This window comes from Georgenia wutianyii (assembly GCF_006349365.1).
Taxonomy (GTDB): Bacteria; Actinomycetota; Actinomycetes; order Actinomycetales; family Actinomycetaceae; genus Oceanitalea; species Oceanitalea wutianyii.
In genome coordinates this window covers 1,827,820-2,058,505 of sequence record NZ_CP040899.1, presented here as the reverse complement: position 1 = coordinate 2,058,505, position 230,686 = coordinate 1,827,820, and the positions used below count along the sequence as shown (strand labels likewise).

Sequence of the window (230,686 nt, the reverse complement as noted above, 5' to 3'; positions counted from 1 at the left end):
CGGCAAGGATCCGGCGGCGCCCGAGAACCCCGCGGTTCGCGCGGTCGGTGGTTGGGGAGGCAGACAGGAGCGCCTGCGTGTAGGGGTGGGCCGGCGCCCGGTAGACGTCCTCGACGGTCCCCGTCTCGACGACCCGCCCGAGGTACATGACCGCGACCCGATCGGCGATGTGGTGGACGACGGCGAGGTCGTGTGCGATGAAGACGAGGGCGACCCCGAGGCGCGACTGGAGGTTGCGCAGCAGGTTGACGACCTGCGCCTGCACCGAGACGTCCAGTGCCGAGACCGGCTCGTCGCAGACGAGGACGTCGGGGTCGAGCGCGAGCGCCCGCGCGATCCCGAGCCGCTGCCGCTGGCCACCGGAGAACTGTGGGGGTACCTGTCGAGCATCTCCGCCGACAGGCCCACCATCTCCAGGAGTTCGACGACGCGCTCGCGCCGCGCGGTGAAGGTGCCGGTGCGCGTGGCGGCGAGCGGCTCGGCGACGATCTCGAGAACGGTCATGCGCGGGTCGAGGGAGGTGTACGGGTCTTGGAAGATCATCTGGACGCCCTTGCGCAGCGCCCGACGGTCCGCGGCCCGGCCACGCGTGACGTCCCGCCCGTGGTAGCTCAGCCGTCCCCCGGTGGGGCGTTCGAGGCCGACGAGCATGCGGGCGAGGGTGGACTTGCCGCACCCGGACTCCCCGACGATGCCGAGGACCTCCCCGGTCCGCAGCTCGAGGTCCACCCCGGCCACGGCGTGGACCCTGCGTGCGGAGGCACGCGAGCCGGCCCGGAACTCCTTGACGAGGTGCTCCGCGCGCAGCACGGTCGCGGTCTCAGGCGACGCGGTCATGGAGGATCTCCTCACTGCGGTGGCACGCGGCCAGCACTCCGGGGGCGGTCGTCCGCAGTAGCGGGCGCTCGGTGCGGCACAGGTCGACCGCGTAGGGACAGCGGGGGTTGAACGAGCAGCCCGGCGGCGTCTGGGCCGGGCTCGGTGGGGAGCCCGGGATTGCCGGCAGCCGGCCGCCGCGCAGGGACGCCTGGGGAACGGACTCGAGCAGGGCCATCGTGTAGGGGTGCGTCGGCCGTGAGAAGACGTCGTCGGCCGGGGCGTTCTCCACGACCCGCCCGGCGTACATGACGACGACGTGGTCCGCGACCTCCGCCACCACGCCGAGGTCGTGGGTGATGAGCAGGACGGCCATGCCGAGCTCACGCCGGAGCCGGTCGAGGAGCTCGAGGATCTGGGCCTGGACAGTGACGTCGAGCGCGGTGGTGGGTTCGTCGGCGATGAGCAGCTCGGGGTCCATGGCGATCCCCATGGCGATGAGGATGCGCTGGCGCATGCCGCCGGAGAACTGGTGGGGGTAGTCCTTGAGGCGGCGAATCGGGTCCGGGATGCCGACGAGCCGCAGGAGCTCCTCGGCGCGAGCGGCCGCCTGCCGGCGCGAGCAGCGGGTGTGGACCCGGAGCACCTCCCCGATCTGGTCCCCGATCGTGAGGACCGGGTTCAGTGAGGACAGGGCGTCCTGGAGGATGAGGCTCATCCGAGCGCCGCGGAGCCGGCGCAGCTCCTCGGGGCGTGCTGCGAGCAGGTCGGTGTCCCCGAGGGTGAGGCGGTCGGCGGTGATCGTCGCGAGGCCCTCGTCCAGGCCCATGAGAGCGCGGGCCGTCGCCGACTTGCCGGAGCCCGACTCGCCGAGCAGCGCGACGAACTCGCCCCGCCGGACGTCGAGGTCGATCTCACGGACGGCGTGCACGGCCCTGGAACCCGATCCGAACGTCACCGACAGGCGGCGGGCGGTGAGAACGGGCGGCTGGAGGGCGGGGGATCTGTCCACGAGACGGAGCCTGCCACAGAACGGCGCCGAAATGAAGACTCCGTGCAGCGATACATGCCGGAAACAAAACTGATGGTTGACTTCGGTGCCGGATTAGAAGAGAGTCTGGCTCACCGCGCCGAGGATGTGCGGTCATGACGTCGAGAGGAAGCGCCACCCGTGCTTGAGAAGCCCGCCGGCCGCTACACCGGCTACACCGCCTACGACTACCTGGAGCCCGGGGTCGACTACCGGCAGTTCCGCTACGCGAAGCAGCTGGGCCGCGTCGCCCCCTACGCGGGTCTGGAGCTCAGCGACGCCGAGAAGGAGCGCACGACCCGCCTTCTCAGCGACGAGACCGTGATCTCCCTGCACGAGCACGTGCAGGTCTTCCCCGAGGACATGGGCGAGCTGCGCGAGCACATCCGGCAGGGCCGCGAACCCACCGGTTACCTCGGTCTGGCCCACTCCGGTATGACCGCCGTGTTCGACAACGGGATGGACGGCACGTGCTGCATCAGCTCCGACGCGGGCTGGAAGTACCAGGACGTCATCCACGACCTCGGCGTGCGTATGGCGGACATCGCTCACCAGGACTTCGTCATCAAGGGCGAGACCCTGGCGGACATCGAGTACGCCCGCGAGACGGGGCGGATCGCGCACATCTTCGCTCTCGAGGCGTCGACGATGATCGAGAACGAGGTTGACCGGCTCGACGTCCTGTACGGCATCGGCGTGCGCCAGATGGGCATCGCCTACTCCGAGGCGAACACCCTGGGCAGCGGCCTGAAGGAGCGGGGTGACGGCGGGCTGACCTACTTCGGCGAGCGAGCCGTCGAGCGCATGAACAAGCTCGGCATCGCCATCGACGTCTCGCACAGCGGCGACCGTACCTCGCTCGACGTCATCAAGCACTCCCGGCTGCCCGTCTTCATCACTCACGCCGGCGCCCGTGCCGTCTGGCCCACCAACCGCATGAAGCCCGACGACGTCATCAAGGCGTGCGCCGAGCGCGGAGGGGTCATCGGCATCGAGGCGGCGCCCCACACCACGCTCTCCCCGGACCACCCCCACCACAGTCTCGAGTCCGTCATGGACCACTTCGAGTACTGCGTGGACCTCGTGGGGATCGAGCACGTGAGCTTCGGCCCCGACACCCTCTTCGGTGACCACGTCGGCCTGCACGACGCGTTCGCGGCGAACCTGTCGATCGCTCAGGCCCACAGCCACATCGACCACCCGCGGGTGGAGTACGTCGACGGCGTGGAGAACCCCGCCGAGGCCTTCTTCAACATCATCGGGTGGCTCGTCAAGCACGGCTACTCCGACGACGAGATCCGCCTCGTCGTCGGCCAGAACACCCTCCGCGTCCTGAAAGAGGTCTGGGTCTCATGAGACGTTCCACCTTCGCCGTCGCCGCCGTCGCGGCGGCCCTCGTCCTCGGCGCCTGCGCGCCGCCCGCCCCAGAGGACGAGGGCGACGGGTCCGCCACCGACGGCGCGACCACCACCGACTCCGGGGGCACACTGACAATCGCCACGACCACCGACGTCGTGAACTTCAACCCGCTCATCGGCAACTCACGCACCGACTCGTGGGTCACCTCGCTCATGTACCCCCGAATGCTCCACATCAACGAGCAGGGCACGAAGGAGCCGGCCCTCGCCGTCGACTGGGGCTGGGTGGACGAGACGACCGGCTACTGGGAGCTGCGCGACGACGTCACGTGGAGCGACGGCGAGCCGGTGACGGCCGAGGACGTCGCCTTCACGCTCAACGCGACGAAGGAGGACCAGCCCTCGGGAACGCTCGTCGGCCAGCTCGGGTACTTCGACCACGCCGAGGCGGTCTCCGACACCCGGGTCGAGGTCCACCTCACCGAGCCCGACTCCTCGTTCGTCGAGGGCGTGGGCTTCTGGGCCACCATCGTCCCCGAGCACGTCTTCGGCGAGGCGCCCTCCGTCGCGGAGTTCGCCAACGACTCCGACTGGGTGAGTGCCGGCCCCTACGTGCTCACCGAGGTCCAGCGCGGCCAGGACTACGTCCTGCAGGCGGTGGAGGACTATCCGCTCACCGAGTCGGGCACCCCCGGACCCGACGAGATCGTCTTCCGCGTCTACCCGGACGTCAACACCGAGATCCTCGCGCTGCAGAACGGGGACGTCGACCTCATCGCCAACGCCCTTCCGCCGGCGCAGGTGGCTCAGCTGCAGTCCACCGAGGGCGTCACGGTGCAGGAGGTGCCCGGACTCGGGTACGCCCACATGGTCTACAACATGGACCGCACGCCGCTCGACGACGTCCGGGTCCGCCAGGCGCTCGCGCACGCAGTCGACTACGAGGCCATCCGTGAGGTGGTCCTGCACGGCCAGGCCGTGTCGACCGGCTCCAGCCCGATCATGCCCGTGCTGTCCGACTGGTACGTGGAGCTCGAGGAGTACGAGTACGACCCGGCCCTCTCCCGCCAGCTCCTGGAGGAGGCGGGCCAGCCGACAGACGGCAGTCTCACCCTCGAGCTGCTCTACTCCTTGCAGGACCCGATCGTCTCCCAGTGGGCCAACCTCGTCCGCGACGGCGCTGCGGAGGCCGGGATCACCATCGAGCTCACCGGGCTGGAGCGCAACACCTACCTCGCGCGGACCCAGGACGACGACTACGACATCTACGCGGGCAGCTTCGCCATCATGGAGGACCCCCGGGTGAACATGTCGCTCACCTACATGCCCGACGGGTTCATCAACTACGCCCACGTGGACGACCCGGCGCTCAACGAGCTCATCTCCCAGGCTCGGGTGCTGCCCGACTTCGAGGACCAGCTGCCGCTGGTCCAGGAGGCCGCCCGGATGGTGCACGAGCAGGTGTACGACAACATCATGTACACCCAGAACCTCTACTTCGCGCACAGCGACGAGTGGACCGGCTTCGTGCCGCAGCCGAGCGAGCTGCTCTCGATCGTCAACCCCGTGTCGCTCGCCAGCGCCACCCGCGCCGGCTGAGCCGAGGAGGGCTGCCCGACATGACCATGGGAACGTTCGCGCTACGGCGCGTGGGACGAGGGCTGCTGACCGTGTGGTTCGCGGTCACCGTCACCTTCCTTCTCCTGCGCCTGCTCCCCGGTGACCCCACGCTGGCGATCCAGAGCCCGAACATGACCGCGGACCAGCGGGCGGCCCTCCTCGAGCAGTACGGCCTCGACCAGCCGCTGGCGGTGCAGTACCTCGCCTACCTCGGCCAGCTCGCTCAGGGCAACCTCGGAATCTCCTTCACCCAGTCCGTCCCGGTGACCGAGGTGCTCATGGAGCGACTGCCGTGGACGCTCCTGCTCGCCTCCGGGGCCCTGGTGCTCACGGTGCTGCTCGGCATCCCGCTCGGGGTTCTCGCCGCCTCCCGTGCCGGGGGCGCCTTCGACCGTCTCGTGCAGATGGTCGGGGTCACCGCGCAGTCGCTCTTCGTCCCGAGCGTCGGGGTCTTCCTCCTCTACACGCTCGGGCTGCAGCTCGGCTGGTTCCCGATCGGCGGCGCCTACGACCGCGGCGTCTACGGGATGGCGTGGTACGGCAACGTGCTGCACCACGCCGTCCTGCCGATTCTCTCGCTCATGCTCATCCAGCTCGGCGCGTACGTGCTGACGATGCGCTCCACGCTCATCGACGCGCTCGGTGAGGACTACTGCACGCTGGCACGGGCGAACGGGCTGCCCTACCGCCGGGTGCTGTGGAAGCACGCGCTGCGCAACGCGCTGCTCCCGGCGACGACGCTCATCGGCCTCCAGCTCGGGACGCTCGTCGGTGGGGCGGTGCTCACCGAGACCGTCTTCGCCTACCCCGGCATCGGCCGGGGGATCTACGAGGCGGTGACCCAGCTGGACTTCCCGGTCCTCCAGGGGTCCTTTCTCCTCCTCGCGGTGACCGTCGTCGTCGCGAACATGCTCACCGACCTCGTCTACGGAGTCCTCGACCCAAGGGTGAAGACCGCATGACCGCCACGACCGACCCGACGCCGGCGCAGCCGGCCGGCGCGCTCGGCGCCGTCGGAGCACTGACCGAGCCGGTGGCCCTGGAGCGCCCCACCGCCGCCCGCGCTACCTGGCGCGCCTTCCGGCGTCAGCCGCTAGGCATGCTCGCGCTCGGTGTCATGGCGGTCCTCGTGGCTGTCGCCCTCGCCGCGCCTCTCCTCGCGGCCTACCCCTCCGGGTACGGCAGCGACCTGCTCGCCCCGCCCTCCCTCACCCACCCGTTCGGCACCGACGCCCTCGGCCGTGACGTGCTCGCGGAGGTCATCTGGGGAACACGCCAGAGCCTGGCCGTCGCAGCAGCGGCGTCGTTCCTCGCCATCGTCGTCGGCACCGTGCTCGCCGTCGTCGGCGCCTACTTCCGCCGGCTGGACGCGCTGCTCAGCACGCTCGTCGACCTCATGCTCTCGCTGCCCGTTCTCCCGCTCATGATCCTCATCGCCGCGCTCGTCGGACCGAGCACACTGACGATCATCGTCGTCATCGCCGCCTTCTCCTGGCCCGAGGTCACCCGGGTGGTCCGGTCGCAGGCACTCACCGTGGTCCAGCTTCCCTACGTCGACGCGGCCCGCCTCATGACGACCTCGCCGTGGTGGATCATCACCCGCCACGTCCTGCCGGCCGTCACCCCCGTCATCGCGGTCTCAGTCGTCCTCACCGCATCGCGGGCCGTGCTCTCGGCCGCGGGGCTCGCCTTCCTCGGCCTCGGTGACCCGAACACGTGGTCGTGGGGCCGGATCCTCTACGAGGCGCAACAGTCCGGTGCCATGTCCAGCGCCTGGTGGCTCACCATGTTTCCCTCCCTCGCCATCCTCGCGCTCGTCCTGTCCGCGACGCTCCTGTCCACCGCCTACAACGACGCCCGCAACCCCCGCCGAGGAGGCACCTCCCGATGACTGCCCAGACGACGGCGTTCTCCCAGCGCCTCACGGCCGAGACGATCGAGGTGCTGCAGGACGCCGTCCGCGCCGCCGCCACAGCGGAAGGGCTGGACGCCGTCCTCACCGATGACCCCGACGACGTCGCCTACCTCACCGGCTTCTTCCACCACCCCACCGAACGCCCCGTGGCCGTCTGGCTGCCGGTCGACGGCCCCGCAGTTCTCCTGGTCCCCCGGCTCGAGGCCGGCTACGCGCGGGCACAGGGCGCGGTCGCGCAGGTCGTGGAGTACGCCGAGTACCCCGGTGTGACGAACCCGTTCGCCCCGCTCGCCGCGCTCGCCGCCGGACGGCGGGTGGGGCACCCGCTCACCTCCTCGTTCCTGCGGCTGCGGATGATGCGGGAGGGGATGGACGTGGCGCCGGTCCCCACCGACGTCGTCATGGCGTGCAGGTACGTCAAGCGACCCGCGGAGATCGCCCTGCACCGGGAAGCGGCGCGGATCAGCGACCTCATGGTCGAGGCCGGGGTAGCAGCCGTGCGCGACGCCCTACGCGCGGACGACCCGCTGCCCACCGAGGCCGAGCTCGCGGCCCTTGTCGGCAGGGTCGGCACCGGTGTCATGTACGAGGAGCACCGCGACGTCGTCGTCGTCGGGTTCATGGCCGGAGGACTGGTCTACGGCGGGGCGAACTCCTCCTACCCGCACGGACTGCCGTCGGGCTACCGGCTGCAGGAGGGGGACACGTTCATGCTCTCCCTCGGCTGCGCCGTCGGTGGCAGGTTCGTCGAGTGCGAGCGCACGTTCGTCATCGGGCAGCCCACCGAGGAGCAGGCCCGCTACCACGAGGCCGTGCGGCGGGCGCAGGAGGTCGGCGCCTCCGCCATCGCGCCCGGGGTGCCCTGTCGCGACGCCAACACTGCCTGCCTCGCAGAGCTCATGGACGCAGGGCTGGGGGAGTACGTGCTGCACAGGCAGGGCCACGGCATCGGCCTGGGCATGCACGAGCCGCCGTGGCTCGAGGACGGAGACCCGACCCCGCTCGCCGAGGGGATGGTCGTGTCCAACGAGCCCGGGATCTACGTGCCCGGGCACGCCGGCTACCGCATCTCCGACTCGATGCTCGTCACTGAGACGGGTGCCGAGGCCCTCACGTCCTACCCGCGGTCGCTGGCCGACTGCACGATCACCGCCTGACCACCACCGACAGGAGACCCACGTGTTCGTCGAGATCAACGGCAACAAGCTCGCCCTGGAAGTCCTCGGCCCCGAGGACGCCCCGGTGCTCATCGCGCTCCACGGGGCGCCCGGCCTCGGGTCGCGCGCCGAGCCACGGACGAGCTTCGGGCGCCTGGCCGACAGCTACCGCGTCGTCGTGTACGACGCCCGCGGCTCGGGGGAGTCGGAGGGCAACGGTCCGTTCACCCACGAGCAGTGGGCGGCCGACGTCGAGGGGGTCCGGGAGTGGATCGGAGCCGAGCAGGTCATCGTCGCGGGTGGCTCCTACGGCGGGTTCATCGCCATGGAGTACGCCACCCGCTACCCCGACCGGGTGCGCGCCATGGTCCTGCGGGACACCTCGCCGGACGGCCAGAACGAGAAGCTCTCCCGGGAGAATGCCCTGGCCTCGGACCGCGTGAAGGTCGACGTCGAGAAGCTCGACCGCATCGACGAGGGCCGGGTGCGCGACAACGACGACCTGCGGGACTGCTGGCGCGAGATCCTCCCGCTCTACGACTACGAGTACAACCCGCAGAAGGTCGAGCGGATCGTCGCGACCACTCCCTACCGGTACGAGACGCACAACTACGCCTTCGCCCACAACATCCCGAACTACGACATCAAGGACAGACTGCCCGGCGTCACCTGTCCCACGCTCGTCACCGTGGGTCGCACCGACTGGATCACGCCGGTGTCGTGCAGCGAGACCATCGCCTCCCTCATCCCCGACGCACGCCTTGTAGTGTTCGAGAAGTCCGGACACTCCCCCCAGATCGAGGAAGCTGAGCTGTGGACCCAGACCGTGCGGGAGTTCCTCTCCGAGGTCGAGGCGAAGCAGGCGACGTGAGCAACGGCGCGCCCGCCGGCCGGAGCCTCGATGACCTCGACCGGCGGATCGTCGCCGCGCTGCAGCTCGACGGACGGGCGAGCTGGTCGGCGATCGCCGACCTCTGCGGCACGACCGGGCCGACCGTGGCACGGCGCGTCCAGCAGCTCACCGACGAGGGGGCGCTGAAGATCGCCGTCATGCGCGGCGCGGGTGGCAGCGAGTCGCACCAGTTCTTCTTCCTGCGCCTCAAGTGCGGGCCGACGATGGCGCTCCCGGTCGCGAGCCGGATCGCCGAGCGCCCCGACGTCCGCTTCGTCACGCTGCTCACCGGCCCTCACGACATCATCGCCGAGGTGCAGGTCCCCAGGGAGGCCGGCGCCTACCACACGGTCGTGCGCGAGGTGCAGACGATCCCCGGCGTCGAGGCCGTCATCGGTGAGCTCACCCTCCACGTGTACAAGGTGAGCCACGACTGGGCACGCGAGCTCCTCGGGCTCCAGCCCGACGACCCGGTGGACACGGGGGAGTTCGAGGAGTTCGCCTTCGACGCCGTCGACGAGGCCATCCTCGACCGGCTCAAGCTCGACGGCCGGGCGAGCTTCGCGGAGGTGGCCGAGGAGGTCGGCCTCAACGAGAGCACCGTGCGGCGCCGCTTCGAGCGCCTTCGCTCCCGCCGGTGGGCCCACGTCGTCACCCTCGTCCAGGCCGCCGCTCTCGGATTCGAGTCCGAGATCCAGCTCCGGGTCGACGTCGAGCCGGCCCGGCTCACCGAGGTCGCCCAGGTGCTCGCGCGGCGCCCAGAGGTGCGGTACCTCGCGCTGCCGCTCGGGGGCAACTGCCTCGTCGCGGAGGTCATCGCCCGGCGAACCGAGGACCTCTATGCGTTCACCACCGAGTCCCTGGCTGCTTTGCCCGGAGTGACCGGATGGTCGGCCTCCCTCGAGCTGCTCACCATCAAGCGCGGGTTCGTCGAGACCCCATGGTGGCGCTCCGAGGTCGCGGACGTCGCAGCGGGCCTGGAGGTCGGCGAGCTCACCGGCTGAGGCCGACAGCCAGGTCGTTCGTCGGGCACGCGAAGTCGGACAGGGGCGCGGCGAGCAAGGCGTCCCCTTCTGACCGCCGCAGCGCCGCGCTACGGCACGATGCTGGGTTCGGGGACCGCGGAGGTGAGCGCCGCCAGCGCGGCGCGCCGCGCCTCCTGCTCCACCGGGTCCGGCACCGGGACCGAGGCGAGCAGCCGCCGCGTGTAGGGGTGCTGCGGGTCGCCGAGCACCTGCGTGCCGGTGCCCAGCTCGACCAGCTCGCCGCGGTAGAGCACGGCTATCCGGTCGGCGAGCATCCCGACGACGGCGAGGTCGTGGCTGATGAACAGGGTCGCGAAGCCGAGCCGCTGCTGGAGCTCACCGAACACCTCGAGGACCTTGTCCTGCACCGAGACGTCCAGCGCCGACGTCGGCTCGTCGGCGACGAGGAGCTCCGGGTCCAGGGCGAGCGCACGGGCCAGGCTCGCGCGCTGGCGCTGACCGCCCGACAGCTCGTGCGGGTACCGGGCGGCGTAGGCGATGGGCAGGTGGACCGCGTCGAGCAGCTCGTGGACCCTGGGCCGGGCCGCGGCAACGTCTCGCGCGCGGCCGTGGATGAGCAGCGGCTCGGCGATCGCCTCACCGACCGTGAGGAGCGGGTTGAAGCTCGTCGCCGGGTCCTGGAAGACGAACCCGAGCCGGGCGCGGTGCGGCCGGAAGGTGCGCTCCCGGAAGCCGACCATCTCCTGACCGAGCACCTCCAGCGACCCGCCGGTCGCGCGGGTGAGCCCGGCGATGGCCCGCCCGATCGTCGTCTTGCCGGACCCGGACTCACCGACCAGGCCGAGCACCTCGCCCGGCGCGATCGTGAGGTCCACCCCGGACACCGCGCGGAACCCGGGCTGGCGCAGCCGCCCCGGGTACACGACCTCCAGGCCTCGGGCGCGCACGAGAGGCTCACCGGCCTCCGCGGCCGGCGACCGGCCGGGCGCCCGGTCGGTGGTGTGCGCGCCGAGCCGCGGCACGGCGGCGAGCAGCCGGCGGGTGTACTCGTGCTGCGGAGCGGCGAACAGCTCGCGCGCGGGCGCCTGCTCGACCACCTCGCCCCGGTACATGACCGCGACCCGGTCGGCGAGGTCGGCGACGACTCCCATGTTGTGGGTGATGAGGATGATCGCCCGGCCGAACTCGTCGCGCACCGCGCGCAGCAGGTCGAGGATCTCGGCCTGCACGGTGACGTCCAGCGCCGTCGTCGGCTCGTCGGCGACGATGACGCTCGGCTCCAGCGCCATCGCCATGGCGATGACGATCCGCTGCTTCTGGCCGCCGGAGAACTGGTGGGGGTAGTGGTCCACCCGCGTCTGCGGGTCGGGGATCCCCACCCGGCCGAGCACCTCCACGGCGCGGGCGCGGGCCTCGGCGCGCGAGTAGGTCCCGTGCGCGCGCAGCCCCTCGGCGATCTGCCACCCGACGGTGAACACCGGGTTGAGGGCCGTCGAGGGCTCCTGGAAGACCATCGCCACGTCCCGCCCCCGGGCGCGGCGCAGCTCGGCCGGCCGCAGGCGCAGGACGTCCTGCCCGGCGAGGACCACCGCGCCGTCGACCCGGGCGTTGTCGGGGAGCAGCCCGAGCACGCTCTTGGCGGTGACGGTCTTGCCCGACCCGGACTCCCCGACGACGGCGAGGATCTCGCCCGGGTCGACGTGCAGGGAGACGCCGTCGACGGCGTGCACCGGCGCGCCGTCGGTCGCGAACGTCACGTGGAGGTCGCGGATCTCGACGACGGGGGAGCCGTCGTGGTCGCTGGGGCTCATGCGTCGGCTCCCGTCGTCGCGGCGCGCCGGGGCGGGCGCCGCCGGCTGCGCAGCCTCGGGTCGGACAGGTCGTTGAGGCTCTCCCCGACGAGGGTGATGCCCAGGACGAGCAGGACGATGGCGGCGCCGGGGAAGACGCCCGTCCACCAGATGCCGCTCGCGACGTCGGAGATGGCCCTGTTGAGGTCGTAGCCCCACTCGGCGGCCGCGGTGGGGTTGATGCCGAAGCCGAGGAAGCCGAGGCCGGCGAGGGTGAGGATCGCCTCGGAGGCGTTGAGCGTGACGATGAGCGGCAGCGAGCGGGTCGCGTTGCGCAGCACGTGGCGCGAGAGGACACGCGGCGTCGAGGCGCCGAGCACGCGCGCCGACTCGACGAACGGCTCGGCCTTGAGGCGCACCGTCTCGGCCCGTACGACGCGGAAGTACTGCGGCACGAAGACGACGGTGATGGAGATGGCGGCGGCCGCGATCCCGCCGAGGAAGCTCGACTGACCGCCGGAGATGATGATCGACACGACGATGGCGAGGAGCAGGGAGGGGAAGGCGTAGATCGCGTCGGCGACGGTGACGAGGACGCGGTCGAGCCATCCGCCGAGGTACCCGGAGACGAGGCCGAGTGCCACCCCGAGGAAGAGCGAGGCGACGACGGCGAGGACCACCGTGAGGAGCGCCGTCTGCGCCCCCCACACGACCCGGGAGAAGACGTCGTAGCCGCCCACCGTCGTGCCCCACCAGAACTGTGCCGACGGTGGCGCCTGACGCGGGAAGCTGCCGTCCGGGCCGCTGAGCTGGTTGAAGGAGTACGGCGCGATGACGGGCGCGAGGACGGCGGTGAGGACGAAGACGGCGCAGAGCACGAGGCCCGCGACGAGCATCCCTCGCTGGAGCCCCACGCTGCGGCGCAGCTGCCACACGAGCGGCAGCCGCTTCCAGCGGGGCTCGTGGGCGGCGGCGCCGGGGGCGACGGTCGACTCGCTCATCGTCAGTACCTCACTCTCGGGTCGATGAGGGCGGCGACGACGTCGACGACGAAGTTGGTCACGGCGACGATGACGGCGAGGAGCGCGACGATCCCCTGGACCGCGACGAAGTCCCGCGCGCCGAGGTACTGGGCGAGCTGGAAGCCCAGCCCGCGCCACTCGAACGTCGTCTCGGTGAGGATCGCGCCGCCGAGCATCATGGCGATCTGCATGCCCATGACGGTGATGATCGGGATGAGCGCCGGCTTGTAGGCGTGCTTGCGCAGCAGCCTGGACTCGGTGACGCCGCGGGAGCGGGCCGCGGTCACGTAGTCCATCCCGAGCGTGCCGATGAGGTTGGTGCGCACGAGGCGCAGGAACACCCCGGCGGTGAGCAGGCCCAGGGCGAGGGCCGGCAGGACGGCGTGGGACAGGACGTCGGAGATGAGGTCCCACCGGCCGGTGCGCAGCGCGTCGAGGATGTTGATGCCGCTCGAGCCGGTGATGCGGTCGAGGATGAGCTGGGTGTCCGGCCGCGCCCGCCCGCCGAGCGGGAACCAGCCGAGCCACACCGAGAAGACGAGCTTGAGCAGCAGGCCCGCGAAGAACACCGGGGTGGCGTAGCAGAGGATGGCGAGCACCCGCAGCACCGCGTCGGGCACCTGGTCGCGCCGGTAGGCGGCGATCCGGCCGAGCGGGATGCCGACGAGCAGGGCGACGAGGAGTGCGAAGAGGACGAGCTCGAAGGTCGCCGTGCCGTAGGTGAGCAGCACCTCGCTGATCGCGCGGTTGTCGGTGAGCGTCCGGCCGAAGTCACCGGTGAACACCTGCCCGAGGTACTCGACGTACTGGACGAGCACGGGGCGGTCGTAGCCGGCGTCCGCCAGGCGCTGGGCGAGCTGGTCGGGCGTGAGGCGCCCGCCCACCGACGCCGAGATCGGGTCACCGACCACCCGCATGAGGAAGAACACGAGGGTGACCAGGATGAACACCGTGGGGATGATGAGCAGGAACCGCACGAGCACGTAGCGGCCCAGCCCCGAGCCGCCCGACCGCGTCGCCGCGGTGGGGCTCACCGTCCGTTCGTCAGCGATCGTCACGCTGCTTCTCCTCTCCCGGGCGGGGACGGGGCGCCGCGCACGGCGGCACCCCGTCCCCCGGACGGTCGGTCAGCGTGACAGCGGCGCGTAGCGGAACTTGAAGGACGCGTCGAGCGTGACGCCGGTGACGTCGTTCTGGGCGACGGCCACCTGGGCGCCCTGCAGGTAGGGCAGGGTCGACAGGTCCTCGGCGACGAGGCGCTGGACCTCGGCGATCTTCGCCTCGCGCGCGGCCGGGTCTGGCTCGGTGGCCTGGTCGAGGATGAGGTCGTTGACGGCCTGGTCGGAGTAGTCGTTGACGAGGAAGTTCTCCGTGAGGAAGAACGGGGAGAGGTAGTTGTCCGCGTCGGAGTAGTCCGGGAACCAGCCGAGCTGGTAGGCGGGGTAGGCGTGCTCGACCCGCTCGCCGTTGTAGGTGTCCCACAGCGTGGACTGCAGGGTGATGTCGAACAGCCCGTCTGCCTCGAGCTGCTGCTCGATGAGGGCGTACTCCTCGTCGGAGGAGTTGCCGTAGTGGTCGGGGCTGTACTGGAGGTTGAGCGCGACCGGCGTCGGGATGCCGGCCTCCTCGAGCACGGCCGCCGCGGCGGCGGCGTCGGGCCCGCCCTCACCATCGCCGTACATCTCCAGCAGCGGCTCGGCGGCGCCGCTCAGGCCCTCGGGCACGTAGGAGTACAGCGGGGTGTAGGTGCCCTGGTAGATCTCCTGGCTCAGCGCCTCGCGGTCGATGAGGTGGGCGGCCGCCTGGCGCACGGCCAGCGCCTTGGCCTCGTCCGCCTCGGGGGTCTGCGTCCCGAACGGCTGGGTGGTGAAGTCGAAGACGATGTAGCGGATCTCCCCACCGGGGCCGTCGTGGACGGTGACGTTCTCGTCGTCGGCGAGGTCGGCCAGGTCGGTGGGGGACAGGTTGCGGAAGGCGACGTCGACGTCGCCCTGCTGGACCGCGAGCTTGAGGGAGGTCTCCTCGGTGAAGTACTGCGCGGTGACGGTCGGGGTCTGCGCCGGCTCGAGCATGCCGCCGTAGTCGGCGAAGGCCTCGTAGCGGACGAGCTCGTTCTCGGCGTAGTCGGTGATCGCGTACTGGCCGGCGAAGGCCTGGCCCTCGACGATGTCGTCCGCCGGGGTGAGCTCGGTGGCGGAGAAGACCTCCTCGTCGACGATCGGCCCGACCGGGGAGGAGAGCACCTGCGGGAAGGTCTGGTCGTTCTCGCCCTTGAGCGTGAAGACGACGGTGAGCTCGTCCGGCGTCTCGACGCTCTGGAGGTTGTAGAGCAGCGAGGACGGCCCGTTCGGGTCGGCGATCGCGAGCTGCCGGTCGAAGCTGAACTTCACGTCCGAGGAGGTGAGCTCGTTTCCGTTCGCGAAGGTCAGGCCCTCCTTGAGGGTGACCGTGTACTCGCTGGGCCCGGTGAACTCGGCGGACTCGGCGATGTCCGGCTCGACGTCGGGGCTGCCGTAGGGGGTGTTGAGCAGGAACGGGAAGACCTGGTTCTGGACCAGGAAGGAGCCGTTGTCGTAGGAGCCGGCCGGGTCGAGGGAGAAGATCACGTCGGTCGTGCCGACCGTGATGCTCCCGCCACCGGTGCCGTCGTCCGTGCCGGTGTCGCTGCCGCCGGTGTCGCTCGTGTCGGCGCAGCCGGCGAGGGTCAGCGCGAGGACGGCGGGCGCGGCGAGGAGCGCGCGGCGCCGAGGGTGGGCAAGGGTCATGGTTCACATCCTTAGGAACGGGACCCGGCCGGCGGGAACCGGTCGGCATGCCACGCGCACTGCTGGCGACAGCACGCAAGGCTGGAAAATAACACACGGCGTCTCAGCCGATGAGAACTTCGTGCCGGACCGTGGGCACTCTCCAAGCGGGCCTACGGCAGGCGCAGCCCGCCGGGGTGGTGGACGTGGAACCAGCGGTAGCCGTACCCGTCGAGGACCAGCTCGACCGCTCCGCCGTCGCCGACCTCGACGTTCTCCCGCCCGAGGAGGCACTCGAGCACCGAGCCGGCCGGCGCGTCCACGGTGAGCGGGACGGTGCGGGCCTCGCCGCCGAGGTTGTGCACGGCGACGACGGCGCGCCCCTCCCAGGTGACCTGGTGGGCGAGCACCTCGGGGTTGGGCTGGTCGAGGAGGCTGAACGTCCCGCGGCCGAGCTCGGGGTGGGAGCGGTAGATCTGGATGAGGTGGCGGATGAAGCTCCACAACGAGTCCGGGTCGCGCATCTGCTCCCACGCGTTGACGAACTGCGGGCCGTAGCCGTCGGGCACGGGCCGGGCGACCAGCCGGGAGGGACGCGCGGTGGAGAACCCGCCGTTCCTCTCCGGTGACCACTGCATCGGGGTGCGCACCGCCATGCGTCCCTCGGCGTCGAGGTCCTCACCCATCCCGATCTCCTCGCCGTAGAACAGCGACGGCGTGCCGGGCAGCGAGAAGAGCAGGGAGTACACGAGTCGCACCCGGCGCGGGTCGCCGTCGACCATCGGTGGCACCCGGCGCTTGAGGCCGCGGCCGAAGAGCTGCATGCGCTCCTCCGGGCCGAACGCGGCGAAGACCTCCTGGCGCTCCTCCTCGGTGAGCTTGTCGAGGGTGAGCTCGTCGTGGTTGCGCACGAACGTCGCCCACTGGCAGTCCTCGGGGATCTCCGGGCGACTGCGTAGCGCCTCGGCCAGCGGCCCGGCGTCCCTGCGAGCGAGGGACAGGTACATCTGCTGCATCGTGACGAAGTCGAACATCATGTGGAGCTGGTGGCCCTCGCCGAAGTACGTCACCTGCTCCTCGCGGGGCACGTTGACCTCGCCGAGCATGATCGCGTCCCCGCGCCGCCGGGAGAGGAAGGCGCGGATGTTCTTCAGGTGGTCGTGCGGCTGGGCCATCGCGTCGGCGTCGGCGCCGGTCATCCCGACGTCCTCGAGGAAGAAGGGCACGGCATCCACCCGGAAGCCGTCGAGCCCCAGCTCGAGCCAGAAGCCGATGACCTTCATGATCTCGTCGCGCACCTTGGGGTTGGCGACGTTGAGGTCGGGCTGGTGGGAGTAGAAGTGGTGGAGGTACCACTCCTCGGTGCGCTCGTCGAACGTCCAGATCCCGTCCTCCTTGTCGGGGAAGACGGTCTGGTCCGAGGTGTCCGGCGGGGTGTCCGCGCGCCAGACGTAGTAGTCCCGGAACGGGTTGTCCTTCGAGCGGCGCGAGGCCTTGAACCAGGGGTGCTGGTCGGAGGTGTGGTTGATGAGCAGGTCGGCGATGACCCGCATGCCGCGGTCCTTGGCGGTGCGGATCAGCTCGACGACGTCGCCGTGGCTGCCCAGGCGCGGGTCGACCCCGTAGAAGTCGGTGACGTCGTACCCGTCGTCGAGGTTGGGCGTCGGGTAGAAGGGCATGAGCCACAGGCACGTGACGCCGAGCCGGGCGAGGTAGTCGATCCGCTCGTTGACGCCCGCGACGTCACCGATGCCGTCGCCGTCGGAGTCGAAGAAGGTCTCGATGTCGAGGCAGTAGATCACTGCCGTCTTCCACCACTGGTCGGAGGTCTCGGTGATGCGGCTCATCGGTTGTCGTCCCCTGGAGGGTGGGCGGCAAGGTCGCGCCATGTCTACCGGGAGCCAGGCCTCGCGGCATCCGGTGGTGCGGGGCACGATGATCGGGGCGCCGGGTGAGGAGGGGACGTGGAGGACCGTCACGAGTTGGCCGTGGGTCTCGTCGCGGCCCGCGAGCCGGCGGCGGTGCTCGAGGTCGGCTGCGGGCCAGGCGCGACGATGGCGCGGCTCGCCGGCCGCCTGCCCCGCGCGCGCTTCGTGGGGATCGACCGGTCCGCGACGGCGATCGCGCGCGCGACGGCGCGCCTCGGGGAGGTCGTCGGCTCCGGACGGGTGGAGCTGCGGCAGTGCGCGCTCGCCGACCTCGACGTGCCCGACGCGAGCGTGGACGCGGCGCTCGCGGTGGACGTCAACCTCTTCTGGACCTCGGCCGCGGTCAGCGAGCTCGCGGCACTGCGCCGGGTGCTGCGGCCCGGGGGAGTGCTCCATCTCGTCTTCCACACCCCCGCGCCGGGACCGAGGGTCCTGCCGCGCGCCGGGCGCACGCTGGAGCGGGGCGGCTGGCGGGTCACCGGTGTGGCCGGTCATGGCGCGCTCGCCGCGCTCACTGCCGCACCGCCCGCCTGACGCCCGGGTACGCCCGCCTGTACGCTCGTGCAACCGTGCGCCTCCTCCGCTCACCGTGCGCCCCTGCTTGCCGCCGTGCGCCCGGTGGAGCGGCACGGTGGCTGCGCGGGGCGCACAGTGGCGGGGGCGGTGCGCACAGTGGCGGGCGCTGCCAGAGGCGCTCAGTCGTCCATCGGGCTCCCGGTCTCGACGAGGGTCTTGAGGCCGGAGAGCGACCACGGCCAGCCGCCGCCACCGCCCTGCGGGTCCCCACCGCCGTCGACCTCCTCGAAGAGCTCGGGCGCTGCGCTGACGTCGTGGGTGAGCGTGACCTTGGTCTGGCCGCCGGGGAACTCGGTGAGCTCCCAGGTGAGGGTCGTGCTCGGCATCTCCGGGTGCCACGTCGGGCGCCAGGCGAGGACGAGGCGGCGCGGCGGGTCGATCTCGAGCACCTCGCCCTCGATCGCGGTGTCGCCCATGCCCATCTCGCGCATCTCGGGGGTCGTGAGGTTGCGGTAGGCGCCGCCGGGTCGCTGGTCGATCTCGACCGCCCCGCCGTAGCCCCACCGCTTCGTGTCCTCCGAGGTGGTGATGGCGTCCCAGATCCGCTGGGCCGGTGCCTTGATGTAGATGCTGTGGATGACGCTGGTGGCCATGTCGCTCACTCCTGGTCCGGGGTCGTGTCCTCGAGTCGTTCCTTGAGCTCGATCAGGGCGTCCGCGGTGCGCGCCCTGTCGGTGTACTTGCCGATCCACCGGCGGTGGATCTGCTGGATCGGGACAGGGTTGAGGTAGTGCTCCTTGACCCGGCCGACCTTGCGGGTGCTCACCAGCCCGGCAGCCTCGAGGAGGCGCAGGTGCTTGGACACCCCGAACCGCGTCATCTCGACGTGGCCGGCGACGACGTCCTCGAGCTCGCCGAGCGATCGCCCGTCCCGCTCGAACAACGCGTCCATGAGCAGGCGGCGGACCGGGTCCGCCAGCGCCCTGAACACGAGGTCGTCGTCCACACCGACGACAATAGGTGACCGATAGGTCACCTATCAAGGGGTCGAGGCCGCCCGTGGCGCCTCGTGGGCGTACCGGTCGAGCAGTGCGGCCAGCTCGGCGGGCCGGCTGAGCGCCACCGCGTGCCCGCCCTCGACGTCGTCGGGCACGACGCCGAGGCGCTCGCGGGCGAGGCGGTGCTGGAAGTCTCGCGGGAAGAGGCGGTCACGGCTGCCGGTGACGACCCGGGTGAGGACGTCGGGCCACGCCGCGAGGGGCCACGGGTCGGCGAAGGGGCGCCCGGACTGGTCGCGCGTCCGCCGTCCGGACTCGGCGAAAAGGTCCGGGGGCACGTCGTGGCCGTAGAGCACCACCGGGTCGGAGAGGTCCTCGGGGGTGAGGCCGAGGCTGTGCGCGTACGCCTCCATCGCCTCTCCCTGGCCGCTCACCTCCCACCACTCACCGCCGGTCTCGCCGGGCCGCGGGATCATCGCGTTGACGAGGACCACGAGCCGCACCGCCAGCCGGTCGGCCACGAGCGGGGCGGTCAGCCCTCCCATCGACTGGGCGACGACGACGAGGTCCTCGCTGCCGTCCGGCACCGCGGCGACGACGGCCGCCGCGTAGGCGTCCAGCCCGGCGGTGTCGTCGTCGGCGGGAAGGTCGACGGCGACGGTCGTGTGGCCACGGGCGCGCAGCTCGCGCTCGACGAGGTGCCAGTACCAGGCGGACCCGCCGGCACCGGGGACGAGGACGAAGGTTGCCATGCCCTACCGACCTGACGCGGGACCGGAACTCGTCGGGGCCTTCCCGCGCGCACGGCCTCGGGCGTTCCTACACTCGGCGGATGTCGACACTGCGCACCGCCGCCCGCCTGGCCCTCGGACTCGCCATGGTCGGCGCGGGGGTGGGCCACCTCACGAGCCAGCGCGAGGAGTTCCAGGCCCAGGTGCCCGACTGGTTCCCGGTGGACGCGGACCTCACCGTGGTCGTCTCCGGGGTCGCCGAGATCGCCCTCGGCGCCTCGTTCCTCGCCCTGCCGCGCCACAAGCGCGTCATCGGCGCCCTGCTGGCGGTGTTCTACGTCGTCATCTTCCCGGGCAATGTCGCGCAGTGGCTCGAGGGGACCGACGCCTTCGGCCTCGACACCGACCGCAAGCGCTTGGTCCGGCTGTTCTTCCAGCCGCTCCTGGTCCTGTGGGCGCTGTACGGCGGTGGCTGGCTCGCCCGGCGCCGGGAGCCGGACCCCGGGAAGGAGGACGGCGCGCGGTCCTGACCCGCGGCAGGGACCGGTCAGGAGCGGAGCGCCGGGAGCAGCTCGTGCTCGGCGAGCGCGAGGAACGGGGCCTGGTCCTGTGAGACGTGGTGGAGGTAGACCTCGTCGAAGCCGAGCTCCTCGTACTCGCGCAGCTGCTCCACGAGGTCGGCGACGGAGTCGGTGACGACGACCGAGCGGGCGACCTCCTCGTCGGGCACGAACTGCCCGATGGCGTCGAAGTCCTCGGGGGTGGCGGTGTCGTGACCGATCGGCTCGGGGAACGGGTGGTTGCGCCACTGGTCGCGGGCGATGTCCCGGGCCTCGGCGAGCGTCGGGGCGATCGACACGTGGACCTGGAGCGCCAGCGTGCCCGTCCCGCCGTTGTCGCGGTAGGCGGCGACGATCTCGCGCACCGACTCGACGTCGCTGTTGATCGTCACGAGGCCGTCGGCCCACGTCGCCGCGCGCGCCGCGGTGGCGGGGGAGAGGGCGGGGCCGATGAGCGGGGGCGGGGTCTGGGGCAGGGAGTAGATCCGGGCGCGCTCGGTGGTCACGTGCGCGCCGCGGTAGGTGAGGTCCTCCCCGGCGTGGAGGCGGCGGATGACCTCCACGCACTCCTCGAGGCGCTCCTGGCGCAGGTCCTTGCCGATCCACTTGTCCCCGGTGATGTGCTCGTTCATGTTCTGCCCGGTCCCCAGCGCCACCCAGAAGCGGCCGGGGAACATCTCGGCGAGCGTCGCGGACGCCTGGGCGATGATCGCGGGGTGGTAGCGCTGGCCGGGGGCGTTGACCGTGCCGAGCCGCAGGTTCGTCGTGGCGAGCGCCGCACCGAGCCACGACCACGCGAAGCCGGAGTGTCCCTGGCGCGTCGACCACGGGGCGAAGTGGTCGGAGCACATGGCCATGTCGAAGCCGGCACGCTCGGCCTGCTGCACGTCGCGCAGGAGCCGGGAGGGAGCGATCTGCTCGTGGGAGGCATGGAATCCGTAGAGGGGCATGGGCCCTTGTGTATCGCGGGGCACTGTGACGGGCACGTCGAGGGCCGTGTGCGGGCGGGGGTCGGCGACGGTGGGATGCTTGGCGCATGGAGCAGCCGACCCTCGCCGTCGCGGCCATGGGCGGGACCATCGGGATGGTCGCACCCACGCCCGGTGCCGCCGCCGAGCCCCGCCTCGACGCCGACGCGCTCGTCCGCGTCGTCCCCCACCTCGGCGAGCTCGCCACCCTGCGCACGACGACGGTGACGACCAAGCCCTCGGCGTCCGTCGACGTCGACGACGTCCTCACCACCCTGGAGTGGGCGCGCGCCCAGGTCGACGACGGCGCGGCCGGCGTGCTCGTCACCCACGGCACCGACACGCTCGAGGAGACCGCCTACCTGCTCGACGTGCTGTGGGACCGTCCAGCGCCGCTCGTCGTCACCGGCGCGATGCGCTCGACGGACGTCCCGGGCACCGACGCGCCGTCCAACCTCCTCGCCGCCGCCCGGTGCGCGCTCGCCCCGCAGGCGCGCGAGCGCGGGGTGCTCGTCGTGCTCAGCGACGAGGTGCACCTCGCCGCCCGGGTGACCAAGGAGGCCTCGACCGGCCCGCGCGCCTTCGCCTCGCCGGGCCACGGCCCGGCCGGGCGGCTGCACGAGGGCGAGGTCCGCTTCTTCTCCGCTCCGCCCGCCCGGCCCGCACCCCTGCCGGCGCCCGGTCCGGGGCCGGTGGACGTCGCGCTCGTCGAGGCGACGCTCGCCGACGACGGGCGGGTCGTGCGGGCCGTGCTCGACGCCGGGTTCGGGGCCGTGGTCGTCGACGGGGGAGGGCTGGGGCACGTCTCGGCCGCCACCTCCCGCGAGCTCCTGGCGGCGGTCAGGCGCGGCGTCGTCGCGGTCGTCTCCTCCCGGACCGTCCGTGGTGGCACCGGCAGGGCGACCTACGGATACGAGGGCTCGGAGACCCGGCTCCTCGCGGGCGGGGTGCTCATGGCCGGTGAGCTGTCCGGTCGCAAGGCCCGCCTCCTCCTCCACGTGCTCGTCCGCGCCGGGCTGCGCGGGGAGGCGCTCGCGGCGGCGCTCGAGGAGCACTCCCGGGTGTGAGCCAGGTCGCTCACCGCAGGACCTAGGACCCGTGACGGGAGCGGCGCGCGTCGGGCAGGGTGGACATATGCCTCGAATCCGGCCCACGGCAGCAGCCGCCGCCCTCCTGCTCCTGCTCGCCGCCTGCTCCCCGGCGGACGACGCGTCCCCCGAGGATGCGCCCGCGACCGCGACGGCGCCGCTCCTCAGCGAGCACGGCCTCGACGGCATGAGCGGCAAGGAGATGGTCGACCACCTCGACCGCCTCGGCGGTGCCGACCGGCCGGCCGACCTCATGGCCTCGGTCCGCGCCGAGGAGCTCGTCCTCGGCGACGGCACCGACGAGATCACCGTCGAGCTGCCCGCCGAGGAGTTCTACGTGTCGTTCGCCCCCTACGTCGAGGCGACCCACGAGTGCTACTTCCACTCGCTCACCAGTTGTCAGGGCGAGCTGGTCGAGGAGGACATCGAGGTCACCCTGACGTCGAGCGACGGTGAGGTCCTCGTCGAGGAGACGGTGACGACGTTCGCCAACGGGTTCGCCGGCTACTGGCTGCCCCGTGGCTTCGAGGGGACCCTCGAGGTGAGCCACGACGGCCTCACCGGCCAGGTCCCGATCGGCACCGGCGCCGAGGACCCGACCTGCATCACGACGCTGCAGCTGACCTGACGCCGCCCGCCGGGCGGGTCAGTGGGGTGAGTCGGGAGTGGGGGTGTCCACCGGGTCGATCCCGCCGAGCGCCCAGCGCAGGCTCCGCGTCGCGACGTGCCCGGCGAGGCGTCCCCCGGTGACGCTTCGCCTGCCGTCCAGTCGCAGCGGCTCACGCGCCCAGGGTGGCAGGGTGGCGACGGCCGCCCGCCCGATGAGGGCGTAGCCGAACCGGGCGGCGCCGGTGATCGGCGGGCGGTGGAGGAGGAACTCGGCCGCCTCCAGCGCCTCGGGGGTCTGCTCGAGCTCGGGGCGGTAGCGCTCGAGCGTCTCCCGGAGCTCGGCGTGCGTCGTCGGGACGCGCTCCCCGCCCAGTCGGCGCGCCACCCCGGCGGTCTGGGCCACGTAGGCGTCGATGTCCGCCTCGTCGAGCGGGCGGCGTCCGAAGATCTGGTGCGCGGTGAGGAAGCTGTCGATCTCGGCGACGTGCACCCAGGTGAGGAGGTGGGGGTCGTCGGCGCGGTAGGGGCGGCCGTCGGTCGTCGTGCCGCTCACGTACCGGTGCACCGCGCGGACGACGGCGATCGCCCGCTCCGCGTCCTCGGTGCGTGCGTAGGTGGTCTCGGCGATGAACGTGCTCGTGCGGGCGAGGCGGCCCCACGGGTCGGACCGGTAGTCCGAGTGCTGGGCCACCGCCGCCATCGCGAGCGGGTGGAGGGACTGCAGCAGCAGTGCGCGCAGCCCGCCGACGTACATCGAGGCGTCCCCGTGCACCCGCTGGATCGGGTCCTCGGGCCCGAACCAGCGCGGGCCGGGCTCCCCGTGGATGCGGCGACGGGCGGTGTGCGCCTCCGGGCCGGCCACCCGGGAGAGCAGGACGTCGCCCAGTCGCCGACGGGCCTCTGCGACAGCACTCATGGCGCCAGTGTGCGGCCGCAGCCCCACCCGTCGCACACCGGACGGAGGAAATGGCGCGATGCTGACGCGGTTGTGCACAACCAGTGGACAAGCCTGTGGACGCAGCGCCCCGGCCGCGCGGACGGGCGGCACCGCGCCTACGGTGTGACCCACGAACCCCGGGAGGACCCATGGCAGCACCCAGCACCCGCCCCTTCGCCGTCGTCACCGGCGCCTCCAGCGGCATCGGCCGCGAGATCGCCCACGTCCTGGCCCAGGAGGGCTACGACCTCCTCCTGTGCGCGGAGGACCCGGCGGTGCAGGAGGCGCAGTTCGACGTCCCCAGCCTCACCGTCGAGGCGCTCCAGGCGGACCTCGCCACCTACGACGGCGTCGAGGACCTCGTCGCCGCGGTGGGGGACCGCGACGTCGACGCCCTCGTCCTCAACGCGGGCGTGGCCGTGGGCGGTCCCTTCGTCGAGACGGACCTCGACGCCGACCTCGACCTCATCGCCCTCAACGTCACCTCCGTCGTCCACCTCGCCAAGCGGCTGCTGCCGCGCATGGTCGCCGCCGGGCGCGGACGGCTCCTGGTCACCGGCTCGGTGACGAGCATGATGCCCGGCCCGTACTACGCGACCTACAGCGCCTCGAAGGCCTTCGCGCTCAACTTCGCGCAGTCCGTCCGCTACGAGCTCAAGGACACCGGGGTCACCGTGACGACGATGATGCCCGGGCCCACCGACACCGAGTTCTTCGAGCGCGCCGGCATGGAGGACACCCGCGTCGGGCGCAGCGAGAACAAGGACGACCCGGCCGAGGTCGCCCGCGACGGCGTCGCCGCGATGCTCGCCGGCAAGGACGACGCCGTCGTCGGCTCGACGGTGCGCAACACCCTGATGTCACGCGCGTCCAAGGCACTGCCCGAGCGGGTCAAGGCGGCCACCCAGGCCCGGCTCACCGAGCCCCAGGACGACGACGAGGGGTGAGCCGGCGCCGTCGCTGTCACCTGCGCACCGAGAACGGCTGCTGCACGATAGGGGCATGACCCGACCCGTACGCATCGCCGTCCAGCTCCAGCCCCAGCACGCCGACTACGCCCAGCTCCGCGACGCCGTCCTGCGCGCCGAGGACGCCGGGGCCGACGTCGTCTTCAACTGGGACCACTTCTTCCCGCTGAGCGGTGACCCGGACGGAAAGCACTTCGAGTGCTGGACGATGCTCGGGGCGTGGGCCGAGCAGACGAGCCGCGTGGAGATCGGCGCCCTCGTCACGTGCAACAGCTACCGCAACCCCGACCTGCTGGCCGACATGGCCCGCACGGTCGACCACATCAGCGGCGGGCGGCTCATCCTCGGGATCGGGGCGGGCTGGTTCGAGCGGGACTACACCGAGTACGGCTACGAGTTCGGCACCGCCGGCTCACGGCTCGCCGACCTCTCCCACGCACTGCCCCGGATCAAGGAGCGCTGGGCACGGCTCAACCCCGCGCCCACCCGCGACATCCCGGTGCTCATCGGCGGCGGCGGGGAGCGCAAGACGCTGCGGTACACCGCCGAGCACGCCGCCATCTGGCACGGCTTCGCCGACCTCGAGACCCTGCGGCACAAGAGCGCGGTCCTCGACGCGCACTGCGCCGACGTCGGGCGCGACCCGGGCGAGATCGAGCGGTCGGTGGCGGTGCGCGGCAACCCGGGCGAGATCGGCGAGGGGCTCGTCGCGGCGGGTGCGACCCTCTTCACCGTCTCGGCCAGCGGCCCCGACTACGACCTCTCGACCCTCCACGAGTGGATCGCGTGGCGCGATGCCCGCTGACCCGCCCCGCGGCGAGGCCCGCGACCCCACCGGCCCGGCCCAGCCGGTGCTCCAGGTGGTCCGCGGGTTCCTCATGGGCTCGGCCGACATCGTGCCGGGCGTCTCCGGTGGCACGGTCGCCCTCGTCCTCGGCATCTACGAGCGGCTCGTCCACGCCATCGCCACCGCGGCCTCGTCGGTCGCCGCGCTCGCGCGGGGCGACCTGCGTGAGACCGGCCGGCGGCTGGCCGCGGTGCCCTGGGTGTGGGTGCTCAGCCTGCTCGTCGGCATCGGCGCGGCCGTCCTGCTCCTGTCCGGCCCGCTGGAGCGGCTGCTCGCCGAGGAGCCGCAGGCGATGGCCGGGCTCTTCTTCGGGCTCATCGCCGGCGCCGTGCTCGTCTCGTGGAAGCTCGTGCGCCGGCCCAGCGGGCGGCTCGTCGTCGTCGCGCTCGTCGCCGGCCTGCTGTTCTTCCTCTTCCTCGGCCTGCAGGACACCACCCACGCCTCGGGCGCCGAGGTGGCCACCCGGCCCTGGTGGGTGTTCTTCCTCGCCGGCGCCGTCGCGATCTGCGCGATGATCCTCCCCGGGATCAGCGGCTCGTTCATCCTCGTGCTCCTCGGGATGTACACCCAGGTCCTCGGGGCGGTCAACGAGCGCGAGATCGGGCTGCTGCTCGCCTTCCTCCTGGGCTGCGCGGTCGGTCTCGCGGCGTTCTCCTCCCTCCTCACCTGGCTCCTCGACCACCACCACGACGTCGTCCTCGCGGGCCTCATCGGGCTCATGCTCGGGTCCCTGCGGATCCTGTGGCCGTGGCCGAGCGGGCTGGACAGCACGGACCTCGCGGCGCCCTCCGGCCCGGTCCTCGTGCCGGTGCTGCTCGCCGTCGCCGGCCTGGCGCTCGTCCTCGGGATCGACGCGCTCGGCCGGGCTGCCGAACGCCGCCAGGCCCGGTAGCCCAGCGCACCGCCCCCGACCGACACCGGGCGCGGCCGGCCGCGTCGTCGTAGCCTTCCGCGGATGGACCCCGTCGCGGCACTCGAACGCGTGGCCTACCTCCTCGAGCGGGAGCGGGCCGAGGCCCGCCGTGCCACGGCCTTCCGCAGGGCCGCGGCCCGCCTCGCAGGGCTGGACGCGGGTGAGCTCGAGCGGCGCCTCGCGGCCGGCACGCTCAGCGAGCTGCGCGACGTCGGCCCCAAGACGGCGGCGGTCGCCCAGGAGGCGGCGCGCGGCGCCGTCCCCGCCTACCTCGCCGAGCTCGAGTCACGCGCGGGCACGCCGCTCGCCGAGGGCGGGCAGGAGGTGCGCGGCTGGCTGCGCGGGGACCTCCACGCCCACTCCGACTGGTCCGACGGCGGCACCCCGATCCTCGCCATGGTCCGCGCCGCGATCGACCTGGGCCACGAGTACCTCGCGCTCACCGACCACTCACCGCGCCTCACCGTCGCCCGCGGGCTGTCACCCGAGCGGCTGCGGGAGCAGCTCGACGTCGTCGCCCGGCTCAACGAGGAGCTCGCCCCCTTCCGTCTGCTCACCGGGATCGAGGTCGACATCCTCGAGGACGGCGGGCTGGACCAGGAGCCGGAGCTGCTCGCCCGGCTCGACGTCGTCGTCGCCAGCGTCCACTCCAAGCTGCGGATGGACAGGGCGGCGATGACGCGCCGGATGGTCACCGCCGTCGAGCACCCGCTCGTCGACGTCCTCGGGCACTGCACCGGACGGCTGGTCACCGGGGGCCGGGGCACCCGGCCGGAGTCGGACTTCGACGCCGACACCGTCTTCGGCGCGTGCCTGGACAACGACGTCGCCGTCGAGCTCAACTCCCGCCCGGAACGGCTCGACCCGCCCACCCGGCTGCTCGACCGCGTCGTCGAGCTCGGCTGCCGGGTCGCGATCGACACCGACGCGCACGCGCCGGGCCAGCTCGAGTTCCTCGACCACGGCTGCGCCCGGGCGGCGCAGGCGGGCGTGGCGCGCGACCGGGTGGTCAACGCACTTCCGCTCGCCGACCTGCTCGCCTGGACGAGCCGCTGACTCAGCGCGGGCGCGGTTCGTGGAGCGCGGGGCGCAGCCGCTCGGGGATGCGGTCGCGGTCGAAGGTGATCCCCGTGCGCCCGTGCGGCGCGGGGCGCCACTCCTCGTCGAGGTTGACGAAGACGATCGACTCGATGGTGAGGATGCTGTGGCGGGTGAAGAGGTTGCGCACCTCGGCGCGCATCGTCAGGGAGGTGGTCCCGAAGCGCACCGCGCGCAGGCCCATCTCGACGATGTCGCCCTGCGTCGCCGAGCTGAGGAAGTTGATCTCCGACATGTACTTGGTGACGACCCGCTCGTTGCCGAGCTGGATCATCGCGTAGATGGCCGCCTCCTCGTCGATCCACCGCAGGAGGCTGCCGCCGAAGAGGGTGCCGTTGGCGTTGAGGTCCTCGGGGCGGATCCACTTGCGCGTGTGGAAGTTGATGATGTCGTCGGAGTGCATGACAGCCAGCATATGACCGCAAACCGGGCCAACCGGGCCGCTGGGGACGTGCGACCCGCCACGTTGTGCAGCACCTGTCTGGGAGGATCGCCCCATGAGTGACCAGCCGGGACCGCTGCTTCTGCTCGACTCCGCCTCGATGTACTTCCGGGCGTTCTTCGCCCTGCCGGACACGATGACCGCTCCGGACGGCACGCCCGTCAACGCCGTGCGCGGCTTCCTCGACGCGATCGCGCGGCTCGTCACCACGCACCGGCCCGCGCGCGTCGTCGCCTGCTGGGACGACGACTGGCGCCCGGCCTTCCGCGTGGAGGCCATCCCCTCCTACAAGGAGCACCGGCTCGCCGACGACGGCGGCGAGGAGGTCCCCGCCGCGCTCACCGCCCAGGTGCCGGTCATCGTCGACGTCCTCGCCGCCCTCGGCATCCCGCGCCTCGGCTCGCCCGGCTACGAGGCCGACGACGTCATCGGCACCCTCGTGGCCCGCGAGGTCGCCGCGGTCGAGCGCGCCCCCGAGGTCCTCGTCATGACGGGGGACCGCGACCTCTTCCAGCTCGTGGACGACGCCGCGGGGGTGGCCGTCCTCTACCCGGTCCGCGGGTCGAAGGAGCCGGTCCGCATCGACGAGGCGTGGCTGGCCGAGAAGTACGGCGTGAGCGGCGGGCAGGCGTACGCCGACATGGCCACCCTGCGCGGGGACCCCAGCGACGGGCTGCCCGGCGTGGCCGGCATCGGGGAGAAGACCGCCGCGAGCCTGCTGCGCCAGTTCGGCACGCTCGAGGGCATCGTCGCGGCGGCGCAGGACCGCGGGTCGGCGATGTCCGCGACGCAGCGCCGGCGCATCCTCGACGCGGCCGGCTACCTCGCGGTCGCGCCCACCGTCGTCCAGGTCGCGCGCGACGCGCCGGTGGCGCAGGACCGCGGGGACCTCACCGAGGTCCCCGCGGACGGCGAGGCGCTGCTCGTGCTCGCCGAGCGGTGGGGCCTGGAGTCCTCGCTGCGGCGACTGGTCGACGCCTGCTCCGGCGCCACCGGCTGAGGCGCGGCCGGGGGAGCCCCGGCCGCGCCCCGTGCGTCAGCCCGTACGGACGCTGACGTCACCGACGGAGGTGAGGAGCTCGAGGCGGTGCGGGGAACCGTCGTCCACCGGCACCTGGGTCCGCACGCTGCCCACCGAGGTCGAGGAGCGGACCTGGTAGGCCGTGCTCCCCGCGGGAAGGGTCACCTCGACGTCACCGGTCGACGTCCTGGCCGTGAGGAGCTCCGGGGCGACGTCGACGTCGACGACGACGTCACCCACCGAGCTCTGCACGTCCAGGGTCTGGGCGCGGACGCCGGCGACGGTCACCGAGCCCACCTCCGAGACGGCCCGGACCGTACGACCCGCACCGGTGACGACGACGTCACCCACCGCCGTCCGGACCGCGACGTCGATGTCGGCGGGGACGAAGATCTCCCAGTCGACGTCGCACGGCCCGAACCACTGGTCCGTCGGGCAGCGCCCGTCGAGCGACACGGCACCACCGGACTCGCTGACCTCGAACGTCGGGTCGGAGAACCCGCCGGTGGCGGTGAGGACGACGCGCGGCTCCTCCGTGGCGTCGACGGCCGTGACGAGCACCCGTCCGATCTCGTTGACGAGCTCGACGGAGGTGAGGTTCGCGGGCAGTGCGTGCGTCGACGTCGTCGAGGTGCGTGCGGCCTGGGCCGCCGCGGACAGTGCCGCGCTGAGCACGATGAGCAGGGCGAGCACCGAGCCGGCGACGCGGACCGTGCTCCTGGTCGAGGGGGTCATCGCTGGCCTTTCGTCGTGTCCCGCTCGATCCAGCGGAGCACCGCGAGCACGCGGCGGTGGTCCTGCTCGGCGGGCGGGAGGTCGAGCTTGCTGAAGATGGAGGAGACGTTCTTCTCGACCGCGCCCTCGCCGATGAACAGGCGTTCGGCGATCGCGGCGTTCGTGCGTCCCTCGGCCATGAGGCCGAGCACCTCCCGCTCGCGCGGCGTGAGCCGGGACAGCGGGTCGACGTTGCGGGCGCGGGTGAGGAGCTGGGAGACGACCTCGGGGTCCAGGACGGTGCCGCCGTCGGCGACCTCCCGCAGCGAGGCGAGGAAGTCGCGGGTGTCGGCCACCCGGTCCTTGAGGAGGTAGCCGACCCCGGTGGTGCGGGCGGCGAGCAGCTCGGTCGCGTAGTCCTCCTCGACGTACTGGCTGAGGACCATGACCGCGGTGCGCGGGTGGCGGGCACGCACGTCCAGCGCCGCGCGGATGCCCTCGGAGGTGAACGTCGGGGGCATGCGGACGTCGACGACGACGAGCTCGGGCAGGTGCTCCTCGACGGCGGCGAGGAACGTCTCGGCGTCGGGGCAGGCGGCGACGACGGTGAACCCGCCCTCGCCGATGAGGCGGACGAGCCCGTCCCGCAGGAGGACGGAGTCCTCGGCGAGCACGACGCGGGTGGTCATCACTGGTCTCCTCGGCGGACGGTGGCGGGCAGCGGCAGGGTGACGACGGCGCTGGTGGGGCCGCCGGCGGGGGAGGTGACCTCGAGGCGGCCGTCGACGGCCTGGACCCGCTGGCGCAGCCCGGCCAGGCCGGTGCCGCGTGCCGGGTCGGCGCCGCCCACGCCGTCGTCCTCGACGAGGAGGACGAGCCGCGCGTCGGGCGTCCGGCTGATCCGCACGGTGGCGTGGCCGGCCCGGGCGTGCTTGGCGACGTTGGTGAGCAGCTCCGAGACGCAGAAGTAGGCGATGGCCTCACGGCTGGGCTCCACCCGGCCGACGTCCGCGCCGACCTCGACGGTCACCGGCACGGGGGAGCGCGCGGCGAGCGCCGAGACCGCGGCGTCCAGGCCGCGGTCGGCGAGGATCGGCGGGACGATGCCGCGGGCCACCTGACGCATCTCGACGATCGCGTCCTTGGAGGCGGCGTGCGCCTTGTCGAGCAACTCCTGGGCCGCGCCGGGGTCGGAGGCGAAGCGGTCGCGGGCCATGCCGAGGTCCATGGCGATCGCGACGAGCCGCTGCTGCGGGCCGTCGTGCAGGTCGCGCTCGATGCGCCGGCGCTCGGCCTCGACCGAGTCGACCGTCGCGACGCGCGACTCGGTGAGGGAGTCGACACGCTCGGCGAGGTGGGCGATCTCCTCCTCCGGGTCGGAACCGAGCAGCGTCCGGGCCAGACCGCTGTCCACGGCCGTCACGCCGCGGGCGAGCACCGGGGCCAGCGCGAGGAGGGCGAGGGAGACCAGCCACACGAGGCCGGCCGTCGCCCACGTGCCGAGGGGCAGCAACCCGAGGACGAGGGAGTCCTCGTCGAGCAGCCCGGAGTACAGGGGGAGCGTGGCCCCGGCGACGAGCGTGCCGAGCACCGCGACCGCGAGCGCGCCGGTCAGCAGGCCCCACAGCACGTGGACCCCCGCGTACCCGGCGGCGCGCCGGTAGGGACGGGTGAGCAGGAGGCTGTGGCGCCAGGCCGGCTCGCTGGGGGCGGACGGCGGCACGATCCGCTGCCCGAGGAAGGCCTCGACACGGGCCCGCTCGGCCCGGGCGAGGAGACCGGCGAGCGCCATGCCCGGGACGAGCACGAGGATCCCCGTGCCGAACGCGGGCAGGGTGAGTACGCCGGTGAGGACGAGGATGGCGGCGACGAGCGCGGCGAGGGCGGTGAGCAGGTTGAGCACCAGGAAGACGACGTGGTGCCACCCGTCACGCCAGCGGCGCCACGCGGTGGGCAGTTGGGCAGGAGCTGTGGTCACGGGCTCAACACTAGGGACGGGGCCGGGGCGCGTTGAGCCCGCTGCCCCCCGAGCCGGACGGGGGGTAGCCCCCCGGTCGACGTGTATCGGCGCCGGTGAGCGGGGCCGGCGGCGCGGCCGTATACCGCCGAGGCGTGCCGCGCAGGCCCGGGGCTTCTCGGCGCCCGGGCTGGGCGCACGGGCGAGGGCCGGGGAACTGTACTCTCGGCCCGAGAGAGTGTGAGGCGCCGACGCGGGCTGTGGTCGCGCGGGGCAGCGAGCGGGCAGCGAGAGAGGAGCCGGGATGGACAGGCAGCAGGAGTACGTGCTCCGGGCGATCGAGGAGCGGGACATCCGCTTCATCCGGCTGTGGTTCACCGACGTCCTCGGTGTGCTCAAGTCCGTGGCCATCGCGCCGGCCGAGATCGAGGCCGCCTTCTCCGAGGGCATCGGCTTCGACGGCAGCTCCATCGAGGGCCTCACCCGCGTCTACGAGGCCGACATGCTGGCCAAGCCGGACCCGGCGACCTTCCAGCTCCTGCCGTGGAGAGGTGAGGAGAACGGCGTCGCCCGCATGTTCTGCGACATCCTCACCCCGGACGGCGAGCCCGCCCGCTCCGACCCCCGCAACGTCCTCAAGCGCACCCTCGAGCGGGCCAAGGACGCCGGCTTCACCTGCTACACCCACCCCGAGATCGAGTTCTACCTCTTCGAGCAGCAGCGCAACCCCGACGACCCGCTGGTGCCGATCGACACCGCCGGGTACTTCGACCACGTGGCGCGCGGTACCGCGCACGACTTCCGCCGCGACACGATCACGCTGCTCGAGTCCATGGGCATCTCGGTGGAGTACTCCCACCACGAGGCCGGCCCGGGGCAGAACGAGATCGACCTGCGCTACGCCGACGCGCTGTCCACCGCGGACAACGTCATGACCTTCCGCACCGTGGTCAAGGAGGTCGCACTCCAGCAGGGCATCATGGCCACCTTCATGCCCAAGCCGCTCATCGAGGCGCCCGGCTCGGGCATGCACACCCACTTCTCCCTCTTCGAGGGCGACCACAACGCCTTCTACGACCCCGCCGGGCAGTACCAGCTGTCGAGCACCGGGCGGTCCTTCATCGCCGGCCTGCTCCACCACGCCGCGGAGATCACGGCCGTCACCAACCAGTACGTCAACTCCTACAAGCGGCTGTGGGGCGGGGGAGAGGCGCCGAGCTACGTGTGCTGGGGCCACAACAACCGCTCCGCGCTCGTCCGCGTCCCGCGCCACAAGCCGGACAAGGGTCCCTCGACCCGCGCCGAGTACCGCGCGCTCGACTCCGCGGCCAACCCCTACCTCGCCTTCGCCGTCCTCATCTCGGCCGGCCTCAAGGGCATCGAGGAGGGCTACGACCTGCCCGACGGCGCCGAGGACAACGTGTGGGCCCTGTCGGACTCCGAGCGCAAGGCGATGGGCATCAAGCCGCTGCCCGGCAGCCTCGAGCAGGCCGTCGAGGTCATGGAGTCCTCCGAGCTCGTCGCCGAGACCCTCGGCGAGGACGTCTTCGAGTTCTTCGTGCGCAACAAGATCCAGGAGTGGACGGCGTACCGCTCCCAGGTGACCCCCTTCGAGCTGCGTAGCCTGCTACCCGGCATCTGAGGCGTCCGTGCGCGCGACCCCCACGCAGGAGCTCATCCGCCTCGGGTTCACCGACGCCCGGCGCGCGGAGCGGCTGCTCACCGACCCGGTGCTGGCCGAGGTCGTCGCGCGCGCCGAGGGGGCGGGCGCGCCGTTGCCCGCCGCGCTCGGCGAGGTCGCCGACCCGGACCTCGCCCTTCTCACGCTCCTGCGCCTCGTCGAGGCCGCCGGCCCTCCTTCCGGCTCCCAGCCGCCCTCCCCGGCCGCCGGAACCCCACCCCCCGGCACCGCGCCCCCCTCCCGCCGAGAGCCGGATCCTGCACAGCCCGGGTCCGCCCTCGTCGACCTCCTCGCCGGTGACACCGCCCACCGCCGCCGCCTGCTCGCCGTGCTCGGCGCCTCGAGCGCGCTCGGCGACATGCTCGTCGCCCGGCCGCAGGACGTCGCGCTGCTCGTGGACGAGAACGTCGAGGGCATCCTCGACCTCACCCCCGAGGACGAGCGCGAGCGGGCGCTGACGGCGGTCGGCGCCGACCCCGCCGACCCGATGCCGGTCGCCACGCTGAGCGGCGTCGAGGGCGTCGAGGCCCTGCGCCGCTGCTACCGCCGTCGGCTGCTCGCGGTGGCCGCCGCGGACCTCACCAGCGCCGACGCCTACGAGGCCTTCCCGCTCGTGGCCGCCGCGCTCTCCGACCTCGCCGCCGGTGCGCTCGACGCCGCCCTCGCCGTCGCCCGCGCCGACCTGCCCGACCACGGCCGCGGCGCCCGCCTCGCCGTCATCGGCATGGGCAAGACCGGCGGCCGGGAGCTCAACTACATCTCCGACGTCGACGTCATCCACGTCGGCGCGCCCGCCGAGGGGGTGGCGGAGGAGGAGGCGATCGAGGTCGCCACCCGCCTCGCCGCCGCCGTCGCGCGCAACGTGTGCGGCGCCGTCGGCACCGAGCCGCCGCTGTGGCCGCTGGACGCGAACCTGCGCCCGGAGGGCAAGGACGGCCCGCTCGTGCGCACCGTCGCCTCCCACGTCGCGTACTACGAGCGGTGGGCCAAGACGTGGGAGTTCCAGGCGTTGCTCAAGGCGCGGCCCGTCGCCGGGGACGCCGCGCTGGGCGCGGAGTACGTCGCGGCCGTCTCACCCTTCGTGTGGTCCGCCGTCGAGCGGGAGAACTTCGTCGAGGACTCCCAGGCGATGCGCCGGCGGGTCGAGGACGCGATCCCGCCCGCCGAGTCCGAGCGCCAGCTCAAGCTCGGTCGTGGGGGCCTGCGCGACGTGGAGTTCACCGTCCAGCTCCTCCAGCTGGTCCACGGCCGTACCGAGGAGTCGATCCGGGTGGCCGGCACGCTCGAGGCCATCGACCGGCTCGCCGCCACCGGCTACATCGGCCGCGACCCGGCCGAGCGCCTCGACGAGTGCTACCGGTTCCTGCGGGTCCTCGAGCACCGCATGCAGCTCCACCGGCTGCGCCGCACCCACGTCATCCCCAGCGGCGAGGCGGACCTGCGGCGGCTCGCCCGCGCGCTGCCCGAGCGCGGTCTGCGCAGCGCGGAGACCCTCGAGCAGCGGGTGCGGGCCGTGCGACGGGAGGTGCGCGCCCTCCACGAGGACATCTTCTACCGGCCGATGCTGCCGCTCATCGCCCGGCTCAGCGACGAGGACGCCCGGCTGCGGCCCGAAGCCGTGCGCGAGCGGCTCGCCGCGATCGGCTACCGCGACCCGGCCGGCGCCGTGCGCCACCTCGACGCGCTCACCGCCGGCGTCTCGCGGACGGCGGCGATCCAGCGCCAGATCCTGCCCGCGATGCTCGGCCTGTTCGCCCGTGGCGCCGACCCCGACGCCGGCCTGCTCGCCTTCCGCAAGGTCTCCGAACGGCTCGGCTCCACCCACTGGTACCTGCAGATGCTGCGCGACTCCGGGGTCGCCGCGCCGCGGCTGAGCTACCTGCTCGCGACGAGCCGGTACGTCGCCGAGGGGCTCGAGGCGCTGCCCGAGGCGGCGGCGTGGCTGGGGGAGGACGAGGCGCTCACCCCGCTCGCCCCGGAGCAGCTCGCCCGGGAGGCCCGCGCCCTCGTCGCACGACGCCGCGACCCCGCCGAGGCGGTGCGCGCCGTGCGCTACCTGCGCCGCCGCGAGCTGCTGCGCGCGGGCATCGGTGATGTCCTCGACGCCGTCATCGGGGACCGGGACCACACGATCCTCACCGTCGCCGCCGACCAGGCGCTGACGACGGCGCTGGACGTCGCGCTGCGTCACACGTGCGCCGAGCGCTCGCTCGACGAGCCCCTGGTGCGGTTCGCGATCCTCGCCATGGGCCGCCTCGGCGGCCGCGAGATGGGGTACGGCTCGGACGCCGACGTCCTGTTCGTCCACGAGCCGCTCGACGGCGTCGGGGACGGTGACGCGCAGGCCTTCGCCGTGGCCGTCGCGGGGCACGTGCGCGCACTCCTCGGCGACCCCGGTCCCGAGCCCGCGCTGCCGGTGGACTCCGCCCTGCGCCCCGAGGGGCGCAACGGGCCGATCGTGCGGTCGATCGCCTCCTACGCCCAGTACTACGAGCGGTGGGCCGAGCCGTGGGAGCGCCAGGCGCTGCTGCGTGCCCGCCCGGCGGCCGGTGACGACGGCCTGCTCGCCCGCTTCACCGACCTCGTCGACCCGCTGCGCTACCCGGCTGACGGGCTGGGCGATGCCGAGCTGCGCGAGCTGCGCCGGGTCAAGGCGCGCGTGGAGTCCGAGCGGATGCCGCGCGGCGTGCCGGTGAACCGGCAGCTCAAGCTCGGCCGCGGGGGACTGTCCGACGTCGAGTGGACCGCCCAGCTCCTCCAGCTCCAGCACGCCGGGCGGGTGCCCGAGCTGCGGGTGACCGGGACGCTCGAGGCGCTGCGTGCCGCCCGGGACGCCGACCTGCTCTCCGGGCGCGACGCCCAGCAGCTCGGGGCGGCATGGACGCTGGCGAGCCGGGTGCGGGCCGCGATCGCGCTCGTCACCGGGCGGGTGACCGGCGCCAAGGTCGACGTCCTGCCGCACGACCCCACCCAGCTCTCCGCCGTCGCCCGGCTGCTCGGTTATCGCCCGGGCGCCGGCGCCGATCTCGAGGAGGACTACCTCCGCACCACCCGCCGCGCCCGCGCCGTCGTCGAGCACGTCTTCTTCGAGTAGCCATCCCCCCGCAAGCCCCCCGCGAGAGCCGACTTCCGCCCGACAGCCGACTTCCGCGCGAGAGCCGACTTCCGCGCGAGAGCCGACTTGCGCGCGAGAGCCGACTTGCGCGCGAGAGCCGACTTGCGCGCGAGAGCCGACTTGCGCGCGAGAGCCGACTTCCGCACGGAGCCGCGCTGGGCCGCGAGAGCACGGCGTCACACCCGTGGGCGATGATGGACCGATGCGACTCATCCTCATCCGTCACGGACAGACCAGCTCGAACGTCGGGGGCCTGCTCGACACGGGCGAGCCCGGCGCGCACCTCACCGAGCTCGGACGCGAGCAGGCCGCGGCCGTCGCGCGCACCCTGGCCGACGAGCGCATCGATGCCGTCTACGCCTCGACGCTCGTGCGCACCCAGCAGACGGCCGAGCCGCTGCTCGCCGAGCGTGGTCTGGAGCTGCGGGTGCGCGACGGGATCCGCGAGATCAGCGCGGGTGACCTGGAGATGCGCGGGGACGATGAGGCGGTCCGTGCCTACGTCGGCACGATCTTCGGCTGGGCGCAGGACCCCGACCGGCGCCTGCCGGGTGGCGAGAGCGGCCACGAGGTGTGGCAGCGCTACGACGACGTCGTCGCCGAGGCCCACGCCGAGGGTGTCGGCACGGTGGTGATGTTCAGCCACGGGGCGGTCATCCGGTCCTGGACGGCGGTGCGCGCGGAGAATGTCACCGCGGAGCACGCGGCGTACAACCCGCTGAGCAACACCGGCGTCGTCGTCCTCGAGGGGAGTCCGCGCGAGGGCTGGTGGGCCCACCTGTGGGAGGGCGAGCCGCTCGGCGGTGAGCGGGTCGAGGACACGGCGCACGACGGACCGGCCGCCGAGCCGGCGCCGCACGCGGTCGGGCGGTGAGGCCCGTCCCCGTCGCCTGCCGTGACACGGGCCAGATCGCGTGCGCGGCCCGGGAAATAGGGGAGCGCCGGCCGCCACGCGCCAGCAGGATGGTGGCATGAACGTCGAGACCGCCCCGGCGCTGCTGCGCCCGGTGCGCACCGAGCGGCTCACCCTGCGCCCTGCGACCCCCGAGGACGCCGACGCGGTCTGGGCCTACCGCCGGCTCGACGAGGTCAACGAGTGGATCACCAGCCGCCCCGGGCCCCTCGAGGAGTACCGCGCGCACTTCGGCGACCCGGCACGGGTGGCGTTCACCGCGGTCATCCAGCTCGGCCACGGTCCCCAGGCGCCGGTCATCGGGGACCTCATGCTCCGCCGTGAGGACGGCTGGGGGCAGACGGAGGTCGAGGACCGGGCGGTCGGGACGCAGGGAGAGGTCGGCTGGGCGCTCGACCCCGCCCACACCGGGCGGGGCTACGCCACGGAGGCCGTCCGCGAGCTGCTGCGCGTGGCCTTCGAGGACCACGGGTTGCGCCGGGTGGTGGCGAACTGCTTCGCGGACAACGAGTCGTCCTGGCGCCTCATGGAGCGCCTCGGCATGCGCCGCGAGACGCACGCCGTCCGCGACTCCCTCCACCGTGACGGTCGCTGGCTCGACTCCTTCGTCTACGCGCTCCTCGCCGAGGAGTGGCGCGCCGGGGCGACGCAGGCGTAGCCGCGAATGATGCGCGTCCTCCTCCTCGCTGACACCCACGTCCCGAAACGGGCCCGTGAGCTGCCAACGCAGGTGTGGCAGGAGGTCGACGCCGCGGACCTCGTCGTCCACGCCGGGGACTGGGTGGTCCCCGAGCTGCTCGACGAGCTCGAGGAGCGCGCCGCCGCCGTGCTGGCCTGCTGGGGCAACAACGACGGAGCCGAGCTGCGCCGTCGTCTCCCCGAGGTGGCACGGGCCGAGCTCGCGGGCGTACGCATCGCCGTCGTCCACGAGACCGGCCAGGCCCGCGGCCGCGAGGAGCGGATGCGCGCCGCCTTCCCGGACACCGACCTGCTCGTCTTCGGGCACAGCCACATCCCGTGGGACACGACGGCCGGCGGCCTGCGCCTGCTCAACCCCGGCTCCCCGACCGACCGGCGCCGCCAGCCGTTCTGCACCTGCATGACGCTCACGCTGGACGGCGGTGAGGTCCGCGACGTCGTCCTCCACCACCTGCCCCCACGGGTGAGCACCGCCCGGGCATGACACAGCCCCCGGCGCGACGGACGCGCCGGGGGCTGTAAGGCCCGATCAGATGTCGAAGTAGAGCTCGAACTCGTGCGGGTGGGGACGCAGGCGCAGCGGGTCGATCTCCTGGCTGCGCTTGTACTCGATCCACGTCGAGATGAGGTCCGGGGTGAACACGTCGCCCTCGGTGAGGAAGTCGTGGTCGGCCTCGAGGGCGAGGAGCGCACCCTGGAGGGAGTCCGGCACCTGCTCGATCTGGGCGTGCTCCTCCGGCGGCAGCTCGTAGAGGTCCTTGTCGATCGGCTCCGGCGGCTCGATGCGGTTGCGGATGCCGTCGATGCCGGCCATGAGCATCGCGGAGAACGCGAGGTAGGGGTTCGCGGACGGGTCCGGCACGCGGAACTCGATGCGCTTGGCCTTGGGCGAGGTGCCCGTCACGGGGATGCGGATGCACGCGGAGCGGTTGCGCGCCGAGTACACGAGGTTGACCGGCGCCTCGAAGCCCGGCACGAGGCGGTGGAAGGAGTTGACCGACGGGTTGGTGAACGCGAGCAGCGCCGGCGCGTGCTTGAGCAGACCGCCGATGTACCAGCGGGCCAGGTCCGACAGCCCGCCGTAGCCGCGCTCGTCGAAGAACAGCGGCTTGCCGTCCTTCCACAGGCTCTGGTGGGAGTGCATGCCCGAGCCGTTGTCACCGAAGATCGGCTTGGGCATGAAGGTCGCCGTCTTGCCGGCCTCCCACGCCGCGTTCTTGATGACGTACTTGAACTTCATGACGTCGTCCGCGGCGGCGCGCAGCGTGTCGAAGCGGTAGTTGATCTCCTGCTGACCCGCGGTGCCGACCTCGTGGTGGGCGCGCTCGACCTCGAGGCCCACCTGCTGCAGCAGGGTGACCATGGAGTCGCGCAGGTCGGCCATCTGGTCGTTGGGGGAGACGGGGAAGTAACCGCCCTTGTAGCGGGTCTTGTACCCGAGGTTCCCGCCCTCCTCCTCGCGGCCGGTGTTCCACGCGGCCTCGTTGGAGTTGATGTGGTAGAAGCTCGAGTGCTGGTTCGTCGCGAAGCGGACGTCGTCGAAGATGTAGAACTCGGCCTCGGCGCCGAAGTACACCGTGTCGGCGATGCCGGTGCTGCGCAGGTACGCCTCCGCCTTGGCGGCGATGTTGCGCGGGTCGCGGGAGTAGGCCTCGTCGGTGAAGGGGTCGACGATGGAGAAGTTGACGACGAGCGTCTTCTCCTTGCGGAACGGGTCGACGAACGCGCTCGTGACGTCCGGGATCAGCTTCATGTCCGACTCGTGGATGGCCTGGAAGCCTCGGATGGAGGATCCGTCGAACATCAGGCCGTCGGTGAAGGCGTCCTCGGTGAAGGCCGCGACCGGGATGTTGAAGTGCTGCATGACACCCGGCAGGTCGCAGAAGCGGACGTCGACGAACTTGACGTCCTCCTCGCGAGTGAAGGCGATGGCCTCCTCGGCGTTCTTGAACATCGACCGCTCCTCTTGCGTGGGGGATTGTTGCTGGACCTCGGCGGTCCCGACGTCCAGGACGCTAACGGTGCCGCGTTTCGCCGGGGTCACCCGAATGTGTCCGGCATGTTACGCAGATGTCGACGACGGTGTGCGGAGGGCCCAGCGTCGGACGATCGTCGTCCCGGCCCAGACCTCGTGCAGACCTCGCCCGTCCAGACCCCACACGACGGCGGGGACGACGACGCACAGGCTCACGGTCCGGATGAGCGCCTGCAGCGGGCTCACCGGCCCGCCGTCGACCGTGCAGACCTGCAGGCCGAGGAGGGTGTGACCGATGGTCGCGCCCCGGGTGGCGAGCAGCAGCCAGGTCATGACCGCGAACACGCCGAGGGTCGCCAGGGGGTCGTTGTCGAGGAAGCCGGCGGAGATCGCGTTCGCGATGGCCCAGTCGACGGCGAGGGCGACGACGCGGCGGCCGAGCCCGGCGCGGGTCATGGTCACGCTCAGCGTCCGCGCATGCCCTTGCGGTCGGGGCGCGCCCGCATCGGGTCCACGCCCTTGGGGATCGGGGGGCGGGAGGACTGCAGGGCGCGCAGACGCTTGGCGACGGCGGCCACCTCGGCCTTGGTCAGGGTCGGCTTGAGGCGCTGGATCTTCTTCGTGAGCTTGGGGAGCGGGACCTGGCCCTCCTCCCGGCCGACCTGGATGAGGTGCACGGTGACGTTCGGCGCGACGCGCGCGACCTTGCGCTTCTCACTCTCCAGGAGCCGCTGCACGCGGTGGCTCGGGCCCTCGCCGATGAGCACGACGCCCGGGCGCCCGACGGCGCGGAAGACGACGTCCTGGGTGCGCGGGTCGACCGCGACCGGCTGCTCCTCGATGTTCCAGCCGCGCCGGATGGTCCCGAGCGCCGAGCCGGCGGCGCCGGGGGTGCCCTCGATGCGCGAGTAGGCGGCACGCTCGGCGCGGCGCGACAGCAGCATCATGACGACGATGAGCGCGACCGGGAGGCTGAGCAGCGTGACGTAGACGGGGTGGCCGACGGCGAAGCCGATCGCCACGCCCAGCGCGAGGATCCCGAAGAACGAACCGAGGAGCCACCAGGTGATCGAGGGCTGCGCCTCGCGGGTCATCTGGAAGACTTCCCACAGCTGGTGGTACCAGCGCTTCTTCTTCGGCTTCGGCGCGACGCCCTCGGCGGCGTCCTTCTTCTGTCGTCTCAGGGCCATGATCGTCAATCCTACCGGCCCCCGAGGGGTCCTCAGTGGCGTCCCGCGTCGTCTGCGTCACGGGACCTGTGGATGAGCGCAGCGGGCCGCCGCCCGATGCGCTTGGGTGTGCCCATGGCACGACGACGGCCGGTCCCGGCCACTGCCGCGGCGGGGACCGTGCGTGCCCCCGAGGTGGCCGGGCTCGCGCTGCACGGGCCGGTCGGGCACGGCGCCGGCGGGGCGGTGTGGGCGGCGCGCGACGGCGGCGGGCGTGACGTCGTCGTCAGCGTGCTGTCGTTGCCCGAGGGCGCGGCGGGCACCGCGCAGCTGCGGCGGCTCGCGGCCCTGCGGCACGGGACCCATCCGCACCTCGCGCGGGTCCGCCAGGTCCTCCCGCTGGACGGCGGGCGGTGCGCGGTGGTGAGCGACCGCGTGCCCGGGCCCACGCTCGCGACCGTCCTCGCCGCCCGCGGCTCGCTGGACCCGCCCGAGCTCGCGGCCCTGCTCGCCGCGGTGGGCAGCGGGCTCGGGCACCTGCACGAGCGTGGTGTCGTCCACGGCGACGTGTCGCCCGCGAACGTCGTCGTCAGCGGCGACGGCGTCCCGGTGCTGGTGGACCTCGCGGGCCGCGCCGCTCCGGAGCTCGGGACGCCCGGGTTCGTCCCACCCGAGCGGGACCGGCGCGGCGCGGCCGGGGCACCTGGGGACGTGTGGGCCCTCGCGCGGCTCGTGCTCGCGGCCGCCGGCGGGTCCGCGGGCCCTCGGCTGCCGGTGCTCCTCGCCGGCGCGCTGGACGCCGATCCCTCCCGCCGTCCCGCTGCCCGCGACCTCGCCAGCCGCGCGCCCGAGATCGCCGCTGCCGAGCCGGTCCGCCTCCCGCCTGCCGCCGTCCTCGCCCAGGCGCGGATGCGTGACGACGCCGCGCCCACCCGGCGGCGCCCGGACACCCGCCGTCGCGCCCGCGCCGCAGCCCGGACGATGCCTGCGGGAGCCGGTCGGGCAGTCCCCGCCCGCCGCGGCCGGACGGGAGGGCAGCAGGTGACCGACGGACGGGAGGCCCGGCGGACGCCGCAGGCACGGCACGCAGGCCGCCGCAGCCACATCTCGCCCTGGCCGCGTGCGGGGGCCGTGCTCGGGGCGCTCGGCCTGCTCATCGGCGTCGTCGTCTGGTCCGCGCCGGGGGAGAGAGGCGGCGGTTACGGGCACCGCCCCTCCGCGCCGCCCGCCACGGCACCGGTCACCGACGCCCTCGCCGACCTGGTCGCCCGCCGGGACCGTGCCCTCGTCCAGGGCGACACCGCGGCCCTGGCGGCCACCACCGTGCCGGGCGGTCCCGCAGCCCAGGAGGACGAGGCGCTCCTCGACCTGCTCGAGGGCAGCGCGACCACCCTGGAGGACCTGCGCACCGAGGTCGTCGCCGTCGAGCACGTGACCCCGGCGCCCGGGGGCACGGCCCTGGACGCCGTCCTCGTCCAGCACCCCCACGAGCGACGGGTCGGCGGGGCGACGGTCGACGTCGCGGCGCAGGAGCCCCGCTGCACCAGGCTCGTCCTCACCGCCGACTCCGGGCAGTGGCGCATCCTGCGCACCGAGCCGTGCCCGTGAACGGCGACGGGGCCCGCACCAGTGGTGCGGGCCCCGTCGGGGAAGGGGGACTCAGAGACCGAGCTCGGCCTCGAAGGCGCCCTCCTCCAGACGCTTCTTGATCGTCTGCATGAAGCGGCCCGCGTCCGCACCGTCGACCAGGCGGTGGTCGTAGGTAAGGGGCAGGTAGACCATGGAGCGGATGCCGATCGTCTCGTTGCCGTCGGTGTCGGTGACGACGACGGGACGCTTGACGATCGCGCCCACGCCGAGGATCGCGACCTCGGGCTGGTTGATGATCGGGGTGTCGAACAGGGCGCCGTTGGAGCCGAGGTTCGTGATGGTGAACGTCGAGCCACCGAGCTCGTCCGGCTTGACCTTGTTGTCCCGCGTGCGGGCGGCGAGGTCGGCGACCCGCTTGGAGATGCCCGCGATCGTGAGGTCGCCGGCCTCCTTGATCACCGGGACGAGCAGGCCGCGCGGGGTGTCGACCGCGATGCCGATGTTCTCCTCGCCGTGGTAGACGACCTGGTCGCCGTCGATCGAGGCGTTGAGGGCCGGGTGGGCCTTGAGCGCCTCGGTGGCGGCCTTGATGAAGAACGGCAGGTAGGTGAGCTTGACGCCCTCCCGCTCCTGGAAGCTGTTCTTCGCCCGGGCGCGGAGCTTGGCGATCCGCGTGACGTCCACCTCGATGACCGTGGTGAGCTGGGCGGAGGTGTCGAGGGACTCGACCATGCGCTTGGCGATGACCTTGCGCAGGCGCGACATCTTCTCGGTGGTGCCGCGCAGCGGGGAGACCTCCGGGACGGTCGTCGGCGCCTTGGGGGCGGACGACGGCGCGGCAGCGGCGGCGGGGGCGGCGGCCTGGGCAGCCTTCTCCGCGGCGGCGAGGACGTCCTCCTTGCGGACCCGCCCGCCGACGCCGGTGCCCTGGAGGGAGTCGAGGTCGACCCCCTTCTCCTTGGCGAGCTTGCGGACGATCGGCGTCACGTAGGACGCCTTCGCCGTCTCGGCAGCGCTCGGGCGCGAGGGCGCCGGGGTGGTGGACGCCTCCTGCGCCGGGGCCTTCGGCTGCTCGGGCTCGGCCTGCGGAGCGGCCTCCTCGGCGGGAGCCGTCGAGGTCGCCGCGTCCTGGTGCTGCTCGGCGCGCTCCTCGGACGGTTCCTCGGTCTGCTGCTGCTCGGCCTGCGGGGTCTCCTCCACGGCCGGAGCCGACTCACCGGAGTCCGAGCCGCCGGACTCTCCGCCGATGATGGCGAGGTCGGTGCCGACGTCGACGGTCTCGTCCTCCTGGACGAGGATCTTGCTCAGCACGCCGGCGTAGGGCGAGGGCACCTCGGTGTCGACCTTGTCGGTCGAGACCTCGAGCAGCGGCTCGTCCACCTCGACCTGCTCACCCTCGCTCTTGAGCCAGCGGGTGACGGTGCCCTCGGTGACGGACTCGCCGAGGGCGGGCATCTGCACGGCCTGGCCCTCACCGGAGCCGGAGGAGCCGGAGGACGCCTGCGACTTGGCCTCCTGGGCGACCTCCTGCTCGGAGGGCTGCTCGTCCTGCGCGGGCTGCTCCTGCTGCTCGGGCTCGGCGGGCTGCTCCTCCTGCGCGGCGGGCTGCTCGGCCTCGGCCGGGGCGGCGTCGCCGCCACCCTCACCGGAGCCGATGACGGCGAGCTCGGTGCCGACGTCGACCGTCTCGTCCTCCTGGACGAGGATCTTCTCCAGCACGCCGGCGAACGGCGAGGGCACCTCGGTGTCGACCTTGTCGGTCGACACCTCGAGCAGGGGCTCGTCGACCTCGACGCGGTCCCCCTCGTTCTTCAGCCAGCGGGTGACGGTTCCCTCGGTGACGGACTCGCCCAGGGCGGGCATCTGCACGGAGTCGGACATGACCTGGTGTCTCCTTGGATCGAGGGATCAGTTGTGGGAGTGCAGCGGCTTGCCGGCGAGCGCGAGCGCCGCCTCGCCGATGGCCTCGTTCTGCGTCGGGTGGGCGTGGACGAGGGAGGCGACGTCCTCAGGGTAGGCCTCCCAGTTGACCATGAGCTGGCCCTCGCCGATGAGCTCACCGACGCGGGCGCCGATCATGTGCACCCCGACGATGGGGCCGTCCTTCTGCCGGACGAGCTTGACGAAGCCGGTGGTCTTGAGGATCTGGCTCTTGCCGTTGCCGGCCAGGTTGAACTCGACGGTCTCGACCTCGCCGTGCTGCTCCTTGGCCTGCGCCTCGGTGAGGCCGACGGAGGCGACCTCGGGCTCGCAGTAGGTCACGCGCGGGATGCCGGACTCGACGATCGCCGGCGGGTTGAGGCCGGCGATCTCCTCGGCGACGAAGATGCCCTGCTGGAAGCCGCGGTGGGCGAGCTGCAGGCCGGGGACGATGTCGCCGACGGCGTAGATGTTGGCGACGCCGGTGTGGAGGCGCTCGTTGGTGAGGACGAAGCCGCGCTCCATGGGCACGCCCTGCTCCTCGTAGCCGAGGTTGGCGGTCGCCGGGCCGCGGCCGACGGCGACGAGCAGGAGGTCGGCCTCGAGGGTCTTGCCGTCCTCGGTGGAGACGACGACGCCGGAGTCGGTCTGCTTGACGCCGGAGAAGCGGGTGCCGGTGTGGAAGGCGATCTTCCGCTTGCGGAAGGCGCGCTCGAGGGCCTTGGACAGCGCGACGTCCTCGTTCGGCACGAGGTTGGGCAGCGCCTCGATGATCGTCACGTCGGCCCCGAAGGACTTCCACACGGAGGCGAACTCGACGCCGATGACGCCGCCGCCGAGGACGATGACGCTCTTCGGGACGGACTCGAGCTGGAGGGCCTGCTCGCTCGTGATGACGCGGCCGCCGATCTCCAGGCCGGGCAGCGAGCGGGCGTAGGAGCCGGAGGCGAGCAGCACGTTGCGCCCGCGGTAGGGGGTGCCGTCGACCTCGACGGTGTCCTTCGCGGTGAGGCGGCCCCAGCCGGTGATGTAGTCGATCTTGCCGGCCTTCACCAGGCCCTGGAGGCCCTTGTACAGGCGCCCGACGACGGCGTCCTTGTAGCTGTTGACCGTGGCCATGTCGATGCCCTGGAAGGAGCTGTTGACGCCGACCGCGGCGCTCTCGTGGATCGTGTCGGCGACCTCGGCGCTGTGGAGCAGGGCCTTGGTGGGGATGCAGCCGCGGTGCAGGCAGGTGCCACCGAGCTTGTCGGCCTCGATGAGGGCGATGGACAGGCCGAGCTGGGCGCCGCGCAGCGCAGCCGCGTAGCCTCCGCTTCCAGCTCCCAGGATGACCAGGTCGTAGACGTTGTCTTCAGGGCTGGCGGTCACAAACTTCTCCTCGAGCGGGGAACGGGAGCCCGGGCACGACACCCAGGCCTTGAGTCCCATCTTGTCATCGCCGGAGGTGTCGGGACCACCGGACACGGTGTCCGTCGGGTCACAGCGGAGAGCCGTACGCTGGGCCCATGCGGTTGTTCCCACGACGACGGACGACGGGCTCGTCCGTGCCCGACGTCTCGCCCGCGCAGCGCCGCGCGGAGGTCACGGCGCACTTCCGTGACTTCGTCGCCACGCGCGCCGGCGTCGAGGCCTACATCGAGCCCCCGACGGCGAACGACCCGACGACGATGGTCCTCGTCGCCCGTACGGGGGAGTGGACGCGCCGGCGCATCCCGGACCAGAAGGCCGCCTGGGCGCTGGCCCGCGAGCTGGAGATCCCGGTCTACGACGTCAACCTCACCGGCTACCCGTCGAGCATGCGGCGCTGGAGCGCCGCCCAGCGCCGCAAGTAGCACGCGAGCCCGCCCCCGCGACGGCCCCGAGGGGCGTGGTCGGCGGGGACGGGCTCGGCCGTGCGTGGTCGCGTCAGCGGGTGGCGGCGCGCTCGAGGAAGGTGAGCAGGGTGCGCAGCCCGGTGCCCGTGCCGCCCTCGGGGGTGTAGCCCCGCGGCTTGCCCTCGTTGAACGCCGGCCCGGCGATGTCGAGGTGCGCCCACGGCGTCGCGCCGACGAACTCCTTGAGGAACAGGCCCGCGACGAGCATGCCGCCGAACCGGTCGCCCATGTTGGCGATGTCGGCGACCTGCGACTTCATGGACTCGGCGAGCTCGGCGGGCAGCGGCATCGGCCAGAAGTCCTCCCCGGCGGCACCGGCTGCGGCGATGACCTCCTCACGCACGTCCTCGGTGCCCATGACGGCGCCGACCTGCGAGCCGAGCGCGACCATCTGGGCGCCGGTGAGCGTGGCGATGTCGACGATGACGTCCGGGTTCTCCTCGCCGGCGGCGACGAGGGCGTCGGCCATGACGAGGCGGCCCTCGGCGTCGGTGTTGAGCACCTCGACCGTCTTCCCGCCGCGGATCGTGATGACGTCCGAGGGGCGCTGGGCGCTGCCGGAGGGCATGTTCTCGGCGAGCGCGAGCCAGCCGGTCACCTTGACGGGCAGGTCGAGCGCGGCGGCGGCCATGACGGCGTGGAGCACGGTGGCGGCGCCGGCCATGTCCATCTTCATCGTCTCCATGCCCTTGGCGGGCTTGATGGACAGGCCGCCGGAGTCGAACGTGATGCCCTTGCCGACGAGGCCGACGTGGGCCTTCGCGCGGACGGGGGAGTAGCTGACCCTGACGAGCCGCGGCGGGCGCTGGGAGCCCTGACCGACGCCGATCAGGCCGCCGTAGCCGCCGGCGAGGAGCGCCTTCTCGTCGAGCACCTTGACCTTGACCTTGGTGCCCTTCGCGGCGGCGGCCGCCTCCTCGGCGAAGGACTCGGGGTACAGGTCGGCGGGGGAGGCGTTGACGAGGTCGCGGACCCCGGCGACGGCCTCCGCCACGACGACGGCGCGGGCGTGGGCGGCCTTGGCCTCCTTGGAGCGGGCGAGGTCGGTGACGAGCTCGAGGCGGGCCACCGGCGCGCGGTGCTCGGTGCGGTAGCGGTCGTAGCTGTAGGTGCCGAGCAGGGCGCCCTCGGCGACGGCGCCGACCCGCTCGGCGGTGTCGGCGGGCAGGGCGAGGGCGACGTCGGCGGTGCCCGCGAGGCTGCGGGTCGCGGCGCCGGCGGCACGGCGCAGGGTCTCCAGGGTCGGGCCGTCCTCGCCGACCTCACCGACGCCGGTGAGCACGACGACGGTGGCTGCGAGCTCCTTGCCGACGGCGACGCGGACGACCTCGTCGGCCTTGCCGCTCACGCCGAGCGCGGGCAGGAGCGTCGTCAGCGTGGAGGTCACCGCCGACGGCAGCGCCGCTCCGGGCACGAGCAGGGGCTGTCCGTCCCGTCGGCCGACGGCGACGACGACGGCGTCGGCCGGGATGCGTGCAACGTTCTTCGTGGTCAGCGTCAGTTCAGTCACGCTCCCGATGGTATCCGTCACGGAACGGGTGGGGGTGGCGCCCGGGGGGACCAGGGTCCTGCTCGCCCGCGGCTACGATGTCGCGGTGCTTCCCGTCGTCCTCATCGTCTCGGTGCTCGCCGCCGTGCTCGGCCTGTGGGCCCTGGGCTTCACGATCGCGAACCGTCCCGTCGTCCTCCGTCAGCTCATCGCCGGCGGGGTCGTCGAGGTGGCGCTGATCGTCCAGGGCTTCGTCCTGGCGGCCCACCAGCTCGGGGGCACGGAGCTCACCGACCCGGTGACGCTCTGGGGCTACCTCCTCGTCGCCCTTCTCATCCTTCCCGGGGCCGCCGTCGTCGCTTTCGTCGAGCGCACGCGGTGGAGCTCGGTCGTCCTGACGGTCGCGGCCGTCACCGTCATCATCATGGAGCTGCGGATGTGGCAGTTGTGGCAGGCATGAGCCAGGAACCGTTGCGCACGGCCCCGGCGACCGACGACCGCCCCCCGGCGCGCGGGGCGGGCCTGCTCGTCGTCGCCGTCTACGTGATCTTCGCGCTGGCCGCGACGGCGCGGGCGAGCGTCCAGCTCGTCCGGGACGCCGCCGAGGCACCCCTGGCCTACGGGCTGTCGGGGTTCGCGGCGGTCGTCTACGTCGTCGCCGCCGTCGCCCTGGCGCACAACGGCCGGCGGATGCGACGCATGGCGTGGGTGGCGGTGAGCATCGAGATGCTCGGCGTCCTCGTCGTCGGGACGCTGAGCTTCCTCACCCCCGAGCTCTTCCCGCGCGACACCGTCTGGTCCCACTTCGGCAGCGGGTACGGCTTCGTCCCGCTCGTGCTCCCGGCGCTCGGCCTGTTCTGGCTGTGGCGCTCCAGCCCCGGGCGGGTCGCCCGGGCCAGCGAGAGCCACTGACTCAGCGCGCGAGCTCGCGGTTGAGGGCTCCGGGCCACGCGGGCCCGTTGTAGACGAACGCCGTGTAGGCCTGGAGGAGGTCGGCCCCCGCCGCGAGCATGCGGCGGGCGCCCGCGGCATCCTCGATGCCCCCGACGCCGATGACGACGGCGTCGGGACCCAGCCGCTCGCGCAGCAGCCGCACGACCTGGACCGCGCGGGTGTGCAACGGGCGCCCGGACAGGCCGCCCGGGCCGTGCTCGTGGGCGATCGTCGTGTTCGTCGCGACGACGCCGGCCAGGCCGGTGGCGTTGACGAGGTCGGCCACCGCGGCGACGTCGTCGTCGCTGAGGTCGGGGGCGACCTTGACGAGGACGGGCACGCCGCGGTCCGCGGCGGCGTCGGCCTCGCGCTGGACGGCCTCGAGGATGGGCCGCAGCGCGTCGACGGCCTGCAGGTCACGCAGCCCGGGGGTGTTGGGGGAGGAGACGTTGACCGTGAGGTAGTCGGCCCAGCGGGCGAGCAGGCGCGCGCTCGTCGCGTAGTCCTCGACGGCGTCCTCGACCGGGGTGACCCGCGACTTGCCGATGTTCACGCCGACGACGACGCCCCGGCCGCGGCGCGTGGAGCGCAGCCGGCGCAGCCGCTCGGCGGCGGCGTGGGCGCCCTCGTTGTTGAAGCCCATCCGGTTGACGAGCGCGTGCTCCTGCGGGTGGCGCCAGAGCCGCGGGCGGTCGTTGCCCGGCTGCGGGTGGGCCGTCACCGTGCCGACCTCGACGTGCCCGAAGCCGAGCATGTCCATCCCGAGGACGGTCGCGGCGTTCTTGTCCATGCCGGCCGCCAGGCCGAGGACGCCGGGCACCGGCCGGCCGAGCGGGGTGTGCACGCGCCGGCGGGGGCGCCGGCCGAGCGTGGCGCGGACGGCGTGCGACAGGCCCGGCGTGGCGGCGACACCACGGATGAGCCCGAGCGCGAGCTCGTGGGCCCGCTCCGGATCGGTACGGACGAGGACGGTGCGGAAGAGCAGGCCGTAGAGCACCGTCAGGCGATCTTCTCGCCGCGCCGCACCTGGGGCTTGGGCGCGCGCAGGAAACGCGGCTGGAAGAGCCGGGAGAAGGCGTAGATGCCGGTGAACCGCGGGATCTGGTCCTCGCCGAAACGGGCCTTGAGCTTGCGCTTGATGATGACCGAGTAGCCGATGGCGAACGCGAGGGCGATGCCGAAGGCGATGTACATCACGGCCATGCCGATGATCGCGACGTCGGGGAACCGGGTGGCGAAGAACAGCAGGACGATCGAGGCCATCGCGAGCGGCAGGAAGTACTCGCTCGGGCTGAAGTGCGCGTCGACGTAGTCGCGCACCCAGCGGCGCACCGGGCCCTTGTCCCGCGCGGGGAGGTAGCGCTCGTCGCCCGTGCGCATCGCCTCCTGCTGCTTGGCGTACAGCTCGTTGCGGCGCCGACGCGCCTCCTGCTTGGCGAGCTTGCGGTCCGTGGGGACGAGCGGACGCTGGTTGCGGGCCTGCGCCTCCTTGCGCTTGGGCGTGGGGCGTCCCTTGCCCACCGCGGGCTGCTCCTCGGGCGCGGGGGCCGGCGGCGGGGTCTGCTTCTTGCTGCGTCCGATCACGCACTAGAGGGTAGTCGACGCCCATGCCCCGAGGGTGCGGCCTTCCGGCCCGCGTGCGCGCCGTCACGCCCCGCGTGAGGATGTGAGACCGACCACCCTGGAAAGGCTCCGGCATGAGCGCCACCGTCCGCGAGGTCGCGCCCGGCGTGCACCTCGTCTCCCACTCCTACGTCAACTGCTACCTCGTCGAGGACGACGACGGCGTCACGCTCGTCGACGCCGGCCTGCCCCGGGTCTGGTACCCGCTCGGGTACGCGCTGCGCCTCCTCGGGCACCGCCCGAGCGACCTGCGCGCCCTCGTCCTCACCCACGCGCACTTCGACCACGTCGGGGTGGCCCGCCGGCTGCAGGACCGGTTCGGGGTGCCGGTGTGGGCGACTGCGGAGGAGCACGAGCTCGCCACCCACCCCTACCGCTACGCCCACGAGAACCCGCGGGCGACCTACCCGCTCGCCCACCCGGCCGCCGTGCCGATCCTCCTGCGGATGGCCCTGTCCGGGGCGCTGCGGGTGAGGGGCACCCGGGCGGCGCGGGTGCTGGAGACCGGCAAGGTCCTCGACGTGCCCGGCCGACCGTACGTCCTACCCACCCCCGGGCACACGTGGGGGCACGTGGCGCTGCACCTGCCCGACCGCGACGTCGTCCTCACCGGCGACGCGCTCGTCACGCTCGACCCGTACACCGGGGCGACCGGTCCGCGGATCGTCGCGGGCGCGGCGACGGCCGACTCGGCCCTCAACCTCGCCACCCTGGACGCGGTCGCCGCCACCGGCGCACGCACCGTGCTCCCCGGTCACGGCGAGCCGTGGACGCAGGGCGCGCGGCTCGCCGTCGAGCTCGCCCGGGCCGCGGGACCCGCCTGACCGGCGGCCGCAGGGGGTACGCGGTTAGGCTCTCCCTGTGACCATCGAGGACCTCACCGCCCGTACCGCCGCCGAGTTCCCCCGGATCCGCAGCGACCTCGAGTCGCTCGTGCGCATCCCCAGCATCTCGGCGCCCGCCTTCGACCCCCAGCACCTGGAGGACAGCGCCGCCGCCGTGGCCGCGCTCTTCCGCGGCGCGGGGATGCCCGAGGTGGAGGTCGTCCGCGTCACCGGCCCCGACGGGCGCGCCGGCGCGCCCGCGGTCCTCGCGCACAAGCCCGGCCCGCCCGGGGCCCCGACCGTGCTGCTCTACGCCCACCACGACGTCCAGCCCCCGGGTGAGGCCGCCGGCTGGTCCTCCCCGCCCTTCGAGCCCACCCAGCGGGGGGAGCGGCTCTACGGCCGCGGCGCCGCCGACGACAAGGCCGGGATCATGGCCCACGTCGGTGCGCTGCGCGTCCTCGGGGACGAGCTCGGCGTCGGCGTCACCGTCTTCAGCGAGGGGGAGGAGGAGGTCGGCTCCCCGACCTTCCGCACCTTCCTCGAGACCTACCGCGACCGACTCGCGGCCGACGTCATCGTCGTCGCGGACTCCACGAACTGGAAGGTCGGTGTCCCCGGCCTCACGACCTCCCTGCGCGGCCTCGTCGACTGCACGGTCGAGCTGTCCGTCCTCGACCACGCCGTGCACTCCGGCATGTTCGGCGGGCCGGTCCTCGACGCGCTCACGCTCATGTCCCGGCTCATCGCCACCCTCCACGACGAGGACGGGAACGTCGCCGTGGCCGGGCTCGTCGCCAGCGACCACGCCGACGTCGACTACCCCGAGGAGGACGTGCGCGCCGACGCCGGCGTGCTCGACGGCGTCCGCCTCGCCGGCACCGGCCCGCTCGCCGCGCGGCTGTGGACCAAGCCGGCACTGTCGGTGATCGGGCTCGACGCGACGAGCGTCGACCACGCCTCCAACACGATCATCCCCTCGGCCCGCGCCAAGCTCTCCATGCGCATCGCACCGGGACAGGACCCGGCCGCCGCCGAGCGCGCCCTGCACGACCACCTCGTGGCGAACGCGCCCTTCGGCGCCCGGGTCGAGGTCCTGCCGGGGGAGACCGGCCAGGCCTTCCAGGCGCCGGAGGACTCCCCGGTCATGCAGGCGGCCCGGTGGGCGTTCGCGACGGCGTGGGGCACCGACCCGGTCGACCTCGGCGTCGGCGGGTCGATCCCGTTCATCGCCGACCTCGCCGAGGTCTACCCCGACGCGGCGATCCTCGTCACCGGCGTGGAGGACCCGGACTCCCGCGCCCACTCCGAGGACGAGTCGGTCCACCTCGGGGAGCTGGAGAAGGTCGTCCTCGCCGAGGCACTCCTCCTCGCCCGCCTGGCCGACACGCTGTGACCCACCCCGCCACCCGTCGGCACCGCCGGCGGGGCGCTGCGGCACGCCCGAGCAGGGAGGGACGCGCGTGCGCCTCCTCGTGAGCCCGGACCGCTTCACCGGCGCCCTCAGCGCCCTGCACGTGGCCGGCGCGCTCGAACGCGGCTGGCTGCGCACCTCGCCGGACGACACCGTGCGGCTCGTGCCGATGTCCGACGGCACCGCGGGCCTGCTCGAGGCCGTCCACGCCGCGCGCGGCGGGCGGCTCGTCTCCGTCACGGTCCGCGGCCCGCTCGGGGAACCGGTGCCCGCGAGCCTCCTCCACGTGTCCGGCGACGCCGGGGGGACCGTCTACGTCGAGGGCTCCCAGGTGCTGGGGCGCCAGCTCACTCCCCCCGGGCAGGAGCTGCGTCACGCCGAGAGCGGCAGCAGCGCCGGCCTCGGTGAGCTGCTGCTCACCGCCCGTGAACTCGGCGCCGGTCGCGTCGTCGTCGGCCTGGGGGAGGCCGCCACCCACGACGGCGGTGCGGGCCTGGTCCGCGCCCTCGCCGGCGTGCCGGAGGACGCCGACCTCGACGAGCCCGTCGTCGCCGCCGCGCACGCCGCGCTCGACGGCGCGGACGTCGTCGTCGCCGCAGCCTCCCAGGTGCCGCTGCTCGGGCTGCACGGCGCCGGCGCACTGCTCGGCGAGCGGATCGGTCCCGAGCACGCCCAGCGGCTGGACACCGCCCTCGGCGAGCTCGTCGCACGCCTCGACCGCAGCGCCCGGGCGCTGCCCAGGCGCACCTCGCTGCTGCCGGCTCCCGCGGTCGCCCACGGGCACGCCCACGCCGGCGACTCCCACGCCGGGCACTCCCACGGGGGCGGGGGCGCCGCCCGCCCCGGGCGCGCCGACGGGACCGGCACCGGGGGAGGGGCGGCCTACGCCCTCTCCGTCCTCGGCGCGCGGCTGCTGCCCGGACCGGACGTCGTCGCCTCCGCCGTGGGGCTGGCCGAGGAGGTCGCCGACGCCGACCTCGTGCTCACCGGGGCGCCCGTCCTGGACGCCCGCGCGCTCGACTTCTCCGTCGTCGCGACCGTCGGGCGGACCGCGATGGAGCTCGGGCTGCCCGTCGTCGTCCTCGCCGAGGAGGTCCACACCTCCCGGCGGGAGGTTGCCCGGGCCGGTGTCAGCGGGACGTACGAGACCGGTCCGGCCGACCTCGACACGCTGGCGGAATGGGCCTTTCGTCTGGCTCGCACCTGGGCGCGCGGAGCGTAGTGTTGACTGGGAACAACCGCGGATCCCTCGTGGTTGAACCAGTTGTACCTGACACCCACCTGCGGAGATCAAGCACATGAGCGAGACGGCCACCACGTCCACCGACGCCGCGACCCACGAGGTCGAACTCACGGACGTCGCAGCGCAGAAGGTCAAGACGCTCCTCGCCCAGGAGGGACGTGACGACCTGCGGCTGCGCATCGCCGTGCAGCCCGGCGGCTGCTCCGGCCTCATCTACCAGCTGTACTTCGACGAGCGGGTCCTCGACGGCGACGCCGTCCGCGACTTCGGTGGCGTCGAGGTCATCGTGGACAAGATGAGCGTCCCGTACCTGTCCGGCGCGACGATCGACTTCGCCGACACGATCGAGAAGCAGGGCTTCACGATCGACAACCCGAACGCCGTCGGCTCCTGCGCCTGCGGCGACTCCTTCCACTGACAGACCGCGCCGGTCCACCGGCGCCCGAGACGGCCCGACCGGGGTGTGCGCGCCACGCGCCCGGCGGGCCGTTTGGCGTCCAAGGGCGGCGTTCGCGGTAGGGTGGCGGTCGGGACGTTGGTCCTGTCTGAAATGCCCTAAAACGCGTCATGTCGGAAGGTTTTCACGTGCGATCACCGTCCACCGGTAACCGCTCGCCCCGCGGTTGGCGACTGGTAGCCCTGGGTCTTGTGGCGGCCCTCACCCTCGCTGGTTGTGCCGAGCTCGGAGCTCCGGAGAACGGGTTCCTCCCGTCCCGGCCCGGGCTGACCGACAAGACCGAGTCGATGATCAACCACTGGAACGGCGCGTGGGTGGCTGCCCTCGCCGTCGCCGTCCTCGTGTGGGGCCTGCTCATCTGGTGCGTCATCGCCTACCGGAAGCGCAAGAACGACAACGCGCTGCCCGTCCAGCTGCGGTACCACATCCCGCTCGAGCTCATGTACACCGTCGTGCCGATCCTCATGATCGGGGTGCTGTACTTCTACACGGTGCAGGTCACCGAGGACTTCACCGAGACCTCCGCCGAGCCGGACCTGCAGATCCAGGCCTACGGCAAGCAGTGGAGCTGGGACTTCAACTACCTCACCGACGGCGTGTACTACGAGGGCGGCCGCGTCCAGCTCACCGGTGAGGAGGGCGTGGAGGAGACCCTGCCGACGCTCTACCTGCCGGTCGGGGAGACCGTGGAGTTCATCGTCGACTCCCGGGACGTCATCCACTCCTTCTGGATCCCCGCCTTCCTCTTCAAGATCGACATGATCCCCGGGAACACGAACGTCTTCCAGGTGACGCCGCAGGAGATCGGCAGCTACCAGGGCAAGTGCGCCGAGCTGTGCGGTGAGTTCCACTCCGAGATGCTCTTCAACGTCGAGGTCGTCGACCGCGAGACCTACGACGCCGAGATGGACGCCCTGCGCGAGGCCGGCTTCGTCGGTGAGCGCGGCGCGGAGTACAACCGCGTGTACGACCAGCGCGGATACCTGCAGGACGGGACGGGAAACAACTGATGGCGACGACCACGAACGAGGCACAGCCGAAGCTCGTCCCCGGCCTGCGGCCCGACCGTCAGAGCCTGGGCCGCACGGTGGTCAGCTGGGTGACCTCCACCGACCACAAGGTCATCGGGTACCTCTACCTCATCACCGCCTTCGTCTTCTTCATCATCGGCGGTCTGCTCGCGCTGGCGATGCGACTGGAGCTCTTCGAGCCCGGCATGGCACTGTTCCAGTCCAAGGAGCAGTACAACCAGTTCTTCACCATGCACGGCACGATCATGCTGTTCCTCTTCGCGACGCCGCTGTTCACCGGTTTCGGCAACGTGTTCGTGCCCCTGCAGATCGGTGCGCCGGACGTCGCCTTCCCGCGCCTCAACATGTTCAGCTACTGGCTGTTCACCTTCGGTGGGCTCATCGCCGTCGCCGGCTTCCTCACCCCGAAGGGTGCCGCGAGCTTCGGCTGGACCGCCTACACGCCGCTGTCGCTCGAGCCGTTCAGCCCCGGACTCGGTGGCGACCTGTGGGTCGTGGGTATCGCGCTCACCGGTTTCGGCACGATCTTCGGCGCGGTGAACTTCATCGCCACGATCATCACCATGCGCATGCCCGGCATGACGATGTTCCGGATGCCGGTGTTCACCTGGAACATCCTCATCACCTCGCTGCTCGTGCTCATGGCCTTCCCGGTGCTCGCCGCGGCCCTCTTCGGCCTGGCCTACGACCGGATCCTCGGCGGCCAGATCTTCAACCCGGAGAGCGGCGGCGCGCTGCTGTGGCAGCACCTGTTCTGGTTCTTCGGGCACCCCGAGGTCTACGTCATCGCGCTGCCGTTCTTCGGCATCGTCAGCGAGGTCCTGCCGGTCTTCTCCCGCAAGCCGCTCTTCGGCTACAAGGGCCTGGTCTTCGCGACCATCGCCATCGCCGCCCTGTCGATGACCGTGTGGGCCCACCACATGTACACGACCGGTGGCGTGGCGCTGAACTTCTTCGCCCTCATGACCATGCTCATCGCGGTGCCGACCGGCGTGAAGTTCTTCAACTGGATCGGCACGATGTGGCGCGGCAAGCTCACGTTCCAGACGCCGATGCTCTGGGCGATCGGCTTCATGGCGACGTTCCTCTTCGGTGGCGTCACCGGCGTCATCCTCGCCAGCCCGGCGCTGGACTTCCAGGTCCACGACTCCTACTTCGTCGTCGCGCACTTCCACTACACCGTCTTCGGGACCGTGGTGTTCGCGATGTTCGCAGGCTTCTACTTCTGGTGGCCCAAGATGACCGGCCGGATGCTCAACGAGCGTCTCGGCAAGGTCCACTTCTGGATGCTCTTCTTCGGGTTCCACGGCACGTTCCTCATCCAGCACTGGCTGGGCGCCCAGGGCATGCCGCGTCGCTACGCCGACTACATGGTCGAGGACGGCCTCACCACGATGAACCAGGTGTCGACCATCGGCGCCGTGCTGCTCACGCTGTCCACGCTGCCCTTCCTGTGGAACGTCTACGTGACCTCGCGCGGGCCGCGCACGGTCTTCGTCGACGACCCGTGGGGCTTCGGGAACTCCCTGGAGTGGGCGACGAGCTGCCCGCCCCCGCGGCACAACTTCACCTCCCTGCCCCGGATCCGGTCCGAGCGTCCCGCGTTCGACCTGCACCACCCGGAGGTCGCCGCGATGGACCAGGCCGCCGTTCCCGACCAGGGCATCCTCGAGCAGGTGCTGGGCGACGCCCAGCGCACCGGCGGCCCGGACCCGCAGGCAGCACAGTCCGAGCGCGCGGGGAGCACCACCGCCACGCTCGAGCGTGAGGACGACGACGAGAAGGGCAAGGCCTGATGGCACACGACGAGCACGACCGCGCGCCGGGGGAGCCCTCGGCCGCCGACCCCAAGCCGCTGACCGTCGAGAAGTGGACCTTCTCCGCCGGGATGATCTTCTTCCTCCCGATGGCGCTGATCTACGGGTTCTGGAGCGGCTGGGAGCCCGTCGGCACGGTCGCCCTGTTCCTCCTCGTGGGTCTGTACGGCCTCTCCGGCCTCTACCTGTTCCTCCTCGCCAGCCGGGTCGACCCGCGGCCGGAGGACGACCCGACCAGCGATGTCGCCGACCACGCCGGTGAGATGGGCGTCTTCTCCCCGCACTCGTGGTGGCCGCTCGTCCTCGGCTTCGCCGCGGCGGTGTGCTTCGCCAGCCTCGCGATCGGCTGGTGGCTGCTGTTCATCGGCGTCCTGATCGGCGCCGTCGGCCTCGTCGGACACACCTACGAGTTCTCCCGCGGCCAGCACGCCCACTGACGCAGCTCCTCCAGCACGACCCGGATCCCGTCCCCCGCACCCGCGGAGGGCGGGATCGGTCGTTCCACCCCCACCCGCCTCACTCACGCCGAGCGCCGGATCCCGCACATCTCGTCGTTGACGTGTGTGCTCATCAGCGTCCGTACGGCGACGTCTGCTGCTAATTTGTAGCGGTCCCCGACGGAAAGGCTGCACGACCGATGCGATGGAGACTCCCGGTGAGCGCCGCTGTGCTCGCCCTTGCGCTGGCCGGCTGCGGCGCGGACGACGTCCCCGAGGACGCTCCCGCGACGGAGCAGGCGACCCCGGAGGAGAAGACGACCGAGTCCGCGACGGAGACCCCCAAGCCGACGGACACCGGCGAGGAGGGGGCAGCGACGGACGAGGTCCTCGACGAGGTCACCTACACCCTGCCCGGTACCGAGGACGAGGTGACCGTCGGTGTCCTGCCCCTCGAGGTCGAGGGAGACGTCATGACCCTTCGCCTCGTCTTCACGCCGGACTTCGCCTCCGTCAGCGACGACGAACCCGTCAGTGTGTGGGACATGTACCCGGACAACCTCTACAAGTTCCGTCCGGTGCTCGTCGACCGGGAGAACCTCAAGGAGTACTCGCCGATCAGCGACACGGGGATCGACTGGACGGCGGACGCCGGCCAGCTCAGGGCCGTCAACGGCGAGTCCGTCGTGTGGTGGGGCGTGTACGCCGCCCCCGAGGACGACATCGACACCTTCGACCTACGGCTTCGCGACTCCCTGCCCGAGTACACGGGCATCCCGGTCCCGTGAGCGTCCCCAGCCACCGGGCCGGCCGCAGCGCCGCCTGTGCCCTCGCCGCCGTCGCCCTCGCGCTCACCGTCGCCGTCCCGGCGGCCGCCGTGGATGCCCCCGAGGACCTGCCGGCACCCACCCGGCAGCAGCTCGCCGCGTCGGTCCGGGTCTGGTCCGTGGAGGGCAGCGTGAGGACCCTGGAGGCCGTGGCGACGGAGGGCGACCAGACCACGATCTCGCTCGCCAGCGACATCCTCTTCGCCTCGCAGAGCTTCGAGCTGCCGCCCGCTGCCGCCCCGCGCATCGGCGAGCTCCTGGCCGACGTCCCCGAGGGCGCGGCCGTCCAGGTGCACGGGCACACCGACTCCCTCGTCGGCCCGATCCCCAACGACGAGCTCTCCCGCAACCGCGCCCAGGCGGTCGCGGACGTCATCGCCGCCGAGCGGCCCGACCTCGTCCTCGAGGTGGCGGGCTTCGCGGACACCGAGCCCGTCGAGCGGGAGAACCCGGACGACCCGGCCACGTACGCCGCCAACCGGCGCGTGGAGATCGTCTACAGCGGCTGATCCCTGCCTCGGCGCTGTCCCCCGGCACTGTGCCCCACGGCCCGCAGCCCGCACCGGCTGCGCAGGATCCAGCACTCGGCGAGATGGGGTGCGGGCGCATGGCGGTGCGGGGGGCCTAGGACGCACGGACGCGGGGGAGACCGCGTCCGGGATGTACGACGAAGGGCCCGGCACCATCGGTGCCGGGCCCTTCGTCGTGCGTCTCAGACGGCGGGGACGATGAGACCCGAGGTCTGCGTGCGGGCGCGCTCGAGGCGAGCCGCGACGTCCTGCCAGTTGACGATGTTCCAGAACGCCTTGACGTAGTCCGCCTTGACGTTGAGGTAGTCGAGGTAGAAGGCGTGCTCCCACATGTCGAGCATGAGCACGGGGGTCAGACCGAGCGGCACGTTGCCCTGCTGGTCGAACAGCTGGAAGATCGAGAGCTTCTGGCCGATGCTGTCCCACGCGAGGACGGACCAGCCGGAGCCCTGGATGCTCGTGGCGTTGGCGGCGAACTGCGCCTTGAAGCCCTCGAAGGAGCCGAGCTGGTCCTTGATGGCCTCGGCGAGCTCACCCTCGGGCTCACCGCCGCCCTCGGGGAGAGGTTGTTCCAGAAGACGGTGTGGTTGACGTGGCCGCCGAGGTTGAACGCGAGGTTCTTCTCGTAGAGGTTGATCGCGGCGTTGTCCCCGGACTCGCGGGCCTCGGCGAGCTTGTCCAGCGCGGTGTTCGCACCGTCGACGTACGTCTTGTGGTGACGGTCGTGGTGCAGCTCCATGATCTTGCCGCTGATGTGCGGCTCGAGGGCGCTGTAGTCGTACGGGAGATCCGGCAGGGTGTACACGGGCATAGATCCTCCTCATCTGGTCCCGGTGCGGGATGCACCGGGATGACACACGACATGTGCCCGGCGCGGGCGCCGGGCACATGTCGAGCTCATATCAGTCCAACCTACGACGACGCCGGGGTGTTCCGCTCGTCACGGCCGCTCGTGATCGCAGCGGGCTCGTCCTGCTCCGGACGGTCGAACGCCGCGCGCAGACCGCCCTCCTCCTCGATCGCCGTCTCCTCGCCGTCGTGACCGCCGTGGGCGGCCATCTCCTCGGCGAGCTCGACCGGGGTGACCGGCTCGATGCGGTCCTCGTAGAAGAAGCGGGACAGGCGCTGACGCTGCTTGTCCTTCTCGTACCCGGGGCGGCGGACACCGTTCTCGTCCTCCGCCGGGTCGATCTCGACCATGCGGTCCGCGTCGTAGGAGACGAGCACCCAGCGCTCGTCGTCGTCCAGCGGCTGGTGCACCTCGAGGTACTGACCCGAGGGCATCCGCACGATGCGGCCGGTCTCGTGGCCGTGCAGCGCGAGCTCGCGGTCACGGCGCTGGAGCGACAGGCAGATCCGCTTGGTGATCCAGAACGCGAACACCGGGGCGACGAAGAACATGATCCGCAGGAACCACGTGATCCCGTTGAGCGACAGCTCGAAGTGCGTGGCGAGGATGTCGTTCGCGCCGGCGACGTTGAGCACCATGAAGGCGGTGATGACGGCGACGCCGGTGGCGGTCCGGACCGGGGCGTTGCGGGGACGGTCCAGGACGTGGTGCTCGCCGCGGTCCTTGGTCACGGCCGCCTCGACGAAGGGCCAGACGGCGAGGAGCGTGAAGAGGACGCCGGGGATGACCACACCGGGGATGAGGATGTTCAGCGACAGCGTGTAGCCGCCGATGACGAACTCCGGCCAACCCGGCATGAGCCGCAGGCCACCCTCGAGGAAGAGCATGTACCAGTCGGGCTGGGCACCGGCACCCACCGGGCTCGGGTCGTACGGGCCGTGGATCCACACCGGGTTGATCGACACGAGGGCGCCGAGCAGGGCGATGAAGCCGAAGACGACGAAGAAGAACCCGCCGGCCTTGGCGGCGTAGACCGGGAGAACCGGGTAGCCGACGACGTTCTTCTCGGTGCGGCCCGGTCCGGGGTACTGGGTGTGCTTGTGGACCACCACGAGGACGAGGTGGATCGTCACCAGGGCGACGATGAGCGCCGGCACGAGCAGGATGTGCACGGTGAAGAGCCGCGGGATGATGTCGACGCCCGGGAACTCCCCGCCGAAGAGGGCGAGGGAGACGTAGGAGCCGATGATCGGGATCGAGCGGGCGACGCCGTCGGCGATGCGCAGTCCGTTGCCGGACAGGACGTCGTCGGGCAGGGAGTAGCCGGAGAAGCCGGCGAGCAGCGCGAGGATGAGCAGCGTGAAGCCGATGACCCAGTTGAGCTCGCGAGGCTTGCGGAAGGCGCCGGTGAAGAAGACGCGGAGCATGTGCGCCACGATCGCCGCGACGAACAGCAGTGCGGCCCAGTGGTGGATCTGGCGCATGAGGAGGCCGCCGCGGACCTCGAAGGACAGGCGCAGCGTCGAGGCGAACGCCTCGGACATGCCCACGCCCTGCATGGTGACGGGCAGCTGGTCCTCGGGGTAGGTGACGTGCCCCATGCTCGGCACGAAGTACATCGTGAGGAAGAACCCGCTGAGGACGAGCACGATGAAGCTGTAGAGCGCGATCTCCCCGAGCATGAAGCTCCAGTGGTCCGGGAAGACCTTGCGGGCGAACTCACGCACCACCTTGCCGACGCCGGTGCGGCGGTCGAGGTAGTCGGCGACCGGGGCCGCCTTGTTCAGTGCCTTGCGGGTGTCGGAATGCGTCGGCGTCGCGGTGCTCATCGGTCACGCTCCCAGAAGCTCGGGCCCACCGGTTCGTGGAAGTCGGAGCGGGCGACGAGGTAGCCATCGGTGTCGACGGTGATCGGCAGCTGCGGCAGAGCGCGCTTGGCCGGACCGAAGACGACCTTCGCCTCGTCGGCGAGGTCGAACGTCGACTGGTGGCAGGGGCACAGCAGGTGGTGCGTCTGCTGCTCGTAGAGCGCGACCGGGCACCCGACGTGGGTGCAGACCTTGGAGTACGCGACGATCCCGTCGTAGCTCCAGTCACGCCGCTCGGGGGAGACGGCGAGCTCGTTGGGGTCGATGCGCGTCATGAAGACGACGGCCTTGGCCTTCTCCTCGAGGTAGTGCTCCTCGTCGGGCAGGCCGTGGGGGATGACCGCGAAGGCGGAGCCGATCGTCACGTCGGCAGCCCGGATGGGGCGGTCGTCGGGGTCGGTGGCCAGGCGGCGACCGACGGAACCGTCGGGCAGGAGCCCGCCGGTGCCCTCGGGCACGTCGCCCCAGGCGGTGTGCCGGAAGCGGTTGACGTCCCAGGTGTTCGACAGGCCGCCGACGAGCGGCACGACGAAGGGCAGCGGAGCGAGAGCGGCGGCACCGACGAGGGCGCCCTTGAGCACCGGACGGCGCCCGATGCGGGACTCCTCGATGCCGGTGGCGATCTGCTCGACGGCCTCCTCGCGGACCTCGGGGGAGGACGGGATGGGCTTGCGCTTCTCGACGCGCTCGGTGTTGTCCATGAGGGCCTTGGCCCAGTGCGCTGCGGCGATACCGATGCCGAGCATCCCCAGGCCCAGGCCCAGGCCGATCACCAGCGTCGAGAGGCGCACGTCCATGAGGGTCGTGCCGACGGGGATCGCGAAGTAGCCGACGACGCCCACGACGGACGCGAGGATCGAGACGAGGAGGATGGCGACGACCTGGCGCTCGACGCGCTTGGCGTTCTTCTCACTGCGGTCGGCGAGCCGGATCTGGTGCGGCTCGAGGCCGGGGTCCTGGAACTGCTCGGGCACGTCGGACGCGTGTGCGCCGCCAGTGGTCAGCTCCCCCGGGGGACGGTTCGTGCTCACGAGGACCTTGCTCCAATCCAGACGGCGAGACCGATGAGGCCGCCGATTCCGACGATCCACACCCAGAAGCCCTCGGAGACGGGGCCGAGGTTGCCCAGGCTGATGCCGCCCGGGTCGACCTCACGCTGCTCCATCACGTAGGCGATGACGTCACGCGCGCCCTGGTCGGTGATGGCCGCCTCGTTGAAGACCGGCATCGACTGCGGGCCCGTGCGCAGGGCCTCCCAGATCTGGGTGGGGGTGGCCTCGTCGAGGGGCGGGGCCACCTTGCCCTCGGTCAGCGCGCCGCCGGCGCCGACGGCGTTGTGGCACATCGAGCAGTTGGCACGGAAGAGCTCCATGCCGGAGGCGGCGTTGCCCTCCTCGGGGTTCACCTGCTGCGCGGAGGGGATGGCCGGACCGGGGCCGAGGGCGGCGACGTACGCGGCGAGCGCGTAGGTCTGCTCCTCGTTCATCATCGGGTCCTTGCGCTCCGCCTGCGGGGAGTTGTTCGCCATGGGCATGCGCCCCGTCGAGACCTGGAAGTGGACCGAGGCGGCGCCCACGCCGACCAGTGACGGCGCGAGGTCGGTCCCCTGGGCGTTGAGTCCGTGGCAGGTCGAGCAGTTCGACCGGAACAGCGCCTCGCCCTCCTCGATGTCCTCCTGGCTGGCCGTCTGCGCTGTGGCCGGCTCGGAGGTGACGGCTGAGTACGCCACCCCCGTCAGGATCAGGGCCAGGAGCAGGAGGATGACCGGCGCGAGCCGGTGCCTCCTGCTGGCGGCGAGTGCCTTCACGGTGTTGTGTCCTTGTCTGACTTCGTGGATGGACGGGGCAGGATCGCGCACGACCTCAGTTGAAGAGCTCGAGGAAGTAGATGATGAAGAACATCGCGACCCAGACGACGTCGACGAAGTGCCAGTAGTACGACACGACGACGGCGCCGGTGGCCTCGAGGTGGCCGAAGCGGTTGGCGGCGAAGGACCGCCCGAGGATGAGGAGGAAGGCGACGAGGCCGCCGATGACGTGCAGGGCGTGGAAGCCGGTCATGATGTAGAAGACCGAGCCGTACGGGCTGGAGGACACGGTGAGGCCGTGGGAGACGAGCTCGGCGTACTCGAACATCTGGCCGGCGACGAAGAAGGCGCCCATGATGAAGGTGAGGATGAACCACTCCTCCATGCCCCACTTGCGCACGTCGAGCAGGGAGCCGGTGCGGCGCGGCTGGAAGCGCTCGGCGGCGAAGACACCCATCTGCGCCGTCACGGAGCTCGCGACGAGGACCGCGGTGATCGTCAGCGCCCACGGGATGTTCAGCAGGACGTAGTTCTCCTGCCAGATGTCCCCAGACACCGACCGGTGCGTGAAGTACATGGCGAAGAGCCCGGCGAAGAACATGAGCTCGCTGGACAGCCAGACGATGGTCCCGACCGACACGGCGTTGGGTCGGTTGACGTTCACGTGGGGGGCGCTCGGAGCAGCCGTAGTAGACGACACAGTCGCCATTATGGCCTGAAACTGGGGACGTTTGACCATTCCGCCACGCTGCGGTTCGCCTCGTCGCCCACCATGAGGCTAGGTCTTCCGCGGCATGCCGCGCCTGAGCCTTTGGTCCCAGGTCCCGCGGGTAGCGACACGCCGGGAACGGGTGTGTCCTATTCGTCCTGATCCTCCCTGGCGCCCCGCCCGGTGGGGCTGTCCGCGTCCGGCGCCCCGCGCGACTACGATGCGGGGAGGCCACCGTGTCCGTCGGTGTGCCCGAAACGATCTTGGAGGACCGACGATGACGCCCGCGCAGCCCGACGCAGCCGCGACCACCGCCACCGACGTCGTGGACGTGCTGCTCTACAGCGACGACGTCACCACGCGTGAGCAGGTGCGCCGGGCCGTCGGGCGCCGGGCGGCGGCGGACCTGCCGCTCATCCGCTGGACCGAGGTGGCCACGCACGAGGCTGCCGTCGCCCAGGCGATGGACGGGGGCTTCGCGCTCCTCGTGCTCGACGGCGAGGCTGCCAAGGCCGGCGGCGTCGCCGTGAGCCGCCAGCTGAAGAACGAGATGTACGAGTGCCCGCCGGTCCTCGTGCTCACCGCGCGCCCGCAGGACGCGTGGCTCGCCACCTGGGCGCAGGCGGACGCCGTCGTCCAGGCGCCCATCGACCCGTTCAAGATCCAGGAGGCTGTCGCCGGGCTGCTGCGCGCTGGCGGCCGGCGGTGACGCCCGAGGGCGGCGAGCCGGCCGGCCTCACCTGGGCCGACCTCATCACCTCCCTCGTCGGGGGCGAGCACCTCACCGCGGAGCAGACCGGCTGGGCGATGGACCAGGTGATGTCCGGGCTCGCCAGCCCGGTCCAGCTCGCCGGGTTCCTCGTGGCGCTGCGCGCGAAGGGGGAGACGGTCGCCGAGCTCACCGGCCTCGCCGACGTCATGCTCGCCCACTCGGTCCCGGTCGACCTGCCCGACGACGTCGTCGACATCGTCGGCACCGGCGGTGACCGCGCCCGCACGGTGAACATCTCGACGATGTCGTCCCTCGTCGTCGCCGGCACCGGGGTGCCTGTGGTCAAGCACGGGAACCGCGCGTCGAGCTCGGCGAGCGGCTCGGCCGACGTCCTCGAGCAGCTCGGGGTGCGCCTGGACATGACCGTGCCCCAGGTGGAGGCGACGTTCCGTGAGGTGGGCATCACCTTCTGCTTCGCCACCGCCTTCCACCCCTCGATGCGCCACGCCGCGATCGCGCGCCGGGAGCTCGCGGTGAGCACGGCCTTCAACGTCCTCGGGCCGCTGACCAACCCCGCGCGGCCACGGGCGGCCGCGATCGGGGTGGCCGACCGGCGCATCGCCCCGCTCGTCGCGGGCGTGCTCGCCGGCCGCGGGGTGCGGGCGCTCGTGTTCCGTGGCGAGGACGGTCTCGACGAGCTGACGACGACGGCGCCCAGCCGGATCTGGGAGGTCGCCGACGGCGAGGTCACCGAGCACCTCCTCGACACCCGAGAGGTCTTCGGGCTGGCGCCCGCGACCATCGAGGACCTGCGCGGCGCGGACGCCACCTTCAACGCCGGCGTCGCGCGCGACCTGCTCGACGGCGCGACCGGCCCCGTGCGTGACGCCGTCGTGCTCAACTCGGCGGCGGCGCTGGTCGCCTACGGCACCCTGCCGGGCACCGGCCCGGAGTCCGGCGACCTGGTCGACCGGCTGCGCGCCGGCATGGTCCTCGCGGAGGCGGCGATCGACGACGGCCGCGCCCGCGCCGCCCTCGACCGGTGGGTGGCGGCCGGCGCTCGGCGCTGAGCTGACCACCACGCCATGATTGAGCCGGCGGGACCCCGCCGGCACAGCGACGAAGGAGACCCCGATGCTCACCGCCATCGTCCTCATCGACACCGACGCGGACCGCGTTCCCGAGGTCGCCCAGGAGGTGGCCGAGCTCGACGGGATCAGTGAGGTCTACTCGGTGACCGGCGACGTCGACCTCATCGCGATCGCCCGGGTGGCGCGCCACGAGGACCTCGCCGACGTCGTCGCCGACCAGGTGGGCAAGGTGCGCGGCGTCAACAACACCCGGACCTACATCGCCTTCCAGTCCTACTCCCGCCACGACCTGGAAGCCGCCTTCTCCATCGGCCTCGGCGACTGACCCACGGCCCCACCCACCCCCCTCGCGACAGCCGACTTGTTCGCGACAGCGGAGTTCCGCGCGACAGCCGACTTCTGCACGAGAGCGGAGTTCCGCGCGAGAGCCGACTTGTTCGCGACAGCCGACTTCTGCGCGACAGCCGACTTGTTCGCGACAGCCGACTTCCGCGCGAGACCCGAGCGGTCGCGTGGGCGCCGCCACGCGGAGCAGCGCTCGGCGTGAGTCCTCACGCGGCGGGCCAGCCCTGGGTCCCCGCCGGTACGCCGTGACCTCGTCGGGTCAGGACGTCGGCGGGACCGGGTACTTCGCCGCGCCGTCGACGGGGTAGGCGAGCGGCTCGGCGGACTCGGCGAGCCGCACGAGACGCGTGTCCGGGTGGTCGATCCAGTCGGCGACGAGCTCGGTCTCCTCCGAGCTCGCGGCCCCCATCGCGGACGTGGGCGGGGGGACGTCCTCACCCGTGGCGACGAGCGCCTCGATGGCCGGCATGGGGTTGACCCCGCGGGGCACGGTCGAGGTTCCCGCGAGGCGTCCGTACCGGACGAGGACGATCTCCCACCCGCCGCTCGGTGCGCGCCGGGCTGCGACGAGCTCGGGGCAGCGCCACAGCGGGCGCAGCCGCTGGGCACGCCGGGCGGCTACGAGGAACGCCCGCAGCCGGTCGCGCTCGGCGGCGGCCTCCTCGTAGCGCTGCTGGGCGGCGAGGGTACCGATGCGGGAGCGCAGTGCCGTGACGACCGGCCCGGCGGCGGTGGTGAGCCCGCTGCGCACGTCGCCGACGATCCCGGCGTACGCCTCGACGCTCTGCCCGCCGGTGCACGGCGCGCCGCAGCGCCCCATCTCGGCGAGGGCGCAGGCGCGCGCGTCCACCCGGGCGAGGGCGGGGAGCCGTTGGGTGCACCGCCGCAGCGCGAAGGCCTCCTGCAGCGCCTCGAGGGCGGACTGCGCGGCGGCGCGCGAGTGGAACGGGCCCAGGGCGTCGCTGGTGCCCGCCGGCACCGAGCGGACGATGGACAGCCGGGGGAAGGGCTCGTCGGTGAGCCGGATCCAGGGGCGTCGGTCCGGGCGACGCGACCGGCGGTTGTACGGGGGGTCGAGCTCGGCGATGAGACGGAGCTCGCGCACGGAGGCCTCGAGGTCGGTGGCGCACGGGATCGTGCGCACCTCCTGGGTGAGGTCGAGCATCTCCCCGATGCGCTTGCGCTTCTCCGCAGCCGTGAAGTACGACCGCACCCGGCGGCGCAGGTTGACCGCCTTGCCGACGTACAGCACCTCCTTGCCCGGGCCGATGAACTGGTAGACGCCGGGGCTGCTGGGAAGGCCGTCGGCGAGCGTGGACTTGCGCCGCCGCCGGTGGGGGACGGGGTCCGCGATGGTCGCGAGGTCCTCGAGGTGGGTGGCGCCGAGCGGCGCGAGGCGCCCGAGCAGGCCGTGGAGGACGTCGACGGTGGCGCGCGCGTCGTGGAGCGCGCGGTGGTCGGGGCTGGTGGTCGCTCCGAAGAGCGCGGCGAGGGTGCCGAGCTTGTGGTTGGGTGCCTCGTCCTTCGTGACGACGGTCCGGGCGAGGGCGACCGTGTCGACGATCGTGGGGGAGGGCCAGGTGAGGTCGAGCCGGTTCGCCGCCGCCCGCAGGAACCCGACGTCGAACCGTGCGTTGTGGGCGACGAGCACGGTCGTGGGACCGAAGCCGGCGAACTCGAGGAACGAGGGCAGGACCTCCCCGATGCGCGGGGCGCCGACGAGCATCGCGTCGGTGATGCCGGTGAGCACGGTGATCATCGGGGGGACGGGGGACCCTGGGTCGACGAGGGTCTGGAACTCCCCGAGCACCTCGCCCCCGCGCACCTTGACTGCGCCGACCTCGGTGATCTCGCACTGGGTGGGCGACCCGCCGGTGGTCTCGAGGTCGACGACGACGAAGGTCACCTCGGACAGCGGGACGCCGAGCTCGTCGAAGCCGATCTGGAGCGGCGCGCCGGTTCCCGCGCGGGCGGGTCCGTCGAGCTCGAGGCGGCCGCCGGGGGCGGGAGCGAGGAGGTTCGCGGTCACGACGACGACGCTACGTCGGGCCACCGACATCGCTCCGGCGACGCACCGCCCGGCCGGCGATGTCGGTGGTCGGTCCTACCGTCTGGCCATGATCATCGACTGTGGCACCTGCACGATGAGGAACATCGCCTGCGACGACTGCGTGGTCTCCTTCCTCACCGACCCGGCCCGCGGGCCCCTCCCGGCCCCGCGAGACATCGGGGAGGAGGAACGCACCGCCCTCGCCGTCCTGGCCGACGGCGGCCTCGTGCCGCCGCTGCGCCTACGCCGGACCGGCGCGGGCTGAGCAGCCCGCGCCGGTCCGGCGTCCACGTCCCGAGCGGCGGCTAGGAGGCCGGCGTCTTCGCGGGAGCGGACTGCGCGTAGATCTCGTCGATGAGGTCGGCGTAGTCGTTCATGACCGCGTTGCGGCGGACCTTCATCGACGGGGTGAGGTAGCCGTTCTCGATCGTGAAGTCCTGGTCGAGGACGACGAACTTGCGGATGGACTCGGCGCGGGAGACCTTCTTGTTCGTCCGGTCGATCGCCATCTGGATGTGCTCGAGGACCATCGGGTCCTCCTTGGCCTCTGCCACCGTCATCGGCTCGCGGCCGTGCGTCTGCAGCCAGCTCGGCAGCATCTCGACGTCGAGGGTGACGAGCATGCTGACGAAGTGGCGACGGTCCCCGATGGCGAGGCACTGGGAGATGAGCGGGTGCGCTCGGGTGGGGTCCTCGAGCTGGCTCGGCGCGACGTTCTTGCCGGCCGCCGTCACGATGATCTCCTTCTTGCGCCCGGTGATCGTGAGGTAGCCGTCCTCGTCGAGGCTGCCGACGTCGCCGGTGTGGAACCAGCCGTCGGTGAAGGCCTCGGCCGTCGCCTCGGGGTTGTTGTGGTAGCCGCGGAAGACGGGGATGCCCTTGGCGAGGATCTCGCCGTCCTCGGCGATCTTGATCGCGGTGCCCGGCAGCGGCGGGCCGACCGTACCGATCTTCACCTTCGCGGGACGGTTGACGGCCACCGGGGCGGTCGTCTCGGTGAGGCCGTAGCCCTCGAGGACGACGAGGCCGAGACCGCGGTAGAAGTGCCCGAGCCGCTCACCGAGCGGCGCGCCGCCGGAGATCGCGTAGACGACCCGCCCGCCCATGACGGCGCGGATCTTCTTGAGCACGAGCGCGTCGGCGACCTTGTGCAGCGCCTTGAGCCGCAGGCCCGGGCCGCCCGGCTCGTCCAGCGCGCGGGAGTAGGCGATGTTCACCTTCGTCGCCCAGTGGAAGATCTTCACCTTGCCGCCGGCCGCGGCCTTCTGCTCCGCGGAGTTGTAGACCTTCTCGAACACGCGCGGCACCGAGAGGATGAACGTCGGGGTGAAGGTCCCCATGTCGGCGACGAGGTCCTTGGTGTCCGGCGTGTGGCCGAGGGTGACGCCGCCGGCGATGACGAGCACCTCGACGAAGCGTGCGAAGACGTGCGCGAGCGGCATGAACAGCAGGGTCCGCGCGTCGGGGTAGCTGAGGACCTCGCTGAGGTCCTCGATGGCGTTGCTGCACAGCTCGACGAAGTTCCCGTGGGTGAGCTCGGCGCCCTTGGGCCGCCCGGTCGTGCCCGAGGTGTAGATGAGGGTCGCGGTGTCCTCGAGGCCGACGGCGGCGTGGCGGGCGGCGAGGTCGGCGTCACTGACGCCGCGGCCGCGCTCCACCATCGCCTCGAGTGCGCCCTCCTCGATCGTCCACACGTCGCCCAGCTTCGGCAGGCCGCCGTTCTCCGCGCGGGCCTCGGCGACGATCGCGGCGTGCGCGGGCGTCTCGACGAAGGCGGCGACACAGCCGGAGTCCCCGAGGATCCAGGCGCTCTGGTCGGCGGAGGAGGTCTCGTACACGGGCACCGGAACCGCGCCGGCGTGCCAGATCGCGAAGTCGAGGATCGTCCACTCGAAGCGCGTGCGCGACATGATCGCGACACGGTCACCCTGTTCCACGCCCGCGGCCATGAGGCCCTTGGCGACGCTCTCGACGAGCGCGAGCACCTGGGTCGTGGTGTAGGGGCGCCAGGAGCCGTGCTCCTGCTTCTCGATCAGCACCTTGGACGGGGAGGACGTCACCTGGGCGATGAGGAGGTCGGAGATGCTCGTCGAAGGGGCGGAGGTCACGGCTAGGGGGACATGGAACTCGTCCATACTGACTCCAGTGGCAGCGGTCGGAGGGATGACTACCGGCCACACGATATGGCAGATTCGCACGGTTCGGAGTTCCTCCACACGGGGAGTCGTGCTCCGGGCCCGACCACGTAGGGGATGGATCGATGACCACGATCGGGATCGACATCGGCGGGACGAAGATCGCCGCGGGTGTCGTCGACGAGCACGGGCAGGTGCTCCAGAAGACGCGCAGGGCGACCGACGCCCTGGACCCTGAGGCGATCGAGAGCGCCGTCATCGCCGCGGTGGCCGAGCTGCGGGTGGACCACGACGTCACGGGCGTGGGCGTGGCGGCCGCCGGCTTCGTCAGCCCCAACCGCGACGGGATGGTCTTCGCGCCGAACATCGCGTGGCGTGACTACCCGCTGCGTGAGCGCCTGGCCCGGGGGATCGACGTCCCGATCGTCATCGAGAACGACGCCAACGCCGCCGGCTGGGCCGAGTTCCGCTTCGGCGCGGGCCGCTCGGCACGCTCCATGGTCATGCTCACCCTGGGAACCGGTCTGGGCGGGGCGATCATCATGGACAACCAGCTCGTGCGCGGGGCGTACGGCGCCGCGGCCGAGCTCGGCCACATGCGGGTCGTGCCGCACGGCCACTACTGCGGCTGCGGCCACGAGGGCTGCTGGGAGATGTACGCCTCCGGACGGGCGCTCACCCGCGCGGCCCGGATGGCGCTGGTCACCGACGAGGACCGCGCCGGGCGGCTGCGCGAGCTCGCCGCCGCGGACGGGACCCGCGTCAAGGGTCAGCACGTCACCCAGGCGGCGGCGGAGGGTGACCCGCTCTCGCGCGAGCTCGTCACCCAGCTCGGCCACTGGGTCGGTGCCGGCGCCGCGAACCTCGCGGCCGTCCTCGACCCCGAGCTCTTCGTCATCGGTGGGGGCGTCGCCGACACCGGCGACCTCGTCCTCGAGGCCGCCCGGGCCGCCTTCCGCGCCGAGCTGTCGGCGCGCGGCTACCGCCCCGAGGCGACGATCCTCCTCGCCGAGATGGGCGGCGACGCCGGCATCGTCGGCGCCGCGGACCTCGTCCGGTACTGACGCCCTCGCGGGCCGGGCGCCGACGTGCGCCCGGTCCGCGCCGGATGCCTCAGCCGTGCCCGCGAGACGGAGCGGTTCGGCTCAGACGACCGCGCCGTCGTCGTAGTCGTCGGCGTCCCGACGCGCGGGCATCCGCCACAGGAGCAGGCCGATGCCGGTCGCGAGCGCGCCCACGGCCACCAGCCAGACCATGCCCGGGGCGCCGCGCCAGGCGAGCACGCACACGACCATGAGCGCGAGCCCGCCGAGGAGGGCGACCCACCCGACGACGACGACCGGCTCGGCCCGGGAGAACGGGTCCGGGTCGGGCTGGACGAAACCGTCGACGACGTCACGCTCCGGGTCGTCGTCCTCCGTCTCGGGCTCCGTGCTGTAGTCACGCGGCCCCACGACGGGAGGTGCCGCCCGGGGAGCGGCCTCCGGCGCCGGTTCGGGGTCGTCCTCGGCAGGGGGCAGACGCAGCTCCCCGAGCCGCGAGGTGAGCTCGGCCCACCGTGCCTCGAAGTCGTCGGGAACGTCGCCTCCGGGCTCCCGGGTAGGACCAGCCATGAGGAGCACTCTAGAGTGCAAAGGAGCGCACGGCCGTCCCGATGCCGGCGCGAGAAGGAAAGGGGACCTCGTGTTCTACGGCCTCGTGAAGGCGACGCTCGGCACCACGCTGCGGGTCTTCTACCAGCCGTGGATCAGAGGCGCCGAGCACGTGCCCGACCATGGCGCCGCGATCCTCGCGAGCAATCACCTCGCCGTCATCGACTCCTTCTTCCTGCCGCTCATGCTGCGCAGGTCGGTCGTCTTCCTCGGCAAGCAGGACTACTTCACCGGCAGCGGCGTCAAGGGCAAGCTCGTCGCCGGGTTCATGCGCGGGGTCGGCACCATCCCGGTGGACCGCAGCGGCGGCAAGGCGAGCGAGGCGGCGCTCAACACCGGCCTGCGCAGGCTGCAGGAAGGGGAGCTGTTCGGCATCTACCCCGAGGGCACCCGCAGCCCCGACGGGCGGCTCTACCGCGGCAAGACCGGTGTGGCACGTCTCGCACTGCAGTCCGGGGCGCCGGTGATCCCGGTGGCGATGATCGGCACGAACATCGCCCAGCCCATCGGCACCCGCATCCCGCGACTGCGCCCGATCGGCGTCGTCATCGGTGAGCCGCTCGACTTCAGCCGCTACGCAGGGCTCGAGGACGACCGGTTCGTCCTGCGCTCGGTGACCGACGAGATCATGTACGAGATCATGCGGCTCTCCGGCCAGGAGTACGTCGACCAGTACGCGGCGACGGTCAAGGCCAAGGCCAAGGCTGCGGCCGGGCGGCCGAGCGGCGGCCCGGCGGCACCGGGCGGGCGGCGGGTCCCCGCGACCGGGGTCCCCGAGCCCACCGAGCAGGAGCTCGTGCACGGCAAGGAGCTGCTCGAGGCCGCGGCGCAGGAGGCGGACGAGGGCGAGGACCACGGCCCCATCGGCGACCAGCCGCCGTCGTCCGCCGGGTAGACGGTCCGCCGGGTAGACGGTCCCGGCCGCCTCGCCCCCACGCAACTACACTGGACGGAGCGCGCGAGCACCCGCTCGCCGGCCGCCCGAGCGGCCGCCCTCGACCCGAAAGGTTCCGCGATGTCCGTTCGCCGTGTCGCCCTGCTCACCGCGGGAGGCTTCGCCCCCTGCCTGTCCTCCGCCGTCGGAGGCCTGATCGAGCGCTACACCGAGGTGGCGCCGGACGTGGAGATCATCGCCTACGAGTACGGCTACCACGGCCTGCTCACCGGCACGAAGATCGTCATCGACGAGGAGGCGCGCGCCCACGCGCACGTCCTGCACAAGTTCGGTGGCAGCCCCATCGGCAACAGCCGCGTCAAGCTCACCAACGTGAAGAACCTCGTCGACCGCGGGCTCGTCAAGGAGGGTGACGACCCGCTCAAGGTCGCCGCCGAGCAGCTGCGCGCCGACGGCGTCGACGTCCTGCACACCATCGGTGGCGACGACACCAACACCACCGCCGCGGACCTCGCCGCCTACCTCGAGGACAACGGCTACCACATGGCGGTGGTCGGCCTGCCGAAGACGATCGACAACGACATCATCCCGATCCGCCAGTCCCTCGGCGCCTACACCGCCGCCGAGCAGGCCAGCCGCTTCGCGCAGAACATCATCGGCGAGCACCGCTCCAACCCGCGCATGCTCATCGTCCACGAGGTCATGGGCCGCCACTGCGGCTGGCTCACCGCCGCCGCGGCGCGTGAGTACCACCAGTGGGTCGCCGAGCAGCCCGAGTGGAACCCGACCGCCGGCCTGGTCAAGGAGCGGTGGGACGTCCACGCCGTCTTCGTGCCCGAGATGAAGCTCGACCTCGAGGGTGAGGCCGCCCGCCTGCGCGGCGTCATGGACGAGCTCGGCAACGTCAACATCTTCCTGTCCGAGGGTGCGGGCGTGCCCGAGATCGTCGCCGAGCTCGAGGCGAAGGGCGAGGAGGTCCAGCGCGACCCGTTCGGCCACGTCAAGCTCGACACCATCAACCCCGGCCAGTGGTTCGCCAAGCAGTTCGCCGAGCTCATCGGCGCCGAGAAGGTCATGGTCCAGAAGTCCGGCTACTTCTCCCGCTCGGCCCCGGCCAACGAGCGCGACCTCGAGCTCATCCGCACGATGGTGCACAAGGCCGTCGACAGCGCCCTCGCGGACGTCTCCGGCGTCATCGGCCACGACGAGGAGAACAACGACGAGCTGACGACGATCCCGTTCCCGCGGATCGCCGGCGGCAAGGCGTTCGACATCACCCAGCCGTGGTTCACCGAGCTCATGGGCAGCATCGGGCAGTCGGTCGAGGCCGCTCCCGCCGCCGAGCACTGAGCCGCTCGACCCCGGCTGTCCACGCCGCCGGTCCCACCGTTCCCACGGTGCGGACCGGCGGCGTTCCACTTTCCGGACCTCACGTATCCTTGCCCGCGTGACTATCGAGGCTGATCCCGCGGTCCTTCGTGGGTTGGACAACTGGCGCGACCTTCCGGCTTCCCAGCAGCCGGAGTGGCGCAGCGCCGAGGAGCTGCGCGCGGTCACCGAGGAGCTGGCGACCTATCCGCCGCTCGTCTTCGCCGGCGAGGCGGACAAGCTCCGCGAGGAGCTGGCCAAGGCCTCGCGCGGTGAGGCGTTCCTCCTCCAGGGTGGCGACTGCGCCGAGACCTTCGCGGAGTCGACGGCGGACAACATCCGCAACAAGATCCGCACCATCCTGCAGATGGCGGTCGTCCTCACCTACGGCGCCAGCCTCCCGATCATCAAGATGGGCCGCATGGCCGGGCAGTACGCCAAGCCGCGCAGCAACACGATGGAGGAGCGCGACGGCGTCGAGCTGCCCGCCTACCGGGGCGACGCCGTCAACGGCCACGCCTTCACGCCGGAGTCGCGGGTGCCCGACCCCAACCGGCTGCTCAGCTCCTACCACCGCTCGGCGACGACGCTCAACCTCATCCGGGCGTTCACCTGGGGTGGCTTCGCCGACCTGCGCCGCGTCCACGAGTGGAACCGCGGCTTCACCTCCAACCCGGCCTACAAGCGCTACGAGGCGCTGGCCGCCGAGATCGACCGGGCGGTGCGCTTCATGGCGGCTGCCGGCGCCGACTTCGACGCGCTGAAGACCGTCGACTTCTACTCCAGCCACGAGGCGCTGCTGCTCGACTACGAGCGGGCGATGACGCGCATCGACTCGCGCACCGGCCTGCCGTACAACACCTCGGCGCACTTCCTGTGGATCGGGGAGCGCACGCGCGAGATCGACGGCGCGCACGTGGACCTCCTCTCCCGGGTGCGCAACCCGATCGGCGTCAAGCTCGGCCCGACGACGACGCCGGAGACCGCCCTCGCGCTGCAGGAGCGGCTCAACCCCGACGGCGAGCCCGGCCGGCTCACGTTCATCACCCGCATGGGCGCCGGTCGCATCCGCGAGGTGCTGCCGGACCTGCTGTCCGCCGTCGCCCGCGAGGGCAGCCCGGTGACGTGGGTGTGCGACCCGATGCACGGCAACACCTTCGCCTCGCCGAGCGGGTACAAGACCCGCCGCTTCGACGTCGTCCTGGACGAGGTCCGCGGCTTCTTCGAGTCCCACGAGCAGGCCGGCACCGTGCCCGGCGGGCTCCACGTCGAGCTCACCGGTGACGACGTCACCGAGATTCTCGGCGGTGGCGAGGACATCGACGAGGGCGCGCTCAGCCGTCGTTACGAGACGCTCGTCGACCCTCGGCTCAACCACCAGCAGTCGCTCGAGATGGCGTTCGCCGTCGCGGAGATGCTGCGGGGCTCCTGAGGGACACCGGACGGGGGGGGGGGCATGATGAGCACCGCAGGGGCGATCGACGTGCCGCCGGAGCGCAGCCTGCCTCCGGGGCAGCACCTCCTGGCGCAGGCGCCGGTCATGCACTACGGGCCGGTGCCCCGTCCGCGGCCCGACCGGTGGGACCTCACGGTCGGGGGGATGACCCGCGAGAACCGCGAGCACCGCTTCTCGCTCGAGGAGGTGCTCGGGCTCCCGCAGCTCGAGGTCGTCGCCGACCTCCACTGCTCCTCGCGGTGGAGCACGCTCGACGAGAGCTGGTCGGGTGTCTCGGCCCGTGCCCTCGTCGAGGCCGCGCCGCCCGCCGACGGCGTGGACGAGGTCCTCGTCTTCGCGGAGTTCGGCTACAGCGCGAGCATCCGGCTCGAGGACCTCATGTCGGCGCGGGCCGTGCTCGCCACCCACCACGCCGGCGAGCCGCTGACCCAGGAGCGCGGTGCGCCGCTGCGGCTGATCCTGCCCCACCTGTACTCGTGGAAGGGCCCGAAGTGGGTCCGCGGGTGGAACTACACCCTCGAGCCCGAGCGCGGCTTCTGGGAGTCGCGCGGCTACCACCTGCGCGGTGACGCCTGGCGCGAGGAGCGCTACGGCTACCAGGAGTAGCCCGCGCACGCAGCGGCGTCCCGCGTGCGACCCACCCCTTCCGCCGAGCGCTGGATCGTGCACGTCGCGTGCAGGATCCAGCGCTCGGGGATGAAGGGGTGGGTCGGGGGCTAGCTCACCACTCGCGGTGGGCGGGCAGGATCGTGCCGGGGTTGAGGTTGCGGCCCGGGTCGGTGCCCTGGAAGAGCGCGACCTGGAGGTCGACGCCCGCGGGGGAGATGTCCTCCTCCAGCCAGTGCGCGTGGTCGGTGCCCACCCCGTGGTGGTGGGAGATCGTCCCGCCGTGGTCGACGAACGACTGCTGGATCGCCTTCTTCACCGTCCAGTACTGGCGCAGCTGCTCGTCCATGTCAGAGCTGCTCGCGACGAGGGCGAACGTGAAGTACAGGCACGCACCCGCGTGGTAGCTGTGCGACAGGTGGCACATGATGTACCCGCGGACGCCGAGGGAGTCGAACGCGTCCCGGGCGGCGCGGGTCGTGTGGTGGTAGACCTCCATGATCCGCGACCACGGCATGGCGGTCTCGGAGACGTCGGCGAGGGCGCCGATGTCGAGCAGGAAGTCACGGATGTAGGGCGTGTCGAACTTCTTCTGGTCGTACAGCGCGCCGGGGCCCTTGCCGAGCTTGATCCCACCGTGCTCGCGCACGATCCTGCCGACGACGGCCTTGTCCGCCTTCACCCGGGCAGCGCCGCCCTCGTAGCCGACGTAGCTGAGGCAGACCTTGTCCATGTCCCAGCCGCGCTTCTCGAGGAAGCCGAACAGCCCGTCCTGGACGATCTTCTTGGTGCCGGTCGAGGCCTTCTGGGTGGAGAAGGAGAAGGCGGTCTCGTTGCCGTCGGAGACGCGGGTGACCGAGGGCTGGGCGTCGGACACGGAGATCGCGTGCATCGCCTGGATGGCACTGCCCCAGTTCGGGAAGAGGTAGGCGATGATCTCGCGGTTCTCCGGCAGACGGTGGACCTGGACCCACGCCTCGGTGATGACCCCGAGACGACCCTCGGAGCCGATGATCATCTCGCGCACGCTCGGCCCGGAGGAGGTGCTGGGCAGCGGACGCAGGACCACGACCTTGCCGGGCAGGACCACGCGCAGGCCGCGCGTGATGTCGGCGATGTCCCCGTACTTGTCGGACTGCATGCCCGAGGAGCGAGTGGCGATCCAGCCGCCGAGCGTCGAGTGCTTGAAGGAGTCGGGCTGGTGGCCCATCGTCCAGCCGCGCGCGTTGAGCTGCTCCTCGAGGTCCGGTCCGAGGCCGCCGGCCTCGATCCGGGCCAGGCCGGCGTCCTCGTCGACCTCGAGCACGCGGTTGAGGCGGCCGAGGTCGAGGGAGACGATCGGCCGGGTCTCGTCCGCTGACGGGGTGAGCGAGCCGGTGATGTTCGACCCGCCGCCGAAGGGGATGAGCACGGCGTCCGCGGCGACGACGGCGTCGACGACGGCGCGCACCTCGTCCTCGCTGCCCGGGTAGACGACGACGTCGGGCACGCGCGGGAGGTGGCCCGCGCGGATCTTCACGAGGTCGACCAGGCCCTTGCCGTACGTGTGGACGACGCGGTCGAAGTCCTCGGTGACGACGTGGTCCTCGCCGAGCGCACCGCGCAGCTCACCGGCGAGCTCCTCGGGCAGCCGCGGCGCGGGGACGGTGAGGTCCTCGAAGCTCGGGGGCGGGGTGCCGGGCGCGGACAGGTCGATGCCGATCCTGTCGAGGACGAAGGGCGCCATCTTCGGCTTGTTGCTGTGGTCGAACGCGACTCCCTCGACTCCCCAGCCCCACCACTTCTGGTGCGTCACACCCGTCACGAAGCCTCCTCCTGGGACCGGCGACCGTGGCCGTCCCGTCTCGCATCGCCGACGACGTACGGCGTCTGCATGGTCTGCATGGTGCTGATCCGCTGGGCGAGCCGGTCGCTGAACTCGCGCACCGACTCCCCGGCCTGCGGGCGCATCGGGCGCCCGACGAGGATGCGCACGCGCGGGCGGCCCGGCACCGGCCAGAAACGGCCGACGGGCATCGCCTCGTGCGTGCCGATGAGCGCGACCGGCAGGCACGGGACCCCGGTGCTCGTGCTCAGGGCAGCCGCGCCCGGCTTGAACCGGCGCATGACGCCGTCGCGGGAGCGGGTGCCCTCGGGGAACAGGAGGATCGGCAGGCCGCTCTTGAGCAGCCGCTGGGACATGCCCTTCGCCTTGCCGGTGCCCCCGGTGCGTTCGATCGGGTAGGTGTTGAAGAAGAGCGAGGTCATCGCCTTGACCCACCAGCGCGCGTAGAAGTAGTCCGCCGCCGCGCCCACGGTGAGGCGCTTGGTCAGTCGGTAGGGCAGCTGGGAGATGAGGACGCCGGTGTCCAGGTGGCTGCAGTGGTTGGCGACGAGGATGAACGGACCCTTGAGGCCGTCGACGTTGTCGGTGCCCTCGACGGTCGTCGTCGTCACCGCCGAGACGACGGGGCGCAGGAGCATGCGCTGCGCGACGAACCGCAGGCCGCGGTGCCAGCGGGCGTGGTAGCGGCGCAGGCGCGGGGGGTGTTCGGCTGTGGCGTCCTCGCTCACGAGCGTCCTCCTCTGATCACTGCGGTGGCCCGCCGGATGAGCGGGCGCGGGGCGTGGCGCGCGAGGAAGGCGATCGCGCGGAAGCGTCGGGAGGGGATGGTCTTGACCTTGCCGCGCTCGACGTCGGCGAGGGCGTCGGCGACGACCCGGTCGGCCTCGAGCCACAGGGCGTCGGGGATGGCACTCGTGCGGATCCGGGCCCGCTCATGGAACTCGGTGCGCACCCAGCCCGGCAGGAGCGCCGTCGCCTGGACGCCGGTCCCGGCGAGCTCGAGCGACAGGGACTCCGAGTAGGTCTCCACCCACGACTTGATCGCCGAGTAGGCCCCCATGGGGACGAGCCCGGCGACCGAGGCGACGTTGATGATGGCGCCGTGCCCGCGGGCGACCATCGCCCGCCCGGCCGCGCCGCCGAGGACCATGACCGAGCGGACCATGACCTCCAGGGAGCGGTCGAGCTCGGTGAGGTCGGCGGAGAGCAACGGGGTGTGGACGCCGTGGCCGGCGTTGTTGACGAGGACGTCGACGGGGGAGTCGGCGTCCTCGAGCCGCGCGGCGACGGCGTCGACGTCGTCGCGCGCGGAGAGGTCGGCCGCCAGCGTCTCCACCTCGACACCGTAGCGCCAGCGCAGCTGCTCGGCCGTCTTCTCGAGCCGCTGCTCGTCACGTGCGACGAGGACGACCGCGAGGCCGCGAGCGGCCAGCGCCCGGGCGAACTCGAGCCCGAGGCCGGAGGTGCCCCCGGTGACGAGCGCGCGGCCGCGCAGGACCGAGGGCTCGGGAGCTGACAGGGACCGGCGGGTGGTGCTCATCGGCGCACCGCCTCCTTCAGACTACGCAGGACGGGTGTCACCCGGCCCTCGACGGTCGTCGTCCACGAGTGCACGGGCCAGCGCTGAGCGCGAGCGTACCGGTAGAGCTGCGCGTCGGGGTTGACGACGCTCGGGTTGCCGACGACCTCGAGCCACGGCCGGTCGGCGTAGCTGTCGCCGTAGGCGTAGGACCCGGTGAGGTCGATGCCCTCGTCGCGCGCGTAGCGGGTCAGCCAGGTCGCGCGCGACTCCCCGACGAGCGGGGAGGTGGCGAGGTGGCCGGTCCAGCGGCCGTCGTCGTCCTTCTCCATCTTCCCGGCGACGACGACGTCGAAGAGCGAGGCGAGCGGCTCGACGAAGACGTCGATCTCGCCGGTGACGAGGACCGTGCGGTGCCCGGCGGCGCGGTGGCGTCGGATCTGGGCGACGGCCTCGTGCAGGACGTCCCGGCGCAGCGACTCCTGGACGCGGTCGGCGATCGCCGCGCGCAGCTCCGCCTCGTGCGTGCCGGCGTAGCGACGCATGAACGTGCGGATGAAGTCGCCGCGGTCGCGCTGCTCGGCCTGGAGGTAGCGCGGCCCGAGGGCCACGAGGTTGCCCAGCGCCCGCGGCCAGCGCGAGGGCGGGCGGGTGGCGAGCTCGACCCACAGGTACTGCTCGACGAGCGTCGCGGCGATGACCGTGCGCTGCAGGTCGAAGACGGCGACGACGTCGCTGCGCTGGGGCAGCTCGGCGTCCGTGGGGGCCTTCTCCTTGGGGCGGTCCCCGCGGGTGAGCCCGGGCACGCCGGGGATGTGGATCTCCTGGAGGTAGGTCTTCCAGTCGATCTCGGTGGTGTCGAAGCCGTGCTCCAGGCGCCGCTCGGCGGGCAGGGAGTCGTGCAGCGCGCGGGTACGCGCGTCGTCGAAGATGACCTCGATCTCGGTGTACGGCTGGTAGAGCGAGGTGAACTTGCGCAGCGTCGTGAGGTCGCGACGCGCCTTGTAGAGCGTGGACATCCACTTGCGGGTGGCCGGCCGGGCGGGCATCTGCGCGAGCGCGCGGTCGGCGACGTCGACGACGCGCTCCCGGCGGCGCAGCGCGCGCTCGACCGCGCCGCGGTGGGGGAAGGACCACGCGGGCACGGACACGTGCGAGCCGCTGGAGTCGCGCATCGGGTTGGCGGAGAAGTACTCGCGCACGTACTCGTAGAGCTTGCCGAAGCGCAGCGGGTTCGTGATGCCCGAGGAGACCTGGTAGTAGGCGGCCTCGCCGGCTGCGGGCGGGACGGCGGCGGCCGCGAGGATCGCGTTGACGACGAAGTCGACGGGGATGACGTCGAGCACGGTGTCGGCCAGCGCCGGGAACTCCGGCAGCAGGCCGCGCCCGTAGGCGGCGATGAGCGGGTCGGCGACCTTGAAGCCGTCGATCCAGCCGGGGAAGGGGTGGCGCAGCGAGGACTCGATGATCGTCGGGCGGACGACCGAGAGGCGGTGGCCGTTGCTCTGCCACAGCTCCTCGGCGACGCGCTCGCCCATGGCCTTGGTGAAGGTGTAGACGTCGGGCCAGCCGAGGGACAGTGCCCGGGTGCGGGCGTGGGAGACGAGCTCGTCGCGCACCCACGCCTCGCGGGCTGCCTCGGCGGCGGCTGCCACGGCGCGCGGACCGGCGCGGCGGTGGTCGACCTCCGCCTGGCGGAGCAGCTCCTGGAGCACCTCGGGGCGGCGTGAGGCGCGCTCGGCCTCCTCCCGCGCGGCGAGCGCGGACCGCAGCTCGGCGCGGTGGTCGACGTCGTGACCGAGGCTGCGCTCCTCGGCCACGCCCTTGCGCAGCCCGGCGACGTAGCTCGTCGAGACGTGGACGACGTGCGGGTCGGTCCCGGTGGCGAGCAGTCGCTCGTAGAGGTTGACCGGGCCGGCGACGTTCGCGGTGAAGGCCTCGTCGATCGGCAGGTCGAAGGAGACGCTCGAGGCCGAGTGGACGACGACGTCGAGGTCCGTGGGCAGCTCGGGGACGTCCTCGAGGTCGCCGGGGATGACGGTGACCCGCTCGGTGAACGCGGCGAGGGCGTTCTCCTCGCCGACCGACTCGCGCCAGCCACGGAAGACGGGCTTGCGCAGCAGCTTCTCCGCCCTGCGCTGGGCGGTGAGGTCCCCGCGGGGTCGGACGAGGATGCTGATCCGCGTCGTGGGGTAGGCGGACAGGAGCTTCTCGACGACGGCCTGTCCGACGAAGCCGGTGGCGCCCGTGACGAGGACGTGCGCGTGCTCCAACGGTGAGTGCATTTGCCGAACTCTAGCGGCCGGCCGCCCTCGACCAGAACATCCCGCGCCGTGCTCAGGCCTCCCGCAGGGTGTAGTCGGGCAGGCCGAGCGCGCGGATCTGCGCGTCGAGCCGGGCGACCTCCTCGCGCCAGGCGGCGCGGTCGGCGGCGTCGTGGGAGGCGGTGAACTCCGCGCGGGTCCCCGTGGTGCGGGCGACCTGGAGGGCGAAGGACTGCGCCCCCGCGTCGCGCACCCGCCGGGCGATCTCGACGGCGTGGCGCGCCGCGGGGGAGCCGGGGGCGATCGTCGTTCGCACCTCGTGGGCGACGCCCGAGGCGACGAGGACGTCGAGGCAGTCCCAGGCGAGGTGGGAGGCGCCGGGCCGGCCCACGACGTCGTCGTAGTCCTCGGGCAGCGCCTTGACGTCCAGGCCGACCCAGTCGACGTCCTCGAGCACGGCCGCGAGCCGGCGGGGGTAGGGGCCGGCCGTGTGGAGCCCGACGGCGAAGCCGAGCTCGCGCACGGCGCGCACGGCGGGCAGGAGCGCGGCCTGCCGCGTCGCCTCACCGCCGGAGAAGACGACGCCGTCGAGCAGGCGCCGACGCCGGTGGAGGAAGGCGAGGACGTCGTCCCACGCGAGCTGCCCGGGGGTACGTGGCGGGATGAGGCCCGGGTTGTGGCAGTAGGAGCAGTCCCAGGGACAGCCCTGGCAGAACACCGTCGCGACGAGCCGCCCTGGCCAGTCGACCGTGGACAGCGGGGTCATCCCCGCCACCTGGAGGTCGGTGGCCGAGACGGTGGCCCTGGCCGGGGCGGCCGCCGCGACGGACGTCATGCCGGCTGCCCGGCGAGGCGCTCGGCGGTGGGGGAGGACGCGGCGGCGCTCTCGGTGAACATCTCCCGCTCGGCGTACTCGCCCTTCTTGCCGATGTTGAACGAGCTCACCGGCCGGAAGTAGCCCATGACCCGGGTCCACACCTCGCACGCGACCTCCTCGGAGCGCTCCTCGGCGCACTGCGGGCAGGTGAAGTGCTCACCGGAGAGGTAGCCGTGGTTCGGGCAGATGGAGAAGGTCGGGGTGATCGTCACGTAGGGCAGGCGGAAGTTCTCCAGCGCGCGCCGCACGAGCTGCTTGCACGCCTCGGGGGAGGAGACTCGCTCGTTCATGTACAGGTGGAGCACCGTGCCGCCGGTGTACTTCGACTGCAGCTCCTCCTGGCGCTCCAGGGCCTCGAACGGGTCGTCGGTGAAGCCGACGGGGAGCTGGGAGGAGTTCGTGTAGTACGGGTTGGTGTCGGTGCCCGCCTGGATGATGCCGGGGAACCGCTTGCGGTCCTCCTTGGCGAAGCGGTACGTCGTGCCCTCGGCGGGGGTGGCCTCGAGGTTGTACAGGTGGCCGGTGGCCTCCTGGTACTCCACCATCCGGTCGCGGACGTGGTCGAGGATGCGGGCGCACAGGGCGTGGCCGCGGGGGTCGGTGATGTCGTACTCCCCGAGGCTGAAGTTGCGCACCATCTCGTTCATCCCGTTGACGCCGATGGTCGAGAAGTGGTTGTCCAGGGTGCCGAGGTAGCGCTTGGTGAAGGGGAACAGGCCGCCGTCGATGTGCTCCTGGATGACGACCCGCTTGAGCTCCAGGGTGTCCCGGGCGATGTCCATGAGCTCGTCCAGCCGGCGCACGAGGCCGTCCTCGTCGAGCGCGTGGAGGTAGCCGAGGCGGGCCATGTTGACCGTGACGACGCCCAGGGAGCCGGTCTGCTCCGCGGAGCCGAACAGGCCGTTGCCGCGCTTGAGGAGCTCGCGCAGGTCGAGCTGCAGGCGGCAGCACATCGAGCGGATCATGCCCGGGTCGAGGTCGGAGTTGACGAAGTTCTGGAAGTAGGGGAGCCCGTACTTCGCCGTCATCGCGAAGAGGCGCTCGGTGTTCTCCGCCTCCCAGTCGAAGTCCTTGGTGATGTTGTACGTGGGGATGGGGAAGGTGAAGACGCGTCCGTTGGCGTCGCCCTCCGTCATCACCTCCATGTACGCGCGGTTGACCATGTCCATCTCCGCCTGGAGGTCCCCGTAGGCGAAGTCGCACGGCTCGCCGCCGATGAGCGGCACCTGCTCGCGCAGGTCCTCCGGGCAGGTCCAGTCGAAGGTGAGGTTGGTGAACGGGGTCTGCGTACCCCAGCGGGAGGGGACGTTGAGGTTGTAGATGAGCTCCTGCATGCACTGCTTGACCTCGCGGTAGGACATCTCGTCCAGGCGCACGAAGGGGGCCATGTAGGTGTCGAAGGAGCTGAACGCCTGGGCGCCGGCCCACTCGTTCTGCAGGGTGCCGAGGAAGTTGACGATCTGCCCGACGGCGGAGGAGAAGTGCTTGGCGGGGCCGGCGCTGATCGCCCCGGGCACCCCGTTGAAGCCCTCCTCGAGCAGCCGGCGCAGCGACCAGCCGGCGCAGTAGCCGGCGAACATGTCGAGGTCGTGGATGTGGATGTCGCCCTCGCGGTGGGCGGTGCCCGCCTCCGGTGCGTACACGGTGCTCAGCCAGTAGTTGGCCACGACCTTGCCGGTCGTGTTGAGCATCATGCCGCCCAGCGAGTAGCCCTGGTTCGCGTTGGCGTTGACCCGCCAGTCGCTTCGGTCGAGGTACTCCTCGATGGTGGTGACGGGGTCGACGGAAACTCGCGGTGTGCGGGCCTCTGACATGGGTCCTCCCTGGTCCGGTAAGTGGTGCGCACCGACGACGCTAGGGCTGGCAGAGACCTCGAAACACAATCAGTAGGGGCGTGTCGCGGCTCCGACCACAACATGTAGTGGTCAAATGGGACGGGCCGGGACCAACGTCCCGGTCCGCGACAGGGGTCAGACGACGGTGAGGGTGACGGTCGACCCGGGCACGGCCAGCTCGCCGGCGGCGGGGGACATGCTGCGGACCGTGCCGAAGATGCCGCCGAGCACCCGCTCCACCTCGACGACGAAACCGGCCCGCTCGAGCTCCGCGGTGGCCGCGCCGAGCTGGCGCCCCACGAGGTCGGGCAGCGCGACCGGCTGCGGACCGAGGGACACGGTGATGGTGACGTCGTCGCCGCGGTAGAGCTGGACGCCGTCGCCCGGGGACGGGGTCTGGGAGATGACGCGGCCCGCGGGGACGCTCGCGTCGTAGGCCTCCTCGACGACGGCACCGAGGCCGGCGTTGTCGAGGTCGGCGACCGCGGTGTCGGAGTCGGCGCCGACGACGGAGACGAGCTCGACGGGCTCCCGCCCGGCCGACACGACGAGGTCGACCGGCTGGTTGTACGGGATGACCTCCTCGGGCGCCGGGTTCGCGGCCATCACCTGCCCGGCCGGCACCTCGTCGTTCCACGGCGTCTCGACCTGGCCGAGGGTGAGCTGCGCGTCGGCGAGCGCCTGCTCGGCCTGTGCCTGCTCCAGTCCGACGACGGCCGGCACGGGGACCATGAGGATGCCCTCCGAGACCCGCAGGAGGACGGTGCCGTCCTTGTGGACCTGGTCCCCGGGAGCGGGTTCGGCCGCGAACACCTCGCTCTGCGGGGCCGTGTCGTGGTTCTCGCGCTCGACCTCCAGGGCGATGCCCGCCTCGGTGAGCACGCCGACCGCCTCGTCCTCACTGAGGCCGACGACCTCGGGCACGGTGACGTAGGCGCCCGGGCCCGCGGTGAACCACCACCACGACCCGCCGCCGGCGACGCCGAGGACGAGCAGGAGCATGAGGAAGGCGAAGCCGCGACGCCGGCGCCGTCTGCGGGCCGGACCACCCGGGTGCGCCTCGGGCTCGGCGACCTCCGGGGGGATCGCGCCGATGGGGAGGGCGACGGTGCCCGCGGCGAGCGCGGTGACGTCGGTGGAGGAGGAGTCGGCGGGCTCGCCGTCCTCCTCCGTGGCCGGGGGGACGTCGGCGCGGCGGGCGAGGGTGGCCTCGTCGAGCACGTCGCGGGTGCGGCGCAGGAGGGTGAGGGCGGCGTCGGCGTCGGCCGGGCGGTCGGCGGCGTCGCGGGCGGTGAGCGCGGCGACGAGCTCGTCGACCTCGGCGGGCAGCCACGGCACCCGGGTCGAGGGCAGCGGGACGCCGTCGTTGACGTGCTGGAACGCGACGCGGATGGGCTGGTCGGCGACGAACGGCTGGGAGCCGGTGACGAGCTCGAACAGGACGACGCCGAGGGCGTAGACGTCGGCCCGCGCGTCGGCGGTGCCGGACGTGACGATCTCCGGGGCGAGGTAGGCGACCGTCCCGAGGACGGTGCCCGTCGAGGCGGCCGTCACCTCGGTGACGGCGCGGGCGAGGCCGAAGTCGGTGACCTTGGTGCGCCCGTCGGCCTCGAGGAGGATGTTCTCGGGCTTGACGTCGCGGTGGACGACCCCGGCGCGGTGCGCGCAGGCGAGGGCGTCGAGGACACCGTCGGCGACCTCGAGGGCGCGCCCGAGCGGCAGGGCGCCGTGGCGGCGGAGCTCGGCGCGCAGGTTGTGCCCCTCGACGAGCTCCATCGCGAGGTAGGTCGCGTCGTCGGCGTGGCCCTGGTCGTAGATCGCGACGATGCCCGGGTGGTTGAGCCGGGCGGCGGAACGTGCCTCGCGGCGGAAGCGCGCGACGAAGTCGGCGCTGTCCGCGAGGTGCGGGTGCATGACCTTGAGCGCGACGGTCCGGTCCAGACGCCGGTCCAGCGCCCGGTAGACGGTGGCCATGCCGCCGCGCGCGACGCGCGCGTGCACCTCGTAGCGGCCGTCGACGAGACGGCCGATCAGGGGGTCGCTCACGGTGCCTTGCACGGACGTGAGTCTATGGTCGCGCGGCGGCCGAGCCGCACAGGTCCGCCGGTGCGCCGCCTGCGAGGCCCCTCACTGCTCACGCGAGACCCCTCTGGACGGGAGCCGCTGTGCCGACACGCAACCCCGCTCTCGCGACCAGGTCCGCCGACGCGCAGAACCCCGCTGTCACGCAGAACTCCGCTGTCACGCAGAACTCCGCTGTCACGCAGAACTCCGCTGTCACGCAGAACTCCGCTGTCACGCAGAACTCCGCCGTCACGCAGAACTCCGCTGTCGGCGTGAAGGGGACGGGCACCTCACGCCGAGAGCCGACTTTTGCGCGAGAGCCGACTTTTGCGCGAGAGCCGACTTCTGCGCGAGAGCCGACTTCTGCGCGAGAGCGGAGTTCTGGCTGACAGCCGGGTGGGCTCAGAACTGGCGCATGAGGGTGCGGATGCCGGCGACGTAGTTCCGGGTGTCCGGGTACATGCCGTTGCGCTTCACCCCGGCGAGGCCCTGGTAGTAGCCCGCGACCGCCTGGTCGAGGTTGTCGGCCGCCCGCACGAGCTGGCGCAGGATCGCGACGCCCGCGGTGACGTTGTCCTGCGGGTCGAGGAGGTTGAGGCGGCGGCCCACGAGGGTCGAGGCCCACTCGCCCGAGCTCGGGATGACCTGCATGACGCCGACGGCGTTGGCGGGGGAGACCGCACGGGCGTCGAAGCCGGACTCCTGCTGGGCGATGGCGAGGGCGAGGGCGGGGTCGACGCCCATGCGCACGGCCGTCTCACGCACCATGGCGCGCATCTGGTCCCGGGAGGGGACCGACATCGACAGGAGCGTCGCCTTGTTCGTGTTCGCGGCGGAGACGACGTTGCTCGCGTAGGTGCGTCCGAGGAAGGTGTCCCCGACGAGCTGCTGGCTCGATCCGCCACCGGAGGCGGAGGCGCCCGGGATGGTGAGCCGCTGGCCGATCTGGATGAGGCCGGCGTTGCCGAGCCGGTTGGCCGAGATGATCGCCGCGACGGTGGTGCCGTAGCGCTGGGCGATGCCCGAGACGGTCTCCCCGGAGCGCACGACGTGGGTGCCCGCCGCGCTGCTCGCCGGCGTGCTGCTCACCGGGTTGCTCACCTGGGTGGTGGTCGGGGCGGGAGCCGCGGGCGCCGCCCCGCTGCCCGAGACCGTGAGCCGCTGGCCGACGTAGATGAGTCCGGCGTTGCTCAGGCCGTTGGCCGAGACGATGCGGGACACGGTGGTGCCGTAGCGCTTGGCCAGGCCCGAGACGGTGTCGCCCGCCTGGACGACGTGCGTGTGAGCCGTCGTCGTGCTCGCGGGGGCCGCGGGGGCCGGGGTCGCGGGCACGACGGCGGCGCCCGGGACCGTGAGCCGCTGGCCGATGATGATGAGGGCCCGGTGGTCCAGACGGTTCGCCGAGACGATCGCCTCGACGGTCGTGCCGTAGCGCTTGGCGAGGCCGGAGACGGTGTCGCCCGCCGCGACGGTGTGCGTCGTTGCTGCAGAGGCGGGGGTGCGCGTCGGGGCCGCGGCCTGGGCGCCGGAGGGCAGTCGCAGGATCTGGCCGATCTTGATGAGGGCGTCGGAGCGCAGGTTGTTCGCCGCGACGATCGCCGAGACGGTCGTGCCGGTCCGCAGCGCGATGGCGCCCACGGTGTCACCCGGCCGCACCTGGTAGGTGGCGGCGACGCGCTGGGGTGCCGTCGGGACCGTGGCGAGGGCCGTGGCCCCGACGGTCTGGGTCGGGTGCGAGAGCCCTGCGGCCCCCGCCGGGACCGTCATCGCCGCGATCGTGGTCGCCGCGAGCGCGAGGCTGACGCCGGTGCGACCGACGGAGCGGGGCGCTCGGGTGCGGGTGTGAGCCTTCATCGATGTCCTCCGCGCACGGCCCGGCGGCGTGTCGCCCCCGGAAACCATAGTGACTGGTGTTAATGCTGTGACTGGTGTGACACTAGCGCTCATTCGTCGCATGCGTAAAGTGCGGGGTTCGTGGGCACCCAGGAGGGGTCAGTAGGCTGCCGGGATGACGATCGACGACTCCACAGGCATGCGTTGGTACTCCCTGCCCGAGGTGGCTGAGCTCCTCGACGTCCGGCTGCGCGACGTCAGGTCGCTGCTTCGCGACCACACCCTCGCGGGATCCCGGCGTGGGCGGGAGGACGGTCCGTTCCTCGTCCCGGCCGCCTTCATCCTCACCGCGGACGACGGCGCGGCCCAGCCCGGTCCGGTGCCGTCCCTGCGCGGCACGCTCATGCAGCTGCTGGACACCGGGTTCGGTCCCGAGGAGGCGGTCGACTGGCTGCTCACCGAGCAGCCCGAGCTCGGCACGACGCCGATCGAGGCGCTGCGGAGCAAGCGGATCCACGAGGTCCGGCGCGTCGCCCAGACCCGCGCGGTCTAGCGGCGCCCGGCCCCGCCGGGGACCGCCGGGTCAGGCGGACCGGGCGGTGAGCGAGTGGGCCAGCCCGGTGAGGAGCTCCTCGGTGGCGGTCGGCAGCCTGAGGTCCGCGAGGGCCGACAGGCCCTTCTCGAGGTGCTCGTCGATGAGCTCCTGGTGCTCCTCGACGGCCCCGGTGCGCTCGAGGATGTCGCGCAGGTCGGCGACGTCCGCGGTGGTCAGGTCCGCGCGGCCCACGTCGGCCTGGAGGCGGGCGCGCTGCGCGGCGTCGGCGTTGCGCAGGGCGAGGGCGAGGAGCACGGTGCGCTTGCCCTCGCGCAGGTCGTCACCGGCCGGCTTGCCCGTGACCTCGGGCTCCCCGAAGACGCCCAGGACGTCGTCGCGCAGCTGGAAGGCGATCCCGAGCGGCAGGCCGGCGCGGCGCAGCCGCTCGACGTCGTCGTCGTCCGCCCCGGCGAGCGCGGCCCCCAGCGTGAGCGGGTGCTCGACGCTGTAGCGGGCCGACTTGTGCTTGACGACGGTGAGGGCGCGCTCGACGTCGCTCGTCTCGCTCCAGGGCAGCACCTGGGAGCGGACGTCGAGGTACTGCCCGACGGCGACCTCGGTGGTCATGAGGTCCCAGATGGCCCGGGCCCGATCGGTGGCCGGGGCCACGACGTCGCGACGCGCGTGGTCCATCTCGACCGAGGAGACGGAGAGCAGGAGGTCCCCGAGGAGGATCGCGCCCGCCGCGCCGTGCCGTTCCGGGTCGCCCAGCCAGCCCTGGTCGGCGTGCTCGGCGGCCATGCGGCGGTGCACGGCGGGGAGCCCGCGGCGTGTGTGCGAGCCGTCCATGAGGTCGTCATGGGCCAGGGCGGCGCCCTGGAAGAGCTCGAGTGCGCTCCCGGCGAGCACCGGGGCCGAGCCCGCCTCGACCGGGGCGGGGGAGTAGGCGCCCCATCCGGCGGCGCAGAACGCCGCCCGCAGCCGCTTGCCGCCACCGAGCAGCGCCTCGGCGGCCGAGAGGAGCTCCTCGATGCCCTCCAGGCCGTGGAAGGGGACCGTGTGCTCGCGCAGGGCGGTCCGGACCCGGTCGGTGACGAGAGCGGCGAGGCCGGAGGTAGGTGCTGCTGCCATGACGGTCACCCTACGACGAGGCTGCTCCCCAGGAGCGACCCGGCCCGCGCCCGTCCACGGACGTACGGGAGGGCGCCGCGGGCGACCCGGTCGCGGGTGTGCCATGTCCGCATGGACACGCCCCTGCGGATCAGGATCAGCCGGCCCGAGGACCTCCTCGCCCACCTGCCCTACCGACTGGGCTTCCGGCCACGTGACTCCGTCGTCCTGCTCGGGCTGCGCGGGCGCGGGATGCCCGTCGGCCTCGTCTCGCGCGTCGACCTCCCCGACGTCGCCCACCCCGTGGTCGGCCCGCGCCTCCTGCGCGACATCGACGAGCTCATGGCGGCCGACGGCTCGAGCGACGTCCTCGTCGTCCTCTACAGCGACCTGCCCCGTTCCCGTCTCGCGGCCGACCCCGTCGTGCGCGGGGCGCTCGACCACCTGCGGGCGCTGACCGACTGGGCCGACCCGCCCGGGCCGTGGGTGGTCGGGGCCCGCACCTACGGCTGCTGGGGCGAGCGGGAGGAGTGCGAACCGTCCGAGCGGGACGTCGCCGAGCTGGAGCACAGCCCGGTGGCCGCCACGATGGTCCTCCACGGCGCCACGGTCGCGGCGGACCGGGCCATGCTCGCGGTCCCCCGGGGCACGGACTCGACACGGCGCCGCGCGGCGGGCCGGGCGGCGCGCGAGGCCCGGCGCACCCTGGCCGCGGTGCGCGCTCGCAGCGGCGGGGGAGCCGCGGACCCCGGGGCCGCCTTCGGCCGCCCCGGCGCGGTGCCGGCGGCCGGGCAGGAGGAGATGGTCGCGTGGCGCACCGGCGAGTGGAGGCGGTGGCACCGGCTGCTCGTGCTCGCGCGGCAGGAGGCACAGCTGCCCGCGCCGGAGCTCGGGCGGCTCGCCGTCGGCCTCGAGGACCATGCCGTGCGCGACGGTGTGCTGTGCTCGGTGATCCGGCCCGCACCGCCCGAGGTCCCGGGCCCAGGGCTCGTGGCACGCACCCTCGACCTCGCCATGCTCCCCGGTGGGCCACCGCCCGAGCCCGCCCGGCTGGAGGCGGCCGGAACCGTGCTGCGGGCGGTCGTCTCGTGCGTGCCGAGCTCGTCCGCGGCCCTCGCCCTCGGCCTGCTCGCATGGATGGCGTGGTGGTCGGCCGACGGTGCCCGCGCCGACGTCCTGGCCCAGCAGGCACTGCGCGCTCGGCCGGGCACCCGGCTCGCCGAGCTCGTCGTCGACGCGCTCGACGCGCGCCTGGCGCCGGGATGGGTGCACTCGAGCGTCGGCGGCGGTACGGCCGCGGAGGCGCCGATCCGGTAGCGTCCTGTCCGAACCGGGTGGTCGGGTGCCGACCGGAGGATGGAGTGCTTGATGACGATCGTCGTGGGCTACCTCGCCACCCCCGAGGGGGAGGCGGCACTCGCTGCCGGCGTCGCCGAGGCTCGGCTGCGGGACGCGCGTGTCGTCGTCGTCAGGTCGCGGCGTGCGAGGCAGGAGGAGCATGCCGACATCGACGTCGAGCTGGACGGCCTGCGCGACAGGCTCGACGAGGCGGACGTCGCCTACGAGGTCCGGCAGCCCGGGCGCGGTAAGGACGTCGCCGCCGACCTCGTCGACACGGCGGTCGAGACCGTCGCCGACCTCATCGTCATCGGACTTCGGCGTCGGTCCCCGGTGGGCAAGCTCATCCTCGGCTCGAACGCCCAGCGCATCCTCCTCGACGCACCGTGCCCGGTGCTCGCGGTGAAGTCCCCGGCCGCGGGGGACGACGCGCCGTTCTGACCAGGGGAATGACCGGCGCGCCCGCGCCGTTGAGATCGGTGTCAGGTCGCTGAAGGGCGCGCGCGAACGCGAGACCTCCCGAAACGGGCCTTCCGCGTTATAATTGTAAGCACGCGCCGGCCAGGAGCCGGACATCACAATCCCCTCCGAAAGGCCTTCTGTGTCGTCGCATGCCCACAGCACTCCCCGCCGGACGCACGCCGCAGACGCCACGACGGGTCCGCGCAGCACGGCGTCGCTCGAGGACAAGACGAGCACCCGGCCCGCGCGGTCGACCGCCGCGAAGCCGAAGGCCGAGCCCGCCGCGAAGAGGACGGCGCCCGCGAAGGGCGCGGCGGCGAAGACCGTGAAGGAGACCACCACGAGCACCGCGACCAAGCGCACCCCTGCGAAGAAGGCTGCCGCCAGCAAGACCGCCGCGAGCAAGACCGCCGCGAGCAAGACCGCCGCCAAGAAGACCGAGCTCAAGGCCGTCCCGGACGTCGAGTCCGAGGAGGTCATCGAGGTCGAGGGCGTCGAGGTCGAGACCGAGGCCGCGGCGACCACCACGGGTCCCAAGGAGACCGGCTTCGTCGTGTCGGACGCCGACGACGACGACGCCCCGGTCCAGCAGGTCGTCACCGCCGGCGCGACCGCCGACCCGGTCAAGGACTACCTCAAGCAGATCGGCAAGGTCGCCCTCCTCAACGCCGAGCAGGAGGTCGAGCTCGCCAAGCGGATCGAGGCCGGCCTGTTCGCCGAGGAGAAGCTCGCGAACGAGGGCGACAAGCTCGAGTCCAAGCTCAAGCGCGAGCTGCAGTGGATCGCCAACGACGGCAAGGCGGCCAAGAACCACCTGCTCGAGGCCAACCTGCGCCTCGTCGTCTCGCTGGCCAAGCGCTACACCGGCCGCGGCATGCTGTTCCTCGACCTCATCCAGGAGGGCAACCTCGGGCTCATCCGTGCGGTCGAGAAGTTCGACTACACCAAGGGCTACAAGTTCTCCACGTACGCCACGTGGTGGATCCGCCAGGCCATCACCCGCGCCATGGCCGACCAGGCCCGCACCATCCGCATCCCGGTGCACATGGTCGAGGTCATCAACAAGCTGGCCCGCGTCCAGCGCCAGATGCTCCAGGACCTGGGCCGCGAGCCCACCCCGGAGGAGCTGGCCAAGGAGCTGGACATGACGCCCGAGAAGGTCGTCGAGGTCCAGAAGTACGGCCGCGAGCCCATCTCGCTGCACACCCCGCTCGGCGAGGACGGCGACAGCGAGTTCGGTGACCTCATCGAGGACTCCGAGGCGGTCGTCCCCGCGGACGCGGTGAGCTTCACCCTTCTCCAGGAGCAGCTCCACCAGGTGCTCGACACGCTCTCCGAGCGCGAGGCCGGCGTCGTGTCCATGCGCTTCGGCCTCACCGACGGCCAGCCGAAGACCCTCGACGAGATCGGCAAGGTCTACGGCGTGACCCGCGAGCGGATCCGCCAGATCGAGAGCAAGACGATGTCCAAGCTGCGCCACCCGAGCCGCTCGCAGGTGCTGCGCGACTACCTGGACTGATCGGTCCCACGACGCAGAGAGCGGAGCCGCCCGGCCGGGCGGCTCCGCTCTCTGCGTTCTACGGGGCCGTCAGGCGCGGTCGGCCTGGCGGTCGGCGTTGGCGTGGATCGCGTCGCGCACGTACTGGGCCAGGCCCGGCGCGACGTCCTCGTAGGTCTTGGTGAAGCGCGGGTCGGCGACGTACATGTCCGCCAGGCAGCGGTGGAACTCGGGCGTGAGGTCGTAGAACCGCTCGTGGATCTGCAGCCGGGCGTGCTCGGCGGCGTCCATCGCCTCGGTGCTCGTCGGCGGCAGTCCCGCCTGCATCGCCGCCACGAACTCGGCGTTGACCGCGTCGGTCTCCTCCTTGATCCGCGCCCAGTCCTCCTTGGTGTAGCGCGCGGACCGCTCGCGGGACTGACGCCACGCGTCGGTGTCCCCCCAGCGCTCCTGCGCCTCGGCGGCGTACTCGTCGCCGAACCCGTCACCGAACAGCTCGCGCTGCTCCTCCCTCGTGAGGTCCACTCCGCTCATCTCCTTCTCCAGTGCTCGGTCGATGGCCGTGACGAGATCGTTCATCTCCTCCAGCCGGGACATGACCGCGGCACGCTGGCGCCGCAGGTGCTCCGCGAGGGAGCCGCCCGTGGCGTCGTCGAGCAGGGCGGTGATCTCCTCCAGCGAGAAGCCCAGCCGCCGGTAGACGACGACGTTCTGCAGCCGCACGATGTCCGCCTCGGTGTAGAGGCGGTAGCCCGCGCCGCTGCGCTCGCTCGGGGACAGCAGGCCGATCTCGTCGTAGTGGTGCAGCGTCCGCACCGTCACGCCGAACTGCTCGGCCACCTGGCCCACCGTGAGCACCGTGAGAACCCCTGTCGTGTCGGTCATGGGTCAACCGTGCGCCCTCACGTCGCGTGAGGGTCAAGCCCGATCCTCTCCCGCCACCGGGGCAGGTGCACGGCGCCGGGACACGCGTACCCCGGCCGGGGTCCGAGGACCACCGGCCGGGGTGCGCGCGCATCCGGCTGGTCGCTAGGCGGAGGTCCCGTCGCCGCCGACGCCGTTGGTCCCGGGCGTCGTGCGCGCCGGCACCGTGGCGGTCTCGGCGGGCACCCGGCCGCGGACGAGCTCGAGCAGGTCGATGCCGGTCTGCGCCTTGAGGAGCGTCCCGAGCTCCTGCACGCCCGCCGCCACCTGGTCGGGGAGGCGCGAGGCACCGTCCTTGTCGATGACGGTGATGTCGTCGATGCTGGCGAGCGCGTCGGCGTACGGCTGGGCCATGCGCGGCAGGGCCTCGAGCACCATCTGCAGCCGCGCGGACTCGGGGAACGCCTGGTAGGCGTCCGACTCGGCCTTGATCGCCGCACCGCGCGCCTCACCACGGGCGCGCTCGGCGTCCGCCTCGGCCTCACCGCGGGCGCGCACGCCGTCGGCCTCGGCGCGGGCGAGGGCCAGGGCGCCCTCGGCGCGGCGCTGCTGCTCGACGAGCGCGGCATCGGCCCGGGCCCTCAGGGCCGACGCCTCGGCCTCTGCCTGCGCCGTCGTGCGATGTGCCTCCGCCTCGGCCTTGCGGATCGCGGTGGTCTTGGCGGCCTCGGCCTCCTGCTCGGAGGCGTACTTGCGGGCGTCGGCCTCCTGCGAGGCCTCGTACTTCTTCGCCTCGGCGGGCTTGCGGACCTCGGTCTGCAGCTCCTGCTCGCGCAGCGCCGCCCGGCGCAGGGCCACCTGCTCCTGCTGGATGAGGACGGACTGCTGGGCCTCCGCCTCGGCCCGCTCCTTGGCGGCTTCGGCCTCGGCCTGTGCCGTTGCCGTCTGCTCGGCGATATGGGCGTTGCGCAGCGCGAGCGCCTTGTTCGACTCGGCGATCTGGACCGCGGCCTCGTTCGAGCGCTCCGTGCTCTCCTGCCGGGCCTGCGCCTCCGCGATCTCCGCGTCGCGCGCGACGGCCGCAGCGCGGGGACGGCCGAGGTTGCGGATGTAGTCCCCGGAGTCCTCCACCGTCTGGATCTCGAAGTTCTCGAGCACGAGGCCGCGCTCGGCGAGCATCGGCACGGCGATGTCCTTGACCTCCTTGGAGAAGTCCTGGCGCTCGTAGAGGATCGACTCGACGGTGAGCGTGCCGGCGATCGTGCGCAGGACACCGACGAGCACCTCGCTCGTCTGCTGCTCGATGACCTGCTCCTGGCTGCGGCCGGCGAAGCGCTGGGCGGCGGCGCGCACCATCCGCTCGGTGCCGCCCACCTTGACGACGGCGATGCTGCGCAGCGTCACGCCGATGCCGCTCTTCGTCGTCGCGTCCTCGGCGGTGACCGGGAAGCTCTGGGAGGCGAGGGACAGCCGCGCGACCTGCTCGAAGACGGGCTTGACGAGCGTGCCGCCGCCGATGACGACCCGCTGCCCCGACAGGTCGGTGGTCTCCTGGCCGGTCTCCGGGTTGATCACCGGCACGCCGCTCTTGCGCCCGGTGATGATGAGGGCCTCGTCGGGCGAGGCGATCTTGAAGCGGACCTTGGCGTAGATGAACCCGATGAGGGTGAGGACCAGGAGCGCCGCGACGACGACGACGGCGATGAGGACGGATCCGGCGAGTTCCATGGGGTCTCCTCGGAGGGCGGGTGACTGGGGTCGTGTCGAGGCCCACGAGGACCTGCCGCGGTACGCCCGGTGTGGGGGTGGGGTAGGGGGCGGCACGGCCACCCTAGCCACGCGTCCCGGTCGTCGGCGCCGTTTCGGGCGTCAGGTGTCGGGGAGTTTCGTTACGATCGCCGGATGACCTCTCAGCTTCCTCTCGGCCTGCGGACGGCGGACGTCGTCGGCGCCGCGGTGACCGGCCTGCTCACCCTCCCTGACCCCGCCCGCCGCAGTCCCGTCGGGCGCTTCGCCCTGCGCACCACGGTCGCCGGGTTCACCGGCGCGACGGTGTGGGTCGGCCTGGGGGAGGACCCCGAGCTCCGTACCGACCTCGCCCGCCGTGCGGGCTTCACCGCGGGGGTGGTCGGCCTCGCCTACGGCGCCGCCGAGCTCGGTGAGCGCCTCGACGCCCTCACCCAGCGCACCCTCGTGCGCTGGGGCGTGCGCCGCCCGCGCGCCGTCATGGCGGTCGCGGGGGCCGGGCTCGCCCTCGTCATGGCCGTGGTCGACCGGCGTGCCGAGAACGCCGCCGCAGCTTCGGGAACCGCCGGGGCCGCGACCGGCGAGGCGCCCGACGCAGCCCCGCCGACCCACTAGCCGCTCGCGCGGCGGGTCTCAGCCCGCCGCGCCCGGCACGTCCTTGCCGTAGGCCAGGCCGCGGCGCGTCTCGCTGTACCCCAGAGAGGTGTACAGGTCGACGGCCCGGCTCTCGTTCTCCATGTCCACCCCGAGGTCGGCGCGCTCGATCCCGTCGGCCCGCAGGGCCTGCATGGTCGCCGCGAGCAGGGCGGAGGCCAGCCCGCGCCGCCGCCACGCGGGCCGCACCCCGAGCAGGTCGGTCCAGCCGGCACTGTAGCCCTGCGGCTCCCAGTCCTGCGTGTAGGCCGAGGTGAGGGAGTAGGCGGCCACCTCCTCGCCGTCGAGCACGACGAAGCTCCAGCCCGGTCGGAAGAACCGGCCGCCGACGCTGTGCCGCTCCCAGTTCTCCTGGGACCGAGGCTCGCTGCCCCAGTGGTGGGCGAACGCCTCGTTGTGGGCCACCCGCAGCCGCTCGCTCAGGCTCGGGTCGAAGGGCACGAGGCGCAGGCCCTCGGGCACCTCGACCGGGGGAAGGTCACCCTCCAGCGGGCGGGTCAGCTCGAGGAAGACGCGCAGCGGGGTGAAACCGCCCCGGTCGAGCAGGCGCATCGTCGCGGTGGCGTCGTCGTCGGTGTGGACGAGCACGCGGCCCGGGGCCCCGCGCCCCGCGGCGGCGATCTTCGTCCGGGCCAGGCGCTCCTGCCAGGCGAGGAGCTCGGCACCGATCCCGCGGCCGCGCCACTGCGGGTCCACCCCGCCCCAGCAGAAGGCCCGCACGGTGCGCACGTCGCCCGGGTTGACCTCGACGTGCCCGAAGGCGCGGGCCACGCCGTCGCCGTCCAGGCCGAGGATGCTGTCGCGGGCCGGGTCCTTCCACGAACCGCCGGTGAGCTCCTCGGCCAGGTCCTCGGGGGTGTGCCGCTCGCTCGGCTCGTCCGCGTCCTCGATCGCCCGCACGAGGCGGTGCCACACGGCGACGTCCCCGAGGGCGATCGGACGCCAGGCGAGTCCGGCGACAGGTGCAGGGAAAGTCGTCATGCTCCCGACCCTACGGCCGGCGGCCCTCGGCGGGCACGGGAAAAAACGACGGCGCCGTCCCACAGGGACGGCGCCGGACGAGTCGGGAGTGGCGGCTCAGCGTGCGGGGCCGTCCTCGGTGAGGCGGTGCGTCTCGTCCTGGATGGCGGTGGCGACACCCTCGAGGGCCTCGGCGTGCTTGCGCGCGTGGTGCGCGCAGAACAGCAGCTCACCCACGGGGAGCTCCACACGCACGTACGCCTGGGCGCCGCAACGGTCGCAGCGGTCCTGGGCGGTCATGGGGGCGGTCATAGTCGCGTTCACGTCTGCATACAACCACGAACGCCCCGAGATCTTCCCCGGACGGGGGCCTCGTTCGCTCGCAGCGGACCTAGGTCCCTCGCAGAGTGCTCCACATCACGTTATTCGGCGTGGGATCGGCCACCCGCCGGTGCCGCCTGCCCGGTTCGGCACCTCGGCCTTCGTATGATCGCCGGGTGCCCCCCAAGTCGACCGCGTCTCCCGCCCAGTACACCGCTCGACACCTCTCCGTGCTCGAGGGTCTCGAGGCGGTGCGCAAGCGTCCGGGCATGTACATCGGGTCGACCGACTCGCGCGGGCTCATGCACTGCCTCTGGGAGATCATCGACAACGCCGTCGACGAGGCGCTCGAGGGCCACGGTGACGCGATCGACGTCGTCCTCCACCCGGACGGCTCGGTCGAGGTGCGTGACAACGGCCGCGGCATCCCCGTCGACACCGTCGACTCCGTCGGGCTCAGCGGCGTCGAGGTCGTCTTCACCAAGCTCCACGCCGGCGGCAAGTTCGGCAACGGCTCCTACGCCGCCTCCGGTGGTCTGCACGGCGTGGGTGCCTCCGTCGTCAACGCGCTGTCCGCCCGCCTCGACGTCGAGGTCGACCGAGGCGGCAAGACCTACCGGATGACCTTCCACCGGGGTGAGCCCGGCACCTACGACGACCGCGCCGGCGCCGGCCCGGACGCGCCGTTCGCCCCGTTCGTCGAGTCGAGCGAGCTCGCCGTCGTCGGCAAGGTGGCGCGCGGGCGCACCGGCACCCGGGTCCGCTACTGGGCCGACCCGCAGATCTTCCCCTCGACCTCCCAGTTCGGGTACGACGAGCTCGTCACCCGCGCCCGCCAGACGACCTTCCTCGTCCCCGGCCTCACCATCACCGTGCGCGACGAGCGGCGCCTGCCCGGCACCCCCGGCGAGGACGGCCCGGTCGAGGAGGTGTTCCGCCACGACGGCGGTGTCGTCGACTTCGCCGACTTCCTCGCCACCGACCCGCCCGTCTCCGACGTCCTGCACCTCACCGGGTCGGGCACGTTCATGGAGACCGTCCAGCAGCTCGACTCCTCGGGGCACCTGCGCCCCAAGGAGGTCGAGCGCACGTGCGAGGTCGACATCGCGCTGCGCTGGGGCCAGGGCTACGAGACCGACGTGCGCTCCTTCGTCAACATCATCGCCACCCCCAAGGGCGGCAGCCACCTCACCGGCTTCGAGCAGGGGCTCGTCAAGACGGTGCGCAAGCAGATCGACGCCAACGCCCGGCGCCTCAAGGTCACCGCCAAGGACCCGAAGATCGATAAGGACGACGTCCTCGCCGGCCTCACCGCCGTCGTCACCGTCCGCCTGCCCGAGCCGCAGTTCGAGGGCCAGACCAAGGAGATCCTCGGGACCGCGCCGGTGCGCGGGATCGTGTCCTCCGTCGTGGACAAGCAGCTCACCGAGATCCTCACCTCGCCCAAGCGGCAGGACAAGGTGCAGGCGACCGCCGTCCTGGAGAAGGTCGTCGGAGAGATGCGCGCCCGCGTCCAGGCGCGGCTCACCAAGGAGATCTCCCGCCGGAAGAACGCGTTGGAGAGCTCGCGACTGCCCGCCAAGCTCGCCGACTGCCGCACCGACGACATCGAGCGCTCCGAGCTGTTCATCGTCGAGGGGGACAGCGCGCTCGGCACTGCCAAGCTTGCCCGCTCGAGCGACTTCCAGGCGTTGCTGCCGATCCGCGGGAAGATCCTCAACGTCCAGAAGGCGTCCCCGGCCGACATCCTGCGCAACGCCGAGGTCGCCTCGATCATCCAGGTCATCGGCGCCGGCTCCGGCCGCACCTTCGACCTCGACGCCGCGCGCTACGGCAAGGTCATCCTCATGACCGACGCCGACGTCGACGGCGCCCACATCCGTACCCTCCTGCTCACCCTGTTCTTCCGCTACATGCGCCCCCTCGTCGAGGCCGGCCGCGTGTTCGCCGCCGTCCCGCCGCTGCACCGCGTCGAGATCGCCGGCTCGGGCGGCAAGAAGGGGGAGAAGATCTACACCTACTCCGAGGCCGAGCTCCACCAGCTGCTGCGCAAGCTCGAGCGCCAGGGCAAGCGCTACAAGGAGCCCATCCAGCGGTACAAGGGTCTGGGGGAGATGGACGCCGACCAGCTCGCCGAGACGACGATGGACCCCGCCCACCGCACCCTGCGGCGGGTGAGCATGGCCGACGCCGATGCGCTGGCCGAGGCCGAGCGCGTCTTCGAGCTGCTCATGGGCAACGACGTCGCGCCGCGCAAGGACTTCATCGTCGCCGGCGCGGCCCAGATCGACCGCGAGCGCATCGACGCCTGACCTGAGCGGCCGCCGACCACACCATAGGATCGTGGACATGCCCGAACTGCTCCCCGACCGCGCCGCGCCTCCGGCCGAGGCGACCGTTCCCGGCGACCACCTCGGACTCGTGTGGCGTGCTCTCACCCCCGACGACGCCGACCAGGTCTACGCGCTCGTCGAGCGTTGCGAGGACGTCGACCAGCCCACGATGCGCACCGGCCGGTCGCGCGTCGTCGAGATCCTCGCCCGGCCCTCCACCGGGATGAAGGCCGACAGCCTCGGAGGCTTCGACACCACCGGCGAGCTGCGCGCCGCCGCGTTCGTCCACTCCCCGCTCGGCGACGAGACCCACGCCCGCGTCTTCATCGCCGCCTCGGTGGATCCCTCGTGGCGCGGCCGCGGGATCGGCCGCGCGCTCCTCACCTGGCAGGACGACCGCGCCCGGCAGATCCTCGCCACCCTCGACCCCTCGCTCCCGGGCCGCATCGCGGCCTACGTCGACGAGCGGCTCGAGGACAGGCGCCGGCTCTACGCCGCAGCCGGCTTCAGCCCCAAGCGCACCTTCCGCGAGATGCGACGCCCGCTGACCGAGGAGCCCGAGGCCACGAAGGTCCCCGAGGGCTACGAGATCCGCCAGTGGACCCCGGAGCTCGACGAGGCCGTGCGCCTCGCGCACAACGAGGCGTTCCGTGACCACTGGGGCTCCCAGCCCGTGGACGAGGACACGTGGGCCGCGCGGGAGCACGAGCTCGAGCCGGCGTGGAGCGTCGTCGCCGTCCACGTCGAGTCGGGGACGATCGCCGGCTACGCGCTCACCGCCCGTCACGAGCACCAGTGGGAGGCGCTGGGGCACAGCGAGGGTTACACCGAGCTGCTCGGCGTCCTGCGCGAGCACCGCGGCACCGGGGTAGCGCGCGCGCTGCTCAGCTCGGTCCTCGGCGCGCTCTACCGCGACGGGATCGAGGTGGCCGCCCTCGACGTCGACATGGAGAACCCCTCGGGCGCGCACCACTTCTACGAGCGGATGGGCTACCGTCCGGGCGCCGCCCGGATCCTCTACACGATCGAGGTGTGAGGTTTCCCCTACCGGCCACCGTCGGTAGGCCGAAGCCCGGTGACAACGTATCGTCGGACCATGCTCGAGCACTTCGGCGACGCCCCGCGCACCCCGGCGGAGGGCGTCGGGGACGCCGGTGCCCCTTGGCCCCACCCCGAGCTGCCGCACGGCCACGACCTGCGCTGGCGTGAGCTGACGCTCGCCGACAACGATGCTCTCGTCGCCCTCCTGGGCCGCATCGAGGAGCACGACAACCCGCCGTACCGCACCACCGCCGAGGAGTCGGCGGAGACGTTCGTCCAGGTGGGCGCCGACGTCGGGACGGCGCGGACCATCGCCGTCGACGCCGACGGCGTGCCGCGCGCCTACGCCATCGTCCGCGTCCGCCCGACCGCGGGCACCTGCCGGGCGCTGTGCGACGGAGGCGTGGACCCGCAGTGGCGCCGGCGGGGAATCGGCACGACGCTCCTGCAGTGGCAGCTCGCTGCGGCCCGCTCGATCCTCGACGACGCCGGGTACGCGAGCGCACTCGCCGTCGTCCACGTCGAGGACGACATGACCGACTTCCAGGACATGCTGCGGCTCGCCGGCTTCGTGCCCACCCGCTTCTACACCGAGATGCGGCGCGACCTGTCGCTGCCGCTGCCCGAGGTGGAGGCGAAGGGCAAGATCAGCGTGGAGCCGTGGGACGCCGCCCTCGAGGACGCCGTGCGCCGCGCGCACAACGACGCGTTCGCCGGGCAGTGGGGCGCCGAGCTCCACACGCCCGAGACGTGGATGCAGGGCCGGACGTACTTCGCGCCGTCGTGGAGCTTCGTCGCCCTCGACCGGACGAGCGACCGCGCCCGCGTGGCCGGGTACCTCATCTCGGGGCGTTACGAGGGGGACTGGGCCGCCCAGGGGTGGACCGAGGGCTACACCGAGCTGCTCGGCGTCCGCGAGGAGTGGCGCGGGATGCGGGTGGCGACGGCGCTGCTGGTGACCGCGATGCGCGCCTATGCCGCCGACGGCATGCAGTACGCGGGCCTGGGGGTCGACTCCCCGGAGCCCGGCGGCGACTTCGGCCTGTTCGGAAACCTCGGCTACGAGCCGACCCGCCACTCCCTCATGTTCACCCGCGCCGTCTAGCTCGAGCCCGCCCACCGGCGCGCAGCCTCAGCCGAGCCCTCCGCCAGCCCCGCCCCGCCCTCCGCCGCGAGAGCCGACTTTCGCGCGAGAGCCGACTTGTGCGCGAGAGCCGACTTGTGCGCGAGAGCCGACTTTCGCGCGAGGGCCGACTTGTGCGCGAGAGCCGAGTTCCGCGCGAGAGCCGACTTGTGCGCGACAGCCGGGTTCCTCGCGAGAGCCAGCCTTGTAGAAGTCTGCTGTCGCGCGGAACTCGGCTCTCGGCGAGAAGTCTGCTGTCGCGCGGAACTCGGCTCTCGGCGAGAAGTCTGCTGTCGCGCGAAAGTCGGCTCTCGCGCGAAAGTCTGCTGTCGCGCGGAAGTCTGCTGTCGGCGGGGGAGGGGACGGGAGGAGGGGCGTGGCGGGGGTCAGCCGATGGCGGCGATGGGGGCGGCGAGGGGACGGCCGGAGCCGTCGCGGCGCTCGTCGACCTCGGGCAGGTCGACCGGCTGGCCGCCGGACGCGACCGCCCGGATCGGCTCCAGGCCCACCCACGCGAGGGTGAGGACGTCCTCGCCGCGCAGGAAGCGGTGCGCCCGCACGCCACCGGTCGCCCGGCCCTTGCCGGGGAACCGGTCGAACGGGGTGACCTTCGCGCTCCCGGGCATCGTCCCCGGCAGCGCCGTGGAGGACCCGGCGACGGTGACGACGAGGCTGCGCGAGACGTCGTCGGGGTGGACGACGCCGAACGAGACCACCCGCGCGTCGTCCGGCATCTTGATACCGGCCATGCCGCCGGCGCTGCGTCCCTGCGGACGCACGGCGGAGGCCGGGAAGTGCAGGAGGTGGGCCTCGCTCGTGACGAGGACGAGGCGGTGCTCGTCCGGGGCGTGCGCCGCCCCGACGACGGCGTCGCCCGGCTTGAGCGAGACGACGTGCCACTCGTCCTTGTTCCCCGGCCGGTCGGACGGGTTGACCCGCTTGACCGTCCCGCCGGCGGTGACCAGCGCGAGCGGCGGGGCGTCGTCGTCGAGGCGGGTGAGGCCGACGACGCGCTCCCCGGGCTCGGGCTGGACCAGCTCGGTGATCGGGGTGCCACCGGATAGTCCGGGCGCCGAGTCGGTCGTCGGGAGGCCGGGCGTGTCGAGGACGGGCAGGCGCACGCAGCGTCCGCTGCTGAGGACGACGCCGACGTCACCACGGGTTCGCGCGGGCACGACGGCGGCGAGCGCGTCGTGCGCGACTCGCGGGCCCTCGCGCGGCGGCTCCTGGCTGCCGTGGGCGATGAGCCCGGTGCCGGACAGCGCGACCCAGCACGGCTCGTCGGGGATCTCGAGCGGCACGCTCGTCCCGCCCTTGCGCCCGGAGGCGGCCGACGACGTCGCCGGGCCACCGGCGTGCTCGAGCAGCACCGTGCGCCGGGGGGTGCCGTGCGTGGCGGCGACCTCGGCGAGCTCGTCGCTCACGACCGACCGCAGCAGCGCCTCGTCGCCGAGGATGGTGCGCAGCTCCTCGATCTCCCGGGCGAGGGCGTCGCGCTCGGCCTCGAGCTCGATGCGGGAGAACTTGGTGAGCCGGCGCAGGCGCAGGGCGAGGATGTAGTCGGCCTGCGGCTCGGAGAGGTCGAAGACCATCTTGAGCCGCTCGCGGGCGGCGTCGGCGTCGTCGGAGGAGCGGATGACCGCGATGACCTCGTCGATGTCGGAGATCGCGAGGAGGAGTCCGGCCACGAGGTGGGCCCGCTCGGTCCGCTTGGCCAGGCGGTGCTCGGTGCGTCGCCGGACGACCTGGATGCGGTGCTGGACGTAGACCGAGAGCAGGTCGCGCAGCCCCAGGGTCTGCGGCTGGCCGTCGACGAGCGCGACGTTGTTGATCCCGAAGGAGTCCTCCATCGGGGTGTAGCGGAAGAGCTGCTCGAGGACGGCGTCGGGGTTGAACCCGGTCTTGAGCTCGATGACGAGCCGCAGGCCGTGCTCGCGGTCGGTGTAGTCGGCGACGTCGGAGATGCCTTGGAGCTTCTTCGCGTCGACGGCCTCCTTGATCTTCTCGATGACCCGCTCGGGCCCGACCTGGTAGGGCAGCTCGGTGACGACGATCGCCTTGCGCCGCGCGGTGACGTTCTCCAGGTGCGTCGTCGCCCGGGTGCGGAAGGAGCCGCGGCCCGAGGCGTAGGCGTCGCGGATGCCCTCGAGACCGACGATCTTGCCGCCCGAGGGCAGGTCCGGGCCCGGGACGAAGCGCATGAGCTCCTCGAGCGTCGCCTCGGGCTTGGCGATGAGGTGGCGCGCGGCGGCGACGACCTCGACGAGGTTGTGCGGCGGCATGTTCGTCGCCATGCCGACGGCGATCCCCGAGGCGCCGTTGACCAGCAGGTTCGGCATCGCTGCGGGGAGCACGGAGGGCTGCGTGAGCTGGTTGTCGTAGTTCGGGACGAAGTCGACGACGTCCTCGTCCAGGCCGGCCGTCATGAGGAGCGCGGCGGCGGTGAGGCGGGCCTCGGTGTAGCGCGGGGCCGCCGGGCCGTCGTCGAGGGAGCCGAAGTTGCCGTGCCCGTCGATGAGCGGGACGCGCAGCGCGAACGGCTGGGCGAGGCGGACGAGGGCGTCGTAGATCGCGGTGTCGCCGTGGGGGTGGAGCTTTCCCATGACCTCGCCGACGACGCGGGCCGACTTCACGTGGCCGCGGTCGGGCCGCAGGCCCATCTCGTCCATCTGGTAGAGGATGCGTCGCTGCACCGGCTTGAGGCCGTCGCGCGCGTCGGGCAGCGCCCGGGAGTAGATGACCGAGTAGGCGTACTCGAGGAACGAGCCCTGCATCTCGGTCGACACGTCGATGTCGATGATCTGCTCGTGCACGGGAGGCGGCGGGGTGCTGCGACGTGGCATGTGCTCCATTCTCTCCCGATCCCAGGCGGTCTCGGTGCATCCAGGCCCCGTGTCCGAGGGGCGGCCCGCTCGGTGGATCGCCGTCGGCGGGGCCGTCGTGGACCTGCCGATCGGCGCCGACCCGTGCGGATGTGTGCGGAACCTGCCACGACGTCGGGGACACGCGGGCGACACGCCGTCGGGAGGGGTGTCCCAGAGGCGTGCGGGGGAGTTGGTGGCAGGTGTCGTGAGGTGGGGCCGGGCGTCGGTGGCCGCAACTAGGGTGGGGCCATGAGCGAGGAGGCACCCCCGTACCCGGCGCACTGGGAGGCCGACGTCGTTCTGCGGGACGGCGTCCCCATGCACATCCGCCCCATCCGGCCCGAGGACGCCCAGGCGCTGCAGGAGATGCACCAGCGCCAGTCGCCCCTGTCGCAGTACTACCGCTTCTTCGCGCCGATGGAGCGGCTGAGCGACAAGGACCTCCACCGCTTCACCCACGTCGACCACGTGGACCGGGTCGCGCTCGTCCTCACGAGCGAGGACCGGATCCTCGCGGTCGGCCGGTACGACCGCCTCGACACCGACGTCGCCGAGGTCGCCTTCTACGTCGCGGACTCCGAGCACGGCCGCGGGCTGGGCTCGGTGCTCCTCGAGCACCTCGCCGCGGCGGGGCGCGAGCGCGGCGTGGCCCGCTTCACCGCCGAGGTGCTGCCCGCCAACGCCCGGATGATCCGCGTCTTCCGGGACGCGGGCTACGAGGTGCGCCAGGAGCTCGACGACGGCGTCCTCCACGTCGACTTCCACATCGAGGAGACGGGCCGCTCCTGGGCCGTCATGGCCGAGCGCGAGCAGCGCGCCGAGTCGCTGAGCATGCGCGCGATGCTCGCCGCCGGGTCGGTCGTCGTCGCGGCCCTCGGCGGCCCGGAGGAGGTCTACGCCCGGCGCGCCGCGGAGTCGGTCACCGCCGGCGGCTTCGACGGTCCGGTCCACCTCGTCGGGCTGCCCGGTGAGGGCGCGTACGCGACCCTCACCGACCTCGCCGCGCACGTCGCGGAGGAGGACCGGCCGGACCTCGCGGTCGTCGCGGGGGAGCCGGACGCCGTCGTCGCCGCGGTGCCCCAGCTGGCGCGGCTCGGTGTCCACGCGGTCGCGGTGCTCTCCGGCGGCTTCGCCGAGGAGGGCCCGGAGGGCCGCCGCCGGCAGGTCGAGCTCGGCCGCGCCACCCGCGCGGCGGGGATGCGCCTCCTGGGTCCGGCGTCCTACGGGCTCGTCGCGAGCGGGCCGGCGGGACGTCTCGCCGCCACGCCGCGCCCCGCGCCCGGCCCGGGCGGCCTCGCGCTGTTCAGCCAGTCGGCCGCTGCCGGCGCCGTCCTGCTCGGCGCGGTGGAGCGCCGCGGCATCGGGGTGCGCGGCTTCGTCTCCGCGGGCAACCGGGCGGACGTCTCGGGCAACGACACGATGCAGGCCTGGCAGGACGACGACGGCATCCGCGCCGCCGTCGTCAACCTCGAGTCGATCGGCAACCCACGCAAGTTCTCGCGCATCGCGCGCCGGCTCGGGGCGACGACGCCGCTCATCACCCTGCTCAGCGGGCAGACCGGCCAGCAGGTCCCGCCGGGCCACCGCGTGCGCACCACGCGCGAGCCGCAGCGGGTGCTCGCCGAGATGCTCGACCAGGCCGGGGTCATCCGGGCGCGCACCGCCGCGGAGATGCTCGACCTCGCCCAGCTCTTCGTCTCCCAGCCGCTGCCGCGCGGTCCGCGGACGGCGGTGCTGAGCAACTCCGGTGCCCTCACGAGCACGATCGCCGGCGTGGCGCGCAGTCACGGCCTGCGCCCCCGGCCCGCCGGGGAGGGACTCACCGCGCTGGCGACCGCGCAGGACTACGCACGTGAGCTCGCCCGCCTCCAGGAGGACGACTCGTGGGACGCGCTCGTCGTCGCCCACGTCCCCCCGTTCGGTGGCCCGGACCCGGCGGTGTGGCGGGCGGTCGCCGACGCCGCGGCCGCGGGTGACCGGCCCGTCCTCGCCTCGGGCGAGGGGCCGGCCGGCCTCACCGCGGAGCTGACGAGCGAGGGCCGCACGGTGCCCGCCTACGCCACCGGCGCCGACGCCGTCGCCGCGCTCGCGGGAGCGGTCGCCCACGCGCGGTGGCGCGCGAACGGGCGCGGTGAGCTCGTCGACCCGAGTGGCATCGCCCCCGCCCGCGCCCGTGAGCTGCTCGCCCCCGTCCTGCAGTCCCTCGAGGCGGGGGAGTCCACGCGCCTGGAGCCCGAGCTGGTCGCCGAGCTGCTGGCCTGCTACGGCCTCGACCTCGTGCCCAGCCTGGCGGTCACCACCCCGCAGGAGGCGGTCGCGGCCGCCGAGGACCTCGGCTGGCCGGTGGCGCTGAAGACCCGTGACGAGGTGCTGCGTCACCGGGCGGACCTCGGGGGCGTTCGCCTGGACCTGCGCACCGCGGAGGAGCTCACCGGCGCGATGACGGCGATGCGGCGCGACCTCGCGGCCACCGGCAGGGAGCCCGCGGCCTTCGACGTCCAGCGCATGGCGCCGCCGGGGGTGGCGTGCGTCGTGCGCGGGACCGAGGACGAGCTCTACGGGCCGGTCGTGTCCTTCGGGCTCGGCGGGGACGCCGTCGAGCTGCTCGACGACGTCTCCTACCGCATCCCCCCACTCACCGACGTCGACGTCGCGCAGATGGTGCGCAGCGCCAAGGCCTCCCCGCGGCTGTTCGGCCACCGTGGCCTGCCGGTGCTCGACGTGCGCGCCCTGGAGAACGTCATCGCGCGTGTGTCGGTCCTCACCGACGACCTTCCCGAGGTGCGCCAGATCCTCCTCAACCCGGTGCTCGTCGCCCGCCGTGGCGCGGCCATCCTCAGTGCCGTCGTCGAGGTCTCACCACCCGGGAGGGCCGACAGCGGCAGACGCGTCCTGCCCGGGGTGGGCGCAAGTGGTGCCAAGATGGAGCCGTGGACCGCCGCAACGTGAGGAACGACCTGCAGGCCCAGCTGGGCGCCGACCTGGACCGCGCCGGATACTACCCCCGGCTCGTCCAGGGCGTGCTCGACATCGCCCTGGCCGGTGAGGAGGTCCGCGCCTACCTCGTCCACCCGGAGACGACCTTCGACTCCCGCGAGGTGCGCCGCCACCTCACCGCGCTCGCGCTCACCCCGACGCGCCTGGTCATGGCGCACGTCGACGACGTCCCGGGTGAGGACGTGCCCTCCGCGGCGGCGACGACCGAGGCCGTGCCGCTCGGCCGCATCGCCTCGGTCGCCCTCACCCACGGCGTGAGCGACCCCGCGAGCACCCACGGCGGGATGCGCTCGGACGAGCTGACGATCGCCGTGACGTGGGGCGGCGCGCAGCAGGTCGACCTCGCGCCGGCCGGCTGCTCCGACCCCGAGTGCGACGCCGACCACGGCTACACCGGTCTGCTCACCCCCGAGGACGTCGTCGTGCGGGTCAGCGCGCAGGCCGAGGGCGACAAGGCGCTGGAGCAGGCGCTCGGCTTCGCCCGCGCCCTGTCCGTCGCGACGGTGTCGGCGACGTGACGCAGCCGCCCCCCGACCTGCGCATGCCGGACTACGAGGGCGGCAGTCTGCGCGCGGTGCTTCCCGCCGCACTGGACGCCATCGGCGCCCCGACGTCGTCCTCAGGGCACGACTCGGCGAGCGACCGGGCGGCCCTCGGGCTGCCCGAGGCGCGCAAGGTGTGCCTCGTCCTCGTCGACGGCCTCGGCGCCCACATGCTCGCCGAGCGCGGTGGCCACGCGCCCTTCCTGCGCTCCCACCTGCCGAGCTCGCTCACCCTCACGTGCGGCTACCCCTCGACGACGGCGGCCAGCCTCACGATGTTCGGGACCGGCTCCTGCCCGGGGCAGACCGGCATGCTCGGCTACACGGTGCGCAACGACGCCGACGGCTCCCTGCTCAACCTCGTGACCTGGGAGGAGGCGACGATCAGCCCGCGCGAGTGGCAGCCGCAGCCGACGCTCGTCGAGCGGCTCGGCGTCGACTCGTGGGGCCAGCGCGTCGCCAGCGTCGGCCCGGCCCGGTTCGTCGGGTCCGGCCTCACCGAGGCCGCGCTGCGCGGGCCCCGGTTCGTCGCCGCCGACTCCCTCGCCGACCGGGTCGACGCGGCGAGCTCGCTGCTGCGCGACCGCGGCACCGACCTCGTCTACCTCTACTGGGGCGACGTCGACAAGATGGGCCACCACCACGGCTGGGGGTCCTGGCAGTGGGGTGAGGCGGTCGAGCTCCTCGACTCCGAGATCTCCCGGCTCCGGCGCCAGCTGCCCGCCGGCACACTCCTGCTCGTCACGGCCGACCACGGCATGGTCGACCTGCGGCCGGACTCCCGGATCGACGTCGCGGCGACGCCCGAGCTCGACCGCGACGTCGTCCTCATCGCCGGGGAGCCGCGCGCCGTCCACGTCCACACGGAGCCGGGCACGGCGCCTGCCGTCGCCGATCGCTGGCGCGACGTCCTGGAGGACACCGCGTGGGTGCTGCTGCGGGAGGAGGCCGAGGAGATCGGTCTCTTCGGCCCGCTGAGCGAGCGCCACCGGGCCACCGTCGGGGACGTCGTCGTCGCCACCCGGGGACTGCGCGCCGTCGTCGACTCGCGGACCCAGACGCCCTCGTCGATCGCCCTCGTCGGTGTGCACGGCTCACTCACCCCCGCCGAGCTGGAGATCCCGCTGCTTCGGGTGGAGGTCTGAGATGGCCGAGCTCGTCTTCTTCGCCGGGACCATGGACTCCGGCAAGTCCACCCTCGCCCTCCAGATGGACTACAACCACCGGCGCCGCGGCCTGCAGGGGCTGATCTTCAGCCGCAACGACCGCGCCGGCACCGGGAAGCTCTCCTCCCGACTCGGCCTGCAGGTGAGCGCGGTCGAGGCCGACGACACCACCGACTTCTGGCAGGAGGTCGTCAACCGCCGCACGCGGGGCGAACGGGTGGACTACCTCGTGTGCGACGAGGCGCAGTTCTACGGCGCCGAGCAGGTCGAGCAGCTCGCCCGGCTCGTCGACGAGATGAACCTCAACGTCTTCGCCTTCGGCATCACCACCGACTTCCGCACCCGGCTCTTCCCGGGCTCCGCGCGGCTCGTCGAGCTCGCCGACCGGGTCGAGCAGCTCCAGGTCGAGACCCTGTGCTGGTGCGGACGGCGCGCCACGCACAACGCCCGCACGATCGGGGGCCGGATGGTCACCGAGGGCGAGCAGGTCGTCGTCGGTGACACGGTCGCCGAGGAGCGCGCGGAGGGCGCCGTCGGCTACGAGGTGCTGTGTCGACGGCACCACTCCCGGCGGATGACCTCCGCCTCGGCGCACGCCGTCGAGCTCAGCCCGGGCACCCTGCAGCTCGGCTGACCCACCACCCGGCCGACCAGCCGTCGGCGACCAGCCGTCGGCGCGTGCCGTCACAGCCGCGAACCCGTGCGCGGCTACTCCGGCTTCGCGCCGAAGACGATCTCGTCCCAGCTCGGGACGCTCGCCCGGCGACCACGGCTGGAGCGGCGCCTCGGCTGCTCCTTGGTCTCCTGCTCACCGGGCGTCGCGCGGGGGCCGGTGCGAGCGGTCTGCTGCTCGGAGGACGGCGTCGGCTGCGCGGGGGCGGTGCGCTCGTCGGCGGAGGCGCTCGGTGCCGGGACGGCGGCCGGGCGGATGTCGCGGGGGAGCGGCAGCACCTGGGCGTCGACCGCCTCGTGCGGCCGGGAGGCCGGCGGGTGCGCCGCGGGCGGCAGGTCCCAGTCCTCGTCGTCCTCGACCGCCTCGAGGTCGAGCTCGGGGCGGGTGCCGCGCGAGGCGCGCAGCTCGGCGAGGAGGTCGTCGGTGCTCACGGCGGGCAGCGCTCCGAAACCGAGGTCCTCCGGCTCGGAGAGGTCCGCGTCGAGCGCCTCGAGCGCGGGCCCGAGGTCCCCGTCGGCCTCGACGTCGTAGAGCCGGACGGGCACGAGGTGGCGGCGGGAGGGGGAGGCGGGGGCGACGTCGGTCTCCGACAGCCAGCGTGCCTCGTCGTCGATGGCGTGGGTGGAGCGGGCGGCCATGTCGACCTCCCAGCGCGCCTCCCGGTGCTTGTCGCCGGCGGTGAAGCGGGCGACGAGCTCCCAGGCGCGGTCCTGGCCGCGGACGGCGTCCCACTCGATCTCCGGCGCGCGCACCCCGCGGGTGGCGAGCCGGTCGAGCACGAGGTCGCCGAGCCTGGGGGAGTCCTCGGCTCGTCCCACCGTGAACCGGCGGGCCTGCTCGACCACCCAGGACCGCTCGGCGAGCACGGGACCCTCGTAGCGCTGGACGTGCTCGACCGGCAGGCCCGCGGCCTCGGCCACCTCCTGGGCGGAGGCACCGGCGCGGATGCGCGCCTGGATCTCCTTGGGCCGCAGCCCACCGTTCGCGCGGATCTGCTCGAGCTGCGGCCGGTCACGTCGGACGGCAGCGCGCAGCGCGTCGTCGACCAGCAGCGTGTAGCGCTGGCCGTCCGGCCCGGAGAGCGTGAGTCGCTCACCGTCGCTGTGCAGCCCGACGAGTTCGAGCTCTAGCATGTCGTCCCCCTTCGAGGTCTTCCCCACGAGGGTGCCACTGCATACGGCCCGGATGCCGGATTGCGGTCGGTGTGTTCCGCCCGGCCTGGGACCATGAGACAGGCCACATGCCCGAGGAAGGACCACACGATGACCGACGCCCCCGACAACGCCGAGCTCATGAGGACGGCCGAGCTGGTCGCCCGGGAGGCCGGTGACCTCATCCGCTCCGCGGTGACCGTCTCGGTCGCCGCGACGAAGAGCAGCGGTGTGGATCTGGTCACCGAGGTGGACCAGGCGGCCGAGGCGCTCATCCGCCGCCGGCTCGCCGAGCTGCGCCCCGAGGACGGCGTGCTCGGGGAGGAGGAGGGCCGCCACGAGGGCACCTCCGGGCTGGTGTGGGTCGTCGACCCGATCGACGGCACGACGAACTTCGTCTACGGACTGCCGAGCTACTCGGTGAGCGTGGCGGTGGCCCGCGCCGACGACGAGGACCCCTACGCGTGGACGCTGCTCGCCGGCGCCGTCCACGCACCGGCCACCGGCCGGACGTGGACCGCCGGGCGCGGGATCGGGGCGTACGCCGAGAGCGAACGTCTCACCGTGGCGGGGGCGGCGAGCCTCGACACCGCCCTCGCCGGGACCGGCTTCGCCTACACGGCCGAGCGGCGCGCAGGGCAGGCGCGCGTCCTCACCGAGGTGCTCCCGCGGGTGCGCGACATCCGCCGGCTCGGGTCCGCCGCGGTCGACCTCTGCCTGGTCGCCGAAGGCCGTCTCGACGTGTTCTTCGAGCAGTACCTCAACCCGTGGGACATGGCCGCGGGTGCCCTGACGGTGACCGAGGCGGGCGGCGTCGTCGAGCGCCTGGGCACGGGTGTGAATGCCGTCACGGTGGCCGGCCCGCCCGCGCTCGTCGCGGACCTCGTCGGGGTCCTGAGGCCGCTGCTCGACTGAGCTCGTCGACCCTCCGGTGGCCCAGCCCGCGCGGAACCCGTCAGGAACGTGTCCAATGCCACGGTGACGAAAGTGGCGCCGTCGGCGACTATGCGGCCGGCGATGGGGCAGAATCCGGGTGCCGCGGGAACAATCCGAGGCTCGCGGCGTTCTTTGATACGGCACAGGACGTGCCCCCGAAATCACGACTAGACGAACCGGAGCGTGACGTCTACATGGCGACCGACTACGACGCGCCTCGTAAGAACGAGGAGGACCTCTCCGAGGACTCGATCGAGGAGCTGAAGGCCCGTCGGGCCGAGAAGGCCTCACCCTCGGTCGACGAGGACGAGGCGGAGGCAGCCGAGGGCTTCGAGCTCCCCGGTGCTGACCTCAGCAACGAGGAGCTCTCGGTTCGAGTGCTGCCCCGTCAGGCAGACGAGTTCACCTGCTCGCGCTGCTTCCTCGTCCACCACCGCAGCCAGCTCGCCTACGAGGACGGCGGCCAGCTCGTCTGCTCGGAGTGCGCTGCCTGACCTGCCCGACCCAGGGCGGCCGCGAGCCGCTCCGGGTGCCGGCTGGCCACGAGCCAGTACGGCGCCGGGTCACGCGGGTCGGTGACGGCCACGCGCACCCCCTGCCGCACCCACGGGCGCTGGCAGACATAGGCGCGGGCATCGGCCTCCGGCCCCATGACCGCGACCATCCTCTCGGCGTCGAGCCTCTCGGTGATCCCGAGGTGCTCGGCGCCGATGTGTGCCCGGCCCGCGGTGAGGGTCGGTCCCTCACCCTCCTCCGGGCTGCCGAGGTCGACGAGGACCAGCGGCGAGGTCACGAGGAGGGCGAGCACGATGCCGAGCGCGGCGAGCGCGCCGACGACGTACCCGCCGGTCTCGTTCAGCGGCCAGACGACCGCTCCGACGGCGAGGCCGGAGAGCACCCCCAGGACGAGGTTGACCGGGCGCGGCCACAGCCGCTCACGAAAGATGACGGAGTCCACGGTCCCACTGTGCCACCGCTCGCGGTCTGCCCAGGGACCGGCGCCCGGACGAATGAGGAGTTCGCGGTGGAGGTCAGTACAGTCGCGGGCGTGACTGACATCGTCGACGTCCCGCTGCTCAAGCTCGACCCTGACCTGCCGAGCCCGTCCTACGCGCACCCCGGCGACGCCGGCGCCGACCTCTACGCGCGCCACGACGTCGAGCTCGGCCCGGGGGAGCGGGCGGTGGTCCCCACCGGGGTGGCCATCGCGCTGCCCGAGGGCTGGGCGGCGTTCGTCCACCCCCGTTCCGGACTGGCTGCCCGTCACGGGGTCACTGTCGTCAACGCTCCGGGTACCGTTGATGCAGGGTTCCGCGGTGAGATCCATGTGATCCTGCTCAACACCGACCTGCGGCAGCCGGTCCGCCTCGCACGTGGCGACCGGATCGCCCAGCTGGTCCTCCAGCGTGTTGCGCAGGCACGGTTCACCGAGGTGCAGGACCTGTCCGAGTCGGCCCGCGGCACGGGCGGTCTGGGTTCGACAGGCGGTTGGAAGACCGCCGGAGCAGGAGGCGAGGACTGATGGGGCTCTTCTCACGACGCCGCAAGGCTGACCAGGAGCCGGAGCAGGTGGACCCCACCGCGCAGGAGGAGGTGGCCGAGGAGCGGCCGCGTCCGGAGCGCGGGCCCTGGGACGTCGCCGACATGCCCGAGCTCGGCCAGCGGATCGACCTCGGCACCCTGCGCGTGCCCGCCCGCCCGAACCTCAAGGTGCGTATGGAGCTCGACAAGCGCACCCGCCAGATCGTCGCGGTCAGCCTCTCCGTGCCCGGCTCGGCCCTTCAGGTCCAGGCCTTCGCCGCGCCGCGCTCCGGCGGGCTGTGGGAGGAGCTGCGCCCCGAGCTGACCGCCTCGGTGGAGAAGCAGGGCGGCACCGCCGACGAGGTCGACGGCCCGTTCGGCCGCGAGATCCTCGCCCGCCTCCCCGTGACGACCCAGGACGGGCGCATGGGTCACCGCCCGGCGCGCTTCGTCGGGGTCGACGGCTCGCGCTGGTTCCTGCGCGGCGTCATCAGCGGCCGCGCCGCGATCGACCCCGACGCCGCCAAGGAGCTCGAGGACCTCTTCGCCGACGTCGTCGTCGTCCGCGGGCAGGAGGCGCGCCCGCCGCGCGACGTCCTCACCCTGCAGATGCCGGGCAAGGCTGTCGCCGCCGAGGCCACCCCCGAGCCTGCCGAGACGACGTCCTTCGACCCGCTGACCCGCGGGCCGGAGATCACCGAGATCCGCTGACCCCCGTGACCCGGTCCGTGGCCGAGGCCCGCCCGCGCGAGCGCATCGAGGTGGGCGGCGTCGTCGTCGCCCTCACCCACCGTCCGTCGTCCGAGCCACCCGGCCTCGTCGCGCGCCTCGACGACGGCACCGGGGAGATCGACCTCGTGTGGCTCGGCCGGCGCGAGGTGCCCGGCATCACGCCGGGCCGTCGTCTCGTCGCCGAGGGCATGGTCTGCACCGGGGCCCTGCGTCCCACGATCTTCAACCCCGCCTACCGGCTCCTTCGCGAGGACACCCCATGACCAGCCCAGACCAGGACGCCGCGCCCGAGGCGCAGGGCGCCGCGCCCGAGGCGCAGAGCGCCGCCGACGCGGTCGCCCGCTCCCGCATGAGCCAGCTCGCGGGGGAGGACTTCTCCCTCGCCGAGGCGATCGGCGGGGTCCGCGGGCTCGTCGAGTCCGTCGCGCCGGGCCTCGTCTTCGTCGTCGTCTACCTCGTCTCGGGGCACCAGCTCGCAGCGCCGATCATCGCCTCGCTAGCCGTGGCGGTCGTGCTCGTCGTCGCCCGGCTCGTCGGCGGGACGCCGGTCACCCAGGCGCTCGGCGGGGTGGTCGGCGTGCTCATCGGCGTCGTGTGGGCGTGGCGCTCGGGCCAGGCGCAGGACTACTTCGCCTTCGGGCTGTGGACCAACGCGGCCTACGCGGCCGCGCTCCTGGTCAGCGTGATCGTGCGCTGGCCGGTCGTCGGGGTCGTCGTCGCGCTGCTCCGCCAGGAGGGCTTCGGGTGGCGCACCGACCCGGACCAGCGGCCGCGGCTGCGCCGCTACACCGCCGCGACGTGGCTGTGGATCGCCCTGTTCGTCGCACGCCTGGCCGTCCAGGTGCCGCTGTACCTCGACGCCGCGACAGCGTGGCTCGGCACCGCCCGCCTCGTCATGGGCGTGCCGCTGTGGGCGCTGGCGCTGTGGGTCACCTGGCTGCTGGTGCGGGAGCGACCAGCGCCTGCAGCGACGCCTGATCAGCCCGCTCACTGAGCACGAGGACCAGCCGGTCCCCGGCGACGAGCTGCTCGTCGGGGTCCGGGGGCAGCGGCTCACCGCCGCGGATGATCGCGGACAGGAAGCAGCCCGGCCCCCACACGACGTCGCGCACCGTGCGACCGGCGACGGGGGACTCCGCGGCGAGGGTCACCTCGTGCAGGCTCGTGCCCGAGCCCTGGAAGCTGAAGATCCGCACGAGGTCCCCGACGGTCACCGCCTCCTCGACGAGCGCCGTCATGATCCGCGGCGTGGACACCTGGACGTCCACGCCCCACGCCGAGTCGAACAGCCACTCGTTCTTCGGGTTGTTCACCCGGGCGACGACGCGCGGGACGCCGAACTCCGTGCGGGACAGGAGCGAGACGACGAGGTTGGCCTTGTCGTCCCCGGTGGCCGCGACGACGACGTCGCACTCACCGACCCCGGCCGCGGCGAGGCTGGAGATCTCGCAGGCGTCGGCGAGCTGCCACTCCGCGTCGGCGACCGAGGCGATGCGCATGGCGGCCGGCTGCTTGTCGACGAGCGTGACCGTGTGGCCGTGGGCGAGCAGCTCGCGGGCGATCGAGCGTCCGACGCTCCCGGCGCCGGCGATGACGACGCGCATCAGTCCTCCTCGGGTGGCGGGCTGCCGGCGATCCGGCCGGCCCGCTCGACGGCGTCGGTGCGGGCCAGGACGTGGAGCACGTCGCCGTCCTGCAGGACGGTGCGGACGTCCGGCAGGAACGCCGAGCCGCGGCGGGTGAGGTAGGCGGCGCGGGCGCCCGAGGCCGCCTCGAGCGCGGTCACCGGCCGGCCCACCCAGCCGTGGTGGACGTCGACCTGGACGAGGGCGACCTGGCCCGAGCGGTCCCGGAAGTCGGCGACGCCGCCGGTGGGCAGCAGTCGGCGGAGCATCTGGTCGGCGGTCCACCGGACGGTCGCGACGGTCGGGATCCCGAGCCGCTCGTAGACCTCGGCGCGGCGCTGGTCGTAGATCCGCGCGACGACGTGCTCGACGCCGAACGTCTCCCGCGCCACCCGGGCGGCCAGGATGTTGGAGTTGTCCCCGTTGGAGACCGCGGCGAAGCCGTGGGCGTCCTCGATGCCGGTCTGGGACAGCGCGTCCCGGTCGAAGCCCAGACCGGTCACCCGCTGCCCGGAGAAGTCCTCCGGCAGGCGTCGGAAGGCGTCGGGGTTCTGGTCGAGGACCGCCACGGAGTGGCCCTGCTCCTCCAGCTGCGTGGCGAGCGAGGCGCCCACCCGTCCGCAGCCCATGATCACGAAGTGCACAGCGGCACGCTACCGTGCGGCGCCCTAGCATGAGGCCCCGTGAGCACACGTCCCGCCACCCTCCACCAGGCCCTGACCGGCGAGCCGGTGCGGCGGGAGCGGCTGCCGGTCCCCGGGGCCGCGCTCACGGTCCTCACCGCCGCCGCCATGTTCGGCACGCTCGGCTCGCGAGCCGCGGACCTCGCCGCCTGGGTGGTCCTCGTCCTGGGCGCCGTGCTCGCCCTCGCGCTCGCCGGTCTGCGCCGCCTGCCCGACGCGCGGGAGGTGCGCCGCCACCTCGGCCCGTGGCCGGTGGTCGCCGCCTCGTCCGTGCTCGAGCGGGTGCTGCTCATCGCCGCCTCGGTGTCCCTCGCCGTCGTCCTGCTCGGGGTGGCGGTGCCCGCCGTGCGTGACCGCGGACTGCTCCCCGTGCTCGTCCTCACCGCCGTCGTCCTCGTCGTCCACCTCACCGCGCCCAGCCGGGAACGGTGGCGGGCCCTGGCGGCGGTCGGGTGGACCGGTGCGGCCGTCGTCGTGCTGCTCGTCCTCATGGCGACGGTGGGCCTGGCCTCCGGCGCCGACAGTGACGTGCCCGACCCCAGCAGGGCGGCGGCGGGCGGTGGCGTCCTCGCGGTCCTCGTTGCGGGTGCGCTCAGCGGCGTCCTGCTGCGCCCGGCGCTGCCGGGCCACCGCGGCCGGCCCGTGGCCGACCGTCGCGGGACCGCGCGCTCGCTCGCCGCCGGGGCCGGGGTCCTCGTCACGCTCGTCGCCGTCGCCGCAGGCGTCCCGGCCGGCGGTGAGGAGCCCACGATCCTCGGCGTCGCGGACGTCGGTGCCCCGCACGTGCTCGTCCAGGTGTGTGCGGTCCTCCTCGCCGTCGTCCTCCTCGTCACGGCCGTGACGTCGTTGTCCGGGGCGGTGCTGCCGGCCCGGCCGGGCGAGGCGCCCGCCGGGCGGGAGACACGCACCGGTGCCGTCCTCCTCGCCGCGGGGGCTGCGCTCGCCACCGTGCTCGCGTCCGACGTCGTCACGCTGGTCGTCTGGTACGCCGTCGTCATCCTCCTGGCCACCGCCCTCACACTGCACACCGGCCGCCGGCTCTGGAGCCGCGCCCTGGAGACGCTCTACCAGCCCGCCGCGCGGGACCGCGCCCGCGCCGGCCGGACGGTGACGACGGTGGCCGGGGCGGCGGTGTGCGCCAGTCTCGTCCTCGTCGCCGTGCCCGGCTGGCCCGCGGTGCTCGCGATCGCGCTCGGGTCGGCGATGATGTGGGGCGTGAGCCGACACGACCGCGAGCTGCGCGCCGCCCTCGCCCACGTGGGCCAGGACCGGCCGCTTCCCACGGCCGTGCGGGCGTTCGTCGTCGTCCACGCCGTCGACCGGCCGGCCGTGCGCGCCGTCGCCTACGCCCGCGCCCTGCGGGCCACCTCGCTCGAGGCGCTCACCGTCCCACGCGGGGAGCAGGAGGCCGCCGCCCGGCGGGAGCAGTGGGCCGCCCTCGACGTGCCCGTCCCGCTCGTCGAGCTCGCCGCGACGCCGGCGAACCCCGACACCGCGGTCGTCGAGCACGTCGCCACCGCGCGACGGGCGGAGCCTGCCGGGCTCGCCGTCGTCTACCTGCCCGAGCTCACCGCCCGCGGGCCGCTGCGCCGCCTCCTGCTCGGCCGGCGCACCGCGCGGCTGCGCGCCCGGCTGCTCGCCCTGCCCGGCACCGTCGTCACCACCGTTCCCTGGCCTCTGGAGGAGACCTCACCATGACCGACGTCCTCACCGGGGTGACCATCGGGTCACCCGCCCACGGCGGGCACTGCGTCGCCCGCGTCGACGGCCGGGTGGTCTTCGTGCGCCACACCGCGCCGGGCGAGGTCGTCGACGTGCGCCTCACCGAGGCGGGGGAGGGCCGCAAGTTCTGGCGCGGGGACGCCGTCGCCGTCCACGAGGCCTCCCCGGACCGCGTGCCCAGCCGCTGGCCCGAGGCCGGTCCCGGCGGGGTCGGCGGCGCCGAGCTCGCCCACCTCACGCTGCCCGCGCAGCGCCGGTGGAAGGCCGAGGTGGTGCGCGACACGCTGCGCCGCATCGGGCACGTCGAGCTCGAGCAGCCGCTCGAGGTCCACGCGCTCGGCGAGGACGACGCCCGCGACGGCCTGGCCACCCGCACCCGCATCGACCTCGTCGTCGACGACGCCGGCCGGGCGGGCATGTTCCGCCACCGCAGCCACGACGTCGTCGCGCTGGGCGAGATGCCGCTCGCCGTCCCCGCGATCACCGAGCTCGACCTCTTCGCGCCCGGCCGCTGGCAGGGCGTCCCGGCCGGCACCCGGCTCGACGTCGTCGCCCCCAGCGACGGCCCGGCCGTCGTCCTCGCCGACGGTCGGCAGCTCGACCTCGACCACCCCGGCCGCGCGTTCCGGCGCGAGGAGCGTCAGGCGCGTGCCGGCCGGCCCGACCGCGGGCGCCGCCCCCGTGGGCAGGAGGCACCCGCGCAGCGGGTGGCCGTGCGCGAGCAGGTGTCCTCGGCCGTCGGCGACCTGTCCTACCGGGTGGACGCCACAGGGTTCTGGCAGGTGCACCGCGACGCGCCGGCCACGCTCGTCGCCGCAGTCCTCGACGCGCTGCGCCCCGAGCCCGGCGCGCGGGTCGTCGACCTCTACTCCGGCGCGGGTCTGTTCACCCTCCCGCTCGCGCGGGCCGTCGGGGAGCGCGGACGGGTGGACGCCGTCGAGGTCAACCAGCGTGCCGTCAAGGACGCCCGCCGCAACCTCCACGCCGACCCTCAGGCCGTCCTCCACGTCTCCGGCGTCACCGCCACCGTCATCGAGGGCCTGGGCGCGAAGGGCTCGGTCGACGGCATCGTCCTCGACCCGCCGCGGTCAGGGGCGGGGGCGCCGGTGATGAACGCACTCACCGAGCTGCGGCCGCGGCGGCTCGTCTACGTCGCGTGCGATCCCGCCGCGCTCGCCCGGGACCTGCGCACCGCCCTCGACGGTGGGTACGAGCTCGTCGCGCTCGACGCCTACGACCTCTTCCCGCACACCCACCACGTCGAGTGCGTGGCCGTGCTCGAGCCGCGCTGACCGACGCGCCGCACTCCGGGCGTGACTTCACCGCCCGGACAAAGTATCTTGACATCGAGATAACGGGTGGGGCCGCTGCGCCGCACGCCACCGCCCGTGGGACGATGACCGAGCAAGCGCAGCAGCGAAGCGGCAAGGAGCACAAGTGAGCGTCGACAGCTTTGGAGCCCGTTCCACCCTCCGGGTGGGCGAGCAGGACTATGAGATCTTCCGACTGGACGCGGTTGAGGGCCTGGACCGGCTGCCCTACAGCCTGAAGATCCTCGCCGAGAACCTCCTGCGCACCGAGGACGGGGCCAACGTCACCGCCGACCACGTCCGTGCGCTCGCCGCGTGGGACCCGCAGGCCGAGCCGGACACCGAGATCCAGTTCAGCCCCGCCCGCGTCGTCATGCAGGACTTCACCGGCGTCCCGTGCATCGTCGACCTCGCCACCATGCGTGAGGCCATGGCCGACCTCGGCGGCGACCCGACGCGGATCAACCCGCTCGCCCCGGCCGAGCTCGTCATCGACCACTCCGTCGTCGTCGACGTCTTCGGCAACGCCCAGGCCTTCGCCCGCAACGTCGAGCTCGAGTACGAGCGCAACGGCGAGCGCTACCAGTTCCTGCGCTGGGGCCAGACCGCCTTCGACGACTTCAAGGTCGTCCCCCCGGGCACCGGCATCGTCCACCAGGTCAACGTCGAGTACCTCGCCCGCACGGTCATGACGCGGGAGAGCGACGGCGTCACCCAGGCCTACCCGGACAGCTGCGTCGGCACCGACTCCCACACCCCGATGGTCAACGGCCTCGGCGTGCTCGGCTGGGGCGTCGGCGGCATCGAGGCCGAGGCCGCCATGCTCGGCCAGCCGATCAGCATGCTCATCCCCAAGGTCGTCGGCTTCCGGCTCATCGGCGCCATCCCGGACGGCGCCACCGCCACCGACGTCGTCCTCACGATCACCGAGAAGCTGCGCGAGCACGGCGTCGTCGGCAAGTTCGTCGAGTTCTACGGCGAGGGCGTCGCGGCCGTGCCGCTCGCCAACCGCGCCACCATCGGCAACATGAGCCCCGAGTTCGGCTCGACCGTCTCGATCTTCCCGGTCGACGACGTCACCCTGGACTACCTGCGCCTCACCGGCCGCCCCGCCGAGCAGATCGCGCTCGTCGAGGCCTACGCCAAGGAGCAGGGCCTGTGGCACGACGCCACGCGCGAGGCCGCCTACTCCGAGTACGTCGAGCTCGACCTCTCGACCGTCGTCCCCTCGATCGCCGGCCCCAAGCGCCCGCAGGACCGCATCGCGCTGAGCAACGCCAAGGACCAGTGGCGCGCGGACATCAAGAACTACGTCGTCGACGGCAACGACGTCGAGGGCAGCCCGCTCGACAAGGAGCTGGCCGACACCTTCCCGGCGTCCGACCCGCCGAGCCACGACCCGGAGCAGGAGGAGGCCACCGAGGCCGGTCGCCCGGTCCACTCCGCCGCAGCGCCCAGTGCGAAGGACCGCCCGAGCAAGCCCGTGCGGGTGACCCTGGAGAACGGCACCGACGTCGAGCTCGACCACGGCGCCGTCGTCATCGCGGCCATCACCTCGTGCACGAACACCTCCAACCCGACCGTCATGCTCGGCGCCGCCCTGCTCGCGAAGAAGGCGGTGGAGAAGGGCCTGGAGACCAAGCCCTGGGTCAAGACGTCGATGGCACCCGGCTCCCAGGTCGTGTCCGGCTACTACGAGAAGGCCGGCGTGTGGCCCTACCTCGAGAAGCTCGGCTACCACCTCGTCGGCTACGGCTGCACGACGTGCATCGGCAACTCCGGCCCGCTGCCGGAGGAGATCTCCCAGGCGGTCAACGACAACGACCTCGCCGTCGCCGCGGTGCTGTCCGGCAACCGCAACTTCGAGGGCCGGATCAACCCGGACACGAAGATGAACTACCTCGCCTCCCCTCCGCTCGTCATCGCCTACGGCCTCGCCGGGACGATGGACTTCGACTTCGAGGCCCAGCCGCTCGGGCAGGACAAGGACGGCAACGACGTCTACCTGCGCGACATCTGGCCCAGCCCGGCCGAGATCGACGCCGTCATCGCCGGTGCCGTGAGCCAGGAGATGTTCGAGGAGGACTACGCCGACGTCTTCGCCGGCGACGAGCGCTGGCAGTCCCTGCCCACCCCGGAGGGCAACACCTTCGCGTGGGACGCGGAGTCGACCTACGTCCGCAAGCCCCCGTACTTCGAGGGCATGGCGGCCGAGCCGGAGCCCGTCTCCGACATCTCCGGCGCGCGCGTCCTCGCCAAGCTCGGCGACTCGGTGACCACCGACCACATCTCCCCGGCCGGTGCCATCAAGCCCGACAGTCCCGCCGGGCGCTACCTCGCCGAGCACGGCGTCGCCCGCAAGGACTTCAACTCCTACGGCTCGCGCCGCGGCAACCACGAGGTGATGATCCGCGGCACCTTCGCCAACATCCGCCTGCGCAACCAGCTCCTCGACGGCGTCGAGGGCGGGTTCACCAAGAACTTCCTCACCGGTGAGCAGGACTCGATCTACGACGCCTCGATGGCCTACCAGGAGGCCGGCGTCCCGCTCGTCGTCCTCGGCGGCAAGGAGTACGGCTCCGGGTCCTCGCGCGACTGGGCGGCCAAGGGCACGACGCTCCTCGGCATCAAGGCCGTCATCGCCGAGAGCTTCGAGCGCATCCACCGCTCCAACCTCATCGGCATGGGCGTCCTGCCCCTGCAGTTCCCGGCCGGTGAGAACGCCGAGTCCCTCGGGCTCGACGGCACCGAGACCTACGGGATCTCGGGCATCACCGAGCTCAACGAGGGCCGCACGCCCCGCACGGTCAAGGTGACCGCCGCGAAGGAGGACGGCACCTCGGTGGAGTTCGACGCCGTCGTGCGCATCGACACCCCCGGCGAGGCGGACTACTTCCGCAACGGCGGCATCCTCCAGTACGTCCTGCGGAGCCTGGCGAAGACCGCCTGACCCGCGCAGCACGCCGACGGTACCGTTCGCTCCCGCACCAGCGGGCGCGGCGGTACCGTCGGCGTTCCTGATCTCGGCACGGGCCGCGGCCGGCGAAGGAGGAAAGGTCCATGAGCGAGGCCACCGGAGGACTGCCGGAGCTCGACTGGTCGATCCTGTCCGTGCCCACGCCCAGGGCGATGGCGCTCGGGCAGCTCGGCTTCTCCTGGGTCGAGCTCGCCGGGCGGCTGGCGAGCGTCACCCAGGAGGAGTTCACCTGGGAGCCGCGACCCGGCACGCTCAACGTCGTGCGCCGCGGTGAGGAGCGCACGCCGCGCACCCTGGGCACGGGGGAGTGGGTCGCCGAGTGGCCCGGCGCCGAGGACCACCCCGGCCCGCGCAGCATCGCCTGGCTCGTCGCCCACCTCACCGAGGCGTACTTCGAGCGGTGGGAGTGGACGTTCGGCGAGCGGCGCCGGCGCCGTGCCGACGCCGTCGTCCACGGCGAGGTCGACGCAGCCCGCGCCGAGCTCGCCCGCTGGGTCGAGGCGTGGCGCACCGGGGTGGAGTCCGTCGATGACGAGGACTTCATGACGGTGGGCCTGAGCCAGGCGACCGAGATCGACGCCGCCTCACCCTTCGGGCACCTCGTCCTCCACATGAACCGTGAGCTCATCCACCATGGCGCGGAGATCTTCGTCCTCACCGACCTGGTCCGTGCCGCTCCCTGACCTCCGGAGCGGGTAATCTCACCCTTCCTGGTGCCCGGGGCGTTGTCGCGGCGGGCGTTCGTCGGACGTAAGGTGAGGAAGCGATTTGTCGTCTGACCGGAAAGGGGAGCGATGAGCCAGCTCGGACGCATCCGCAGGCCCGCTGACCTGCGCTCCCTCACCACCTCCGAGCTCGAGGTGCTGGCCGAGGAGGTGCGCGACTACCTCGTCGAGTCCGTCGCGAAGACCGGCGGGCACCTCGGCCCGAACCTCGGGGTTGTCGAGCTCACCCTCGCCGTCCACCGCGTCTTCACCTCCCCGCGCGACCGGATCGTCTTCGACACCGGACACCAGGCCTACGTCCACAAGCTCCTCACCGGGCGACAGGACTTCGCCGAGCTGCGCAAGGAGGGCGGCATCTCGGGCTACCCGAGCCGCTCGGAGTCCGAGCACGACATCGTCGAGAACTCCCACGCCTCGACGGCGCTGTCCTGGGCCGACGGGATCGCCCGCGCCCACGAGCTCACCGGGCAGACCGACCGGCACGTCGTCGCGGTCATCGGTGACGGCGCCCTCACCGGCGGTATGGCCTGGGAGGCGCTGAACAACATCGCCGAGGCGCAGGACCGCCGTCTCGTCATCATCGTCAACGACAACGGCCGCTCCTACGCGCCGACGATCGGCGGCCTGGCCCACCACCTCGACGCGCTGCGCACCGCGCGCGGCTACGAGAAGGTCCTCGGCTGGGGCAAGCGCGCACTCCAGCGCAGCGGCCCGCCCGGACGGGTCACCTACGACGCCCTCCACGGCCTGAAGAAGGGCATGAAGGACGTCCTCGCCCCGCAGGGCCTCTTCGAGGACCTCGGCATCAAGTACATCGGCCCCGTCGACGGCCACGACCTGCCCGCCATGGAGTTCGCGCTGCGTCGCGCCAAGGCGTTCGGCAGCCCGGTCATCGTCCACGCCATCACCGAGAAGGGCCGCGGGTACACCCCGGCCATGGAGGACGTCGCCGACCGCTTCCACGCCGTCGGCGTCATCCACCCCGAGACCGGCCTGCCCGTCACGCCCTCGCGCTTCGGCTGGACGTCGGTGTTCGCCGAGGAGATCGTCGAGATCGCCCGGCAGCGCAGCGACGTCGTCGCGGTCACCGCCGCCATGCTCGCCCCCGTCGGCCTCGCCCCGATGGCCGAGGAGTTCCCCGACCGCGTCATCGACGTGGGCATCGCCGAGCAGCACGCGCTCACGGCCGCCGCCGGGATGGCCTTCGCCGGACTGCACCCCGTCGTCGCCCTCTACGCGACGTTCCTCAACCGCGCCTACGACCAGCTCCTCATGGACGTCGCGCTCCACCGCGCGGGCGTCACCATCGTCCTGGACCGCGCCGGCATCACCGGCGACGACGGCGCCAGCCACAACGGCATGTGGGACCTCGCGCTCCTGCGGACGGTGCCGCGCCTGCGCCTGGCCGCGCCGCGTGACGAGGCCACCCTGCGCGCCGAGCTGCGCGAGGCCGTCGAGGTCGACGACGCCCCCACGGTCGTGCGCTACCCGAAGGGCTCGCTGCCCGGGCCGCTGCCCGCGATCGGGCGCGAGGGCAGCGTGGACGTCCTCACCCGCACCGCCGGCGACGGCGGACCACGCACGCTCGTCGTCGGTGTGGGCGCCATGGCGCCCACTGCCGTCGCCGTCGGGCAGGCGCTGGAGGCCCAGGGCATCGGCTCCACCGTCGTCGACCCCCGCTGGGTGCTTCCGGTGAGCGAGGACCTCCTCGACCTGGCCGCCAAGCACGACCTCGTCGTCGTCATCGAGGACGGTCTGGGCACCGGCGGGATCGGCAGCGCCGTGCGCGACGCCCTCGCCGAGGCCGGGCATGCCGTCCCGGTCCAGACCCACGGCCTGCCGCACGAGTTCCTCGAGCACGCCAGCCGCGCCTCGATCGTCGAGCGCTACCACCTGCAGGCCCAGGACGTCGCCCGCCAGGCGGCCGGCGCCGTCGCCGCACTCACCGCCGCGCACGACGTCGTCGAGCACGAGCCTCGCGCCTGACGGTGTCCGGTGTCACCATCGGTGTGCGCGTGTGAGAGTGCTTACGCGGCCGCGTGGTCCTAGGTCCCATGCGGATGACCTGTCCGATTCGTACGGTGGACACAACCGGCAACCGCCGGGAGGAGAGGGAGGCACTAATGGCCACGACCACCATCGACGAGGCACTGCAGTCGGCCGACGCTTGGCGAGGATTCACCCCCGGGCCGTGGCAGGAGTCCGTCGACGTCCGCGACTTCATCCAGCGGAACTACACCCCTTACGACGGCGACGACTCCTTCCTCGCCGGACCGACCGAGCGCACCACCCACATCTGGCGCACCCTGTCGAAGATGTTCCCCGAGGAGCGCGCCAAGGGCGTCTACGACGTCGACGCGACGACGCCCTCGACCATCACGTCCCACGCCCCGGGCTACATCGACCAGGACCGTGAGCTCATCGTCGGCCTGCAGACCGACGCGCCGCTCAAGCGCGCGATCATGCCCTACGGCGGCTGGCGGATGGTCGCCACCTCGCTCAAGACCTACGGGTTCGAGGTCGACCCGCTGCTCGAGCAGGTCTTCACCACCTACCGCAAGACCCACAACCAGGGCGTCTTCGACGTCTACCCGCCCGACGTCCGCGCCGCCCGCAGCGCGCACATCGTCACCGGCCTGCCCGACGCCTACGGCCGCGGCCGCATCATCGGCGACTACCGCCGCGTGGCCCTGTACGGCGTCGACGCCCTCATCGAGGCGAAGAAGGCGGACCGCGCCGAGCTCGACAAGCTCTTCTCCGTCGACGAGGTCATCCGCGACCGTGAGGAGAACAGCGAGCAGATCCGCGCGCTCCAGGAGCTCAAGGAGATGGCGGCCTCCTACGGCTTCGACATCTCCCGGCCGGCGAGCAACGGCCGCGAGGCCGTCCAGTGGCTCTACTTCGCCTACCTGGGCGCCGTGAAGGAGCAGAACGGCGCGGCCATGTCCCTCGGCCGCACGTCGACGTTCCTCGACATCTTCCTCCAGCGCGACATCGCCGACGGCGTCCTCACCGAGTCCGAGGCGCAGGAGATCATCGACGACTTCGTCATCAAGCTGCGCATCGTGCGGTTCCTGCGCACCCCCGAGTACGACCAGCTCTTCTCCGGCGACCCGACGTGGGTCACCGAGTCGATCGCCGGCGTGGGGGACGACGGGCGCCACCTGGTGACGAAGAACTCCTTCCGCATGCTGCAGACGCTCTACAACCTGGGTCCGGCCCCCGAGCCGAACCTCACGGTGCTGTGGAGCGACAAGCTGCCCGAGGGCTTCAAGCAGTTCTGCGCGAAGGTCTCCATCGACACCTCCGCCATCCAGTACGAGTCCGACGAGCTGCTCCGCAGCCAGTGCGGCGACGACTCCGGGATCGCCTGCTGCGTGTCCGGCATGGCCATCGGCAAGCAGATGCAGTTCTTCGGGGCCCGCGTCAACATCGCCAAGGCGCTGCTCTACTCGATCAACGGCGGCCGCGACGAGATCAGCGGCAAGCAGGTCGCGCCGGTGAGCGAGCCGGTCACCGGGGACGTCCTGGACTACGACGACGTGCTGGGCAAGTACGACGCCCTGCTCGACTGGCTGGCCAGGACCTACGTCGACGCGCTCAACTGCATCCACTACATGCACGACAAGTACGCCTACGAGCGGCTGGAGATGGCACTCCACGACCGTAAGGTCCGGCGGACCATGGCCTGCGGCATCGCCGGCCTGTCGGTCGCCGCGGACTCCCTGTCGGCGATCAAGTACGCGACCGTGCGCCCCGTGCGCAACGAGGACGGGCTCGTCGTGGACTACGACGTCGAGGGTGACTACCCCACCTTCGGCAACGACGACGACCGCGTCGACGACATCGCCATCATGCTCGTCGAGCGGTTCATGGAGAAGGTGCGCCGCCACCCGACGTACCGCAACGCGCTGCACACCCAGTCGGTGCTCACCATCACCTCCAACGTCGTCTACGGCAAGCACACCGGCAACACCCCGGACGGGCGCCGGCTCGGTGAGCCGTTCGCCCCTGGCGCCAACCCGATGAACGGGCGCGACAGCCACGGGATGCTCGCCTCGGCGCTGTCGGTGGCCAAGCTGCCGTACTCCGAGGCGCAGGACGGCATCTCGCTGACCAACACGATCGTGCCGTCCGGTCTCGGCCGGACCAAGGACGAGCAGGTGAAGAACCTCGTCGGCCTGCTCGACGCGTACATGGTGAGCGAGGGCTTCCACATGAACGTCAACGTCCTCAACCGGGACACCCTCGAGGACGCCATGGAGCACCCGGAGAACTACCCGCAGCTGACCATCCGGGTCTCCGGCTACGCGGTGAACTTCGTGCGCCTCACCCGGGAGCAGCAGCTCGACGTCATCTCCCGGACGTTCCACGGCCGGGTCTGACAGACCGGAGAACCGAACGCCCCGTCCCCGGTTTCCCTCCGAGACACCCTCGTGGAACAGTCAGGAGGAGGGAGACCGGGGACGTCGGCGTGTACGGACGGCCCGAGGGGAAGGCGGACTCGCAGGAAGGAGCGGGCAGCGTGACCACACCTGAGCACGTGACCGTGAGCGGCGTCGTCGCCCCCGACGGGATCAACGGCGAGTACGTCGCCGTGCCGGAGGACGCGGTGCCCATGCTGCGCCGCTCGGCCGGCACCGCCGGCCTGGCCCACGTGGAGGAGATGAGCCGCAGCGAGCACCTCGCGGCGGTGCGGGCCGGGGACATCGGCTCGCTCCACTCGTGGGAGCTCGTCACCGCGGTCGACGGCCCGGGCACCCGGATGACGACGTTCCTCGCCGGCTGCCCGCTGCGCTGCCTCTACTGCCACAACCCCGACACGCTGCGCATGCGTGACGGCGAGGCCGTCGACGTCGACGAGCTCCTGCGGCGGGTGCGTCGCTACGTCCCGGTCTTCCGGGCCACCGGCGGCGGGCTCACCGTCTCCGGCGGGGAGCCGCTCATGCAGCCGGCGTTCCTCACCCGGCTGCTCGAGGGCGCCAAGGAGATGGGCGTCCACACGGCGATCGACACCTCCGGCTACCTCGGACGCTACGCGAGCGACCGGCTGCTGTCGGCCCTCGACCTCGTCCTGCTCGACGTGAAGTCCGGGCTGCCCGAGACGTACAAGCGCACGACCGGCCGCGAGCTGCAGCCGACGCTCGACTTCGGGCGCCGGCTCGCCGACCTCGACAAGGAGATCTGGGTGCGCTTCGTCCTCGTCCCGGGCCTCACCGACGCCGAGGAGAACGTCGACGCCGTCGCCGACTACGTGGCGTCGCTCGGCTCCGTGAGCCGGGTGGAGGTCCTGCCCTTCCACCAGATGGGCCGGGACAAGTGGGACCGGCTCGGGATGGACTACCAGCTGGGCGACACCCAGCCGCCGTCCCTCGACCTCACCGACCGCGTGCGCGACCAGTTCCGCTCCCGCGGCCTCACCACCTACTGACCCGCGCTCCTTCCCCTCCGGCCTCCCGGTCCCGCCCTCCCCACGAACTCGCCCATCGCCGAGCGCTGGATCGTGCACGGGGTCGGTGTGCAGGATCCAGCGCTCGGCGGGAAGGGGATGGGTCAGGGGTGGGGGAGGCTGGCGACGCCGGGGGGCAGGAAGCGCCGGCCGGTGACGGCCTCGCTCGTGCCGGTGCGGTCGAGGTAGGGCGCGATGCCGCCGTTGTGCAGCGGCCAGCCGGCGCCGAGCACCATCGCGAGGTCGACGTCGCGCACGTCGGCGACGACGCCGTCCTGGAGGAGCAGGTGCACCTCCTCGGCGAGCGCGCGCTGGACGCGGCGCAGGACGCCGTCGGCGTCGAGCGGCTCGGGCAGCGGCCGGGAGCCGAAGAACCGGTCGAGGTCCTCGCGGACGGCCGAGGCCGCGCTCGGCCGCTCGTCGACGGTGAACCGCTCGCCCTCCGCCACCATCCGGGCGAGGCCGGGGGACTGCGGGTAGCGGTCCCCGAGCGTGCGGCGCAGCTCGTCCAGCACGTGCATCGCCACCGCCGGGCCGACGAGCTGGAGCAGCTGGAACGGCCCCATCGGCAGGCCCATCGGGCGCAGCGCGCGGTCGGCGTCGGCGACGGTCGTGCCCTCCTCGAGCGCCCCGAGCACCTCGCCGAGGAGCCGGACGAGCACGCGGTTGACGACGAAGCCCGGCGCGTCCTGGCAGGCGATCGCGCTCTTGCGTGCCCCGGCGGCGACGGCGAAGGCCGTGGCGTAGGCGGTGTCGGAGGTGTGCGGCGTGCGCACGACCTCGACGAGCGGCATCTGGGCGACCGGGTTGAAGAAGTGCAGCCCGACGACGCGCTCGGGGTGCGCGAGCCCGTCGGCCATCGCGGTGACGGACAGGGCCGAGGTGTTGGTCGCGAGGACGCAGTCCGGCCCGACGACCGCCTCGAGCTCGGCGAAGACCCGCTGCTTGACCCCGAGGTCCTCGAACACCGCCTCGATGACGAGGTCGCTGCCGGCGAGGTCGGCGAGGTCGGTGGTCGCGGTCACCCGCTGGCGCAGCTCCGCGGCCTTCGCCTCCGCCAGCCGCCCCGACCGCTGGAGACGGGCGACCTGCGCCTCGACGTGGGCCAGCCCGGCGGCTGCGCGCTCGTCGTCGAGGTCGCGCATCGTCACCGGCACCCGCAGGGTGCGGGCGAGGAGGACGGCGAGCTGGCTCGCCATGAGTCCCGCGCCGAGGATGCCGACGCGCCGCACCGGCCGCGCGAGCTCCTCGGAGGGGGCGCCCTCGGGGCGCCGGGCGCGCCGTCGGGTGAGGTCGAAGGCGTAGAGCCCGGCCCGCAGCTGGTCGGACATGATGAGGTCGGTGAGGGCGGCGTCCTCCGCGGCGAAGCCCTCCTCCTGCGTCGCGGTGCGGGCGGCGGCGACGAGCTCGAGGGCCCGCTGCGGCGCCGGTGCACCGCCCTCGGCGCGGAGCGCGACCGCGGCGCGGCGGGTGGCGACGGCGTCATCCCACGCCGCGGCGTCGGCGGTGTGGTCCGGACGGGCGGGGGCGATGGCTCCGGCGAGCACCTCGGCGACCCACGCGAGGGCGCCGTCGCGGAAGTCCGCCTCCCCGCCGCGCTGGACGGCGTCGACGAGCCCGATGTCCAGCGCCTGCTGTGCGGACAGGGTGCGCTGGCGGGGCGGGTTGTCGATGATGACCTGCAGGGCCGCCTCCGGCCCGACGAGGCGGGGCAGCAGGTAGCACCCGCCCCAGCCGGGGACCAGGCCGAGGGAGGTCTCGGGCAGGGCGAGCGGTGCGGCGTCGGTGGAGGCGACTCGGTAGCGGCAGGCGAGCGCGATCTCCAGGCCACCCCCGAGGGCCAGCCCGTTGACGAGCGCGAAGCTCGGCAGCTCGCGGAGCGTGGCGACGATCCGATGGCCTGCCTGGGCGACGCCGCGCGCGTCGTCGTCGTGGGCCATCACGCTGACGTCGCGCAGGTCGGCGCCCGCGGCGAAGGCCTGCCCGGACCCGGTGACGGCGACGGCCACCACCTCACCCGAGCGGACACGCTCCGCGGCGGCGGCCAGCGCCTCGTCCAGCGCCGCGATGCTCCGCGGGCCGAGCGTGGCCGGGCGGCCGTCGGCGCCGGTGAGTGTGAGCAGCGCGAGCGTGCCCCCGGCGAGCGGGACGTCCTCGACCGTGACGGTCGTGGGCTGGGTGGTCGATGTCATCGTCACTCCCTCGTGATGGGTTTACCGACGACCGACAGTACCGGGTAAGTCGGGCGGCGTCCGTCCGGCGGGGGAGCGAGCAGGGAGTGAGCGGGGGGAGCGGGCGGCTCAGGCCGTGGCGAGTGCCGCGGTCAGCGGACCGGCCGTGAGGTCGACCTGCCACGGGCGGGCGCCCTGGTCGGCGAGGGCAGCCCGGACGGACGGCTCGTCGACGGTCAGCGGCGGCGTCCAGGCGAGCTGCCGCTGCACCGCGGGGGCGAGCAGGTTCTCCTGCGGCACGTGGTGCTCCTCGCCGAGGGCGCGCACGGCGGTGCGGACGGCGTCGAGCCGGGCGGCGGCGGCCGGGTCCTTCTCGGGCCAGGCCCGCGGCGGCGGCGGGGTACCGGTCGAGACCGGCAGGCGGCGCGGCGGGTAGTCCTCCGGGCGCAGCGCGAGCGCACGCTCGACCGCGGCCCACCAGTAGCCGCTGGTGCGGCGGGTGCCCTTGCCCGCGAACTCGGGCAGTGCGACGAGGTCCCGCTCGCTGCGCGGCAGGGCCTGCGCGGCGGCGACGATCGCGCGGTCCGGCAGCACCCGGCCCGGCGCGCGGTCCCGCTTGCGGGCGAGCTCGTCGCGCGCCTGCCACAGCTCGCGGACGACGGCGACGCCCTGGCCGCCGCGGATGGCGTGCATCCCCGACGTGCGCCGCCACGGGTCCACGCGCGGCTCGGGGGCCGGCGCGAGGCGCACGGCCTCGAACTCCTGCTCGGCCCACTCGAGCTTGCCCGCCGCCTGGAGCTCGGCGGCGAGCCGGTCGCGCAGCTCGACGAGGAACTCGACGTCGAGCGCCGCGTACCGCAGCCAGTCCTCCGGGAGCGGGCGCTCGGACCAGTCGGCGGCCGAGTGCTCCTTGGCCAGCGCGAAGCCGAGCTCCTCGGCGATGAGCGCGCCCAGGCCGACCTTCGGCCGGCCGAGCAGACGCGCGGCGAGCTCGGTGTCGAAGAGCCGGTCGGGCTGCAGGCCGAGGTCGTGGAAGCCGGGGAGGTCCTGGTTCGCGGCGTGAAGCACCCACTCCTGCCCGGCGAGTGCCTCGTTCACCGCGTCGAGCCGCCCGACGGCGATCGGGTCGATGAGCACGGTGCCCGCGCCCTCGCGGCGGAGCTGGACGAGGTAGGTGCGCTGGCCGTAGCGGTAGCCGGACGCGCGCTCGGCGTCCGCGGCGACCGGACCGGTGCCGGAGGCGAGCGCCTCGACCGCGGCGGCGAGACCGGCGTCGGTCTCGATGACCGGGGGAGTGCCCTCGTGCGGTTCGGTGACGGGGACCAGGTGGGGCGTCTCGACGTCGACGGGCTCGGTCATGGACCCAACGGTATGCCCCGGCGCGGCCCCGGCGCCCGGTGGCGCGCGGTGGTGGACCTATGGTGACGAATGCCCCACGGTCACTGGTGGGGACGCAGCGCGGTGACGCCCTCCGGGAGTGGCTCCAGGCCCGCCGCGGAGGCGGCGAGCTCGGTCCACGCGTCGAGGTGCGGCCCGAGGTCGGTGGTGTTCGGCGTCCACGACGCGCGCAGCTCGATCTCGACCGTCCGGCCGCGCAGTGCGAGCCCACCGAAGCTCTCGGACAGGACACGCGTGACCGTGCCGGACAGCGAGTGGTAGCCCGCCCCGGCACTCTCCAACGCGTCGGTGAGCCATGCCCAGCCGACCTCCCCGAGCAGCGGGTCGGCGCCCATCTCGTCCTCGAGGGTGGCGCGGGCCATGACGATGATCCGGAACGTGCCGTTCCACGCGCTCTGGCCCTCGGGGTCGTGGAGGACGACGAACCGGCCGTTGCCGAGCATCGTCTCGGGGTCGGTCGTCGGGTTGACCTCCGCGGTGAGCGCCAGGGCGTAGGGCGCGATGCGCGTGGGCGGTGGCACCTCCGCGAGGTGCACCTCGGGCCGCTGGCGGCGTCCTCGCAGACTGAGGAGCGCGTCCTCGAAGTCCGGCGGGATACGCGAACCGTCGCTGTTCACCACTCCAGGCTAGGCCGGGCCGGCCCGAACCCGGGAGGGGCGCGCCGGTAGACTCGCCGGGCCCCGTCGTCACCGACCCTGGAGGATCCCGTGGCCGACTTCCGCCCGGTTCTGCTCGGCACCGATCTCGGCGTGTACTCCATCGCCCGGTCCTTCCACGAGGCGTACGGCGTGCGCTCGATCGTCGTGTCCAACCAGCTCCGCGGCCCGATCGACCACTCGCGGATCATCGACAACGTCCTCGTCGGTGCGGGCGCCGGGGAGGAGGAGACGGTCGCCGCCCTGCTCGACGTCGGGCGTCGCCACGCCGGGACCCCGCTGCTGCTCATGGTCAACGCCGAGCACGAGGTCGAGCTCGTCGTGCGCAACCGCGCGGCCCTCGAGCCCCACTTCGTCATCCCGTTCGCCTCCGGGGAGGTCCTCACGGCAGCCGCCGACAAGGAGGTGCTCGCCGCGACGTGCGCCCGCCTCGGGATCGCCACGCCCGCCTCCCAGGCGGTCGACCTCGCCGACGCCGGGCAGGAGGGCTGGGCGCCGCCGGCGCTCGACCTCACCTTCCCGGTGGTCCTCAAGCCCGCCGTGAGCGCCGAGCACCTGCTGCTGTCCTTCGCGGGCAAGCGCAAGGTCTACACGGCGACGACGGCGGCCCAGGCCGATGACGTGCTGCGGCGCCTCGCCAGGGCCGGGCTGCGCGACGTCGTCCTCGTCCAGGAGCTCATCCCGGGCCACGACACGCAGGGCCGTACGGTCACCTGCTACGTCGACCGGGCGGGGGAGGTGACGCTCATGGCGTCGGGGCAGCTGCTGCTCCAGCTCCACGAGCCGACGATGATCGGCAACTCTGCGGCGATCCTCACCGAGCCGCAGCCGGAGGTGGAGGAGCAGGCGGCCGCGATCCTCCGCGAGCTCGGGTTCACCGGGTTCGCCAACTTCGACGTCAAGGTCGACCCGCGTGACGGTCGCGCGCACTTCCTCGACCTCAACCCGCGCATCGGGCGCCCCAACTACTACCTCAACGTCGCCGGGCGGAACCCGGCCCGCGCCGTCGTCGCCGACTTCGCGGCCGAGCTCGGGCTCGGCGGTCCGGTGGCGTCGCCGCTGTACCGGCCCGAGCAGGAGGTGGGCGTCTACTCCTACCTGCCGTGGTCGCTCGTGCGGCGCTACCTCACCGACCCCGGTCTGCGGCGGACGGTGGCGCGCGTCCACCGGACGCGGCGCTTCACCCACCCGCTGGCCTACGCCCTGGACCGCGACCCGCGCCGGACGTTCTACCGCGCGGCGTCGACCGTCAACCTCGTGCGCGACTTCCGCGCCCACTACCCGGAGCCGACGCCGACCGGCCTGTGAGCCTCAGCCCTGCGCGGCGCCCTCGGCATACTGCGCGGCGAACTCGGCCGACGGCGGGGTGGGAGTGATGACGTCGATGAGCACGCCCCCGGGGTCGACGACGATGAAGTGCCGCTGACCCCAGTCCTCGGTGCGGATGTCCCGCGCGAGCGGCAGGCCGGCGCGGCGGACGAGGCGGTCGTACTCGCCGTCGACGTCGGTGACCTCGAAGTTGAGCAGGACGCCGGACGCGGGCCGGCCGAAGCCGGCGGGCACGCTCTCGTGCGTCGGGTCGAGGAGCGCGAGCTCGTAGGCCGGGGGGCCGGGGCGGTGCAGGCTGACGTACCAGTCGGCGGCGAACGTCACCTCGAAGCCGAGGTGCTCGGTGTAGAAGCGGGTGGAGCGGGCGAGGTCCTCGGTGCCGAGGACGGGGTAGAAGCTCGTGAGTTCCATGGTTGCCTCTCTCGTTGGCGTACCTTGGGTACGTCAAGAGTGTCACGTACCTGAGGTATGTCAAGAGGGGTGGGGCGATGACGAGCAGGGCCGACCAGCGCGAGGCGACCGCGGCGGCATTCGTGTCCGAGGCGCGTGCACTCTTCGCCCGCGAGGGGTACGCCGCCGTGCCGCCGGCCCGGATCGTCGAGGCCGTCGGCAGGACCAAGGGCGCGCTCTACCACCACTTCGGGAGCAAGCTCGGGCTCTTCCGGGCCGTGGTGGAGCAGGTGCAGCGCGAGGTGGGGGCGCGCGTGGCGGCCGCCGCCGAGCAGCACACCGACCCCTGGGACCAGCTCGTCGCCGGCTGCGAGGCGTTCGTCGCGGCGGGGGCGGACCCCGACGTCCGGCGGATCATGCTCGTCGACGCCCCGGCCGTGCTCGGCTGGGCGGAGTGGCGGGCGATGGACGAGGCGTCCTCGGGGCGGCTGCTCGCCGAGGTGCTCACCGAGCTGGTCGAGGAGGGCACCCTCGAGCCGCAGCCGGTGGAACCGCTCGTGCGGCTGCTGTCCGGGGCGATGAACGAGGCCGCTCTCTGGCTCGCCGAGCAGGGCGGGGAGGGCGACCTCGAGGCGGTCACCGCCGCCCTGCGCCGCCTGCTCGACCCGCTGCGCGTCAGGCCCGGTGGACCGACACGGTGACCGAGACCGTCACCGCGAGCGGCTCCGGCAGTGCGGCGACGGCCGCGAGGAGCTCGTCCCTGTCGAGGTGGTGGGCGCTGGGGCCCATGAGCGCCTCGTGCACGACGTCCGCGTGCGTGAGCGTCGCGCGGTAGCGCACGGCCCGTTCCGCCGTCGTCGTGAAGTCGGCGAGCTGACGGGCCAGCCGGGCCTCCTTGTCCGGGGCCACCGTGAGCATCCCGAGCGGGCCGATGATCTCGGCGAGGTGGTCCTGCGCCGGCGCGACGACCACCAGCCGCCCCCCGGGCGTGAGCACGCGGGCGATCTCCGCCGGGTTGCGCGGGCCGAAGACGCTGAGCACCGCCGCGGCCGAGCCTGCGGCGAGCGGGAGCGGTTGCCACACGTCCGCGCGGACCGCCGCCAGGCGCGGGTGGGCCCGGGCGGCGCGCCGGGACGCGTACGGGGAGATCTCGACGTCGACGCCGAGCGCCCGGGGGAGGGCGTCCAGCACGGTGGCGAGGTAGTAGCCGGTGCCACCGGCCAGGTCGAGGACGAGCGGGTGGTCGGCGTCGTCGGCCGCGGGGACGTCGCGGACTGCCTCGGCGAGGGCGCGGGCGACCGGCTCGTAGTGCCCGGCGGCGAGGAACGCAGTGCGCGCCGCGACCATGTCGGCGGTGTCGCCCTGGACCGCCGGCCGTGCGCCCCCGAGCAGCGTGAGGTAGCCCTGCCGGGCGATGTCGAAGGCGTGCCCCGCCGCGCACCGCACCGTGCGCTCGGTCCGGGTCAGCGTCTCGGTGCACACCGGGCAGCGCAGCCGGTCCATCACGAGGTCGAGGGGCGTCTCCATGTCACCCGCCACCCTATGCGCCCCACGATCGCCCGTGTCTCTCCCACCCGCCCCGCGCCCCGCGCCTCCCCGCCGTGCCCCCATCTCCACCCCCGTCACGCGCCGAGCGCTGGATCCTGCACGCGCTCGCAGCGCGGCCGCGCCGCTGACCCGCCGAGCGCCAGGCCGTCCCGTCCCGCACCCCCTCCGCCGAGAGCTGGATTCTGCACGCACGCAGCGCCCCCGCCGAGGGCATCGGAATCTGCCACTACGTCGGGCCGAGGGGCCCGAGCTCGCGTGTCAGAACGGCGTGTCGAGCGCGTGTCGCGTACTTGGTGGCAGCTTTCGTGCGCTGGTGGGTGGGGGCGCACGATCCAGCGCCCGGCGGAGGGGGAGTGGGAACCAGCGCTCGGCGAAAGAGGGAGGAGGCGCCGGTAGGCGTGGCGGGGGAGTGAGGGGGCAGCCGGGGTGGGGAGCGGCTGGCTTAGGGTTGGGGGGTGCTCATCCTGCTTCCCCCGTCGGAGTCCAAGTCCAGCCGTAGCCGGGGCAAGCCGGCCGACCCGACGGCGGTGAGCTTCCGGGAGCTCGTCGCGCCCCGGCGGACCGTCGCGGCCGAGCTCGCCGCGGTGAGCGCCGGGCCCGACGCGCTCACGGTCCTCGGCGTCGGCCCGAGCCTGGCCGAGGAGGTCGCCCGCAACACCCGGCTCGACACCGCTCCGGCACTCGCGGTCGGCGAGCTGTACACCGGCGTCCTGTACGACGCGCTCGACCTCGCGGGCATGGACGCCGCGGCCCGGCGCCGCGCCACCCGCTGGATCGTCGTCGTCTCCGCGCTCCACGGCGCCCTGCGCCTCGGCGACCGGGTCGCGCCCTACCGGCTGTCGATGGGCGTCACGCTCCCGGGCACCGGCCCGCTCGCCCGCTTCTGGCGCCCCCACCTCGAGGAGGTGCTGACGACGGCGGCGGGGGACGGCGTCGTCGTCGACTGCCGCTCCTCGACCTACGCGGCGGCAGGCTCGCCCCGCGGGGAGGCGGCCGAGCGCTGGGTGCAGGTGCGCGTCCCCGGCGCCAGCCACATGGCCAAGCACACCCGCGGCCTCGTCGCCGGCCACCTGTGCCGGACGGGGACAGCGCCCCGCACACCGGAGGCGCTCGCCGAGGAGCTCGGCGACGCGTTCGTCGTCCACGGGCTCACCCCGCCGGCGCGCCCCGGAAAGCCGTGGGTGCTCGACGTCACCCCGGGGCAGGCGGAATAGAACGCCGGGCGCCCGGTTGGACCTCGGGTAGGCCACCCCGACGAAAGGCGTTCGATGCCGCTCCCGCTCTCCATCCTCGACCTCGCGACCGTCGCCCGCGACCAGACCGTCGCCGAGTCCCTCGCCGGGACCGTCGCCCTCGCGCGGCAGGCGGAGACGAGCGGGTACTCGCGGGTCTGGTACGCCGAGCACCACAACATGGCGGGCATCGCCTCCTCGGCGACGTCGGTGCTCATCGCCCACGTCGCCGCGCACACGTCGAGCATCCGGCTCGGGTCCGGCGGCGTCATGCTGCCCAACCACTCCCCGTTGACGATCGCCGAGCAGTACGGCACCCTCGCGACCCTGCACCCGGGGCGCATCGACCTGGGCCTGGGCCGCGCGCCGGGCACCGACCAGAACACGATGCGCGCCCTGCGCCGCGACGTCACCTCCGCCGACTCCTTCCCCGACGACGTCCTCGAGCTCCAGGGCTACCTGCGCGGGCAGTCGCGGATTCCCGGCGTCGACGCCTACCCGGGCAAGGGCACCGACGTGCCGCTGTACATCCTCGGCTCCTCGCTGTTCGGTGCCCGCCTGGCCGCAGCGCTCGGCCTGCCCTACGCGTTCGCCTCGCACTTCGCGCCTGCCGCGCTGCACGAGGCCGTCGCCCTGTACCGCAGCTCCTTCCAGCCCTCCGACCAGCTCGCCGAGCCCTACGTCATCGCCGCCTACAACGTCGTCGCGGCCGACGACCAGGCCGACGCCGAGCGCCAGGCCCAGGAGGTCATGCGCAGCCGGGTGGCGCTCATCCTGCGCCCGGGCACGGAGTACACCGACGAGCAGGCCGACGCGCTGCTGCGGTCCCCGCAGGCCGGGCACCTGCACCAGATGATGACCTACAGCGCGGTCGGCACCCCCGACGTCGTGCGGGAGAAGGTCACCGCGTTCGCCGAGGAGAGCAGGGCGGACGAGCTGATGATCGCCCACCAGAGCCCCCGGGTGGAGCAGCGGCTGCGCTCGGCGGAGCTGCTCGCGGAGGCGTACCTCACCTGATCCCGACGGAGCCCCCGGCTCCCGCGCGGCCTAGGGTGGGGGGCGACGTGAAAGGGGACCAAGTGGAGCACAGCATCAGGCTCGTGCCGCTGGACGACGCGGAGTTCGCGGCGCTCACGGCAGATGTCGACCTCCCTGTCGAGCAGTCGCTCGCCTGGGACGCCTACGACCGCGCGGTGCCGGGCCGCTGGCCGTGGAAGCGCTTCGTCTTCCAGGTCGACGAGCAGCCGGCCGCGGTGCTGTCGCTCTCGGAGTACGTCGGGCGCGGGTTCCGCTACCTGTGGGCCAAGCACGGCCCGGTCTGGCTCGTCGAGCCGACGCCGGAGCTCGAGCTCGCGCTGCGCGAGCGGCTGGTCCACGGCGTGCACGCCGTCGACCCGCGGCTCGTGTTCGTGCGCCTCCACGCGGCGCACCCGGCCGAGGACCTCCACCCGCTGCTGCAGTCGGTGACCTACGACCGCACCGTCGTCGTCGAGCTCGCCGGCCGCAGCGACGACGACCTGCTCGCCGGCATGAAGAAGCGCGGCCGCCGCGACCTGCGCAAGGGTCTGCGCGAGCAGCCCGTGGACTGCACCGAGGAGACCGGCATCAGCGCCGAGGGCTTCGCCGAGCTCTACGAGGTCCTGCGCGAGACCGCCGAGCGCGACGGCTTCGGGGCCCACCCGATCAGCGTCTACACGACGATGCTCGACGCGCTCGGCCCGCAGCACGCACGGCTGTTCGTCGCGCGCCACGCCGGCGAGGTCCAGGCCTGGGTCATCGTCACCGTGCACGACGGCGCCGCGACCGCCTACTACGCCGCGAGCACTGAGGCCGGGCGCGCCCACGACGCCGCCACCCAGCTGTACTGGCACATCATCCGCACGCTGCGCGACGAGGGCGCCAGGACCTTCGACTTCATGGGCGTGGGCTCGGAGATCGCGCCCTCGCTGGAGGCACTGACGACGATGAAGACGAAGTTCAACCCCGAGATCGCCGAGGTCGCCCCCGCGTGGGACGTGCCGGTGCGCCCGTGGGCCTACCGCGCGCTCACCAAGGCGCTGGCCGCCAAGCGTGCCGCCGTCGCCACCGCCCGCCGCGCCGTGCCGGCGGTCCGTGGGGACGAGACCCGTGAGGAGGAGACCGCGTGAGCCTTCGTCCCGTCGACGACGCCACCTACCGCGAGCTCGCCGCCGGCCTCGCGCTGCCCATCGAGCAGGCGCCGGTGTGGGCGGCGTTCGACGCCGTCGTCGCCGGCCGTTCCCACTGGGGCCGCCTGGCCTACGAGGAGGACGGCGTGCCCGCCGCGGTCGTCTCGCTCGCCGAGGTCCGGGGTCCGGGCGGCTTCCGCTACCTGTGGGCCAAGAACGGGCCGGTGTGGCTCGTGGAGCCGACGGCGCAGCGGGAGGCGGCGCTGCGCCGCGAGCTCGCGGCGCGGCTGCGGCAGGTGGACCCGCGGCTCGTCTTCGTGCGCCTCCACGCGCTGCACGAGGCGCCCGACCTGCGCCCGGTGATGCAGGGCATCACCTACGACCGCACGGTGATCGTCGACCTCGACCGCAGCGAGGAGGACGTCTTCGCCGCGATGAAGCAGCAGGGCCGCCGCGCGATCCGCAAGGCGATGAAGGACGAGTCCCTCACGGTCACCGAGGAGACTGGCCTGGACGAGGCCGCGTTCGCCGAGCTCTACGAGGTGTTCGTCGAGACGGGGGAGCGGGAGGGCTTCGGCCCGCACCCGGCCCGCCGCTACCTCGACATGCTCACCACCCTGGGCCCGGAGCACGCGCGGGTGTTCGTCACCCGGCGCGACGGGCGGGTGCTCGCCTGGGCGCTGGTCCTCGTCAACGACGGTGCGGCGCTGTACTCGGTGGGCGCGTCCAACGCCGAGGCGCGCAGCGCCTACGCCGCCGACCTCCTCCACTGGCACGTCATGAGGACCCTGCTCGCCGAGGGCGTGCGCTCCTACGACCTCGCGGGCGCCGGGTCCGAGCGCTTCCCGGGCCTGTCCGGGCTCACCCAGTTCAAGACGAAGTTCGAGAAGGAGATCACCGAGGTGGCTCCCGCGTGGGACATGCCGGTGCACCCCCTCGCCTACGACGCGCTCGTCCGGGCGCTGGGCGCCAAGCGCTGGGCCACGGCGCAGGCACGCGGCCTGCTCTCCCGGGTCCGCGGGCGCCGCAGCGCCTGACGCGCCGCCCGGTCCACCGCTCTGGGACACCCCTCCGCACCTCTGGGACGCCCCCTGGCGCGCGCCACGCGGCCGCGAAGGGGCGTCCCAGAGGGAGAGGCTCAGCCGATGATGGTCGAGCCGGTGTAGAGGTGGAGCACCGGCAGGCCCATGGCCTCCCGGGCGCGCGACGCCCAGTCCCGGCGGAAGGTGTCGTCGAGCATCTTCGGGGTGGTGACGACGACGACCTCGGAGGCACGGAAGCCGTTCGCCGCCTGGAGCAGGGCGGGCAGGGGGTCGTCCTGGACGACCTGCCCGTCGGCCGTCGCGCCGGATGCGGCGAGCAGGTCGAGGGACCGGCGCAGGGCCTCGGCCGCCTCGGTCCGCGCCTCGCGGTCGTCGGGGTCGGGGTTGGTGATGTCGGACCACAGCCGGCGCAGGTCGAGCAGGCCGAGGTCGTTGACGACCTCGTGGAGCACGTTGTGCTCGGTGTCCGCCGGCACGAGCACCTGGAAGCGGACGTCGCGCTCGGCGTAGTAGTCGACGATCTGGCGCACGTCGGTGTCGAGAAGGGCGTCCTCGGTCAGGACGATCACGGTCTCGCTCACGGGTCCTCCAGTCGGGTCGGTGATCGGTCTGTCAGCAGCGCAGGACGGCGACGTCGCGGCCGGGCAGGGTAAGGACGTCGCCGGCCACGCTCGCCTCCCCGGTCCAGCCGAGAATCAGCTCGCGCACCTGGCCGCGCACCGGGATCTCGCGCGGCTCCTCGTCGAGGTTGACGACGACGGCGATCGCGCCGCGGTACATCGCCAGCCAGCCGCCGTCCTCGGGTGCCGTCACGCCGGTGTCGGCGCGCACGCCGCTGGCGAGGTCCGCCTCGGTGTGCCGCAGGCGTACGAGGTCGCGGTAGAACTCGAGCAGCCGGGCGTGGCGGGGCTCGTGGGCCTCGTCCCAGTCGAGCTTGCTCGCCTCGAACGTGCTGCGCGCCTGCGGGTCGGGCACCTCGACGTCCTCGCCGTAGACGTCCTCCCAGCCGTGGGAGGCGAACTCGGCGGTGCGGCCCTCGCGGATCGCCTGGGCGAGCTCGGGCTCGGAGTGGTCGGTGAAGTACTGGAAGGGGGTGCGTGCCCCCCACTCCTCGCCCATGAAGAGCATCGGGGTGTAGGGGCCGAGGAGGACGAGCGCGGCGGAGACGGCGAGGCCGCCGTCGTCGAGCGCGGGCCGGTCCCCGATCGCCCGGTTGCCCACCTGGTCGTGGTCCTGGGAGAAGACGACGAACCGCCGGGCGTCCACGTCGGCAGGCACCGGAGCGCCCCACTCCGTGCCGCGGAACTCGGAGTACGTGCCCGCGTGGACGAAGACCTCGCTCAGCGCCTGGCGCAGGGTCTCGGTCGTCCCGAAGCTCACGTAGTAGCCGTGCCGCTCGCCGGTGAGGCGGGCGTGCAGCGCGTGGTGCACGTCGTCGTCCCACTGGGCCGTCATCCCCAGCCCGCCCTCGGCGGTCGGGGTGACCATCCGCGCGTCGTTGAGGTCGGACTCAGCGATGAGGGACAGCGGCCGGCCGACCTCGCGCTCGAGCTCGGCGACGGCCTCGGACAGCTCGGCGAGCAGGTGGCGCTCGGAGTCGTCGATGAGGGCGTGGACGGCGTCCAGGCGCAGCGCGTCGACGTGGAAGTCGCGCAGCCAGCGCAGCGCGTTGTCGATGACGAACCGGCGCACCGGCCCGGCGTCGTCGCCGTCGAGGTTGACGGCGGCGCCCCACGGGGTGTGGTGACGCTCGGTGAAGTACGGGCCGAACTGTCCGAGGTAGTTGCCCGACGGCCCCAGGTGGTTGTGGACGACGTCGAGGCAGACGGCCAGGCCGCGGGCGTGGGCGGCGTCGACGAAGCGCTGCAGCGCCTCCGGCCCGCCGTACGGGGCGTGGACCGCGTAGAGCGCGACCCCGTCGTACCCCCAGCCGAACTCGCCGGGGAAGGCGGCCACGGGCATGAGCTCCACCATGTCGACGCCGAGGTCGACGAGGTGGTCCAGCCGCCCGATCGCGGCGTCGAGGGTGCCCTCGGGGGTGAACGTGCCGACGTGCAGCTCGTAGACCACCGCGCCGAGGCTGGAGCGGCCGGCCCACCCGTCGTCGGCCCACGGGTAGGCCGCGGCGTCGAACGTGCGCGAGGGGCCGTGGACGCCCTCGGGCTGCCACGGGCTGCGCGGGTCGGGCAGGCCGGGGCCGCCGTCGAGGTGGAGGAGGTAGTCGGTGCCGGGGGCGACCGGTTCCGGCGTCGACCACCAGCCCCCGTCCCCGGCCACCATGGGCACGCGCCCGGTGGGCAGGGAGATCTCCACGCGCTGCGCCTGCGGCGCCCAGACGGTCACTGGCTCAGTCATCGGCACGTTCCAGGAGGGCGACGGGGTGGGGGTCGAGGAGGTCGGCCAGGCGGCACGGGCCGCCCGGGTACTCCCGGCGGGTGAGGACGTCGCGCCACCGGCCCTCGGGCAGGACGACGGAGTGCTCGCCGAACCCGCCGAGCGCATCCAGACCCCGGGCGAGGCGGGTGACGACCGTGACGGCACGAGGCCCGGCGACGTCGGCGCGCGCGAAGGCGATCGCGTGGCCGGTGGACGTCGGCAGCGGCAGGTACTGGGCCTCCGCGCCGACGAACGCGTCCGCCTCCCGGCGCCGCAGCCGCAGTGCCTGCGCGGTGAGCGCGAGCTTGACCTCGTCGAGGGAGCCGGGCGTCGCGCCCGCGTCGAGCCGTTCGAGACGGGCGTCGAGCCCGGCGAAGTCGACGGGACGGCGGTTGTCGGGGTCCACGAGGGAGGTCTGGGTGACCTCGGTGCCCTGGTAGACGTCGGCGACGCCGGCGATGGTGAGCTGGAGGAGCTTGTACCCCAGGACGGCCGCGCGGACCGAGGCCGCGGTCGTGCGGCCCCACGCGGTGAGCGCGGCGTGAACCTCGGGGTGCTCGAGGATCGCGCTCGCGTAGGCGAGGAGCGACTCCTCGCGCTCGGCGTCGGGGTCGGTCCACGTTGTCCAGGACTTCTGCTCGCGGACCGCCTTGGTGAGGTAGTCCCGCAGCCGCTGCGCGGAGATGGGCCCGTCCTCCGTCCACGTGCCGGCGACAGTCTGCCACAGGAGGTTCTCCGCGCGGCCGTCGAGGTCGGTCGGACGCAGGTCCGCCGTCGCCACGCGCAGCCCACGGACAAGCTCGAGCCACTCGTCCGCGTACTCGGACAGCACGCCGATGCGCGCGCGCACGTCCTCCCCGCGCTTGGTGTCGTGGGTGCTGCCGGCGGTCATCGTCGCCGGGTGGGTGTACAGGGCCTGGGTCGCCCACGCGTGGAGCTCGTCGACGCTGATGCCGAAGCGGCGGGGCGAGCCGCCGACCTCGCACAGGCTCACCAGGTGGGTCCACCGGTAGTAGGCGGTGTCCTCCACGCCCTTGGCCATGACGGCGCCGCACGTCTGCTGGAAGCGGACGATGAGCTCGGCGCGGCGGGCGTCGTGCACCTTCCCGGCGCTGCCGACCTCGTTGCCGAGCACGAGCTCGACGACGAGGTCGAGGGTCTCGTGGCGGTCCTCGTCCAGCCTGGCGCGCGCGTGCTCGGCGGCCTCCCGCACCACCCGCTCGGCGAGCGGCGGGGCGGGCTCCCCGGGCACGACGTAGGCGCGGTAGCGGTCGAACGCGACGAGCAGCTCGACGACGCAGTCCTCGAGGGAGCGCAGCGTGTGGTCACGCAGGCGCACGTCGTGGTCGCACAGCTCGCGCAGGATCGTGGCGAGCCGGTGCACCTCGGCGTACAGCGAGGTGGCGATGACCTGGCGCTTGGACTCCGCGACGAGCGCGGAGAGCTCCCCGCGGGAATCCCCGGCGATCTCGGTCATGGCGGTGCCGAGCGCGCCCGAGCCGGACGGGTCGGTGAGCACCGAGTTGATGCGCCAGGCGGCGTCGTAGCCCGTGGTGCCCGCCACCGGCCAGTCCGCCGGCAGGGTCTCGTCGCCCTCGAGGATCTTCTCCGCGACGACCCAGGCCCCGCCGGTCGCCTCGTCGAGGCGCTGGAAGTAGTCGCGCGGGTCGGCCAGGCCGTCGGGGTGGTCGATGCGCAGCGCGTCGACGTGGCCGGCGGCGATGAGCTCGAGAAGCACGCCGTGGGTCGCCTGGAAGACGTCGGGGTCCTCCATGCGCACCGCGGCGAGGGTGTCGACGTCGAAGAACCGGCGGTAGTTGAGCTCCTCGTCGGCCACCCGCCAGTACGACAGGCGGTAGAACTGCCGGTCGAGGAGGTCGGCCAGCGGAAGGTGCTCCGTGCTCGGGCGGACGGGGAAGACGTGCTCGTAGTAGCGCAGCACCGGCTGCTCCCCGGCCTCCGGCTCGCTCGGCACGACCATCTGCTCGACCCGCAGCTCGCCGGACGCGAGGGCCTGCCCGATGCGCTGCCCGAGGACGGGCATGAGGATGCCGGGACGGTCGAGCTCGAGGTCGAGGTCGAACCACGCCGCGTAGGGGGAGGCGGGCCCCTCCTTGAGAACCGACCACAGGGCCTTGTTGTGCCACACGGGCGTGGGGACGGCCATGTGGTTGGGCACGACGTCGACGACGACCCCGAGGCCCGCGGCGTGCGCCGTCGTGCACAGCCGCTCGAGGGCCTCGCGGCCGCCGAGGTCCGCGGAGATCCGCGAGTGGTCGACGACGTCGTACCCGTGCGTCGAGCCGGGCGCCGCCTGGAGGACGGGGGACAGGTAGAGGTCGGTGACGCCGAGGCGGGTGAGGTAGGGCACCAGCCGCTCGGCGTCGGCGAAGGTGAGGTCCGGGCTGAGCTGGAGGCGGTAGGTGCTCACCGGCAGCCGGCGCCCGGGGGCGGGGAGGTGTGCGGTGGCCGCGGAGGCGGCTGCGTCCGGGCTCATGCGGCGGCCTCGCGGGGGCAGACGAGGATGACGGTGCTGTAGGGGGAGAGCTCGACGGTCTCCCCGGGCGCGTACTCCGCGTGCTCGTTGTCCTCCGCGTCGCCGTGGGGGTCGGTGTTGATCGCGGTGTTCCAGGCCTTGCCGTGGTGCTCGTCCGGGATCGTGAAGGTCACCGGCTCGGCGGCACCGTTGAGGAGGATGAGCAGGCTGTCGTCGACGATCCGCTCACCGCGGGTGTCGGGCTCGGGGATGGCGTCGCCGTTGTAGGAGATCATGATCGACCGGGCGAAGGACTGGTGCCAGTCCTCCTCCTCCATGTGCTCCCCCGACGGCTTGAGCCAGGAGATCTCCCCGACCTCGGACTGCCCGCCGTGGCCGGGGTCGCCCGCGAAGAAGCGCCGGCGGCGCAGCACCGGGTGCTCGCGCCGCAGCGCGACCATGCGGCGGGTGAAGTCGAGGATCTGCTCACGGTCCTCGTCGAGGTCCCAGTCGACCCAGGCGAGCTCGTTGTCCTGGCAGTAGACGTTGTTGTTGCCCTGCTGGGTACGGCCCATCTCGTCGCCGTGGGAGATCATCGGCACGCCCTGCGAGAAGAGCAGCGTGGCGAGGAAGTTGCGGTGGCGGCGCAGCCGCAGCGCGCGGACCTCCGGGTCGTCCGTCTCGCCCTCGACGCCGCTGTTCCACGAGCGGTTGTGCGACTCGCCGTCACGGTTGTCCTCGCCGTTGGCCTCGTTGTGCTTCTCGTTGTAGGAGACGAGGTCGCGCAGCGTGAAGCCGTCGTGGGCCGTGACGAAGTTGATCGAGGCGACGGGGTGGCGCCCGGAGTGGGCGTACACGTCCGCCGATCCGGTGATGCGCGTGGCGAACTCGGCGAGCGTCGAGGGCTCGCTGCGCCAGAAGTCGCGGACGGTGTCGCGGTAGCGCCCGTTCCACTCCGTCCACAGCGGCGGGAACCCGCCGACCTGGTAGCCGCCCTCCCCGAGGTCCCACGGCTCGGCGATGAGCTTGACCTGGGAGATCACCGGGTCCTGCTGGATGATGTCGAAGAACGCCGAGAGGCGGTCCACCTCGTGGAGCTCGCGGGCCAGCGTGGAGGCGAGGTCGAAGCGGAACCCGTCCACGTGCATCTCGGTGATCCAGTACCGCAGCGAGTCCATGATCATCTGCAGCGTGTGCGGGGAGCGCATGAGCAGGGAGTTGCCCGTGCCGGTCGTGTCGAAGTAGTGCGTCTTGTCGTCCTCGACGAGCCGGTAGTACGACGCGTTGTCGATGCCCTTGAAGGACAGCGTCGGGCCCAGGTGGTTGCCCTCGGCGGTGTGGTTGTAGACGACGTCGAGGATGACCTCGATGTTCGCCGCGTGCAGCGCCTTGACCATGGCCTTGAACTCCTGCACCTGCTCGCCGCGCGTCCCGAAGGCCGCGTAGCCGTTGTGCGGAGCGAAGAAGCCGATGGAGTTGTAGCCCCAGTAGTTGCTCAGACCCTTCTCCTGGAGGTGGGGGTCGTTGACGAACTGGTGGACCGGCATGAGCTCGATCGCCGTGACGCCGAGCGTCGTGAGGTGCTCGATGATCGCCGGGTCGGCGATGGCGGCGTAGGTGCCCCGGATCTCGTCCGGGACCTGCGGGTGGAGCTCGGTCAGGCCCTTGACGTGCGCCTCGTAGATGACCGAGTCGTGGTACTGGTGGCCCGGCGGGCGGTCGAACTCCCAGTCGAAGAACGGGTTGATGACCACCGAGTACATCGTGTGGTCGGCGGAGTCCTCGGTGTTGCGCCTCGTCGGGTCGGTGAAGTCGTAGGAGTACAGGGACTGGTGGCCCGAGATGTTGCCGTCGATGGCCTTGGCGTACGGGTCGAGGAGCAGCTTGGACGGGTCGCAGCGGTGCCCGTTGGCGGGGTCGTACGGGCCGTGGACCCGGAAGCCGTAGCGCTGCCCGGGCTGCACGGGGCGGAGGTAGCCGTGCCACACGTGGCCGTCGACCTCGGTGAGGTCGACGCGGGTCTCGGTGCCGTCGTCGTCGAGCAGGCACAGCTCGACGCGCTCGGCGACGGAGGAGAAGAGGGCGAAGTTGGTGCCGGTCCCGTCGAAGGTGGCACCCAGGGGGTATGGACGTCCAGGCCAGGGCTGCATGAGCGATAGGTTCTCATCACAGCGCCGATCCGGCCTGTGAAAGCGACTTCCTCACAAAGGAGGACAACTCCGATGTTCGATCTCCCGGCCGAGTGGCAGGTGGCACTCGAGGCCGTCGGATGGATCGGCTCAGCCATCGTCGTCTGGTCGATGATGCAGCAGCGGATCCTGCGGTTGCGCCTTTACAACCTCATCGGGTGCCTCATCCAGGTTCTTTACAACGGCGTGCTCGGGGTGTGGCCCGTCGTCGCGCTCAACGTCGTCCTCGCGATCGTCCAGGTGGTGAACCTCACTCGTCTGCTGCGCGGGCGGGACGACCCCGCCTCCTACGCCGTCGTCGACGTCCCGGCGGACGGCGCGCTGCTCGGCGGGCTGCTCGGGCGCCACCGGGAGGACATCGCCCGATTCCAGCCGGGCTTCACGCAGGCGTCGAAGGACGCCGACGCGTTCGTCGTCCTGGCCGGCGACGAGCTCGTGGGTGCCGTCGTCGTGCACGACGCCGGTGACGGGATCGCGCAGATCGAGCTCGACTACGTCACCGAGAAGTACCGCGACTTCTCGCCCGGGCGCTTCGTCTTCGGGCGCAGCGGCGTGCTCGCCGAGCGGGGCTACCGCGCCGTGGTCTCGGCCCCGGACCTCGTCGAGCCGTACTACGAGCAGATCGGGTTCCGCCGCGAGGGCGAGCGGTACGTCCTCGACCTCGTGACCGCCTCCTGAGCCGGCGAGCTCAGCGGCCGGCGGACAACCGCTCGAGCAGCCGGCCCAGCGTCCGAGCCTCCTCGGAGGACAACGGGGCGAGGGCGTCGCGCTCGATCCGGCCGAGGTCCGGGCACAGCCTGTCGTAGAGGCGGCGGCCGCGCTCGGAGACGTGGACGACGACGCGCCGGCGGTCGGCGGCGTCGACGTCGCGGTAGACGAGCGCGGTCTCGGCCAGCCGGTCGACGACGCGGGTGAGGGTGGGCCCGGTGAGCCGGGCCGCCGTCCTCAGCTCGCGCATCGTCCGCGGCCCCGCGAGGGCGAGGCGCTCGAGGACGCGCCACTGGTCGTAGGTGAGGTCGTGCTCCCGCAGGACGGCCTCGGCCTGCGCGCGGAAGCCGACCGCGATCGCGTCCAGGAGGTCGACGGCGGTCCGAGGGGTGTCGCCGGTCATGACGTGGTCCGCTCTTCCCAAAGCAGTGACGCGGGGGCATAGTGGCCCCACCTCGGCCCAACGTATCCCGAACGGACATTCGTGGCCGGACGACGCGCAGGGCGGGGGCGTGGGCGACGACGACGTTCGAGTGGCGCTGGTGGTCCCGCTCCAGGGGCCGGCCGGCATCCTCGGTCCGTCCTGCGAGGCGGTGGCGGCCACGGCCGTGCGCGCGGTCAACGAGGACGGCGTGCTCGGCCGGGCCGTCCGGCTCGAGGTCGTCGACGGGGGAGCCCCGCCCGCGCAGGTGGCCGCCGAGGTCGGGCGGCTGCTGGCGGCCGGGCGCGTCGACGCCGTCACCGGGTGGCACATCTCGGCGGTGCGGGAGGCGCTCGCGCCGGTGACCGCGGGCCGGGTGCCCTACGTGTACACCTCGACCTACGAGGGCGGTGAGGGGCGGCCGGGCGTCTTCTGCACGGGCGAGACGCCGGCGGGGCAGGTGGCGCCGGCGCTGCGCTGGCTGCGTGACGAGCTCGACGTGCGGCGCTGGTTCGTCGTGGGGGACGACTACGTGTGGCCCCGCCGGTCGGCGTCACGGACCGTCGAGTACGCCCGCGAGCTCGGCCTGGAGCTGTCGGGCGTGGCCTACGTGCCGCTCGGCACCACTGAATACTCTGCGGTCCTCCGCTCGGTCGAGGCGAGCGACGCGCAGGGCGTGCTCCTCTTCCTCGTCGGCCAGGACGCCGTCCACTTCAACCGGGCGTTCGCCGCCCGCGGCCTGGACGCGCGGATGGTCCGGCTGAGCTCCCTCATGGAGGAGAGCGTGCTGCTGGCCAGCGGGGCGGCCGCCACCCGCAACCTCTACTCCAGCGCCGCCTACTTCCGCTCCCTGGCGACGCCCGACGCGCTGGCGTTCGGCCGGGAGTACGTCGCCCAGCACGGGCCGCACGCCCCGCCCCTGAACAACGCGGCGGAGTCGTGCTACGAGGGCCTCGTCATGCTCGCGGGGCTGGCCCGGCGGGCGGGGAGCCTGCGCCTGGGGGACGTCGTGGCGAGCGCCGACGGCACCGGCTACGACGGCCCGCGCGGCCCGGTGCACCTGCGTGGCAACCACGCCCACCAGCGGATCCACCTCGCCGCTGCCGACGGCTACGACTTCGACGTCGTCGCCTCCTTCTGAGGGCGGACCCCGACTGGACGGAGGGACCCTTGACGGGCAAATGCTTCCAGATGAAACTGTTTCAACTGGTCCCACTGGAGGTAAGCCAATGCCGACTTACGCCTTCCGGTGCAGCTCCTGCGCGGAGTTCACCGTCATCCTGCCCATGGCCGCCGTGCGCCAGACGCACGCCTGCCCCACGTGCGCCGCGGACGCGCCACGCGTCTACGGCTCACCCGCCCTGCTCGGGACGCCGGCCGCACTGCACCGGGGGATCGACGCCGCCGCGGCGAGCGCCGAGACCCCGCAGGTCGTGCGCGCGGTCCCCGCCGGGGCACCCGGCCCTCGCGGCCGACGGTGGAGCCCGTTCACCGGGCCGCGCCCCGTCAACGCCGCCGCCCGCGCCGGCGGCCCCCACCCGGCTCTGCCCCGGTGGTGAGGTCGTGGCCGCCGTCGGCTTGGTCTACGTGGGGGCGGTGCTGTTCGTCAACGGCATCATGCTCCTCGGGCACGTCACGCCGAGGGCCGTCGCCCCGCTCAACTTCTTCGTCGGGGCCCTGCAGGTCCTGACGCCGACCTACCTCATCGTCCTCGCCGCCGGTGACCCGGCCGCGATCGCCCTCGCTGCCGGACTGTACTTCTTCGGCTTCACCTACCTGTGGGTGGGCGTCAACTCCGTCACCGGGTGGCCCAACGACGGGCTCGGCTGGTTCTCCCTCACGGTCACGGTCGCCGGCATCGTCTTCGCGATCTACTCCTGGACCGTCGTGGGGGACCGGGCGTTCACCGTCCTGTGGCTGCTGTGGGCGCTGCTGTGGCTCGCCTTCTTCGTGCTCATGGCGCTGCGCCGCGACGACCTCGGCCCCGTGGTCGGGGTGCTCGCCGCGAGCTACGGCGTCATCACCACCGGCGGCCCGGGACTCCTGCTCCTCGGGGGCTGGTGGGAGGACTCCGGGACCCTCGCCGCGGTCCTCGCCGTCCTCGGGCTCCTCATGGTGCCCCTCAGCTTCCCCCTCAGCCGTGTGCTGAGAGCCAGTCCTGCCCCACCCCAGCCGGCCGGCACCGCGGCCGCCGACGAAAGGAACTCCCATGCCTGAGGTCGTGTTCAGCGTCGACCAGAGCAAGTCCATGCGGGACCAGGCGGTCCCGGGCCACAACCGGTGGCACCCGGACATCCCGCCCGCCGTGACGATCAAGCCGGGCACCGACATCCGGGTCGAGTGCAAGGAGTGGACCGACGGGCAGATCGGCAACAACGACTCCGCCGACGACGTGCGGGACGTCGACCTGTCCGTCGCCCACATGCTCTCCGGGCCCATCGCCGTCGAAGGGGCGGAGCCGGGAGACCTGCTCGTCGTCGACATCCTCGACCTCGGACCGGTGCCGCAGGCCGAGGGACCGAACTGCGGGGAGGGTTGGGGGTACTCCGGGATCTTCGCCAAGGTCAACGGAGGCGGCTTCCTCACCGACTACTTCCCCGACGCCTACAAGGCCGTGTGGGACTTCCAGGGCCAGCAGTGCAGCTCGCGCCACGTCCCGGGCGTGAAGTACACCGGGATCACCCACCCCGGCCTCTTCGGCACGGCTCCCTCCCCGGAGCTCCTCGCCAGGTGGAACGCCCGCGAGCGGGCGCTCATCGCCACCGACCCCGACCGCGTGCCGCCGCTCGCGCTGCCGCCGCTGGAGGCCGGCGTCCTCGGGGGCACCGCCGAGGGGGACATCCTCGACCGCATCGCCCGGGACGGTGCCCGCACCGTGCCGCCACGGGAGAACGGTGGCAACCACGACATCAAGAACTTCACCCGGGGCAGCCGGGTGTTCTACCCGGTCCACGTCGCCGGCGGTCTGCTGTCGGGAGGCGACCTCCACTTCAGCCAGGGCGACGGCGAGATCAACTTCTGCGGCGCCATCGAGATGGGCGGCTTCATCGACTTCCACGTCGACCTCATCAAGGGCGGCATGGAGACCTACGGGATCCACAACAACCCCGTGTTCATGCCCGGCCGGGTCGCACCCGTGTACTCCGAGTACCTCACGTTCATCGGGATCTCCGTCGACCACCGCGACGACACCAACCTCTACATGGACGCGACCGAGGCGTACCGCAACGCCTGTCTCAACGCCATCGAGTACCTCAAGAAGTGGGGCTACACGGGGGAGCAGGCCTACCTCATCCTCGGCACCTCGCCGATCGAGGGCCGTATCGGCGGCGTCGTCGACATCCCGAACGCGTGCTGCTCGCTGTTCCTGCCGACCGAGATCTTCGACACCGACATCCGTCCGGGCGGCAGCGGCCCGGTCTACACCGACCGTGGCCAGGTGGCCGTGACCTCCTGACCCGAGGAACGAGCAAGGCCCCCCGACCGCTGGTCGGGGGGCCTTGCTGCTGGTGGGCGATACTGGGTTCGAACCAGTGACCTCCTCGGTGTGAACGAGGCGCTCTACCACTGAGCCAATCGCCCGTGCTGGACGATGCTAACGCACCGGCGGGCGTGGTCCCAAACGGCTCACGGGTCGAGGTCCTGGGCGACCCGCTCGGCGAAGACCTGCTGCATCCGCAGCGTCACCGGGCCGGCACGCAGCTCGCGGCCCTCGAGGACGTCCACCGGGACGATGCCGCGCGTGGCCGATGTCACGGCCGCGTGCTCCGCCGCGCGGAAGTCCGCGAGCGGGATCGTCGCCTCCCGCACGGGCAGGCCGGCCTCCGCGGCCCACTCCAGGACGAGCTCGCGGGTGACCCCGGCGAGGCAGCCGGACTCCAGCGGCGGGGTGAGGAGCTCACCGCCGGTCTCGAGGAAGAGGTTGCTCGCCCCGCCCTCGCACAGCTCCCCGCGCGTGTTGGCGAGCACGGCCTCGGTGCCGCCGTGGCGGCGGGCGTGCTCGATGGCCAGGACGTTCTCGGCGTAGGAGGTGGACTTCGCGCCCGTGAGCGGCGAGCGCTCGTTGCGCACCCAGGGTGCGACGACGAGCGCGGTGCGGGCGGGCGCCGGCGCGCTGCCGGGTGCCGGGTGGGCCACGGGGTGGCTCTCGGCTGTGAGGAGCAGGGTGGGCGTCGTGGCGGCGCGGGCCGGACCACCCGCTGCCGGTCCCGCGGTCCAGGTGACCCGCAGGCGTCCGGTGGGGCCGTCGAGGCGGGAGGCGAGGTCGCGCGCGGCGTGGGCGACGACGTCGAGCGGCGGGGTGGGCAGGCCGACGATCTCGGCCGAGCGTGCGAGGCGCGCGAGGTGGCGCCGCAGGGCGAACGGCGTGCCGTCGATGACGACGCACGTGTCGAAGACCCCGTCCCCGACGAGCAGGCCCCGGTCGAGCGCCGTGACGACGGGCTCGTGGGCCGGTCGGACCTCGCCGTCGAACCACACCAGGGTGCTCATGTGATCAGCCTCCCACGGACGCCAGGGAGACGAGCCGGGCCGCCTTGAGCTCGGTCTCGCGCCACTCGGCCGCCGGGTCGCTGCCCCAGGTGATCCCGGCGCCGGTGCCGAAGTGGAGGGTGCCGGCGTCCTGCGGCGTCCACCAGAAGGTGCGGATGCCGACGGCGAGCTCGGCGCGGCCGGCGTCGGCGTCCACCCAGCCCACGGCGCCGCAGTACGGGCCGCGGGCGACCGGCTCGAGCTCGTCGATGAGGCGCAGCGCGCTCGACTTCGGCGCCCCGCTCACCGACGCCGGCGGCAGGGTCGCGTCGAGCAGCGCCGACCACCCGGCGGGGTCGAGCGGCTCGCGCAGCGTCCCGGCCACCCGCGAGACGAGGTGGACGAGCCCGGGGTGGTGCTCGACGGCGCAGAGGTCGAGGACCTCGACCGTGCCGGGGGCGCACACGTGCTGGAGGTCGTTGCGGACGAGGTCGGTGATCATGACGTTCTCCGCGTGGTCCTTCTCGGTGAGGTCCTCCGCCCGGGCGCCCGTGCCCTTGATCGGCCCGGAGACGACCTGCCCGTCGCGCACGGAGAGGAACAGCTCGGGGGAGGCGGTGACCACCCACGCCGGATGCTCCGCCGCCCCGACGGGCACGTGGACGACCCCGCCGTAGGGCGCCGGGTTGCCCCGGGCGAGCGTGGCGGCCAGCGGCCGCGGGTCCGGCTGCCCGGGGAGCGGGGCACGCAGCACGCGGCAGATGTTCGCCTGGTAGACGTCGCCCTCCCGGACCGCCTCGCGCACCCGCCGGACGGCGGCGAGATAGCCGGCCTCGTCCAGCGAGGAGGTCCACGAGGAGGCTCGCGGGCCCTGCCACGGGACCTCCGCGTCGAAATTCGACGGCGTGGCCATGGTCACATCGGGTGCTTCTGGGGCCACATCGGCGAACCTCCAGCCGGTCACCTGGCCCTCGAAGGTGGCCACGACTGCCCACCACCCCGACCGCAGTGCGTCGGGGTATTTACGCAGGTCAGCGCACTCGACGAGGGTTCGTGCGGAGACTCCGGGGAAGTGTGCGAAGGGCTCCGACGGCGTCGTGCGGGAGGGGGTCCGGCTCACCGAAACCACGCTAGTGGCCCGAGTTGGACTCTCGGCCGACCCCGGGTTAATGTTGTCCACGGCAGCAGGGACAAGCGCCCGGCTGCAACGCGGATGTGGCTCAGTTGGTAGAGCATCACCTTGCCAAGGTGAGGGTCGCGGGTTCGAGTCCCGTCATCCGCTCGAGGTACCACCCCCCGGTGGGGCAGTACAAGCCTCAGGGTGGCGTGGCCGAGAGGCGAGGCAGCGGCCTGCAAAGCCGTATACACGGGTTCGAATCCCGTCGCCACCTCGGTTGTGAAGCAAGACATGGGCGATTGGCGCAGCGGTAGCGCGCTTCCCTGACACGGAAGAGGTCACTGGTTCGATCCCAGTATCGCCCACCAGAGAAGTAGCAAGGCAGAAGGGCCGCGCGGAGAGATCCGGGCGGCCCTTCTGCTTGTGCCCACCCCGAGCTGACCCCAACGCCGACCCCAACGGGGGTAGTCGACGACGCACCTGTCACTGCGGACCTGGCACAGTGGCCTCGCCCGGCGCTGTCCGTGCCGATGCTTCCAGGTCCCGTATGACGGACAGTCCTTCCTCGAGGTAGGCGCCTGCCTGCCCGACCGGGACCCTGACCCGCAGGGTCGCGCCGACGGGTGCCACGGCGAGGTCGGAGAGGGGCACGCGGGTGACAGGGCCGCTCGAGGTGGTCGAGAGGGGAGCGTTGTCCATCGCGGCGAGGGTCCTGGCCGTGGGCGGGTTCCTGAAGTCGATCCGCCACGCGTTCACCGGTGTCCCCGCGGCGTTGGTCTCGATGAAGACGATGGAGTCGGGCACCTCGACAAGGGTCGTGCCGCTCGTCGCGTCCCTGCTTCGGGAGCCGCTGGCGACTCGGCCGGCGCTGGAGGGGGCGTCCCGTTGCCGGTAGCCGCCGCCACGGGAGCGGATCAGCCCCTCCAGCTGCCGCCGCAGGTGCTGGCCCCAGTCGCTGACGTTCCGTCCGGAGGCGTCCACCGAGCTGTACGGCTCCGGCGTGTAGTTGGTGACGGACTCGTTGAGGGTCTGTGCCGGTGTGCCGTCGGGACGCGAATTGATCGGCGCTTCGCCGGTGGCGACGAGCGGGTGCACCGACGGGTCGGGGGTGTCGGCCAGGGCGGTGCGGTGACCCGGCCCGTGCCGCGCCGTCGTCGCCCCGGTGGCGTCGACCTCGCGGAAGTGCTGGACTGCCTGGTCCGAGCGCCGGGCGGTACCGCCCGCCAGGGCCGTGTCCGTGTGCGACTGGAGCAACCGCTGGGGGGCGCCCCGCCCCCCGGAGACGACGTTGTAGGAGCCGCCCTGGGCGTGCACCGAGTAGGGCGCCCCCGGCCGGCCCGACAGCGACATCGGCTGCCACATCCCGTTCAGCCGCACCCACTGGTCGCCGGCCTCCAGGGGCGGGAGGTCCGCGGCTGCCTGGGCGTTGAAGGCCGCGAACCCGGGGCCCTCCGGCGTGAACCCGTAGCGCCCGGCCAAGGTCTCGCGCATCCGGAGCGGGTTCGCGGTCGGGACGAAGTCCGGGCTCAGCTGGAACGGGCGAAACCCGATCCCCTCCATCATCCAGCGTGGCGTCACCGGCTCCGCCGACGGGCGGAAGAGGGCACTCCCACGCCGGTGCAGGCCGCTGACCGGCACCCACGCGGTGCCCGTCCCGAGGGCTCCACCGCTCAGCCCGGCCCAGAACATCTGCGAGCCGAGCTCCGTGCCGCTGATGCGACCGGCGACCAGGTCGTCAGCCAGGTCCAGACCCGTGCCGACCATCCCCGACGGGGCCCCGACAAGCCCGGCGCTCACCGCGTTGGCGCCGAAGCTGCGCCACCCCGTCAAGGACGCCGCCGGGCCGCCGAAGAACCGGGTGGCGACGGCGTTGGTCACCCCGGGGGACACCAGGGCGCCGCCGGCGCCGACCAGCCCGTCGATGGCGCCGCTCTTCACACCCGACCACGTGCGGTCGGCGACGTAGGCGGTGTCGAAGCTGTGCGCGTCGTCGGTGAGCGCCAAGAGCCCTTCTCCACCGGTCGCGCCCGCCAGCTCGAGCCCACCCCGGGTCCCCGCACCGGCCAGCGACCCTGCCCCGAGGGCGAGCGCGGTCGTGCCGATGCCGGTCGCACCGGCCGCGAACACCGCACCGGCCGCCAGCCCGCCGGACAGCCCGGCGGCGACACCGAAGGCGACGTCGCGGGTGATCTCCAGGGCGATCACGGCTCGCTGCGCCCCGTGGATGTGGGCCTCGTTGAACATCCGGCCGGCGACCTCGATACGCCTGGCGGCGGTCTCCGCAAGGACGAGCTGCCGGGCGGCCTCGCCGTAGTTCCCGATGAGGAGTGCCAGCGCCTGTCCGGCAAGGGCGGCGTCGACGAGGTCCGACTGGATCGCCATCGCCCGCGACGGGTCCTCAGCGTCACCCAGCCACCCGGCGATGGCGCTGATGATCGGGTGGTCCTCGTTCACCTCGGCCTGGGTCTCGTAGTGGACGTACCCGGTTGTGCGAAGATCTCTGGTCCGGCGCGCCCCGTCCCGGAACGCCTCCTCGATCCGGGCACGCATCTGCGTCACCGCGGAGGCGGGGATGACGACCCGCTCCCCGTGGTGGTACGCGACGAGCCCGCCGGGCTGCCGCGGGTCCGGCAGCAGGGCGGCCAGCTGGTCGGTGACGTGCGTGAGCTGGGCGACGACGTCGGTGTCGCTCGTCTCGAAGATCCGGGCCACGCGTTCGACGTGTCGCGCCGCCGCGCCCGCCTGGCGTGCCTGCCCGAACTGGGGCGCAAGGCTCTCCAGCTCCCGGCGCAGGACCTCGCGGTCGGCACGGGACAGGCCCGGTCGTTCGAGCGCGGCCATGATCCGGTCGACCTCGGCGTCGACGTCGGCCGGCTCGGTGTACTGGACGCTGGACCGTTCGGTGAGGATCCGGGGAGCAGGCAGGTCGCTGTCTCGCGCGGCCGGCTGCCGGGAGCGTGGCCCTCGCCGCTTCACGGGCCGGTCCGCGGCCCGCCGGGCGCGGTCCCGCTCCTGCAGCACGCTCCGCAGGCGGGCCAGTCCCCGCTCGACGCTCGCGAGCTCCGGGGTGGAGCTGGTCTGCCGGTCCCTCCACTGCTCGAGCGCGACGATCTCGTCGACGAGGGCGGCGTGCTCCCACGACTCCACGTCCGGGGAGCCGACGAGCCACTCGTCGACGGACCTCGCCAGCCCGGGGGACGCACCCGTCACGGTGGCCGCCGTCGTCCCGCGCTCGCCGCCCCGGCCGACGGTCAGCGTGTGCGCCTCGGCCTCGTGGGCGGGCCCCGGTGGGGGACCGCCCTGTCGCTGCTGCAGCACGTGGGCGATCTCGTGGGACAGCAGGCGCATCCCCCCGGTCGTCCCCGGCTGGTAGCGCCCGCGGGCGAAGCCGACCGACTCGCCCACGGTGTACGCCGCGGCGCCCAGTGCGCGGGCGGTCCCCGCGACGGTGTCGTTGTCGTGCACGCTCACCGTCGACAGGTCCTGCCCGAAGCGCTGCTCCAAGGACCTGCGGGTCCCCGCGTCGAGCGGGTGACCCGTGCCCCTGGTCGAGGGCGCGGCCGCGGTGGACGCCGGCCGCTGCTGCGACCGGCGGCCGGCGGCCCAGGACGGGCCCATCAGAGCTCGTCCGTCGGAGTCGGCCACGGGTCCCGGTCCGGGCGCGGGCCCGCTGCCTCGGCGTCGTCCGGGAGGCGGTCGCGTTCGAGGTGGTCATAGATGTCCTGCCCAGGACCCGACGTCCCGTCGTCGCCGGTCGTGCCCCGCAGCACCGCCAGGTCCGCGTCGCTGAGGCCGAGCTCGCCGAGTCCCGCGAAGTCGTTCTGGCTGATCGTGACCTGCCGTCCCGTCCGTCCGCCGACCTCGAAGGTGATGCGGCGAACCGATCCGGGCTCGTCGCTGGTCGGGGAGTACTGGACCTCGTAGGTGATCGAGTCCAGCACGCTGACCTCGACGCTCCCGTCGGCGGTGGGCACCCGGAGGCGGGTGCCCTGGGCCCGGATCGCGACGTCGACCGTCCACCCCAGGTCGTGTGCCTTGCGGATGACGGCCTCGATGCCCCGGTTCTGCGTGCGAAGGTTGAAGGTGTCGGGCGCGAACCACAGCCCTTGGAGCAGCTCCGAGCCGAAGCCCGGGCCGGACATGTGTGCGCGGTGGAAGCCCCTGAAGAACGAGGCGAGCCGGGAGCGCAGGGCCGGTCGCACCCCGAGCCCGCCGAGCTCGGAGGCACTGAGGGTGTAGCGCTCCAGGCCGACCTCCGGCAGGGACCTGTCCAGGCCCTCGGTGATGCGGCCCTCTGCCGTGGCCACCACCTGCGTCTGCTCCACGTCCTGGAACCTGTCGAACGGACGCCGGGTCGCCCGCCCCCACTCACCGGGTGTCTCGGTCCCCCTGATGTGCGGGTCGCCGAGGGCCCGCAGCCGCTCCCGCGCGCGGGCGACGAGGGAACGGGCGCGCTCGAAGGCCAGGCCGAACTCGACCGGGGTCATCGTGGCGAACCGGCGCAGGCCGTCCAGGGCCTGCTGTGCGGCGGTCAGCTCCTGAGTCATCGTGGCGACTACACCCGGCGTGTGGTCGACCGGCCGGGGCAGCGCCTCGACCGACCGGCCGGCGGCGAACCCCTGGCGCAGCTCCTCGAGGTCGGCGGTCAGCTGGTCCACCCGCGAGTCGCGGCGCGGTTCGCCGTGCTCGCCGAGGCCGGCGGCCAGCCGTTCCAGCCGGCGTACCCGGGCCTCCAGCGTGCCGCGCGAGACCCTCCCGTCATCCGCCGTCGTGGCTCTGAGGCTGTCGACGATGACGCCGCGGTCGCGGTCGGTCAGCATGCCGGCACGCTCGAGGCTCTCGACGGCGCGGTCCAGCCGCTGGGTCAGCTGAGCGTTCCACGCCCGCCGGTCGCCCAGGTCGGCATCCGCCGGGTGGCGGATCCGGCGGGTCACCTGAGCTCGCATCCGGGCGAACGCCGCGGCGTCCAGCGCCGCGACGTACCCGCGCCGGGGCTGGTCGTAGCCGTTCTGGAACAGGTCGAAGTAGAAGTCCACCTGACCCTGGAGGTTGGCGATGTCCGCCTCGATGTCGCGCGCGTGCGGAGAGCCGGTGCTGACGGCGGCGGCGAGCTCGCCCATCCGCAGACGGATGACCTCAGGCAGCTTGTGGAGCTCGAGGAGCGCCTCGAAGGCCAGCGAGTCGGGGTGCGGCTGGCCCCGGGTGCCGCCGAGGACGGCCGCGACCCGGTCGAAGGTGATCCGGACCAGACCGACGAAGCCCTGATAGCGGCGCAGCTGGGCGATCGTGCCCGCGTGCGCGCGGACGTCGGCCGCGGTCGCGCGAGCCCCGGCGACGACGTCGATGCTCCGGACCAGCCCGAACGCATCGGTCTCGAAGTGCACCCGCACGGAGTTCGACTCACCGGCCTGCTCCCGACGGAACCCGATCCCGTCCGCGACGCCGGGCGGCAGCAGCGAGGCCAGTGACGGGTCGGGTGCCGATGGTGGTCGGCGGTCGACGTCCGCGTCGCCACGCGGCCCGGGCGGCTCCGCGCCCGTGGGGGACGCCGCGGCCTCCGACGTCGTTCGCGGGCTGTCCGCCTCCGGGCCCGGGCGAGGCACGTCCCCGTCCGTCACGGTTCGGGTGCCCTCTCCGACCGCCGGACCCTCCGGGACACCGGGCTGGGCCGACCTCCGCAGCTGCTCGGCACGTCCGATGAGGTGGGACCCCGCGGCCATGCCGTTGGCCTGGAGGGCGCCGCCGAGCAGCATCATGATCGCGGCCCGCTTCTCGCTGTCCGACCCCGGCCCGTTCATCACGGCCCTGATCTCTGCGAGCGTGTGGATGTTGACCAGGATCAGCCCGAGGTGGTCGGCGCCGGCACCGACGATCGCGATACCGCGGCCCGTGGCGCCGACCACCCGCAACGCGGCCGAGCCGCTGCGCGTGCCGCGCGAGACCACCTTCCCGATCGGCCCCGCGAATGAGCTGAGCACGTCCACGACGTCGAGCCAGGTCGAGAGGTCGTCGAAACGCAACGTGTCCGCGGATGCCTGGTCCGCCAGCCGGTATGCGGCCGGCACGGCGCCGACCATCCCGATCGGCACCATCAGCGCGAGGGACGCCCCGCCGGTGAACGGCGCGGCCACGAGGGCGGCGATGGCGGCGGCGTTCGCGACGGCCTCCACCGTGCTCATCGCGATCGCCGTCGGGTCGGCCTCCACCCGGATCGTGAACTGGCGCCCCGTCGTCCCTCCTGGTGTGTCGGGGATCTGCAGTCTCAGGTGGCCCCGACCGAACGCGTTGTACCGCTCGAAGAGGGCCTCCACCGCCGCGAGGACGGCCTCCCTGCGGCGGATGACCGGGTCGTCCGGGTGGCTCCCCGTGCCCCGTCCGTGGGCGTCGCGCCCGCTGGTCAGCTCGTAGGCGTCCACGACGACGCTGTGCTCCTCGGGCGTCGTGGTCGAGAAGATCTCGATCAGCGGCTGGAGGGCGGTCCCGGTGTCGGGGACGAAGGCCACGGTGAGGATCTCGCCGTGCCCGCCGGTCCCGATGCGGGCGGTCCGGCGCTCCATCACCCGCCGCATCGCCTCCAGCTGCGCGACGATCGGCCGGCGTTGCAGCTCGCTGAGGTCCGCCCGCGCGGACTCCCTCTCGTAGTCGCGGATGAGCCGCGCCAACCTGCGCCCGGCGTCGGGGGAGGCCGTGTCCCTCAGGCGGTCCCTGCGGTCCTCGAGCATGCCCCGCAGCTCGGGTGCGAGGTCCGGGTCGCGCAGGAGCTCGGCAAGGATGTCGAGCTCCTGCTGGACCTGGTCGGTGTCGGTCAGGGCGGAGGACAGGGACCGCTGCGCCAGGTCCTCCTGAGTCCGGATCCAGATCGGGACGACGGCGGTCGAGGGGTACCGGCGGACCTCGTCGTCGCCGTCCAGCCTCGGGTCGAGGATGCCCCGGACCAGGTAGAGCCCCGGGCCGAGGTCCTCGAAGGAGATCTCCTCCTCGCACCGGTCGCGGGTCACCTGGCCGACGAAGTCGCGGATGACGGAGCCGGCGAGCCGCATGAGGGCGGCGACCCCGGCGATCGTCACCGCACCCACGCCGATCCCCGAGCCGATCATCGTCGTGACGGCCACGGCGATGGTGGCCGGGTCGAGGTCCTCGGTGGCGGACTCGGCGAGGGTGCGGGCGTCTGCCGCGAGGTAGCCGGCCTCCTGCCCGAGGTGGTGGCCGAGGACGTCGCGAGCGCGGGGCTGATGGCCGCTGCCGAGCGGCTGCCGGGCCGTCTCCCCGAGCACGGCGTCGAGCTCGCCCTGGGGGACGGTCTCGATGTTGCTGTCGGCGGCCCGGCGCACGTCCGAGTCCGGCACGCGGAGCACCTCGAAACGGTAGGTGAACCCTCCGAACGCGTCGGCCAGGTGGTCGTAGACGTCGCCGAAGACGACATTGAGCCGGAACACGTGCGTGCTCGAGATCGACGCGGCCCAGCCCTCGGACCGGTGCAGGTCCGGCACGTGCGTCAGCGTCGAGGGGAACGGGGGCGCGTTCCGGTCGCCCAGGGTGTCCACCATCCGCATGTCGGTCGCGGTGCCCGCCACCTGTGTCCGGCGCTGGAAGCGCCGCCACAGCTCCGTCCGCACGTCGCCCTGGACGCCGGCGCCCGTCAGCTCGCCGCGGACGAGCGCGTCCACCAGTGCCGGCTGCGAGTGGACGAACCGGATCAGCTGCACCGCGTCGCTCACCGAGACGTTCGCGTCGTCGCCGGGTCCGTCGACCCGCGACGGCGCGCCGTCCGCCTGGGGAGCGGGCACCGGTGCCAGGCCCCAGAAGCGTCGGAACGACGGGTCGTCGAACAGGGCCTCGTCGATGCGGATCTCGTCGACCGCCAGCACATCGGGCCACAGCGTGGTGTAGAGCCCCTCGGCGGCGTGCGTGAGGACGGTCCCCAGGGCGACCGAAGGCCGCAGCAGCGGCAGGGCCTCGAGTGCCCAGTCCCGGACGGTCCCTGCCAGGGACTGCAGGTGGGCCAGCGCGATCGGCTGGGTGTACCACCCCGGAAGGTCGCCCACGACCTGCCTGAACTCCGGACTGGCCAGGGTCTGCGACAGGGCCGAGGCGAACCAGCCCACGTACAGGATCTCGGTGTTCTCCCGGCTGATGTCGAGTCTCTCCCAGACCGGGGCGTCCTCGCCCCCGGCGACCTCCCGGAGCAGGTGCTGGACGATCCGCCACGCCACCGCCGTGCTGATCGTGAAGGCCGGGTAGACCGACCTGGCGCCCGCCACCTCGACGTCGGTGTTGGTGGCGAGGAACGACTCGCAGTACCGGCGGTCGTAACGCTCCCCGAGGAGGTGCTTGGCGTAGACGGAGAAGTAGTGCTCCTGCCACGAACGTTCGGGAAGGGGGCGCTCGGGCCCCGTGGGGGTGATCGTGATGTTCGTGAACCCGGAGTACGCCACGGTGGCGGGGGGCGGGTACGAGCCGTCGGCCTCGGACAGTGGAGGCGGCTGGGGTGCTCCCTCTCCAGGCCCGGCGTCCCGCTGGATCACGGGCCGGCCCGCCACGCCCGCGGGCCCCTGCTGGACCACGTGGGTGGCCTCGTGCGCGAGGAGCGGCAGGTCGGTGAGCTGGGCGGGGTCCGAGAGCCAGATCTGCGAGCCGTAGGTGAAGGCCCGCGCACCCAGCAGCCTGGCGGCCCGGCGCGCCTCGACGTCGTGGCGCACCCGGACGCGGCCGAGGTCGGCGGCGAGGACGGCCGAGAGCCGGCTCAGGGCGGGTGGCGGCAGCGGGTCACCGGGCCGTGCCCTGGACAGGATCGCCGAGAGCTCCGTGCCGTTCGCGGCGGTCGGCGCGGTCACCGGTGCCGTCGCAGCCCTGGGCCGGGGGCGGCCCGGGGGGCTGGAGGGCTGGGCCCGGGCCACGTCGGCGAAGCGGTCGGCCTCCTGCTCGTACTCGTCACCCGGCGGCCCGATCTCGAGGCTCTCGACGGCTCCACCCTCAGGGTCAGGGGCGTTCTCGGCGTGCGAGGCGTGCGGGGCGTGCTCGTGAGCCCGGAGCGCCGCCCGCCCGGCGAGGGCGTGACCCGGCGCGGCTCGCCGCGGAGCCGGTCGCGGGCCCACGCCGACGTCGCTCACACGTTCGCATCCCGTCCGTGCAGGTCGATCAGCAGGTTCCGCACCCGGGCGACCGTCGCGGTCGCGGTCCCGGTCAGCTTCGGGACCTTGTCCGCCCGGTACAGGTCGTCGAGGGTGTGGATGCCGACGGCGGCGAGCCGGTCGGCGTTCTCCCTCGACACGGCCGTCAGGGCTGTGACGTCCAGCGTGCCGAGACGCCGCGGGTCGCCGACCAGCGCGGTGCGGAAGGTGTTCCTCCCTGCCTGGTCCAGGACGGCCTCGGCCTCGGCGACGGCGTGGACGTACTCCTCGAGCTCGATCACGGGTGTGCCGACCCGTGCCTCGAGGTCCTGGGCGTCGTCGATGACCGAGTCGCCCCTGAGCGGGGTGTGGGCGAGGACCATCCCGGCGGTCAGCGGTCGACCTCCGGTCAGGGTCGGCCGGGCCGAGTCGAGAAGGGGAACCGTGTCCCACTCCTTCTTGAGGTCGGCCACACTCCTTCCCACGAGGTCCGCCGCCCGGACGGCGAGCACCGCCTCGACCGGTGTGTCGTCCCGGTAGAGCGCGATGGTGACCGTCGTGTCGGGCGCGTCGCTCGCGACGCCGACCAGGGTCTGGGGCTTCGTGCCGATGGCCCAGGTCTTCCCGTGGGTGTCCCTCGGGGCGGCGCAGTCGAAGCACATCCCCCGGAGGGAGACGACGTACCGGCGCTCGCCGTCGGCGTCGAAGGACTCGATCCCCTCCCGGCTCAGGGTGAGCGCGGCGAGCACGACCCAGCCCGACTGTGGGCACGACGCGCACGTCGCCGCCGTCGCGCACGGGTGCGCCGTGGACCGACAGGGTTGCTCGTAGTGCTCAGGGAGCTCCTCGAGCAGGCTCACCTCGTACCAGTCGCGGATCCGGCTGTTCTCGCAGGCGGTGTCGGAGCACGAGCAGCCCGTGGGACCGAGCACGGGTTTGACGGGGATCTCGACGTGCCGGAGCGCGAGGTAACGCGGTTCGTCTATGGGGAACGTGGCGACAGGGGCGCACCACGGGTCGCTGGCGGGCGGGCACAGCAGCGACCCTGCGCCGTCGGTGTGGCACAGGTCGACGACGAGGTCGGCGGGAACCACGATCTCGTTCCCGTACGGGTCGATCGCGTAGCCGGCGCTGATGCCCACCGTGCACGGGTTCTCGCTGTCCGTGCCCGGGGTGGCGCACCGGGTGACCACGAGACCGCAGACGATGCCCCAGCCGTGGAGGAACCGGTTGTGCCGCCGCAGCCGGTCGGCGACGTAGAGCTGGTCCTGGGACAGGTCGTCCGGGCCGACGCGCTGCCGGTCGAAGTATCGGGTCCGTTCCAGGCCTGTGGCGGTCTCGCCTCCTCCCGGTGCTGACCCGCCGCACTCACACGGTGCCGTGCAGGGGGCCGGGCGGGTGGGCAGTTCAGCTGCGGTCGTCATCGTCGTGCTCCCAGTAGAAGGTCCAGTGGATCCAGGCACCGGTCTGGCCGGTGCGTGGCATCCGCAGCCGCGTAGGACGGATGCTGCGCTCGTGGGTGGGGGAGGGGCCGTGTGCGTAGACGTGGGCGACGTCCGGCTCCGTCAGGCAGGTGCCGGCGAACGCGCCGACCGCCTGCTCACCGGCGTGGGCGGGGACGACGACCAGCACCCTGCCGTCGTCGAGGCCGGTCATGTCGGCGACGAACCGCACGACCTCCCTCAGCTCGTCGTGGACGGTCGCGTCGAACGAGGCGGGGAAGCGGTCGGTCACCGCTGCTGCCGCGCCGTCCGGGAGCGGGGCGGCCGTGAGCGGTAGCTCTGCCGGCCCGTCCGGGCCGACGATCCACGCACGGGGCGTGAGTCCGTCCAGCGGTCCGGTCCCGGCGAGCTCGACCGTGAGCTCGGTGCCGCTCATCCGGGAGGCGTTGGGCGGGTGCACGGCGGTGACGGCCGTGGCCCCGGCGACGACCGGCGCCACCTCGAAGACCGCATGGACCCGTCCGCCCTCGTACGGGTCTCCGAAGCAGCCCGGCTGCTCGCTGCCCATGATCGTGTCGAGGGTGGTCCCGGGGGCCGTGAACCGGTCGGCCCGCCAGATCCTGGCGCGGGTGTCCCGGGTGAGCGGTGTGCCCGCGTACTCGATACGGGCGATGCCCCCGGTCGGGGAGGCGGCGGCCGGCCCGGAGTCCGGGGTCGCCCTCGCCTGGAGGAGGACCACCTGCCGGGAGCCGGCCCGTCTCGCGTCCCTGGACCGGAACTCGTAGACGAGCCGGTGGCCGGCGGGGGAGGGCTGGGATGCCGTGGGGAGGAACCGCAGTCCGACCCGGGTGAAGGTGACGGTCCCAGCGCCGTCGGGGGCTGTGTGCTCCGTGGCGACCCAGGCCCGCAGCCAGTCGTCGGGGTCGTCGACCCGGTCCACGTCGATCGGCTGGTCGAAGGTGAGCTCGACACGTGGTCGTTGCCGCCACCGACCCCACTCCGAGGGGGAGCCCTCGCGGGAGAGGACCCGGCCGGGCGGCGGCCAGATCCGGCACAGGCTCGGCGGTTCGGTGCGCTCACCCTCCGCCATGCCGAGGCGGGCAGCCAGGTCGACGTTCCGCACGACGTCCCTGCGCCCGTCGGCGGTCACCCCGGCCACCGCGTCCTGGGTCAGCGTGACGGTGCCGAGGGTCACGCAGTCCCCACAGTCCGTGCCGCACCCCTGCGGGGAGGTCCCGCACCCGCAGGCCTCACCGCTCGCGCACCCCGGTCGGTGGCTGCGCAGCTCGAGCCGGAAGCCCTCGCGGACCGCGCCGGGCAGGCACTCGGTGCGCGTGTCGCAGTCGGTGACGACGACCCGTGCCGGGGCGGTAGGACACTCGTGGTGGACGAGGCAGAGCCGGAACGTGCCCCGGGGGTCCGGGGCACAGTCGGGCTCGAGCACGGTGCGTGCGTCGTCGACGGCGACCGCGGCCGGGACGACGACGAGGCGGCCGTGCCCGTCGACGGCGGCACCCGCAGCGACCGCCAGCCCGCGCGTCCCGTGCGGGGAGAGCTCCAGGCCGCAGAGCACGCTGCACCCCACGGTGAGCCGGGTGAGGGTCTGCTGGACGTGGCGGAAGTAGGCCTGGTCGCGCTGGAACTCGGCGACCCCCATCTCCTTGCCGTGCCAGTAGGTGTTGCGTTCCAGGAGCGGCAGCGCGTCGCCACGGTCGTGGTCGGCCGGTACAGCGAGGGCGGTCGTGTGCTGTGTCATGTCGGGTTACCTGCTCTCGCACGGTTGGACGTGCTGTGGGTGGGGGTGGCCGGCGGAGCGGTCCCGCCGGGGGCGGCTGGCGGCGGGCTCGGGCCGACGACGGTGGTCATGCCGACGACGGCCCGGACGCCCACGACCGTGCCCGGCCGCACGCACACGTGGGCGTGGGTGTGCGCGGGCTTCTCCCGCTCGACGGTGGCCGCGATCCCGGCGCGCCGGGCCGGGCTGTCCATGCCCGGGGGGAGGAGGACGGTGAACCGGTGGGCCAGGTCGCCGAACAGCGGCGCCCCCCGGTCGTTCGGGCCGATGAGGTGGGCCCGGTCCAGGACGGCGGTCCGGTCCAGCACCGCGCCCTCGGCCGGGGCCGCCGTCGTCATCGTCGTGCGCCCGAGCTCGCTCGCGCGGTCGCCGAGCACCCACACGTGCGCGTGTCCGGCCGGCTCGTCGATGGTGACGTCGACGCCGTGCTCGATGACGATCTGCCGGCGCAGCGCCGCGGGGGTGCCGCGGCGGGCGTGCCACCGGAACGCCTCCGCGACGACCCGACGCCGCAGGGCCGGGTCCCACCCTTCGTCCAGCGGGGCGTCGACCCAGGTGGACAGCCAGTCGAGCCAGCGGTCGCCGTCGAGGTCGTCGGTGGCGGTCGCGGGGTCGAGCTGGATGGGGAGCTCGACCAGTGCGTCGGTGATCTCGTCCAGGCCGGTGGCGAGCAGCCGCAGGAACGGGTCGAGGAACTCCTCCGGGCGTCCGCGTGCGCGGTAGACCTGCGGGAGCTCGTCGATGAGGGCGGGCCCGTTGAGGTGGAGCTCGACCAGGTCGATCCATGGCGCCGGCCCCGCCTCGGGGACGACCGTGAGCTCGAGCTGGGCCCAGGACGACTCGGAGGGGACGCGCACGACCCGGTCCGGGGACGCCGTCCCGCTCGGCGATCCGTGGAGGACGTCACCGTCCGCGGCCAGGAACCGGGCGGTGAGCGTCGCGTGCCCCGCACCGAAGCTGCCGCGGGCCCGGATGCGGGCGAGGTTGCGCGCGCCGGGGTCCACGGTGAGCGGGAAAGGGCCCACGACGGCGGTCGCGCGCTCGGCCAGGACGGTACCGACGATGTGCCGGGTGACGGCCGGGTCGGACGCCCACAGCACCTGCGCGTGGTCGGTGGTGACGCCCAGCACGGTTCCGGCGCTCTCGCCCAGGGCGGCCCCGCCCGCGGTGCTGACGACCCTGACCCGGCCCAGAGCGGGCGCCGAGACGTGCAGACGGTCGCCGACCGCACGGACGAGGAAGGGCCCGCTCAGGCCGGGGACCCGGTCCGTCCTGGTGTCCGCGGGGTCGAGACCCACGACGGTCACCAGGGCGGTGTCGGTGCCGACGACGACGTGGCCCGCGGCGTCCACCGTGACCGAACGGGCCCCGTCGATCCGGTGGACCAGGACCGCGGCCCCGTCCCGGGTGAGCCGCTTGAGGCCGTCGGCATCGACGGCGAGGACGGTGTCCCCGCGGGTGATGACGTCCTCCGGCCCGTCCAGTCCCGCCCACCGGACGAGCAGCCGGCCGGTCGTCACGTCCCGGCCGTCGACGGTGCCGCGTGGGGTGTCGGCGACCAGGAGCATCCCGTCCCGGTCCAGGGCCAGTCCGGCCGCTGCGCCGAACCCGGTGAGAGGTGACGACGTCCGTGCGCCCGTGCAGTCGTACCCGTCGACCGCGTGCCGGTCCTCGGTCACCGCGAGCACGGTGCCTCCGATCGAGACCAGGCCGCGGACGCGGGCTGCCTCCGCGGGCACCGGTCCGTCCGTCAACGGACCGGACCAGGCGGGCAGCGAGGCGACGAGGAGCCGCCGTCCTGCCTCGTCGATGTCGAACCCGGTCGTGACGACGGGCAGGGCAGGGTCCGGGAACCGGGCCGTCCACCGGCCGACGCCCAGTGCCTCGCTGGTGCTCATAGGGATCCCTCCACCCCGATCCAGGTGATCGCCCACTCCAGCTCGGTCGCCACCAGCGTGGTGATCTCGTCCGTCAGCCCGGAGCCGTCGAGGAACTCGGCGAAGGTGCCATCGGTCCGACCGGCGCGGACCGTGGGGACGAGGATCTCGACGGTGAGCCTGGTGGCGCCGGCGCCCACGACGTCCGGCTCGGTGGTCCACAGCATCACCGGGGTGGAGAGCTCGGGGCCGGTGACGTCGAACCAGCGCCGCCCCGAGAGCCTGGCCTGGTAGTCCGGGGTGCCACGGAATCCGGCGACGGACGTGTCGGCCACCGTGCGCAGGCCGTAGGCGACCCCGGCATCGGTGGTGGCGAGCTCCCAGCCGGCGGGTGACGGGCGATGCACCCCCGCGTCCACGTAGGGCAGGCGCCGCTCACCCAGCACCTGACGGCGCCCGAAGCTGATGCTGCTGAGCACGCAGCCGGTCACCCGCACCGTGGCCAGCGGCAGCGCCGACCCGGCCGCACCGGGGAAGTCGGTCGCGGGGACGAACTCCACCAGCGGCTCGTCCATCCACGCGCTCACCCCGTCCGCGCCGCACAGGCCGGTGTCGGTGAAGCCGGTGGGGTCGGGGTCGAAGCGACACACCAGTACGTAGTCGGTCGGGCCCGGCACGGGAGGGACCTGCACCGTCACCGGTGCGACCAGCACGATCTCGTGGCCCTCGGGGTCGATGCCGTACCCCGGCTCGACGGTCACCTCCACCTGGCCGACGGTGGCGGTCACCGTCAGTCCCTGGCCGATCCCGGCGCCGTGCAGGAACCTGTTGTGCGCCCACCGACGCGCCCACTCGGTGGCCAGGTTGTCGTTCAGCGTCCGTGCGGTCAGGGACTGCCCAGCGAAGTAGGACGCCCGTCGCGGGCCGGTGGGGAGCACCATCAGGCCTGTCCTTCCGTCTCTAGCCGATCACCGGGGGCGGGATCGGTGGCTTGTCGGAGCAGTCGGCGAGGTCAGCCGGTGTGACCTGCTCGCGGCGGGTGTCGACGCCGACCCAGGAGACGTCGAGCAGGACCGCCCGGTCCGTGCCGTCACGGGCGGAGCGGGACCCGTCGCGGAGCGTCTGGAAGGCCGCGGCGGTGATGTGCAGGAAGAGGGTGAGCGTGAAGCTGGTCGACGTGGGACGGCAGATCGTGGTGAACCACCCGCGGACCTCGCGCTGGACGGCGATCGCGCCACCGTCCGCGAGAGAGACGGAGACGAAGTACAGCGGCGGGCGGGCGAAGGCGGCGTCCGCGGTACGGACCTGCCGCTCGAGCGTGTGCCGCCACTCGTCGACCTCCAGGTCGTCCAGGGTCAACAGCTCACGGCCGACTCCGATGTGCGGTCGCACCGGTGCCGGGACCAGGCTGCGTCCCTCGTGACTGACGGGTGGCACCCACTCGACCGTCGCGTGGGGCCCGGACGGGACAGCGGCGGCCCGCAGGAGACCGAGCGGCACGTCCGAGGGTCGGGCCGACGCCGTGGCTGGCCGGGCGGTGACCCTCGCGTCCGGGCCGAGCCACAGGCGGTACCGCCCGGGCGTGGCCGGAGGATCGACGAGGGCCACCTGCCGCAGGACCACGAAGTCCCCCCGCGGGGTGAACGCCTCCCCGGCCGAGACCTCGACCCGGCCTCCGGTGACGCGGGCCTCCAGCCCGCCGGCCACGCCGTAGCGGCCGTGGACCTTCGCGACGTGGTGCGCGTCGGCGCTCGCGGTCCGCAGCGACACGCGGTCCACGGCGAGGTCCCCGAGCACCGTCCTGGACTCGAACACGCGTGGTGCGGTGGATCCGGTCATGACGTGCCCGCCCGTCCGCCGACGGCAGTGACGTCGACGTCACCGAGCGCGACCAGGTCCCCGGCCGGCACACAGACGTTGCCGCACCCGGTCCCGCACGTGCAGGACGCGCCGGGCCGGAGGCAGCGGCACCCTCCCCGGCGCACGGTGACCGAGGCTGCGAGGTCGACGTCGGGGACCGCGCCGACGACGGCCATGAGCTCGCTCTGGTAGACGTCGCGACCGAAACGCCAGCCACGCCCGTCCGAACCTCCGCGCAAGGGGTGCAGGAACCCGCGGAGCGCGTCCCCGGCTGCGGCCACGGCCCGAGCCGGGTGCGCGCCCGGGCGAAGCACCACCTGCGCCGTCACGTGCACCTCCGTGTAGCTGGGCCCGAACACCCGGACCCGGGTGCCGACGGTGCGGTACCTGTCCAGGTGCCGCACGACCCGCTCGTGGTCGTCGGGCGAGAGCGCCGGGCGGTGGTCCGGGGCGCGCGGGCTGACGATCACCGAGACGGTGCCCGGCGCGAGCTGGCAGGGCAGGGCCAGGTCGACGTTCGCCCACGCGCGGGCTCGAGCCACGTCCACGCCCGGCGTGGCGAGGGCGACCCGCTCGAGGTCGGCGCAGGTGACGGCGCGCGAGGGCACCGGCAGGCCATCGAGCACCTGCCGGTCGAGGTCGTCGCACGAGTCAGCATCGCCCAGCGCCTCGGTGAGCCGCTCGTGGGCCCAGAGCATGGCCGCGGCCCGGTTGAGGGTGTCCTCGAGCTGCTCGCCCGGCCGCGACCGCAGCCCGAGCAGGCGCAGGAACATCTCGCGGTGGCCCGCCGGGATCTGGTCCGACCGGTAGGACAGCGCCTCGACCTTCGCGGCCAGCAGCTCCAGGATGGTGATGCCGGGGTCATGGACGTTGTGGTCGGTCCACGTCGGTGCCGTGCTGGGCAGCCGGTCCCGCGCCTCCTGCACGAGCTGGACCCACCTCAGGTCGTCGAGGACCTCCACGGGTAGAGCCATCAGTGCACCTCCGGCCTGGTGAGCGTGAGCGTGACCGGGCCGGGCACCGGCAGCTCGGCTCGTCCGAGCTGGTGGCTGGTGCCGGCGACCCGCCCGCCGACGAGGACGGTGAAGCTCTCCACGTGGTCGACGTCGGGATGGTTCTCGAGCAGGCCGGCCAGGCGGGCCGGGTGGACGGTGGCGCCGAAGCCGTGCCCCCCGGTCACCGGGTGCAGGTAGGAACGCACCGCGGCGGCGACGCGGTCGAGCGGGTTGCCGGGGCGGACGTTGCCGGGCGTCGGCCGGCGCAGGGCGACCGTCACCTCCAGGCCGACCGCGACGAACACCGGGCCGGTCACCGTCAGCCCGACGAGTGCGCCGGGCGGGCACCGGCGGACGAGGTGGCGCCGCACCTTCTCGAGCAGCTGGGCCGACGGGACCGGCGGCGTGGCGTGGGACTCGGGCAGGACGTGGACCGCCAGGGTGCCTCCCAGGTCGTCCGGGTGAGCGACCACCGTGGCGAGCAGCACCTCGGGCGAGGCCTCCAGGGCGAGCGCACCGTAGTCGGACTCCGTCACGGCCTGGAAGCGGTGGCGCACGACGTGGGGCGCGCGGAGGATCACGCGCTCCGCCGTCTCGGCCGCCGCACCACCGCTCGCCGCGACGGGGTTGGACAGAGCACCGACCAGCATCGCGGACAAGGGGTTGGCGATCGCCCCTGCGGCCACGTTGCCCTCGGGGCCCCCACCGGACGTACCGGTCAGCCGCACGTTGTCCGCCCCGGTGGGCAGTGCCCGCCCGTGCCGGTCGTCGCCGAACCGGTGGACCCCGGTGGCGAGGTCGACGGTGAGGTGCCGGTCGGTTGGGCTGGAGGAGGTGAGGTTGGGGCGGACCGTCCACCGCACCCACACCGCGGTCGGGGACCCGTCGTCGGCCCGCTCCACGACGAGGGTGTGGGCGCTCCCCGCCAGCTCCCGCTCCAGGATCGGGAGGTCCGTCCGGGACCGTGGCCCGTCCAGCTCCCGGACCTCGACGACGAGGCCGGGCAGCAGGGGGGCGTTCGTGGAGAACAGGCGCTGGTTCGGCCGGCCCGTCCCGGAGCCGAGCACCTCCCCGTTCACCGGCCGCGACTGGGTGGTCCAGGCGACGTTCGGGACGACGCGGTTCACGGTGACGTCCGGCAGCGGGCTGCCGGGTGTCAGCCGGGCCCGCAGCCAGGTGCGCGGCGTCCCGAACAACGGTGGTTCGGGGTCCTCGACGGTCGCCCGGGGGTGCTCGTCCCGCAGCGGTCGGCTGAGGGTGATCGTCCGGCCGGCGACACTCGCCACGGTGACGAGCTCCCCGCCGTTCTCGTCCCGGACGTGCACGAGCTCTCCGGCCTCGAACCGGGCCGCGTCGGCGGGGGTGAGCGTGGTGACGGTCGTCCCGACGGCGCGTGCCGGCCCCACCCGCCGCAGCGGGCGGTTGCCGGGCCAGGTGGGGCGGACCAGGCCGGTGTCGGTGAGGTGGTCGGTGCCGTCCTCGACGGGAAGCGTCGTCCAGCCCCGGCCGTCGTAGCGCTCCCAGAGCAGCTCGTGGTCGGCCGGAGAGGCACCGTTGCCGTCGGCGGGCGGCTCGATCTCGAACAGCAGCCCCAGGTCGGCGGCCGGCAGCGGCCCGTCGAAGCCGAGGTACAGCGCCGGCGTCCGGTCCTCCAGCGGGGTGAACGGTAGGAACGGTGTCCCGCGCCAGCGGGCCGCCTCGGTGCGCTCGCGGTGCAGGGAGCCGTCGAAGGTGATGACGTGGTCCGCCGCCGTGGCAGGGGACCGGCCGCGGACCTCGACACGCAGGTCGGAGAAGAGCACCGGGGCGCTCTCCGGCACCTCGACCGTGTCCGAGCCGATCTGGATCTCCCGCGTGCCCGCATAGCTGCTGCCGGGGGCGAGCCGTAGCCGCGCCCACGTGCCCGTCTCCTCCTGCACCTGCGACGGCAGCCAGTCGGTCGGAAGGGTCACCGGCAGGACGTTGCGGACGTTGTCCGCCTCCGGTGTGAACATGCCGCCGGGGACGAGGTCGACCCACCCGCGACCGTTCCAGTACTCCAACAGCAGGTCCGGGTCCGCGGTCGGCGCGCGGCCGGTGGAGGGGCTGGTCGCGACGACGAGGTCGGCGGTGGCGGTGCCGGCCGCGACCACCTCGGTCGCGTCGACGTACAGGACCGACGTCCGGTCAGGGGCGGGACCGAAGGGCAGGAAGGGCAGTGTCGGGTCGACGGGTGAACCGTCGACGAGGAGGGTGGTGAGGGGGAAGGTGACCGGGGTGCTCGCGCTGCCCAGGGTGACGGCAACCCTGATCTGGTCGATCTGCGGCAGCGCGAGCGGGTCCGCGGGGCCGAGGACCGAGTCGAGCTGGGCGCGCAGCCAGTAGCTGGGGATCCCGTCGACCTCCGTCCGGGCCGACTCGATCCCGTGGCTGGTCATCGTGACCGTCCCGCTGCGGCCCAGGCTGCGCGCCGGCTCGTCGCGGGCGGTGCGGGTGTCGGTCAGGTCCGTCACCTGGTCGGCGGGAAAGGCGCGCCAGACGGTGCCGTCCCACACCGACCAGGTCAGCTGCAGAGGGACCCGGGAGTCCTGGGCCAGCTCGATCTCGACCGTGATCGTCGCCTCGTCCTTGAGGGCGAAGAGCCGGTCGTGCCCCAGGTACAGGGCGCGGCGCACTGGCTGGGCACCGGTGAACGGGGCGAAGGGGCGGCCTCCCAGGGCCTCGGTGGTGTGGTCGGCGACGGCGTCACTCCCGGGCACGACAGACCGGACCTCGGCCAGCACGCTGGGGCTGATGCCGAGGTCGTGCTCGGTGCGGAAGGCGACGTGTCCGCCGTCGGGCGCGGGAGCCCCCACCGCGGACCCGGCGGGGATGACGGCCCCGACCGTGACGCGGTCCGACAGACCGGGCGGGGCGGGGAGCGGGTCGAACCTCACCGGTGCGCGGGCGGCGGCCGGCGGGAGGGCGTCGATCCCCAGGGAGCTGAGGAAGGCCATCTTGTGCTTGTCCGGCGCCTTGTCGACCCGTGCCCACAGGGAGGCGGCCATCGTTGCCTCGGCCGCCAGGACGGCACGTCCGGGGTCGCCGGGCCGGGCCGACCAGGCCGGGACGTAGCCCGGGCGTCGTCGCAGGAGCTCGTCGGCGACCTCGTCGGCGGTGCGCCGCAGGTCGGGGGAGCGGCGGGGAGGATGGCTGCTCATCCGGCGACCCCCTGCCTGCGCTGCGCGGTGTCCACGGTCGCGTCGCCGTGGGCCTCGTCGAGGTAGAACGGGTAGACGAGGTTGTAGAACGTGTTCGTGGCGCGCACCCGATAGGCGATGTCGACGTCGACCCGTGCGACGGTGCTGGGCGGAACGGTCACGGTGACCTCGTCGACGTCGATGCGTGGCTCCCACCGGACCAGCGCCTCGGTCACGCGGTGCTGGAGCAGGGCCAGCCTGGTGGTGGAGGCCGAGTCGAAGACGAACCGACGCACGTCGGAGCCGAACACGGGCCGCATCACCCGTTCGCCGAGGTTCGTGCTCAGGATGATCAGGACGGACTGCCGGACGTCCTCCTCGTGGCCGGCCAGGGCAACGCCCCCGTCCCCGTCGAGGGTGACGGGGAAGGACCACCCGGTGCCGAGGAAGCTACGGTCCGGGCCTGGGCCGGGTCTCTCCGGTGACGGCGCAGTCATCGCTCAGCCTCCGATGCTCACGGTGGGGCAGCCGGCGACGACCGGTGCGCCGCACCCTGCGGTGTCCCCGACGCGGGCTGCCGGTCGGCCGTCGACCGAGACGGTCCCGCTGCCGCTGACGATCGTGGACGGGGGGTGAGACGGCGGTGGCGGGAAGGAGCACGTGTGCGCGTCACCGAGCACGGCGGCAGGCCGGCCACCGATCGTCACGGTGGTCGATCCAGGGCCGGTGATCACCCCGGGGTGTCCCGTCTGGTCGCCGACGCGGGCCGCTGCAGGCATGTCAGTTCAGTCCGATCCGGGCTGCCTTGACGGTGCAGCTGGTCCCGCCGTCGACGGCGACCTTGGTCGGCGAGGTGATGGACACCTTGGTCGTGCCGCTCACCGTCACGGTGGGGGCGTCGAGGGTGATCGACTTCTTCGCCGTGACGGTCACGTCCCCGACGGCCGTCGCCTCGATGACCGCGGTGTCGCTCCTGGTGGCCAGCTTGATCCCGGTCGGCCCGAGCGTGAGAGACATCCCGGTGGACGTGGTGACCGTGATGGTCTGTGCGACGTCGTCCATGTCGATCTCGTGCCCGACCTCGCTGAGGACGCTGACCCTGGTGACCGGGTCGACGGGTCCGCGCCGCGGCGGCGGGTCGACGTTGTTCCACAGACCCCCGACGACGTAGCAGTCGGTGGCGTCGTTGCGGTTGAACGCGACGAGCACGGTGTCGCCCGGGTGCGGCAGGGAGTAGAGGCCGCGGCCGGCACCCGCCCCGGGGAGCGCGACCCGCGCCCACGGCCGCATGTCCCGGAGCCAGGGCACGTCGATCTGCACCCGACCGCAGGAGAGCGAGTCGAACGCGGAGACGACCTCGGCCACCGCGATGGTGAAGGTGTCCCCCGTGGGGACCTCCGTCTCGGGGGACGGCTCAGTAGCTGACGGCACCGGACACCTCCAGGAAGGGGATGGAGAGGGAGACCGCGCCCTGCTGGGCCGCGGGGATCGAACCGAACCAGATCTCCTTGCGGGCGCGGAACGTCGTGGAGTAGCCGCCCGGGCCGACGGTGTGGGTGGCCGTCGTGATCCGGTACCTGCCGCCGTACTGCTCGCCGAGACCCTCGAGCTGGACGACCTTGCCGGCCTGGAGGGCCGGTTCGCCGACGACCGTCCCGCTCCCGGTGAGCCGGTTGTTCAGGCTGGGGACGAGCTTGCCCAGGATCCGTCTGGGAGCGGTGAAGAGCGTGAGGTTCTCGCCCAGCACCAGCGAGTTCTCCCCGCCGCCCAGCCGGGTGCTGCCTGATCCCGTCCTGGGTGCCGGTGGCAGGGACCCCAGGACCGCGGGGACCACGCTGATGTCGAGGGAGGCGTTGTCCCAGTCGTAGCCGACGGTGATGGCGAAGACGGTCTTGATCGCGGAGACCCGCAGGTACGCCGTGATCGAGGCCAGCACTCCGACGGAGGTGACCCGCGGCGTCCAGTCGACCAGGGAGGATCCGTACCGGTAGGTGCGCACCGGTTCGAGCTCACCCTCGGGCGACAGGAACCGCAGCTTGTAGCCGCCGGTCGCGCCCGAGTGGTCGACCAGCATGTCCCAGCCGTTCTCGCGGGCGAGGACCTTGAGGAAGTCCAGGTCGGACTGGCCCTGCTGGCGCCGCACCATCTTCTGCATCTCGTCGCAGTCACCGATGCTCACCGCGAGGGTCACCCCGTAGACGAGGACCGACAGCGTCGCGCCCAGCGGGTCGAGGATGGGGAGGAACCCGTTCTCCAGCGCCAGCAGGGGCGCGATCGCCGCGTCCGGGAGGGCGGTCGTCCCGATCGTGGGGATGGGCACCGCGTACCAGCGCGTCTGGGTCCGGTCCGCGAGGTGCGTCATCCGGTCCTGGGCGGCGACGGTCAGCGTCGGGGCGCCGTCCGCCGGGAACGTCGCCTCCGCCGAGACGACCTCCCCGACGAACATCTGCTCGAAGCCGTCCGGGTTGTACCCCAGGGACAAGCGGACGGGTGTCCCCACCCGCAGCAGCGGCTCGTCGGTCCACCGCAGGTGCTGGTTCGCGAGACTGACCTCGACCCGGTCGGCACCGTCGAGCGCGGAGGTGAGGGTCAGTGAGCTGATGGCCGCCCGCAGACCCGCCGGGACGGGACGGCCGTCCAGCTCCAGGCGGTAGTCGGGGGAGAATCGCTCGTTCACGAGAACTCCCTGTCGGTGTGCGCGTCGCGGTAGGGCAGGGACGGGATCCGCAGCGCGTCCCCGACGGCGATCTCGGACGGGTCGGCCAGGCCGTTCGCCAGCGCGATCGGACGCCACTTCGTCGGGTCCGCGTAAGCGTCATGGGCGATCGAGAGCAGCGTCTCTCCCTGCCGGACCACGTGCTCGGTGGTGTAGTCGGCGGTCTCCCGCTTGACCGCCTTCGCCTCCAGCTCGAGGTTGCGGTACTCGTTGAACGTCACCTGCAGACGCATCCGGACGGGCACCCCGTCCTCGCGGAACATCACGTAGGTCGACGTCGCGGACGCGAGGACGCAGGTGAACACCAGCGAGCCCCAGGCGAACTGCAGGCGGGGCGGGGCATGTGTCGCGGGGTGGATGCTCATGAGGGAGAGCACCTGGTCGGCGATCGTGCGGGCGTCCTCGCCGGCGCCCTGGTCGACGTAGGTGTCGATGAACAGCTCCATCTCCAGCGTCTGCATCGCACCGGCGACGAACTGCAGCAGCGGCCCGGACAGGCCGGGGATCGTGGTCTGGGCGTACGTGACCTCACGGCGCTGCGAGTACTCCTCGGGGTTGAAGAGCACGGGGACGGGATCATCGCCCGTCTCCAGGTTGAGGATGCTCGCCTTCTCCAGGCGTCGGGTCGTCTGCACGGCGCCTCACCCTCCCGGCCCGTGGCCGCGGCGCTCCCGGTCGGCGCGCTCGCGGCGTTCGATCGTGGTGATCACCTGTCTGGTCACGGCGTCGATGTCGATGGGGACGGGCTGCTGGGGCCGGTCCTGGCCGAGGGCCGTGCGGCCCGGTCGGCCGGGGCCTCCCTGCGCACGCGTGGACGCCTGGACGACGGCGCCACCGGCCGGGGGCACCGGCATCACCGGGCGAGCGACCCGGCGCGGCACGGGTGCGGGGCCGGTCCCGGGGGCGCGCCGGGGGGTGGCGGGGACGACGGGGACGGTGCGGGTCGCCGGCGCGGGTCGCGGACGGAGCGCCGGGGGCCGGGCCGGTCCGGGTGCCCCACCGGGCCGAGGGACCGTGCCGTGCAGTCGCTGGGGCAGCTCGTGACGTCGGCTGGGAGCCGGACCCGGCACCGGGACCGGGTCGGCCTGGTCGGCCGGTCCGGACCGTGCGAGCCGCCCGCGCAGGCGTCCAGGTCGGGGTACCGGCCGGCCGGCCGGCCGCCGGTCCGGGAGGACCGGCGCCGCGACGTGCAGGTGGGTGTGGGCGTGCAGCACGGATCTCGACCCCGTGCGGACGGTCGGACCGCCGACCGTGACGACGTCGCCGGCTCGGACGGACAGCGCGACGCGGTGCTCGAGCGGGCGGACCGGCCGGAGCAGCACCTGTCCAGCGGGACCCGCCGGCAGCGGCGCGGTGCCCGCGCGGAGCCGGTAGAGCGGCCGGAACGCGAGACGGAGGTCGCGCCCGTGCGTCAGCCGTCGCGGTCGGGTCATCGGACGCTTCATGTCTCTCCCAGGCTGTTCACCTGATCGTTGAGGTCGGAGATCTGCTGCACCCAGCGCCGCCGCTCGGCGTGCTCGAGGCGCATGATCTGGTTGAGGTCCCAGTGGAAGTGGTACGCCAGGAAGGCCATCTCCTCGTTCAACCAGTCGAGGGGATAGCCGGTCATTCCCCCGGCGCGACGCTCTGCAGCCGCACCGGCTCGGCGCACCGCTCGCAGCGGACATGAACCTCGTCGACGGCGACCTGGTTGATGGTGTTGTAGAGGTTCTGCAGATAGTCCAGGTCTGCGGCGAAGAGGCGTTCGATCGTGGCGGTGCTGATGTGGCGGACGTCGCCGAGGCGGGTCACCACGCGGGACAGGATGATGACGTTGAGGTAGGCGGGGTTCGCCCGCACCCGCTCGTCGCGCTGCGGGAGGATCTCGTCCGCGGCGGTGGCGAGGCGCATCACTCCTTCCCGGTGGATCGTCCCCTCCGTGTCGAGCAGGCCTCTGGGGAGGATGAAGTCGAACTCGGTCTGAAGCATCAGCCGATCTCCAGTCCTTCGTGCGCGAACGTGACGGACTCGGTGGCGACGGAGCTGGCCGTCGCGTTGTAGTCGGCCGGCTTGAACTCCTTCGGCCACGCGTTGATGAAGTTGTAGCGCAGCACCTCCGTCCCCTGCCGGTCGGTCACGATGATCGAGCCCGACCGCAGCGTGACCACCCCGCTGACCACCTCGCGGTGCCAGTCGTACAGGGTGTTGTCGCCCTTGGTCGTCCCGCGCTTGAGGACGATGTCGGAGTACGTGGTCTTGCCGGGCAGCTTCCGGACCGTCGTGTTCTCGCCCCCTTCCCGGTAGTCGATCGACTCGATGGTGCTGCCGAGCCCGGTCACCTCCGCGAAGTCTCCGACGGTGATGCCCTCGATCTCGACCTTGAAGTTGAAGCTGACCAGCGGGTCGTTGGTCCTCGTCGCCATGTCACGCCTCCTCTACGTCTGTGCCACCGTCGAAGAGACCGATGGTGATGACGATGAACTCTGCTGGGCGGACCGGCGCGACCTTGATCTCGATGTTGAGCCTGCCCACGTTCCGTACCTCGGGCGGGTTGAGCCCGTCGTCGATGCGGACGCGGAACGCCTCGTCCTCGGTGGCACCGAACAGCGCGCCGTTCCGCCACTGGGTACGCAGGAACACCCGGATGACCCTCTCGAGGCTCTTCCACAGGCTCCGGTCGTTCGGGGCGAACACCGCCCACCGGACGGCCTCCTGGATGGACTCCTCGATGAACAGCAGCAGACGGCGCACGTTGACGAACATCCAGTCGGTGACGTTCGGGGCGACAGTCGTCCGAGCTCCCCAGACGGCTACCTGAGCGGTGCCGGGCAGGATTCGCAGGACGTTCGTGCCGCCCAGGTTCAGTGGCCCCTGCTCCTCGTCGGTCACCAGCCACTCGACGCCGAGCACGCCGCTCAGCGTCTTGTTCTGGCCGGCGGGAGCGTGGAAGACGCCCTCCTTCGCGTCGGTCCGGGCCATGACGCCGGCGACGTGCCCAGAGGGTGGGATCGCGAGCCGGCGAGGTGGCAGGGGAGGGAGCTGGGTCGGGTCGAGCACCAGGACCCAGGGGTAGTACAGGGCCGCGAACCCCCGCTCGGACTGGACGGCCTGGCGGAACATTCCCACACCGTTCTCCATCGAGGGCGTCAGACCGGGCGGCGGGTCGATGACGGCGATCCTGTCGGCCATCTTCACGCAGTGGCGGATCATCGCGTCGTGGACGAGGGTCCGGGTGTCGGGCGGGAGCGAGGCGGCGTCGGGCGCGCAGACGATGCTCACCTCGTCGATACGGGCCAGGGCGTCCAGCGCCGCGCCGTAGTCGGCGAGCCCGAGCGTGGCGGGGGTCCCGACCGTCCCCGCCGGCAGCTGTGTCGGCGCGATCGTGGCGGGCATCTGGTCCTCGTTCGTTCCGAGGAGCGGCGGGTCCGGTGCAGTGACCGTGACCAGGTCGGAGGTGATGCTGGTCAGCCAGTACGAGGCCGACGTCGGACTGGTCGACAGGCCCGTGAACACCTCGGTCGCGCCACCGTCGCTGTCGGTCACGGCGAGGGAGAACTCGAGCACCTCCAGGGTCCCGCCGGCGGCGATCGTGACGGTTCGCGCGGGTGTCGAGGTGAGGGTGACCAGCCCCGAGCTGGCCACCTGGGAGATCACCGCGTGGGCGGTGTCGGCACCGCTCGAGAGACGCACGAGCATGCCCGGTGCCAGGCCCTGCGGGGAGAGGACGCGAAACCGGTCCGTGGTGGGGGACAGGTCGGTGATCGTCAAGGTCGGGCCGGGCGGAGCAGTGTCGACCGTGACGACGTTGCCGGTGACGGTGAGGACGGTCGCGGTGTCGGTGCCGTCGCTGACGACGTCCCCGGGCGCGAACGGGGACGGGTCGTCCACCGTCAGGTCGGTGCCGGCCCGAGCAGTGATCGTCGCGGTCCCCGACGCGAGGGTGTAGCGACCGATGCTCATCGTCGGGTTCCGTCCCGCGAGCTCGAAGTCGACGTCCGGCGCGGCGACCCTGACCCTGGCGCCGTCGATGCTGACGACGGCCGTCCTGGCGGTCTGCGGTACCGAGTTCGTCAGGGTGACCGGCGAGCCGGGACGGAGCACCGCGACCGGCTCGCCGAGGCGCAACGTCCCGCCCGCGCCACCGGCCGTGAGCGGCGCGGTGTGCAGGGTCGGGTGGGCGGCGAGCGCGACCGACGGGCGGATCCAGGTGCCATCGATGTGCGTGATCCTCGCGGTGACCGCACCGTCGGTGACGACGTCGTCGCCCACCTGGAAGCCGCTGGCGTCGTCAAGGTTGAGGTCGTGCGTGGTGTCGCCGGGGATGGGAGAGGGGCCGGGCGGCGGCGACGCGACGTTGGCGGTGGTGCCGACGACGGAGAAGGACTGTCCCGAGCTCCTCACCACCTCCACCGTCGGGGTGTGGCCGGGAGCGTCCGCCCGCACGACGGCGACGGTCGCGCCGTCGTCGTTGAGGAGCGGCAGGGAGCCGGCGACCGAGTTGTCCGTGCGGACGACGTACGCGCGGCTCCCGCCGTTCTCGAAGAAGCCGAGGACGGCGAGGGAGAGGTGGAAGAGCCTGCCGTCGACGACGAGGTGCGGCGCGGCCGGTCCAGTCGTGCCGAACGTGGCGATGAACTGGTCGTAGGTGGTGACGGCCGTGGGCGTGCCGGCCGGGCCGCGGCCTGTCGGGCCGACGAAGGCGGCGGTGGACGTGCCGACGCCCTGGATCACGCCGGGGCCGGTGACCTCGTTGATGTACACGCCGGGTGTCGATACCTGGATGGCCATGCTGTGCCCGCCTTTCCGTGGTGGCTCAGAGGATGTCGATGTCGAAGGTGCCGTTCCCGGGCACGGTGACGGGCTGGAGGGGGGCGGCCACCGTGCTGGTCCGGGCGGACAGCTGGTAGGTGGCGGCGGGGAGGCGGGCGAAGGTGAAGCGCCCGGCGCCGTCGGAGGTGGCGGTCGCGACGGTGGATGTCGCTGATGCGTCGAGCAGCTCGACCGTCGCGCCCGGGATCCCGTGGCCGCTGCTGTCCCGGACGGTGCCGCCGATGAGGACGAGGGAGTCCTCGGCGTCGCCGCCGACACCGGTGGCGACGTGAAGTGCGCGGACGGGCGGCGCGAGCGCCTGGGTCCGGCGTCTGATGGGCAGGGTGACGACGACGTGGGCTGCCGGGTGCCAGGTGTTCCCGTGCCCCATACCGGTCCAGAAGTCCGCGAGGTTCGGGTACCCCTCGGGCGGCAGCAGCTTCGTCGGCATGTCGACGTCCTCGAGGGTGGGGTCGACCTGCGGGGGGAGCGGTGAGCCGAAGATGCTGGCGGCGTTGAGCGGTGCCGCGTCGGCGATGACGCGGATCGACTCGCCGAGCAGCCAGTCCTCCACGACGGTCGGGGTGGCGACGTTCGGGTCGGCCGAGGGGATCCACGCGGAGATCAGGTAGTGGCAGTCGACCTTGAACGGTTCGGGATCGGCCCGGTCGACGGCGCCGGACGTGCGCTGGTCCCTGGCCTCGCGGACCTCGACGAGGTAGACGTTGACGGCGGGGTTGCCACTGGCGTTGACCGCGGCGCGCCACGAGTCGTCCGGCGGACGCACGGCGACGTCGATGGGTGGGCCGCCCGGTGTGGTGGTGAGCTCGGAGTCGAGGAGGTGCCGGAGCATCTCGTCGAGCTGGTTGATCATGCGTTCCTCACCCCCGCTCGTGGTCGCATCAGTGAGCGGAAGTCGCCGATCTTCGTCAGCTCGAGACGGACCGCCTCGGCAAGCGCGTCGCCGTCGATGTCCACCCTGACGGGGCTCGCGCCTGTGCCGGCAGCCCTGTCGGCGACGGCACCGCCGGCCCGGTCAAGGGTGACGAAGGCGGCGTTGCGGGCGATGTTGGCGATGCTGCCGCCGGACAGGGCGTGGTCGACGGCGAGCCGGTCCAGCAGTGCGCACTCCTGCAGGCGCTGACCGTCGACCAGGTGCTCGACCGGCGAGCCTTCCGTCGTCACCGTCGGCCAGACCGAGCGCCACAGCCTGGCCCGGGCAGCCTCGTCGGGCAGCTGGAACCGGATCGTCGCCGTGAGCCGGCGGTGGAAGGCAGGGTCGATGGTGTTCGCGCCGACCAGGTTGGTCGTGAAGATCGCGTTGCCGGAGAACTGCTCCAGCCGGCTGAGCAGGTGCGACGTGCTCGAGTTGGCATACCGGGCGTTCACGCTGTCCACCTCGGTGCGGCGGGCCAGGACGGCGTCTGCCTCGTCGAGGACGACGATGCCGCCGTTCGACTCGGCGGCGGCGAACACCTTGTCGACAGCCTTCTCGAAGTCCCCGACCCACCGGGACAGCAGGGAGGAGAGCTCGAGGTACTGGACGGGGAGGCCGAGCTCGTGGGCGATCGCCTCAGCGGCCATCGACTTGCCGGTGCCGGGCGGACCGGCGAAGAGCAGGTAGGTGCCCGTGAGGCGGCTGGAGCGCTGGTCCCATCCCTGGTCGACGATGACCTGCTCCCGGTGCCGGATCCGGGCGCACACGTACTCCAGCTCGGCCCGGGTGCGCTCGCCCACCACGAGGTCGGCCAGGGTGGCCCGCGGGTGCGTCGTCACCAACAGCCCGTCGGCGTCGTCGCCTGGCGTGCCGCAAAGGGCGGCCGTCACGGCCTCGACGTCGACGGTGACCATCCGTTGCCCTCCGGCCGCCGCCACCAGTGTGGCGGTGGCCCGGTCGACCGTGACGGGGAACCGGCTCGCGAGCTCTCCCAGACCGCCGGCTACGTTCACGGTCGTCCAGGTGGCCGCGGCCTCCCACACTGCCAGGCGGCCCGCGGCCCTCGGCGGCTCGACCGCGATGTTCGGCCGGGTAGCGGTCGCCTCGCCGGTGGTGGTGGTCGGGTCCGCCATGGGCAGCGACCGCGATGCCGCGGTCAGAAGGCGGGGAGTCGGTCCGGAGGGGACGCTTGCCCATGTGGGCATGCCCGCCAGCTCCACGAGGACGATGGCGTCCAGGCGCAACGCCTCCCGCCAGAGCCGTTCCGCGACGGCCTCGTCGAGGCTGTCGGTCGTGATGGTCAGCAGGCGACGGCCGGCGAGCGCGGCGGCGTCGAGAGCCGCGGAGCGGCGCGCGGCCGCGGTCGATCCCCACAGGTGGGGGTTGTGACCGCGCTGCAGGGCGGCCACCGCGCTGGACGCGGTGGACGAGGGGCCGAAGTGGTCGAGCACGCGGGCCGTCTGCTCCGGGTCGAGCACGTTGATCCCAGGGAGTGGCGCTGTCGAGCCCATCAGCAGCCACCTGAGCGAGCGATCGAGGGCGAGCGGCCGAGACCGCTCGGCACGGCCCGGCGCGGGTGGTCCGAGCTCGACCAGCCCGTACCGGGCCAACGGGCCGGTTCCAAGATCGCGATACAGGTTCAGCCGGGTGACGGTGTCGGTCGCCAGCAGGGTGCTGACCAAGTCGATCGTCGGTGCGGTCGCGCCCGGGTCCTGGGCCAGGTAGGCGAACCGGTCCCCGTAGCGGGCGTCGAGCTCGGTCACGAAGCACAGCAGCAGGACGTCCACGTCGCTGCCGGACAGGCCGTACCGTCGGATGATCGACTCCAGGGGGTGCGGTTCCCCCGAGGTCGCGTCGCCGCGACTCAGCGACTGGAGATCGCCCAGGAGGGTAGACGCCGCCCCGAACCCGCCCGCGGCCGGTGCTTTGGGGGAGCCTCCGGTCCCGGCGTCGGAGGGGGGTTCCCCGTCGATCTCACCGAGGTGCCGTGCGGCCCAGTCGGCGAAGGTCCCGCCCGCGTCGTACATGGCTTGTGCGGTCCGCGTCGCGGCATTCAGCAGCGCATCTGCCCGGCGGCACGCGACCAGGACCAGGTCCAGCCACTGCAGGCGCCGGGCTCGCGCGGCCGAGACGGCCATGGCGAGCATCGCCTCGGTGAGCTGGGCGCACGGCAGGACGAACAGCACGCGACCGTCCTCGGCCACGGTGAGCGAGGTTGACGCGTCCGCCGTGACCGTGTCGCTGCCGGTGATCACCAGGTCGGCGACCCGCCCCGCCGGGAGGACGTCCCGGTGGATCTCGACGTCACCGATGCGATGCAGCGCCGCCTCGACGAGCTCGGCCAGCATCCCGTCGCCGAGATCGCGGAGGAGGACCACGCTCGTGGGCCTCCGGGTGCCGTCCACGTCCTCATCATCGAGGTCGTGCACACCGCGGTAAATGGCCTCTTCGGGCATGGATCGGGCCACGCCGGAGCCGCCCCGTACCGGGGGAGAGCCAGTCCCGGAGCCATGCCGGGTGCCATCGGGGCGAGCCCATTGCAACCGGGCCCCTCGGAGGACCACAATGTTGCGACATGGCTGGAGGACCTCGTGGGGGAGGACGTCATGCCGACCGTGTTCGTCGTGTCACCGGTCGCCATGTTCCGCGAGGGAATCGCCTCCTACCTGGAGGGGTGCCCGGGATTCGAGGTCGTGGGAGTCTCCGGCACGCTCACCGGCGAGGCGCGGGCGGCGGACGTCTGCGTGGTGGACCGGGCCGACCTGGAGACCGAGCGGGCCGGACCCTTCTGCAGCAACATGCGGCGGAGCGGAACCAACGTCGTGGTGATCGGTGTGCGACGTGAGGGCGGTGACGTGCTCGTCTGGCTCGAAGCGGGGGCGGCGGGCTACGTCACGAGGGACGAGTCCCTCGCCGACCTGCACGAGGCAATCCTCGAGACCTTGCGCTATGGCGCCCGCGTCGAGCCCGACGACGTCGCGCTCCTCCTGCAGCGGCTGAGGAACCCGCCCGTTCCTTCGGGCGGGGAGGACCACGGCCCTGCCGCGGCGCTGACGCACCGGGAGCAAGAGGTCGCCGATCTGGTGTGCCAGAGCCTGTCGAACCAAGAGATCGCCTCGGTGCTGGGCATCTCGATCCACACGACGAAGCACCACGTCAGATCCACCATGGCCAAGCTGGGCGTTGACCGGCGGGGCCGGGTGCCGGCGGCGCTGGCCGGGATCGAGGCGGCCGAGTGACATCGCCGGACGAACCGGCCGGGCGCTGCACGACCTGCCGCACCTCCTTCCGGCACCGCCGGCACACCGGCACCGGGGTCGCTCGCCCGCCCCTCGAGCGCCAGCTCGCCCAGTGTCGAGAGTGAGTCGCGTGCGGTCTCGGGCGTGACGTGCCCGTAGACGTCTGCCGTGATGGTGTGACGAGCGGCTCATCGTCCTCAGCGACAAGCACGCGATCCTCATCTGAACCGGCCGTGCCTACCGCGACGAGGGGGAGCCCGCGTTCGTCGCGCTCATGTCCAGCGTCTACACCCGACAGGACGGTGCCTGGCAGCTCGTGCTCTACCAGCAGACGCCCGTACCCGCGCAGGCGTAGAACCGTCCCGTCCAGCTTCTCCCTGCTGTGACCGCCGCGACCCGGGCAACGGAACGGTGACGATCGGTGCCGTGAGGGCCGGGCGGCGGGGGAGTCGGCGGCGGACCTGAGTACGATCTATCAGTCATCACCGTCCTACTGCGGGAGCTCACTGTGTCATCCGTTCCTGAGCGTGTCCTTGTCGTCGACGGCGCCGAGCGGTCGGTGACCGAGGGCACCACCGGGACGGACCTGTTCGGCGAGGACCGCGCCGTCGTCGCCCTCCGGGTCGACGGCGAGCTCAAGGACCTCGCGACCGACGTGTCGCAGCTCCCCGAGCGCGCCGTCGTCGAGAAGGTCGAGATCTCCAGCCCCGACGGCCTGGCGATCCTGCGACACTCCGCGGCCCACGTGCTCGCCCAGGCGGTCCAGCAGGTCCGCTCGGACGCCCGGCTCGGCATCGGCCCGCCGATCACCGACGGCTTCTACTACGACTTCGACGTCGAGACCCCGTTCACGCCCGAGGACCTCAAGGACCTCGAGAAGCAGATGAACCGGATCATCCGCGAGGGCCAGACCTTCGTCCGCCGCGTCGTCACCGACGAGGAGGCCCGCGCCGAGCTCGCCGACGAGCCCTACAAGCTCGAGCTCATCGGCCTCAAGGGCTCCGGCGCCGAGGACGCCGCCGAGGGCGCCTCGGTGGAGGTCGGCGCCGGCGAGCTGACGATCTACGACAACGTCCGCCGTGGGGGAGAGGTGGCCTGGAAGGACCTGTGCCGCGGCCCCCACCTGCCCAGCACCAAGCTCATCGGCAACGGGTTCGCGCTTCAGCGCTCGGCCGCCGCCTACTGGCGCGGCAGCGAGAAGAACCCCCAGCTCCAGCGCATCTACGGCACCGCCTGGCCGTCCAAGGACGAGCTCAAGGCCTACCAGGAGCGTCTGGCCGAGGCCGAGCGCCGCGACCACCGCCGCCTCGGCGCGGAGATGGACCTCTTCTCCTTTCCCGAGGAGATCGGCTCCGGCCTGCCGGTCTTCCACCCCAAGGGCGCGATGATCCGGATGGAGATGGAGGAGTACTCCCGCCGTCGCCACGTCGAGGCCGGCTACTCCTTCGTCAACACCCCGCACATCACCAAGGGCCACCTCTTCGAGGTCTCCGGCCACCTCGACTGGTACCGCGAGGGCATGTACCCCCCGATGCACCTGGACGAGGAGCGCGACGCCGAGGGCAACGTCAAGCGGCAGGGGCAGGACTACTACCTCAAGCCGATGAACTGCCCGATGCACAACCTCGTCTTCGGCTCCCGCGGCCGCTCCTACCGCGAGCTGCCGCTGCGCCTGTTCGAGTTCGGCACCGTCTACCGCTACGAGAAGTCCGGCGTCGTCCACGGCCTCACCCGAGCGCGCGGCTTCACCCAGGACGACGCCCACATCTACTGCACCCGCGAGCAGATGAAGGACGAGCTCACCTCGCTGCTCACCTTCGTCCTCGACCTGCTCAAGGACTACGGCCTCGACGACTTCTACCTCGAGCTCTCCACCCGCGACCCGGAGAAGTCCGTGGGTGACGAGGCGACGTGGGAGGAGGCCACCCGCGTCCTGGAAGAGGTGGCGACCGGCTCGGGCCTCGAGCTCGTCCCCGACCCGGGCGGCGCCGCGTTCTACGGGCCCAAGATCTCCGTCCAGGCGAAGGACGCCATCGGACGCACCTGGCAGATGTCGACCATCCAGCTCGACTTCAACCTCCCCGAGCTCTTCGACCTCGAGTACCAGGCCGCCGACGGCACCCGCCAGCGCCCGGTGATGATCCACCGCGCCCTCTTCGGCTCGATCGAGCGCTTCTTCGGGGTGCTCCTCGAGCACTACGCCGGCGCCTTCCCCGCGTGGCTCGCGCCCGTCCAGGTCCTCGCCGTCCCGGTCGCCGACGTCTTCGACGACTACCTCGCCGACGTCGTGGCCCAGCTGCGCGCCCGCGGCGTGCGCGCCGAGCTCGACCGCAGCGACGACCGCTTCAACAAGAAGATCCGCAACGCGACGAAGGAGAAGGTCCCCTTCATCCTCATCGCCGGCGGGGAGGACGCCGAGGCCGGGGCCGTGTCCTTCCGCTTCCGTGACGGCACGCAGCGCAACGGCGTCCCGGTCGCCGAGGCGGTCGAGCTCATCACCGCGGCGATCGCCGAGCGTCGGCAGGTGTCGACGGCGTGAGTGTGACGCCCGAGCCGGCCGGGGACCTGGCCGGCGTGCCCGACGCGTTCCAGCGGCTGTGGACCCCGCACCGCATGGCGTACGTCGACGGGCACGACAAGCCCAAGGACGAGGGGAGCGGCGAGTGCCCGTTCTGCCGGGCACCCGGCCGGGAGGACGCCGCGGCCCTCATCGTCCACCGCGGTGAGCACGCCTACGTCGTGCTCAACCTCTACCCCTACAACCCGGGCCACCTGCTCGTGTGCCCCTACCGGCACGTCGCGGACCTCACCGAGCTCACCACCGTCGAGCGGGACGAGGTCGGGGCGCTCAGCGCCACCGCCATGACCGTGCTCCGGCGGGTGAGCAGCCCGCACGGGTTCAACCTCGGGATGAACCAGGGCGCCGTCGCCGGCGCCGGGATCGCGGCCCACCTCCACCAGCACGTCGTGCCGCGGTGGGCGGGGGACGCGAACTTCTTCCCGATCGTCGCCGGCACGAAGGCACTCCCGCAGGTCCTCGGGGACACGCGCGAGCTGCTCGCCACCGCATGGAAGGAGTCCTCGTGCTGAGCACCAAGGGCCGAGTCTTCACCAACGCCGTCTTCGGCCCCGTCGCCCGCACGCTCGTGCGCGCCGGGGTCAGCCCGGACGCCGTCACCGTCACCGGCACCGTCCTCACGGTCGGCGTCGCGCTGTGGCTGCTGCCCACGGGGCACTTCGTCGCCGGGCCGCTGGCCATCACGCTCGTCGTCCTCTTCGACAGCGTCGACGGGCTCATGGCCCGCACCCTCGGCCGGTCCACCCGCTGGGGCGCCTTCCTCGACTCGACGCTCGACCGCGTGTCGGACGCCGCGATCTTCTCCGGGATCCTCCTGTGGGCCATCGACCGGGACGAGACGGCGGTGCTCGCCACCGCCCTCGCCTGCCTCGTGCTCGGCAGCGTCGTGCCCTACGCGAGGGCGCGTGCCGAGGGCCTGGGGCTCACCGCCTCGGGCGGCATCGCCGAGCGTGCCGACCGGCTGTTCGTCGCCCTCGCCGCCGTGTTCGCCGTCGGGCTCGGTGCGCCGGTGATCGTCCTCGTCGTCGCGCTCGCCCTGCTCGCCCTCGCCAGCCTCTACACCGTGGGCCAGCGCACGGGGACCGTGTACCGCCAGACCCGCGCGGACGCGCAGGAGGCCCGATGAACCTGGACCCCGGACGACTGCTCATCGTGGCCGCCCGGGTGGTCCCGCGGCTGCCCGCGTGGATGTCCGGCGCGATCTTCCGGACGGTGGCGGACGTCGCGACCACCCTCGGCATCGGCGGCACCCACCAGCTGCGCCGCAACCTCGCCCGGGCGGTGCCCGAGGCGAGCGAGCGCGAGCTGCGCCGGCTCACCCGCAAGGGCATGCGCTCCTACATGCGCTACTACGAGGAGGCGCTGCGCCTGCCCGCGGCGAGCGACGTCCAGCTCGCCGCGCGCGTGCGCATCGAAGGCAGCGAGACGGTCCGGACCGAGCTCGCAGCCGGACGCCCCGTGGTCGTGGCCGTGGCCCACCTGGGCAACTGGGACCTCGCGGGCGCCTGGGCGACGAAGTTCCTCGCGCCCGTCGTCACCGTCGCCGAGCACCTCCAGCCCGAGGAGCTGTTCCAGGGCTTCCTCGCCTTCCGGCGCAGCCTGGGCATGACGATCATCCCGCTGGAGAAGGACGGCTCCACGTTCCGGGCGCTGCTGCGGGCCTGCCGGTCGGGCGCCCCGATCGTCCCGCTGCTCGCCGACCGCGACCTGTCCCGCACGAGCGTGGACGTCGAGCTCCTCGGCGAGCGGGCCCGAGTGGCGCCGGGACCCGCCGCGCTGGCCCTCGCGACCGGGAACGCGCTCGTCACCGCGACCATCCGTTACGAGCGGCTGCGCGGCCCGCGCCGGCAGGCCGCCGGAAGCCGGTGGGGGGTCGTCGTCGACTTCGGCGAGCGGATCGACCCGCCGGTAGGCGCCGCCCGCGAGGAGGCGATCGCAGCGATGACCCAGCGGTGGGTCTCGGAGATCGGTGACTTCGTGCGCCGCTACCCGGAGGACTGGCACATGCTCCAGCCCGTGTTCGTCGCCGACCTCGACCCGGCGCGGCTCAAGCCGGCGGGGAGCGTGGCCTGATGCGCATCGGGATCGTCTGCGGCTACTCCTTCGACGTGCCCGGTGGAGTGCAGTTCCACGTGCGCGACCTCGCCGAGCACCTCATCGCCACCGGTCACGAGGTCAGCGTGCTCGCCCCGGCCGAGGAGACGACGCCGGTGCCCGACTACGTCGTCGCCGCCGGCCGGACCGTCGCCGTGCCGTACAACGGCTCGGTCGCCCGGCTGAACTTCGGGCCCGTCTCCGCCGCCCGCACCCGCCGCTGGCTGGAGGAGGGCGCCTTCGACGTGCTCCACCTCCACGAGCCCATCACCCCGAGCCTGTCGATGCTCGCGCTGTGGATCGCCGACGGCCCGATCGTCGGGACCTTCCACACCGCGATGGACCGCTCGCGCGCGCTGCAGGTGGCCTCCCCGCTCGTGCGGCCGCTGCTGGAGAAGATCACCGGCCGCATCGCGGTCTCGGAGGAGGCCCGGCGCACCGTCGTCGAGCACCTCGGCGGGGACGCCGTCGTCGTGCCCAACGGCGTGTTCGTCGACCGCTTCGCGCGGGCGCCCCGCGCCGAGGCGTGGTGCGGCACCGACGAGCGGCCCACCGTCGCCTTCCTGGGCCGGCTCGACGAGCCGCGCAAGGGCCTGCCCGTGCTGGCCGCCGCGATCCCGCAGGTGCTCGAGCGCCTCCCCGGCGCGCGCTTCCTCGTCGCCGGGCGCGGCGAGGTCAGCGAGTACCGTGAGGCCCTCGCCGCCTACGGCGACGCCGTCACCTTCCTCGGCCCGGTGAGTGACGCGGAGAAGGAGTCGCTCCTCGCCTCCGTCGACGTCTACGTCGCCCCGCACACCGGCGGGGAGAGCTTCGGCATCGTCCTCGTCGAGGCGATGAGCGCCGGGGCGCACGTGGTCGCCAGCGACATCGCGGCCTTCCGGTCCGTGCTCGACGGCGGGCGCTACGGCGCCCTGTTCCCGGTCGGGGACGCTCAGGCGCTGGCCGGTGCGCTCGTCGACGCCCTGGCGGACCGCGAGGCGTCCGCACCGGTGCGCCGCGCGGCGTCGGAGGCGGTCCGGCGCTACGACTGGTCCGTGGTCACGCGCGAGGTGCTCGCCGTGTACGAGATGGCCACGGGCGGGCCTGTGCACGACGACGCCCGCACACGCACGGTGGTCGGGCGGCTGCGCGCCGCCCTCGACGGACGGACGGAGGACGGTCGATGAGCTGGGAGGGCTGGACGCTCGTCGTCGTGCTGCTCATCCTCGTGCTGGGGTGGGTGCTGTGGCTGCTCGCCTCCCGGGTGGACCGGCTGCACCGCAAGGTGCTGCGCTCACGCGCCACGCTCGAGCTCCAGCTCGCGCAGCGCGCCGCCGCGGCCCACGAGCTGGCGATGAGCGGGGCGCTCGACCCGGTCGAGTCCGTCCTGCTCGCCGACGTGGCCCAGCGGGCCACCGCCGGCGCCCCGGGCGGCGTCGTCCACGACGGCCTCGAGGGCGTGCCGGACATCGAGGAGCCCCCGAGCGACATCGACCGCTCGCTCGTGGAGTCCGAGCTCTCGCGCACCCTCCGGGCGATCCTCGAGACGCACGCGGAGAGCGAGCCGCTCACCGACAACCCGCTCGCCGAGGAGCCGCTGCGCCGGCTCGACGCGTCCTGGTACCGCCTCGAGCTCGCGCGCCGGTTCCACAACGCGCACGTCGCCGAGGCACGCCGGATGCGCGCCAACCCCGTCGTGCGCGTGCTCCACCTCGCCGGCCGGGCGACCATGCCCGAGCCCTTCGACATGGACGACGCCCGCCCCCGCACCTGACGCGGCGCCTGCCGGTGACGGTGGGGAGAGGTCCCCGCCCTGAGCAGGGCCGACGGGCGGCTCAGCGTCGGACCCAGGCCCTACGCTGAGCCGCATGTCCTACCCTCCACGAGAGCCCTACCCTCCCGCGGTCCGCCCACTGCAGCAGGCGTACGCGCCCCAGCCCCAGGCCGCCCCGTGGGGAGCGGGCGGTGTCCCCGCGCCCGCGCAGGCCCCGTGGCAGCCGCCGCGCCACCCCCGCGGGGGCACCGCCCTCGTCGCGGTCGGCAGCGCCGTCGCGGCCCTCGCGCTCGTCACCTCGATCTCCCAGATCGCCGTCATGACCAGCGCCTTCGGCGCCCTCGTCGGCAGCCTCGTGGCCCTCGTCCCGCTGCTCGCCGTGCTCCTCGGCATCCGATGGGTCGACCGCTGGGAGCCCGAGCCGCGCTACGCCCTCCTGTTCGCCTTCCTCTGGGGCGCGGGCGTGTCCACCCTCGTCTCGCTGTGGCTCAACACGGCCTTCACCCAGGCCGTCTACCTCAGCACCGGCAACGTCGAGACCGCCGAGCTGCTCGGTGCGTCCGTCGGTGCCCCGATCATCGAGGAGTCCGCCAAGGGCCTCGGCGTGCTCATCCTCTTCCTCGCGCGGCGGCGCTACTTCGACGGACCGGTGGACGGCATCGTCTACGCCGCGATGATCGCTGCCGGGTTCGCCTTCGTCGAGAACATCCTCTACTTCGGCAGGTCCATGGAGATCCTCCCGCAGATCTTCGTCATGCGCGGGATCCTCTCCCCGTTCGCCCATGTGCTGTTCACCGTGGCCATCGGCATCGCCCTCGGGCTGGCGGCCCGCAGCCGCTCCTCCTACGCCTGGCTGTGGTCGCTGCCGATCGGCTGGCTGGTCGCGGTGCTGCTCCACGCGCTGTGGAACGGCAGCACCTTCACCGACTCCTTCTTCGGGCTGTACGTCCTCGTCCAGGTGCCGCTGTTCGTCTCGGCGGTCATCCTCGTGGTCTGGCTGCGCCGCCGGGAGCGCAGGGTCATCACCGGGCGGCTCGTCGAGTACGCCCGGGCCGGCTGGTTCGCCCCCCACGAGGTCACCATGCTCAGCTCCTTCCCCGCCCGGCGCGCCGCCCTCGCGTGGGCCGCCCGCGGCGGACCGGCCGCCAAGCGCGCGATGCGCGACTTCCAGCACTCGGCGACGGTGCTGGCGCTGGCCCGCCAGCGGTTCGCGACCGGTCGCCGGGAGCCCGGCTACCACCAGGGGGAGCGCGCCCTGCTCGACCGCGTCACCACCGCCCGCGCCACGTTCCTGCGGGCGCTCTCCCTCGCCCGGTAGGCGAACGGCCGGTTCCCCCGGACCGACCGCACGGCATACTGGCGGCGTCCGTTTCCTCCCATTCCCCCGAGGTCACCGTGTCCCACGAGCACACCCCCGCCGAGGTCGGCACCGCCCGCGTCAAGCGCGGCATGGCCGAGATGCTCAAGGGCGGCGTCATCATGGACGTCGTCACCCCGGACCAGGCGAGGATCGCCGAGGACGCCGGCGCCGTCGCCGTCATGGCCCTCGAGCGGGTCCCGGCCGACATCCGCGCCCAGGGCGGGGTCTCGCGGATGAGCGACCCCGACATGATCGACGGCATCATCGCCGCCGTCTCCATCCCGGTCATGGCCAAGGCGCGCATCGGCCACTTCGTCGAGGCGCAGGTGCTCCAGGCCCTCGGTGTCGACTACGTCGACGAGTCCGAGGTGCTCACCCCGGCCGACTACGAGAACCACATCGACAAGTGGGCCTTCACCGTGCCTTTCGTCTGCGGCGCGACCAACCTCGGCGAGGCGCTGCGCCGGATCACCGAGGGCGCGGCGATGATCCGCTCCAAGGGCGAGGCCGGTACCGGGGACGTCTCCAACGCCACGACGCACATGCGCCGCATCCGCCAGGAGATCCGCCGGCTCACGTCCCTGCCCGAGGACGAGCTGTTCGTCGCGGCCAAGGAGCTCCAGGCTCCCTACGAGCTCGTCCGTGAGGTCGCGCGCACCGGTGAGCTGCCCGTCGTGCTCTTCACCGCCGGCGGCATCGCCACTCCCGCGGACGCCGCGATGATGATGCAGCTCGGCGCGCAGGGTGTGTTCGTCGGCTCCGGCATCTTCAAGTCCGGCAACCCGGCGCAGCGCGCCGCGGCGATCGTCAAGGCGACGACCTTCTACGACGACCCCGACGTCCTCGCGCAGGTCTCCCGCGGGCTGGGTGAGGCGATGGTCGGGATCAACGTCGACGACGTCCCGGTCCCGCACCGGCTGGCGGAGCGTGGCTGGTAGCCCGGCGTCCGGCTCCGGGCCCGACGACGTCCTCGGCTACGGCCTGGGGCCCGAGTGGGTGCCCGGGCCCGACGGCATCCCGTTCCGGGCCGCGGCCCGCGTCGTCGTCCTCGACCCCGACGACCGGGTGCTCCTCGTGCGCGGGCACGACTCCGGGCAGACCTCGCGCTCGTGGTGGTTCACCGTCGGCGGGGGACTGGAGCCCGGCGAGGACGCCCGCGCCGGCGCGGTGCGCGAGCTCCGGGAGGAGACCGGCCTGCGGGTCGGGCCGGACGACCTCGAGGGGCCGGTCCTCGTCCGCAGCGCGGTGTTCGACTTCGCCCGCGTGACCTGCCGCCAGGACGAGGAGTTCTTCCTCGCCCGGGTGAGCGAGACGAGCCTGGACGTCACCGGGTGGACCGAGCTCGAGCGTGAGGTCGTCGACGAGCTGCGCTGGTGGGAGCTCGACGACCTCGACGCCGCGGTCGCCGCAGGTACGGTCGTCTACCCGGCAGGACTAGCGGCTCTCGTCCGCCGGCTCGCCGCCGGCTGGGACGGCAGCGTCGAGAGCGTCGTCGAGTGAGCGCGGGCTCGGGGCCGCCGACGATCGGGGTCCTCGCGCTCCAGGGCGACGTCCCCGAGCACCTCTCCGCGCTGGAGGCCGCCGGTGCCCGGGCGGTGCGCGTGCGGCGTCACGCCGAGCTCGGCGCGGTCGACGGCCTCGTCCTGCCGGGTGGCGAGTCGACGACGATGCGCACCCTCCTGTCCGCCTTCGACCTCCTCGATGGCCTGCGTGACCTCGTCCGCGCCGGCCTGCCGGTGTACGGCTCGTGCGCCGGCATGGTGCTCCTCGCCGACCGCGTCGTCGGCGCGGACGACGCGATCGTCGGCGGCATGGACGTCACCGTGCGGCGCAACGCCTTCGGTCGTCAGGTCGACTCCTTCGAGGAGGACCTCGACGCACCGTGGCTCGGCGGCGACGGTGCGCCGCTGCGCGCCGTGTACATCCGCGCGCCGTGGGTCGAGGAGGCCGGGGAGGACGTCGAGGTGCTCACCCGGGTGAGGTCCGGGCCTGCCGCCGGTAGGATCGTGGCAGCTCGACAGGGCGCGCTGCTCGCGACAGCCTTCCACCCGGAGATCGGCGGCGACGCGCGGGTACACCGTGCGTTCGTCGGCATGGTGCGTGCACACGCCTAGCGCAACCTGTCCCACGTCCCCGCGGGGATGCCGTCGTCGTCAGCAAGGAGCACACAGTGTCCGGTCACTCCAAGTGGGCCACCACCAAGCACAAGAAGGCCGCAATCGACGCCAAGCGGGGCAAGCTCTTCGCCCGCCTCATCAAGAACATCGAGGTGGCGGCCCGCACCGGTGGCGGTGACCCGGCCGGCAACCCGACCCTCTTCGACGCGATCCAGAAGGCGAAGAAGAACTCCGTCCCGGCCGACAACATCGACCGCGCCGTCAAGCGCGGCTCCGGCGCGGAGGCCGGCGGCGCCGACTACGAGACGATCATGTACGAGGGGTACGCCCCCGGCGGCGTCGCCGTCCTCGTCGAGTGCCTCACCGACAACCGCAACCGCGCCGCCTCCGACGTGCGCGTCGCCTTCACCCGCAACGGCGGCACCCTCGCCGACCCGGGCTCGGTCTCCTACCTGTTCAACCGGCGCGGTGTCGTCGTCGTGCCGAAGACGGACGGGCTCACCGAGGACGACGTCCTCGGGGCGGTCCTCGAGGCCGGCGCCGAGGAGGTCAACGACGAGGGCGAGACCTTCGAGGTCCTCAGCGAGGCCACCGACGTCGTGGCCGTGCGTACGGCGCTGCAGGAGGCGGGACTCGACTACGACTCCGCCGAGTCGCAGTTCGTGCCGTCGATGGAGGTGGAGGTCGACCTCGAGGGCGTGCGCAAGATCATGAAGCTCATCGACGCGCTCGAGGACTGCGACGACGTGCAGAACGTCTTCGCGAACTTCGACGCCTCGGACGAGGTGCTCGCGGCGCTCGACGAGGACTGAGACCACCCACACCCCGCTGTGTCGCTGCCGGGCCGTGTCCGGCCCGGCTGCGACACTCGTCCCATGCGCGTCCTCGGAGTCGACCCCGGCCTCACTCGCTGCGGCCTCGGCGTCGTCGACTCCGGACCGAGCCGTGAGCTGTCGGCCGTCGCCGTCGGGGTGCTGCGCACGCCCCCGGACATGCCGGTCCAGCAGCGGCTCCTCACCATCGCGGCCGGGATCGAGGAGTGGATCGTGCGCCACGACGTCGACGCCGTCGCCGTCGAGCGGGTCTTCGCCCAGCACAACGTCAGCTCGGTGATCGGCACCGCCCAGGTCGCGGGCCTGGCGATGGTCGCCGCCGCCCGGGCCGGCCTGCCCCTCGGCACGCACACCCCGAGCGAGGTGAAGGCCGCGGTGACCGGCAACGGCCGCGCCGACAAGCTCCAGGTCCAGGAGATGGTCCGGCGCATCCTGCGGCTCGCCGAGCGCCCCCAGCCCGCCGACGCCGCCGACGCCCTCGCCCTGGCCGTGTGCCACGTGTGGCGCGCCGGGACGCCCGGGGCGGGCACCTCCTCGCGCCAGGCGACACCGGCGCAGGAGGCCTGGGCGCGCGCCGAGCTCGCGGCGCGCCGTGCCCGGCCCGCCGTCCGCAGCCGTTAGGCTCTTCGCACACACGTTCGCCCGGGACCTGCCCGGGCGGGAATGGGAGCAGCCGTGATCGCCAGCGTCCGAGGGACCGTCGAGGCCGTCCGCCTCGACTCCGCGGTCCTCGAGGTCGGCGGGGTCGGGCTGCGCGTCCAGGCCACCCCGGCCACCCTCGCCGGGCTGCGTCACGGCGCCGAGGCGCGGATGGCCACCTCGCTCGTCGTGCGCGAGGACTCCCTCACGCTGTACGGCTTCGCCGACGACGACGAGCGCGAGGTCTTCGAGGTCCTCCAGACCGTCTCGGGGGTCGGGCCGCGGCTCGCCCTCGCCGTCCTGGCCGTCCACGGCCCCGACGCGCTGCGCGCCGCCGTCGCCGCGCAGGACGTCAACGCCCTGACGAAGGTGCCCGGCATCGGCAAGAAGGGCGCCCAGCGGATCCTCCTCGAGATCGGCGACAAGCTCGGCCCGGTGCGCTCCGGTGCGCCCGCGGCCCCGGCCGTCCAGGACTCCCGGCCCGAGGTGGTCGACGCGCTCGTCCAGCTCGGCTGGCCGGCGCGGGCCGCCGAGGACGCGGTGACGGCGGTGCTCGCCGAGGAGGATGGCGGGAGCGACGTCGCGGCCGTGCTCCGCGCCGCGCTGCAGTACCTCGGGGGCCGCGGCCGTGGCTGAGAACTACCTCGACGCCGAGGCGGACGAGCTCGAGCGGGCCGCGGAGGCCGCGCTGCGCCCGCGCCGCCTCGACGACTTCGTCGGCCAGGCCGTCGTGCGCGACCAGCTCGCCCTCGTCCTGGACGCCGCAAAGGCCCGCGGCACAGCGCCTGACCACGTCCTGCTGTCAGGTCCGCCCGGGCTCGGCAAGACGACGCTGGCGATGATCATCGCCGGCGAGGTCCAGGGCGCGCTGCGGCTCACCTCCGGCCCGGCGATCCAGCACCCCGGGGACCTCGCGGCCATCCTGTCCTCGCTGCAGGAGCACGACGTCCTGTTCATCGACGAGATCCACCGGCTCGCCCGGCCCGTCGAGGAGATGCTCTACCTGGCGATGGAGGACTTCCGCGTCGACGTCGTCGTCGGCAAGGGGCCCGGTGCCACCGCCATCCCGCTCACCCTCCCGCGCTTCACCGTCGTCGGCGCGACGACCCGCGCCGGCCTGCTGCCCGCGCCGCTGCGCGACCGCTTCGGGTTCACCGGGCACCTGGAGTTCTACTCACCGGGCGAGCTCGAGCAGGTGCTGCGCCGCAGCGCGCGGCTCCTCGGGGCCGAGCTCGAGCCCGCCGCCGCCGCCGAGCTGGCCGGCCGCTCCCGCGGGACCCCGCGTATCGCCAACCGGCTGCTGCGCCGCGTGCAGGACTGGGCACAGGTACGGGGGAGCGGGGCGCTCGACCTCCCCGCCACCCACGCCGCCCTCGATCTGTTCGAGGTGGACCGCCTCGGCCTCGACCGGCTCGACCGTGCCGTGCTGCTCGCCCTGTGCAAGCGGTTCAACGGCGGTCCGGTGGGGCTGTCCACCCTCGCCGTCGCGGTCGGGGAGGAGCCGGAGACCGTCGAGACCGTCGCCGAGCCGTTCCTCGTCCGCGAGGGCCTGGTCACCCGCACGCCGCGCGGCCGGGTCGCCACCGCGGCCGCCTACGCCCACCTCGGCCTGACCCGGCCGGAGGACGGCGCGCTCTGGTCCTGACCGAGGGGATGGTTCCCACCACTCCTCGCCGTCGCCTAGAATCAAGCAGTCTTTTGCCTCCGACGGGCGCGGGTTCTCTCCGCGCCTCGTCGCCACCTAGGGAGTAGTGCCGTGGAATTCCTCATCCTGATCGCCGTCTTCGGACTCATGATGTGGATGATGTCCCGGGGGGCGAAGAAGCAGCGTCAGGCCGCCATCGACCTCCGCAACAGCCTCGAGGTCGGCCAGCAGGTCATGACCGCGTCCGGCTTCTACGGGACCATCGTCGACATCGACGGCGACGTCATCACCATCGAGTCCACGCCGGGCGTCGAGACCATGTGGAAGCGCGAGGCGATCGCCTCCGTGACCGAGCCGCCGTTCGCCGTCGAGGACGAGGAGGAGCTCGTCGAGGAGGACGAGGTCGCCACCGTGTCCGTGCCCGACGACGCGTCCTCGCTCACCTCCGCCCCCGGCGTGGTCGGCGAGACCGAGCGTCCCGCCGCAGAGACCGACCTCGCGACCGACGAGCCGGCCGACCGTACGGGCGACGAGCCCGACGAGCGCCGCGCCTGAGCGCGCGGTAGAGAAGAGAAGACCGCGTTGGCGACCACCGCCCCACGCCCTCTGCGCAGGATCGTCTTCCTGTTCGTCATCATCGCGGTCCTCTTCGGATCCGTCGCGATCGGACAGCAGGTCAGCGACGACTCCGAGGGTGAGCTCGGCCCGTCCTTCGTCCCAGGGCTCGCACTCGACCTCGAGGGCGGCGTCCAGCTCATCCTCACCCCGCGCCTCGACCCCGAGGCCGAGGGTGGCGACGGCGAGATCACCGACGAGGACATCGACCAGGCGATCGAGATCATCCGCCAGCGCGTCGACGCCTCCGGTGTCGCCGAGGCCGAGATCACCCGCCAGGGCTCGAACAACATCGTCGTCGGCCTCCCGGGCAACCCCGACGAGGCGACCCTCGACCTCGTGCGCCAGTCCGCACAGCTGCGCTTCCGGCCCGTGCTCGCGGTCACCGACCCGACGCCGATCGACCCGAACCAGGAGGGCCTGCCCACCGCGCCGGAGTCCGACGCGCAGGCCGCCGCCCCCGAGGGGGAGGTCGCCACGCAGGCCCCGGCCGACGGCGCCACCGAGGAGCCCTCCGCCGAGGCCCCCGCAGCGGACGCGAACGAGTCCGCCGCCGACCGTGACGCCATCGAGCAGGCCGCGTTCGCCGTCGCCGACGAGAACGCCGACGGCCAGCTGTCCGACACGCCCGCGACCCAGCCGGCGACGAACAGCGACCCGAGCTGGATCACCGAGCAGCTCGTCTACGACATGTACACCCTGGACTGCACCGACCCGGCGAACCTCGTCGGCGGCGTCGAGGACGACGGCGCCGCCCCGCTCGTGGCCTGCTCCCAGGACGGCATGGCCAAGTACATCCTCGGCCCGGTCGACGTCGAGGGCACGCAGGTCGAGTCCGCGACCTCCGGGCTCGAGGTCACCCAGGCCGGCACGACGACCAACAACTGGGTCGTCAACATCGAGTTCAACCGCGAGGGCACCGAGCTCTTCGCCGAGGTCTCCGAGCGCCTCTTCGCCCAGCAGCCGCCGCTCAACCAGTTCGGCATCGTGCTCGACGGACTCGTCATCTCCGCCCCGCAGATGAACTCCCCGATCCTCGACGGGAACGCGCAGATCTCCGGCAACTTCACCCGCGAGAGTGCGAACACCCTGGCGAACCAGCTGAACTTCGGCTCCCTGCCGCTGAACTTCGAGGTGCAGAGCGAGGAGCAGATCTCCGCGACGCTCGGCTCGGAGCACCTGCGCAACGGCCTCATCGCCGGCGTCGCCGGTCTCGTCCTCGTCGCGCTGTACCTGCTGTGGCAGTACCGGGGCCTGGCGCTCGTCGCCGTCGGCAGCCTCCTCATCGCCGCGGTCGCCACCTACGGCGCGATCATCGTCCTGTCGTGGCTGCAGGGCTACCGGCTCTCCCTCGCGGGCGTCGCCGGACTCATCGTCGCCGTCGGCATCACCGCCGACTCCTTCATCCTCTACTTCGAGCGCATCCGTGACGAGATCCGTGAGGGGAGGACGCTCGCCGGCGCCGTCGAGCACGGCTGGAACCGCGCCAAGCGCACGATCGTCATCTCCGACCTCGTCACGCTGCTCGCGGCCGTCATCCTCTACTTCCTCGCGGTCGGCGGGGTGCGCGGGTTCGCCTTCACCCTCGGCCTCACGACGGTCATCGACCTCGTCGTCGTCTTCCTCTTCACCCACCCGACGATGCAGCTGCTCATCCGCACCCGCTTCTTCGGGGAGGGCCACCGCTTCTCGGGTCTGGACCCCGAGAGCGTGGGCGTGTCACGCGCCTCCTACCGCGGCCGTGGCCGCGTCGAGCCCGCTCCCCGGCCGCGGCAGACCGCCGGTGCCGACCGCCCTGCCAAGCAGAACGGTGAGCGCCTGACCATCGCCCAGCGACGTGCCGCCGAGCGGCGTGCCGCGCAGGAGTCGGCCACCACCACCATGACCGAGGAGGACGGCCGATGATGAGCCTGGCCCAGCTGGGCAACCAGCTCCACACCGGCGAGCGGTCCATCCCGTTCGTCCAGCGCGGCCGCACCTGGCTCACCGCCGCGCTCATCCTCGTCCTGCTGTCCGTCGGCCTCGTGGTCTTCAAGGGCATCAACGCGGGCATCGAGTTCCGCGGCGGCTCGCAGTTCACCATCACCGGCACCCAGTCGCTCGAGCAGCAGCCCGCGCTCGACGTCGTCGGTGAGCTCGGTCAGGTGGCCCGCGTGTCGACCGTCGGGTCCTCCGCGATCCGGGTGCAGACCCAGGAGCTGACGACCGAGCAGACCGACACCGTCCGCCAGGGGCTGGCCGAGGCCTACGACGTGCCCGAGGCGGACGTCACGTCCACGTTCATCGGCCCCTCGTGGGGCCAGGACATCACCCGCCAGGCGATCCAGGGCCTCCTGGTGTTCATCGTCATCGTCGCCATCGTGCTGTCGGTGTACTTCCGCAGCTGGCAGATGGCCACGGCGGCGCTCGTCGCGCTGTTCCACGACATCATCCTCACCGTGGGCGTCTACTCGCTCATCGGCTGGGAGGTCACGCCCGCGACGGTCATCGGTCTCCTCACGATCCTCGGCTACTCGCTCTACGACACCGTCGTCGTCTTCGACAAGGTCCGCGAGAACACCGAGCACCTCACCGAGCAGCACGAGCGCACCTACGCCGAGCTGTCGAACCTCGCGGTGAACCAGACGCTCGTCCGTTCGATCAACACCTCCCTCACCTCGTTGCTGCCCGTCGGCTCGATCCTCTTCGTCGGCGCGCTGCTGCTCGGGGCGGGGACCCTGCGGGACATCGCGCTCGCCCTGTTCGTCGGCATGCTCGTCTCCACCATCTCCTCGGTGTTCGTGGCCACCCCGCTCCAGGTGCTGCTGCACCAGCGCGACGCGACGGTGCGCCAGCACACCGCGGAGGTGCTCGAGCGCCGCCGCAAGGTGACCGGCAGCGAGGAGATCCCCGCCGCCGTCGTCGCCGTCGAGGAGGACAATGTCGCCGGCCACCACCGTGGTCAGGCGGCTCAGCCCAAGCGCCGGAAGGGGCGTAAGTGACCGAGTTCCCCGCCGAGCTCACCCAGATGCTCGACTCCCATGTGCACGTCGTCCCCAACTTCCCTGAGCCGGGTGTGCTCTTCCGGGACATCACCCCGCTCCTCGCCGACGGGCCGGCCTTCGCCGCCCTCGTCGACGCCCTCGCCGAGCGGTACCGGGGCAAGATCGACGCCGTCGCGGGCCTGGAGTCGCGCGGGTTCATCCTCGCCGCCCCGCTGGCCCACGCGCTGGGCGTCGGCATGGTGACGATCCGCAAGGCCGGTCGTCTGCCCGGCGACGTCATCGGCGTGGACTACACGCTGGAGTACGGTACGGCGCGCCTCGAGCTGCGTCCGGAGACCGTGACGGCGGGTCACCGCGTCCTCATCATCGACGACGTCCTCGCCACCGGCGGCACCGCGCGTGCCGCGATCGAGCTCATCGAGTCCGCCGGTGCGGAGGTCGCGGCCCTCACCATGCTCCTCGAGCTCGAGGAGCTCGGGGGACGCTCGAGGCTCACCGACTACCCGCTCGACAGCATCCTGCGCTACTGACGCGCGGGGCGCCCCGCCGGTACCGCGATCCGCTGCGGGGGCGCCTAGAATGGGCCGATGGCTGAGGACACGGTGAACGGGGCGACGCCGGATGCGCGCGCCCCCCGCGTGCGCTCCCGCTTCGCCATCCTCGGCGCGCGGGGGCACTCGGCGTCGCCGGCGATCGAGCCGGTCCTGCACGCCCTGCGCTCCAACCACCCGCGCGCGGACACCGCGCTCATCGAACGCGCCTTCACCGTCGCGGAGAAGGCGCACCGGGGCCAGCTGCGCAAGAGCGGTGACCCCTACATCACCCACCCGGTCGCGGTGACGACCATCCTCGCCGAGCTCGGCATGACGGTGCCCACCCTGGCCGCGGCCCTGCTCCACGACACCGTCGAGGACACCGACTACTCCCTGGACCAGCTGCGCGCGGACTTCGGGGAGGAGATCGCGCTCCTCGTCGACGGCGTCACCAAGCTCGACAAGGTCACCTACGGCGAGGCGGCCGAGGCCGAGACCGTGCGCAAGATGGTCGTCGCGATGGCCCGTGACATCCGCGTCCTCGTCATCAAGCTCGCCGACCGTCTCCACAACGCCCGGACGTGGAAGTACGTCTCGGCGAAGTCCGCGCAGCGAAAGGCCCGCGAGACGCTGGAGATCTACGCGCCGCTGGCCCACCGGCTGGGTATGAACACCATCAAGTGGGAGCTGGAGGACCTGTCCTTCGCCACCCTCTACCCCAAGGTGTACGACGAGATCGTGCACCTCGTCGCCGAGCGCGCGCCCGCCCGCGACGAGTACCTCTCCACCGTCCGCACGCAGATCGAGGCCGACCTGCGCGCGAGCAAGATCCGCGCGACGGTCACCGGCCGGCCCAAGCACTACTACTCGATCTACCAGAAGATGATCGTGCGTGGTCGCGACTTCGACGACATCTTCGACCTCGTCGGCGTGCGGGTGCTCGTCGACAGCGTCAAGGACTGCTACGGCGTCCTCGGCACGATGCACGCGCGCTGGAACCCCCTGCCCGGGCGGTTCAAGGACTACATCGCGATGCCGAAGTTCAACCTCTACCAGTCGCTGCACACGACGGTCGTGGGGCCGGGCGGCAAGCCGGTGGAGATCCAGATCCGCACCCACGACATGCACCGCCGCGCGGAGTACGGCGTGGCCGCGCACTGGAAGTACAAGGAGATCGCCCGCGGCGGCGACGGTGGCGCCCCGAAGGGCGCCGAGGACATGGGGTGGCTGCGCCAGCTCGTGGACTGGCAGCGGGAGACCGCGGACCCGGGGGAGTTCCTCGACTCGCTCCGCTTCGAGATCTCCGGCTCGCAGACCTACGTGTTCACGCCGAAGGGCGACGTCATCGCCCTCGCTCCCGGGGCGACGCCGGTGGACTTCGCCTACGCGGTCCACACCGAAGTCGGGCACCGCACGGTGGGTGCACGCGTCAACGGGCGCCTCGTCCCGCTCGGCTCGAAGCTCGAGAACGGCGACACGGTGGAGGTCTTCACCTCCAAGTCCGAGACCGCCGGTCCGAGCCGCGACTGGCTGAACTTCGTCACGACGCCGCGCGCGCGGAACAAGATCCGCGCCTGGTTCACCAAGGAGCGGCGCGAGGAGGCGATCGAGGCAGGCAAGAGCAGCATCGCCCGCGCGATGCGCAAGCAGAACCTGCCGATCCAGCGGCTCATGTCGCACGACTCGCTCAACGCGCTGGCCCACGAGCTCAACTACGCCGACGTCTCGGCGCTGTACGCGGCGGTCGGGGAGAGCCAGGTCTCCGCGACGAGCATCGTGCAGAAGCTCGTCCACACTATGGGCGGGGAGTCCGGCGCCGAGGAGGACCTCGCCGAGGCGACGATGCCGGGGGAGACGCGTCCCCGGCTGCGCGCCGGGGACCCGGGCATCGCGGTCAAGGGCATGGACGCGGGCGACCTGTGGGTCAAGCTGGCCCGCTGCTGCACGCCCGTGCCGGGGGACCCCATCGTCGGTTTCGTCACCCGCGGCTCCGGCGTCTCGGTCCACCGCGCCGACTGCGGCAACCTCGAGAGCCTGCGCAACGAGCCCGAGCGCATGGTCGACGTCGAGTGGTCCCGGCAGGGCCAGAGCTCCTTCCTCGTCCAGATCCAGGTCGAGGCGCTGGACCGCGCCGGCCTGCTCTCCGACGTCACGCGGGTGCTCTCGGAGAACCACGTGAACATCCTCTCCGCCCAGGTGCAGACGAGCCGGGACCGGGTGGCCCTGTCGAAGTTCGTCTTCGAGATGGCCGAGCCCTCCCACCTCGGGCACGTGCTGTCCGCGGTGCGGCGGATCGACGGCGTCTTCGACGTCTACCGCATCACCGGCGCCCGCTCTGGTCGCACCGACACGGTGAGCCGCTCGACGCACTGATCTCCACAGGGCGCGGCCGCGGGCGGCAGGTCCACAGGCAACGCCCGGCGTGCAGCGCCACGCTGGCCGGCGGGGCAGGCTCACGGCATGCCGAGCGCACTGTCCTGGCTGGACCCCGCAGCGCCGTCCCCGCTCACCTGGGGGGTGGGTGAGGGCTGGGAGGCCGCGGCGCTGCGGCACGACGGGCTGGTCGGGCCCACCCCGACCGGTGCCGAGGCGGCCGTCGACCTCAGGGCCTCACCGGCGGGGCGGGCCGGGCTGCTGCGCGAGGCGCTCGTGCCCGGCTCCGCGCTGGCGCGCACGACCGCCCTGTGGGTGCACACCGGCCGTCTCCTCGCCCTGCGCACCGAGCTCGTCGTCCCTCCGGAGCGGCGCGTCGAGGGCGGCGGCGTCGTCCACCGTCAGCACCTCGCGCCCGGGGACGTCGCGCTGGTGGCCGGGGTACCGACGACGACTCCCGTACGTACCGCCGTCGACCTGCTGTGCTTCGCCGCGCCGGGCACCGCCGTCCCCGGCGCCCGTGCGCTGCTCGCCCACGGGCTGCCCGCCGAGGCGGTGCGGCGGGCGCTCGTCCAGCCCGCCCGGCGACTGCCCGGCCGCCGGGCGCTGTCCCTCCTCGCGGTGGCGCTGACGCCACCGGGCCGGCACCCGTGATGACGGATGCCGGCCCGGTGGTGGTGGTCGACTGCCGGTCAGCTGCCGGCGGTGCGCAGGATCTGGTCGAGCCAGGTCTTGCGGGTCTCGAGGGACTCGAGCGCGGCCTTCTCCGCAGCGGTGTCACCCGCGGCGCGGGCTGCCGCCAGCTGCGCCTCGAGCGCGTCGATCGCCTCGTAGAGCTGGGCCGCGGCGCCCTGCGCGCGGGCCTGCTTCTCCGGGTCGGACGTCTTCCAGCGCTCCTGGTCCGCATCACGCACCGCCTGCTCGACGGCCCGCATCCGGGCCTCGACGCGCTGGACGTCGGCCCGCGGCACCTTGCCGGCCTCGTCCCACTTGTCCTGGATCGGGCGCAGCGCGGCCTTGGCGGCCTCCGGGTCGGTGACCGGCAGGAGCGCCTCCGCCTCCTCCAGGAGCCGCAGCTTGGCCTCGAGGTTGGCCGAGTACTCGGCGTCGATCTGCGCGTTCTCCGACTCCCGCGCCTCGAAGAAGCGCTGGCGGGCGGCGCGGAAGCGCGCCCACAGGGCGTCGTCCTCCTTGCGGCTCGCGCGCCCGGCCGCCTTCCAGCGGTCCATGAGGTCGCGGTAGGCGGCCGAGGTACGGCCCCAGTCCGTGGAGGTCGAGAGCGCCTCAGCCTCGGCGATGAGCTGCTCCTTGGCCTTCTTCGCCTCGGACTGCGCCGCGTCGAGCTGGGAGAAGTAGTGACCACGGTTGCGGTCGAACGTCGTGCGGGCGCGGGAGAACCGCTTCCACAGGCTGTCCTCGCTCGGGCGGTCAAGACGCGGGCCGTTGCGCTGCGCCTGCTTCCACTCCTCGAGCAGCGTGCGCAGCTCCTCGCCGCTGGACCGCCAGTGGACCTTCGCGGGGTCGGTGGCGGCGATGGCCTCGGCGCGCTCGACGATGGTGGTCCGCTCGGCCAGCGCCTGGGCCTTGGCGGCCTCGCGCTCCGCGTTGATCTCCCGGCGCCGCTCCTTGGCCCGCTCACGCACGGCCTCGAGGCGGGAGCGCAGCCCGTCGAGGTCGCCCACGGCGGCGGGCTCGGCGAGCGCCTCGGTGAGGGTGGCGATCGTCTGGTCGATCTCCTTGATCTGCAGCTGCGGCAGCCGGGTCTCGAACAGTGCCACCTGGGCCTGGAGGTCGAGGAAGCGGCGGACGTAGAAGGCCAGCGCCTCGTCGGTGTCCGCGCCGGTGTACTGGCCCACCGTGCGCTCACCGGCGGCCTCGCGGACCCACACGGTGCCGTCGGGGTCCACCCGGCCCCAGGCGGCCGCGGCGGCTGCCTCCTTGCTGTCGTCGATGACGGGCGCCACGACGGTCACGGCCGGGGCGGGGGTGCCCGGGGTGCGCTTGGGCAGCGCCGACGGCTTGGGCAGCGACGAGGGCTTGGGCACGACGGCCGGACGCGGGGCGGCGTCGACCTCGATCGAGCCGCCCGGCTCCTCGGCGCCTGCCTCGGCCGCCGGCTGCTCCTCGGCGGGAGTCGGGGCGGGCTCCTCGGCGGGCTCCTCGGTGGCCGCCGTGGCGGCCGGCTCCGTGGCCGGTGCCTCCTCGGCGGGCTCCTCGGTGGCCGCAGCGGGCTCCTCGGCGACGTCAGGCTCGGCGACAGCCGGCTCGGCGACGGCGGGCTCGGCGACGGGGGGTTCGGCGACGGGGGGTTCCGCGACAGCGGGCTCGGCGACGGGGGGTTCCGCGACAGCCGGCTCGGCGACGTCGGGCTCGGCGACAGTCGGCTCGGCGACGGGGGGTTCCGCGACAGCCGGCTCGGTGACATCGGGCTCGGCGGGCGGCTCGGCGACGGCCGGCTCCTCCGCGGGTGCCTCGGGAGCGGCCTCGGGCTCGGCGTCGGCCTGCTCGCCGGGAGTGGCCTCGGCGACGGGCTCGGCAGTCTGCTCGGCGGCGTCGGTCGCGTCGGTCGCGCCCTCCGGGCGCTCGACCGCCTCGTCCTGCGTGGCAGCAGGTGCTGGCACCGTCTCCGTCACCGCGACGCTCTCAACCGCCGCTGCTGTAGGCTCGTCCGCCGCCGGGCGCGGGGTCTGCTGCTCACTCAATGGTCACTCCTTCGATGGTGACGGGAAGGGCCGGCTGCTCAGAGCCCTCGACGGTACCCGCCGAGCCGACCTGCTGGAGGATGTCCAGCCCTTCGGTCACACGACCGAAGACGCTGTAACCGCCGGCGCTGTCCGACGGAAGTGGGACGTCGGCGAAGACCATGAAGAACTGGCTCCCCATGGACTCGCCGTTGTTGCCCTGGCGCGCCATCGCGAGCGTGCCCGCCGGGTAGACGTCGTCCGCCGGGGCGTTCTCGATGGGGCCGAAGCTGTAACCGGGACCGCCGGTGCCGGTGGCGGTGGGGTCGCCGCACTGGAGCAGGGAGCTGGGGAGCAGCCGGTGGCAGGCGGTGCCGTCGTAGAACCCGTCACGCGCGAGGCGCAGGAAGTTCGCTGCGGCCTGCGGGGCCCGCTCGCCGTCGATCTCCAGACCGATGTCCCCGGCGCTCGTGCTGAGCGTCACCGACCACACGCGGCCCTCGGCCTCGGCCGGGTCCGGTGCCGAGTCGTACAGCTCGGGGTTGGTCGTCGGCAGGGGCGCCGCCTGGTCGGGGGCCTGCGTCTGCGTGGGCGCGGTCGCCGCGGGCTCGGGGGTCTGCTCCTCGGGCCGGTTGAGCACGACGAGGACGATCGCGGCGACGACGACGGCGAGGCCCACGACGACGGCGGTGACGAGGGTGATGCGCCGACGGCGCTCCGCCTTCTCCCTGCTGCGCTGCTCGAACTTGTCGTGGCGACGCTTCTGGTAGGCGCGTTCCTGGCTGCTGCTGCGGGTCAACGAACCCTCCCGGTGAGGTGCTGGCGGCACCGTGACGAACGAACGCCGTCAAGTCTAGGCGGAAGCGGCGTCCGCCGTGACCGTCCTCACGCAGCGGAACGGGGCGCCCCACCGAGAGGGCATGCAGGAGCGCTCGTTAGGCTGGCCGGATGCTCATCCACGCGCTGCGGGCGCCGGTCTTCGCGACCAACACGCTCGTCCTCGCCGCGCACGACGGCGGGCCCGCCGTCGTCGTCGACCCCGGGGGCGGCTCGGCCCCGCTCGTGCGCGACGTCGTGACCTCCCGTGACCTCGACGTCGTCGCCGTCCTGCTCACCCACGCCCACCCCGACCACGTGTGGGACTGTGCCGCCGTCGCCGGCGACGTCCCGGTCCTCGTCGGCGCGGGAGACGCGGAGCGGCTGGCGGACCCGGCGGCCTACCTCGGCCCGCTCGGGCCTGGGTTCTCCGCGCTCGTCGACGGCCCGTGGCAGCCCGTGGCGGACGTACGGCCGGTGGCCGGCGGGCCGGTCGAGCTCGCTCCCGGCCTCGTCGTCGAGGCGCTGCCCGCACCCGGGCACACCCCCGGCAGCACGCTGTGGCGTCTGGACCGCGTGGACGAGATCACCGGCCCGGCGTTCGCCGAGGCGGGCGTGGGCCGCCATCAGGGCCCTGTCGTGCTCACCGGTGACGTGCTCTTCGCCGGCTCGATCGGGCGCACCGACCTGCCCGGCGGGGACCCCCGTCGGATGGCACAGACGCTGCGCGAGCTGCGCACCGAGCTGCCCCCGGACGCGCTCCTCGTCCCTGGCCACGGCCCCGCGACGACGACCGCCCACGAGCTCGCCACCAACCCCTTCCTCGCCCTCGCACAGGGCTGAGCCGCGCCGAACACTAGGATCGCCCCCATGGCACGACCGACACCCCTGTCCGGGTTCCCCGAGTGGCTCCCCGCCGAGCGCGTCGTCGAGACCCACGTCCTCGACGTCCTGCGCCGCACCTTCGAGCTGCACGGCTTCGCCGGCATCGAGACCCGCGCTGTCGAGCCCGTCGAGGAGCTGCTGCGCAAGGGCGAGACCTCCAAGGAGGTCTACGCGGTGAGCCGCCTGCAGGACGAGGAGGGCTCCCAGGAGCGGCGCCTCGGCCTCCACTTCGACCTCACCGTGCCCCTCGCGCGGTACGTCCTCGAGCACGCCGGCAAGCTCGTCTTCCCGTTCAAGCGCTACCAGATCCAGAAGGTCTGGCGCGGCGAGCGGCCCCAGGAGGGCCGCTTCCGGGAGTTCATCCAGGCCGACGTCGACGTCGTCGGCTCGGAGACGCTGCCGTTCCACTACGAGGTCGACCTCCCGCTCGTCATGGCCGAGGCACTGGCGGCGCTGCCCATCCCGCCGGTGCGCATCGCCGTCAACAACCGCAAGATCGCCGAGGGCTTCTACACGGGCATCGGGCTCACCGACGTCGACGGCGCCCTGCGCGCGATCGACAAGCTCGCCAAGATCGGCCCCGACGCCGTCGCCGAGATTCTGCGCGAGGACGCCGGCGCCACCCCCGAGCAGGCCCGCCTGGCGCTCGAGCTCGCGGCCATCACCGGCGACGACGCGAGCGTCGCGGACCGCGTGCGCGCCCTCGGGGTGAGCAACGACCTCCTCGAGGAGGGCCTGGGCGAGCTCGTCGCGCTCGTCGAGGCGGCGTCCCGGCGGGTGCCGGGCACCGTCGTCGCGGACCTCTCGATCGCCCGCGGCCTGGACTACTACACGGGCTCGGTCTACGAGACGACGCTCGTGGGCCACGAGGACCTCGGCTCCATCTGCTCCGGTGGGCGCTACGACTCCCTCGCCTCCGACGGCGCGCGCACCTACCCCGGCGTCGGCCTGTCGATCGGCGTCTCCCGCCTCGTCGCACGCATCCTCGGCGGCGGGCTCGCGGCGGCGAGCCGCGGGGTGCCCACGGCCGTCCTCGTCGCCGTCACCTCCGAGGAGGATCGCGAGCTCAGCGACGACGTCGCCGCCGCCCTGCGCGCCCGCGGCATCCCGGCCGACGTCGCCCCGACGGCGGCGAAGTTCGGCAAGCAGATCCGCCACGCGGACCGGCTGGGCATCCCCTACGTATGGTTCCCCGGCACGGACGGGCACGAGGTCAAGGACATCCGCTCCGGTGACCAGGTCTCCGCCGACCCCGGCACGTGGGCCCCGCCCGCCGAGGACCTCGCCGTCACGGTGCACCGGACCTGACGATGACCGAGCCTGCGGCCGCCCCGCGCGACGACGTCGTCGCGCCCCTGCGCGCCCTCGAGCAGCAGCTCGCGGGCACCACCCTGCCGCTCGACCTGCCGGGGGCGGACGACGCGCGACGTCGGCTGCGCAGCCTCGTCGACCAGCTCGACGACTACGTCCTGCCGAGGGCGGAGCGGCTCGACGCCCCGCTGCTCGCGGTCGTCGGCGGCTCCACCGGCGCCGGGAAGTCCACCCTGGTGAACTCGCTCGTCGGCCAGGAGGTCTCGCGCGCCTCGGCGATCCGGCCCACCACCCGGCGCCCCGTCCTCGTCCACCACCCCGACGACGCCTCGTGGTTCACCGACGACCGCGTCCTGCCCGGCCTCGCCCGCGTCCACGACGCGGGCCCGGAGGAGCCCCGGGAGGAGGACGCCGAGGTCACCGAGCTCGGACTCGTCGCGGCGCCGTCGGTGCCCCGCGGTCTCGCTCTCCTCGACGCTCCTGACATCGACTCCGTCGTCGCGGCCAACCGGCGGCTCGCCGGCCAGCTCCTCGCCGCGGCCGACCTCTGGGTCTTCGTCACGACGGCCGCCCGCTACGCCGACGCCGTCCCGTGGGAGCTGCTGCGCGCTGCCGCCGCCCGGCGCGTCGTCGTCGCCGTCATCCTCGACCGCGTCCCGCCGGGCACCGCCGGGGAGATCCGCGCCGACCTCTCCGACCGGCTCCAGGCCGAGAACCTCGCCCACGCGCCCCTCTTCGTCGTCTCCGAGCAGCCACCCCGCGCGCCCGGCGTGGCCGCCGAGCTTCCCGAGGCCGACCTCGCGCCCATCAGGTCCTGGCTCACCGGCCTCGTCGCCGACGCCACCACCCGGGCCGGGGTCGCCCGGCAGACCCTCTCCGGCGCGGTCGCCGAGGTCCTCACCGGCACGCAGGACGTCGCCACCGCCGGCGACGCACAGGCCGCCGCCGCGGGTGCCCTCGAGCGCGCCGCCCTCGACCACCACGCCGCCGCGCTCCGCTCGGTCATGGACGCCACCGACGACGGCACGCTGCTGCGCGGGGAGGTGCTCGCCCGGTGGCAGGAGTTCGTCGGCACGGGGGAGTGGCTGCGCGGCGTGGAGGCCGCCGTCGGGCGCCTGCGCGACCGCGTCACAGGCTTCCTCCGCGGCCGCCCGAGCCACGAGGCACGCGTCGAGGAGGCCATCGAGAGCGGGCTCGTCACGCTCGTCGTGTCCGAGGTCGAGCGCGCGGAGCGTGAGACGCGCCGCGCCTGGCAGTCCCTGCCCGGCGGCACGACCGCCCTGGTCGACCTGCCCGAGCGGGACGCCGGTGCCGGGCGCCCGGCCCTCGCCGAGGAGGTCGGCGCGCAGGTGCGTGACTGGCAGCGCGCGCTGCTCGAGCGGGTCCGCGCCGAGGGGGAGGACCGCCGCGTGCGCGCCCGGATGCTGTCCCTCGGCGTCAACGCCTCGGGCGTCTCGCTCATGCTCGTCGTCTTCGCGTTCTCCGGCGGGCTCACCGGGATCGAGATCGGCGTCGCCGGCGGCACCGCCGTCGTCGGCCAGAAGGTGCTGGAGATGGTGTTCGGGGACCAGGCGGTGCGGGAGCTCGCCCGCCACGCCCAGGAGGACCTCGAGGTGCGCGTCGGTGAGCTGCTCGAGCGCCACCGCCGGCCGTGGCTCGACAGCCTCGCCCGCCTCGGGGTGGACCCCGACGCGGGCGAGCGACTGCGCCAGGCCGCGTTGGCCGTTCGGATCGCGGGAGGCAGCCGGTGAGGCGTCGGCAGCGGCAGCCGGAGCTCGAGGAGCGCACCGAGGCCCTCGGGCGCGCCCTCGACCTCGCCGACGGCGTCGTCCCCGCGGAGCGGCTCGACCCGGCCCGCGGGGTGCTCGGCCGCGCGGGTGAGCGGTCCGCCATGGCGCCCGGCGTCACCGTCGCGGCGTTGCTGGGCGCGACCGGATCGGGCAAGTCCAGCCTGTTCAACGCCCTCGTCGGCGAGCCGCTCGCCGAGGTCCACGCCCGGCGCCCCACGACCACCCGCCCGCTCGCCGCCGTCTGGGACGCTCCCGGCGCCGGCGGCCTGCTCGACTGGCTCGAGGTCCCCGAGCGGCGGGTGCGCCCGGCCGACCCCCGGCTCACCGGTCTCGTGCTCCTCGACCTGCCCGACATCGACTCCACCCGCAGCGAGAACCGCCGGGTCGCGGCGCGGCTGGCCGAGCGGGTGGATGCCCTCGTGTGGGTGCTCGACCCGCAGAAGTACGCCGACGCCGTCGTGCACGAGGAGTACCTCCACCCGCTGCGCGAGCACGCCTCGGTGAGCATCGTCGTCCTCAACCAGGCCGACCGGCTCGCCGCCGAGGACCTGCCCGGCGTGCTCGACCATCTGCGCGGCATCCTGCGCCAGGACGGGATGGGCGACGTCGAGATCCTCACGACCTCCGCCCGCACCGGTGAGGGCGTGGCCGCGCTCCGCGAGCGGCTCGCCCGGCTCGTCGAGGAGGGACGCGCGGCTCGCGCGCGCCTCGAGGCCGACGTCCGCACCGCCGCCCGGGAGCTCGCCGCCGACCAGCTGCCGACCGGCGAGGTCGCGGACGAGCCGCGGGAGGTGGGCGCGCTCGTGGCGGCCTGCGCGGCCGCCGCCGGCGCCGGCGAGGTGCGCACCGCCGTCGAGCGGTCCTACCGGCGCCGCGCCGTCCAGCAGACCGGCTGGCCGCCGCTGCGCTGGCTCGCTCGCCTGCGACCCGACCCGCTACGCCGGCTGCACCTCGAGCGGCCCACGGACGGCGCGACGTCGTTGCCCGCCGCGACCCCTGCCCAGGAGGCGGGCGTGCGCACGGGCGTGCACGACCTCGCGTGGACGTCGACCGCCGGGATGGCCGACGCGTGGCGCGCCCGTGTCACCCAGCGGACCGAGGACCGGGTGCCCGGGCTCGTCGACGCGCTCGACGCGACGATCGCCCGCGAGGACCTCGGCGCCCAGCGTCGCCCGCGGTGGTGGCGGGTGTGGTGGCTCCTGGGCCACCTCCTGTTCCTCACCGCGCTCGCCGGCGCGGGGTGGCTCGCCGCGCTGGCCGTGCTCGGCTACCTCCAGCTGCCCGAGCCGACCACGCCGATGGCGGGCCCGCTGCCATGGCCGACCGCGCTGCTCCTCGGGGGGCTGGTCGCCGGGCTGGGACTCGCCGTCGTGGGCCGGGTGCTCGCCCGGGTCGGCGCCAGACGCGCGGGCCGACGGGCCGGCGCGCGACTGCAGAGCGGCATCCGGCAGACCGCCGAGCGTGTCGTCGCCGAGCCGCTCGCCCAGGACCTCACCCGCTACCGCGACTTCACCGCTGCCCTCGAGCTCGCCGCCACCTGACCCGCCGCGTCCCCCTCCCGCGACAGCCGACTTCCGCGCGACAGCCGACTTCCGCGCGACAGCCGACTTCCGCGCGAGAGCCGACTTCCGCGCGACAGCCGACTTCCGCGCGAGAGCGGACTTCCGCACGAGAGCGGACTTCCGCACGACAGCCGACTTTCGCGCGAGAGCCGACTTCCGCACGAGAGCCGACTTCCGCACGAGCAGAGCCCGCCGCCCCCACGGTAGAACGACAGCGGGTGAGCACCTCACGAAGAGGTGCTCACCCGCTGTCGAACGGCTGCTGGGATCAGCGGCGCGGTCCGGAGGGCTTGCGCGGGCCCATGTCCGGACGGATCCGCAGGGGACGCCCGGCGACGCGCGCGGCCCCGATCTTGCGGCTGGTCTCCGGGCTCAGCTCCTGGCTGATCTCCACGAGGGAGAAGCTCGGGAAGATGTCGATCTTGCCGAGGTCCTGGCCGCGAAGGCCGCCCTCGCCGGTGATCGCACCGACGATCGCGCCCGGCTGGACGCCGTCGCGGTGGCCGACCTCGACGCGGTACCGGGTGCCGGAACCAGAGGCGTCGCGGTGACGGGGGCGGGTGCCGGCGCGGCCGCGGGGCGCGAGGCGCTCGTGGTCACGCCCCTCCTCGAACTTGGCGCCGACGAACTCGCCGGAGTCGTCGTAGTTCTCCTCGCGACGACGGCGGGGACCCTCGTCGTCGAAACGCTCGACGATGCGGGGCGCGGGACCCTCGTCGCCGACGGCGATCGCGAGGAGGGCGGCGGCCATCTCACGCAGGTCGTGGTCCGAGCCGTCGAGGATCTCGCGGTAGAGGTCCAGGCGCCCGGCGGCGAGCCGCTCGTCGACCTTGGACAGCATCGAGGAGGCGCGGTGGGCCGAGACGTCCGCCGGGGTGGGGATGTCGATCTCGCGCAGACGGCTGCCGGTGGCGCGCTCGATCTGGCTGAGGCGGCCCCGCTCGCGCGGGGTGAGGAACGTCAGGGCGCGGCCGCTGCGGCCGGCGCGGCCGGTACGACCGATGCGGTGCACGTAGGTCTCGGTCTCGCGCGGCACGTCGAAGTTGACGACGAGGCCGATGCGCTCGACGTCGAGCCCGCGGGCGGCGACGTCGGTGGCGACGAGGACGTCGAGGGTGCCGGAGCGGAGACGGTCGATCAGGCGCTCACGGTCGCGCTGGGCGACGTCGCCGGAGATGGCGGCGGCCTGGATGCCGCGGCCGGCGAGCTCGATGGCGACCTCGTCGGCGGCGGACTTGGTCCGCACGAAGATGATGGCGGCATCGGCGTCGCTGATCGCGAGCACGCGGGACAGCGCACCGACCTTGTGCCGGAAGGGCACGACGGCGAAGGTCTGGTCGATGTTGCTCACCGTCGAGGACGCGGGGGTCACGCTGACGCGCACCGGGTCGTTGAGGTGGGTGGCGGCGACCTTCTTGATCGCGGCGGGCATCGTCGCGGAGAACAGCGCGGTGCGGCGGCTGGCCGGCACGCGGGCGGCGATCTGCTCGACGTCCTCGGCGAAGCCCATGCGGAGCATCTCGTCGGCCTCGTCCAGGACGAGGAAGCGGACGCCGGAGAGGTCGAGGCTGCCCTTCTCCATGAGGTCCATGACGCGACCGGGCGTGCCGACGACGACCTGTGCGCCGTCGCGGAGGCCGCGCAGCTGGGGCACGAAGCTCGAGCCGCCGTAGATCGGCAGCACGGTGAGGCCGCGCAGGTGCGAGGCGAACGACGCGATCGCGTCGCTCACCTGCATCGCGAGCTCACGGGTGGGGGCGAGGACGAGCGCCTGGACCTGTCGGACGCGCGGGTCGACGGCGGCGAGCAGCGGCAGGCCGAAGGCCGCCGTCTTGCCGGTGCCGGTCTGGGCGACGCCGACGACGTCGCGGCCCGCGAGCAGCAGCGGGATCGCCTCGATCTGGATGTCGGTGGGGGTGGTGAAGCCCAGGTCGACGACGGCGGAGAGCAGGTCGTCGGGCAGGCCGAGGCCGGCGAAACCGGTCTCCGGGCGTGCGGGGGCAAGGTCGGTGAGAACAGCAGTCAAGACGGAAGAACCCATCGGTAGCGGAGTGGGGCTACGCGGCGCCAGGTGGGCGACGCACCCTCCGCGATGGGCCCCGCCGAGCGCTACTTCCGCATGGGGCCTGGGCGGAACGAACACACTCCAGGAGATCCCCACTCTACGGGTAGTGGGGCCCCGTGTCCGGCGGGGCGGCCGGTGACGTCCCGCACACCGGGCACAAGTCGGCTGTCGCGAGGAGGTCCGCTGTCGCGTCAGAGTCCGCTGTCGCGGCGGGGGGAGGGGGTGGTGGCGCGGGCCCCGGCGAGGACGGCGAGCAGGGCGACGGCGGTCGCGAGCAGGAGGCCGGCGAGGTAGGCCAGGGTCCCGCCGGTGTCGATGAGCGCGAGGACGAGCGCGCCGGAGGCGGCGAGGCCGAGGGCAGCGCCGAGGGAGTCGGACACCTGGAGCGCGGCGCTGACCTCGCCGTGCTGCGCCGCGGGCGTGCGGGTGAGCGCGAGGACGGTGAGCGCCGGGTAGACCATGCCGATCCCGATCCCCGCGACCGCCGCACCGGGCACGGTCAGCCATGGGCTCGCGCCGGGCAGCGCGGCACCGGCGGTGATCAGCGTTCCGGCGGCGAGGAGGAGCGGCCCGAGCCAGGTGAGGACCCGGCGCCCGCGCTCGGAGCCCACGCGGCCCTGGACGAAGGCGCCGCCCGCCCACGTCACCGAGGCGGCGGCGAGGACGAACCCGGCCTCGGCCACCGACCAGCCGCGCTCCCGTACGAGCAGGAGCGGCACGAACGTCTGCGTCGTCATGAACGCGGCGTTGAGCAGCGCCCGGCAGGCGACGGCGGCCGGGACACCGGCCTCCAGCCGTACCGTCCCGGGCGGCAGCAGCCGGGGCAGGCAGACCGCGAGGACGACGACGGCGCCGACCACCGCAGGGATGGTCCACGAGGCCTGCGCACTGCCCGCCACCTGGAGGAGCGCGACGGCGGCACCCGCACCGGTCGCGGAGAGGGCGAGGGAACGCACCGGCCCGCCGGGTGCCGCGGACCTGCCGGGCACGTGCCGCAGGAGGGGCAGGAACGCGAGGGACACGAGCACCATGAGCGCGGCGGCACCGAGGAAGACCCAGCGCCAGGAGGCATGCTCGACGACGAGTCCGGTGACCGCCGGGCCGCCGAGCGCGGGCAGCACCCACGCGGCGGAGAACCAGGCGAAGAAGGACGGCTGTCGTGCCGCCGGCACGATCGCTCCGACGAGGACGTACAGCGGCACGATGAGCAGCCCGCCGCCCAGTCCCTGGACGGCGCGCCCGAGGGCGAGGACCTCCATCGTCGGGGCGGTTCCCGCGAGCACGAGCCCGAGCGGGAAGACGGCGAGCCCGAGGAGCAGCACCGGACGAGGCCCGCGGGCGTCCGCCCAGGCGCCTGCCACCGCCGTCGCGACGAGCTGGGCGGCGAGCGGGGCGCCGGCGGCCACGGGGTAGAGGCGCAGCCCGTCGAGCTCGGCGCTCACCTCGGGCAGGGCCGCGCTGGCGGCGAGGGCCTCGAAGGCGACGAGGGTGATGAGCGCCACGGAGGCGACGAGGAGGAGCCGGACGAGGTCCGGTGGGGCCGTCGTGCGGCGCTGCGCTGCGGACGGACCGGTCATACCCGGATCATCGCTCCTCCGGGGCGGCCGGGTCGACATCTGCCGCGCCCGGATGTGCCGACCTCCTCCGGACACGGTCGGGCGGCCTAGGATTGCCCTGCGCCCGCCCGTCTAGCGGTGCGCCCGACCAATGGAAAGGTTCCCCGTGCTCCGCACCCGCGACGCAGGCTCGCTGCGCTCCACCGACATCTCCAGCACCGTCACCCTCGCCGGATGGGTCGATCGCCGCCGCGACCACGGCGGCGTGGCCTTCATCGACCTGCGTGACGCGTCGGGCATCGCCCAGGTCGTCATCCGTGACGAGGCCGTCGCCCACGAGCTGCGCTCGGAGTACGTCATCCAGGTGACCGGCGAGGTCGCCCAGCGGCCCGAGGGCAACGCGAACCCCAACCTCGCCACCGGTGAGGTCGAGGTCATCGCCAGCGACGTCGTCGTCCTCAACTCCGCGGCGCCACTGCCCTTCCAGGTCTCCGAGCACGCCGAGGACTCCGGCCAGGTGGGGGAGGAGGCGCGGCTGCGCTACCGCTATCTCGACCTGCGCCGCAAGGAGCCCGCGCACGCGCTGCGGCTGCGCGCCAAGGCCAACCAGGCCGCGCGCCGCGTGCTCGACGCGCAGAGCTTCGTCGAGATCGAGACGCCCACGCTCACCCGCTCCACCCCCGAGGGCGCCCGCGACTTCCTCGTGCCCGCGCGCCTGTCGCCCGGCGCCTGGTACGCGCTGCCGCAGTCCCCGCAGCTGTTCAAGCAGCTGCTCATGGTCGCCGGGATGGAGCGGTACTACCAGATCGCCCGCTGCTACCGCGACGAGGACTTCCGCGCCGACCGGCAGCCGGAGTTCACCCAGCTGGACGTCGAGATGAGCTTCGTGGACCAGGAGGACGTCCTCGCCGTCGCCGAGCAGGTGCTCGTCGAGCTGTGGCGCCTCATCGGCCACGAGATCACCACCCCGATCCCGCGGATGACCTTCGCCGACGCGATGGCCCGCTACGGCACCGACAAGCCGGACCTGCGCTTCGGGCTCGAGCTCACCGAGCTCACCGAGTACTTCGCCGCGACCCCGTTCCGCGTGTTCCAGGCTCCCTACGTCGGCGCCGTCGTCATGCCCGGTGGCGCGAGCCAGCCCCGCCGCCAGTTCGACGCGTGGCAGGAGTGGGCCAAGCAGCGTGGCGCCAAGGGCCTGGCCTACGTCACGGTCGCGGAGGACGGCACGCTCGGCGGGCCGGTCGCCAAGAACATCACCGAGGAGGAGCGCGCGGGCCTCGCGGCCGCGACCGGCGCCCAGCCCGGCGACGCGATCTTCTTTGCCGCCGGCAAGCAGTCCGAGGCACGCGCCCTGCTCGGCGCCGCCCGCCTCGAGATCGGTCGCCGCACCGGCCTCATCGACGAGGACGAGTGGTCCTTCGTCTGGGTCGTCGACGCGCCGCTGTTCAAGCCCACGGGCGAGGACGACGACGTCGCGGTCGGCTCCGGCTCCTGGACCGCCGTCCACCACGCGTTCACCTCCCCGACCCCGGAGTGGATCGACCGCTTCGAGGAGGACCCGGGCAACGCCCTGGCCTACGCCTACGACATCGTGTGCAACGGCAACGAGATCGGTGGCGGCTCGATCCGTATCCACCGCCGCGACGTCCAGGAGCGGGTCTTCGCCGTCATGGGCATCGGTGAGGAGGAGGCCCGGGAGAAGTTCGGCTTCCTGCTCGACGCCTTCGCCTACGGTGCGCCCCCGCACGGCGGCATCGCCTTCGGGTGGGACCGGATCGTCGCGCTGCTCACCCGCGCGGAGTCCATCCGTGAGGTCATCGCCTTCCCGAAGTCGGGCGGCGGCTACGACCCGCTGACCCAGGCGCCCGCGCCGATCACGCCCGAGCAGCGGCGTGAGGCCGGGGTCGACGCCAAGCCCAAGGCGAAGTCCGGCGACGCGCCGGCGGCTCCCTGAGGTGGAGCGACCGTTCTTCCTGCGCGCCAACGCGGACCGCTGGCACGAGGAGCAGGCCTGGGACGCCGAGGGCGCCCACCTGCTCCTCGTGCGGCCGCTGCGTGGGGGCGGGGCCCGGCGCCAGCTCGTCGGGGCGGGCGCGCCCGAGCCGCTCGCCCGCGCCGTCGCGCAGGCGGCGTCCGACGGCGTCGGCCCGGTGGACTTCGGACTGCTCACCCGCGGGACGTGGCGGCTGGTCGACCCTGACGCGGGCGCGGCCCTCGGCCTCGACGTCGGTCCCGGCTGGGACTGGATGTGGACCCGCACCGTGCCGCCGGTGCAGGCGGGGGAGGAGCGGGTCGGCCCGGTGACCGGGCCGGACGCCGCCGAGGAGGTCCGGGCGTGCCTGTCGCGGGCCAACCCGGACACGAGCGCGGACCCCGCAGACCCCGACCTCGTGTGGTGGGGCTACCGGGACGACGACGGCGTCCTGCGCGGCGTCGTCGCGGTCAACGCACCGGCCGGGTCGCCCGTGCACCTGTCCGGCCTCGGCACCGACGTCTCGTGGCGCCGCCGCGGCGTGGGCAGCGCGATGATGGCCGCGGTCACCCGGTGGGCGCTGGCCGACCACCCGCTCGTCCACTACGGCATCTGGGCCGACAACGACGCCGCCCGGCGCATCTACACGCGCCTGGGCTACGCCGTCGGGCAGGAGATCGAGAACGTCGTCCCGACGGGCTGAGCGACGCAGACCAGAAGCCGAGGGCCTTGATCCGAACGGATCAAGGCCCTCGGCTTTACTGCTGTCGAGGTCTCAGTGGGTGATGCCGATCCGCTCGTGCAGCCGGCGCAGCGGGCCGGGGGCCCACCAGTTCCACTTGCCCAGGACGGTCATCGTCGCGGGGACGAGGAGCATCCGGACGAGCGTCGCGTCGATGGCCACGGTGACCGCGAGGGCGAACCCGACCTGCTTGATCACCATGAGCTCACCGGCGACGAACCCGAGGAACACGAGCGTGATGATGAGCGCCGCGGAGGTGATGATCCGTCCCGAGCGCTGCAGGCCGTGCTCGACGGCGGTGTCGTTGGGGTACCCCGCGTCCCAGTACTCCTTGATCCGGGCGAGGAGGAACACCTCGTAGTCCATCGCCAGCCCGAACCCGAAGGCCACGACAACAGCGACGACGTAGCTCTCCAGCCCGCCGATCGGGGCGAAGTCGAGCAGGCCGGTGAGGTGCCCCTCCTGGAAGACCCAGGTCGTCACCCCCAGCGCCGCGCCCAGGCCGAGGATGTTGACGAGGATCGCCTTGACCGGGATGAGCACCGAGCCGGTCATGAGGAAGAGCAGGACGAAGATCGTGAGGATGACGAGGCCCGCCGCGATCGGCAGGCGGTCGGTGATCGCCGCGGTGAAGTCGAGCTGGTTGGCGGCCTGGCCCACCACCCACGTCTCGAAGCCGGGGTCGAGGGCGCGGATCGCCTCGACGACGTCGGTCGCGGCGGCGCCGCCCGGGTCGTCGTCCTCGAGGTAGACGCCGATGACTGCGTGCTCCCCGGAGTCCGCGGGGGTCGCGTCGGTCACCTCGGCGACGCCGTCGATCTCTGCGAGGTCCGCGGTCCACTCCTGCGCGGTCTCGGCGTCGGCGTCGGTGACGACGTAGACGGCCGGCGACGCCGCGGCCGGGTAGTCCTCCCCGACGACGGCGATGAACTCACGCTGGTCCGAGCTCGCCGGGAGCAGGTCGGTCCCGGAGTTGCGCAGCTCCAGCCCGCGCACGGGGGAGGCGAGCACCCCGAGGATGGCGACGACGCCGATGATGACGAGCCACGGGTGGCGGTGCACGCCACGGGCCAGGCGGGAGAACGCCCCCTCCTCGGGCGCGATGTCACCGAGGTGCGAGACCGCGCGGTTGAGCCCCGGCACGCGGGAGAGGAACGAGGGCTTCTGGAGCCGTCGGCCGAGCAGGACGAGCAGGGCGGGGACGAGCGTGAGGGCCGTGGCGAGGGCGATGAGGACGACCGAGACGCCTGCGGCGCCCAGGGAGCGCAGGATGTCCGGGGTGAAGACCATGAGGGCGCTGATCGCGATGGCGATCGTCACCGCGGAGAACGTCACGGTGCGGCCCGCGGTCCTCACCGTGCGGCGCACGGCCTCCTCGACCACGGCCCGGCTGTGCGCGCGGCGGCGGCGCCGGCGCAGCGGCAGGCCCTGGCTCGCCGTCGACGTCGCGACGTCCGCGGCCTCCTCGCGGTAGCGCGAGACGATGAGCAGGCCGTAGTCGATCGACAGGCCCAGCCCGAGCACGGTGACGACGTTGACGACGACGGCGTCGAGCTCGATGACCTGCGCGAAGCCGAGCAGCGCGCCGAGGCCGCCGGCGATCGAGGCGAGCGCGCCGATGATCGGGATCCCGGCGGCGAGGAAGCCGCCGAAGACGAGGACCATGACGAGCAGCGACAGCGGCAGCGCGATCGCCTCGCCGCGGGCGAGGTCGCGCTCGACCTGGTCGGTGACGGCGGAGACGATGAGGTCGACGCTCGAGACGATGCCGTCGGCGTCGGGGGCGACGTCGGTGAGCTCCGCGGGGATCTCGGCAAGGCGCTCCTCGACGGCGGCGCGGGCGGCGTCGGGGTCCGCCAGGCCGGGCTCGAGCTCGGCGCTGAGGAGGAAGCCGTCGCTGTCAGCGGAGACGAGCGAGGCGACGAGCGGGTCGGAGGGACCCTCCGGGGCGAGGAACGGGTCGACGACGCCCGAGACGCCCTCGAGATCTTCGACGTCCTGCCGGATGGGGATGAGGGCGGAGGCGATGCCGGCGACGACGTCCTCGTCGGTGAGGTCGGTCCCGCGGACGAGGAGGTTGACCTCCTGGCCCGCCTCCTCGGAGCCGGCGAGCAGGTCGCGGCCCACCTGGCTCTCTGCGCCGGGCACGCGCGGTTCACCGGAGTGCAGCTGGGCGAACAGGCTCTGCCCGAACACTCCGAGGGCCAGGGTGAGGCAGGACACGACGACCACGGCCCAGACGGCGATGGTGGTCCGAGGGCGCCGGATGACGCCGCGGGCGAGTGCATCGAACACGTCACTCAGTCTCTCACCACGCTCCGGCGGCTCGTGTGCGCCTCGCACTCGTGCGCGGGCGTGACGTAGCGTCGTCGTCGTGGCCCAGACACCCGACCCCGAGAGCACCGTGCCGGGCGGCGCTGTCCGCGCGGCCGGCCACGTCCGCCGGGAGTCCATCCTGCGCGAGCGCGCGCGCCGGGTGGTCGCGGCCAGCGGGCCGCCCACCCTCGCGTTCTCCACCCCCCGCCGGGAGTCGCAGCTCGCCGCCGAGACCGAGCGCTCGGTCCTCGACCTCGTGCTGCGCGTGGGTGAGGCGATGATCGCCACCGGGGCGCCCGTGGCCGACGTCACCGCCGCCCTGCTCCGCCTCGCCGCGGCCTACGGCGTGACGAACTGCCACGTCGACATCACGTTCATCTCGATCTCCGCGTCGATCGACCGTGACGACGACCCCATCACCAAGCTCCGCGTCATCAGCGTGCGCACGTCGGACTACAGCCGCCTCACCGAGCTGTTCCTCCTCGTGGAGGACAGCGCGGCGGGCAGGCTGCCCCTCGAGGACGCCCACGCCCGCCTCGAGCGCGTCCTGCGCGCCCCGCACCCCTACCGGCGCTGGATCGTCACCGGGGCGCTGGGTGCGATGGCCGGCGGCGTCGCCTTCCTGCTCGGCGGCGGGTGGCAGGTCGCGCTCGTCGCGGCGCTCACCACCGTGATCATCGACCGCGTGCTGCGGGTCCTGCGCCGGTGGGGACTGCCGTACATCTTCCAGCAGGCGGCGGGCGCCGGTATCGCGACGCTCGTCGCGCTCGTGCTGCTGTGGGGCCAGGACCTGTTCGGCTGGGACCGCTCGCTGCTCCCACCCTCGCTCGTCGTCGCCTCCGGGATCGTCGTGCTGCTCGCGGGACTGCAGCTCGTCGGAGCGGCGGAGGACGCGATCTCGGGCTTCCCGCTCACCGCTGCTGCGAAGACCTTCGAGGTGGCGCTCTACACGACGGGCCTGGTCATCGGCATCGGGTTCGTGCTCGACATGGGCCAGCGGCTGGGCGTCCCGCTCGTCATCGGCGACGTCTTCGGGTCCTCGCCGCCCGCCTTCGTCCAGGTCCTGTGCGGCGCGGTCATCGCGGGCTCCTGGGCGGTCGCCTCCTACACCCAGGCCCGCAACGTGTGGCTCATCTCGCTCGTCGGTGCCGTGGCCACGGGCACCTACTACCTCGTCGACACGCTGTGGCTCGGGCCGGCCGGCGCGGCGTTCTTCGCCGCCCTCGTCGTCGGCCTCATCGGCGGGGTCATCGGGGACCGCGGGCGGCTGCCCTCCTTCGTCGTGTCCGTGTGCGGCGTCACCCCGATGCTCCCGGGCCTGTCGATCTACGCCGCGATGTTCTCCTTCATCGAGTCCGGCGACCTCATCAACGGTGGTCAGCTCGCCATCCGCGCCCTGTCGGTGGGCCTGGCGCTGGCCGCGGGCGTCACGCTCGGGGAGTTCTGCGCCTCGCCGCTGCGCTCGGAGATGGACCGCTGGGAGCGCCGGGTCCGCACCCGGGCCCGCGGCGCCCGCATCTGACCCGCCCTCCCTCCCGCCCACCCTCTCCTCCGCGCGAGAGCCGACTTCCGCGCGAGAGCCGAGTTCCGCGCGAGAGCCGACTTCCGCACGAGCCGGGCTGCGCAGCGCCGGTCCTCGGCCCGTCGGTCCGGCGACGTACAGTCGCCCCGTGGATCTCTTCGACTCCGTGGGCGCCGACGACGCCGGCACCCCGGCTGCCCGGCCCGACGCCCCGCTCGCCGTGCGGATGCGCCCTGCCTCCCTCGCCGAGGTCGTCGGCCAGGACCACCTGCTCGAGCAGGGCGCACCGCTGCGCCGCCTCGTCGAACCGCGCCCCGACGCGCGGATCGGCGCGTCGTCCGTCATCCTCTGGGGCCCGCCCGGCACCGGTAAGACGACGCTCGCCTACCTCGTCGCCCACGCCTCCGGCCGTCGCTTCGTCGAGCTCTCCGCGGTCACCGCAGGCGTCAAGGACGTGCGGCAGGTGGTCGAGGACGCCCGTCGTCGCCTCGTGTCGACCGGCGGGGAGACGGTCCTGTTCATCGACGAGGTCCACCGGTTCTCCAAGACGCAGCAGGACGCCCTCCTGCCCTCGGTGGAGAACGGCTGGGTGACGCTCGTCGCCGCGACCACCGAGAACCCGAGCTTCTCCGTCATCTCACCGCTCCTGTCGCGCTCCCTCCTGCTCACCCTCCGCCCGCTCGAGGAGAAGGACGTGCGCGCGCTCGTCGCCCGCGCTCTCGCCGACGAGCGTGGCCTGGGCGGACGGTTCGAGCTCGACGACGACGCCGCGGACCACCTCGTGCGTCTCGCCGGCGCCGACGCGCGCAAGGCGTTGACGATCCTCGAGGCCGCGGCGGGTGCGGCCCGCGCCGCCGACCAGGAGCGGATCGACCTGGAGACCATGGAGCGCGCGATCGACGTCGCGGCCGTGCGCTACGACCGTGCGGGCGACCAGCACTACGACGTCACCAGCGCGTTCATCAAGTCGATGCGCGGGTCCGACGTCGACGCCGCACTCCACTACCTCGCGCGCATGGTCGTCGCGGGGGAGGACCCGCGCTTCATCGCGCGCCGTATCGTCATCGCCGCCTCCGAGGAGGTGGGGATGGCCGACCCGACGGCGCTGCACACCGCTGTCGCCGCAGCCCAGGCGGTCGCCTTCATCGGGATGCCGGAGGCGCGCCTCATCCTCGCCCAGGCTGTGGTCCACGTCGCGACGGCGCCGAAGTCCAACGCCGCCTACCTCGCGATCAACGAGGCGATCGCCGACGTGCGGGCGGGCAAGGCCGGGCCGGTGCCGGCGCACCTGCGCGACTCGCACTACTCCGGTGCGAAGGACCTGGGGCACGGCAAGGACTACGTCTACGCCCACGACGTGCCGCACGCGATCGCGACCCAGCAGTACCTGCCCGACGAGCTGGCCGGACGTCGCTACTACGAGCCGCGACAGCGCGGCCTCGAGCGGGAGATCGCTCCGCGGCTCGAGCGGATCCGCGAGATCCTCGACGGCAAGAGCTGAGCGTCCCTGCGGAAGTCGGCTCTCGCGCGGAGGTCGGCTGTCGTGCGGAAGTCGGCTTTCGCGCGGAAGTCGGCTGTCGCGCACAAGTCGGCTCTCGCGCGGAACTCGGCTCTCGCGCACAAGTCGGCTCTCGCGCGGAACTCGGCTCTCGCGCACAAGTCGGCTCTCGCGCGGAACTCGGCTCTCGCGCACAAGTCGGCTGTCGCGCACAAGTCGGCTCTCGCGGGGGAGGGCGGGGCGGGGGCAGGGGAGCAGGGGAGTGGGAGAGGCGGGGGTCACAGGGGCGGCGCCAAGGTGGGCCTGGGGCGGCTGTTAAACTGCTTCGGTTGCCTTCGGGCAGCCACCTGGGGTCATAGCCGTCATGGTCGGCCCCGCGCGCCGGGCGTCCCCGCCCGTTCGCGTGACGTCACAACGACAGGAAGTCACACACAGTGAGCAAGAACAACCAGGCTCGGTCGCGCCGCCAGGTGCGCCTGTCCCGCGCCCTCGGCATCGCGCTGACCCCCAAGGCGGTCAAGCACTTCGAGAAGCGCCCGTACGGCCCCGGTGAGCACGGCCGCGCCCGTCGCCGCACCGAGTCCGACTACGCCGTCCGCCTCAAGGAGAAGCAGCGTCTGCGCGCGCAGTACGGTCTGCGCGAGGCGCAGATGACGCGCGTCTTCGAGGAGGCCCGCAAGGAGTCCGGCCTGACCGGTGAGTCGCTGGTCGAGCTGCTCGAGATGCGTCTGGACGCTCTCGTCCTGCGCTCCGGGTTCGCCCGCACGATCGCCCAGGCCCGTCAGGCCGTGGTGCACCGTCACATCCTCGTCGACGGCAAGCTCGTCGACCGCCCCTCCTTCCGCGTGAAGCCGGGTCAGGTCATCCAGGTCAAGCCGAAGAGCCAGACCATGACCCCGTTCCAGATCGCCGCCGCCGGCGCCCACCGCGACGTCCTGCCGGACGTCCCGGGCTACCTCGAGGTGCAGCTGGAGAAGCTGCGCGCCGAGCTCGTCCGTCGCCCGAAGCGCGCCGAGGTCCCCGTGACCTGTGACGTCCAGCTCGTCGTCGAGTACTACTCGCGCTGACCGAGCTCTCTTGCTTGCGCCCCGGGCACCGGCCACGCCGGTCCCGGGGCGCGGGCATTTGCCGGTAGCCTTCCGGGCAGCGCACCCCGACCCGTCCCTCCAAGGAGCTTGCAGATGAACATCGGCGACATCGCCGGGATCGTGGCAGCCGTCGCCTTCCTCTTGCTCGTGGCCTTCCTCGCCGTTCCGCTGCTCAAGGTCGGCGCGGTGCTCGACGCCGCGACGGACTCGGTGCGCGAGATCACCGCGCACGCGCTGCCCGTGGTCGACGAGGCCGCCGCCACGATCAGGGCCGGCAACGCCCAGATCGTCAAGGTCGACGCCGTCACGACCGCCGCCACCGAGGTCTCGCAGAACGTCTCGGCGCTCACCACGCTCGTCTCCGCGACGGTCGGCGGACCGCTCATCAAGGTCTCGGCGTTCTCCTACGCCGTGCGGCGGTTCTTCCGGCGAGGCGCATGATGCGTCGCAGCCTCGTCGTCGGCACGACGGTGCTCGTCGTGCTCGTCCTCGCCGCCCCCGCGGCCCGGCGCGGCCTGTCCACCACCGTCGAGTCGGCCGTCGACGGCGTGCGCCGGCGTGTCGCCGCCTTCCGCGAGGACTACGCCGTCCGGGAGTCCGAGCTGCGCGAGCGGCTGCTGCCGGACGACGTCGTCGTCGACGCCGCGCGCCACCGCGTCGCCGAGTCCCGCTGACCCCACCCTCCGCCACTTCCCACGCACCTGAGGTTCCATGCGCACCGCCGAGATCCGATCCCGCTGGCTCGACTACTTCGCCAAGCACGACCACGAGATCGCACCGAGCGTCCCGCTCGTGTCCCCCGACCCGTCGATCCTCTTCACGATCGCCGGGATGGTCCCCTTCATCCCCTACATCGTGGGGACCCAGGAGGCGCCGTGGCCGCGGGTGGCGTCGGTGCAGAAGTGCCTGCGCACCAACGACATCGAGAACGTCGGCCGGACGACGCGTCACGGCACGTTCTTCCAGATGAACGGCAACTTCTCCTTCGGTGACTACTTCAAGGAAGGGGCCATCAACTACGCCTGGGACCTGCTGACGACGTCGCAGGCCGAGGGTGGCTACGGTCTCGAGGGCGACCGCCTGTGGGTGACGATCTGGGACGAGGACGCCGAGGCGCTCGACGCGCTCACCCGGGTGGGCGTGGACCCGCGGCACATCGTGCGCCTGCCGCGCGAGGAGAACTTCTGGGACACCGGACGCCCCGGCCCGGCCGGCCCGTGCGCCGAGTTCCACTACGACCGTGGCCCGGAGTTCGGCCCGGAGGCCGTCGGCGGGACCGTCGACCCCGGTGGCGACCGCTACCTGGAGATCTGGAACCTCGTCTTCGACCAGTTCCTCCGCGGTGAGGGCACCGGCAAGGACTACCCGCTCATCCGCGAGCTCGAGCACAAGAGCATCGACACCGGCGCGGGCCTGGAGCGCATCGCCTACCTGCTCCAGGGCAAGAGCAACATGTACGAGATCGACGAGGTCTTCCCCCTCATCGAGCGCACCCAGGAGCTCACCAGCCGCCGCTACGGCGCGGACGTCGAGGACGACGTGCGGATGCGGGTCGTGGCCGACCACGTCCGCTCCTCCCTCATGCTCATCGGCGACGGCGTGCGCCCGGGCAACGACGGCCGCGGCTACGTGCTGCGCCGCCTCATCCGCCGCGCCGTGCGCTCGGTGCGCCTCCTCGGCGTCGACGAGCCGGCGCTGCCGCACCTGCTGCCCGTCGCCAAGGACGCGATGGCGGCGTCCTACCCCGAGCTCGAGCAGC

The 230,686-nt window shown here is 72.9% G+C and carries 198 protein-coding genes, 4 tRNA genes and 2 pseudogenes (2 of these 204 running past the window's edge); 115 read left to right on the top strand and 89 right to left on the bottom strand.

What is annotated here, in order from left to right; genetic code table 11:
• Positions 1-837 (bottom strand): annotated as a pseudogene (locus FE251_RS16100) (ABC transporter ATP-binding protein) (it extends 194 nt beyond the left edge of the window).
• On the bottom strand, positions 821-1,828 hold the full coding sequence (locus FE251_RS09190; RefSeq protein ID WP_139071134.1) for an ABC transporter ATP-binding protein: 1,008 nt from the start codon (positions 1,826-1,828) through the stop codon (positions 821-823). Before FE251_RS09190 ends, FE251_RS16100 begins: the two are co-directional and overlap by 17 nt.
• Before the next feature lie 159 nt (positions 1,829-1,987).
• Between FE251_RS09190 and FE251_RS09185 the strand changes: the two genes are divergently transcribed.
• Genes FE251_RS09185 through FE251_RS09155 form a run of 7 tightly spaced genes read left to right on the top strand, consistent with a single transcriptional unit; the run spans position 1,988 to position 9,792 of the window.
• Complete coding sequence (locus FE251_RS09185; RefSeq protein ID WP_139071133.1) at positions 1,988-3,202, top strand: dipeptidase; 1,215 nt, start codon at positions 1,988-1,990, stop codon at positions 3,200-3,202.
• The gene (locus FE251_RS09180) at positions 3,199-4,803 is read left to right on the top strand and encodes an ABC transporter substrate-binding protein (protein ID WP_139071132.1); all 1,605 of its coding nucleotides are present in this window, start codon (positions 3,199-3,201) and stop codon (positions 4,801-4,803) included. Before FE251_RS09185 ends, FE251_RS09180 begins: the two co-directional genes overlap by 4 nt.
• A gap of 20 nt (positions 4,804-4,823) precedes the next feature.
• Positions 4,824-5,786: an ABC transporter permease gene (locus FE251_RS09175; RefSeq protein WP_218013575.1), complete on the top strand. Its 963-nt coding sequence runs from the start codon at positions 4,824-4,826 to the stop codon at positions 5,784-5,786.
• Entirely contained in the window at positions 5,783-6,715 is a 933-nt protein-coding gene (locus FE251_RS09170; protein ID WP_139071131.1) for an ABC transporter permease, read from the top strand. Before FE251_RS09175 ends, FE251_RS09170 begins: the two co-directional genes overlap by 4 nt.
• On the top strand, positions 6,712-7,896 hold the full coding sequence (locus FE251_RS09165) for a M24 family metallopeptidase (protein ID WP_139071130.1): 1,185 nt from the start codon (positions 6,712-6,714) through the stop codon (positions 7,894-7,896). The genes FE251_RS09170 and FE251_RS09165 overlap by 4 nt, the downstream gene beginning before the upstream one ends.
• 22 nt (positions 7,897-7,918) lie before the next feature.
• Positions 7,919-8,767, top strand: coding sequence for an alpha/beta fold hydrolase (locus tag FE251_RS09160; protein WP_139071129.1), 849 nt, complete (start codon positions 7,919-7,921; stop codon positions 8,765-8,767).
• Positions 8,764-9,792, top strand: a complete 1,029-nt coding sequence (locus FE251_RS09155) for an Lrp/AsnC family transcriptional regulator (protein WP_168202699.1) — start codon at positions 8,764-8,766, stop codon at positions 9,790-9,792. Before FE251_RS09160 ends, FE251_RS09155 begins: the two co-directional genes overlap by 4 nt.
• Positions 9,793-9,881: 89 nt before the next feature.
• Here the strand turns inward: FE251_RS09155 and FE251_RS09150 are convergent, their stop codons facing one another.
• The 5 genes from FE251_RS09150 to FE251_RS09130 form a co-directional block, all read right to left on the bottom strand.
• Positions 9,882-11,585: an ABC transporter ATP-binding protein gene (locus FE251_RS09150; protein ID WP_139948556.1), complete on the bottom strand. Its 1,704-nt coding sequence runs from the start codon at positions 11,583-11,585 to the stop codon at positions 9,882-9,884.
• Positions 11,582-12,565, bottom strand: a complete 984-nt coding sequence (locus FE251_RS09145; RefSeq protein WP_139071126.1) for an ABC transporter permease — start codon at positions 12,563-12,565, stop codon at positions 11,582-11,584. The genes FE251_RS09150 and FE251_RS09145 overlap by 4 nt, the downstream gene beginning before the upstream one ends.
• 2 nt (positions 12,566-12,567) lie before the next feature.
• Positions 12,568-13,644, bottom strand: coding sequence for an ABC transporter permease (locus FE251_RS09140; RefSeq protein WP_230976379.1), 1,077 nt, complete (start codon positions 13,642-13,644; stop codon positions 12,568-12,570).
• 69 nt (positions 13,645-13,713) lie between these two features.
• Entirely contained in the window at positions 13,714-15,351 is a 1,638-nt protein-coding gene (locus FE251_RS09135; protein WP_139948555.1) for an ABC transporter substrate-binding protein, read from the bottom strand.
• Between the two features lie 152 nt (positions 15,352-15,503).
• Entirely contained in the window at positions 15,504-17,177 is a 1,674-nt protein-coding gene (locus tag FE251_RS09130; RefSeq protein WP_139948554.1) for an alpha-amylase family protein, read from the bottom strand.
• Between the two features lie 117 nt (positions 17,178-17,294).
• On the opposite strand from FE251_RS09130, the gene FE251_RS09125 reads away from it, so the two are divergent.
• Positions 17,295-17,792 (top strand): class I SAM-dependent methyltransferase, encoded by a 498-nt coding sequence (locus FE251_RS09125; protein ID WP_139071124.1) that lies wholly within the window; start codon positions 17,295-17,297, stop codon positions 17,790-17,792.
• Positions 17,793-17,953: 161 nt separating this feature from the next.
• Here the strand turns inward: FE251_RS09125 and FE251_RS09120 are convergent, their stop codons facing one another.
• The 3 genes from FE251_RS09120 to FE251_RS09110 all read right to left on the bottom strand — a co-directional run bounded on the left by FE251_RS09120 (position 17,954) and on the right by FE251_RS09110 (position 19,524).
• Positions 17,954-18,427: an SRPBCC domain-containing protein gene (locus FE251_RS09120; RefSeq protein ID WP_139071123.1), complete on the bottom strand. Its 474-nt coding sequence runs from the start codon at positions 18,425-18,427 to the stop codon at positions 17,954-17,956.
• Positions 18,428-18,432: 5 nt separating this feature from the next.
• Positions 18,433-18,726: an ArsR/SmtB family transcription factor gene (locus tag FE251_RS09115; protein ID WP_456237487.1), complete on the bottom strand. Its 294-nt coding sequence runs from the start codon at positions 18,724-18,726 to the stop codon at positions 18,433-18,435.
• An 87-nt stretch (positions 18,727-18,813) separates the two neighbouring features.
• Positions 18,814-19,524, bottom strand: a complete 711-nt coding sequence (locus FE251_RS09110; RefSeq protein WP_139948553.1) for an alpha/beta fold hydrolase — start codon at positions 19,522-19,524, stop codon at positions 18,814-18,816.
• 80 nt (positions 19,525-19,604) lie between these two features.
• Here FE251_RS09110 and FE251_RS09105 point away from each other — a divergent pair, with 80 nt between their 5' ends.
• Positions 19,605-20,033, top strand: coding sequence for a DoxX family protein (locus FE251_RS09105; protein ID WP_139071120.1), 429 nt, complete (start codon positions 19,605-19,607; stop codon positions 20,031-20,033).
• A 17-nt stretch (positions 20,034-20,050) separates the two neighbouring features.
• On the opposite strand, the gene FE251_RS09100 is transcribed toward FE251_RS09105, so the two are convergent.
• Entirely contained in the window at positions 20,051-21,013 is a 963-nt protein-coding gene (locus tag FE251_RS09100) for a TIGR03885 family FMN-dependent LLM class oxidoreductase (RefSeq protein WP_139948552.1), read from the bottom strand.
• Between the two features lie 86 nt (positions 21,014-21,099).
• On the opposite strand from FE251_RS09100, the gene FE251_RS09095 reads away from it, so the two are divergent.
• Entirely contained in the window at positions 21,100-22,098 is a 999-nt protein-coding gene (locus FE251_RS09095; protein WP_139948551.1) for an asparaginase, read from the top strand.
• Between the two features lie 67 nt (positions 22,099-22,165).
• Positions 22,166-22,747, top strand: a complete 582-nt coding sequence (locus tag FE251_RS09090) for a CueP family metal-binding protein (protein ID WP_139948550.1) — start codon at positions 22,166-22,168, stop codon at positions 22,745-22,747.
• An 18-nt stretch (positions 22,748-22,765) separates the two neighbouring features.
• Here the strand turns inward: FE251_RS09090 and FE251_RS09085 are convergent, their stop codons facing one another.
• Complete coding sequence (locus FE251_RS09085; RefSeq protein ID WP_139948549.1) at positions 22,766-23,644, bottom strand: oxygenase MpaB family protein; 879 nt, start codon at positions 23,642-23,644, stop codon at positions 22,766-22,768.
• A 170-nt stretch (positions 23,645-23,814) separates the two neighbouring features.
• Here FE251_RS09085 and FE251_RS09080 point away from each other — a divergent pair, with 170 nt between their 5' ends.
• The 4 genes from FE251_RS09080 (at position 23,815) to FE251_RS09065 (ending at position 27,449) form a co-directional block, all read left to right on the top strand.
• Positions 23,815-24,612, top strand: a complete 798-nt coding sequence (locus FE251_RS09080; protein ID WP_139948548.1) for an SDR family NAD(P)-dependent oxidoreductase — start codon at positions 23,815-23,817, stop codon at positions 24,610-24,612.
• 55 nt (positions 24,613-24,667) lie between these two features.
• On the top strand, positions 24,668-25,438 hold the full coding sequence (locus tag FE251_RS09075; protein WP_139948547.1) for an LLM class F420-dependent oxidoreductase: 771 nt from the start codon (positions 24,668-24,670) through the stop codon (positions 25,436-25,438).
• Entirely contained in the window at positions 25,428-26,372 is a 945-nt protein-coding gene (locus tag FE251_RS09070) for a DUF368 domain-containing protein (RefSeq protein WP_139948546.1), read from the top strand. The genes FE251_RS09075 and FE251_RS09070 overlap by 11 nt, the downstream gene beginning before the upstream one ends.
• A 63-nt stretch (positions 26,373-26,435) precedes the next feature.
• Positions 26,436-27,449 carry a PHP domain-containing protein gene (locus FE251_RS09065; RefSeq protein ID WP_139948545.1) on the top strand — a complete coding sequence of 338 codons (1,014 nt, stop codon included), beginning with the start codon at positions 26,436-26,438 and terminating at the stop codon, positions 27,447-27,449.
• A 1-nt stretch (position 27,450) separates the two neighbouring features.
• Here the strand turns inward: FE251_RS09065 and FE251_RS09060 are convergent, their stop codons facing one another.
• Entirely contained in the window at positions 27,451-27,894 is a 444-nt protein-coding gene (locus tag FE251_RS09060) for an acyl-CoA thioesterase (protein ID WP_139948544.1), read from the bottom strand.
• Positions 27,895-27,988: 94 nt separating this feature from the next.
• Here FE251_RS09060 and FE251_RS09055 point away from each other — a divergent pair, with 94 nt between their 5' ends.
• Complete coding sequence (locus FE251_RS09055) at positions 27,989-28,933, top strand: 5'-3' exonuclease (protein WP_139948543.1); 945 nt, start codon at positions 27,989-27,991, stop codon at positions 28,931-28,933.
• 36 nt (positions 28,934-28,969) lie between these two features.
• Here FE251_RS09055 and FE251_RS09050 read toward each other — a convergent pair whose 3' ends face one another.
• The 3 genes from FE251_RS09050 to FE251_RS09040 are packed head-to-tail and all read right to left on the bottom strand — an operon-like array spanning position 28,970 to position 31,646.
• The gene (locus FE251_RS09050) at positions 28,970-29,689 is read right to left on the bottom strand and encodes a DUF4097 family beta strand repeat-containing protein (protein ID WP_139071505.1); all 720 of its coding nucleotides are present in this window, start codon (positions 29,687-29,689) and stop codon (positions 28,970-28,972) included.
• Complete coding sequence (locus FE251_RS09045) at positions 29,686-30,357, bottom strand: response regulator transcription factor (protein WP_139948542.1); 672 nt, start codon at positions 30,355-30,357, stop codon at positions 29,686-29,688. The genes FE251_RS09050 and FE251_RS09045 overlap by 4 nt, the downstream gene beginning before the upstream one ends.
• Positions 30,357-31,646 (bottom strand): sensor histidine kinase, encoded by a 1,290-nt coding sequence (locus tag FE251_RS09040; RefSeq protein WP_168202698.1) that lies wholly within the window; start codon positions 31,644-31,646, stop codon positions 30,357-30,359. Before FE251_RS09040 ends, FE251_RS09045 begins: the two co-directional genes overlap by 1 nt.
• A 283-nt stretch (positions 31,647-31,929) precedes the next feature.
• Here FE251_RS09040 and glnA (FE251_RS09035) point away from each other — a divergent pair, with 283 nt between their 5' ends.
• The 5 genes from glnA (FE251_RS09035) to FE251_RS09015 all read left to right on the top strand — a co-directional run bounded on the left by glnA (FE251_RS09035) (position 31,930) and on the right by FE251_RS09015 (position 38,517).
• Positions 31,930-33,267: a type I glutamate--ammonia ligase gene (gene glnA, locus FE251_RS09035; protein ID WP_139948540.1), complete on the top strand. Its 1,338-nt coding sequence runs from the start codon at positions 31,930-31,932 to the stop codon at positions 33,265-33,267.
• Between the two features lie 7 nt (positions 33,268-33,274).
• Positions 33,275-36,400: a bifunctional [glutamine synthetase] adenylyltransferase/[glutamine synthetase]-adenylyl-L-tyrosine phosphorylase gene (locus FE251_RS09030; protein ID WP_139948539.1), complete on the top strand. Its 3,126-nt coding sequence runs from the start codon at positions 33,275-33,277 to the stop codon at positions 36,398-36,400.
• A 223-nt stretch (positions 36,401-36,623) separates the two neighbouring features.
• The gene (locus FE251_RS09025; protein ID WP_139948538.1) at positions 36,624-37,295 is read left to right on the top strand and encodes a histidine phosphatase family protein; all 672 of its coding nucleotides are present in this window, start codon (positions 36,624-36,626) and stop codon (positions 37,293-37,295) included.
• Between the two features lie 97 nt (positions 37,296-37,392).
• The gene (locus FE251_RS09020; RefSeq protein WP_139948537.1) at positions 37,393-37,992 is read left to right on the top strand and encodes a GNAT family N-acetyltransferase; all 600 of its coding nucleotides are present in this window, start codon (positions 37,393-37,395) and stop codon (positions 37,990-37,992) included.
• 9 nt (positions 37,993-38,001) lie between these two features.
• Positions 38,002-38,517, top strand: a complete 516-nt coding sequence (locus FE251_RS09015) for a metallophosphoesterase family protein (protein WP_139948536.1) — start codon at positions 38,002-38,004, stop codon at positions 38,515-38,517.
• Positions 38,518-38,562: 45 nt separating this feature from the next.
• Here the strand turns inward: FE251_RS09015 and glnA (FE251_RS09010) are convergent, their stop codons facing one another.
• From glnA (FE251_RS09010) to FE251_RS09000, 3 genes are all read right to left on the bottom strand, one after another.
• Positions 38,563-39,987 (bottom strand): type I glutamate--ammonia ligase, encoded by a 1,425-nt coding sequence (glnA, locus tag FE251_RS09010; RefSeq protein ID WP_139071512.1) that lies wholly within the window; start codon positions 39,985-39,987, stop codon positions 38,563-38,565.
• Between the two features lie 108 nt (positions 39,988-40,095).
• Positions 40,096-40,464: an RDD family protein gene (locus FE251_RS09005; protein ID WP_230976620.1), complete on the bottom strand. Its 369-nt coding sequence runs from the start codon at positions 40,462-40,464 to the stop codon at positions 40,096-40,098.
• An 8-nt stretch (positions 40,465-40,472) separates the two neighbouring features.
• Positions 40,473-41,198: a DUF4191 domain-containing protein gene (locus tag FE251_RS09000; RefSeq protein ID WP_139071513.1), complete on the bottom strand. Its 726-nt coding sequence runs from the start codon at positions 41,196-41,198 to the stop codon at positions 40,473-40,475.
• A gap of 114 nt (positions 41,199-41,312) precedes the next feature.
• On the opposite strand from FE251_RS09000, the gene FE251_RS08995 reads away from it, so the two are divergent.
• Positions 41,313-42,785 carry a protein kinase domain-containing protein gene (locus tag FE251_RS08995; protein WP_168202697.1) on the top strand — a complete coding sequence of 491 codons (1,473 nt, stop codon included), beginning with the start codon at positions 41,313-41,315 and terminating at the stop codon, positions 42,783-42,785.
• Between the two features lie 51 nt (positions 42,786-42,836).
• Here FE251_RS08995 and sucB read toward each other — a convergent pair whose 3' ends face one another.
• Together sucB and lpdA are read right to left on the bottom strand one after the other, a co-directional pair.
• A complete protein-coding gene (gene sucB, locus FE251_RS08990; protein ID WP_139948533.1) occupies positions 42,837-44,648 on the bottom strand; it encodes a 2-oxoglutarate dehydrogenase, E2 component, dihydrolipoamide succinyltransferase in 1,812 nt (603 codons plus the stop codon).
• A 27-nt stretch (positions 44,649-44,675) separates the two neighbouring features.
• Positions 44,676-46,058 carry a dihydrolipoyl dehydrogenase gene (lpdA, locus tag FE251_RS08985; protein ID WP_230976378.1) on the bottom strand — a complete coding sequence of 461 codons (1,383 nt, stop codon included), beginning with the start codon at positions 46,056-46,058 and terminating at the stop codon, positions 44,676-44,678.
• A 137-nt stretch (positions 46,059-46,195) separates the two neighbouring features.
• On the opposite strand from lpdA, the gene FE251_RS08980 reads away from it, so the two are divergent.
• Positions 46,196-46,522, top strand: a complete 327-nt coding sequence (locus FE251_RS08980) for an oxidoreductase (RefSeq protein ID WP_139071517.1) — start codon at positions 46,196-46,198, stop codon at positions 46,520-46,522.
• A gap of 73 nt (positions 46,523-46,595) precedes the next feature.
• Here FE251_RS08980 and FE251_RS08975 read toward each other — a convergent pair whose 3' ends face one another.
• Positions 46,596-48,074, bottom strand: a complete 1,479-nt coding sequence (locus FE251_RS08975; RefSeq protein WP_139948532.1) for a leucyl aminopeptidase — start codon at positions 48,072-48,074, stop codon at positions 46,596-46,598.
• An 85-nt stretch (positions 48,075-48,159) separates the two neighbouring features.
• Here FE251_RS08975 and FE251_RS08970 point away from each other — a divergent pair, with 85 nt between their 5' ends.
• Positions 48,160-48,513, top strand: a complete 354-nt coding sequence (locus FE251_RS08970; protein ID WP_139071519.1) for a hypothetical protein — start codon at positions 48,160-48,162, stop codon at positions 48,511-48,513.
• Positions 48,510-48,965, top strand: coding sequence for a hypothetical protein (locus tag FE251_RS08965; RefSeq protein ID WP_139071520.1), 456 nt, complete (start codon positions 48,510-48,512; stop codon positions 48,963-48,965). The genes FE251_RS08970 and FE251_RS08965 overlap by 4 nt, the downstream gene beginning before the upstream one ends.
• 1 nt (position 48,966) lies before the next feature.
• On the opposite strand, the gene FE251_RS08960 is transcribed toward FE251_RS08965, so the two are convergent.
• Both FE251_RS08960 and FE251_RS08955 read right to left on the bottom strand, forming a co-directional pair.
• Positions 48,967-49,983, bottom strand: a complete 1,017-nt coding sequence (locus FE251_RS08960) for a quinone-dependent dihydroorotate dehydrogenase (RefSeq protein ID WP_139948531.1) — start codon at positions 49,981-49,983, stop codon at positions 48,967-48,969.
• A gap of 2 nt (positions 49,984-49,985) precedes the next feature.
• A complete protein-coding gene (locus FE251_RS08955) occupies positions 49,986-50,570 on the bottom strand; it encodes a DUF3043 domain-containing protein (RefSeq protein WP_139948530.1) in 585 nt (194 codons plus the stop codon).
• A 113-nt stretch (positions 50,571-50,683) separates the two neighbouring features.
• Between FE251_RS08955 and FE251_RS08950 the strand changes: the two genes are divergently transcribed.
• From FE251_RS08950 to FE251_RS15505, 9 genes are all read left to right on the top strand, one after another.
• Positions 50,684-51,433: an MBL fold metallo-hydrolase gene (locus FE251_RS08950; protein ID WP_139948529.1), complete on the top strand. Its 750-nt coding sequence runs from the start codon at positions 50,684-50,686 to the stop codon at positions 51,431-51,433.
• A 37-nt stretch (positions 51,434-51,470) separates the two neighbouring features.
• A complete protein-coding gene (locus tag FE251_RS08945) occupies positions 51,471-52,829 on the top strand; it encodes a dipeptidase (protein ID WP_139948528.1) in 1,359 nt (452 codons plus the stop codon).
• 67 nt (positions 52,830-52,896) lie between these two features.
• A complete protein-coding gene (locus tag FE251_RS08940) occupies positions 52,897-54,069 on the top strand; it encodes a glycerate kinase (protein WP_139071525.1) in 1,173 nt (390 codons plus the stop codon).
• A 76-nt stretch (positions 54,070-54,145) separates the two neighbouring features.
• Complete coding sequence (gene erpA, locus FE251_RS08935; protein ID WP_139071526.1) at positions 54,146-54,508, top strand: iron-sulfur cluster insertion protein ErpA; 363 nt, start codon at positions 54,146-54,148, stop codon at positions 54,506-54,508.
• A 149-nt stretch (positions 54,509-54,657) separates the two neighbouring features.
• Positions 54,658-55,557: an aa3-type cytochrome oxidase subunit II gene (ctaC, locus tag FE251_RS08925; protein ID WP_176554622.1), complete on the top strand. Its 900-nt coding sequence runs from the start codon at positions 54,658-54,660 to the stop codon at positions 55,555-55,557.
• Positions 55,557-57,374: an aa3-type cytochrome oxidase subunit I gene (gene ctaD / locus FE251_RS08920; protein WP_139071528.1), complete on the top strand. Its 1,818-nt coding sequence runs from the start codon at positions 55,557-55,559 to the stop codon at positions 57,372-57,374. The genes ctaC and ctaD overlap by 1 nt, the downstream gene beginning before the upstream one ends.
• Entirely contained in the window at positions 57,374-57,832 is a 459-nt protein-coding gene (locus FE251_RS08915; RefSeq protein WP_139071529.1) for a cytochrome c oxidase subunit 4, read from the top strand. Before ctaD ends, FE251_RS08915 begins: the two co-directional genes overlap by 1 nt.
• 218 nt (positions 57,833-58,050) lie before the next feature.
• Positions 58,051-58,620 carry a hypothetical protein gene (locus tag FE251_RS15510; RefSeq protein ID WP_168202696.1) on the top strand — a complete coding sequence of 190 codons (570 nt, stop codon included), beginning with the start codon at positions 58,051-58,053 and terminating at the stop codon, positions 58,618-58,620.
• Positions 58,617-59,168, top strand: a complete 552-nt coding sequence (locus FE251_RS15505) for an OmpA/MotB family protein (RefSeq protein WP_168202695.1) — start codon at positions 58,617-58,619, stop codon at positions 59,166-59,168. The genes FE251_RS15510 and FE251_RS15505 overlap by 4 nt, the downstream gene beginning before the upstream one ends.
• A 203-nt stretch (positions 59,169-59,371) precedes the next feature.
• Here the strand turns inward: FE251_RS15505 and FE251_RS08905 are convergent.
• The 5 genes and pseudogenes from FE251_RS08905 to ctaE form a co-directional block, all read right to left on the bottom strand.
• Positions 59,372-60,000 (bottom strand): annotated as a pseudogene (locus tag FE251_RS08905) (superoxide dismutase).
• 101 nt (positions 60,001-60,101) lie between these two features.
• Positions 60,102-61,868 carry a cytochrome bc1 complex cytochrome b subunit gene (gene qcrB, locus FE251_RS08900; RefSeq protein WP_139948527.1) on the bottom strand — a complete coding sequence of 589 codons (1,767 nt, stop codon included), beginning with the start codon at positions 61,866-61,868 and terminating at the stop codon, positions 60,102-60,104.
• A complete protein-coding gene (gene qcrA / locus FE251_RS08895; protein WP_230976376.1) occupies positions 61,865-62,938 on the bottom strand; it encodes a cytochrome bc1 complex Rieske iron-sulfur subunit in 1,074 nt (357 codons plus the stop codon). Before qcrA ends, qcrB begins: the two co-directional genes overlap by 4 nt.
• Positions 62,935-63,714, bottom strand: a complete 780-nt coding sequence (qcrC, locus tag FE251_RS08890) for a cytochrome bc1 complex diheme cytochrome c subunit (RefSeq protein WP_139948526.1) — start codon at positions 63,712-63,714, stop codon at positions 62,935-62,937. Before qcrC ends, qcrA begins: the two co-directional genes overlap by 4 nt.
• Before the next feature lie 55 nt (positions 63,715-63,769).
• The gene (gene ctaE, locus FE251_RS08885) at positions 63,770-64,423 is read right to left on the bottom strand and encodes an aa3-type cytochrome oxidase subunit III (RefSeq protein ID WP_139071535.1); all 654 of its coding nucleotides are present in this window, start codon (positions 64,421-64,423) and stop codon (positions 63,770-63,772) included.
• Positions 64,424-64,700: 277 nt separating this feature from the next.
• Here ctaE and FE251_RS08880 point away from each other — a divergent pair, with 277 nt between their 5' ends.
• The 3 genes from FE251_RS08880 (at position 64,701) to FE251_RS08870 (ending at position 66,551) form a co-directional block, all read left to right on the top strand.
• Positions 64,701-65,132 (top strand): response regulator transcription factor, encoded by a 432-nt coding sequence (locus FE251_RS08880; RefSeq protein ID WP_139071536.1) that lies wholly within the window; start codon positions 64,701-64,703, stop codon positions 65,130-65,132.
• On the top strand, positions 65,129-66,205 hold the full coding sequence (trpD, locus tag FE251_RS08875; protein WP_139071537.1) for an anthranilate phosphoribosyltransferase: 1,077 nt from the start codon (positions 65,129-65,131) through the stop codon (positions 66,203-66,205). Before FE251_RS08880 ends, trpD begins: the two co-directional genes overlap by 4 nt.
• Before the next feature lie 64 nt (positions 66,206-66,269).
• Complete coding sequence (locus tag FE251_RS08870) at positions 66,270-66,551, top strand: Lrp/AsnC family transcriptional regulator (protein ID WP_139071538.1); 282 nt, start codon at positions 66,270-66,272, stop codon at positions 66,549-66,551.
• 279 nt (positions 66,552-66,830) lie between these two features.
• Here FE251_RS08870 and FE251_RS08865 read toward each other — a convergent pair whose 3' ends face one another.
• On the bottom strand, positions 66,831-68,600 hold the full coding sequence (locus FE251_RS08865; protein WP_330998287.1) for a DEDD exonuclease domain-containing protein: 1,770 nt from the start codon (positions 68,598-68,600) through the stop codon (positions 66,831-66,833).
• Positions 68,601-68,688: 88 nt separating this feature from the next.
• Between FE251_RS08865 and FE251_RS08860 the strand changes: the two genes are divergently transcribed.
• A complete protein-coding gene (locus FE251_RS08860) occupies positions 68,689-68,886 on the top strand; it encodes a hypothetical protein (RefSeq protein WP_139948524.1) in 198 nt (65 codons plus the stop codon).
• A 40-nt stretch (positions 68,887-68,926) separates the two neighbouring features.
• Here FE251_RS08860 and FE251_RS08855 read toward each other — a convergent pair whose 3' ends face one another.
• Positions 68,927-70,756, bottom strand: coding sequence for an AMP-dependent synthetase/ligase (locus FE251_RS08855; protein ID WP_139948523.1), 1,830 nt, complete (start codon positions 70,754-70,756; stop codon positions 68,927-68,929).
• Between the two features lie 125 nt (positions 70,757-70,881).
• On the opposite strand from FE251_RS08855, the gene FE251_RS08850 reads away from it, so the two are divergent.
• Positions 70,882-71,820: an ROK family glucokinase gene (locus FE251_RS08850; protein ID WP_139071542.1), complete on the top strand. Its 939-nt coding sequence runs from the start codon at positions 70,882-70,884 to the stop codon at positions 71,818-71,820.
• Between the two features lie 81 nt (positions 71,821-71,901).
• Here FE251_RS08850 and FE251_RS08845 read toward each other — a convergent pair whose 3' ends face one another.
• The gene (locus FE251_RS08845; protein ID WP_139948522.1) at positions 71,902-72,369 is read right to left on the bottom strand and encodes a DMT family transporter; all 468 of its coding nucleotides are present in this window, start codon (positions 72,367-72,369) and stop codon (positions 71,902-71,904) included.
• A 70-nt stretch (positions 72,370-72,439) separates the two neighbouring features.
• On the opposite strand from FE251_RS08845, the gene FE251_RS08840 reads away from it, so the two are divergent.
• The 4 genes from FE251_RS08840 (at position 72,440) to FE251_RS08825 (ending at position 76,733) form a co-directional block, all read left to right on the top strand.
• On the top strand, positions 72,440-73,303 hold the full coding sequence (locus tag FE251_RS08840; RefSeq protein WP_223147511.1) for a lysophospholipid acyltransferase family protein: 864 nt from the start codon (positions 72,440-72,442) through the stop codon (positions 73,301-73,303).
• A gap of 120 nt (positions 73,304-73,423) precedes the next feature.
• Positions 73,424-74,653: a pyrophosphate--fructose-6-phosphate 1-phosphotransferase gene (locus FE251_RS08835; RefSeq protein ID WP_139948520.1), complete on the top strand. Its 1,230-nt coding sequence runs from the start codon at positions 73,424-73,426 to the stop codon at positions 74,651-74,653.
• 97 nt (positions 74,654-74,750) lie between these two features.
• Complete coding sequence (locus FE251_RS08830; RefSeq protein ID WP_139071546.1) at positions 74,751-76,103, top strand: class II 3-deoxy-7-phosphoheptulonate synthase; 1,353 nt, start codon at positions 74,751-74,753, stop codon at positions 76,101-76,103.
• Positions 76,104-76,130: 27 nt separating this feature from the next.
• Positions 76,131-76,733, top strand: coding sequence for a molybdopterin-dependent oxidoreductase (locus FE251_RS08825; protein ID WP_179954748.1), 603 nt, complete (start codon positions 76,131-76,133; stop codon positions 76,731-76,733).
• A gap of 115 nt (positions 76,734-76,848) precedes the next feature.
• Here FE251_RS08825 and FE251_RS08820 read toward each other — a convergent pair whose 3' ends face one another.
• The 8 genes from FE251_RS08820 to FE251_RS08785 all read right to left on the bottom strand — a co-directional run bounded on the left by FE251_RS08820 (position 76,849) and on the right by FE251_RS08785 (position 88,971).
• Positions 76,849-78,537, bottom strand: a complete 1,689-nt coding sequence (locus FE251_RS08820; protein ID WP_230976375.1) for an FAD-binding oxidoreductase — start codon at positions 78,535-78,537, stop codon at positions 76,849-76,851.
• Positions 78,534-79,286, bottom strand: coding sequence for a lysophospholipid acyltransferase family protein (locus tag FE251_RS08815; protein WP_139071548.1), 753 nt, complete (start codon positions 79,284-79,286; stop codon positions 78,534-78,536). Before FE251_RS08815 ends, FE251_RS08820 begins: the two co-directional genes overlap by 4 nt.
• On the bottom strand, positions 79,283-80,098 hold the full coding sequence (locus tag FE251_RS08810) for an SDR family NAD(P)-dependent oxidoreductase (protein ID WP_139071549.1): 816 nt from the start codon (positions 80,096-80,098) through the stop codon (positions 79,283-79,285). The genes FE251_RS08815 and FE251_RS08810 overlap by 4 nt, the downstream gene beginning before the upstream one ends.
• Complete coding sequence (locus tag FE251_RS08805; protein ID WP_139948518.1) at positions 80,095-82,362, bottom strand: HAD-IB family hydrolase; 2,268 nt, start codon at positions 82,360-82,362, stop codon at positions 80,095-80,097. Before FE251_RS08805 ends, FE251_RS08810 begins: the two co-directional genes overlap by 4 nt.
• 52 nt (positions 82,363-82,414) lie before the next feature.
• Positions 82,415-83,176, bottom strand: coding sequence for an anaerobic ribonucleoside-triphosphate reductase activating protein (locus tag FE251_RS08800; protein ID WP_139071551.1), 762 nt, complete (start codon positions 83,174-83,176; stop codon positions 82,415-82,417).
• A complete protein-coding gene (locus tag FE251_RS08795) occupies positions 83,173-85,032 on the bottom strand; it encodes a ribonucleoside triphosphate reductase (RefSeq protein ID WP_139948517.1) in 1,860 nt (619 codons plus the stop codon). Before FE251_RS08795 ends, FE251_RS08800 begins: the two co-directional genes overlap by 4 nt.
• 156 nt (positions 85,033-85,188) lie before the next feature.
• On the bottom strand, positions 85,189-87,099 hold the full coding sequence (gene pknB, locus FE251_RS08790; RefSeq protein WP_230976374.1) for a Stk1 family PASTA domain-containing Ser/Thr kinase: 1,911 nt from the start codon (positions 87,097-87,099) through the stop codon (positions 85,189-85,191).
• A gap of 420 nt (positions 87,100-87,519) precedes the next feature.
• Positions 87,520-88,971, bottom strand: coding sequence for a lytic transglycosylase domain-containing protein (locus tag FE251_RS08785; protein ID WP_139948515.1), 1,452 nt, complete (start codon positions 88,969-88,971; stop codon positions 87,520-87,522).
• Positions 88,972-89,125: 154 nt separating this feature from the next.
• Here FE251_RS08785 and FE251_RS08780 point away from each other — a divergent pair, with 154 nt between their 5' ends.
• Positions 89,126-89,503 (top strand): Rv2175c family DNA-binding protein, encoded by a 378-nt coding sequence (locus tag FE251_RS08780; protein WP_139071554.1) that lies wholly within the window; start codon positions 89,126-89,128, stop codon positions 89,501-89,503.
• Between the two features lie 30 nt (positions 89,504-89,533).
• On the opposite strand, the gene FE251_RS08775 is transcribed toward FE251_RS08780, so the two are convergent.
• A complete protein-coding gene (locus FE251_RS08775; RefSeq protein WP_139948514.1) occupies positions 89,534-90,616 on the bottom strand; it encodes a polyprenyl synthetase family protein in 1,083 nt (360 codons plus the stop codon).
• A 111-nt stretch (positions 90,617-90,727) separates the two neighbouring features.
• Here FE251_RS08775 and FE251_RS08770 point away from each other — a divergent pair, with 111 nt between their 5' ends.
• The 3 genes from FE251_RS08770 to FE251_RS08760 all read left to right on the top strand — a co-directional run bounded on the left by FE251_RS08770 (position 90,728) and on the right by FE251_RS08760 (position 93,914).
• On the top strand, positions 90,728-91,912 hold the full coding sequence (locus FE251_RS08770; RefSeq protein ID WP_139948513.1) for a DUF4192 domain-containing protein: 1,185 nt from the start codon (positions 90,728-90,730) through the stop codon (positions 91,910-91,912).
• Between the two features lie 51 nt (positions 91,913-91,963).
• Positions 91,964-92,374, top strand: a complete 411-nt coding sequence (locus tag FE251_RS08765; RefSeq protein WP_139071557.1) for a universal stress protein — start codon at positions 91,964-91,966, stop codon at positions 92,372-92,374.
• Positions 92,375-92,507: 133 nt separating this feature from the next.
• Positions 92,508-93,914 (top strand): RNA polymerase sigma factor, encoded by a 1,407-nt coding sequence (locus FE251_RS08760; RefSeq protein WP_139948512.1) that lies wholly within the window; start codon positions 92,508-92,510, stop codon positions 93,912-93,914.
• 69 nt (positions 93,915-93,983) lie between these two features.
• On the opposite strand, the gene FE251_RS08755 is transcribed toward FE251_RS08760, so the two are convergent.
• Positions 93,984-94,778, bottom strand: a complete 795-nt coding sequence (locus FE251_RS08755) for a MerR family transcriptional regulator (protein ID WP_139948511.1) — start codon at positions 94,776-94,778, stop codon at positions 93,984-93,986.
• A gap of 144 nt (positions 94,779-94,922) precedes the next feature.
• Positions 94,923-96,485: a flotillin family protein gene (locus FE251_RS08750; protein ID WP_139071559.1), complete on the bottom strand. Its 1,563-nt coding sequence runs from the start codon at positions 96,483-96,485 to the stop codon at positions 94,923-94,925.
• Positions 96,486-96,659: 174 nt separating this feature from the next.
• On the opposite strand from FE251_RS08750, the gene FE251_RS08745 reads away from it, so the two are divergent.
• Positions 96,660-97,118, top strand: coding sequence for a hypothetical protein (locus FE251_RS08745; protein WP_139948510.1), 459 nt, complete (start codon positions 96,660-96,662; stop codon positions 97,116-97,118).
• Between the two features lie 18 nt (positions 97,119-97,136).
• Here FE251_RS08745 and FE251_RS08740 read toward each other — a convergent pair whose 3' ends face one another.
• Together FE251_RS08740 and FE251_RS08735 are read right to left on the bottom strand one after the other, a co-directional pair.
• A complete protein-coding gene (locus tag FE251_RS08740; protein WP_139948509.1) occupies positions 97,137-98,138 on the bottom strand; it encodes a GNAT family N-acetyltransferase in 1,002 nt (333 codons plus the stop codon).
• A gap of 96 nt (positions 98,139-98,234) precedes the next feature.
• Complete coding sequence (locus FE251_RS08735) at positions 98,235-98,417, bottom strand: DUF7455 domain-containing protein (RefSeq protein WP_230976373.1); 183 nt, start codon at positions 98,415-98,417, stop codon at positions 98,235-98,237.
• A gap of 197 nt (positions 98,418-98,614) precedes the next feature.
• Between FE251_RS08735 and FE251_RS08730 the strand changes: the two genes are divergently transcribed.
• From FE251_RS08730 to FE251_RS08720, 3 genes are read left to right on the top strand one after another with little or no spacing between them, the layout of a single operon-like run.
• Entirely contained in the window at positions 98,615-100,750 is a 2,136-nt protein-coding gene (locus FE251_RS08730; RefSeq protein WP_139071563.1) for a DNA gyrase/topoisomerase IV subunit B, read from the top strand.
• A gap of 37 nt (positions 100,751-100,787) precedes the next feature.
• The gene (locus FE251_RS08725) at positions 100,788-101,807 is read left to right on the top strand and encodes a GNAT family N-acetyltransferase (RefSeq protein ID WP_168202694.1); all 1,020 of its coding nucleotides are present in this window, start codon (positions 100,788-100,790) and stop codon (positions 101,805-101,807) included.
• Positions 101,808-101,867: 60 nt separating this feature from the next.
• Positions 101,868-102,917, top strand: coding sequence for a GNAT family N-acetyltransferase (locus FE251_RS08720; RefSeq protein ID WP_139071565.1), 1,050 nt, complete (start codon positions 101,868-101,870; stop codon positions 102,915-102,917).
• Positions 102,918-103,321: 404 nt separating this feature from the next.
• Here the strand turns inward: FE251_RS08720 and FE251_RS08715 are convergent, their stop codons facing one another.
• Positions 103,322-105,778: a DNA gyrase/topoisomerase IV subunit A gene (locus FE251_RS08715; protein ID WP_139948507.1), complete on the bottom strand. Its 2,457-nt coding sequence runs from the start codon at positions 105,776-105,778 to the stop codon at positions 103,322-103,324.
• 270 nt (positions 105,779-106,048) lie between these two features.
• On the opposite strand from FE251_RS08715, the gene FE251_RS08710 reads away from it, so the two are divergent.
• The 4 genes from FE251_RS08710 to FE251_RS08695 are packed head-to-tail and all read left to right on the top strand — an operon-like array spanning position 106,049 to position 111,138.
• A complete protein-coding gene (locus FE251_RS08710; RefSeq protein ID WP_139948506.1) occupies positions 106,049-108,748 on the top strand; it encodes a GNAT family N-acetyltransferase in 2,700 nt (899 codons plus the stop codon).
• Entirely contained in the window at positions 108,730-109,314 is a 585-nt protein-coding gene (locus FE251_RS08705) for a DUF5998 family protein (protein ID WP_139071568.1), read from the top strand. The genes FE251_RS08710 and FE251_RS08705 overlap by 19 nt, the downstream gene beginning before the upstream one ends.
• A complete protein-coding gene (locus FE251_RS08700) occupies positions 109,311-110,483 on the top strand; it encodes an alkaline phosphatase family protein (RefSeq protein ID WP_230976372.1) in 1,173 nt (390 codons plus the stop codon). The genes FE251_RS08705 and FE251_RS08700 overlap by 4 nt, the downstream gene beginning before the upstream one ends.
• 1 nt (position 110,484) lies before the next feature.
• The gene (locus FE251_RS08695) at positions 110,485-111,138 is read left to right on the top strand and encodes a thymidine kinase (RefSeq protein WP_139071569.1); all 654 of its coding nucleotides are present in this window, start codon (positions 110,485-110,487) and stop codon (positions 111,136-111,138) included.
• 74 nt (positions 111,139-111,212) lie between these two features.
• On the opposite strand, the gene sepH is transcribed toward FE251_RS08695, so the two are convergent.
• Positions 111,213-112,310 (bottom strand): septation protein SepH, encoded by a 1,098-nt coding sequence (sepH, locus tag FE251_RS08690; protein ID WP_139948505.1) that lies wholly within the window; start codon positions 112,308-112,310, stop codon positions 111,213-111,215.
• Between the two features lie 129 nt (positions 112,311-112,439).
• Here sepH and FE251_RS08685 point away from each other — a divergent pair, with 129 nt between their 5' ends.
• Entirely contained in the window at positions 112,440-113,243 is an 804-nt protein-coding gene (locus tag FE251_RS08685; RefSeq protein ID WP_139948504.1) for an inositol monophosphatase family protein, read from the top strand.
• A gap of 215 nt (positions 113,244-113,458) precedes the next feature.
• Positions 113,459-113,758, top strand: coding sequence for a DUF4193 domain-containing protein (locus FE251_RS08680; RefSeq protein ID WP_139071572.1), 300 nt, complete (start codon positions 113,459-113,461; stop codon positions 113,756-113,758).
• Here FE251_RS08680 and FE251_RS08675 read toward each other — a convergent pair.
• Entirely contained in the window at positions 113,713-114,222 is a 510-nt protein-coding gene (locus FE251_RS08675) for a DUF3093 domain-containing protein (RefSeq protein WP_168202693.1), read from the bottom strand. The two genes, FE251_RS08680 and FE251_RS08675, sit on opposite strands and share 46 nt — an antisense overlap.
• Before the next feature lie 90 nt (positions 114,223-114,312).
• On the opposite strand from FE251_RS08675, the gene dut reads away from it, so the two are divergent.
• The 4 genes from dut to FE251_RS08655 are packed head-to-tail and all read left to right on the top strand — an operon-like array spanning position 114,313 to position 116,511.
• Positions 114,313-114,786, top strand: a complete 474-nt coding sequence (gene dut, locus FE251_RS08670; RefSeq protein ID WP_139948503.1) for a dUTP diphosphatase — start codon at positions 114,313-114,315, stop codon at positions 114,784-114,786.
• Entirely contained in the window at positions 114,786-115,496 is a 711-nt protein-coding gene (locus FE251_RS08665; RefSeq protein ID WP_139948502.1) for a DUF3710 domain-containing protein, read from the top strand. Before dut ends, FE251_RS08665 begins: the two co-directional genes overlap by 1 nt.
• A 5-nt stretch (positions 115,497-115,501) precedes the next feature.
• Positions 115,502-115,780, top strand: coding sequence for an OB-fold nucleic acid binding domain-containing protein (locus FE251_RS08660; RefSeq protein WP_139071576.1), 279 nt, complete (start codon positions 115,502-115,504; stop codon positions 115,778-115,780).
• Positions 115,777-116,511, top strand: a complete 735-nt coding sequence (locus FE251_RS08655) for a DUF3159 domain-containing protein (protein ID WP_139071577.1) — start codon at positions 115,777-115,779, stop codon at positions 116,509-116,511. Before FE251_RS08660 ends, FE251_RS08655 begins: the two co-directional genes overlap by 4 nt.
• Here the strand turns inward: FE251_RS08655 and FE251_RS08650 are convergent.
• Together FE251_RS08650 and FE251_RS08645 are read right to left on the bottom strand one after the other, a co-directional pair.
• The gene (locus FE251_RS08650; protein ID WP_139071578.1) at positions 116,447-117,121 is read right to left on the bottom strand and encodes a potassium channel family protein; all 675 of its coding nucleotides are present in this window, start codon (positions 117,119-117,121) and stop codon (positions 116,447-116,449) included. The two genes, FE251_RS08655 and FE251_RS08650, sit on opposite strands and share 65 nt — an antisense overlap.
• Complete coding sequence (locus tag FE251_RS08645) at positions 117,121-117,786, bottom strand: potassium channel family protein (RefSeq protein ID WP_139948501.1); 666 nt, start codon at positions 117,784-117,786, stop codon at positions 117,121-117,123. The genes FE251_RS08650 and FE251_RS08645 overlap by 1 nt, the downstream gene beginning before the upstream one ends.
• A gap of 39 nt (positions 117,787-117,825) precedes the next feature.
• On the opposite strand from FE251_RS08645, the gene FE251_RS08640 reads away from it, so the two are divergent.
• The 7 genes from FE251_RS08640 (at position 117,826) to pflA (ending at position 129,990) form a co-directional block, all read left to right on the top strand.
• Positions 117,826-119,523, top strand: a complete 1,698-nt coding sequence (locus FE251_RS08640) for a hypothetical protein (RefSeq protein WP_168202692.1) — start codon at positions 117,826-117,828, stop codon at positions 119,521-119,523.
• Entirely contained in the window at positions 119,520-120,839 is a 1,320-nt protein-coding gene (locus tag FE251_RS08635; RefSeq protein WP_139071581.1) for a class I SAM-dependent RNA methyltransferase, read from the top strand. Before FE251_RS08640 ends, FE251_RS08635 begins: the two co-directional genes overlap by 4 nt.
• A gap of 145 nt (positions 120,840-120,984) precedes the next feature.
• On the top strand, positions 120,985-123,807 hold the full coding sequence (locus FE251_RS08630) for an aconitate hydratase (protein ID WP_139071582.1): 2,823 nt from the start codon (positions 120,985-120,987) through the stop codon (positions 123,805-123,807).
• Positions 123,808-123,917: 110 nt separating this feature from the next.
• Entirely contained in the window at positions 123,918-124,517 is a 600-nt protein-coding gene (locus FE251_RS08625; RefSeq protein WP_223147510.1) for a DinB family protein, read from the top strand.
• A 111-nt stretch (positions 124,518-124,628) separates the two neighbouring features.
• Positions 124,629-126,545: a 1-deoxy-D-xylulose-5-phosphate synthase gene (dxs, locus tag FE251_RS08620; RefSeq protein ID WP_139071583.1), complete on the top strand. Its 1,917-nt coding sequence runs from the start codon at positions 124,629-124,631 to the stop codon at positions 126,543-126,545.
• Positions 126,546-126,682: 137 nt separating this feature from the next.
• Positions 126,683-128,944, top strand: a complete 2,262-nt coding sequence (pflB, locus tag FE251_RS08615; protein ID WP_139071584.1) for a formate C-acetyltransferase — start codon at positions 126,683-126,685, stop codon at positions 128,942-128,944.
• Between the two features lie 233 nt (positions 128,945-129,177).
• Positions 129,178-129,990, top strand: a complete 813-nt coding sequence (pflA, locus tag FE251_RS08610) for a pyruvate formate-lyase-activating protein (RefSeq protein ID WP_139949300.1) — start codon at positions 129,178-129,180, stop codon at positions 129,988-129,990.
• 122 nt (positions 129,991-130,112) lie between these two features.
• Here the strand turns inward: pflA and FE251_RS08605 are convergent, their stop codons facing one another.
• The 3 genes from FE251_RS08605 to FE251_RS08595 form a co-directional block, all read right to left on the bottom strand.
• Positions 130,113-132,200 carry a 3-hydroxyacyl-CoA dehydrogenase NAD-binding domain-containing protein gene (locus FE251_RS08605; protein ID WP_139948499.1) on the bottom strand — a complete coding sequence of 696 codons (2,088 nt, stop codon included), beginning with the start codon at positions 132,198-132,200 and terminating at the stop codon, positions 130,113-130,115.
• A gap of 108 nt (positions 132,201-132,308) precedes the next feature.
• Entirely contained in the window at positions 132,309-133,538 is a 1,230-nt protein-coding gene (locus FE251_RS08600; protein WP_139948498.1) for a ribonuclease D, read from the bottom strand.
• Positions 133,539-133,618: 80 nt separating this feature from the next.
• Entirely contained in the window at positions 133,619-134,194 is a 576-nt protein-coding gene (locus tag FE251_RS08595; RefSeq protein WP_139948497.1) for a DUF3000 domain-containing protein, read from the bottom strand.
• Positions 134,195-134,284: 90 nt separating this feature from the next.
• On the opposite strand from FE251_RS08595, the gene FE251_RS08590 reads away from it, so the two are divergent.
• Complete coding sequence (locus tag FE251_RS08590) at positions 134,285-135,541, top strand: carboxylate--amine ligase (protein WP_139948496.1); 1,257 nt, start codon at positions 134,285-134,287, stop codon at positions 135,539-135,541.
• A 3-nt stretch (positions 135,542-135,544) separates the two neighbouring features.
• On the opposite strand, the gene FE251_RS08585 is transcribed toward FE251_RS08590, so the two are convergent.
• Complete coding sequence (locus FE251_RS08585) at positions 135,545-135,973, bottom strand: VOC family protein (protein ID WP_139948495.1); 429 nt, start codon at positions 135,971-135,973, stop codon at positions 135,545-135,547.
• Between the two features lie 77 nt (positions 135,974-136,050).
• Between FE251_RS08585 and FE251_RS08580 the strand changes: the two genes are divergently transcribed.
• A complete protein-coding gene (locus FE251_RS08580) occupies positions 136,051-136,653 on the top strand; it encodes a TetR/AcrR family transcriptional regulator (protein ID WP_139948494.1) in 603 nt (200 codons plus the stop codon).
• On the opposite strand, the gene FE251_RS08575 is transcribed toward FE251_RS08580, so the two are convergent.
• On the bottom strand, positions 136,628-137,479 hold the full coding sequence (locus FE251_RS08575; RefSeq protein ID WP_139948493.1) for a putative RNA methyltransferase: 852 nt from the start codon (positions 137,477-137,479) through the stop codon (positions 136,628-136,630). The genes FE251_RS08580 and FE251_RS08575 overlap by 26 nt on opposite strands.
• A 476-nt stretch (positions 137,480-137,955) precedes the next feature.
• Here FE251_RS08575 and FE251_RS08570 point away from each other — a divergent pair, with 476 nt between their 5' ends.
• The 4 genes from FE251_RS08570 (at position 137,956) to FE251_RS08555 (ending at position 141,916) form a co-directional block, all read left to right on the top strand.
• Entirely contained in the window at positions 137,956-138,714 is a 759-nt protein-coding gene (locus tag FE251_RS08570; protein WP_139948492.1) for a YaaA family protein, read from the top strand.
• Positions 138,715-138,768: 54 nt separating this feature from the next.
• Positions 138,769-139,749, top strand: coding sequence for an LLM class flavin-dependent oxidoreductase (locus FE251_RS08565; protein ID WP_139948491.1), 981 nt, complete (start codon positions 138,769-138,771; stop codon positions 139,747-139,749).
• Positions 139,750-139,811: 62 nt separating this feature from the next.
• Positions 139,812-140,879, top strand: coding sequence for a lipid II:glycine glycyltransferase FemX (locus tag FE251_RS08560; RefSeq protein WP_223147509.1), 1,068 nt, complete (start codon positions 139,812-139,814; stop codon positions 140,877-140,879).
• Entirely contained in the window at positions 140,876-141,916 is a 1,041-nt protein-coding gene (locus FE251_RS08555) for a lipid II:glycine glycyltransferase FemX (RefSeq protein ID WP_139948490.1), read from the top strand. Before FE251_RS08560 ends, FE251_RS08555 begins: the two co-directional genes overlap by 4 nt.
• Before the next feature lie 101 nt (positions 141,917-142,017).
• On the opposite strand, the gene FE251_RS08550 is transcribed toward FE251_RS08555, so the two are convergent.
• From FE251_RS08550 to glgX, 4 genes are read right to left on the bottom strand one after another with little or no spacing between them, the layout of a single operon-like run.
• Entirely contained in the window at positions 142,018-142,503 is a 486-nt protein-coding gene (locus FE251_RS08550; protein ID WP_139948489.1) for a hypothetical protein, read from the bottom strand.
• 31 nt (positions 142,504-142,534) lie between these two features.
• Positions 142,535-144,277 (bottom strand): malto-oligosyltrehalose trehalohydrolase, encoded by a 1,743-nt coding sequence (gene treZ / locus FE251_RS08545; protein WP_139948488.1) that lies wholly within the window; start codon positions 144,275-144,277, stop codon positions 142,535-142,537.
• Positions 144,270-146,795 (bottom strand): malto-oligosyltrehalose synthase, encoded by a 2,526-nt coding sequence (gene treY, locus FE251_RS08540; protein ID WP_139071596.1) that lies wholly within the window; start codon positions 146,793-146,795, stop codon positions 144,270-144,272. The genes treZ and treY overlap by 8 nt, the downstream gene beginning before the upstream one ends.
• Entirely contained in the window at positions 146,792-148,924 is a 2,133-nt protein-coding gene (gene glgX / locus FE251_RS08535) for a glycogen debranching protein GlgX (protein ID WP_139071597.1), read from the bottom strand. The genes treY and glgX overlap by 4 nt, the downstream gene beginning before the upstream one ends.
• A gap of 72 nt (positions 148,925-148,996) precedes the next feature.
• On the opposite strand from glgX, the gene FE251_RS08530 reads away from it, so the two are divergent.
• Positions 148,997-149,641: a GNAT family N-acetyltransferase gene (locus tag FE251_RS08530; protein ID WP_139948487.1), complete on the top strand. Its 645-nt coding sequence runs from the start codon at positions 148,997-148,999 to the stop codon at positions 149,639-149,641.
• Between the two features lie 10 nt (positions 149,642-149,651).
• Here the strand turns inward: FE251_RS08530 and FE251_RS08525 are convergent, their stop codons facing one another.
• Positions 149,652-150,074, bottom strand: coding sequence for a MarR family winged helix-turn-helix transcriptional regulator (locus FE251_RS08525; RefSeq protein WP_139948486.1), 423 nt, complete (start codon positions 150,072-150,074; stop codon positions 149,652-149,654).
• Positions 150,075-150,204: 130 nt separating this feature from the next.
• On the opposite strand from FE251_RS08525, the gene FE251_RS08520 reads away from it, so the two are divergent.
• The 4 genes from FE251_RS08520 to fmdA all read left to right on the top strand — a co-directional run bounded on the left by FE251_RS08520 (position 150,205) and on the right by fmdA (position 153,549).
• Positions 150,205-151,233: a substrate-binding domain-containing protein gene (locus FE251_RS08520; protein ID WP_456237486.1), complete on the top strand. Its 1,029-nt coding sequence runs from the start codon at positions 150,205-150,207 to the stop codon at positions 151,231-151,233.
• A gap of 88 nt (positions 151,234-151,321) precedes the next feature.
• Positions 151,322-151,651, top strand: a complete 330-nt coding sequence (locus FE251_RS08515; protein WP_168202691.1) for an FmdB family zinc ribbon protein — start codon at positions 151,322-151,324, stop codon at positions 151,649-151,651.
• 4 nt (positions 151,652-151,655) lie between these two features.
• Positions 151,656-152,309 carry an AmiS/UreI family transporter gene (locus FE251_RS08510; protein WP_139071602.1) on the top strand — a complete coding sequence of 218 codons (654 nt, stop codon included), beginning with the start codon at positions 151,656-151,658 and terminating at the stop codon, positions 152,307-152,309.
• Entirely contained in the window at positions 152,302-153,549 is a 1,248-nt protein-coding gene (gene fmdA, locus FE251_RS08505; RefSeq protein WP_139948483.1) for a formamidase, read from the top strand. The genes FE251_RS08510 and fmdA overlap by 8 nt, the downstream gene beginning before the upstream one ends.
• Positions 153,550-153,599: 50 nt before the next feature.
• Here fmdA and FE251_RS08500 read toward each other — a convergent pair.
• The 3 genes from FE251_RS08500 to FE251_RS08490 all read right to left on the bottom strand — a co-directional run bounded on the left by FE251_RS08500 (position 153,600) and on the right by FE251_RS08490 (position 155,547).
• Positions 153,600-153,674, bottom strand: a tRNA-Val gene (locus FE251_RS08500).
• 45 nt (positions 153,675-153,719) lie between these two features.
• Positions 153,720-154,583, bottom strand: coding sequence for an aminotransferase class IV (locus tag FE251_RS08495; RefSeq protein WP_139948482.1), 864 nt, complete (start codon positions 154,581-154,583; stop codon positions 153,720-153,722).
• A gap of 4 nt (positions 154,584-154,587) precedes the next feature.
• Complete coding sequence (locus tag FE251_RS08490) at positions 154,588-155,547, bottom strand: chorismate-binding protein (protein ID WP_139948481.1); 960 nt, start codon at positions 155,545-155,547, stop codon at positions 154,588-154,590.
• 224 nt (positions 155,548-155,771) lie between these two features.
• Here FE251_RS08490 and FE251_RS08485 point away from each other — a divergent pair.
• From FE251_RS08485 to FE251_RS08475, 3 genes are all read left to right on the top strand, one after another.
• A tRNA-Gly gene (locus FE251_RS08485) sits at positions 155,772-155,844 on the top strand.
• Positions 155,845-155,882: 38 nt separating this feature from the next.
• Positions 155,883-155,953: transfer RNA gene (locus tag FE251_RS08480), tRNA-Cys, on the top strand.
• A gap of 19 nt (positions 155,954-155,972) precedes the next feature.
• A tRNA-Val gene (locus FE251_RS08475) sits at positions 155,973-156,047 on the top strand.
• Between the two features lie 115 nt (positions 156,048-156,162).
• On the opposite strand, the gene FE251_RS08470 is transcribed toward FE251_RS08475, so the two are convergent.
• The 21 genes from FE251_RS08470 to FE251_RS08375 are packed head-to-tail and all read right to left on the bottom strand — an operon-like array spanning position 156,163 to position 186,705.
• A complete protein-coding gene (locus FE251_RS08470; RefSeq protein ID WP_139948480.1) occupies positions 156,163-159,297 on the bottom strand; it encodes an eCIS core domain-containing protein in 3,135 nt (1,044 codons plus the stop codon).
• A complete protein-coding gene (locus tag FE251_RS08465) occupies positions 159,297-164,789 on the bottom strand; it encodes a polymorphic toxin type 4 domain-containing protein (RefSeq protein ID WP_139948479.1) in 5,493 nt (1,830 codons plus the stop codon). The genes FE251_RS08470 and FE251_RS08465 overlap by 1 nt, the downstream gene beginning before the upstream one ends.
• The gene (locus tag FE251_RS08460; RefSeq protein WP_139948478.1) at positions 164,786-166,213 is read right to left on the bottom strand and encodes a hypothetical protein; all 1,428 of its coding nucleotides are present in this window, start codon (positions 166,211-166,213) and stop codon (positions 164,786-164,788) included. The genes FE251_RS08465 and FE251_RS08460 overlap by 4 nt, the downstream gene beginning before the upstream one ends.
• On the bottom strand, positions 166,197-167,987 hold the full coding sequence (locus FE251_RS08455) for a hypothetical protein (protein ID WP_139071609.1): 1,791 nt from the start codon (positions 167,985-167,987) through the stop codon (positions 166,197-166,199). The genes FE251_RS08460 and FE251_RS08455 overlap by 17 nt, the downstream gene beginning before the upstream one ends.
• Positions 167,984-169,924: a phage tail protein gene (locus tag FE251_RS08450; RefSeq protein WP_168202690.1), complete on the bottom strand. Its 1,941-nt coding sequence runs from the start codon at positions 169,922-169,924 to the stop codon at positions 167,984-167,986. Before FE251_RS08450 ends, FE251_RS08455 begins: the two co-directional genes overlap by 4 nt.
• On the bottom strand, positions 169,921-170,844 hold the full coding sequence (locus tag FE251_RS08445; RefSeq protein WP_139948476.1) for a hypothetical protein: 924 nt from the start codon (positions 170,842-170,844) through the stop codon (positions 169,921-169,923). The genes FE251_RS08450 and FE251_RS08445 overlap by 4 nt, the downstream gene beginning before the upstream one ends.
• 19 nt (positions 170,845-170,863) lie before the next feature.
• Entirely contained in the window at positions 170,864-171,718 is an 855-nt protein-coding gene (locus tag FE251_RS08440) for a hypothetical protein (protein ID WP_139071612.1), read from the bottom strand.
• 20 nt (positions 171,719-171,738) lie between these two features.
• Positions 171,739-172,737 carry a baseplate J/gp47 family protein gene (locus FE251_RS08435; protein ID WP_139948475.1) on the bottom strand — a complete coding sequence of 333 codons (999 nt, stop codon included), beginning with the start codon at positions 172,735-172,737 and terminating at the stop codon, positions 171,739-171,741.
• Positions 172,737-175,937 (bottom strand): baseplate J/gp47 family protein, encoded by a 3,201-nt coding sequence (locus FE251_RS08430; protein WP_139948474.1) that lies wholly within the window; start codon positions 175,935-175,937, stop codon positions 172,737-172,739. Before FE251_RS08430 ends, FE251_RS08435 begins: the two co-directional genes overlap by 1 nt.
• Positions 175,934-176,413 carry a GPW/gp25 family protein gene (locus FE251_RS08425; protein WP_139071615.1) on the bottom strand — a complete coding sequence of 160 codons (480 nt, stop codon included), beginning with the start codon at positions 176,411-176,413 and terminating at the stop codon, positions 175,934-175,936. Before FE251_RS08425 ends, FE251_RS08430 begins: the two co-directional genes overlap by 4 nt.
• A gap of 3 nt (positions 176,414-176,416) precedes the next feature.
• Positions 176,417-176,695, bottom strand: coding sequence for a PAAR domain-containing protein (locus tag FE251_RS08420; protein ID WP_139071616.1), 279 nt, complete (start codon positions 176,693-176,695; stop codon positions 176,417-176,419).
• Position 176,696: 1 nt separating this feature from the next.
• The gene (locus tag FE251_RS08415) at positions 176,697-177,347 is read right to left on the bottom strand and encodes a phage baseplate assembly protein V (protein ID WP_139071617.1); all 651 of its coding nucleotides are present in this window, start codon (positions 177,345-177,347) and stop codon (positions 176,697-176,699) included.
• A complete protein-coding gene (locus FE251_RS08410; protein WP_139948473.1) occupies positions 177,331-178,593 on the bottom strand; it encodes a phage late control D family protein in 1,263 nt (420 codons plus the stop codon). The genes FE251_RS08415 and FE251_RS08410 overlap by 17 nt, the downstream gene beginning before the upstream one ends.
• Entirely contained in the window at positions 178,590-179,267 is a 678-nt protein-coding gene (locus FE251_RS08405) for a CIS tube protein (protein WP_218013600.1), read from the bottom strand. Before FE251_RS08405 ends, FE251_RS08410 begins: the two co-directional genes overlap by 4 nt.
• Positions 179,268-179,273: 6 nt before the next feature.
• On the bottom strand, positions 179,274-180,065 hold the full coding sequence (locus FE251_RS08400) for a hypothetical protein (protein ID WP_139948472.1): 792 nt from the start codon (positions 180,063-180,065) through the stop codon (positions 179,274-179,276).
• 8 nt (positions 180,066-180,073) lie between these two features.
• A complete protein-coding gene (locus tag FE251_RS15500) occupies positions 180,074-180,241 on the bottom strand; it encodes a DUF6760 family protein (protein WP_168202689.1) in 168 nt (55 codons plus the stop codon).
• Positions 180,238-180,600 carry a phage tail assembly protein gene (locus FE251_RS08395; protein WP_139071620.1) on the bottom strand — a complete coding sequence of 121 codons (363 nt, stop codon included), beginning with the start codon at positions 180,598-180,600 and terminating at the stop codon, positions 180,238-180,240. Before FE251_RS08395 ends, FE251_RS15500 begins: the two co-directional genes overlap by 4 nt.
• Positions 180,600-181,034, bottom strand: coding sequence for a phage tail protein (locus FE251_RS08390; RefSeq protein ID WP_139071621.1), 435 nt, complete (start codon positions 181,032-181,034; stop codon positions 180,600-180,602). Before FE251_RS08390 ends, FE251_RS08395 begins: the two co-directional genes overlap by 1 nt.
• Before the next feature lies 1 nt (position 181,035).
• Positions 181,036-183,399, bottom strand: a complete 2,364-nt coding sequence (locus FE251_RS08385) for a phage tail sheath subtilisin-like domain-containing protein (protein WP_139948471.1) — start codon at positions 183,397-183,399, stop codon at positions 181,036-181,038.
• Between the two features lie 25 nt (positions 183,400-183,424).
• Positions 183,425-184,294, bottom strand: a complete 870-nt coding sequence (locus FE251_RS08380; RefSeq protein WP_139071623.1) for a Pvc16 family protein — start codon at positions 184,292-184,294, stop codon at positions 183,425-183,427.
• A complete protein-coding gene (locus FE251_RS08375; RefSeq protein ID WP_168202688.1) occupies positions 184,291-186,705 on the bottom strand; it encodes an ATP-binding protein in 2,415 nt (804 codons plus the stop codon). The genes FE251_RS08380 and FE251_RS08375 overlap by 4 nt, the downstream gene beginning before the upstream one ends.
• Between FE251_RS08375 and FE251_RS08370 the strand changes: the two genes are divergently transcribed.
• From FE251_RS08370 to FE251_RS08270, 21 genes are all read left to right on the top strand, one after another.
• Positions 186,649-187,596: a response regulator transcription factor gene (locus FE251_RS08370; RefSeq protein WP_139071625.1), complete on the top strand. Its 948-nt coding sequence runs from the start codon at positions 186,649-186,651 to the stop codon at positions 187,594-187,596. The genes FE251_RS08375 and FE251_RS08370 overlap by 57 nt on opposite strands.
• Positions 187,597-188,104: 508 nt before the next feature.
• A complete protein-coding gene (thrS, locus tag FE251_RS08365; RefSeq protein ID WP_139071626.1) occupies positions 188,105-190,135 on the top strand; it encodes a threonine--tRNA ligase in 2,031 nt (676 codons plus the stop codon).
• Positions 190,136-190,137: 2 nt separating this feature from the next.
• Positions 190,138-190,686 (top strand): HIT family protein, encoded by a 549-nt coding sequence (locus FE251_RS08360; RefSeq protein WP_456237485.1) that lies wholly within the window; start codon positions 190,138-190,140, stop codon positions 190,684-190,686.
• Positions 190,683-191,300, top strand: a complete 618-nt coding sequence (pgsA, locus tag FE251_RS08355; RefSeq protein WP_230976618.1) for a phosphatidylinositol phosphate synthase — start codon at positions 190,683-190,685, stop codon at positions 191,298-191,300. The genes FE251_RS08360 and pgsA overlap by 4 nt, the downstream gene beginning before the upstream one ends.
• On the top strand, positions 191,297-192,247 hold the full coding sequence (locus tag FE251_RS08350) for a phosphatidylinositol mannoside acyltransferase (protein WP_139071628.1): 951 nt from the start codon (positions 191,297-191,299) through the stop codon (positions 192,245-192,247). Before pgsA ends, FE251_RS08350 begins: the two co-directional genes overlap by 4 nt.
• Positions 192,247-193,434, top strand: a complete 1,188-nt coding sequence (locus tag FE251_RS08345) for a glycosyltransferase family 4 protein (protein WP_139071629.1) — start codon at positions 192,247-192,249, stop codon at positions 193,432-193,434. The genes FE251_RS08350 and FE251_RS08345 overlap by 1 nt, the downstream gene beginning before the upstream one ends.
• Positions 193,431-194,021 carry a hypothetical protein gene (locus tag FE251_RS08340; protein WP_139948468.1) on the top strand — a complete coding sequence of 197 codons (591 nt, stop codon included), beginning with the start codon at positions 193,431-193,433 and terminating at the stop codon, positions 194,019-194,021. The genes FE251_RS08345 and FE251_RS08340 overlap by 4 nt, the downstream gene beginning before the upstream one ends.
• Before the next feature lie 94 nt (positions 194,022-194,115).
• Positions 194,116-195,339 (top strand): PrsW family intramembrane metalloprotease, encoded by a 1,224-nt coding sequence (locus tag FE251_RS08335; RefSeq protein WP_139948467.1) that lies wholly within the window; start codon positions 194,116-194,118, stop codon positions 195,337-195,339.
• 77 nt (positions 195,340-195,416) lie between these two features.
• Positions 195,417-196,319, top strand: coding sequence for a pyridoxal 5'-phosphate synthase lyase subunit PdxS (gene pdxS / locus FE251_RS08330; protein ID WP_139948466.1), 903 nt, complete (start codon positions 195,417-195,419; stop codon positions 196,317-196,319).
• Positions 196,309-196,881, top strand: coding sequence for an NUDIX hydrolase (locus tag FE251_RS08325; RefSeq protein WP_139948465.1), 573 nt, complete (start codon positions 196,309-196,311; stop codon positions 196,879-196,881). The genes pdxS and FE251_RS08325 overlap by 11 nt, the downstream gene beginning before the upstream one ends.
• Positions 196,878-197,495, top strand: coding sequence for a pyridoxal 5'-phosphate synthase glutaminase subunit PdxT (pdxT, locus tag FE251_RS08320; protein WP_176554630.1), 618 nt, complete (start codon positions 196,878-196,880; stop codon positions 197,493-197,495). Before FE251_RS08325 ends, pdxT begins: the two co-directional genes overlap by 4 nt.
• A gap of 56 nt (positions 197,496-197,551) precedes the next feature.
• Complete coding sequence (locus FE251_RS08315) at positions 197,552-198,310, top strand: YebC/PmpR family DNA-binding transcriptional regulator (RefSeq protein WP_139071634.1); 759 nt, start codon at positions 197,552-197,554, stop codon at positions 198,308-198,310.
• A 63-nt stretch (positions 198,311-198,373) separates the two neighbouring features.
• Positions 198,374-198,952 (top strand): crossover junction endodeoxyribonuclease RuvC, encoded by a 579-nt coding sequence (ruvC, locus tag FE251_RS08310; RefSeq protein ID WP_139071635.1) that lies wholly within the window; start codon positions 198,374-198,376, stop codon positions 198,950-198,952.
• Between the two features lie 54 nt (positions 198,953-199,006).
• Entirely contained in the window at positions 199,007-199,606 is a 600-nt protein-coding gene (gene ruvA / locus FE251_RS08305) for a Holliday junction branch migration protein RuvA (RefSeq protein ID WP_139948464.1), read from the top strand.
• Positions 199,599-200,615, top strand: coding sequence for a Holliday junction branch migration DNA helicase RuvB (ruvB, locus tag FE251_RS08300; protein WP_230976369.1), 1,017 nt, complete (start codon positions 199,599-199,601; stop codon positions 200,613-200,615). The genes ruvA and ruvB overlap by 8 nt, the downstream gene beginning before the upstream one ends.
• A 111-nt stretch (positions 200,616-200,726) precedes the next feature.
• Positions 200,727-201,170 carry a preprotein translocase subunit YajC gene (gene yajC, locus FE251_RS08295; protein ID WP_139948462.1) on the top strand — a complete coding sequence of 148 codons (444 nt, stop codon included), beginning with the start codon at positions 200,727-200,729 and terminating at the stop codon, positions 201,168-201,170.
• Between the two features lie 27 nt (positions 201,171-201,197).
• Positions 201,198-203,135, top strand: coding sequence for a protein translocase subunit SecD (secD, locus tag FE251_RS08290; RefSeq protein ID WP_139948461.1), 1,938 nt, complete (start codon positions 201,198-201,200; stop codon positions 203,133-203,135).
• The gene (gene secF, locus FE251_RS08285) at positions 203,135-204,211 is read left to right on the top strand and encodes a protein translocase subunit SecF (protein WP_330998286.1); all 1,077 of its coding nucleotides are present in this window, start codon (positions 203,135-203,137) and stop codon (positions 204,209-204,211) included. The genes secD and secF overlap by 1 nt, the downstream gene beginning before the upstream one ends.
• 26 nt (positions 204,212-204,237) lie before the next feature.
• Positions 204,238-204,744: an adenine phosphoribosyltransferase gene (locus tag FE251_RS08280; protein ID WP_139071658.1), complete on the top strand. Its 507-nt coding sequence runs from the start codon at positions 204,238-204,240 to the stop codon at positions 204,742-204,744.
• Positions 204,745-204,801: 57 nt separating this feature from the next.
• Positions 204,802-207,120 (top strand): RelA/SpoT family protein, encoded by a 2,319-nt coding sequence (locus FE251_RS08275; protein WP_139071641.1) that lies wholly within the window; start codon positions 204,802-204,804, stop codon positions 207,118-207,120.
• Positions 207,121-207,207: 87 nt separating this feature from the next.
• The gene (locus FE251_RS08270) at positions 207,208-207,774 is read left to right on the top strand and encodes a hypothetical protein (protein ID WP_139948460.1); all 567 of its coding nucleotides are present in this window, start codon (positions 207,208-207,210) and stop codon (positions 207,772-207,774) included.
• Positions 207,775-207,812: 38 nt separating this feature from the next.
• Here FE251_RS08270 and FE251_RS08265 read toward each other — a convergent pair whose 3' ends face one another.
• Positions 207,813-209,741, bottom strand: coding sequence for a DUF349 domain-containing protein (locus FE251_RS08265; protein WP_230976368.1), 1,929 nt, complete (start codon positions 209,739-209,741; stop codon positions 207,813-207,815).
• 73 nt (positions 209,742-209,814) lie between these two features.
• Complete coding sequence (locus FE251_RS08260; protein ID WP_168202687.1) at positions 209,815-210,600, bottom strand: peptidylprolyl isomerase; 786 nt, start codon at positions 210,598-210,600, stop codon at positions 209,815-209,817.
• Between the two features lie 149 nt (positions 210,601-210,749).
• On the opposite strand from FE251_RS08260, the gene FE251_RS16005 reads away from it, so the two are divergent.
• Genes FE251_RS16005 through FE251_RS08240 form a run of 4 tightly spaced genes read left to right on the top strand, consistent with a single transcriptional unit; the run spans position 210,750 to position 216,144 of the window.
• On the top strand, positions 210,750-211,460 hold the full coding sequence (locus tag FE251_RS16005) for an MBL fold metallo-hydrolase (RefSeq protein ID WP_139948458.1): 711 nt from the start codon (positions 210,750-210,752) through the stop codon (positions 211,458-211,460).
• A 27-nt stretch (positions 211,461-211,487) separates the two neighbouring features.
• On the top strand, positions 211,488-212,810 hold the full coding sequence (hisS, locus tag FE251_RS08250) for a histidine--tRNA ligase (RefSeq protein ID WP_139948457.1): 1,323 nt from the start codon (positions 211,488-211,490) through the stop codon (positions 212,808-212,810).
• Positions 212,811-212,812: 2 nt separating this feature from the next.
• Positions 212,813-214,564 carry a dynamin family protein gene (locus FE251_RS08245; protein WP_139948456.1) on the top strand — a complete coding sequence of 584 codons (1,752 nt, stop codon included), beginning with the start codon at positions 212,813-212,815 and terminating at the stop codon, positions 214,562-214,564.
• A complete protein-coding gene (locus FE251_RS08240) occupies positions 214,561-216,144 on the top strand; it encodes a GTPase (RefSeq protein ID WP_139948455.1) in 1,584 nt (527 codons plus the stop codon). Before FE251_RS08245 ends, FE251_RS08240 begins: the two co-directional genes overlap by 4 nt.
• A gap of 289 nt (positions 216,145-216,433) precedes the next feature.
• Here the strand turns inward: FE251_RS08240 and FE251_RS08235 are convergent, their stop codons facing one another.
• The gene (locus FE251_RS08235; RefSeq protein ID WP_139948454.1) at positions 216,434-218,206 is read right to left on the bottom strand and encodes a DEAD/DEAH box helicase; all 1,773 of its coding nucleotides are present in this window, start codon (positions 218,204-218,206) and stop codon (positions 216,434-216,436) included.
• 215 nt (positions 218,207-218,421) lie between these two features.
• On the bottom strand, positions 218,422-219,807 hold the full coding sequence (locus tag FE251_RS08230; protein ID WP_168202686.1) for an MFS transporter: 1,386 nt from the start codon (positions 219,805-219,807) through the stop codon (positions 218,422-218,424).
• A gap of 145 nt (positions 219,808-219,952) precedes the next feature.
• Between FE251_RS08230 and aspS the strand changes: the two genes are divergently transcribed.
• Both aspS and FE251_RS08220 read left to right on the top strand, forming a co-directional pair.
• The gene (gene aspS / locus FE251_RS08225; RefSeq protein ID WP_139072941.1) at positions 219,953-221,743 is read left to right on the top strand and encodes an aspartate--tRNA ligase; all 1,791 of its coding nucleotides are present in this window, start codon (positions 219,953-219,955) and stop codon (positions 221,741-221,743) included.
• A 1-nt stretch (position 221,744) separates the two neighbouring features.
• The gene (locus FE251_RS08220) at positions 221,745-222,464 is read left to right on the top strand and encodes a GNAT family N-acetyltransferase (protein ID WP_139072940.1); all 720 of its coding nucleotides are present in this window, start codon (positions 221,745-221,747) and stop codon (positions 222,462-222,464) included.
• A 72-nt stretch (positions 222,465-222,536) separates the two neighbouring features.
• Here FE251_RS08220 and FE251_RS08215 read toward each other — a convergent pair whose 3' ends face one another.
• On the bottom strand, positions 222,537-224,798 hold the full coding sequence (locus FE251_RS08215) for an MMPL family transporter (protein ID WP_230976367.1): 2,262 nt from the start codon (positions 224,796-224,798) through the stop codon (positions 222,537-222,539).
• Between the two features lie 79 nt (positions 224,799-224,877).
• Here FE251_RS08215 and FE251_RS08210 point away from each other — a divergent pair, with 79 nt between their 5' ends.
• From FE251_RS08210 to alaS, 6 genes are all read left to right on the top strand, one after another.
• The gene (locus tag FE251_RS08210) at positions 224,878-226,341 is read left to right on the top strand and encodes a threonine/serine exporter family protein (RefSeq protein ID WP_139072938.1); all 1,464 of its coding nucleotides are present in this window, start codon (positions 224,878-224,880) and stop codon (positions 226,339-226,341) included.
• Between the two features lie 148 nt (positions 226,342-226,489).
• Positions 226,490-227,842: a replication-associated recombination protein A gene (locus tag FE251_RS08205; protein WP_139072937.1), complete on the top strand. Its 1,353-nt coding sequence runs from the start codon at positions 226,490-226,492 to the stop codon at positions 227,840-227,842.
• A gap of 431 nt (positions 227,843-228,273) precedes the next feature.
• Positions 228,274-228,906: a 30S ribosomal protein S4 gene (rpsD, locus tag FE251_RS08200; protein ID WP_139072936.1), complete on the top strand. Its 633-nt coding sequence runs from the start codon at positions 228,274-228,276 to the stop codon at positions 228,904-228,906.
• 114 nt (positions 228,907-229,020) lie between these two features.
• Positions 229,021-229,368 (top strand): DUF948 domain-containing protein, encoded by a 348-nt coding sequence (locus FE251_RS08195; RefSeq protein ID WP_139072935.1) that lies wholly within the window; start codon positions 229,021-229,023, stop codon positions 229,366-229,368.
• On the top strand, positions 229,365-229,601 hold the full coding sequence (locus FE251_RS08190) for a hypothetical protein (protein ID WP_139948451.1): 237 nt from the start codon (positions 229,365-229,367) through the stop codon (positions 229,599-229,601). Before FE251_RS08195 ends, FE251_RS08190 begins: the two co-directional genes overlap by 4 nt.
• 37 nt (positions 229,602-229,638) lie before the next feature.
• Positions 229,639-230,686 carry the start of an alanine--tRNA ligase gene (gene alaS, locus FE251_RS08185; protein ID WP_139948450.1) on the top strand. Its footprint extends 1,637 nt past the window's final position, so only the first 1,048 of its 2,685 coding nucleotides appear in the window; the start codon lies at positions 229,639-229,641; its stop codon lies off the right edge, out of view.

Coding starts and splice junctions, on each gene's coding strand:
- FE251_RS09180 (WP_139071132.1), top strand. CDS start 3,199: ATGAGACGTTCCACCTTCGCCGTCGCCGCCGTCGCGGCGGCCCTCGTC.
- FE251_RS09175 (WP_218013575.1), top strand. CDS start 4,824: ATGACCATGGGAACGTTCGCGCTACGGCGCGTGGGACGAGGGCTGCTG.
- FE251_RS09170 (WP_139071131.1), top strand. CDS start 5,783: ATGACCGCCACGACCGACCCGACGCCGGCGCAGCCGGCCGGCGCGCTC.
- FE251_RS09165 (WP_139071130.1), top strand. CDS start 6,712: ATGACTGCCCAGACGACGGCGTTCTCCCAGCGCCTCACGGCCGAGACG.
- FE251_RS09150 (WP_139948556.1), bottom strand. CDS start 11,585: ATGAGCCCCAGCGACCACGACGGCTCCCCCGTCGTCGAGATCCGCGAC.
- FE251_RS09145 (WP_139071126.1), bottom strand. CDS start 12,565: ATGAGCGAGTCGACCGTCGCCCCCGGCGCCGCCGCCCACGAGCCCCGC.
- FE251_RS09135 (WP_139948555.1), bottom strand. CDS start 15,351: ATGACCCTTGCCCACCCTCGGCGCCGCGCGCTCCTCGCCGCGCCCGCC.
- FE251_RS09130 (WP_139948554.1), bottom strand. CDS start 17,177: ATGAGCCGCATCACCGAGACCTCCGACCAGTGGTGGAAGACGGCAGTG.
- FE251_RS09120 (WP_139071123.1), bottom strand. CDS start 18,427: ATGGCCACCAGCGTCATCCACAGCATCTACATCAAGGCACCGGCCCAG.
- FE251_RS09115 (WP_456237487.1), bottom strand. CDS start 18,726: ATGGACGCGTTGTTCGAGCGGGACGGGCGATCGCTCGGCGAGCTCGAG.
- FE251_RS09110 (WP_139948553.1), bottom strand. CDS start 19,524: ATGGCAACCTTCGTCCTCGTCCCCGGTGCCGGCGGGTCCGCCTGGTAC.
- FE251_RS09105 (WP_139071120.1), top strand. CDS start 19,605: ATGTCGACACTGCGCACCGCCGCCCGCCTGGCCCTCGGACTCGCCATG.
- FE251_RS09100 (WP_139948552.1), bottom strand. CDS start 21,013: ATGCCCCTCTACGGATTCCATGCCTCCCACGAGCAGATCGCTCCCTCC.
- FE251_RS09095 (WP_139948551.1), top strand. CDS start 21,100: ATGGAGCAGCCGACCCTCGCCGTCGCGGCCATGGGCGGGACCATCGGG.
- FE251_RS09090 (WP_139948550.1), top strand. CDS start 22,166: ATGCCTCGAATCCGGCCCACGGCAGCAGCCGCCGCCCTCCTGCTCCTG.
- FE251_RS09085 (WP_139948549.1), bottom strand. CDS start 23,644: ATGAGTGCTGTCGCAGAGGCCCGTCGGCGACTGGGCGACGTCCTGCTC.
- FE251_RS09080 (WP_139948548.1), top strand. CDS start 23,815: ATGGCAGCACCCAGCACCCGCCCCTTCGCCGTCGTCACCGGCGCCTCC.
- FE251_RS09075 (WP_139948547.1), top strand. CDS start 24,668: ATGACCCGACCCGTACGCATCGCCGTCCAGCTCCAGCCCCAGCACGCC.
- FE251_RS09070 (WP_139948546.1), top strand. CDS start 25,428: ATGCCCGCTGACCCGCCCCGCGGCGAGGCCCGCGACCCCACCGGCCCG.
- FE251_RS09065 (WP_139948545.1), top strand. CDS start 26,436: ATGGACCCCGTCGCGGCACTCGAACGCGTGGCCTACCTCCTCGAGCGG.
- FE251_RS09060 (WP_139948544.1), bottom strand. CDS start 27,894: ATGCACTCCGACGACATCATCAACTTCCACACGCGCAAGTGGATCCGC.
- FE251_RS09055 (WP_139948543.1), top strand. CDS start 27,989: ATGAGTGACCAGCCGGGACCGCTGCTTCTGCTCGACTCCGCCTCGATG.
- FE251_RS09050 (WP_139071505.1), bottom strand. CDS start 29,689: ATGACCCCCTCGACCAGGAGCACGGTCCGCGTCGCCGGCTCGGTGCTC.
- FE251_RS09045 (WP_139948542.1), bottom strand. CDS start 30,357: ATGACCACCCGCGTCGTGCTCGCCGAGGACTCCGTCCTCCTGCGGGAC.
- glnA (WP_139948540.1), top strand. CDS start 31,930: ATGGACAGGCAGCAGGAGTACGTGCTCCGGGCGATCGAGGAGCGGGAC.
- FE251_RS09025 (WP_139948538.1), top strand. CDS start 36,624: ATGCGACTCATCCTCATCCGTCACGGACAGACCAGCTCGAACGTCGGG.
- FE251_RS09020 (WP_139948537.1), top strand. CDS start 37,393: ATGAACGTCGAGACCGCCCCGGCGCTGCTGCGCCCGGTGCGCACCGAG.
- FE251_RS09015 (WP_139948536.1), top strand. CDS start 38,002: ATGCGCGTCCTCCTCCTCGCTGACACCCACGTCCCGAAACGGGCCCGT.
- glnA (WP_139071512.1), bottom strand. CDS start 39,987: ATGTTCAAGAACGCCGAGGAGGCCATCGCCTTCACTCGCGAGGAGGAC.
- FE251_RS09005 (WP_230976620.1), bottom strand. CDS start 40,464: ATGACCCGCGCCGGGCTCGGCCGCCGCGTCGTCGCCCTCGCCGTCGAC.
- FE251_RS09000 (WP_139071513.1), bottom strand. CDS start 41,198: ATGGCCCTGAGACGACAGAAGAAGGACGCCGCCGAGGGCGTCGCGCCG.
- FE251_RS08995 (WP_168202697.1), top strand. CDS start 41,313: ATGGCACGACGACGGCCGGTCCCGGCCACTGCCGCGGCGGGGACCGTG.
- sucB (WP_139948533.1), bottom strand. CDS start 44,648: ATGTCCGACTCCGTGCAGATGCCCGCCCTGGGCGAGTCCGTCACCGAG.
- FE251_RS08980 (WP_139071517.1), top strand. CDS start 46,196: ATGCGGTTGTTCCCACGACGACGGACGACGGGCTCGTCCGTGCCCGAC.
- FE251_RS08965 (WP_139071520.1), top strand. CDS start 48,510: ATGAGCCAGGAACCGTTGCGCACGGCCCCGGCGACCGACGACCGCCCC.
- FE251_RS08950 (WP_139948529.1), top strand. CDS start 50,684: ATGAGCGCCACCGTCCGCGAGGTCGCGCCCGGCGTGCACCTCGTCTCC.
- erpA (WP_139071526.1), top strand. CDS start 54,146: ATGAGCGAGACGGCCACCACGTCCACCGACGCCGCGACCCACGAGGTC.
- ctaC (WP_176554622.1), top strand. CDS start 54,658: ATGTCGGAAGGTTTTCACGTGCGATCACCGTCCACCGGTAACCGCTCG.
- ctaD (WP_139071528.1), top strand. CDS start 55,557: ATGGCGACGACCACGAACGAGGCACAGCCGAAGCTCGTCCCCGGCCTG.
- FE251_RS08915 (WP_139071529.1), top strand. CDS start 57,374: ATGGCACACGACGAGCACGACCGCGCGCCGGGGGAGCCCTCGGCCGCC.
- qcrB (WP_139948527.1), bottom strand. CDS start 61,868: ATGAGCACCGCGACGCCGACGCATTCCGACACCCGCAAGGCACTGAAC.
- ctaE (WP_139071535.1), bottom strand. CDS start 64,423: ATGGCGACTGTGTCGTCTACTACGGCTGCTCCGAGCGCCCCCCACGTG.
- FE251_RS08880 (WP_139071536.1), top strand. CDS start 64,701: ATGACGCCCGCGCAGCCCGACGCAGCCGCGACCACCGCCACCGACGTC.
- FE251_RS08870 (WP_139071538.1), top strand. CDS start 66,270: ATGCTCACCGCCATCGTCCTCATCGACACCGACGCGGACCGCGTTCCC.
- FE251_RS08860 (WP_139948524.1), top strand. CDS start 68,689: ATGATCATCGACTGTGGCACCTGCACGATGAGGAACATCGCCTGCGAC.
- FE251_RS08855 (WP_139948523.1), bottom strand. CDS start 70,756: ATGGACGAGTTCCATGTCCCCCTAGCCGTGACCTCCGCCCCTTCGACG.
- FE251_RS08850 (WP_139071542.1), top strand. CDS start 70,882: ATGACCACGATCGGGATCGACATCGGCGGGACGAAGATCGCCGCGGGT.
- FE251_RS08845 (WP_139948522.1), bottom strand. CDS start 72,369: ATGGCTGGTCCTACCCGGGAGCCCGGAGGCGACGTTCCCGACGACTTC.
- FE251_RS08835 (WP_139948520.1), top strand. CDS start 73,424: ATGTCCGTTCGCCGTGTCGCCCTGCTCACCGCGGGAGGCTTCGCCCCC.
- FE251_RS08825 (WP_179954748.1), top strand. CDS start 76,131: ATGAGCACCGCAGGGGCGATCGACGTGCCGCCGGAGCGCAGCCTGCCT.
- FE251_RS08810 (WP_139071549.1), bottom strand. CDS start 80,098: ATGAGCACCACCCGCCGGTCCCTGTCAGCTCCCGAGCCCTCGGTCCTG.
- FE251_RS08805 (WP_139948518.1), bottom strand. CDS start 82,362: ATGCACTCACCGTTGGAGCACGCGCACGTCCTCGTCACGGGCGCCACC.
- FE251_RS08800 (WP_139071551.1), bottom strand. CDS start 83,176: ATGACGTCCGTCGCGGCGGCCGCCCCGGCCAGGGCCACCGTCTCGGCC.
- FE251_RS08795 (WP_139948517.1), bottom strand. CDS start 85,032: ATGTCAGAGGCCCGCACACCGCGAGTTTCCGTCGACCCCGTCACCACC.
- FE251_RS08785 (WP_139948515.1), bottom strand. CDS start 88,971: ATGAAGGCTCACACCCGCACCCGAGCGCCCCGCTCCGTCGGTCGCACC.
- FE251_RS08780 (WP_139071554.1), top strand. CDS start 89,126: ATGACGATCGACGACTCCACAGGCATGCGTTGGTACTCCCTGCCCGAG.
- FE251_RS08775 (WP_139948514.1), bottom strand. CDS start 90,616: ATGGCAGCAGCACCTACCTCCGGCCTCGCCGCTCTCGTCACCGACCGG.
- FE251_RS08770 (WP_139948513.1), top strand. CDS start 90,728: ATGGACACGCCCCTGCGGATCAGGATCAGCCGGCCCGAGGACCTCCTC.
- FE251_RS08765 (WP_139071557.1), top strand. CDS start 91,964: ATGACGATCGTCGTGGGCTACCTCGCCACCCCCGAGGGGGAGGCGGCA.
- FE251_RS08755 (WP_139948511.1), bottom strand. CDS start 94,778: ATGACCGACACGACAGGGGTTCTCACGGTGCTCACGGTGGGCCAGGTG.
- FE251_RS08750 (WP_139071559.1), bottom strand. CDS start 96,485: ATGGAACTCGCCGGATCCGTCCTCATCGCCGTCGTCGTCGTCGCGGCG.
- FE251_RS08745 (WP_139948510.1), top strand. CDS start 96,660: ATGACCTCTCAGCTTCCTCTCGGCCTGCGGACGGCGGACGTCGTCGGC.
- FE251_RS08740 (WP_139948509.1), bottom strand. CDS start 98,138: ATGACGACTTTCCCTGCACCTGTCGCCGGACTCGCCTGGCGTCCGATC.
- FE251_RS08735 (WP_230976373.1), bottom strand. CDS start 98,417: ATGACCGCCCAGGACCGCTGCGACCGTTGCGGCGCCCAGGCGTACGTG.
- FE251_RS08725 (WP_168202694.1), top strand. CDS start 100,788: ATGCCCGAACTGCTCCCCGACCGCGCCGCGCCTCCGGCCGAGGCGACC.
- FE251_RS08720 (WP_139071565.1), top strand. CDS start 101,868: ATGCTCGAGCACTTCGGCGACGCCCCGCGCACCCCGGCGGAGGGCGTC.
- FE251_RS08715 (WP_139948507.1), bottom strand. CDS start 105,778: ATGCCACGTCGCAGCACCCCGCCGCCTCCCGTGCACGAGCAGATCATC.
- FE251_RS08710 (WP_139948506.1), top strand. CDS start 106,049: ATGAGCGAGGAGGCACCCCCGTACCCGGCGCACTGGGAGGCCGACGTC.
- FE251_RS08695 (WP_139071569.1), top strand. CDS start 110,485: ATGGCCGAGCTCGTCTTCTTCGCCGGGACCATGGACTCCGGCAAGTCC.
- sepH (WP_139948505.1), bottom strand. CDS start 112,310: ATGCTAGAGCTCGAACTCGTCGGGCTGCACAGCGACGGTGAGCGACTC.
- FE251_RS08685 (WP_139948504.1), top strand. CDS start 112,440: ATGACCGACGCCCCCGACAACGCCGAGCTCATGAGGACGGCCGAGCTG.
- FE251_RS08680 (WP_139071572.1), top strand. CDS start 113,459: ATGGCGACCGACTACGACGCGCCTCGTAAGAACGAGGAGGACCTCTCC.
- FE251_RS08665 (WP_139948502.1), top strand. CDS start 114,786: ATGGGGCTCTTCTCACGACGCCGCAAGGCTGACCAGGAGCCGGAGCAG.
- FE251_RS08655 (WP_139071577.1), top strand. CDS start 115,777: ATGACCAGCCCAGACCAGGACGCCGCGCCCGAGGCGCAGGGCGCCGCG.
- FE251_RS08650 (WP_139071578.1), bottom strand. CDS start 117,121: ATGCGCGTCGTCATCGCCGGCGCCGGGAGCGTCGGACGCTCGATCGCC.
- FE251_RS08635 (WP_139071581.1), top strand. CDS start 119,520: ATGACCGACGTCCTCACCGGGGTGACCATCGGGTCACCCGCCCACGGC.
- FE251_RS08625 (WP_223147510.1), top strand. CDS start 123,918: ATGAGCGAGGCCACCGGAGGACTGCCGGAGCTCGACTGGTCGATCCTG.
- dxs (WP_139071583.1), top strand. CDS start 124,629: ATGAGCCAGCTCGGACGCATCCGCAGGCCCGCTGACCTGCGCTCCCTC.
- pflB (WP_139071584.1), top strand. CDS start 126,683: ATGGCCACGACCACCATCGACGAGGCACTGCAGTCGGCCGACGCTTGG.
- pflA (WP_139949300.1), top strand. CDS start 129,178: ATGCTGCGCCGCTCGGCCGGCACCGCCGGCCTGGCCCACGTGGAGGAG.
- FE251_RS08605 (WP_139948499.1), bottom strand. CDS start 132,200: ATGACATCGACCACCCAGCCCACGACCGTCACGGTCGAGGACGTCCCG.
- FE251_RS08600 (WP_139948498.1), bottom strand. CDS start 133,538: ATGACCGAGCCCGTCGACGTCGAGACGCCCCACCTGGTCCCCGTCACC.
- FE251_RS08585 (WP_139948495.1), bottom strand. CDS start 135,973: ATGGAACTCACGAGCTTCTACCCCGTCCTCGGCACCGAGGACCTCGCC.
- FE251_RS08580 (WP_139948494.1), top strand. CDS start 136,051: ATGACGAGCAGGGCCGACCAGCGCGAGGCGACCGCGGCGGCATTCGTG.
- FE251_RS08575 (WP_139948493.1), bottom strand. CDS start 137,479: ATGGAGACGCCCCTCGACCTCGTGATGGACCGGCTGCGCTGCCCGGTG.
- FE251_RS08565 (WP_139948491.1), top strand. CDS start 138,769: ATGCCGCTCCCGCTCTCCATCCTCGACCTCGCGACCGTCGCCCGCGAC.
- treZ (WP_139948488.1), bottom strand. CDS start 144,277: ATGACTGAGCCAGTGACCGTCTGGGCGCCGCAGGCGCAGCGCGTGGAG.
- treY (WP_139071596.1), bottom strand. CDS start 146,795: ATGAGCCCGGACGCAGCCGCCTCCGCGGCCACCGCACACCTCCCCGCC.
- glgX (WP_139071597.1), bottom strand. CDS start 148,924: ATGCAGCCCTGGCCTGGACGTCCATACCCCCTGGGTGCCACCTTCGAC.
- FE251_RS08530 (WP_139948487.1), top strand. CDS start 148,997: ATGTTCGATCTCCCGGCCGAGTGGCAGGTGGCACTCGAGGCCGTCGGA.
- FE251_RS08525 (WP_139948486.1), bottom strand. CDS start 150,074: ATGACCGGCGACACCCCTCGGACCGCCGTCGACCTCCTGGACGCGATC.
- FE251_RS08515 (WP_168202691.1), top strand. CDS start 151,322: ATGCCGACTTACGCCTTCCGGTGCAGCTCCTGCGCGGAGTTCACCGTC.
- fmdA (WP_139948483.1), top strand. CDS start 152,302: ATGCCTGAGGTCGTGTTCAGCGTCGACCAGAGCAAGTCCATGCGGGAC.
- FE251_RS08495 (WP_139948482.1), bottom strand. CDS start 154,583: ATGAGCACCCTGGTGTGGTTCGACGGCGAGGTCCGACCGGCCCACGAG.
- FE251_RS08470 (WP_139948480.1), bottom strand. CDS start 159,297: ATGGGCCCGTCCTGGGCCGCCGGCCGCCGGTCGCAGCAGCGGCCGGCG.
- FE251_RS08460 (WP_139948478.1), bottom strand. CDS start 166,213: ATGACGACCGCAGCTGAACTGCCCACCCGCCCGGCCCCCTGCACGGCA.
- FE251_RS08455 (WP_139071609.1), bottom strand. CDS start 167,987: ATGACACAGCACACGACCGCCCTCGCTGTACCGGCCGACCACGACCGT.
- FE251_RS08450 (WP_168202690.1), bottom strand. CDS start 169,924: ATGAGCACCAGCGAGGCACTGGGCGTCGGCCGGTGGACGGCCCGGTTC.
- FE251_RS08445 (WP_139948476.1), bottom strand. CDS start 170,844: ATGGTGCTCCCCACCGGCCCGCGACGGGCGTCCTACTTCGCTGGGCAG.
- FE251_RS08435 (WP_139948475.1), bottom strand. CDS start 172,737: ATGGCTCTACCCGTGGAGGTCCTCGACGACCTGAGGTGGGTCCAGCTC.
- FE251_RS08430 (WP_139948474.1), bottom strand. CDS start 175,937: ATGAGCAGCCATCCTCCCCGCCGCTCCCCCGACCTGCGGCGCACCGCC.
- FE251_RS08425 (WP_139071615.1), bottom strand. CDS start 176,413: ATGACTGCGCCGTCACCGGAGAGACCCGGCCCAGGCCCGGACCGTAGC.
- FE251_RS08420 (WP_139071616.1), bottom strand. CDS start 176,695: ATGCCTGCAGCGGCCCGCGTCGGCGACCAGACGGGACACCCCGGGGTG.
- FE251_RS08400 (WP_139948472.1), bottom strand. CDS start 180,065: ATGACCCGACCGCGACGGCTGACGCACGGGCGCGACCTCCGTCTCGCG.
- FE251_RS15500 (WP_168202689.1), bottom strand. CDS start 180,241: ATGACCGGCTATCCCCTCGACTGGTTGAACGAGGAGATGGCCTTCCTG.
- FE251_RS08395 (WP_139071620.1), bottom strand. CDS start 180,600: ATGCTTCAGACCGAGTTCGACTTCATCCTCCCCAGAGGCCTGCTCGAC.
- FE251_RS08390 (WP_139071621.1), bottom strand. CDS start 181,034: ATGGCGACGAGGACCAACGACCCGCTGGTCAGCTTCAACTTCAAGGTC.
- FE251_RS08385 (WP_139948471.1), bottom strand. CDS start 183,399: ATGGCCATCCAGGTATCGACACCCGGCGTGTACATCAACGAGGTCACC.
- FE251_RS08380 (WP_139071623.1), bottom strand. CDS start 184,294: ATGATCAACCAGCTCGACGAGATGCTCCGGCACCTCCTCGACTCCGAG.
- FE251_RS08375 (WP_168202688.1), bottom strand. CDS start 186,705: ATGCTGGCCGAGCTCGTCGAGGCGGCGCTGCATCGCATCGGTGACGTC.
- FE251_RS08350 (WP_139071628.1), top strand. CDS start 191,297: ATGAACCTGGACCCCGGACGACTGCTCATCGTGGCCGCCCGGGTGGTC.
- FE251_RS08345 (WP_139071629.1), top strand. CDS start 192,247: ATGCGCATCGGGATCGTCTGCGGCTACTCCTTCGACGTGCCCGGTGGA.
- FE251_RS08340 (WP_139948468.1), top strand. CDS start 193,431: ATGAGCTGGGAGGGCTGGACGCTCGTCGTCGTGCTGCTCATCCTCGTG.
- FE251_RS08335 (WP_139948467.1), top strand. CDS start 194,116: ATGTCCTACCCTCCACGAGAGCCCTACCCTCCCGCGGTCCGCCCACTG.
- ruvC (WP_139071635.1), top strand. CDS start 198,374: ATGCGCGTCCTCGGAGTCGACCCCGGCCTCACTCGCTGCGGCCTCGGC.
- secF (WP_330998286.1), top strand. CDS start 203,135: ATGAGCCTGGCCCAGCTGGGCAACCAGCTCCACACCGGCGAGCGGTCC.
- FE251_RS08280 (WP_139071658.1), top strand. CDS start 204,238: ATGCTCGACTCCCATGTGCACGTCGTCCCCAACTTCCCTGAGCCGGGT.
- FE251_RS08275 (WP_139071641.1), top strand. CDS start 204,802: ATGGCTGAGGACACGGTGAACGGGGCGACGCCGGATGCGCGCGCCCCC.
- FE251_RS08270 (WP_139948460.1), top strand. CDS start 207,208: ATGCCGAGCGCACTGTCCTGGCTGGACCCCGCAGCGCCGTCCCCGCTC.
- FE251_RS16005 (WP_139948458.1), top strand. CDS start 210,750: ATGCTCATCCACGCGCTGCGGGCGCCGGTCTTCGCGACCAACACGCTC.
- hisS (WP_139948457.1), top strand. CDS start 211,488: ATGGCACGACCGACACCCCTGTCCGGGTTCCCCGAGTGGCTCCCCGCC.
- FE251_RS08245 (WP_139948456.1), top strand. CDS start 212,813: ATGACCGAGCCTGCGGCCGCCCCGCGCGACGACGTCGTCGCGCCCCTG.
- FE251_RS08235 (WP_139948454.1), bottom strand. CDS start 218,206: ATGGGTTCTTCCGTCTTGACTGCTGTTCTCACCGACCTTGCCCCCGCA.
- FE251_RS08230 (WP_168202686.1), bottom strand. CDS start 219,807: ATGACCGGTCCGTCCGCAGCGCAGCGCCGCACGACGGCCCCACCGGAC.
- FE251_RS08195 (WP_139072935.1), top strand. CDS start 229,021: ATGAACATCGGCGACATCGCCGGGATCGTGGCAGCCGTCGCCTTCCTC.
- FE251_RS08190 (WP_139948451.1), top strand. CDS start 229,365: ATGATGCGTCGCAGCCTCGTCGTCGGCACGACGGTGCTCGTCGTGCTC.